The organism is Sphingomonas sandaracina (genome assembly GCF_036663695.1).
GTDB lineage: Bacteria > Pseudomonadota > Alphaproteobacteria > Sphingomonadales > Sphingomonadaceae > Sphingomonas.
In genome coordinates this window covers 510,623-741,308 of record NZ_JAXOJK010000002.1, presented here as the reverse complement: position 1 = coordinate 741,308, position 230,686 = coordinate 510,623, and the positions used below count along the sequence as shown (strand labels likewise).

Sequence of the window (230,686 nt, the reverse complement as noted above, 5' to 3'; positions counted from 1 at the left end):
CTCCGCTGGGGACGCCTTTCGTGGCTCGGTGCCGAGCACGCAGAGCGATCCAAGGCCGTAGCCGTCACTCGTGACCAGCGGCGCTCCGGCATAGAAGCGGGTACCGGCAATACCCAAAGGACTGTCGGCGTAAAAGCTGTCGGTTTGGAAATCCTCGATCACCAGCGGGCTGGTCGATTCGGCAACCTGCGAGCACGGAGCCTTGCTCCGCGAGATCGAATCGTGGGAGATACCGACGCGTGATTTGAACCACTGTCGATCGCGATCGGTCAGCGACACGGCCGCTACCGGCAAGTTGAAGATCTGGCTGGCCATGCGCGTGATGCGATCGAAACTCTCGCTCGACGGCGTATCGAGCAGCTTGAGTTGATGCAGCGCGTCGAGTCGCGCCTTCTCTACATAGTCCCGCACGGTTTTCCCTTTCGGGACAGTCGATAAGCGTCAATCCTTAACGGTTTGATCCATGTCAGCCACGCCGTGACAATTTACAACACCGCGTCCTGCGGGACGTCGGACCAGCCTGACCATCGCTCAGATCCCGGATGGGCCGTCGACTGGATACGCTCCCGAGAAAGAAACGGGAGGGCCGCGGCCCTCCCGTCTCGATTACCCCTCCATATCCTCGAGCTCGCGGCCACGGGTTTCGTTGACCATCGCCTTCACGAAGAAGAACGAAGCCGCCGCGAAGAACGCGTACCCGAAATAGGTAACAGCAAGGCCAGGCGAGACCGCCAGCGCGGGGAAGCTCACCGAAATCGCGGCATTCGCGATCCACTGTGCGAAGCCCGCAACCGCCAGGCCGGAGCCGCGGATCTGCTGCGGGAACATCTCGCCGAGCATCACCCACATCACCGGGCCCCAGCTTGCGTTGAAGAAGATGACGTAGAGGTTGGCGGAGATCAATGCGATCAGGCCGTTATGCCCCGGCAGGCTGACCGCGCCGGCCGCATCGGTGACGGCGGTCGAAAACGCATAGGCGACGATCGCCAGCGTGACCGCCATGCCGGCCGACCCGACGAGCAGCAGCGGCTTGCGACCGATCTTGTCGACGGTGGCGATCGTGAACAGGCACGCCGCGATCGACAGGACGCCCGACAGGATGTTGATCTGGAGCGCGTTGTCCTCGGTAAAGCCGACCGCCTCCCACAGCACCGCGCCGTAATAGAACACGACGTTGATGCCGACGAACTGCTGGAAGATCGCGAGGCCGATGCCCGCCCACAGGATCGGGCGAACCTTGCCGGTGGTCTTGTCGAGCAGGTCGGACAGCTTGGGCTTGTGATGATCCTTGGCGAGCGAATTGCGGATCTCGATCACCTTGCGATCGGCCTCTTCGCGGCCGAACAGGCGGGTCAGGACGGTCCGCGCCTGCTCCTCGCGACCCTTTGCGACCAGGAACCGCGGGCTCTCCGGAATGACCGTCAGCGCGATGAGATAGACCAGCGCCGGGATCGCCTGAAACCAGAACATCCAGCGCCAGGCCGACTGGTGAAGCCAGAACTCGGCGGTCGATCCGCCGGCATAACGCGCGACCGCGAAATTCGCGACGAACGCACCGGTCAGGCCCGAGATGATCATAACCTGCTGGACGCTGGACAACCGCCCGCGGATCGCGGCCGGCGTGACTTCCGAGATGTAGACCGGCGACGTGACGCTAGCCGCGCCGACGCCAAGCCCGCCGATGATACGCGCCAGGATGAAGATCGCCGACGAGCCTGCCGCGCCTGCGACGATTGCGGAGATCAGGAACAGCACTGCCGACAGCATCATGACGCTGCGGCGGCCGATCGCGTCGGACAGACGCCCGGCGCCGAACGCACCGATCGCCGAACCGACCAGAATCGCGCCCACGTTGACGCCGATCCCGAGCCGTCCGAGCGCGAATGCGGCCTCGAGCCCCTTCTGCGTTCCGTTGATCACGCCCGAATCATAGCCGAACATGAACCCGCCGATGGTGGCGACGGCGACGATCGCGGTGATGAAACCGTAGTTCACCGCCGATCCGCCCGCGCCTGTGCCGGCACCTCTGATAGTCTGCGTCATAACCCCTCCTAAACGCCGCTGTTATCGGCTGATTTGTACGTGTTGCTTGGCGATGCGCGGGTCATGGCAGAGCCGGAGACCACGCGCTGGAGCGCATCTTGAACGTCGATCATGCGCGCGATTATCGCTGGCGCAGCGCTGCTGCGGATCGCAGACGGCCGTGCGAGACGACCCTGAACCGGTCGACGCGCGGGACGGATCTAGCGTCAGTCTGATCACACCCAATCCTCAACGATGGCGCTGGTATCGATCGGCCGATCCGCGTCTCTATGGTATCGCTATCAATTCTGGCGACCGCGTCAAGTGCGGCTGGCGCGCGGGCGCAGGCGGGGCGCGGCATCCGACTGTCGCCGGATCAGCGTGAAATCCAGCGTCTGGTGACGCTCGATCCTGGCCCCACTGCCCGACTGCCGGATTGCCGTGACCAGCAGGTCGACCGCAGCGCGTGCCATATCCGCGATCGGCTGATGAATGGTCGTTAGCTCAGGCCAGATCGCCGTCGACAGGGTCGTGTCGTCGAATCCGCACACCGTCAAGTCGCCCGGTACGTCGATGCCCCGGCGATGCGCGATCGCGACCGTTGCCGCCGCCATGTCGTCGTTGGACGCGAAGATCGCGGTCGGCGGATTATCGAGCGCCAGCAGTTGCTCGGCCGCATCGAGCCCTGAGCGATAGGTGAACAGCCCCTCGGCGACGAGCGTCGGATCGAGCGGCAATCCCGCCTGCTCGAGCGCGGCGGTATAGCCCGCGTAACGCTGGCCGCTGGCGGACAGGTTGGGGTCGCCGGTGATGAAGCCGATCCGCCGATGGCCGAGTTCCATGATGTGCTGCGTCATCATCGACGCGGCTTCGCGATCGTCGATCCCGATCGCCAACTGGTCCGCCAGCGGCATCGCGGTCGCAACCGCGATCGCCGGGATCCCGGCCTTGGCGAGCAGGTCGAGCACGCCGGCCGCCTCGCACAGCGGCGGCGGCAGGATGACGCCGTCGATACCGCCGTCGATCAGGTGCCGGGTCACCTCGAGTTCGTGATCGCCGAGTTCGCACTTCTCCACGACGATCTGCACGTCGCGGCGACTCGCCTGTTCCAGGCTGCCGAGCAGGAACTCGCTAAGAAACCCCGCACTGGGGTTGCTGTACAACAGTCCGATGCGAGTCTGCCCTGCCCCGGCCAGGCTGCGCGCCGCCGGATTGGGCGCGTAGTTCAGCGCTGCGATCGCCGCGTTCACGGTTTCGCGCGTCTTGGGCCGCACGTTGGTTTCGCCGTTGATGACACGCGATACGGTCATCGGTGAAACGCCGGCGCGCGCAGCCACGTCGCTGATGGTGGGAGTGGAGCCTCCACGGCGCGAGGAGCGCGTCGGCGCTGGCGAATGATCTGTCATTGCACGGGTGTTAGCGTAACGATCGTAGACCGCAAACCAAGTCGACACGATTCCCACCACGTTGAAGATGTGGGCGAAGACGCGGGTGAGGGCGGGGTCGAAGGCCGGGCCGAAGATCGACTTAATCCCACGCCGTGCATCGTCAGCGCTTGCCCAATCGCGATACCCTGAATATGGTAGCGGTATCGATATTCACCGACAGGCTTCGTAGAGAGCAGGCGGTAAAGAGAGGACCTGTACGCAATGCGCAATAGCTCGTTCCCCAGCGCCGCACTCGCCGCTATCGCGCTCGGCGCGACCGCCCTCACCGCGACGATATCGGGCGCGCAGTCGACGCCGCCCAAGACCGGCTCGATGGTCAGCCCCGACGGCAAGCAATATCGCGCACAGCCGCTGACGCGGGAAATCTACGCCGCCGACCCGTCCGCGCACGTCTTCGGCGGCAAGATCTACGTCTATCCCAGCCACGACGTCGACGCCGGCATTCCCGACGACGATCTTGGCACCCAATATGCGATGCACGACTACCGTGTGCTCAGCATGGACCGGATCGGCGGGCCGGTGACCGTCCACCCCGTCGCGATCGACGTGAAGAATATCCCCTGGGCCTCCAAGCAGAGCTGGGCGCCGGATGCCGCGTACAAGAACGGCACCTATTACCTCTACATCCCCGCGCGTGACGACAAGGGCGTCTTCCGGATCGGCGTCGCGACGTCGAAGTCGCCGGTCGGCCCGTTCAAGGCCGAACCGATGCCGATCAAGGGCAGCTATTCGATCGATCCCGCGGTGTTCACCGATACCGACGGCGCGAGCTACATGTATTTCGGCGGCATCTGGGGTGGCCAGTTGCAGCGCTGGGCGACCGGCAGGTTCGATCCGAGCGCCGGCGACACCGACCTGAAGCAGGACGACAAGCCGGCGCTGATGCCCAAGGTCGCCAAGCTGACGCCCGACATGAAGCAGTTCGCTGCGGCGCCGCGCGACGTCGTGATCCTCGACGAAGCCGGCAAGCCGTTGCTCGGCGGCGATCACGACCGGCGGTTCTTCGAAGCCTCGTGGATGTTCAAGCGCGGCGGCAAATACTATTTCACCTATTCGACCGGCGACACGCACTTCATCGCCTATGCGACCGGCACCAGCCCCGTTGGTCCGTTCCGCTACCAGGGCAAGATCCTGCTACCGGTCCAGGGCTGGACGACGCATCATTCGATCCTGAAGGTCGGCAACACGTGGCAGCTGGTCTACCACGACACGCAATTGTCGAACCGCAACCACCTGCGATCGGCGAAGATGACCGAGCTCACCTTCAGGCCCGACGGTTCGATCGTCACCATCGATCCGTTCAAGAAGTAAGCGCCATGTTTCTCGGAATCGATATTGGCACGTCCGGCGTAAAAGCGGTGGTGCTCGACGAGGCCGGCGCGGTCGTCGGCCAGGGTACCGCCGCGCTCACCGTCCAGCGCCCCCACCCGCTCTGGTCCGAACAGGATCCCGATGCGTGGTGGCGCGCGACCAGTGCGGCGGTCATGGCGATCGAGCCCAGCATCCGGCGGTCCGTGTGCGGCATCGGGCTCGCCGGCCAGATGCACGGTGCGACCGTGCTTGGCGCCGACGATCGGCCGCTGCGCCCCGCGATCCTGTGGAACGACGGTCGCTGCGCCGCAGAGTGTGCCGAGCTGGAAGCCGCGGTTCCACAACTGCGCGCGATCTCCGGCAACATCGCGATGCCGGGCTTCACCGCCCCCAAGCTGCTGTGGCTGCGCAATCACGAGCCGGATGTCTTCGCCAAGATCGCAACGGTGTTGTTGCCCAAGGATTATGTCCGGCTGCAAATGACCGGCGACAAGGCGTCCGACCTGTCGGATAGCGCCGGCACCCTGTGGCTTGACGTCGGCGCACGGCGCTGGAGCGACACGCTGCTGGCGGCATGCGGCCTGTCGACGGCGAACATGCCCGCTTTGTTCGAGGGATCGACCGTAACCGGCCTGCTACGGGCGGACATCGCCGACACCTGGGGAATGGCGCGCGTGCCGGTCGCGGCAGGCGGCGGTGACAACGCCGCCGGCGCGGTCGGTGTCGGCGTCGTCCGCGACGGCGACGCGCTGCTCTCGCTCGGCACGTCGGGCGTGATCTTCGTCGCCACCGACGACTTCAGGCCCAGCCCGGAACGCGCCGCGCACACCTTCTGCCACGCGCTGCCCGGCTTGTGGCATCAGATGTCGGTGCACCTGTCGGCGGCATCGTGCGTCGATTGGGTGGCGCGGATCACCGGAACGCAAAGCGTCGCCGACCTGCTAGCCCGCGCAGAATCGGTCGGCCCGGCCGGCGGCCCCGAGCTGTTCCTCCCCTATCTGTCGGGCGAGCGCACGCCGCATAACGACGCCGACGTCCGCGGTGCATTCCTCGGTCTCGACAACGACACCGACGGCGACCGCCTCGCACAGGCCGTCCTGGAGGGAGTCGCCTTTGCGCTGGCTGACGGGCTCGACGTGTTGCGCGAGACCGGCACCACGGTCGATCGCCTGTCGGTGATCGGCGGCGGCGCGCGCTCGGGCTATTGGGGCCGGATCATCGCTGCGGCGATGGATGTCGAACTCGTCTATCTCGAAGGCGGCGAAGTCGGCCCCGCGCTCGGCGCCGCCCGGCTCGCACAACTCGCGGTCGACGGCGGCGATCCGGCCTCGGTCTGCGTCGCTCCCCCGGTCGCCCGCACCATCGCCCCCGACCCCATGATTGCCGACGCGCTTGCCACCAAGCGAGATGCGTTCCGTGCAGCCTATTCCCGCATCACCCCCAGAAACTCGCCAAGGAATTTTTGATGGCCGACTTCTTCGCCGACATCGCCCCGATCAAATACGAGGGCCCGGACAGCACCAACGAACTCGCCTACCGCTTCTACGACAAGGACCGGGTCGTGCTCGGCAAGACGATGGCAGAGCATCTGCGCTTTGCCGCCTGCTTCTGGCACACCTTCTGCTGGCCCGGCTCCGACGTGTTCGGCGGCGGCACGTTCGATCGCCCGTGGCACCGCGGCGTCAACGACAGCGCAGCCGCGGCGGAAAAGCGCGAGGCGGCGTTCGACTTCTTCACGCGCCTCGACGTGCCCTTCTACTGCTTCCACGACGTCGACGTGATGGCCGACGCGAACTCGGTCGCCGAGCATCGCAAATACTTCGCCGAAGCGGTCGATCATCTCGAAAAGCTTCAGGCGTCGTCGGGTCGCAAGCTCCTGTGGGGCACGGCCAACGCGTTCAGCCATCCGCGCTATGCCGCCGGTGCCTCGACCAATCCCGACCCCGAGGTGTTCGCGTTCGCCGCGATGCAGGTCCGCGACGCGCTCGAGGCGACGCATCGTCTGGGCGGCGAGAACTACGTGTTGTGGGGCGGTCGCGAAGGCTATGAGACGCTGCTCAACACCGACATGAAGCGCGAGCTGGACAATTTCGGCCGCTTCCTGAACCTGGTGGTCGAGCACAAGCACAAGATCGGCTTCAAGGGCACGATCCTGATCGAGCCGAAGCCGCACGAGCCGACCAAGCACCAGTACGACTTCGACACCGCCACCGTGTACGGCTTCCTCAAGCGCTACGGCCTTGAAAACGAAGTGAAGGTCAACATCGAGGCGAACCACGCCACGCTGTCCGGCCACACGTTCGAGCACGAGATCGCCACCGCCGCCGCACTCGACATCTTTGGCTCGATCGATGCCAACCGCGGCGATCCGCAGAATGGCTGGGATACCGATCAGTTTCCGAATTCGGTCGAGGAACTGACGCTCGCGATGGTCGAGATCCTGCGCGCCGGCGGGTTCAAGACCGGCGGTTTCAACTTCGATGCCAAGGTTCGCCGCCAGTCGATGGACCCGATCGATTTGTTCTACGGTCATGTCGGCGGCATCGACGTCGTCGCCAAGGGCCTGCTCAACGCCGCCGCGTTGATCGAGGACGGTCGTCTCGATGCATTCAAGACCGAGCGTTACGCCGGCTGGAACGGTGAACTCGGCCAGATGATCGGCACCAGCGATCTGGCGACGATCGCCGATCTGGCGGGCGACCGGGCGATCGATCCGAAGCCACGCTCGGGCCGGCAGGAGCGGATCGAAAACCTGATGAACCGCTTCATGTGATGCCCGGCCCCGCGGCGCAGCGATCCCTATGGGATCGTATCGCCGCGGGGCCTGCCTTTATGTCGGCGACAGCGACCGCCGCGATCGTCAAACACCTGTTCCGATTGCTCTGAGCAATTGGTAGTGTTGTCCTGCGACGATAAAGGCATAATGCAAGTTATGGACGAACCACTCTCTGCGACACCGGATCCGGCCGCCGCCTCCGATGCGACGTCGCCGCTGCGATCGTCGGGCCGCAGGTTGCGCGGCGCGGTGGCCAACAAGCTCGGCGTGGCGATCCTGTCGGGCGAATTCTCGCCGGGTGAGACGCTGTCGGGCGAGATCGCCTTTGCCGAGGAACTCAACGTGTCACGGGGCGCCTACCGCGAGGCGATCCAGGTCCTGACCGCGAAAGGGCTGGTCGAGAGCAGGCCGAAGGCCGGAACGCGGGTTCTCCCGCGCAACCGCTGGAACCTGCTCGATCCCGACGTGCTGGCCTGGGCGTTTACCGGCGAACCCGATCCGCAACTCGTCCGCAGCCTGTTCGAGATGCGACTGGTCATCGAGCCCGCCGCCGCGGCGATGGCGGCGGTCCGGCGCGACAAGGCCGAACTGAAGATCATGCGCGATGCGCTCGGCGCGATGAAGCGCTTCTCGCTGGCGACCGAGCAAGGCCGCCAGGCCGATCGCACGTTCCACGACACCATATTGCAGGCGACCCAGAACGACGCGATGGTCGTGCTCAGCGCGTCGATCGGCGCAGCGGTCAACTGGACCACGCAGTACAAGCAGCGCCTGCGCGCCCTGCCCCGCGATCCGATCCCCGATCACGTCAAGGTCTTCGACGCGATCGCCGCGGAGGATGCCGAGAGTGCCAGCGCAGCGATGACCGCGCTCGTCACGCTGGCGCTGGAGGACACGCGCAGCGCGATGGAACGCTGAGCAAAAGCGCTAATGCGGATCGACATTCACTTTAAGACCGCCAGATCAGCTTTTTCTTCGTCATGCCGGGCAATCGTCGTGCTGTGGCGACCTCAAAAACGCTGCCGAGACGCTGAATGGCGCGCCTCGACGTCGTCCGTGCCCATCCCCTTCGAACGAGTACCGGTCCGCAGTGGTACGGCACCATGCCCTTCCATGTTCTCCCGCGAAGGCGGGAGCCGAGACTGGATCCCCGCCTTCGCGGGGAAACACGTCTTACTTGCTCGAAAGGGATAGCTGCCGACGTCGTCTGCTGTCGCTTCATCAACGCGTGAGCGCAGCCGATCCCCAATCGACCGAAATCTGTGCGCCACCCGCGCCCGGACTGCGCGCGACCAGTTCGATGATCTTTACACCCGACACGTTCGCCGACAGCTCCTCTGCCGCCTCGCCGCCTCGTGCCGCGCGCGACTGCGCCAACAGTCGCCCGTCGCCATAGATGAAGAAGGTGACGGCGCGCGTACGATCGGTCGTCGAGTCGTCGATCCCGACACGCGTGCGCAGCGTGCGATAGCCGGCATTACGCACCTCGAGTCGTGAATTGGCCAGCACGCCGAGACTGTGTGCGAGCGGTACCCCGGCAACCTGCAGCGGCTGGTCGTACGGCGTCCGATCGACGCGCGCGCCGCCCCAACCGCCATAACGCGGGAAATCGCCCGAGCCTCGCGTGCCTCGCCACGCCAACGGCGCACGGTGCACCAACGGATCGGGTTGCGGCGTCTCCACCCCGTCGACCGCCGGATTGACGCTGCCCGGTTGCTCGGACAGGAAGACGCCGTCGCGCAACTGCCGATCGCCCTTCGCGGTGAAGATCAGCGTTTCGCGCGCGGCCAGCGTCAGGCTGCGTTCCTTGCGAAACCGGCCTTGCGCGCCCGTCCACAGATCGGTCAGTTCGACATCGGCGGTATCGCGATAGGCGAGGTGATCGGCGGTCAGGGCGACGTCCGCCGGGCCGCTGCCACGATTGAACACCGCCACCGCCTTGTCTCCATTGGCGAGCGTCTTGACGAAGATCTGCACGTCGTCGGTATCGAACGCCAGCGTCGCCTGATTGCCCGCACGGTCCTGGTTGACCGCGATGATCCGCGCATTGCCCAGCACGTCGAGCAGCGCGGGCGACGCTTTCCGCAGATCATAGCCGATGAACAGCGGCGAGTTCTCGATCGCCCACAGCGCGAAATGCGATTTGGCTTCGGTCATGTGCCGCTCGTCGAAATCGCCGCTCCCCACGAACAGCATGTCCGCGTCGTTCCACGATCCGGGATGCGCATACAACGCACGCCGCGACACCGTGTCGAGATTGTGCAGCATCCGCCCCCAGTGCGGCGAGATGTCTTCGCTGGTGCGCGACAGGCCGCCGATGTTCTTGCCCCAGGCGCGGACGTTCGCCGACCCCCACAGGCAGAGCGAGAACAGATAGTCGTTCGCGTCGTTATACTTGGCGAGCGCATCGGCGACCTCGGTGTACAGACCGCGTACCGTCGCCACGTCGGTCCGTGCCAACGAGTCCGCATCGATCAGCGGCACGAACGCGCGGTACTTGCCGGCTTTCACCGCAGGATTGCTCGCGGGCAAGCCGCGGATGCCGCACGCATCGACCTTGATGAAGTCGAACCCCCAGTCCTTGAAATACAGGCGGATATCCTGGTCGACATGGCCGTACAGTCCGATCTCGCGCTCCCTCACGCTGCCCTCGGGCTGGTTGGGCATCGTCGAGGTGAAGACCTGACTGCAGGAATTGCGCCCGATGTCGCTGTAGATCCCCGCCTTGAACCCCATCGCGTGGAGCTTGTCCGTGAACGGCCGGAAACTCGGATCCTTGCCCGCGACGACCGAGGACGGGAAATTCGCCGATCGGATCATCATCCGGCTATCCGACAGCCGCCGCTTCAACCACCAGCCATCGTCGATATTGATGTAGCGATAGCCCTTGGCGGCCAGTCCCGTATCCGCGATCACCCGCGCCGATGCCAGGATCTTGTCCTCGGTAATGTCGGTGGCAAAGGCATTCCACGAACTCCAGCCCATCGGCGGCAGCGCCGCGTCGCCGCGCTGGTTCGCGCTCCAGCGACCGGTCGGGGCCAGCGGATCGGCCTGCGCCGCCGCCATGCTTGCCCCGGCGGTCGACAGCGAAACCGTCAAAGCAGCCATTATCCCGTGGCGGCGAGTATTGCGCATTTTGATGATCCTCGTCCGTGCCGATCGTTGCGCATCGCGCTGCGGCATCCCCTCGTTTATCGCTATCTTGTCGGGCTAGAAATGAAGCATGTCAACGCAGCCGAACAGTAGTCGGCATCCGCTGGCTTACGAGCGCGCTGTGAAATCCAAGTCAAACCGGTGGAATGTCGTAGCTATCTCGCAGCGGCTCGGCTTAATATCACTCCTACAATAATACGGGAGGATGCCGAGTGATACAGTCGCGAAACAGGGCGAAGGGGAAGTCTGCGTTCGCCACGATGCGTGCGCTCATGCTGGCCGGTGCCGCACTCGCCGCCGCCCCTCTGCAGGCACAGACATCGACAGCGCCACAAGCCGATGCCGCCCGCACCCGTGCCGACCAGCTCGCCACGGCGATCGTCGCGCGCATGACCGTCGACGAGAAACTGCCGCAACTGCTCAACGTCGCGCCGGCGATCCCGCGGCTCGGCATCCCCGCCTATAACTGGTGGACCGAATCGCTCCACGGCGCGCTAGGCCCGGTACCGACCACCAACTTCCCCGAACCGATCGGTCTCGCGGCCAGCTTCGACGCGCCGCTCGTCCACGATGTCGCTGGCGCGATCAGTACGGAGGTGCGCGCGCTGCATACGCTGGGGCGGCAGACCGGGCGGCTGGGACGGATCGGAACCGGGCTCGATACCTGGTCACCCAACGTCAACATCTTCCGCGATCCGCGCTGGGGCCGTGGTCAGGAGACCTATGGCGAGGACCCGTTCCTGACCGCGCGCACGGGCGTCGCCTTCGTCACCGGGATGCAAGGACCCAACCCGACGCTGCCCGATGTCATCGCGACCCCCAAGCATTTCGCGGTGCACAGCGGCCCCGAATCGACGCGGCACAAGGCCAATGTGTTCGTCTCGCCGCACGATCTGGAGGACACCTACCTCCCTGCCTTCCGCGCGGCAGTCGTCGAGGGCCGCGCCGGCTCGATCATGTGCGCCTATAACCGCATCGACGGTCAGCCGGCGTGCGCGAGCGACCTGCTGCTCCAGGACCATTTGCGCAAGGCATGGGGCTTTACCGGCTTCGTCGTGTCCGACTGCGATGCGGTGAAGGACATCGCCGACAACCACCGCTACGCGCCCGACCAGGCCACCGCTGTCGCCGCCGCATTAAAAACCGGCGTCGACAATGAATGCAACACCGCCACGCTCGGCGATCAGGCGGGGCTCGGCGAACGCTTCCGCGAGGCGCTCGACCGCGATCTGATCTCGGTCGGCGACATCGACCGGTCGCTGGTCCGGCTATTCTCCGCGCGCATCCGCAACGGCGACCTGCCGGGGATACAGACCGGGCGCGATCGTGTCGTGCCGGTCGCGCAGATCGGCACGCCCGCGCACGACGCGCTGGCGTTGAAGGCGTCCGAGGAAAGCCTCGTCCTGCTCAAGAACGCCGGCATCCTGCCGCTCAAGCCCGGCACGAAACTCGCGGTCATAGGCCCGCTCGGCGACGCGACGCGGGTGCTGCGCGGCAATTACTCGTCACCGCTGTCCGCGCCGCCGGTGTCGGTCCTCGACGGGCTGCGGTCGGTGATGCCGGCGGGCGACGTTTCACTGGTGCCGTTTTCCCCCTCGGTCACCGACGGCGACCGCGTGCCGACCTCTGCACTGCGCACGCCCGACGGCAAACCGGGCGTCCTCGTCCGCTACTACAACCCGACCAAGAAGCTGCCCGCGCTGTTCGATCCCGCGACGATGAAGCAGCAGCTCGACGCGATCCGCTACCAGGACACGCCCGTCGCCGAACGGGTCGAACGCGACGTCGGTGACTACAATCTCTCGCTCGCGAAGGTCGACACGCACCACCGCACGGTGTGGGCCGGATCGCTGACACCGCCCGAAAGCGGCACCTACCGGGTCGGCCTCACGGGCAAAGGCGGCGTGCTCGATTTCGCCGGCGCGGTCGCGTCCGATCGCAAAGGGTCGCAGTGGAACGACCTGCCGACCTTCACCACGATCGATCTCGTCAAGGGCCGCCGCTATCCGTTCCGCGTCACCTCGGACGACGGCGCCGACCTGGTCTGGAAACGGATCTCGACGGCACCCGATGCCGACCTGACCCGTGCCGCCGCCGCTGCCGACGTTCTGGTCGCGGTCGTCGGCCTCACCTCCGACCTCGAGGCGGAGGAGACCGGCGTCACGGTGCCGGGCTTCGAAGGCGGCGACAAGACGACGCTCGACCTGCCCGCGGACCAGGTGGCGATGCTCGCCAGGGCGAAGGCGACCGGCAAACCGGTGATCGTCGTCGCGATGAACGGCAGTCCGATCAACCTCGCCTGGGCGAAGGATAACGCCGCCGCGGTCGTCGAGGCCTGGTATCCCGGCCAGTCGGGGGGCCTAGCGATCGCCAACGTCCTGAGCGGCCGGACCAACCCCGCAGGCCGCCTGCCGCTCACCTTCTATCGCAGCGTCGCTGACCTGCCGCCGTTCAGCGATTACGCGATGAAAGGCCGGACCTACCGCTATTTCGAGGGCAAGCCGGTCTACGCCTTCGGCCACGGCCTGAGCTACACCAGCTTCGCCTACACGCCATTGAAGGTGACACCCGCCCCCACCGGCGCGGAGACGGGGCTGCGCGTCACTACCGAAGTCCGCAATACCGGCGCGCGGGCCGGCGACGAGGTCGTCCAGCTGTATCTGAACTTCCCCGACCAGCCCGGCACGCCGCGCGTGGCACTGCGCGGGTATAAGCGCATCGCGCTGAAACCGGGCGAACGCAGCAGCGTCAGCTTCGATCTGTCGCCCCGCGATCTCAGCAGCGTGGCGACCGACGGTACGCGCCGAGTGATCGCCGGCAAATACCGCGTGACGGTCGGCAGCGGCCAGCCCGGCACCGGCGTCCCCGGTCAGTCGGCAGCCTTCACCACGACCCGCATGGTGCCGCTCCCGCTCTAAATGGAAGCCCCCGCCGCTCCCGATCGGGAGCGGCGGAGCGCCGTCTTATTGCAGGTCGAGCACGACCACCGACATCGGCGGCAACGTCGCCGACACGGTACCGCCCGCCGCCTGCGCGCCGTTGAACGCGACCGGACGCACCGTATCGGGCTGTTCGAAGCTGTTGTGCGCGTCCATCGTCGTGCCCGTCACGATCCGCCCGGTCACGCCGCTCGCCTGGACGCCCGCGAGCGTCATCGCCACCGGAATCGCGCGATGCGGATCGAGGTTGACCAGTGCGACATGCACCTTGCCCGCGACATCGCGGACCGCCGAGACGCTGACCGCCGGCACCGCCACTTCGGACTCGTGATACCAGGGCGATTTCAGATCGACCGGCAGCGTCGTCGCATCCTGCCAGGGCTTGTACAGGTCGAACACCCAATAGGTCGGCGTCTTCACCATCTTGGCGCCGTCGGTCAGCAGCATCGCCTGCAACACGTTCACCATCTGCGCGATCGCCGCCATCTTCACCCGATCGGCGTGATGCGCGAAGATGTTGAGGTTGAGCCCGGCGACCACCGCATCGCGGACGCTGTTCTGCTGCACCAGGAAGCCGGGGTTGCTGCCCGGCGTCGGATCGTACCACGTGCCCCATTCGTCGACGACCAGCCACTTCGTCTTGGCCGGATCATATTTGTCCATGATCGCCGAATGCTTCGTGACGAACTCTTCCATCTGCAGCGTGTGCTGCATGGTCAACGCCCATTCATGCTCGGAAAAGCCCAGTGCCGGCCCCTTGTCGGTCCACACCTTGTCGCGCGGCCGCGTATAGTAATGCAGCGACAGGCCATCGATGTTCTTGCCCGCGATCCGCATCATCGTCTCGGTCCAGTTATAGTCCATGTCGCTGGGGCCGCTGGCGATCCTGAGCATCTTGCCGTTCCCCGACTTGGCGAACACGCCGTAGCGGTTGGTCAGGTCGGCCGCATATTCGGCGCGCATGTTGCCGCCACAGCCCCACAGCTCGTTGCCGATGCCGACATACGGTACCTTGTACGGTGCAGGGTGACCGTTCGCCGCGCGCTCCTTGGCGAGCGTCGAACCGTTCGGCGACGTCATGTATTCGAGCCACTGCGCGGTCTCGCTCGGCGGCGCGCTGCCGACGTTCGCAGAGATGTACGCCTCCGCGCCGAGCCGCTCGGCAAACCCCATGAATTCGTTGGTGCCGAACGCGTTGTCTTCGTTCACCCCACCCCAGTTGGTGTTGATCTTGATCGGACGCTTGCCGCGCGCGCCGATGCCGTCGCGCCAGTGATATTCGTCGGCAAAGCATCCGCCGGGCCAACGTACCATCGGAACCTTGACCGCTTTCAGCGCCTCCAGCACGTCGCGACGATAGCCATGATCGTTGGGGATCGACGACTTTTCGCCGACCCAGATACCACCATAGATGCCGTGGCCGAGATGCTCGGCGAACTGCCCGAACACCTGCCGGTTCATTACCGGACCGGGGCGGCTCGCGTCGATGGCTACCGTAGCGGTTGCCGGAGCGGCGGCAGGCACGTCCTGCGCCGATGCCGACATCGCCGTCGTCGTCATCAAGGTCATGGCCAGCGCGGCCTTGCGGTACAGTTGGCGCATTCGATCCCTCCCGTTTTTTTCTATGCGACGACCGATATTAGCCGGTCGATCCGCGGTCAATATGTAAGACTAATCGAGACGCTGGCGCGAGGCGAAGTGGTGCTCGGTCCGCGACGTTCCGTCGACCATGTGGAGGTACGGAGGAGAACAGCGGCCGGAGCACCGGCTCCCTCCAACCTACTCTTGTCCTAGCAGAAATTGACACCCGGACCTCACGACCGATCCAATCGCGATCGAATTCCTGTTGCTCCCACCAGTGTTCCGCGCCAGCTTGATCGCAGCAGGGCCAGAGCCCAAGTTCGTCGCGTTCATCCATCCGCCAGCCGCCCCGAAACCGACCGCCGATTTCGGACGGGAATTTCCGCAGGAGCCTCGATGCCGTTCAAACATATCTCGCGTCTGTCGTTGAGCGTCGCCGTCATGGCATTGTCGACGTCCGCGCTCGCACAGACCGCCCCCGCAACTACCCCCACGGCCGCGCCTGCAACTGCCCCCGCCACAGGCACCCGGTACGGAACCTTCGGCATCGATCTGACCGCCGCCGACAAATCGGTGAAACCCGGCGACGATTTCTGGACCCACGCGAACGGCAGCTGGAACAAACGCACCGAGATCGCCGCCGACCGCACCTCGGCCGGAGGTAGCGTCATCCTCGCGGACCAAGCCGAGCAACAGGTCCGCGCGATCCTGGACGATGCCGCGCGCAACCCTGCGGCGGTCGGCCCCGGTGCGAAACAGTTCGGCGACCTCTACGCCAGCTTCATGGACGAGGCCGCGATCGAGCGCGCCGGTGCGGCTCCGCTGAAGCCGTATTTCGCGAAGATCGACGCCGCGGGCGACAAGCGGAAGCTGCAGGTCCTGTTCTCCACGGTCGGCTACGCCTCGCCGGTCGAGGTCGGCCAGTTGCCCGATCCCGCCGATCCCACCCGCTACGCCGTCGCCGCTGGCCAGGGTTCGCTCGGCATGGGCGGGCGCGATTACTATCTCGAACAGGGCGCCAAATACGACACCTTCCGCACCGCCTACCGCGCCTATGTCGAGAGGATGCTGACGCTGTCGGGCATCGCCGACGCATCGGCGAAGGCGGACCGGATCGTCGCGCTGGAAACCGCGATGGCGAAGGTTCAGTGGTCGCCCGTCCAGTCGCGCGACCTGAAGGCGATGCTCAAGCCGATGGACGCCGCTGGCCGCAAGGCGCTGGCGCCCGATTTCGATTGGCCGCTGCTGATGACGACCGCGGGCTATGGCCAGTTCCCGATCGTCTACATGACGAACTCGACCGCACTGACCGAACTGGGCAAGCTGTTCGCGGCGACGCCTGTCTCGACCTGGCAGGACTGGATGAAATTCCGCCTTGCATCGGCAAGCGCTCCCGTTCTGCCCAAGGCGTTCGATCAGGCGACGTTCGACTTCTACGGCAAGACGCTGGCCGATCAGCCGCAGCAGCGCGCACGCTGGAAACGCGGCATCGCGGTCGTCAACGGCACGATGGGAGAGGCCGTCGGCGAAGTCTACGTCAAGCGCCACTATCCGCCGCAGAGCGAAGCCAAGATGGGCGAACTGATCGCCAATCTGCGCGCCGCCTATCAGGAGCGGATCGGCGCGAACACCTGGATGGACGCACCGACCAAGACCCAGGCGCTCGCCAAGCTCGCGGCGTTCGACCCGCGGATCGGTCACCCGACGAAATATATCGATTATAGCGCGCTCGACATTGTCCGCGGCGATCCGTTGGGCAATTCCATGCGGTCCGGTGTATTCGATCACCAGCTCGATCTGTCGCGCCTCGGCAAGCCGGTCGATCGGAGCCTGTGGGGGATGACGCCGCAGACCGTGAACGCCTATTACGATCCGCTGAACAACCAGATCACCTTCCCCGCGGCGATCCTCCAGCCGCCCTATTTCGATCCCAACGCCGACGCGGCGGTGAATTACGGGGCGATCGGTGCGATCATCGGCCATGAGATGGGTCACGGGTTCGACGATCAGGGCAGCCAGTTCAGCGCATCGGGCAAGTTCGAGAATTGGTGGACGCCGGAGGCCCGCGCCGCGTTCACCCGGCACACCGCCGCGCTGTCCAAGCAGTACGACGCGTATGAGCCGATCCCGGGCGTGCATGTGAAGGGCGCGCTGACGCTCGGCGAGAACATCGGCGATCTCGGCGGCGTGGAAACCGCCTATGCCGCGTATCAGAAATACCAGTCGGTGCACGGCAAGGCACCGGTGATTGGCGGCCTCACCGGCGACCAGCGGTTCTTCCTGGCCTATGCCCAGGCGTGGCAGGCCAAGCTGCGCGAAGGCGCCGCCCGCGCTCGCCTGCTGACCGACCCGCACTCCCCGCCCTTCTACCGCGTCAACGGCATCGTCCGGAATGTCGACGCCTGGTACACCGCGTTCGACGTAAAGCCAGGCGATGCGCTGTACCTGGCACCAGCACAGCGCGTTCATATCTGGTGACACGACCCAGGTGCGCGCCAGCCCGCGCACCCTCGCCTGCCGGTCGGTCAGGCGATTTCGAGGATCGCGGTCTTCACCTGCGCTGAACTCGGTCCGGCCATGATCGTGAACAGTCCGGGCTCGACGACCTCGCGCATGTCGACGTCCCACAGCGCGAACGCATCCGGCCCGAGCGTGAAGCGCAACGTCCGTCGCTCGCCGGGTGCCAGCGTCACGCGTTCGAAGCCCTTCAATTCCATCACCGGCCGCGCCACCGACGACACCTGGTCGCGCACGTACACCTGCACGACCTCGTCGCCGGCGCGCTGGCCGATATTGACCACGTCCACCTCGACCACGACGCTACCGGCGATGCCGATCTTCGCCGCTGACAGCCGCGGTGCGCTGACGTCGAAGCGCGTGTAGCTGAGGCCGTGCCCGAACGGGAACAGCGGCGCCGTCTCCGCGAACAGATAGCCGCGCTGCGTCGATGGCTTGCGGTTGTAATAGAACGGCACCTGGCCGACTTCCCGCACCACCGTCACGGGCAGCTTGGCGCCCGGGTTGATCCGTCCGAACAGCGCCTCGGCCATCGCCGTGCCGCCCTCCTGCCCCGGATACCAGCATTCGAGCACCGCGTTCGCCTTCGCCATCACCGTCGGCCAGCTCGGCGGTCGCCCGTTGATCGCGGCGATGACGATCGGCTTGCCCAGCGCATGCAGCGCCTCGAACAGCGCATTCTGTTCACCGATCAGATCAAGCGTCGTGCGATCGCCGAGGTGGTTCGCCGAGAACCCTTCGCGGCTGGTCTGCTCGGTATCGCCGATCGCCAGGATGATCGTATCGGCCCCGCGCGCGATCTCGACCGCCTCGGCGATCAGCGCGCGGTTCTTGACCGGATCAGCAAGCAGCACCGCGTCCTGAGACCGGTCCTCGCTCTGCGTGATGAACACCCCCTGCGCATGGACGATCGTCGCCGCACTGCCGACCAGCGTCCGCACGCCATCGAGCAGCGACACGCTCTGGCGTGGCGGCGCGGAATAGCCGCCGAGCCGCGCGATCGCCGCATTGGGCCCGATCACCGCAATCTTACCCTTGGGCGCGAGCGGCAACGTGCCGTCATTGGTCAGCAGGCACAGCGCTTTCCGCGCCGCCTCCAGCGCGACGCCCCGCGCCTCGGCGTTACCAGTCAGGCGAGCGGCCGCGCGTGCATCGACCGACGACTCCTCGAACAGGCCGGCGCGGAACTTCAGCGCCAGCATCCGCGCGCACGCCGCGTCCACCGCCGCGATCGGCACCGTCCCCGCCCGCACCTGCGCGGGCAAAGTCCGGAACGCCATCCCGTCCGGCAGCGCGCTGTCGACGCCCGTCGCCAAAGCGAGTTTCGCCGCCCCGTTCAGATCGCGCGCGATGTGATGGATCGTATCCAGCTCCTCGATCGCCCCGTAATCGCTGACGATCGCGCCCGAAAAGCCCCATTCGCCGCGCAGCACGTCGCCGAGCAGCCAGTGGTTCGCATGGCTCGGAACGCCGTCGATCTCGTTATAGGACGGCATTACCGCGCCGATCCCGGTGCGCGTCACGACCGCGCGGAATGGCGGGAAGAAGCTCTCGCGCAGTTCGCGCTCGCCGATCGGTGCGGGGCCGATATTGTTGCCCGCCTGCGGCTGGCCGTGACCAGTCATGTGCTTCAGCGTCGCGAAGACCTTGCCGGGCGCCAACGTATTGCTGTCGCCCTGCAGCCCCTCGACCGCCGCGACGCCCATCTCGCCGCACAGATAGGGATCCTCGCCAAACGTCTCCTCGATCCGGCCCCAGCGTGGATCGCGCGCGATATCGACGACAGGGGACAGCGAGAGGTGGCTGCCATGCGCGCGCACTTCGCGACCGATGATCACCTGCGTGCGGCGCATCAGGTCGCGGTCGAACGCACCGGCCATGCCGATCGCCTGCGGAAACATCGTCGCGTCGGGCGCCATATAGCCGTGCAGCGATTCCTCGTGGAAGATCACCGGGATGCCGAGCCGCGTGCCGCGCGCCCAGCGCTGGACCGCGTTGACGAACGCGATCGTCGAGGCCGAGCCGCGGAACCGTGCACCGGTGCCGCCTGCCACCGCCGCGACCGATGGCCCGCCCCGCTTGTCGGACGGCCGCGTCACCTGGCCGAACCCCGCCGGATACGCCGCGGTCGCGCGCGCCGGATCGAAATCGAGCCCGCCCGAAATCATCACGTCCGCCTTGGTCGCCCACAGCGAAATGGTCTGGCCAACTTTCTCCTCCAGCGTCATCCGCGCCATCAGGTCCCGGACGCGGAGATCGGCCGGCGCGCGTGCGTCACGGTAGATCGGCATCGCCGTCGCGGCCTGCGCGACACCGGGAACCAGCCCTGCGAACGAGACCGAGCCAAGCAGGCCGAGAAGGTCGCGGCGCGTCGGCATGATGGCCTGCGCGATCGTTGCTGTCTGCGTATCGGCCAAGATTGTCTCCCAATGTGAAACGCGGCATTGCTGTCGAAGCCGTCGTCGTGATAGCGATAACATGGCTGATTATCCGCGATCATGTCAACCAATCGCGGGACGGCGGGAGAGGATCATGAGTATATTCGGCCCCTGGATCGGTAAGTCCATGCTGGCGATCGTGGCGATATTTGGTCTGACCAGATCAGCCTATGCCGAGGACGGCTACGATCTCTGGCTACGGTATCACGCCCTGCCCACCGCCAACGCCGCCGCCCTCGTCCGCGATGCCGGCACGGTTGAGATGCGTAGCGACACCCCGACGATGCGGGCCGCCGCCGCCGAATTGCGGCGCGGCATTGCCGGCCTGTCCGGCACACCTCGCAGCGCCGACAGCCGCGCGCCGGCGATCATCCTCGCAACGGCGACGGATCGCGATGTGGTGGCACTTCACCTGCCGCTCGCACCGCTCGGTGAAGAAGGCTACCGCGTCAGCCGTGTCTCCCTCGGCAAGCGGCACGTCACGCTGGTCACCGCCAATACCGATCGCGGCGTGCTCTACGGCAGCTTTGCCCTGCTGCGTCATCTCCAGACCGGCGGCACCCTCGACCGGATCGACCTGACCTCGACACCCCGCGTGAAGCTGCGCGTGCTGAACCACTGGGACAATCTCGATGGCGTGGTCGAGCGCGGCTATGCCGGCGCATCGCTGTGGGACTGGTGGACGCTCCCCGACTTCCGCGACCCCCGCTACACCGACTACGCACGCGCCAACGCGTCGATCGGCATCAACGGCACAGTCCTCAACAACGTGAATGCCAAGGCCGAAAGCCTGACCGCGCCGTATATCGCGAAGGCAGCAGCACTCGCCGACGTGTTCCGCCCATACGGGATCAAGGTGTACCTGTCGGCGCGGTTCTCCGCCCCGATCGAACTCGGCGGCCTGAAGACCGCCGACCCGCTCGACCCGCAGGTCGCCGCATGGTGGAAGGCGAAGAGCGACGAGATCTATCGCAGCATTCCCGACTTCGGCGGTTTTCTCGTGAAGGCGAACAGCGAAGGCCAGCCCGGCCCGCGCGACTATCACCGCAGCCACGCGGACGGTGCCAACATGCTCGCCGCCGCGGTGCGCCCGCATGGCGGGATCGTGATGTGGCGCGCGTTCGTCTACGCCGAGACCGACCCGGAGGACCGTGCGAAACAGGCCTATACCGAGTTCAAGCCGCTCGACGGCAAGTTCGCGTCGAACGTCATCGTCCAGGTCAAGAACGGCGCGATCGACTTCCAGCCGCGCGAGCCGTTCCACCCGCTGTTCGGCGCGATGCCGAAGACGCCGCTGATGATCGAGTTCCAGATCACCAAGGAGTATCTCGGCTTCGCCACCCACCTCGCCTATCTCGGGCCGATGTTCGCCGAGACGCTCGGCAGCGAGACGATGCAAAGGCCCGGCGAGACCGTCGCGAAGGTCGTCGACGGGTCGGTCGAAGGTCACACGCTGACCGGCATGGCGGGGGTCGCCAATATCGGTCGCGACCGCGACTGGGCGGGCTCCACGTTCAACCAGGCGAACTGGTACGCGTTCGGCCGGATGGCATGGGATCCGACGCTCGGCGCCGCACCGATCGCGCGCGAATGGGCGGCGATGACGTTCGCCCCCGCGCCTGAAATCATTGATCCGGTGGTCGCGATGATGATGGGATCGCGCGAGGCGGTGGTCGACTATATGACGCCACTCGGCTTGGCGCACGTCATGGCGACGGGCCATCACTACGGTCCCGGCCCGTGGGTGGCCGATCTCAAGCGGCCCGAATGGAACCCGGTCTATTACCACCGCGCCGACAAGGCCGGCATAGGCTTCGACCGCACGCGCACCGGCAGCAACGGCATCGCGCAATACAGCCCGGCGCTTGCGCGTCGCCTGGCCGATCCCGCGACGACCCCCGAACGCGAGTTGCTGTGGTTCCATCACGTCGCCTGGGATCGCCGCCTCGCATCGGGCCGCACGACCTGGGCGGAGATGGTTCACGATTACGACCGGGGCGTCGCCTATGTCGCGGACATGCGCCGTGCGTGGGACGCGCTGAAACCCGATATCGATTCCGAACGCTGGACCAAGACCGCAACCTATCTCGGGGTGCAGCAGCGCGAGGCGAAATGGTGGCGCGACGCAAGTCTCGCCTATTGGATGTCGGTCAACGGTCTGGCGCTGCCCGCCGGTACCGCGCCGCCCGAGCATGACCTGGCGTGGTACAAGGCGCAGCGCTTCCCCGATGCGCCGGGCAACCCACAATGAGCGCCCAATTCAGGGGCCACGAAACCGCATGTCCGGCCCGAACCACGCGGGCGAAAATATCACTCTAAGGAAAGCGTCGACGCGATGAGCAATAGGCAGGGTTCGGTGGAGATCACGCGGCGCCGGGGGCTGGCGATGCTGGGCGGATTGGCTGTGTCGGCCTGTGCCGATGCCAGCGTACCGTTTCGAGCCCCAGGGTCGGCACTGTCGAACGACACCGGACTACAGGCGGTGGCTGCCGCCAAGGGCATGCGACTGGGGTCGTGTTTCGCCTGGGGGGCACCGGGGGCCGATCGCGGATCGTTCGCCAACCCCGCCTATGCCGCGCTGCTGACCCGCGATTGCGGGCTGCTGGTGCCCGAAAACGAGATGAAGTGGCAGGCGATCCGGCCGGCCGCCACAAGCTTCGATTTCGCCCATCTGGATGCGATGATGGCCTGGGCCAAGGCGAACGCGATGCCGGTGCGCGGCCATAATCTGCTGTGGCATCAGCCGAAATGGATGCCGCGTTGGGAAGAAACGCATGATTTCGGGGCCAATCCGGCTAGCGCTGCGGCGCGCATGCTCGTCGAGCATATCACCACCGTCTGCCGTCGCTACGGGTCGCGGATCGGTAGCTACGACGTCGTCAACGAAGCGGTGACGCCGGCGGACGGCACCTTGTACCAGACCGCGTTGTCGCGCGCGCTGGGCGGCCCGGAGGCGACGCTGGACCTCGCGTTTCATACCGCGCGAGCCGAGGCGCCCCACGCGCAGCTCGTCTATAACGACTATATGAGCTGGGAGCCCGGCAATGCGAACCACCGCGCGGGCGTGCTGAAACTGCTGGAGGGTTTCAAGCGACGCAACGTCCCCGTTGATGCGCTGGGCGTGCAATCGCATATCGTCACGCAAGGCATCGATACGCGTGCGACCATCACCGCGATGGCGGGCGACTGGCGACGGTTTCTCGATAGCGTGACCGCGATGGGCTATGATCTGGTCATCACCGAACTCGACGTCCGCGACAACGCGTTGCCCGCCGATATCCCGGTGCGCGATCAGGCGGTGGCGGACTATACGCGCGGCTATCTCGACCTCATGTTCGCCTATCCGTCGGTACGCGACGTCATGCTGTGGGGCATGACCGATCGCTACAGCTGGATCGAAGGGTTCGAACCGCGCCCCGACAAGGCGCGCCGCCGCCCCTGTCCGTACGACGATGCCTTCGCCGCAAAGCCGATGCGCGCCGCAATCGCGGATGCACTCGCCGCGGCGCCGGCACGGGCACCGACACGATCGAAAACCGCCCCTGATGGAAAGGCCGACCGATGAACCGCTGGGCAACCGCAGTTCTGGCAGGCGTCCTGATGGTCGCGAATGCGGACGCACGCGATACCGCGCCGCGCAACGTCGGCGCACACCGGCCCGGCACGCACGCGACCGGCGCTCGAAGGGCCGGTCACAACTGGATCGCCAGCTGGGGATCGTCGCAGATGATCGCAGAGGGCGACAACGCGCTGCCCGCCGACCGGGCGGCATCCGTCACGCTGCGTCAGATACTCCGGCTGTCGGCCGGCGGCGACCGGGTTCGCATACGTCTGTCCAATGCGTTCGGCACACGGCCGCTCGCCATCGGCTCCGCGCGCATCGCCCAGACGACGGCCCCTGCCACGCCTCAGGTCGTCGGCGGCATGGCGCTAACGTTCGCGGGGCAGACGGCGGCGGTCATTCCCGCTGGCGCGGAACTCTATTCCGATCCCGTCGCGATGCCGGTGGCGCCTGGGGCCGATCTTGCCGTCAGCCTGTATCTTCCCGATGCCGCCGTTCCGCAGACCGGGCATCCCGGTGCACGCGCCTTCAGCTATACGCTCGCCGGCGATCACGTCGCCGATCCGGGTTTTGCCGGCGCGAAACAGACGACGCACTGGTACGCGCTCGCTGATATCGAGGTATCCGGTGCGGCCAACACCGGCACGATCGTCGCGATCGGCGACTCGATCACCGACGGCTACGGCGTCAAACCGAATCACAACACACGGTGGACCGACATTCTCGCCGAACGCCTGCGCGGTGATCCAGCGACGCGGGGCATCGGCGTCGTCAACGCCGGGATCGGCGGCAACCGCATTCTGCTCGACGGGCTCGGTCCCAATCTGATGGCGCGGTTCGACCGCGACGTCGTCGCGCGCAGCGGCGTCCGTTGGGCGATCCTGCTCGAAGGGGTCAACGATCTCGGCGTGCTCACCCGAGAAACGCCCGCGACGCCCGCTCAGCACGCGGCGATCGTCGCGCAGGTCACCGGAGCCTATGCCCAACTCGTGGCCCGCGCGCATGCCCACGGCATCAAGATGATCGGCAGCACGATCACGCCGTTCGGGGGCAACGAATACTACCACCCCGGCCCGGCCACCGAAGCCGACCGCCAGGCGATCAACGCCTTCATCCGGACGTCCGGCCTGTTCGACGCGGTGATCGATTTCGACCGCGTCATGCGCGACCCCGCGCATCCGGACCGACTGGCCCCGGCCTATGATTCGGGCGATCATCTCCACCCGTCGGAAACAGGGTATCGCAAGATGGGCGAAGCCGTCCCGCTGGCGCTCTTCGGCAAGGCGTTCGGCAAGGCGACGCGGCCCATGATTGGCGCCGTCGCGGCGGTGCCTGTCGCTCCATCTGCTGCGCCCGTACCTGAGGCACGCGTCGCGGATACGCGCCCGACGATCGCGCTCACCTTCGACGATATTCCGGCACATGGCCCGCTCGCGCCCGGTCAGACCCGCACGGACGTGATCCGCGGCATCACCAGCGCATTGGCCGCCGCCCATGCCCCTGCCTTCGGGTTCATGAATGCGGGCTTCGGGCTGGACGCACCGGCGGACGCCGCGAACGCCATCGCGGCTTGGCGGGCCGCCGGACTGCCGCTCGGCAACCACAGCTATGCCCATAGCGATCTGGCGAAGGTCGGCGTCCGCGCGTTCGTGGCGGATGTCGTCCGCAACGAACCGCCGCTCGCCCGCGCCGCCAAGGGCACCGACTGGCACTGGTTCCGCTACCCTTTCCTGTCCGAAGGCCGCACGCCAGCCGATCGCGATGCCGTTCGCGCCGCGCTTAAGGCACGTGGCTACCGCATCGCCGCCGTCACGATGAGCTTCGACGACTATAACTGGAACCCGCCTTACGCCGCCTGCGCCGTCAGGCGTGATCCCGCAGCGATCGCCACGCTCGAGGCCAGCTATCTCGCAGCCGCGCGCACCGCCGCGCTCGCATCGCGGGCGCGTGCCAAGTCGCAGCTCGGGCACGACATTCCCTATGTCCTGCTGATGCATGCCGGCGCGTTCGACGCACGCATGCTGCCGCGGTTGCTGGATCTCTACACATCGATGGGATTCCGCTTCGGGACGCTCGCCGAAGCGGAGGCCGACCCGTATTACGCCGCCGCCATCGACCTTGCCCGCGCTGCGCCCTCCCCGTCCCTGCATGGTCCGCCCTCGCTTCCGGCACCCGCAGGTCCGCCACCCGGGCTGTGCGCGTGAACGAGACGGTTGCGTCCCGTCGATGACGGGGGCACGGCGGACGACGCGAAACCAGGAGAGATGTATGACCGTGAAGATCGTCGCGATGGTATCCGTACTGCCGGGCAAGGATGACGCCTTCGTCGCTGCCGCCAAGACCTGCGTCGCTGCCTCGCGCGCCGAGCCCGGCGTTCTCCACTACGAACTCTGGCGCGAAGCCGAGGGCGAACGGCGTTTCGTGTTCAACGAACTCTATGCCGACGATGCCGCCGTTCAGCAGCACATGGCCTCCGACCACTTCAAGGCCTTCGGTCTGGCTGCCCGCGATCTCGCCGCGGGACGGCCGACGATCATCGTCACGAACCCCGTCGACATCGGCTGACGCCATTAATCCGACGGCGCGGGTCCAAGGGGATCGACCCGACGGCGATTGCGCCCTGGGCGTCAGCGACAGTAAGAGATCGGCAGCGTCTCGAGCATGTTGCCCGAGGCCAGCCGGCCGGAAAGACTGTTGATGACCGTGATGGATGTGATCGCCGCCCGCACCGCCAGCGACCCCGCCCCGGCCGATGCCGCCGAGCAGGTGATCCGCCTGGGCCGGAACGCGCGCAGTGCCGCGCGCCGTCTCGCCGTCAGCGACGCCGCCGCGCGCAACCAGGCGTTGCGGGCTGCCGCCGCCGCGCTTCGTGATGCGGTCCCCGCGCTGCTCGACGCCAATGCCGCCGACGTCGCCAGCGTCGCCGACAGCAAGCCCGAGTCGTTTCTCGATCGGCTGCGGCTCGACGAACCGCGGATCGCCGCGATGGCGCAGGCGCTCGACGACATCGCCGCACTGCCCGATCCGGTCGGTCGCGAACTGGCTCGGTTCAGCCGGCCGAACGGGCTGGAGATCACGCGTGTCGCCGTGCCGATCGGGGTGATCGCGATGATCTACGAATCGCGCCCCAATGTCGGTGCCGACGCGAGCGGCCTGTGCATCAAGTCGGGGAACGCGATCATCCTGCGCGGCGGATCCGAAAGCCGTCGTTCCACCGCCGCGATCGTCGCCTGCATGCAGACCGGTCTCAGGGCCGCCGGCCTGCCCGAAACCGCGGTCCAGGCGGTCGACACGCCCGACCGGCTGGTCGTCGGCGAACTGCTGCGCGCGGTCGATTATGTCGATCTCGCGATCCCGCGTGGCGGTCGCGGCCTGGTCGAACTGGTGCAACGCGAAGCGCGCGTCCCGACGCTGCTGCATCTCGACGGCAATTGTCACAGCTACGTCCACGCCGCCGCCGATGTCGCCGAAGCGGTGGCGATCATCCGCAACGCCAAGCTGCGGCGTACCGGCGTGTGCGGCGCAACCGAAAGCATCGTCGTCGATCGTGCCATCGCGCCATTGCTGCTGCCCGCGCTGGTCGATGCGATGCCGGATTGCGAACTGCGCGGCGACGCCGACGCGGTCGCGATCGAACCCCGGCTCGCGACCGCCGGCGATGCCGACTGGGACACCGAATATCTCGACGCGATCGCCTCGATCAGAATCGTCGACGATCTCGATGCGGGGATCGCCTTCGTCGCCGAGCATTCGTCGGGTCATACCGACGCGATCCTCACCCGGGACGATGCCGCCGCGCGCCGGTTCATGCTCGCGATCGACAGCGCGGTGGTGATGCACAACGCGTCGACGCAGTTTTCCGATGGCGGCGAGTTCGGCATGGGCGCCGAAATCGGCATCGCGACCGGCAAGATGCATGCGCGTGGTCCGGTCGGCGTCGAGCAACTGACCAGCTACAAATATCTCGTCCAGGGGACGGGTCAGATCCGCCCGTGATCCGGCCGTTTCAGCCCGTGCGGATTATGACCTAAATGTCATCGTATACAGACGCACCCTTACTATAAATCGTGCGTTGCGACCTCCGAAATGACGTCCCCTTGACCGTCATACTTCACGGAGAACGATACGATGAGCCTGTTCGACGATCAGGTGGTCATTGTGACCGGGGGCGAGTCCGGGATCGGCGCGGCCTGTGCCAAGACCCTCGGCCAATCCGGCGCACGCGTCGTCATCACGTATTTCAAGGACGCGGATGCCGCGCATGCCGTGTGCGCCACGATCGGCGGGGATGATCGTGCGATCGCCGTCCAGACCGATGTCGGCGACGAGGACGCGGTCGAACAGCTGTTCGCACGGGCCGAGTCCGCATTCGGAACGGTCAGTTTGCTGGTCAACTCGGCCGGGCTCAACATGAGCGGCGTAATGCTCGCCGACATGGAACTGGCGCAGTTCGACCGCGTGATCCGCTCCGATCTCTACGGACCGTTCCTGACCTGCCGGCGACTGGTCCGCGGCCTCGAAGCCAAGGGCGCGAAAGGCCGTGTCGTCAACATCTCCTCGATCCATGAGCGCGCCCCCCGCCCCGGCGGCGTCGACTATGATTCCGCGAAGGGCGGCTTGGCACAGCTCACCGCAACGCTGGCGCTCGAACTCGCGCCTAAAGGCATCGCGGTGAACGGCGTCGCACCGGGCATGATTTTGACCCCGATGAACCAGTCCGCCGTCGACAATCCGCAGGAGCTCGCCGCAAAGGAAGCAGCAATCCCGTGGAAGCGTGCCGGCCGTCCCGACGAGGTCGCCGCGCTGGTGGCCTTCCTGCTGTCCTCCACCGCGGACTATATCACCGGCACCACCGTTACGATCGACGGCGCGCTGTCGCTCACCGTCGCCCAGGGCGCCTGACCGATGATCACCTACACGGTCGAACGGCTCGACACGGTCGCGATATCCGCAGGCTCGGTGGTCGACGGCATGGACCTCATGAGCCCCTTCGTATGGAAGGAAGGCAATCTACACCGGATCATGGTTCGCGGCGTTCCCGACCCGCTCGGCCCGCATGATCCGACCGGCGTCATCGCCCGCGGCGAAAGCCGCGACGGCCTGACCTTCACCATGGACCCGGGCCTCGCGATCGTCCCCGGGCCGGGTGCCGAGGATCTTGGCGGATGCGAGGACCCGACCGTCCTGGTGACGCCGGACAACGAATATCTGGTCTATTACACGGGCGTCGATGCAGCCCGCTCGCAGGGCTGCATGATCCTCGCCGCCGGGCGCGACCTCACCGCGCTGACCAAGCAGGATTTGGTCCTGAAAGCCCCGCCCGGCGAGGGCAACATCAAGGAGGCCACGCTCGCCCAGACCGACACGGGCGACTGGCGCCTCTTCTACGAATATGCAGCGGCCGGCGCATCGCGGATCGGCATGGCCTCCGGACCGACCGCGAAAGGTCCGTGGACCGTCCAGCCCGACCCGTTCGGCATCCGCAACGACAGCTGGGACAATTGGCATCTTTCGACCGGTCCGATCTGGCAGGTGCCAGGGGCCGATCCGGTCATGTTCTACAACGGCGCGACGCACGACGCACGCTGGCGGATCGGCTGGATCAGCTTCAGCCCGGATTTCGCCCGTGTGACCGGCCGCGGGATCGAGCCGCTGTTGCTGCCTCCGCCCGCGGTCAGCCGCGACGCGACCGATATCGCCTTCGCCGCCTCCACGGTCGCACACGGCGACCAGATCGCGCTCTATTATTCGCTCGAAGACCGGATGCTGCGCCGCGCCCTGATCGCTCAATACCAGCGCTGAGCCACAGGCCCCGTCAGCGCATCAGCGCCTGAAGCCTTGGGCGGACGCGGAGGAAACCCCGATACGTCCGCTCCAGCACCGCCAGCACAACAGGGTTTCGCGCGGCGAGGCCCAGCGGTCGCAGCACCGGGATCGCGCGCCACATCGCCGCGAATGCGGCCGCGCCCGAAACCATCCGGCCGTCTTCCGATGCGTGAAACCGTGCCAGCAAGGCATCGCGGTCGGCAGGACACGTCGTGCCGGGATCGCTCGCATCGACGAACTCGATCGCCCCGCGACGATCGAGCCGCCGCATCAACGCGATCTCGCGCCGACACAGCGGACAGGACCCATCGTGCCAGACCGTCAACCTAGTCATGACGCCGTCTTCGCCCCCTCGTCGTTGCGCGCCGAAATCCGTGCCGCCAACAGCGTCGCGAACCCGAGCCAGAGGACGAACGGAGCGCCGAGCGCGGCCGCCGGACGATCGACCTTCGCGGCGCTGGCGACATATGCGGCACCGCTCGCGATCATCGCGCCGGACACGATCGCACTGGCCTCGAGCTCGCGCTGGCGAAAGAAGATCTCGGTCCACGCACCGATCATGCCGGTGTTCAGCAGCCAGAGCCCTACCGCTGTATTGCGCGTGCGATCCGCGGGTTGGCGCAGCAGACGATAGCCGCCGACCGCCAACCCTGTTTCCAGCACCGGCCAGACCGCCCCGAACACCGCGTCGGGTGGCGTAAAGCTCGGCTTGTCCAGCCGCTTGTACCACCGACGGATCCGGGGGTGCGAAGGGTCCGGCGCATTGCGTCGACCGACCACCGCGCTCACGCCCAAAACGCCCGCGACGATCGCCACCGACGCCGTCCGCGACAGCCCCTTAGCCGTGGGATTACCTACGCTGTCGGTCATGACGCGAAATACCGCTCGAGATCGTCGCTGCCGCCAATCCGCTCGCCATCGATGAAAGTCTGCGGTGTCGTCGCAACCCCGTGTTCGGCCTTGAACGCATCGACCTCCTCGCGCGAACCCAGTATCCGGTCATCCACGTCGAAACCCTGCTCCTCCAGCATCGCCTTCGCCCGCACGCCGAACGGGCAAATGTGATCGGGCAGGACCATCCGGTAGAGTATCGCGCGTTTCGTATCGGCCATGTCCATCATCCTCTCTACCACTCGATCCCGATCTTGCCGAAATGCCCGCCGCTCTGTTCGAACGCGAACGCCTGGGCGAGATCGTTCAGCGCAAACCGCCGATCGATCACGGGGCGGATCCCTGTCGCCTCCAGCGCACGGACGAATTCCTGTTGCTCGCGCCGGCTGCCGACGATCAGCCCCTGGAGCCGCGCCTGCTTGCCCATCAGCGCAGCAGTCGGCACCTCGCCGCCGATCCCCGTCAGGACGCCGATCAACGAGATATGTCCCCCGACCCTGACCGCGTCGATCGATTGCGCCAGCGTGCCGGGGCCGCCGACCTCGACGACATGGTCGACGCCGATCCCCCCGGTCCACTCCGCGACCTTGCGGCCCCAGCCGGTTTCGGTCCGGTAGTTGATCGTGAAATCTGTGCCCAGTTCGCGCGCGCGCGCCAGCTTGTCGTCGGACGACGATGTGATCGCCACCTTCGCGCCCATCGCCTTGGCGATCTGCAACGCCCAGATCGACACGCCGCCGGTCCCGAGCAGCAGCACGGTATCCCCCGCCTTCAGCTTGCCGTCGACCACCAGCGCGCGCCACGCGGTTAGGCCGGCGGTCGTGATCGAGGCTGCCTCGACGAAATCATAGCCCTTGGGCGCCTTCGTGAACGCGGTGGCCGGCAGGACGACGTGGCTCTGCGCGAACCCGTCGATGCCGTCGCCCGGCGTGCGGCTGAAATCGCCGACGACTGGCGTCCCGTCCTGCCAGTCCGGAAAGAAACACGACACCACGTGGTCGCCAACGGCGAATTCACTGACGCCCGCGCCGATGCTCTCGACGATCCCGGCACCATCGGATAGCGGCACGCGGCCGTCCTCCGTCGGCATGACGCCGAGTGCAACGCCCAGATCGTGGAAGTTGAGCGAACTGCCGTGCAGCGCGACCCGGATCGCGCCTGGCGGCGGCGCACCTGGATCGTCCCGCTCGGTGCTTGCGATAGAGTTGAGACCCGCCGGGGATCGCAGCGTCATGACCTTCATATCGGCTCCTTCGGCGTCCTAACGCGCCGGCCCGCCGAACTGGCCCGAAATTACCGAGCGATCCTCATCTGCGTGCGCCCCACAAAAAAAGGGCCCGCCATCGCTGGCGAGCCCTCAGGTCGGGGAGAGGAAAGATCAGAACTTGATCGTCGTACCGATCGCGATGTTGCGACCGAGCGAGTCGTAGCGCGACGGGATCGTGTTGGTCCGTGCGAGCGCGACGCTGTACGAGTCCACAACGATCGGCGGATTCTTGTCGAACAGGTTGTTCGCGATCAGACGCAGCGAGAACTGCTTGGCGATCGCGAAGTTGAGCGCGAGATCGAAATAGCTCTGCGGCGCGACCCGGTAGTAGCTGGTCCGTGCCCGCGCGTCGGTGCCGCCGATCGCCGGATCACCCGAATTGTCCGCATTGGTCAGCGATCCGACATAGCGCCAGTTGAACGACGCGCTGAAACCGCGGCCGACCGTCGTGTAGGTCGCGCGCAGGCCGTGCGACCATTTCGGGATCAACTGGCCGCAGTTGTTGCCGTAATAGCCCGCGCAGTTGCGCTGCGGCTGGACCGGCGAGTCCTGGCCACCCGCAAACGTCGTCAACGACCCATTGAAGTTCCAGTCGATCTTGCCGACCGTCGCGAGGTCCATCGTATACTGCGCCTGGAAATCATAGCCGCGCGCGATCGACGTGTAGTAGTTGGTCGTGCCCTGCCGGATGAAGCCAGTCGTCGGGTTGGTGCTTGCGTTGGAGAACAACGTGCCCGTGCCCGGGTTACGGACGATGCCCTGACAGAAGAACGCGTCGCCGTTCGAACGCTGACAGCCATCCGTGTAGTAGCTGTAGTCGTTGAAGCCGAGCGAGTCGTTGATCTTGATCCGGTAGCGGTCGACCGAGAAGAACAGCCCACGGACGAACCGCGGCTTCACGATCAGGCCATAGGTCTGCGTGTAGGCGGTCTCCGGCTCGGCGGTGAAGCCACCCGAACGGACGGTGCACGCAGCCGAACCGTTCGGGGCCGTGCCGTTGCTGCAGAGCAAGGTCTGGCTACCATAGAGCGCGTCGGACAGACCGGTTGCCCGGCATACATCACGCGACGCGACCGGCGCGCCGTAGGTCACGCCATTCGGCCCATTGGTGACGGTCGGCGCACAGAAATCGTTGAAGGTGCCCGCACCGCCGGATGCAAAATCGATGTTCGCGGCTTGGCCGATTTCGGTGACCGTTGGCGCGCGCTGCGCCTTGTTGAACGAGGCGCGGAACGTCAGGTCACTGACCGGCGCGTAGATGCCCTCGACCTTCCAGGTGTTGAAGGTATCCGGATTGCTGCTGTACTTGGACAGGCGATAGCCGCCGTTGACCTGAAGCAGGTCGGCAAATCGCATATGCTCGACCAGCGGAACCTGAAGCTCGGCGTTCGCTTCCCAGACATCCTGCTTAAGATAGCTGTCGGTGCCTTGGCGGGCAGCGCGATACACAGCGTCAGCGGTCGATTTCAGCGTATCCTTGCGATATTCGGTCCCGAGCGCGATCGCGATACCCTGCTCGGCGAAAGGCGAAGTCACGCCGTATTTGCCGAGGTCGCCGGTGACGTTGGCCTGCACGTCGTACAGCGTGCCAGTGGTCACTGCCGTACCCTTGTTGAACAGATAGCTGACCAGAGCAGGATTGGTGTTGCCGGCGCTGAACGCGTCGAACGGGACGCAGGCGGCATCGGCGGTCGTGGCGCAGGTCGGCGCCGCCAGCGTACCACCGACGTTGACCGAATTCTGCAGTCGCGTCGAATTGATCAAGGTTGGCGTGTAGTCCTGATGGTTACGGGCATAGACACCGCCGACATCGTAAGTCCACGCGCTGCCGACCTTGCCGCGGATACCGGCCGTAAAGCGGGCACCGGTATTCAGATAACTGTCAGGCTGATCGTTGTTGTCACCGAGACGGTAGGCAAGATTGATCGGCACCATCGTGCCGGTGCCAGCGGCAGCGCCGCAGATCGCGGTGGCCTGCGTGCCGGACAGAAACGGGTTGTTGCAACTGACCTGAACCTTGCCCCCTGCGATCCCGGGATAGTTGGTGTACGATTTATCGCGGAACCAGATACCAGAACCGTACAGCTCGGCGTTGGGCGAGATGTCGAAGCTGACGAAGCCGCCGGCGTTGATCCGCTCCGAGGGACGCTGATAAGAGTAGTTGTTGAAATAGTTCGAGGCGTTGCCGGGGCCCGCGCCGAACGGGACGAAGGTGCGCGAACCATTGGGATTGTTGACATATTGCGCGTTCGCGTTGGCGCCTTCGAGCGGCGTGACGAGGCCACTGGTCGAACTGCTCGGCGTCAGGCCGCACGAGATCGGCGCGTTGAGGCTCGTCTGCGTCAGGTAACAGCCGGTGTTCGACCGATCCGACAGTAAGACCGGGTCGGTATGCTTGTAGTTGACGAACCCCGAAATCTTCAGCTTGTCGTCGAAGAACTTCTTGCCGGCGGTCAGCGTGAGGTCGGCACGACCGCCGTCGTTCGTCAGGCCACGGGCGCTGTTGAAGCCCGCGGCGCGTGCCAACGGCGACACGACCGTGTCCTTGTTGTTGTGGTTGTAGAAGTTATAGTTGCCGTCGAGCTGGATGCCCTCGAAATCCTTCTTGAGGATGAAGTTGACGACACCTGCGACCGCGTCCGAGCCATAGACCGACGACGCGCCACCGGTCAGCACGTCGACGCGCTCCAACAGCGTCGCGGGGATGATCCCGACGTCCTGGCCGTTCTGCGTGCCGATGCGCTTGCCGTCGATCAGGACCAGGGTCCGCTCGAACCCAAGGCTGCGCAGTTTGATCCGCTGGCGGCCGTCCGAATCGGCATAGGTCTGTTGGCTGTCAGGCGCGACCTGCGGCAGCCGGTTCAGCACGTCCTCGACGTTGACCGCCGCCTGCGCGCGAATGTCCTGCGAAGTCACCGAAGTAATAGGCGCGGCGGAGGTCGTGTTGGGACGCTGGATGCGCGATCCGGTGACGACGATCGACTGGTTCGCCTGGCTATCCGTGGCGACGGCTGCGGTTGCGGTGGTCGCGTCGGCCTGGACCTTCGCCTGGGCAGGCGTGTTCGCATCGGCCTGGGCCGGCGTGACGGGGTCGGCCTGCGCCGGAGCGACCGGGGCGGCCTGAGCCGGAGCGACCGGGGCGGCCTGCGCCGGAGCGGCCGGAGTCGCCTGGGCCGGGGCGACCGGAGCGGCCGGGTCGGCCTGCGCTGGGGCGGCCGGATCGGCGGGGGCAACCTGTGCCAGCACCGGCGTGGCCCAGATCATGAGCGACCCCACGAGCGCGACACGCGATACCGAATGACTGAAATTCATATCCTACCCCTTTGACCGACAGCGCCGCAAACGCCCGCGCAGTTCCTCCCGACACGCTTGATCAGATAATTGGTTCCGTCAATACCTATGCAATACCTTTATGGAACATTTACGATGAAATGTTGCAAATACGTGTCACCTCTTGGCGGCCTGCTGCGTCCTGCGTAGCATGCACGACAATTGCCCGATGGAGGATCGACCGTTGACGACAAGGCGCGCATTGCTGGCAGGTCTGGGGACCTGCGGAACTCTAACGCTGGCCGCCTCCTACGCGCAGGGGGCCGGCGCTCACGCAGCTGCGACCACGGGGGCGATGATCGTCTCGACATGGGATTTCGGCGCGGCGGCAAACGCGGCGGCGTTCGCCAGGCTCGGTGCGGGCGGGACGCTGATCGACGCGGTCGAGGCTGGTGCGATGGTTCCGGAGGCGGACCCGTCGAACCACAGCGTCGGCTATTCCGGCTACCCCGACCGAGACGGCCACGTAACGCTGGACGCCGTCATCATGGACGATGCCGGCGGGGTCGGAGCAGTCGCCGCGCTGGAGAATACGATCCACGCGATCTCGGTCGCGCGGCGCGTGATGGAACGGACTCCGCACACGTTCCTGGTCGGCGAAGGTGCGACCCGGTTCGCGCGCGATCAGGGGTTTCCCCAGCAGTCGCTGCTCACCCCTGAGTCCGAAAAGGCCTGGCGGGACTGGCTCAAGACCGCGAAATACCAGCCCGAAGCCAACAGCGAAAACCGCACGCGCACGCCCGGCGGCGCGCTCGACCACGATACGATCGGCTTGCTCGCCCGCAGCGCCGACGGCCGCCTCGCCGGCGCCTGCACGACATCGGGAATGGCATTCAAGATGCGCGGTCGCGTCGGCGATTCGCCGCAGGTGGGCTCGGGGCTCTATGTCGAGGCCGGCGTCGGCGGCGCGACATCGACCGGCCTCGGTGAGGAAGTCACGCGGGTGGCGGGATCGGCCCGCGTCGTGGCATCGATGCGGTCCGGCGCCTCGCCGCAAAAGGCCTGCGAGGAGGTGGTACGCCATATCGCCCGGCTCCGCGGCGATGCCATTCGCGGCGTGCAGGTCGGATTTCTCGCGCTGGACCCGAACGGCAATGTCGGCGCCTTCTGCCTTCTCCCGGGGTTCACCTACGCCGTAACCGACGCGCACGGCGCGACCAAGGTGCTCAAGGCCGCGTCCCTGTTCCAGGCATGACGTCGTGGCGGGCAATACCAATCCCGCCACGACAGCACCTCTTACGCGATGCCTGTCAACCGATCGGCAGGTCGAACAGCAGTTCGCGGACGTAGCGGACTGGCGGCGAACCGTGGTTCAGCAGCGCGTCGTTATACCGCTTCAAATCGAAGGCGGCGCCCTGCCGCTTCATCGCCTCCGCGCGCAGCGCCATATGCTCCGAATAGCCGGTGAAATAGCTGAGCAACTGCGTCGAGCCCAGCGACGCGCGGACCCATTTGCCCGCCGCCTCGCGCTCCTGCTGAAACGCCGTGTGCGTCATAAGCTGCATCGCCTGCTCGCGCGTCATGCCCTCGGTATGGATGCCGATGTCGAGCAGCGAGTTCGAGATCGAACGCAACCGCATCTTGAGCACGGTCAGCTTGAACAGCGGGTCGCCGTTCAGATAGCCCTGGTCCGCCATCATCCCCTCGGCATACACCGCCCACCCCTCGATGAACGGCCCCGAACCGAGCACCGCCCGCAACGTCGATTGCGTCGCATTGGCGTGCGCCAGCTGCAGGAAATGCCCCGGCATCGCCTCGTGCACGGCCAGATCGTGGATCATGTAGTCGTTATATTCGCTGAGGAACGACGTCGCCTGCGCCTCGGTCCAGTCGTCGGGAACCGGCGACACCGCGAAGAACGTGCCGAGGTTCTTCTCCAGCGGGCCCGGTGAATCGCAATACGCCACCGCGACGCCCTGCTGGAACTTCGGCATCGTAATGATCGCCACCGGACCGTCGGGCATGCCGATCAACCCCTTCGCCCGGACGAACGCCGTCGCCTCCGCCAGCGCCTTGGTCGACGCGGCGATCATGCCGTCGCGCGCCGGACGCTTGGCGTAGGTGAGTTCCAGCGCGAGCTGGATCGCGGCCTGTTGCTGCGCTTCGGACGGCGTGTCGGGGAGGAGCAGAGCGCCCTGCTTGGCCCCGAATATCTGCCGCGCGATGGCGTACATCTGGGCGCGCGTGTCGACGATCGCGACCCGCGCGCGCCGCTTGATCTCGCCACGCGTCAGATCGGACTGCAGGGCGAAGCCGAGCTTCCTGTCATACAGCGCCGCGCCAAGCCGGAAGTCGCCTTTCGCGCCGGGCACCAGCGTCTTGTCGAGCCAGACCTGATGCTCGGCCACCGCCGTCTTCAGTGTCGCCAGCGCGGCATCGAACCGCTTGGCATCCGCCGCGGACAACTCTCCGCGGTGCGGCGCGAGCATGCTCTGCGCGATGTCGACGATGCCGCTATTCTGCTTGGCCACCGTCGTCGCGTAGATCGACGGCACGCGGGCAACCACGATGTTCGCGCGAGCCTGCGCCAGCAACGCGGGCAACGCCTCCATTCGCGCGGTCGCCGCTTTCAACCGCTGCGGCCATGGTGCGAAATCGCGCTCGGCCAGCGAATACAGCGAACTGCCGGCGATATCGTTGTAAACCTGCGGATCCCACGCCCAGCCGCCAAGCGCTTGGGCATCCCAGATGTCGTAGCGCAGCGCATTGTCGAGCAACGCCGCATCGACCTGCTGCTCGCGCGACAACGCCTTGCGGTCGATCCGCTGCAAGTCCGCCAGCATCGCCTTCGAAAACGCCTCGCGCTTCGCACGCCCCGCAGCGGACATGTCGGTGACCTGCGTGTCGAACCGGTGATCGCCAAGCCCGGTCGCCGACGACGGGTTGAGCCGCGCAAGGCCATCGACATAGCGCGTCGACAGCGCCGCGAACGACGACGCCTGCGCGACCTCCGCCGCGAACACGGGGGCCGGAATCGACAGGACGGGCAGCACCAAGATTACGGCGTCGAGCAAGAAACGGAAATTACGCATCATGGATTCCTGACGATCAGCGCTGTGGCGCAGTAGCGAGCTGGCCGTTGAGATAGACCGTGACGAGCGCGGCGCGCTTGGCATCCTCGATCCGGTCGGCGCCGGCCGCATGACCGCCTTCGGGGTTCTCGTAATAGAAGAACGGATCGCCATACGCCTCCATCCGCGCCGCGAATTTGCGGGCATGGCCGGGATGGACGCGGTCGTCTTCGGTAGAGGTGTAGATGAACGGCGTCGGATAGGTCACGCCGCGCTTCAGGTTCTGGTACGGCGAATAGCGCGAGATGAACGCCCAGTCCGCCGGCGTGTCGGGATTGCCATATTCGCCCATCCAGGACGCGCCGGCCGACAGGTGCGAATAGCGCTGCATGTCCAGCAACGGCGAACCCATCACGATCGCGCCGTACAGGTCGGGCCGCTGCTCCATCGCCACACCGACCAGCAGGCCGCCGTTCGACCGGCCCGATACCGCGATCTTGCGCTTGGCGCTGACCCCGGTCCGCACCAGGTCGTCGCCGACCGCGTGCAGATCGTCATACGCCTTTTGCCGGTTCTCGCGCAGCGGAGCCTTGTGCCAGCGCGGACCATATTCGCCGCCGCCGCGGATGTTGGCGAGGACGAACGCGTTCCCCTCCTCGACCCAGAACAGACCGGCGGGTCCCGACCGATAGGGCTGACCGACGAGGTAGGTCGGGGTCTGCGCGTTGCGGAACCCCCCATAGGCATGCACGAGCGCGGGAACGGGCCCGCCCCCGGATCCTGGCGTGCCCTTCTTGCGCACCAGGAAATACGGGATTTTGGTGCCGTCCTTCGACGTCGCGAACCGCTGCTCGACCTGCATCGTCGACGCGTCGAACCGTGCGGGCAGCGTATCGACGGCGACCGGCGTCGCGTTCGGGCGGACCGCGTACAGCGCGGGCGGGCTGAGGAATCCCTCGACCATCGCGAAGGCCAGATCGTCCGTGCCCGCGGTCGCATCCAGATGGATCGTCGACGCGGTCGGCAACGCGGCGACCGATTGCGTCCAGACCCCATCCGCGCCGCGCGTCAGCGCCACGAGACGCCCGGATACGTCGTCGAGCATCTTAACCCACAGCACCGACTTGCTCGCATCGACCTGTTCGACCGCCTGTGTCGCGCTCGGCACCAGCACGCGCTCGATCGTCGGATCTTGCCCCGCGAGCACGTCGGCGATCCCATACGCGATCACCGCGCCCGCCGGCACGCCGCGCCAGTCGGAGGCGAGCGTCGCGATCAACCGCCCGTCGAGCACGGTGTTGATCACCGCGTCGTCGGGCAACGGCGACGGCACCAGCCGGCCGTCGTCGGCGACGTGGCTGCGCTTCGCATGGAAGAAATCGACGTTGCGCGATACCAGGGCATAGCGCCGATCGCCTTCGGTGAAGACGGTCGTAGCGATCCCGACATCGCTCTGCGCCGCACTCGCGATTTCGGTCGCAGCGGTCAGCGGCGTGCCGCGTCGCCACAGCTTCGCGGTACGCGGCAGGCCCGACATGGTGAGGCTGTCGGGGCCGAAATCGGTCGCGACGTACAGGGCATCCGGCCCCGCCCAGTTCAAGCCGGTCTTGAACATCGGCACGACGAAGCCGTCGGCGACGAACTTGCCCGACGGAATGTCGAACTCCCGCTCGACCACCGCATCGCCGCCGCCATTCGACAGCGCAACCATGCAGCGATCGTATGAGGGCGATCGACACGTTGCGCCCTTCCATACCCAGCTCTTACCCTCGGCCTTGCCGAGCGCATCCACGTCGATCAGCGTCCGCCACACGGGCTTGCCGCTACCGAACGACGCGAGCGAGGCGACTCGCCACAGCCCGCGCGGGTTGGTCCTGTCCTGCCACAGGTTCAGCACCTGGCCGCCGACGATCTGGTCGGGCGTCGCGATCTGACGGTCGTCCTGCAACAGGTCGAGCGCACGTTGCCGATAGCGCGCATAGCCCGGCTTCGCCTCCAGCGCCGCCAGCGACCGCGTATTCCACCGCTTGACCGTACCCAGCGCGCGTGCGCCGTGAATATCCTCGAGATACGCGTTGGGATCGGCCGCCGTCGCTTTGGCAGAAGTCGGGGCCGAAGCCGGGGCCAATGCGGGGGTCGGAACGGGCGTCTGCGCCAGCGCGGTCGTGGAAAGGGCCAGCAGGGCCAGGAACGGCAGGCGTTGGTGCATCATCACTCTTTCTTCGTTCGATGACGCGACCTTAGGCAGCACGGTCCGCTCTGCTAACCCCTCCCCGCACAAATCGGTGGAATGCCCGCATGCCGCCCCGCTCAGACGGAACCGGCCTCCAGCGCCAGCAACGCGAACGTCGCCAGCCAATGCTCCCCCATATAATCGTCGGCGAGATGCGGCAGCGCGTCGGCCAGATGCGCGTCGGCGATCGCCCGCGCCGCTTCCGGGTCGGGCATCGCGGCCGCCAGCGCTCGCCAGTTCCAGGCGCGCGACAGATTCAGGCCGTCGAGATGCGCGAGCCGACCGTCGCTGCGGTCGCTGACGACGGCGGGGACACGCAGGCACGTCGTCGCCGCCCCGAACGGATCGGGCATGAACGCCGCCAGCCAGCCGCCAAAATCGTCACCGAGCACCGCCTGCATCAGCGCCGCCTCGCACAGCGTCGCCGACAGGAAATCCTCGCCGCTCGGCTCGAACGGCCGGCAGTCGCGATCGTCGCCATACCATTCGCGGGCGCGCGTCTCGATCAGCTCGGCAAGCGCAGCGTCGTGCGTCCTCGCCCAGCGCAGCGCATGGACGAGCGCGAAGGCGGTGCAGTCATGCTTGCCGCTGCGCACCGGATAGAGGAGCTTGGGCAGATACGCGGCGAACCGCGCGGCGAAGGCGCGGGCGAGCGGCTCGACCGCCGTCGCCCACGGCCGATCGGGCCGCAATGCGAGTTCGTCGTGGAGCGCGAGCAGCCAGCCCCAGCCATAGGGCCGTTCGAACCCGCCCGTGCCCGGCCGGTCCAGATACGCGACCTCGCCGGCGATCAGCGTCGGGACGAGCATGCGATCGGCGAGCGTCTCGATCGCAGCGGCCTGCGCGATGTCGGGAAACAGGCGCGCGAGCCGCATGACCTGCCACCAGCCATGGACGCAGCTATGCCAGTCGAAACTGCCATGGAACACCGGGTGCAACGCCTTGGGCACCGCAAGGTCGCCGGGCCCGGACAGCACCTGGTCGAGCTTGTACGGCCATTCGCGCGTCAGATGCCCCAGCGTCAGATCGGCGAACCGCGCCGCCGTCGCGGGATCGAGCGTGTTGGTCATGTCGTCACCCTTTGAGCGGCATGGTGGCGCTGCATGTCGTGCATCAGCTGCTGTGATCCGCGATGATCTGCCACGCCCCGCCATGCCGTTCGAAGACCAACGTCGTCATCCCGCTTTCCGTCGTTGACGCTCCGCTCAGCGTCCACCGCGCGAACAGCATCGCATGGCGCGGGTCGATCCCCCGCATCTCCAGGAACGCGAACGACAGGCTGCCGCGGACATTGCCGACGCCGCTGAAGCTCGGCTGATATTTCGCGGAGATCGCCGCCTTGCCGCGCAACAGCCCCTTGGGCGTGACGAATATCGCATCGTCGGCATACACCGCCATGAACCGCGTCAGATCGCCCGTATTCCACCCCGCCGCGCTCGCCATCATCGCCTCGCGTATCGCGGTCTCGGCTGAAACACGCGAGGGCTTGGCGGCGGGTGCGGCGACTGGGGCAGCAGCAGCGGGAACTGCCACTGCCGCAGTTATCATCACGATCGGCATCATCAGCGCACGCATCATTCTTTCCCCACCAGGTCGAGCAGCGCCGCCTCGCCGACGGGCTCCGAAAACAGATAGCCCTGGTACAGGCCACAACCGCCCGCGGCGAGCAGTTCGAGTTGCGACGGTGTTTCCACCCCTTCGGCGATGACCGCCAGGCCAAGCGACCGCGCCATCGTGATAGCGCCCGCCACCACCACCCGGTCGCGGGCCGACCCGTCGATATCGCGGACCAGCGCCTTGTCGATCTTGACGTAATCGAGCGGCAGCGACTTCAGATAGGCAAGGCTCGAATAGCCCGTGCCGAAGTCGTCGATCGCCACCCGGCACCCTGCCCCGCGCAGTTCCGCCAGCAGCGCCGACGCCGCCGCCAGATCCTCGATCAGGCCGGTTTCGGTAATCTCGACGGTCAACCGGCCGCGTGGAAAGCCGCTGTCGTCGACCCGCGCCAGAAACAGCGCCGCGAACCCCGGCCGCGTGATGTCCGCCGCGGTCAGGTTCATCGACACCCGCAAAATGCTCAGCGCGGTCGGCCAGGCCGTCGCGCGCGCAAGGACCAGCCGCTGGATATGATCGGACAATGCGATCCCCAGGTCGGCGCGATCGGCGGCATCGAACAGCGTATCCGCACCCAGCGGCCCCAGCGTCGGGTGGCTCCAGCGCGCCAGCGCCTCGACACCGGTGATCCGGCCGCTCGCGATCTCGACCTGGGGTTGCCAGCGCAGGTCGATCTCGTCGCGTTCGATCGCGTGATGCAGGTCGATCGCCAGCGCGTCGATCGGCGCGACTCCGTCGGGCAGCGCGACGTGCAGCACCGATCCGTCGCTCGCCTTCGCTTCCGCCAGGGCTTCGCTCGCCCGGCGCAACAGCGCGGCCGCGTCGTCGCCCGGCTGACGCTGCGCCACCCCGAACCGGCAACCGAGCACGGCGCGCGTATCCGCCACCGCGAACGGCCGCGCGAGGGCCGCATCCAGCGCGGTGATCGCGGCCGTCACCGCTGCACCCGACGCCTCGATCACGAACGCGAACTCCGATCCGCCAAGCCGGGCGACCATCGAATCCACGTCGATCGCCGCGTGCGCGATCGTCTCGGTCCGCCGCACCGCCGTCTCGATCAGCGCGTCGACCATCGGCCGACCATGCGCCGCATTGACGATATCCAGCCGCGACAGCGACACCAGCACCACCGCGACCGGGCAGTCGGCGGCGATCCGCCCGATGATCCAGCGGCGTACGTCGCCGGTTTCGCGGTCGTAGAGCGATGCGCCGGGGATCCTGCGTCGGTCGACCACGCTGCCGGACGCGCGGACCGCGTGGCGCCCGGCAAAGCGCAGTGCCTGGATCAGTTCGCTGTCCGTCGCCGGGCTGGTCAGGAATTGTGTCGCACCTGCATCGAAGAATTCGCCGATCGCCTCGACGTCGCCGCGCGACACCAGCACCAGCAGCGCGGCGCCGTTGGTCGCGACCAACCCGCCCAGGGCAAGCGCCGCCGCTACCCCCTCGTCGAGTGCGCCACGCGCGTCGATCAGCGCCACCGCTGCACCACTGGCGAGAAAGCGGCTTTCGATCGCCACGGCATCGCTGACCACCGATGCATGCCAGTCCGAACCCGCGCCGGCGCCGGCCAGTATCCCCGCGATCTCCTCGCGGTGACGGAACGATATCGCGAACAGCGTCGTTGCCGTCTGTATGTCTTGCATAACCGTCGCACCCCACCCCACCGGTGCGAGCCTAGCCGCCGCGTCGCTGCCCGCCAATCCACTACAGTCCGGTTCGGCCTTGTTCGGGGACCCACCCGCACTTAGCTCGGAGACTATGATCCAGACCGCCAATGCCTTGCCGACCCTTCCGGCGCAAAAGCCGTTGCGCGATACGCACGGCCGCACGATCAAGTATCTCCGGATTTCGGTCACCGACCGATGCGATCTGCGGTGTCGCTACTGCATGTCCGAGCAGATGACGTTCCTGCCCCGCGCAAAGTTGCTGAGCCTCGAGGAGATCGCGATCATCGCGGAGCGGTTCATCGCCCGCGGCGTGACCAAGATACGCCTGTCCGGCGGCGAGCCTTTGGTGCGCCGCGACGTCGCCGAACTCGTCCAGCGCCTCGGCCACAACATCGGCAGCGGTTTAGAGGAACTGACCATGACCACCAACGGCACGCGTCTCGCACAGCATGCCGAGGCGATGGTCGATGCCGGTATCCGACGCGTCAACGTCAGCATGGACAGCCGCGATCCGGAGCGCTTCCGCTACATCACGCGTCATGGCGATGTTGGGCAGGTGATCGGCGGAATCATGGCGGCGCGCGATGCGGGTCTGGCGATCAAGATCAACATGGTCGCCTTGAAAGGCTTCAACGAAGACGAGATCGCACCGATGCTGGCATGGTGCCGCAACGAGGGTTTCGACCTGTCGCTGATCGAGACGATGCCGCTCGGCGCCATCGACGAGGATCGCACCGATCGCTTCCTGCCGCTGACGCACGTCTTCGAGGAGCTTTCGGGTGCTTTCACGCTGGCTCGCGATGCGCACAAGACCGGCGGGCCGGCGCGCTACTGGAACGTCGATGGCACGCGTACGCGGCTCGGATTGATATCGCCGCTGACGGCGAACTTCTGCGACGGCTGCAACCGCGTCCGCCTGACGACCGAGGGCAAGCTGTATATGTGCCTCGGCCATGACGATCAGGTCGATCTGAAGGCGGCGCTTCGCGAGGGCGGCACCGCCGGGCTCGACGAGGCGATCGATGCCGGCCTCTTTGCCAAGCCCAAGGCGCACGACTTCCGCATCGGTGTCGGCGAACGCCCGGCGGTATCGCGCCACATGAGCGTTACTGGAGGATGAGCCGGTTCGAGCGGCTGGCCTTGGTCGCGTCCACGACACCCCCTGCCCGCGCCGCCCAGGATCAGCTTGCCGATCTGCGCGACTGGGTCTCGGTCGACGATGCCGACGTGATCATCGCGCTCGGTGGTGACGGCTTCATGCTGCAGACGCTCCACGCCATGCTGGAACGCCGCAAGCCACCCGTACCGGTGTTCGGCATGAACCTCGGGACCGTGGGGTTCCTGATGAACGAGTGGCGGCATCACGGCCTGATCGATCGCCTGGACCGGGCAAAGCCGTTCAAGGTCGTGCCGCTCACCATGACCGCGGTCGGCGTCGATGGCCGGACCCATACCTTGCCGGCGATCAACGAGGTCTCGTTCCTGCGCGAGACCCGCCAGACCGCCAATCTAGAGATAACGGTGAACGAGCGCATCGTCCTGCCCGAACTCGCCTGCGACGGCATCCTCGTCGCCACGCCCGCCGGCTCGACCGCGTACAATCTCTCGGCACACGGCCCGATCCTGCCGCTGGGCTCGGGGATGATCGCCCTCACCCCGATCAGTCCGTTTCGTCCCAGGCGCTGGCGCGGCGCGATCCTGCCCGACAAGGCACGGATCGGCGTACGCGTCCTCGATGCGGGCAAACGCCCCGTCTCCGTGGTCGCCGACCAACGCGAAATCCGCGATATCGCGCGGGTCGACATCTGCATGGACCGCGCGCGCGAACTGACGTTGATGTTCGACCCGGAGCACGCCCTCGACGACCGCATCACGATGGAGCAGTTCATCTCCTGACGGCCGTCACCGGGCCCGAGCCAGCCGCGAAAGTTTACGGATTTGCGACGAAACCTGCTTGCATGATCCGGAGGGCCAGTTATAGAGCCGCCCTCGGCAACGATCCCTGATAGCTCAGCGGTAGAGCTCTCGACTGTTAATCGAGTGGCCGTAGGTTCGAATCCTACTCAGGGAGCCACCGACACCGCATTAAGGTGTTGGTATTGCTAGGAAAAGGCGGATTTAAAAAATCCCGTTCCCTCCATAGATACCACCAACGCTTGCGAACAGTGGCGGAAGTCGAGCGCCCGGCTGGCTTGATCGCGAATCATTAGGCTTGCATCGAGCGCGCGGCGGGTGCCATCGGTTGAGCGAACGATGCGGCGTGTTCGTCGGCATCACCACCGGGGGTTTCGAAAATGCGTTGGCGGGTTTCAATCGGTGCGGCGGCGGCGCCCGCCAATGCCGCCGCACCTACCCCCGCGCTAGACAGCTATGCGAAGACCACCCTTGGGGCGGGCCATTGCGCACGCTGAATATCGCCCCTCCGGCCCGCTCACTGTTGCGCCCCTTGGGTTGGGGCTTGCTGTTGGCTGTTCTGCCCCTGGACTATCTGAGCGGGTGTAGCGCCTTCCTGCGCTGCGACAGTTGCGGGCGAACCCATAAGCATATCGCGAAGCCGCGTCTGGATACCGAGAACATCCTGCGCAATGGCGGGCTCGGACTTGGCAACGCGCGTTAGCCGCTCGACCCAAGCTCGAGACGCCGCCGGGGTTGCAGCACGTGGTGGCCGGGCCAACCAGCGAGCGAACCGCGGCGATGCTAGGACGCGACCCCCACCGTTCTCAGCCGCCAGCGCCGTCCCGAGAGTCGAGAAGTTCCAGATAGCGGAAAGGTTACTTACTGCCCCTGCCGAGTTGGAATGGTTGGCGAACTTCTGCGACTGCTTGGCCTCGCGAGCGTAGATAGCCAAGTCATTGAGCGCCGCACGCCCCTCAGGCCCGAACAACGTATTCTTGGCGCGCTCGCCAATCTCGTTCCAATTCGTCAGAAACGTCGAGAGGGAGAATACCTCGCCCGCTTCGTCTTGGTTGCCCTTGGTCGCCATGCCCATCCGCTGGATAAGCGACGCCCGCACCACACCTTGCTCATGCGGGGGAAGCGCGCCGACGAAACCCGCGAACCGGCGGTTATTGCCAGCCATCGCGGACTTCAGACCTTGCACGACCTGTTCGCCCGACTTCATGCCAGGGCCACTCGCGTCCCCCAAGATGGGCGCAAGATGATCGTCCATGATTTGCAGGCGCTCACGCCATGCGCGGTCCGCTACACGGTACAAGCGTGCCGCCGCGTCCAACCCCTGCGATCGCAGCCCGTTCACCATATCGTCGGTCGCGGCGTCGATCACTCGACCGGCCACACGTTCCAAGTTCGAGCCGCGTAGCCCCGCGTTCTCGAATTGCTCGCGGAGTTGTGATCGCGCCTCACGAAGACCGCGGATCGACTGCGGGTTGTCCAAGGCATCGAGCAAGCCCTGGAGGATCGGGACACCCGGCCCTTGCACTGGCGACTCCAGCAGCGGGGCCAACTCCTGATCTAGGACCCGTCGCGCTGCGGGAGTGTCGACACGAGCCTGTCCGCCGAGGGATGCGGCGCGCTCATAGATGCGGCCGATACGAGCACCCGTGCGAGCAATGAACGTCTGCGCTCCAGCTCGCGCGGTTTCCCCCGCCTCTTCTATGCCCTGCGGCGTACCGATCGCGGAGGCCACACGGTTGCGGACCGCTTCGGCGCTGTTGAGCGTGCGTTGAGCGCCAGCGCGGATAGGACCAACGCCGCCCATCGTCTGCGCTACCGCGCCAGTTACCGAACGAACCCCGGATCCCCCGACGTCGGCGGGGAACGGGACAATATCTTGACGGCCCGCGGCCTCAAGCGCCTCTTGCCCCGGTGAGAGCGCTGGAGCGCCCCCCCTTGCCGCCGCAGCGCGACGGGCCAGCAATGCGCCGCCGCCGAGCGAGAGAGCGCCCGCAGCAACGCCGCCGACCGCAGCGCCGCCTACGCCCGCGGCGACCCGTTGGCCTAACGAGCCGTCAGCGTTGCCCAAGGCATAAACGCCACTGATACCAGCGCCCTCCATTGCCGATCGCATGGCAAACGTCCGGTTGGCCTGCATAACGGCAACTTCACGCCCAAGGCCCTGTCTGATTGCCGCGACACCAGCCGCACGCGATGCTGCTCGAGCGCCTGCAAACTCGACCCCGCCAAGCGGAAGTGAGCCGAGGATAGCGCCTGCCGTATAGGCCACCGGGTTGTTCTGCTCGACGAACGCGCGCTTGCCGTACTCTTCATCGAGGTTGCTGGCGAACGTGCTTTGCGGGTCGGAAAGCGTATCAATACCGGCGGCAATCTCCCGGCTGAACGGGATGTTAGAGACAACGCCGCGCCCCACCGCTCCAACGGTCCCATCGCCTGGATCGATCGGCGCCACCTCGGCCTTGTCGTAGCTGACACCGATCCGCTCCGTGCCGCCCTTCGCGTAATAGTCCGCGATCTGCTGCGCATTGGCATCGGGCAGGACGCCGGCGCCAAGCGTGTCGTAATACTGCTTCAGCTGTGCCGCGTTCGGCTTGGTCAGCGAGAACTGGTAAAGCTTCTCCTGCACCTCGGGCGACAGCTTCGACACACCCGCAGCGAGTTGCGGGCCATCGCCGTTGAACTGCACGTCGCCGCGACTGTCAGGGCCGCTCGGAGGGGTCGGACCAGCCGGGGGCTCGCCTCCAGTAGCAGCCGAGGCGGCGGCGGCACCAGTCGCACCGGCTGGCTTCGCCGCATCGGTCGCGCTTGCCGCATCGGGCGTAGCGATCGCGCCCAATTCAGGAGCGTACTCGCCAGCCAATGCAGAGATCGAATCCCCGTTATAGCCCTGCGCTTGCAGGAACTTGGTCGAGCGCTGCAAAGCCTTCTGGACGAGGCTACGGCGCGTCGTCAGGTTGCGGCGTATTTCCTTCGGATCCATTGAAGGCGAGATGGTTGTCGCTTCGTAAGCGGCCTTCTCCGTATCGGTCAGCGCCGAGCCGAACAGCTTGTTGCGGATTTGGTTATCGTTCGACTTGAACGAGGCCCACCAGTCGCGCTGCCCCTCGCTGCCGAAACCGCTATAGAGCCCTTGGACGGTGTTCTCTAGACCGCCCGTGACGGTGTTGCCGCCGAAGTCGTCCTTAAAGCCGTTGAGGGCGTTCGTGAGGCCCGCATAGGTTTCGACCTGCGGCGAATACTTCTTCTCCGCCCATTGCGGGATGGCCTTTCCGCCGCCCTTCGCGTCGATCCCCAGGGCCGACCGCACGCCCTTCACGCCTAGCGATTTGCGAATGTCCGCGGGTACCGCAGACGGGTCGGTGATGGTTTCCCAACCGTCCTCTTGCTCAGCCATTTAGCGCTTCCTCCGCTGTAACTTGCCGTCCGGACCAATCCGGTATTCATAATTGCCAGAGCCCCCGCCGCCGCCGCCAGCGGCCTTGCGATCGGCGCGGTCGGCCGCGCGCTCAGCGCGAGCGCTTGCCGCCTCGCCGCGTGCTATAGTGGCGTCTGCGCGGCGCTCATTTAGGTTCAAGGCCCGATCCTGGCGCTCATTGTCCGCGCGCTTGTCGTCAGCTTTTCCACCAACGCCCAGCGTTTCCATGATGCCCGCCGCGTGGTCGGTCCCGACGAGCCCCGCCATCGCATAAGACAGATAGGCCGTAGCCTCTTTCGTCTTACCGGCTTTAATCATGTCGACCGCCGCTTGTGTGTGAGACGTGTCAACGCCGCTGTTTTTAAGGCCTGTGATCCGCTTCTCGAGGCCTGATGCCGCCAAGTCGGGATTGCCAGCAGCGAGCGCGCCAATCGCGGAAAATCCGGATCCAACTAGATCCTGTTTCGCTGCCGTCGTATAGCTGTTGCCCGCCCTGTAGATTTGATCGGACAGATCGGGATGGTTCAAGCCAAGGTTGCGCAAGTTGCCGGGCGTTGGGTCAGCCTTGTATGCTTCGACGTCGGCTAGATATGCCGCATGCTCTTGCTGATTGACCGTGAACTGCTCGCGAGCAAGCTGCACCGTCTTGTCTTGCCGTTCGCTATCAGCCTGGATGTTTTGCTTCGCTTGGCGTAGCTGAAGGCCCTGCATGAGCGGGCTAAAGTCCAACTTCGCCTGCAACGAACCGTAGTCAATCGGACCCATAGCCCTATCCTCTCAATGCAATGTTGGTTGAATGGGAGCGCCGGGCACGCCGAGAATTACAGAGGCGCAAGCTATGCCCTTGCCGGTGCGAAGGTCCGGCCCGCCGTCCATACCTATCTCAACGATAAGCAACGCCGCCTCTTCCGGCGAAAGGTCGACGCGCTTGCACACGGCTTCCGCCAGCCAGCAGAGCGTCAGATAGTCGGCAAGGTCGCCGCGCTCCTCTTCCACCCGCTCGGCATCGGCCCAGACTTTCGCGACGTGTTCGAAAACGTCCACTAGGCGTTCAATTCGCGGCGGATCGCAGCGCGCACCAGTTCCGACAGGCTCATGCCCTCGCTCTGAGCCCGAGCCGCAGCGCGCTCCCGTAGAGCGGGGTTCACTCGCACCTTTACCAAATCACTATGGACACCAGCCATCATAACCCTCCGTTACGGGTATCTAGATACCACAACGGGGCCACAAGACGAAGGACAAACGGCGCCCGCGCGCTGGATTAAACACCGGACTCAAGCGCGTTGGATAGGGACCGCGGCGATCGTGCCGGGAGCCGATCGAGAGGGGACTTAGCGGACTAGACGCACGCCAGGACCACCGCGCGATGATGCGCCATCGCTGGCGATAAACTCGACCCCGGCATCTTCTAAAGCGCGCTGGATCGCGTCGAGGTTATTGCGCACGGGAACGCTTAGACCGCCCTCGAAACTTCGGACGGTCGAGGCCCCGACCTTTGCAGCCTTGGCTAATTCGGCCTGAGTAAGACCGACGAGACCGCGACCGGCGCGGCATGTTGCTGGGGTTATCATGGGCTGCTGATACAGCGCTTACGTACAAGGGCAACGATTTTTGTTGACCACCCCCTGTGATGCGTGGATAACGACAATAGTTAACGAGGCAACTCGCTAGCGGCCGAACGGGGAAATTGGACCTTCCCACGCTCGGCCTCACCAGACGATCGGGAAAGGATCGAACATGGCTACACAGCCCCTTAGCATCGGTGCGTCCGTTGCTGCTACCCCACACTTGGCGCTCGTCGCGCTGACCACGCCGTCCCGCTGGACCGCAGACCCCCGCGCCATGAAGCTGCTGGCATCGTGCGCAGCGCTTCCCCCCGTCATGCTCGAGCAGCGCAGCCGCTACGGCAACGCGGTCGACCGCTGGACGGCCTTCGCAGGTTACCGCGTCGAGGCGTTGGAGGCGATCCGCATGGAGATCGGCGAGCGCCTGTTGCAGGCATACCACCAGCAGGGACCGGACGCTTACGAGCCGTTCCGCGACTGGTGCGAGCAGCCGAACGCGAGCGACGCCGTTGCCGCCATCCTGACCTCCAGCACGGAGCATTGAGCGATGGTGACCAAGCCCAACACCCCCGCCGCGGTTTCGCCTGCCACTCCGTTTCAGGTTGCCGAGGCGCATTACCGCCAGATGCAGGTAGCCATCAACAAGCCCGGCAGCACCGACACGGATAGGAAGGCGTTCCTCGAGGCTGTTGATCTTATCGACGCCGCGCCGACTAGCAGCTTGGAAGAGTTTGCCCGCTCCTTCATCATCGCGATGGACGATGGCGAAAGCCTTCCGATCGAGAGCACGCTTGATCGGCTGCTTGCCGACGCCCGCCGCCTCGTAACGTCGCGGTTCGAAACGCTCCGCCTCGAATATGCCGAGCTGAACACGGCCCGCCATCTTAGCGAAGAAGGTTGCGCCCGCTCGAATGCGATCGAAGGCCTAATGGCAAATGAGCCGTGCGAATCGGTTGCCGATGCCCGCGCCAAGCTCCGCTTCATAGCCGACGCCGACAAGTTCGGGGTCAGACTCGACGGCGAGGAAGCCGCGCAAATCGCGACCGATGCAGCCCTTTACCTCGCACCGGAGGCTTGAGCCGTGGCCAACATTATCACCACCACCGTTTCCCCCGTCCTTGCTGCCCTGTTCGTTGCTGAAGACGCGGCGCGCATCGTTGCCGAGACGCACCAGTGCGACGACAACGACAACGCGCGGTGCCTCGTTCAGTACGAGATCGCGCACCACCCCGCAGCAACCGCAGGCGATCTAAGTGCCAAGCTGACTTTCATGCTGGAGCAGCAGCTGGGCGACGGCATGGATTGGTTGCCGACCATTCTTGAAGACGTGCAACGGATCCGGTCAACGACCGTCGCCGGCACCGACAAGGCAATCTTGGACGCATTTGACGCGCGCAGCGCAGACCTCGCGGCCAATTATTTCGTTTACGACATGACGAGCGATCAAGAGGACGCCTATTTCGCGCGGCTCAACGCGCACGAAGCGGTAATCTCCGAGACCCCGGCCAGCACCGTCGCCGGCATCGTCGCCAAGCTGCGCATCGACTTCATGCATCGCGTTGCGACAGCATGGTCCGATCATGCCATTATGGATACATCAGGGCCGGAGTTCACCGAGGGATTGGCTGAAGCAGATACGCTAACCCGGAATGCGTGGGCCATCATCGAAAACCTAGCGCGTTTGGGCGGTGCATCTCTTACCGCCACCCCCAATTGGTCCGAAGCGCTGAAGCTCTACGAGCAGAGGACGGCGGATAACGTCGTGGCGCTGGCGGCGTTCAACGTTGCGGAAGCGGCCCGCGAGGATGACCCCCACGTCGAAGCCACGCAGGCCTATGTCCACGCAGAAGCTCGCCTTGATGAAACCTCCGTTGCTCAGTGCGACGCGATACGCGCTCTGATCATGCCGTCCGCACCGAGCTTGTCGGCGCTTCTCGTCAACATGCAGATCGCGCTCGACACCGGGATGATCGCTTGCATCGATCTGAACAACGCGCTGGCGACCGACCTGCGTCGCTTCAGCAACTACACCAATCAGGAGGCTTGAGCATGACTACGCACACCACCCGCCGCGCCCTGATCGGTGGCGCTGGCCTCTTCGCTGTCGCCGGTGGCCTCGCGATCACGTCGCAGGCCAAGGGAGCATTCCTTCCGGCTGTCGACCGCACAGCTTGGGACCAGGCATTTAAGGCCATGACGGAGGCGAATGCCGCCTATGACACCGCCGAGGCTTGGTATGATCGCGCCGACACCGAAGGCACGGCCACCGATGCGATGTACAAGGAATACGAGCGTTATGGCGAGGCTCAGTATGAGACGACGTGGGCGCTGTTCGCAATACCCGCACCCGACCACGCCGCGCTCTTGTGGAAAACGGAATACCTGTTCGGAGACGATATGGGGGCGAGCGGGTCCAGCCCGTCTTGGGCTGCGCACGTCATGGACTGGTATATGGCCGACCAGCGCCGCCTCCTTGGTCCGGTTGCGCTCTGACATGGCCATCGAAACCAACCGTACCGCTATCGGTACAGCGGCCCGCGCTGTCATCGACGCGCTCGAGCCTTGGTATGACTGGGGCAAGATCGGCGTGGAGCGCATGGAGTCACTACGCCCAGGCAAGACCGCCACCGACGGCGAGGTGCGGTTTTTCGAACTGCAATGGCTCGGCATCCACATCGCCTTCCAGATAGGCCGCACGCCGAAGGAAGCCCGCTAACATGGTAACCCAACTCAACCAGGGGGCGACGCGGTCCGTCCCCACCTTCGCCCCCGCGGCATGGCTCAGCGCCTTTGTGTCGATCGGCGGCGGCTATGCCCTCGCGTCTGATCGCAAGCTAGGGCTGGTCGTCGAGATGTGCGCCTGGCGGAAACACGCAGAGGAAGCGTGCGTCGCCTAAACTGGACTACGGCGCCGACGGATGCTCTGGTCGCCGCTGTCCAACGGAGGCGTTCATGCGATTCTTTGAAGCGGTAGATGGCAACCTGTACCCGATTGCCAAAGTCGTAAAGCTCAGCCCGCCGGCCGGAGCCAGCAAGCAAGACATGATAAAATCTTGGTTCGACGAGGGGCAGGCAACCCTCGAAGACGGCCTGACGGTCGGGGTACATTACGGACAAATCGAGATGATCAGGTCCGAGACCACTCACTTCGCATCCGCCGCCACCGACACCCACATGCTGACGTACCGCGGGAATGACGACACCGTTTTCCGTGATACGGTGGTCGGATGGGCAATCGACGGACGAGGTGAAGTGCAGCCGGTGCTTGCATCCGGGATTGGCTACACAAGTCCAACATCGGCTGTCTTAATGCCCGACGGTTCCGTGTCGAACGATTGTGCAAGCTGGCCGTCCGAGGACTCATGGCGCGCTTATGCAATCGAAGCTGAGATTGAGACCGGTAGCCCCGCCGCCGCCGATGAAAGCAAATGAAAGCAATGTCGGAATTCCAATAACGGGGCGCCCTACCGGAGACGGCGGGCGGCTCATCGCGAGTCCGGACCACTGCACTTGTAAGCTGGCCAGATGGGGCGCGGACTGCCGGCTCTCAGTTCGGAGGGCTTCAGGTGAGTCGCGACTTTCGAGGGAACCACGATGAGTAGTGCCCATCGCATCTTGCAAGCGCGCCCGACCGGAACGGGGTAAGTCAAAAGTGACCGGCGCCCGCCCGATTATGCACGAGGCTCGTCTCGCGATGCTCGCGAGCGGCATGACAGATGGTGCGATTGCGAAAAGCAGCGGAGTGAGCAGGTGCTCGGTGGCCCAGTGGCGCACACGGCATGGTCTCCCGCCCAGCGTTGGCCGGAATAAGCCCCTAGACCCGGGGGAGGATACGAAGCGTCGTGAGCTGTACGAACAGGGCTTAGGCGACCAGTCAATCGCTGCGGCACTCGGAATGACACCACGGGCAGTTTGGAAATGGCGGCGCCGGTCAGGGTTGGCTTCAAACTCGGATCGCGCGGTGCGGATTAAAGATCCGCGGGTTGCCGTCGCCACGCCCGAGACCCGTGCTACGTGCTACCGGCTGCTCCGGCGGAACGTTACTACGAAGGTCGTCTGCGCAATCTTCAAGCTCGCAGCCTCCACAGTACAGCGCTGGCGCAGCGAAGTGCTGCGGGCAGAGCCGGGCCTTAGACGACGAAGTACAGCGCAGAAAATGCGCCCTCGTGCCACGAACGGCCGACTGTATTCGCGGCTGCCGCCGGAACGCCTGAGAGAGGCTTTCGAGCTATACGCTCTGGGGCACAGCGACGTAATGATAGCGGAGACGCTGAATCTTCGTTCGCAACAGGTAGGCGATTGGCGAGCGGCCTATTCGTTAAGGCCCAACGCTCGGAAACGCCGGCTGCCAGGAAGCCTACGTGCCGCGCCTGTTCCATTCCAAGCAATTCGCACCGACCGCGACCTGCTCTATGCCCGAATCCGTCGGTCGCTCCGGGGAGACTGGGCAACGGTCGATGACGCCGCAAGCGACCTCTACATGGCGGTGATCGAAGGACGCCTTGAGATTGAGCAGATCGAGGCAGTAGCCAACCATTACCGCAACCGCGTGATCGCTGACTATGCGTCCGCATTCGGCCCAATATCACTCAACAAGGCGATACCCGGGACCGAGGACCTGATGATGATCGATACGCTTCGGGACGAGCGATCTTCAGACTGGCTGGAGGAGATGGGAGCCACGGTTTGGTGAGACGCTGCAACGAACGGCAGGAAGCGCGCTTCGTCGACCTACAACTAGCGGAGAAAATGCAAAAAATGCATTCCGCGATAGCTGAATTTTGCATTCGCCACGGCGAGGGGCGTCGGCATAACGAACGAGCCTTTCAGGCATCCTCTCCTAAAAACTTTCAGGGTCGCTTTTGCGGCCCTTTCTTTTGCCTGCACGACAAAGCTCGCGTGATTGGGCTCGGTGACAAGCAGCAGTCGTGGTGTCATGCTGCGGCGCGTTAGCGGAGCTGAGGCATGAATGAGTTACTAAAGCTCTCTTGGCAGGTTCAAGTCGCACTGGGCAGCGGTTACGTTGCGTATATGCTGGCGTACGTCGGCATTCGACAGCACCATCAAGCGACGGACATTACCTTCCGAGCCATAGGCTTCGGGCTGTTGGCATCGCTGATCCTTTATCTCGAACCGACAGGCTACATTGTCTGGGACAGTCTCGTAGCGTTCTCAGTAGCAGTAGCTGGTGGTCTGGCATGGAGATACGTCGGGATCAGCTTGCTTCGCCGTGGCCTGCGTCATTTCAACATATCGTGGGCGGACGACACCCCGACTGCATGGGCGACTATTAGCTCGGCTAACAGCCAACATAAGCTGACTCAGCTTTCCGTCCTCCTACAGGACGGGACTTGGCTCATTTGCTCGCCCGTCGGCAAGTTCAACGATGACCCTTTCGGCCCCTGTGTCTTAGGGCAGGGCGGCGACCTAGCTCTTTACGTCACCGAAGAGATCGAACCGTGCGGTAAGTCGCGGCCACAGACGACCGTCAGGGACGATGCCCTAGGCTCCCGTCTCACCTATGTTCCCGCAGCCACCATCAAACGGATCGTCATGCGGCATGTGGACGACTAGTCGCGATGCGGAGGCGGAGGGGGTGGCGCTGAAGGCCTTGGCGGGGGAGCCTTGGGCTGAACCGAATCCGGGATATAAACTCGGCCGGGCCCTGACGGCTTGTCGTTCGGCACCTCAGTCTCTGTTCGCGGGTGGTATGATGGTGTCGGTCTCTGGCGTCACCGTCTTGGGTTGCACGGAAGCCTCGTCGTGTCCGCCGCCTCTTGGGAACATACTCTTTTCAAGGTACTCTTGCCCGCCACCCTTCGGGTTAGCAGAGAATTCACCGTTTTCATCAGGAACTGCCTTGGGCAGAGCGGTATCACTCGCGAGTTTCTTATCTTGATCGTCGGCCATTTTTACGTTCCGATTCGACAGTTAGCGCGACACCATACCTAAGATGGCCTCGCCTAAACGCCTAGCGACAACGTACCGCGTACGTTGGCCAATGAATGGCACTGAGATGGCGCTACGGTTTGGCACAAATAGCTATGGCGCACACTCTGCGTTTAGGCCTGCGCCTCGGCAATCAAGGGGCCCTCCGCCTCGACGGAGTACCCGCAGTATCGGCTCGGAACAGGGTGATGGGCGAGCCACGCCTGTTGCGCAGCTACAATCAATATGTCGCCTTGCTTTCTATGCGCAACCATAACGGTGCCTTTCCAACTAGGCAGCTTGAGCTCGGACGCCAAACGTCGAGCAGCAGTTTTTGCTGGCAATTCCATCATCACACGTTGTGCCCGGTAACCAACTCCACGCCTAGCTTGTCCAGTATCAAAGGTAAGGGAAGGATGAACGACTGGCCCCTGGCTTCGTTGCCGGCGAATACCAGCCCGACTGCATGACGATTGCCCTCGTCGTCGTAGCCTACCACCAAAGAGCCGGAATCTCCAGCTTTCGAAAAGGGCGCGTCGCCGTCGCCGTCGACAACAATCACGTCGTTGAAGAACACGGTTTTGGATACTCCATATTCCTTCACGCTGTATCCGACCCCCATCGGCATAGGCACGATCCCTCGGATTCGGCCTGACGTGAAGCCTGTCGTGCGACCGAACTTCTCGACGCGCCAGCCGCCCGTTGGCTCTACTACACTTGCCGGCGTATCGTAGCGGTCCCCCTGCATAGAAGATACCTGATCGGCGCTCTCAATCTCGAAAATGGCAGCGTCGACGTTGCTCGCTACGTCGATATTTTCCGGAATGCCTTCCGAGATTGGTAGGAGGCGCGAATGGCGGCCGATGGTAAACGGTGAAATACTTTCTTCGGTCGCGTCCAGCGGACCTGGGCAAAGAATAGGAAGCCCTGGCGCTGCAAGGTTACAAGCGCCGGAGACGTGATTATTCGTGAGGCCGAATATCGTCCCGGCGGGGTCGCGGACAAGCGCGCCGATCGTTCCAGCGCCCATGCAGTTTACCGGATGGATCGAAGAACCGCAGCAAATTCGGCCTTCATGTAGCGAGTAGGGAGTGAATGTATCTGGAGTTGGCGGATTGCCACGGACCTGAGCGGTACCACCCACTACGTACTCAACCCGGATGCCCGCAGCGAACTGGAACGGCATCATCTTCCGTTCAGCGTTAGTCAAACGGCTTTGCGTATAGACCGTTATTTTCTTCTCGGGCTCGCTGTAGGAGACGAGGCTGATCGCCCGCTTCTTAAGAACAGACTTAACAGTTTGCGCTTCAAAAAGCTTTTGGGGCTGTAGGTCCAATTCGGTGTCGTCTTCTACCGACTCATCGATCGGACCTTTCGCCAACAGACGGTTCTGCTTTGCCCATACGAGAAAGGCCGTGGCCGCGTCTTGTGCGCTGCTTACAGGGGGCTGGTCCTTGAGCGCCAAATCGAGTGAGGGCTCATCTGTATTGCCTGTCATCTGATAAACCGCCCCTCATCCCGTTACGCCCGTAGCTCAGCGCTGATGCGGCGGTATCCTACGTGATGCCTGGGCTGGCAACGGCTGATCCTCACATCGGCGGGAATAGCAGCTACGGGTGGGCCAGAACGAACGGCTTTGTTCGTTTCACGGGCCTGCGTCACCATCATGACGTGCCTTAGGTTGTGGCTGGTTTCGGCATATACCGACAGGCGCACGATATGGGCCTCGCGATCCTTCATAGAGATGGCGTCTTCTTCGAGCTTGCGGCACACTATTATGTCTGCCGAAACTAGGAACCCCCATGACCGATACCGTTACGATCAAGTTCAACTGCCCAGATTGTGGCGGCGCCATTGTTTGGGACGACGGGGCGGCAGACGATCAGCTATCGCGCTGCTCTGGCTGCGGGCAGGACGGTCCGCCGATTGCTGATCTAAAGGCACGAGGAATGGCAGAGACGAAGAAGCACGCTGACAAAATGCTGAAGGATGCTTTCAAGGGTACCGGCTGGAAGCTCAGCTAGCTCACCACCCTAGGATGGGTAGACGACCTCCCCGACACGAGCGCTGGGGGACCACCCTTTACCTCCGTTTGAGGTAAAGCTCACGATGGCGACTTGATTACTCGCTAGTTATAAGACGGCATGGCGTCCGAACACGAGCTATGGGCTATCGCGCTGAAGGTCGAGCGAGACCATGGCGATAGCGGACCACGGCATATTGCCCAGAAGATTGGCGCTGCGGCGATCGCCGGCGAGTGGGACGCCGTGACCATGTGGAAGGCCATAGCCGCGCGGCTCGACCAACTACGCCAAGAGCCCTATTCTCGCGCATGATCGCTCCCGGCAATGGCATGCAGCATTCACAAGCACACCCGGGTTACTGACCAGGTCAAAAAGACTAGCGTTCCGCTTGGACCGCGCACTGGAAGAGGGAACTACAGTGGGAACCGTCTTCGAGATCAAAAGACTTATCGTTTGAAGTTAGTGCTTTAAGGCATCAGCATGGCTCCTTGATACGGAGCCATATGCTAATTGGAACGACTTCGCAGGCCGATCGCGTTCCGCTGCCTTGCAGTGCTGTTTCCTTGATTGCGGCCATCTCGCCTCCGTTCGCTGCGCAATCTATGAACCTGCCGTGTGAAGCGGAAGCGGATGGCTGTATCGGCAGATTGTTTGCCCGAATCGATCAGCCGCGCATAGGCTGTGGGCATGGCTGACTTTGACGACTCAATAGACCCCGAACTCGGCGAAGCATGCAATCGCCTGGCTGCTTGGGTTGAGCCGTTGCCCGAGGGACAAGTAATTGATCAGGCGTCTGGCCTGACCGAGCGCGACCTAGCGATGATCCTGCGCCGGCTGCACGAGACACGGAAATATTCGCCCATTTCGATCTTCCCCATGGATGAGGCCGGGGAGCGCTCCAGTAGGCCCTCCGTGCCAGTTACCAAGAAAGGGCCGTGGACATGATCAAATGGGACGGCACGTACGATAAGCAGGTGAAGGTGAGGCCCGGCAACGCGAATGCCGATACGCTGCTCACCAAGGCCGAGCGGCGCTACCCTACATATGATGACTGACCGGGAAGTTTGGGTGAGGGCCGTCGCGATCCTTGCCGAGCATGGCACCACGGCGGCGGACTATATCCTCTCGCGGCTGAGCGACGTCCCGGACGACGATGTCGCAGCTCAGGAGTGGCGCCGTATCGCGGCAGCACTCGACGAGATCAACAGAGCGGCGACTTTCGGCTAAGCCTAGCACGGGAACGCATGAAGTTTCCTGTCAGACCAGCCGCCACCAAAGCGCGTGATCAGTGTTTCGGGCCCGCCCAGATTGCGCGCGCAGTTACACATCAGTCGCTCGAGAAAGACGCGGTCACGAAACTAGTTACCACATCGATGTCGTTCGCGGTCAGCCCACTCCCCTCATCGATGACGTCGCCTACATTCCGGGTGGCCCGGAACGCCTTGAGCCGCGCAAGCGCGTCGCTCAGGTCGGGTGTTTGGGTCATGGTTGCTTCGTCGCGGACGTCGACACGGTCGTACTCGCCGGTAGCGACCATGTCTTTTGCGAACGCTTGGGCTGCAGCCAAATTGACGTGGATTATCTCTCGGCCAATCTCGCGCCCGGCCTTCTCGTAGATGATCGTGTAAGCCATAATCCCGCCCCTTGTTACCGGAGCCGGATATGGGATCTCGCAATTCGTCGCCAAGGGCGTCAGCCGTACGGTGTCAAACTGACACCAGATGCCGCCCTGGTAGTACTTGTTCGCGTCGGACTTCAGCTTCAGGCTTCCGAACCGCGTTCTAGAGTATATCATCAATCAAAACGACGCGATCTCACGGGAAAAGACTGCACCTGAACCGATAGCAAAATGCATGCCGTCCCGGCCCGGGATTGACGTGAACTGTTCCCCTTGTCGTCCTCACTGGTATCGGCAACACCGTACGCAAAGCTTTGCCAACTTAAGACGGCAAATGCTCGGTATCATGCCCGCGGAATCCGCGGTGCCACACGGAGCGGGCGGGATACTTCACTATGAATTAACTGCGCCGCGGTACCAGTGGTTTCGAGGCTTTCGCTTCCAGTGTAGAGTACCTCAGCGCCCCGCCTGTTTCAGTCACACGGACATGCGGGGCGCTTGTTACCTCACCGGCTTTACTAGTTGCCGAATCCCGCCCTCTGACCGGACAGAAAATAGGGCATGTCCATGTGCGGCGCTCGTAAGACGAGCCACACGCTAGACAACAGTACCTTAACGATCGTCAGTTACCGAACGGAGATCCACTGAAGGGATCTGCGATGAAGCGCTTCTTGTCTTGCCTCGTACTGTTGGCAATCGCCCAGCCTGCGTGGGCGGGTAGCGACGATGCACCATACTACGGCCCGATGAAGCGCTGGCACGGCATCGGCTTCCAAACCGGCTACAGCGATCGAACCGAGAAAGACGGATCATGGCGCGTCGATGCCGCGGTACACGGTCGGACTGATGCGATCGATATGGCCCTATACCGGGCCGCAGAGCGCGCTCACGAGCTTGGCTATCGCTATCTATTCCTGTTAGGTGGCAACGGATCGAAGACGCCGGGACAGGGTATGGCAACGGTCTACGCCCGCCCGAGCCATGAAGCGGTGCCGCCGATCGGCTGCCGGTCCAAGAAACTGACGACCTGTTACACTGCTGACGTGCTCGAAATTATGCGCATCCTGGGCGGACCCGACGGATCCCAGCCGGGAGTGCCTATTTTGGCGGGTCAAGACGAGTTCGGCCGCGATGTGTTCTCATCCGGTTACGGAACTGGGGGTGTAACATCGTTGGTCCCGGGCGGCATGGTGCAAAGCCAGGTGACGACGATCGTTGACGGCAAGCTACGGATTCGCGGCGGGCGCCCTCCGCAAATTCGGCCTGGGTTCGTTCCGGTCGCTGTTCCGACCGTTCCCGCACAAGTGGTAATTGAGGCGGCGGCTCCTCCGGCGGTGAAGTATGCGCAGCCCGTTATTCAACATTCCCCCTCCCCCGAAGCCCAGATTAAAACGCGGTTCGAGCGGGCGCTAAAAGCGGCCCAGCCGGTGCGTGGCCGCGAGCCCAACCTAGGCTGGACTATAAGCGACTAACGACGCTGGCCGGCAAGCTACCGTTTATTCAGGGTTACCGCGTCGCCAACCCTCAATTTCTGGACAATTAGCGCGAAAGCCTGTTTCCACGCGTCCTGCATCATACGGACAACCAATCGGTCTCGGCATCGTCGATGGCGGCGAACATGTCGCCTTCCGCCTGCATGGGGCGGAGGTGCTTCCGCACAGCTTCCGGATCGCCGTTGCGGGGGAAGCGGCGATCGGCAACCGCTCCGATCGCAAGCTGGCCGACAAGATCGCTATGGTCCTTCTGCGTCACAAGCCACTGGCCGAATGCGGGCTTCGGCACCTGCTGGTCGTCGCCGTGATCAGTCATTCTCGGGCCCTTCGATTCGATGGCCCGCCAATCGCATCAGATTGATGTTCTTGCAATGTTCTTGCGAATCAATCGGGTTCGCGCCTAGCTAGGGGCATGCCGCTCGCGGCGACTCGACATTGATGGAGCAACGAAATGCAGCATGATCTGCAGCTGAAAGCGGCTGCCCGCGTGATATACGACAACGTCTATCCGCCTGCGGATCTCGTCCCGCTCAGCTTCGACGAGGCCGAACGGTTCGGGACCGTCGAGTATCGGCAAGCGGTCGGCGCTGCTCAGGATGCACTGTCCGTGTTGACCGCTCGGCACGAGCAGCTCCTCTTTGCCGCGATCCTCTAGGTCATGCCCTTAACCTACCCAGGCCGCCCGGTCGTCGTCCCGCTGAACCGTCGTGACGATGCGCTACGGCTTCACGACGTCCCGTTCGAACTGGTGCCGTGCGAAGTGCCGTTCTTCCTCGTCCACACTCAGGCCGGGTTTCCGTCGCCTGCGCAGGACGACATGCAGGAACCCATCGACTTGGGCGCGTGGCTCGTTGAGCATCCGGCCGCGAGCTACATCATGCGCGTCGATGGCCGATCCATGTCCGGCGCCGGGATCAATGACGGTGATCTGATCGTCGTGAACCGCGCCAAGGCGCCAAGGACTGGCGCGATAGTCGTGGCGCTCGTGCACGGCGAACGGACGCTGAAGCGGTTGCGCTACGTCGAAGGCCGACACTGGCTCGTCCCGGAGGCCGAAGGGTTCGCGGACATCCTGGTCGACGAGCACGTCGAGATATGGGGCACGGTCGTCGGCGTCGCGCGCAAGATGGCATGAGCACGCCGATCGCCCTGATCGACTGCAACAACTACTACGTTTCATGCGAGCGCGCTTTTGACGCCAGTTTGGCCGGCGTGCCGGTCATTGTCCTATCGAACAACGACGGATGCGCGATCGCCCGATCAGCAGAAGCGAAGGCCCTCGGGATCAAGATGGGCGACCCCATCCACCACCTGCGCGACAAGGTGAAACAGCACGGCATCCAGGTACGGTCGTCAAATTATGCGCTCTATGGCGACATGCAGCGGCGAGTGATTGCAGCCTGCGAGTCCTTCGCCCGTGACTTCGAGATATACTCGATCGACGAGACGTTCCTCGATCTCGCGGGCTTCGAGGGGCGCGATCTTGTGGCGCACGCGAACGCGATGCGTGCCCAGGTCCAGCTATGGACGACGATCCCCACCTGCGTCGGCATCGCGGAGACAAAGACACTGGCGAAGCTAGCGAATGCTGCGGCCAAGAAGAACCCGCAGTTCGGCGGTGTGGCCGATCTTCGTGACGACGACGTGCGGCGCGATGTGATGCATGCCTTTGCGGTTGGTGAAGTGTGGGGCGTCGGAGGTGCGACGGCCCGCAAGCTGACCGATCTGGGGATCCACACAGCGGGGGCGTTGCGCGACATGCCGATGAAGCAGGCGCGTGCCGTCGGGACCGTCGTGCTCGAGCGGCTTGTCGCCGAGCTGCGCGGTGTGCCGTCAAACGCGGTCGAGGCAGTCGAACCACGGCGGAAGGGCATGGCCGTTACCCGTTCGTTCGGGACGCCAATCTCCGACTTCGAGCAGATGATGGGCGCGCTGTCGCAATACGCGCTGCGGGCTGGCGAGAAGCTGCGATCGCACGGGCTTGTCGCCGCGCGACTGACCACGTTCTTCCACACCAACAAGCACAAGCCCGACCGGCCGCAGTACGGCGCGTCGCGGATGGTGACGCTGCATCCGATGACCAACGACAGCCTCGAGTTGATTGCGGCCGCCAGGCGCGGGGCGGAGAAGGCATGGCGGGATGGTTACGCCTACACGAAAGCCGGCATCATGCTCGACGATCTGCTTCCTGAGGACGAGCGGCCGCGCACGCTGTTCGAGGAAAATACAACCAAGCGAGACCTGCTGATGGGCGCGCTCGACTCGATTAACGGCAGGTTCGGCACATGGACGGCGGTGACGGCGTCGCAGGGGTTCAAGCGGGAGTGGAAAATGCGGTCGGAGATGCGGTCGCCGGCGTGGACGACCAACATTTCCGAAGTGCCTACCGTGCGGGCTTAGCCGTAGAACCTCGAAGTGCGTTGCACGCTTCCCGAAACACAAACACGAAGGATCGTTACTCGTCCTGAGACTCAAGTTTTGGCAAAAACGCAATAACCTTACTTTTGGATGCACGAAAACCAAGGTCGCTACGACGTATTAGGCCCATTGACCGAAGGTCGTTTAAGTCACGAACGATTGTCTTTACAGTCTTACCTGCATATAGCTCTGCTAATTGAGGGGTTAGGTGTCTAACGGTATTTGCCTGAACAGGTTTTAACGAGTCAGATATGGCAAGAGCTAAATGCCGTCGCCGATGGTCAGCCGCACCTTTCCGGTCCTTGAATTGCTGATGGACATAGTCTCTCCACGTCATATCCACCTGGTAATCACGAACGATACTGATTTGCTCGCGGAGCTGCTCACAGAAGCCCTGCGTTGCATACTTTATGAACGGCATAACATCGCCGCCGCTTCGGCTGGCCGCGTCGAGTTGCCGATAATACTCGGTTCTCGTCTGATTGTAAAAGTTGCTGAGGAGATGGGCAGCTGCCGACGGAGCTCCCGCTTCTAACAGCAGCCGGACTTCCAAAAGGCGCGCTGTTCGACCGTTTCCATCTCCGAACGGATGAATCCACGCCAGATAAAGATGCGCCATAATGGCTTTTAAGACACCATATACAATACGATGCTGCTTCTCGCCTTTAAATGTTGGCCCATTAAGCCAGTCACACATTTTTTGCAGAAGTGGCTCGCACTCCGCAGCCGGAGCACCCCTATACCTACCTACTTCCACCTTATGCTCACGGACCGCTCCGGGAACTACGTCTGTTGCTACAGAAAGGTCTTTGAGGATGATCTCGTTATATTTCATAATTTCATCGACCGTTAAGGGATGAGCATCTTGCATGTCGACGACGTCTTCTAAAATACGATTGGTGGCCTGAAGAACGTTGTCCACCTCAATCCCTAAATATGCCTTTGAAGCAGGCAGATCTAAAGTTCCCGCAATCTTGCGCTCCACTTCTTCTTCGCTAAGAGTGTTTCCTTCAATTGCCGTTGTCGCCATGATACCTTTAGCGAGAAACAGCGAGTGCATCTTTTCCGCAACCTCGGGTTGCAGGGGCGCGCCAGCAAGGTGCTCACATTTGCTCTGGATCTCGCCCAGCGACAACCAAATATCAGGTCCAGCCCGTGTCATATCGACCCGAAACGAAAGCCACGGATGCGTCGCCAAATATGTCGGCTTCTCCGGAAGAGCTTTTGTCCGTCTTAAGGTGCTGATCTGACTAGATTTTCCGGCCATTTGGAAGTTTTCCTGTCCAAGGTAATGGCACACCATACGGTATAACTCATGGCCGTGCTACTACCCTCTATGGTTAGCAATTTACTCTCTGAAAGAGCGCCAAACCGTGTCTTGGTCAGGTTGGTTTTCGTGTTGGAAACACTGGCCCGCGTACCGTCATTCGGTCGGCCGGATATGGCCTTTGCAGCGACAGGACGTCGTCATAGCTCCCGGTCAGCCAGCGCTCGTGATCAGCGGGACGCAGTATCGTGATCATCGCCTTCGGATGTATCGGCGCCACCAGTTCGTTGGCGTCGCACGTGACCATCGCGAAATATCGCTGATCACCGACCTGCCGCCAGAAGCCGGCGATCGCAAACACGGGCTGGTCGGTCACCCCGAACCACATCTCTCCCTTGATCGGCTTCTTGCCGTCGCCGAGGTCGGTTGGCTCGCGGGCCCATTCGCAGAACTCCGTCAGCGGGATGAGGCAGCGGTTCGCTGGGTCGGTAACGAGCGAGCGCCATTGCGGGAGATGAAGCGTGCGGACGTTGGTCTGTGCTACCTTGCGGCCGGCCTGCTTCGCCTGCCCTGCCAGGACGTCCCATTCCATCACGTCAAGCCCGCGGCGGTCGTTTTCATTCCGCACGACATACGCTCGACCGAACGGGCGCAGTTCCTTCGGATCGAAACGATTATCCATCGGTTTGTCGGCCAGCCATTCAGCACCGAACCGTTCGGTAATGGTCTCCGGCTCACCGTCGAACCGGGCGCGATTACACATCGATCAGATCCCGAGACCGCGACGCTTGATCTCACCGAGCAGCGCTTCGGCTACCGGGTGGCCAACCTCGCCTCCCGACTGCTCGTACGCGCTGGCTAAGTCCGCGTCCGATGCATCGTTCAACAGGCCCCTGACTTCGGCGCTAAACTCGTCGACTTCCCCGGCCGCTGCATCCGCAGCGTCGTCGCTGGTGATGGCGGGCTCGTCGCCGGGTGCCGGCGCGTGGGCCATCACGGCATCCTGCTTAAACATGTCGAAGGCGTCTGCAGCTTCGTTGCGTTCCTCCAGGGCGATCTCGAGGCGGGTGAACAGGTCGAGCGACGGTGCGGTGTTTTCCATCGCGGAAGCCTAAGCCCGGTTCGCTGTTCCGCGCAATATGCCGCCGCCGCACGCCGCTGGTTCAGGTGTTTATCTGCCCGACAACGGCGCCGATTGCAATCACGGAAACGATGATTGCCCATCCCTCCCAGGTTCGCGGTGTCCATCCAATGCCTACGACTTTGGGCTGAAACCATTCTCGCGGGCGGTTCATCACAGCTCCGATACCGGCGGGACCAATCGGCTGCGCCTTTCGCTTCCCGGCGCCGGGCAATACATGTCACGAACGGAGGAAGCCAGCATGCCCGCGGACATCATGAAGGTAGACGATCAGGCCAAGATCGACCTGTTTCAGGAGATCATGCCCATCGTGCTGCAGTATCTGGCGGCGAACTCCCCCGACGAGGAACTGATTGCCGACGACATCATCGACTTCTTTGCACTCTCGATCGCGTCGGTAATCCAGAACGACACAAACCTGACGACTTCGCAGCTACAGCGCAAAGGCGTCGAGGCGGCCGGGAAGCACATCGCTCACTGGGTCCGGCTCTTGAAGTTGGATCATGAACACCGCGGCGCGTCGCTGCTGGCAATGACGATGGGGGCGGTCGCGTCGGACGAGACGCAGCAATAGCCGCACGCTCTACCCGGAATGCAACGTCAATCTCCACGAAAACTGCCCAGGGCTTACCGGTCTTGCGAACGGCCAACCTATCCGGAAAACTGCTGAGAAAAACGGATAGGCTGGCCGCCTCGGTAGCTCGAGCGTCGAGCCTCGCAGCGGATCAGCAAGGGAGTGAACCGCGCTACGGATCATCAGGTACGTAACCCTGACCAAATAGACTCACTGACAGAAGGAATTGTTTAACGACGATTCCAAGGCCGGGCATCACGCCCTGCGAACGGCTCCCCGTGACCCAGATCCCCGTGCAAGCGACCGTTTCCGACCGTTATAAAACGGCGCCGCTAAGCACCGCTAAAAGCGGAGCAGCCAACCGTATCCCATCCGTATTTTAGGGGTCGCATAACAGCGGGGCTCCAGTCGTCTGAGCCTCGCGCGTTTATGGCCTCCGATTATTGCGGGGCCTCCGCTACGCCCGCGCGTATGGGTGAAAATATGGCGGGCGGTCCGCTGTATTGCTCACGCGCGCGCACGCGATGACCCGAGAAAGCTGCGCCGCGTGTCATGCCGCCGCTCTTTAGGGGGTGACACTATAGCGGACTGTCCGCGCCATAGAGATACCGCCCGAGCGCGCGTACTGCTCCCGCTACCGCGCTTGACTGCCTCGCATTATTGCGGAGGCCCCGCCGCATCCGGCCACCGTTCTTCCGCGATCCGCGCCGCCCGCTCCATCAACGCCGGGTCTAGCTCGATCGCCGCCACCAGCACCTTGAACGCCCTGGACGGATTGCCACGAGATTGCTCCTTGTCCTTCACCATGCCGAAAGACAGGCCGAACCGAGCGGCGAACGTCGGTTGATCGACCCGCAGCCGCCGAAACCGCAGCCGGAACAGATCGCGAGCGAAGCCTTGCTTTCCGAAGTCAGGATCGAACCCCATTCCCGTTACTCCTACGTTGCCCGTGCGGGCGGTTGTCAGGTGTTATCGTTCGCCGGATTGCCTGTTATTCGCCTGTTAAAACAGGCAGAGGCAAAACCTATTGGCACTATTGGCGCTATTGGCATGGAGCCTATCTCGCCCCCAAGCCGTCGCCTTCGCTCTATAAATATATAGATAGATAGAACCTTTTTTGGTTACGTAGCGGAGGCTTGCCATTAGTGCCAATAGCTCGCGGATCGACAGAAAGACCCCGTGCCAATAGTGCCAATAGTGCCAATAGCCCCCCGGTTCGGTCGGCGCGGGGTATCGGCTCGACTCTCAGCCGCCGATAGGGGGACCATGCAGATGAACGTACTTGCGAGGATCGTTGCCGCGTCTTGCTTAGCCGCGGTTTCAGCGCCAGCCGCCGCCACGGACTGGACCAAAACGGCAACCCTCCCCGATGGAACGGCCATTTACGTCGATCGTGACTCAATAAGCCGATCGGGTTCGCATGTGCTTGCTTGGGAGAAGTGGGATTATACGGCGGCTCCGCGTAATCCGAACCGAGCGTATGCCGTCGAGAAGGACCGGCGAGAGCACGATTGCGCTGCTGGCGGGACGCGGTTGCGCGAGGCGATCGAATATGATGCGAACGGAGACGTCTTAAAGTCATACAGTTGGGCATCCGGTGAATCACAATACCGCGCGTCACCTCCCGAGAGCGTTGGCGAGGCAACGCAAAAGTTCGTCTGCGGCGGCGCGAGCAACCCCCCGCCCGGTTGATCCGACTACCGGCCAAAATCCCATAGCATCACCGGCTCAATCGTCGGGTGCGTGCCGTGTCGCATACCGCCCCGCTCGAACGACGAGCGCGACCCGCCCGAGGCGTCAGCAGCTATCGCGCGCTTGTCATCGAGCATGACTATTCGCCGCCCGTCGAGCCAGACCGCCAGCCCCTGAAAATCCCAGTCGTCGCGCGGACCGATCCCGAATAGGTCGCCAGCCGTCCACCCGAGCGCCATCGCTTTTGCCGCCCACCGATCGCGAGCGAGTGTCATGGCGTCCGACACCACGCCCCGCCAGTTCCCGGCGCGCTCGAGCTTGCGCGGCGGCTGCAATCGCTCCAGCCGCCGCAGGGCGTTAGCCAGGTCATCGGGAAGCCCGAAGTTCTCGACAGGCGGCGCGGCGGCGGCGGCGGGTTTAGCGCCTTCCGCCATCACCGACGCGGCAACGTCACGCCACCCCATTAGCCACCTCGTGCACCAACGGATTGACGAGGTAGTCTTTGCGCGGCTTGCCCGCCGTGTCGCCAGCACGCTCCCCGACACCGCGAAGCCATCCCGCCTCGACCAGTGCCTCAGTCGCTTCCTGGACGTCGGCCGCAATCTTCAGGGTTGCGATCCCGCTTTCCCGTCGCACGTCACGCAGATTGATGCGTTGCGCTTTCGTCGTCAGTATATGGCGAGCCAGTGCCGCCGCGTTGCGCTCGCTGAGGGGCAAGGCGGCATCACCGAACACACGGACCGCGGACGGCTTCGCATAGTCGTCAATGAAGCTCAGCACCGACGTAAGCGTCTCGGCACGGATGGCGCTAGGCTCGCTCCCATTGCCCGCCGCCCAGCCGATAAGCTCGACTACCAGAGACAGCCGCAGCACCATGCCCCGCAGCTTGCCGAGGAACCCCTTATAGAGCCCCGCCGCCTCGCGGATCACCGTGTCGTTATCCCGTATCCATTCCTCGAAGATCGCGCCCGCCGCATCGTCCAACATGAGAACGATCGCCACCGCTCGTCCTTCATCGTCGCGAGCGGGCTGGAGCCCGAGCAGCCGCCGATAGACCCGCTCAAGCAACGCAACGTCGGCAATGCCGCTTGGGCGTTGGTAGCGGATCGGATCGGGCCACGCCCAAAGGAAGCGCGCCACTAGGCCATCGTCCGCGGACTTCAACAGGCACTGCGATAGCTTCTCGGGCTGAATGCCGCCCAACACCGTCACCCCGTTGAACTCGATAAACAGCGGGGCCTTGAGGCTCTTGCGGTCGACGGTGAAATGCCGCCCGCCGAACGCCTCTAGCCAAAACTCACGGCCCCCAGGCGAATAGCGCTCGAAGCTCATAAGCCAGCCCGCCAGCTCGTCGCGCAAATGAAGGATGCCGTTGGGGTTGCCGGATAGAATCTCCATCACCGCTTCCGGCGTGCCGTCCTGCACCGTGAGACGCGGGCGCTGCGGCTCGTCGGGCTCGACCGCGGCATCGGGCATCGATGGAGTAGCCACACCTTCCTTGGTCGCCGTCTTGACGTCGGCAAGCCAAGCGGCCTTCTCCGCCTTCGATCGTTCGGCGGTTGTTTGCCAGCCGATCAAACCGGCCTTGAACTGCTCCGCTAGTTCCTTCTCCATCCCCTTGAGCGGCCCTGTAGCGGCGTCGATCGCGGGGGACTTGTTAGAGGACGGATCACCGACCGGGGCAATCCACAGGACGCACGGCTCGCGCCACTGGGGAGCGGTCGCGAACGGTTGAACCGAGCGCTTGGCACCGACCAGCGAGGCGGCGACCGCAAGGATGCTGACGGCCACGTAGTCAGCCGGGGCACCGGCGCCCGCCGCCAGATCGCGCACTAGGGGCCAGAGGTCGCCGAACATATCGGTCGGCATATCGGGCGGGGCGGTACGGCCACCGGCCAGCACCGTCATATCGGGCTTTGACCAGACCGGAGCCGACTGCGACCCGCGGCCCATATAGTCCGAGGCATCCTCGAACACTTCCGCGGTATCAACCCGCGCGGCAAACGAACGCGCGTTCATGCTGCTACCCCCATAAGGCTTTCGTTCCAGTCCTTCACGCCGTCGTCGGGATAGATCACCCGGACCACGACACCCCGGCGCGTCATTGCCGCCGCTGCGTTCTCAGCAGCGAACCGGCCCGCCTCGTCATTGTCGCCGCCTATGACGACGCCGCGCACGTCAGAGGGCAGTTGCAGCCCCGCGAGCATCCCAGCGCCAGCCGCCGCCCAGGCAGACGCCGCGCCCATCTGGATTAGTGAAAGTGCATCCTCCGCGCCTTCCGTCAGCGCCAAGCCATCCAACAGGACAGGCCCAAGACGGATCGCGCCGCCGCGAACGAGCCCGAGCGAAAACTTGACCTTGCCGTCAGCCGATGCGGCCTTGCGCCCGTCGTCCGTCAGGAAAGTGCGCTGGATCCCCGCAGGCTCGCCGTCGGGACCCGTCACCAGAGCGACCATTGCGGGTAACAGGCCACGCCCGTTCGCTATCGCCACGCCGCTTTCGGCTGGCGGCTTGAGGCGCGCGAACCGAAGCGACCCGGGAAGGTCGACCGTAATACCGCGGCGGCGCAAATAGGCGGCGGCTGGCGTCCCTTCGATCGGGACCGCCGACCGCCACAGGCTCAGCGAATAGGCGTTGTCCCGTTCCGCTTTAGCCCTGACCTTGGGAGCCTCGACCACCGGCAGATCGCCACCACACAGACGGTCCGCCGCCTCGCGCAGCGTCAACGAGTAGTAGCGCTGCACGAAGTCGAGGACATCGCCAGTCGCGTTGCAGCCGAAGCAATGCCACCGCACGCCGTCCGCGAAGACGTAGAACGACGGCGAGTTGTCGGGATGAAACGGACAGCAGCCGACGAGCTCGCCTTGCTTGGGGCGGAGGTGCATCACCGCCGCCGCGACCGTTCCAACGGGATGATCTAGCCGGATCGCCGGTAGGTCTAGCAGGGCCATTACAGCGCCTCCACGATCGGGAGTGAATGGATGCGGGCGAGGCAACCCGCACGAGCGCGAGCGCTGCTCAGACCGCGCCAGACGCGGCCGACACCGCCGCCGCGCAAGCGGTCCTGCACCCCGACAGCGAAGCCTGGACGATCGCGTAAGCGGATCACGGCGACACACTCGCACACCACAGGCCAACCGCGACCGGAGAGCGATACGGTTTCGACGCGGGCGCTCATGCGTACCGCTCCCGCCGAGGCATCCCGTGCAGCTTCGACAGCCGCACCGCATAGTCGGAAGCCTTGTGCGACTTGCGCCAGAACACGCCGACACCGCCGCCCCCTGCGGGAGCCTTCACGCCGACGACATAGCCGTGCAGCACCGGGAAGACGCAGACGCACCAGTGGTCTAGTTCGTCACCCATGCCCCGGAGGTCAATCAGCCGCGCCGAGGCGGGGAGGCCATACAAGCGCTTATCATCAGCACTCAGGACGAGGCGCGGGCTAACGCGACCGGGCTTGACCGGCTGCGCGCGATACCACGCGTCGAGGCTGACAGGCGTGTCGCGATACTCGACCTCGACCGGGTTGCCCGTTGCCCTGATACTGCGCACATGATCCCGCTCGCGCTCGCGCTGGAGGTTCACCGCGACAACGGCACGCTTCTGGACTTCCAGCGGCTGGCGGTCGGCCATGGAGATAACGAGGCCGCTCATAGGTCCACCACCAGGACGCTAAGCCCCGTGCGCTTGGCGACGCGACGCAGAAACTCGTCGCGTGCTAGACGGTAGCCCGGAAGGTATTTGCGACCCTTCCGACCATATGGGATGCGGGGTTGCCAGTCGGCTTCCAGCTTCCGGTTCTGGAATACGAACGACACCGTGAAGCCATCGCCAAGCGGCATGCGCTCGCTGCGCATCTCGGGGGCGCTCATGCTTGCGCCTCCCTGCGATCGTGGTGGCAAGCGCGCCAGACGATCGCGTTGCGGCCGGACTCGTTCTTGCGGCGGAGGCCAGTGTCACGGATTGCGCCGCGGTCCTTTAGCGCCGTGAAGCGGGGCTGGAGCGAATACCGGCGATAGTCCGCCCGTGCGCACGCCTCGTCCACCGTGAGGCCGTCCGGGTACTGATCTAGCACCTTGAGGACGACGCGCTCTAGGCGGGCCGCTGCGGCCTCTATGGAGGCATAGGCGGCGGCGCTTGTGGATTGGTGGCAACGGCTCATGCTGCTTCCACCTCGGCCAATGGGGGTAGGCCGTGCTTAGCGAGCAGGATCACCAGCCAGTTGCGTTGCTTCTCGCTCAACGGGTTTGCGTCAAAGGCGATGCCGCCGAGGAACTGGCCTTCACGGGGCTTGAGCGGCTTTCCTGCGGTAAGCAGTGCCATTGCGGAGCGCTGATGCTCAACCATGCGACACCTCCCACGCGATCGCGGCGATAAGCTGCGCACGCTGTCCGAGGATCCCGAGCAAGCGGAGGCGTTGCGCCCATAGTGCGTCGATGGTATTGGCTGCGCTGTCGTTGCTGACGAGATTTGTGAGAGGCCGCGCTGCGCGAACAGTGCGGCCTTTTGCGTTACCGGGCTTCGGTGCCCGTGCCGTTGCTGTTGCCATTGCGGGTCACGCGGCCTCCAGCGTTGCGACAAGCTGGCGGATGCTGTCGGTCTTAACCAGCGTGCGGCGACCGAGCTTGACGGTTTGCAACCTGCCCTCGCCTATCAGGCGATAGATCGTGGTGTGGCCGATGCCGAGCGCCGTCTTGGCGTTCTCGATGGTTACGGTAATCGGATCCATTGTGCCGCTCCTACACGCCGGGGAATACCGGCGGACGACAGCGAACTAATGGCACTCAGGCTCGCGATTCCACGGAAGTAATCGGGCTATTTTGTCCGAATGAAACGTCCCGAAAATATACCTTGCACCGTGTTACCGGCCCGCGTTCGCGTTCATCGCCGCTTTGTAATCCCGCCCGGCGTCCTTTAGATGCTCTTGCCAGGGCAATGTCGGCGGCTCGGAGCCATACGGGGTGCGATCGCTCCAGCTAAAGCGCTGCCCGTTTGCGCCTTCGATCGTCGCGACATTCGTGTGATACTTCACAAACTTAACGCCTAGCTTCTGGCGGACCTGCTTTGACCAGCGCTCAACCGTGTCCCACTCCTGCCCATATGAAGATGCGATGGCCCCGTGACGCTCAGGGGGGGCTATACCCATCGCCTTGAGGTACGCATCCCACAACAGCGCGCTTAGCTTCGCACGGGCCAGCCGCAGCGGGTTCTTCCGCAGGTCTGGCAACCGCGCGAATAGCAACGGATCATCGCCCCCGGTTATTGCGAGCGCTTCGGCCGCGATCGCATAGAAGCTAGCCCCGTCCTCCGGCAGTCTGGCGAACAGCGGCGCGACTGCACGAGCCCTCCCCACAATGGCCCTGAGTGTGCTGACCCTATCGCCGGGTTCGATCGCCCCATACGCCGCCGCCAATACCTCAGGCCCCGCCAGCTTCCCGGCCACGGCGAGTAGTATCGACAGAATCTCGCGCGCTTGTTCTTCCCGGTCGCCGGTGTTGTCGGGAGAAACAAAGGCTTCCCGCATACGCACGACTTCAACGAGGTTGTCCCCGATCGTCGGCGTCATCGTGCCGCGCTCGAGAGAGGAACCACGTTGGATCGACCCGCCAGGAACACGCCCCACGCTTCCAGCAGTTGCCGACGTAGCTCGATAAGCTGCGTCCGCTTGTAGGCCCGCACCACCTTGTCAGGGATAGTATGGGCCAGCGCCGCTTCGGCCACCGCCTCAGGGATCGTTGGCATAAGCTCCGCCGCCCAGTCACGGAACGACGAGCGGAACCCGTGCGGTACGTAGGGCAAGCCCGCATCCCGCATGATCTTCGAGAGCGTCATATCGCTAAGCGGCGTGGTTGCAGACCGAGCCGAGAAGATAAACCCGGTAGGCTCTGCGCGGTCACCGCGGGCGCGATGCAACAGGCCGATCGCATATTCGCTAAGCGTGACGCTATGCGCGACCTTGCCCTTCATTATGTCGGCTGGACGGTTCCAGAGGCGTTTGTCAAAGTCGATTTGATCCCACTGCGCCTTCCGGACCTCGCCGCTACGCGCCGCCGTGACGATTGCGAACAACAGGGCTTGCCGACCCGCCGAGGGGGCCAGGGCTTCCAAGCCAGCCATGAAGACGGGAACGTCGGCGTAAGGCATCGAGGCCATAGCACCGCCCGCCTCTTGACGGCTCAGCAGGTGGCCTAGCTCACGCATCGGAGCCTCAGTCGTCCGCCACTTGGAGGCCTTGGAGAACGAAAGGACGGTGCCGATCCGGTGTCGCACCTTGACGGCCATCGCGGACTTATCGGTCCATATCGGCTTGAGCGCGCGGGCAATGTCGCTCGCGTCGATATGCTCCACCAGCAAATCCCCTAGGACCGGATAGGCGTGTTCCTCCATCGACGTCAGGAAAGCGTCAGCGGTCTTTATGGCCCAGCCTTCCGCCTTCGCCGCGTGCGTTGCCAGAGCGGCCTCACGGAAGGTCTTAGCAACGAAGGCGCGGCGGTCGCGCTCTGCGATCGGGTCGCGTCCGTTCAAGGCGTGCTTGAGCAGCTTGGCGGCTTCCTCGCGAGCTTCGGCTAGCGTCAGCTTCGCAACAGAGCCGAGGCCCACGTCGCGGCGGCGGCTATGGTCTCCGACACGGACGCGCACCCGTAAAAGCCACGACCGCGCACCAGTCGGCTTGACCAGCAGGTATAAGCCCCCGCCGTCGCCATGCCGCCCCGGCTTTGCGTTCTTGACCGACAGCACGTTTAGCTTGCCCATGGCGTTCCCTCCATTGTTCCCACCAGATAGGCCGAACAACGGGGAATGTCCACGAACAAGGGCGGAACATATACAAGCTATTCACGGCCCCGCACGAGGGGATAGGGTATGGTCGTGAATAATGGCGAACGTCTAGTTATGCTCCTACTCAGGGAGCCATTTCCCCCGTTCGCGGGGGAGCCGAAAAGACCGCTACAGCGTGCGAGCCCGCGGCAATCTCCACACCGGAAATTCACTCCCGCGCGGTGTAATCCAACTTGCGCAATCGACAGAACCGACTGTCACCCACGCCCGAGCATGTGGTCGACGAACGCGGCGAGCGTCTTGAACCCCGACAGGGTCATGCCGCTCTTCTCGCCGGTCATCGACGCCGGCACCAGCGCGCGTTCGAAACCCAGCTTGCTCGCTTCCTTCAGCCGCAGCGGTCCGTGCGCGACCGGGCGGATCTCGCCCGACAAGGCGACCTCGCCGAACGCCACCGCATCGACCGGCACCGGCCGCTCCGCCATCGCCGAGATCAGCGCCGCCGCCACCGCCAGATCCGCCGCAGGATCCTGCACGCGGTAGCCACCGGCGATGTTGAGATAGACCTCGGCATTCGAAAAACTCAGTCCGCAGCGCGCCTCGAGCACCGCCAGGATCATCGCGAGCCTCCCGGAATCCCAGCCGACCACCGCGCGCCGCGGCGTCGCGCCGGATGCGAGCCGCACGGTCAGCGCCTGGATCTCGACCAGCACCGGCCGCGTGCCCTCCAGCGCCGGAAACACCGTCGCCCCGGTCATCGCGTCGTCACGGTGCGTCAGGAACAGCGACGACGGGTTGCCGACCTCCGTCAGACCCTCGGTCTGCATCGCGAAGACGCCGATCTCGTCGGTCCCGCCAAAGCGGTTCTTGATCGCGCGCAGGATGCGATATTGGTGACTACGCTCCCCCTCGAACGACAGCACCGTGTCGACCATGTGCTCCAGCACGCGGGGGCCGGCGATCGACCCGTCCTTCGTCACATGCCCGACCAGCACCACCGCGGTCCCACGCTCCTTGGCGAAGCGGATCAGTTCCTGCGCCGATGCGCGCACTTGGCTGACGGTGCCCGGCGCGCCCTCGATCAGGTCGGAGTGCATCGTCTGGATCGAATCGATCACCAGCATCGCCGGCGGGCGCGTCTGCAACGTCGTCAGGATGTCGCGCGTCGAGGTCGCCGCCGCCAGCTGCACCGGCGCGTTGCCCAGCCCGAGCCGCCGCGCGCGCAACCGCACCTGATCCGCCGCTTCCTCGCCCGAGACGTAGGCCACCGACTGGCCCGCCAGCGCCATTTTCGCCGCCGCCTGCAACAGCAATGTCGACTTGCCGATCCCCGGATCGCCGCCGATCAGCGTCGCCGATCCCTCGACGAAGCCGCCGCCCAGTGCGCGGTCGAGTTCGGCGATGCCGGTCGCCATCCGATCGGGCAGCTTGATCTCCGCATCCAACCCGACGAGCTGGATCGCGCGACCGCCGGTCTGAAGGTTGTGCTTCGAATGGAACGGGGTGGCGGCGGTATTCGCCTCCTCGACCATCGTGTTCCACTCGTTGCAATCAGCGCATTGCCCCGCCCAGCGGTGCGACACCGATCCGCAGGCCTGACACACGTAACGCTTCTGGGGTTTCGCCATCCTGACGATGTACGAGAACGATACGGGAACATCAATGCCCGGCAACGATGCTATGTTGCGGATTTAGTGGCGCTTGCCGATCCACGGCGTTATCCGCGCGATGATGCATGCCACCGATCTGCGCATCGCCGTGTTCAGCGGCAACTATAATTACGTTCGCGACGGCGCCAACCAGGCGCTGAATCTGCTCGTCGGCTATTTGCTGTCGCAGGGCGCAAAAGTACGCGTCTATTCACCGACCAACGCGAAGCCCGCCTTCCCGCCGACCGGCGATCTGGTCGCGGTCCCATCGCTGCCGCTGCCGGCAGGACGCGGCGAATACAAGATGGCGCGCGGGTTGCCGGCCGCGATCCGGCGCGATCTCGATGCGTTCGCGCCGAACCTGATCCACGTATCGGCGCCCGATTTCCTCGGCCACCGCGCGATCACCTACGGCCGGCGCCACGGCATCGCCACGGTCGCATCGCTGCACACGCGGTTCGAGACGTATTTCCGCTATTACAAGATGGCGTTCTTCGAGCCCGTCATGGTCAAGATCCTGACCCGCTTCTACAACCGCGTCGACGCGGTCCTGGTGCCCGGCCGCGGCATGGCCGAGATCGTCCGAGACTGGGGCGTGACGACGCCGACCGCGATCTGGTCGCGCGGCGTGAACCATGATCGCTTCACGCCGACGCGCCGCGATCTGGCTTGGCGGCGCGCGCACGGGATCGCCGACCGCGACGTCGCGATCGGTTTCCTCGGGCGACTGGTCAAGGAAAAGGGGCTGGACGTCTTTGCCGACGTCATCCGCGCGCTGGAAATGCAGGGCGTACCGCACAAGGTGCTGGTGATCGGCGAAGGTCCAGCCCGCAACTGGTTCGGCGAGCGCGTCCCCGCTGCGGTCTTTGCCGGGTTCCAGTCGGGCGACGATCTCGGACGCGCGGTCGCGTCGATGGACGTCTTCTTCAACCCCAGCGTCACCGAAACGTTCGGCAACGTCACGCTGGAGGCGATGGCCTCGGGCGTGCCGGTCGTCGCGGCGCGCGCATCGGGCGCGGTCGGTCTGGTCGACGACGGCGTCACCGGCTTTCTCGTGCCGCCGACCGACATCGCCGGCTATGCCACGGCGATCGGCCGGATCGTCACCGAACCGGGCCTGCGCGAGACGATGGGCTGGGCCGGCCACGACAAGGCTGCCGGCTATCTGTGGGACACCATCAATCAGGTGGTGCTGGACACCTATCTACAGGTGATGGCCCGCCGGGGGGCCTAGTTCGCCCGCTTGCGGTGTTTGAGGCCAGCAGTCCGCAGAGCGATCGCACTCCGGTCATACGAGCCCTGACCAGTAGGACAAATGGCGCCGACATTTGCATGCTACGACGGCGCGGGTCGCGAGCGTCGACATTTCCAGAATACGTCATCGCTACGTAAACCCCGGCATTAAGCCCGAATACTGTCCTCCTACCGTAGCAAAACTTTGAATTGCATGATGGTAGCGCTCTCTTTAACATGTCGGACAATAACGATAAAACACATGGGAGAGCGATCATGACGCACGTGATGAGCAACAAGGCGCCGCGCGCGGGGCTTCGCCTTGCGGGACTTCGACTGTCGCACCTCGGTCTGGCTGCGGCCATGATCCTCGCGACGCCGGTCCAGGCACAGTCCGACCAGATGACACCGATCGCGATCCCGGCGCAGACCGACGCGATCGTCCTCGGCACCGGCAAGCTGCCCGGCGCCACCGCACCCGAGGCCTGGCACAGCCAATATGGCAGCGTGTTCGCGCGCAACGTCACGATCGCCACGCTGACCCCGTTCCTGCCCGATCCGTCGAAGGCGACCGGCACCGCGGTGATCGTCGCGCCGGGCGGCGGTTTCAGGACGCTCTCGATGGAAAACGAAGGCTATGACGTGGCACGCGCGCTGGCCGCGAAGGGCGTCGCCGCGTTCGTGCTCAAATACCGGCTCAATCCGACGCCGCAGGATATGCCGGCATTCGAGAAATCGATGTCGGCGATGTTCTCCACGGTCGCCCGTGCGCCCCGGCCCAAGCCCGATGCGATGATGGCGGGACTCGCGCCGCAGATCGCCGACGCGCGCGCCGCGTTTGCCCTGGTCCGCAAGCGCGCCGGCGAATGGCACGTCGATCCGACGCACATCGGCATGGTCGGTTTCTCCGCCGGCGCGATGCTGACGATGGCGACGACGGTGGCTGGCGGCGATGCGAAGCCCGCGTTCATCGGCAACATCTACGGCCCGCTGGCGGCGATGACCGTGCCGGCGGACGCCCCGCCGCTGTTCGTCGCGCTCGCGGCGGACGATCCGTTCTTCGCCAATGCCGGGTTCGGACTGATCGAAAACTGGCGCGCGGCCAAGCGCCCGGTCGAATTTCACCTGTTCGAACAGGGCGGCCACGGCTTCGGCATGTACCCGAAACCGACGACCAGCACCGGCTGGTTCGACGAATTCACCCGCTGGATGGCGATGCACGGCCTGCTGAAGGCGGCCAAATAACCGCAATACGACGACCCGGCGGCACCGTCAGCGTTCGATAGAAGCGCGCCGCCGGACAGGACGACTAACGAAATCAGGGAGAGGCTCGTGCCGAAATCGGCTTTCATCGCTTTGCTCGCATCCGTCGGTGCGTGCGTCGTTACCGGGGCCGCCTGCGCCCAGTCGCTCACCGCCACCCCCGCCGGGACGCTGGAGGCGCAGGGGCTCTCGGTGATCATCGACCAGAACCAGTTCAGCCCGATCTTCTTCGACGAGAAGAACGCCGGGATTCAGATCGTCCTGCACGGCAATCGTCTTGCGACCGACGGCGCCGTCCGGCTCGATCCCACCCCCGAACAATGGGCGCGGGTGCCCGCCTTCGTCAGCCGTGCCAAGGGTAGCGAGCCCAACCAGATCGTCGTGCGCTCCACCTACAAGGACGTGAACCTGGCCTATGCGGTAAAGGTCACGCCCGAGGGCGACGGCTTCCGGATCGCGGTCGATCTCGACCAGCCACTGCCGGCAAATCTCGTGGGCAAGGCCGGCTTCAACCTCGATTTCCTGCCGACCGCCTATTTCGGCAAGACCTATCTGATGGATACCGCGCCGGGCCTGTTTCCGCGCCATCCGACCGGACCGATGGCGAAGGACGGCTCGGGCGATCCGCTGCCGATGGCGAGCGGCGGAAAGTCGATAACGCTCTCGCCCGAGGATCCGCTGACGCGCGTGACGATCACCTCGGATCAAGGGCCGCTGTCGCTCTACGACGCGCGTAATCGTGCGCAGAACGGCTGGTTCGTCGTGCGGTCGATGATCGCCGCCGGCGCGAAGGAAAACGCCGTCGTCTGGCATGTCCGGCCCAACGTCGTGAAGAACTGGGTCCGGCCGCCGGTCGTGTCGTTCAATCAGGCGGGCTATACGCCCAACCGGGCCAAGGTCGCGCTGATCGAACTCGATCCGAACTTCAAGGCACCGGCCGACGCCGCACTCGTCAGGCTCACCGCCGATGGCGGCCAGAAGACGGTGCTGCGAGGCCGGACGCAGTCGCGCGGGCGTTGGACCCGCTACGACTATGCGGCGTTCGATTTCTCGACCGTCCGCGAACCGGGCATCTACGCGATTTCCTATGCCGGAAAGACGACCAACCCGTTCCGGATCGCCGCGGACGCGTACGACCGCATCTGGCAGACCTCGCTCGACACCTTCATCGCCGAGCAGATGGATCATGCCGGGATCAAGGAACAGTATCGCGTCTGGTCGGCGCCGTCGCATCTCGACGATGCGCGCCAGGCGCCGCCGAACATTACCCATTTCGACGGCTACAAGATGGGTGCGAACCTCGATTCGCCGTTCAAGGCGGGCGAGCATATCCCGGGCCTCGCGGTCGGCGGTTTCCAGGACGCCGGCGACTACGACATCCAGACCCCCGAGAACGCCTCGGTGGTGCGCGATCTGGTATGGGCGCGCGAGTTGTTCGGGCTCGACTGGGACGAGACCAGCGTCGACGAGCGCGCGCGAGCGGTAGAAATCCGCAAGCCCGACGGCGTCGAGGACGCGGTCCAGCAGATCCGCCACGGCACGCTCCAGCTGCTCGCGCAGTACAAGGTGTTCGGCCACGCAATCGTCGGCATCGTCGACCCCGCGCTGCGCCAATACGCGCATCTCGGCGATGGGGGATCGCAGACCGATGGCCTGCGGTACGATCCCGCGTTGAAGCCGACCGAGCGCAAGGGCGGCACGTCGGGCGCGCAGGACGATCGCTGGGCGTTCACCACCGATCTGCCCGCGAACAACCTGCTGGTCGCCGCCGCCCTCGCCGCGTCGTCCCGCGCGCTGGCGTCGAGCGATCCGGCGATGGCGAAGGAGGCGCTGACCGCGGCAAAGGCGATGTGGTCGAAGCAGCAGGGCGGTATCGCGAAATCGGGCGACGGACGCGACGATTCCTCATCGCCGCGCTCGGCCGAGGCGGCGAACGTCGCGGCCACGATCGAACTGCTGATCACCAGGAAGGGCGACCGCGTCTATGCCGATCGCTTGCGCCAGTTGCTGCCCGTGATCCGCCAGAATTTCGCCTGGGTCGGCGGTGTAGCGGTGCGGGCGATCCCGTTCATGGATGCGGACTATCGCGCGCAACTCGTGCCGCTAGTCCAGCAGTTCAAGGCGAAGGCCGATGGCGACAAGGGGCGCAACCCGTTCGGGGTCCCCATCAGCGACGGTTCCTGGGCCGGATCGAATCAGGTCGTCAGCTTCGGCACCTCGATGTACCTGATGCACAAGGCGTTCCCGGAGCTGATCGGCACCGGCTACACGCTCGATGCGCTCGACTATGTGCTCGGACGACACCCCGCCAACAACCTGTCGCTGGTATCGACCGTCGGCACCGAATCGAAACTGATCGGTTACGGTCACAACCGCGCCGACTACAGCTTCATTCCAGGCGGGATGGTGCCGGGCGTGCTGATCGTCAAACCCGACTTTCCCGAGTTGAAGACCGACTGGCCGTTCCTGTGGTTCGAGAACGAATACACCGTCGGCACCACCTCGGCCTATATCCTCGCCGCCCGCGCGGCGATGGCTGCCGCGGCCGAAGCCAAGTGATACGCTGGGTCTGGGCCGTCTCGGCGCTCGTCATGACGATACCGGCGGCGGCGCAGGACCCTGCGCCGGTGCCGGCCCCGACCTACAAATCTATCCCCCTCTGGCCGGACGGCGCACCCGGATCGGCTGGCAGCCGGAACGAGGCCGAGGTCGGCCGCGACTATTGGGTGCGCAACATCCACGCTCCCTCGCTGATCGCCTTCCCCGCCGCGCCCGCGCACCGCAACGGAACCGCGATCGTCGTCATCCCCGGCGGCGGCCACAAGCTCTTGGTGTGGACCACCGAGGGTACCAAAGTCGCCACCGCCCTGAACCGCATGGGCGTCACCGCGTTCGTCCTGAAATACCGGTTGGCGAACGAACCAGGCTCGCATTATTCGGTCGAGGGTGACGCTGCCGACGATGCGCGGCGCGCCGTGCGCTGGGTCCGTGCCCACGCCGCCGACTACGGGATCGATCCGCACCGCGTCGGCGCGATGGGCTTTTCGGCCGGCGGCGAACTGGTGTCGCTGATCGCCGACAATCCCGAGCCGCCCGCCCGGCCCGTGGTCGACGCGATCGACCGCGAGTCCGCGCGCCCCGATTTCCAGGTCCTGGTTTTCCCCGGACCGCGCGGGATTCCGGCAAAGGCGATCGCGACCGCGCCCCCCGCCTTCCTGATCGCCGGCAGTCGCGACGCCTGTTGTGCCGCACCACCGGTCGCGCTGTACGAACAATTGCGCAAGGCTGGCGTCTCGGCCGAGCTGCACATGTACGCGGACAGCGATCACGCGTTCAATCTCGACGAGTCCGACCGCATCTCGATCCTGCACTGGCCCGACCGGCTGAACGACTGGCTCGCCGATAGCGGCTGGCTGTCCCCTCGCCCCCCCGCCGTCGCATCGCAGAAATAGCGCGATCCATATTTGTTCACGGGAGCGCGGACCAAACGCCGGGCCATGCGTTGGATGCTCTCTGATCGATAGTGGACGAAGGACGCAGGGTGCCGCACTTTCTCGTCGCCGAGAGCGAAACTGCCGACGAGCGTGACGCCCGGCGCAAGTATACCGGCAAGAGTGCGGGGGAAAGCTACGCCGCCACGCTCGAACAGCTCCGTCCCGACGCGAAGATCACGATCGTTGCCCCCGCCGACGACGACGCGCAGATCTACGACAGCGCGGAGATCGCGGCGTTCGACGCGGTATTCGTGACCGGATCGCCGCTCCACGTGTACGACGACACCCCCGAAGTCCGCCGCCAGCTCACCTTCATGCGCAACGTCTTCGCGTCGGGTACGCCGTCATTCGGATCGTGCGCCGGCCTGCAACTCGCGGTCGCTGCGGCAGGCGGAACGGTGCGCAAGATGCCAGGCAAGCTCGAGGCTGGCCTCGCCCGTCGGATCACACCGACCGACGCAGGCCGCGACCACCCGTTGCTCGCCGGCCGAGCCCCCAGTTGGGATGCGCCCGCCATTCACGGTGACGAGGTGGAGACCCTCCCCGACGATGCCATCCTGCTCGCGAGCAACGCCGTCACGACCATCCAGGCCGCTGAGATCCACCACGACGGCGGCATTTTCTGGGGCGTGCAATATCACCCCGAACTGGCGCCCGGCGAGATCGCGATCGCGCTGCGCCGCCAGTCCTCCGACCTGATCGAGGCGGGTCTCGCGGACACCCACGCAGACGTCGAACACCGCGCCGCACAGCTGGACGCGCTGCACAACGATCCCGGTCGCCGATCGGTGTTGTGGGCGCTCGGTGTCGATCGCGAGTTCGCACACGAGGCAAGTCGGCGGATCGAGCTGACGAATTTCCTGGATCATTTCGTCGCGGCGAGCGTCGATCATCCCGCAACACCTGCCGATCACATTCCCGCATAACCCGAGGAGTTACCATGCCCACATCACTCAAAGCCAAGTTCGACACCCGCCGCGAAGCCGAAATGACCGTCGAGCGGCTCGTCCAGGAGCAGCACATCGAGCGCTCCGACATCTTCATCACCACCGACGGCGCCGCCAACAGCGCGGGCAGCGAGACGGCGGGATCCGATACCGAAGGCAAGGACCCATCGCCGGAGTCGCGCAACGACGCGGCGCTTGAAGACAAGATCGTCGTTTCGGTCGACATCGCGGACGATGACAAGGCCGCAAAGGTGAAGGCCGCGTTCGCCGAATTCGACGCGAGCGAAGTCGCCCAGAGCTGAATGCCAGGTCCGACGCGGGTCGATCCCCGAGTCGGACCACCCGATCGACCACGAGCGATCCACCACGCCACCGATCCGTTCATCGTTTCGCGGGCACACCGTCGCAACCCATTTCGCGAACGCGGCGTTATCCCCCCACGCATGATCAAGGTCGCCAGCTACAATATCCACAAGGGCATCGGGCTCGACCGTCGGCGCAATCCCGAACGCGTGGTCGAGGTATTGCGCGAAATCGATGCCGACGTGATCGCGCTGCAGGAGGCGGATCGGCGGTTCGGTGCCAAGGCCTGCGTCCTCCCGCACCATCTTCTCGAAGAACATAGCGACTGGAAGCCGGTCGATTTCGGCCTGCGCGCGCTCAGCATGGGCTGGCACGGCAACGTCATCCTCGTCCGCAAATCGGCGCGGGTCGTGGCGAGCGAACCGTTGCACCTGCCGGCGCTCGAACCGCGCGGCGCGGTGATGGCCGAGGTCGAACTCGCCGGTACGACGATACGCGTGCTTGGCATGCACCTCGATCTGTCGGGACTCTGGCGACGCAAGCAGGCGGCGGCGATCATCAATCACGTCGACGATTGCGCGCACCGCCATCCGACCGTGATGATGGGCGATCTCAACGAATGGAGCGCAGGTGCCGGGTGCCTGCGCGATTTCGGCCGCGACTATGCATTTGCCGAGACGGGTGCGAGCTTTCATTCCCGCCGGGCGGTCGCACGGCTCGACCGCATCATGGTCTCGCGTGACTTGAACGTCGTCGAATGCGGCGTGCATGCGAGCCCGGCGGCGCGGAAGGCATCGGATCATCTGCCGATCTGGGCTATTCTGCAGCCGACATAAGCGCGATGCGGACGATGATGCAGGACGGGATGTAGGATGCGCGAGAAGGAACTGCGACTGGCGCTCGTCTGCTACGGCGGGATCAGCCTGGCGGTCTACATGCACGGCATTACCAAGGAGATCTGGCGGCTGGTCTGCGCGAGCCGCGCCTTCCACGATGGCGAAACGCCGGTCGGCGGTAGCCAGGGCGTCTATCACGCGCTGCTCGAGGAAATCGAGGAGCATGCCTCGATCCGCGTCCGCGTGCTCGCCGACATCATCGCCGGCGCGAGTGCGGGCGGGATCAACGGCATCTTCCTCGCCCAGGCGATCGCCACCGGCCAGAGCCTGGATCCGCTGACCGACCTCTGGATGACCTCCGCCGATGTCGAGGCGCTGATCGACACCGAAGCCGCGCCGAAGTCGCGCCTGTCGAAGGTCTGGGCGATGCCGCTCGCGTGGATGGCGGCGGGCCGCAGCACCGACAAGGTCGAGGAACTCGACGAACCGACGCGTGAGGAGGTGCGGACGAAGCTGTCGCATTTCATCCGCTCGCGCTGGTTCGAGCCGCCGTTCGGGGGGAAGACCTTCACCAACCTGCTGCTCGACGCGTTCGATGCGATGGCGGCAAGCACGCTCGGTCCCCGCCTGTTGCCGCCCGGTCAGCCGCTCGACCTGTTCGTGACGGTGACCGATTTCTCGGGCCATCCCGAACGGTTGCAGCTCAATTCGCCGGCCGAGGTGGTCGAGACCGAGCACCGGCTGGTGGTCGGCTTCACCGACAGCGGCAGCGCGACCGATACGCTCGCCCCGCGCGCGGAACTCGCCTTCGCCGCCCGCGCGACATCGAGCTTTCCCGGTGCGTTTCCGCCGTTCACCGTCGCCGAACTCGACGACGTGCTGAAGACCCGCAAGATCGCATGGCCAGGGCGTGGCGCCTTTCTCGCGCGCGTGCTGCCGCGACACGCCGCTGCGAAAGCTGCGGAGACGGCGGTGTTGATCGACGGGTCGGTACTGGCCAACGCACCGTTCCGTCCGGCGCTGGATGCACTCAAGGAACGGCCGGCGCGGCGCCAGATCGACCGGCGCTTCATCTACATAGACCCGTCGCCCGGTATCAAGCTGCGGCTCAATCGCGGCGAAGGCACGCCCGGCTTCTTCCAGACGATCATCGCCGCGATCAGCGATATCCCACGCCAGCAGCCGATCCGCGACAATTTGGAGGCGATCGCCGAACGCTCCGCACGGATCGACCGGATGCGCGGTATCGTCACGGCGATCCGTCCCGATGTCGAGGCCGATGTCGAATCGCTGTTCGGCCATACGCTGTTCCTCGGCCGGCCGACCGCCCCCCGTCTGGTCGCGTGGCGACGGCGCGCGCAAAAGGCCGCCGCGTCCAAGGCGGGATACGGCTTCGTCGCCTATGGGCACGTCAAACGCAGCGCGGTGATCGAGACGATGGCCAGCCTGCTGTTCCACGCGGGCCGTCATCATCGTCCGCGCCGCCTCGCCCAGATCCGGTCGGCGATCGTCGCCAGCGTCGTGGCGACCGGCGCGGATCAGCTCGGCTCGAACTACCCCGGCGGTGCCAGCGCGGCGTCGATCGCGTTCCTGCGCACGTTCGATATCGGCTTTCGCATCCGTCGGTTGCGGCTGATGGCGCGCCGTTTGTCCGACGTCGAAACGCAGGCCGACGAGCCGGAACTCGCACCGATGCGCGACGCGATCTACGAATCGCTGTCGCCATATCTCGATCGGATGCGCGGCGAGATGCACGCGGGACAGCATGACGCGGTCCGGGCGATGCGCGGCGATGCGACGGATGTGCTGGCGACGCTCGGCCGGACCTTCGACCTCGCACGGCTCGATGCGGAGACCGATCAGCGCCTCGCCGCGGCCTTCTCTCAACTCGCCAAGCCGGCGCGGCGCGCGATGTTGCTCGCCTATCTCGGTTTCCCGTATTTCGACACCGCCACCCTGCCGCTGTTGCAGGGCGAAGGGCTCGACGAGTTCGATCCGATCAAGGTCGACCGCGTCGCCCCGGACGACGCCACCGCGATACGCTCGGGCGGCGCCGACGCGACCTTGAAGGGCATCCAGTTCGGCACGTTCGGCGCGTTCTTCAGCCGTGCGTACCGCGAGAACGATTATCTCTGGGGCCGTCTGCACGGTGCGGAGCGGATGATCGACATCACCGTTTCCACACTGCCGAAGACGGTACGGATGAAGGCGGGACGGGTCGCCGCGATCAAGCGCGCCGCGTTTCTGGCGATCCTCGACGAGGAGGAGCCACGGCTGACCGCGATCCTCCCACTGATCGCGCAGATCCGGACCGAAATCGGTTAGAACTACGCTCGTTCTGTACAAGACTGGCCAAACCGGCAGCTTGGCGGTAGCTCTAGGACACCCATCGCCGCTTCGGCGCCGAGGGACGCGATAGAGGTGGCCGCATGCAGTTCCTGAAAATCCTGTTCTGGTGCCTGTTGGCGTTCATCGCCGCAGTCTTCACGATTTCGAACTGGAATGCCGTGCAGATCCAGCTTTGGGGAGGCCTGATCGCCGACGTGAACCTGCCGCTGCTGCTGTTCGTCACCTTCTTGCTCGGGTTCGTGCCGACGATGCTCTACAACCACGCGATCCGCTGGCGGCTGCGGCAACGCCTTGCGACGTGCGAGCGCGAGTTGTTCGAGTTGCGCACGCCGCGGCCCGATCCCGTCACATCGGTCCCGGTCGCATCGACGATCGATCCGGTCGCCCCCATGGCGGCGCACTCGGCAGCGCCTACCACCGTCCCGCCGGGCGTCGCCTGATGAGCAACCGCATCTACGTCGCGCTCGACACGCCCGATCTCGCCCGCGCCAAGGCGATCGCATCGCGCGTTCGTCATCATGTCGGCGGCATCAAACTGGGGCTCGAATTCTTCTCCGCGCACGGCCAGTCCGGGGTGCATGCGATGGCGGAACTGGGCCTGCCGATCTTCCTCGACCTGAAGCTCCACGACATTCCCAACACCGTCGCCAAGGCGGTGCAGGCGCTTGGCGTGCTGGAACCCGCGATCCTCACCGTGCATGCAAGCGGCGGTCGGGCGATGCTCGAAGACGCCAAGGCAGCCGCCCCGATCGGCACGAAGGTGATCGCGGTGACGATGCTCACCAGCCTCGACGCGTCGGATCTCGCCGCCACCGGCGTTGTCGGCAATGCCCATGACCAGGTTACACGCCTGACCGAACTGGCGCGCGAGGCGGGGGTCGACGGTATCGTCTGCTCAGGTGCCGAGGTCGCAGCGGCGAAGGCGATCTGGCCGAAGGGGTTCTTCGTGGTGCCCGGGGTCCGCTTGCCGGACGGCCAGATCGGCGACCAGAAGCGCGTCGTCACGCCGCGCCAAGCGCTCGACTCGGGCGCCTCGATCCTCGTGATCGGCCGCCCGATCACGCAGGCCGAAGACCCCGACACCGCCGCCCGCGCGATCGGCGCAACCCTGTAAGCTAGCTCCGTCATCCTGACGAAAGTCAGGATCCAGAGCCATGGCAGTAGACGTTCGTTACTCTGGATCCTGACGTTCGTCAGGATGACGGGACGTGTTGCTGCCGAAGGAACCAGCATGACCACCGCCAAGATCTGCGGCCTCTCGACCCCCGCGACGCTCGACGCCGCGATTCGGCACGGCGCGAGCCATGTCGGCTTCGTCTTCTTTCCCGCGTCGCCGCGCCACGTGACGTTTGCGAAGGCCGCCGAACTCGCCGCTCGCGTACCCAGCCATGTCGCGAAAGTTGGCGTGTTCGTCGATCCCGAGGACGACATGCTCGAACAGGCGGTCGGATCGGCGGCGCTCGACGTGCTGCAACTTCACAAGGTCACGCCGGCCCGCGCCGCGGCGATCCGCGCGAAGTTCGGTATCGAGACCTGGGTCGCGGTCGCCGTCCGCACGCGCGGCGATCTGGATGCGTCGCAGGGGTTTGCCGGCGTCGCCGACCGGATCCTGTACGATGCCAAGACCCCCGACTCGGCGGCGCTACCGGGCGGAATGGGCCTGCGGTTCGACTGGGATCTGCTCGACGGGTTCCGGCATCCGCTGCCCTGGGCGCTGTCGGGCGGACTCGATCCGGCCAACGTGGCGGAGGCGGTCCGCCGCACCGGTGCAGAACTGGTCGACGTGTCGTCCGGGGTCGAAAGCGAGCCGGGCAAGAAAGACGAAACGAAGATCGCGGCGTTTCTGAAGGCCGTCGGCACGCGCTAGCACCACCCCGGCGAAGGCCGGGGTCCAAGTGGGAACGGGCAATTGCCAGGCGCCATGCTCGGTTACTGCAACCTTTCCAATTGGGCCCCGGCCTCCGCCGGGGTGGTGCCCGATCAAACGGAAGGGGTGACAGCGATTTACGAAGTGCTAAACGCCCCACTATGAACGCTCCCACCACCCTCGCACCAACGACCCTCGCCCCGAACTCCTACCGCGCCCAGCCGGACGAGCGCGGCCATTTCGGTGCGTTCGGCGGACGCTATGTCGCCGAGACGCTGATGCCGCTCGTGCTCGAACTCGACGACGCCTACCGCGCCGCCAAGGCCGACCCCGCCTTCAAGGCGCAGTTCGACGACCTGCTCGAACATTATGTCGGCCGCCCGAGCCCGCTCTACTACGCCGAACGCCTGACCGAGGCACTCCGCGAGTCCGCGCCCGAGGGCATGGGCGCGCAAATCTGGTTCAAGCGCGACGAGCTGAACCACACCGGCGCGCACAAGATCAACAACTGCATCGGCCAGATCCTGCTCGCGATCCGGATGGGCAAGACGCGGATCATTGCCGAGACCGGCGCGGGCCAGCACGGCGTCGCCACCGCCACGGTCTGCGCGCGCTTCGGGCTGCCCTGCGTGATCTACATGGGCGCGAAGGACGTCGAGCGTCAGGCGCCCAACGTGTTCCGCATGAAGCTGCTCGGCGCCGAAGTCCGCCCGGTCACCAGCGGCGCGCATACGCTGAAGGACGCGATGAACGAGGGCATGCGCGACTGGGTCGCCAACGTCCACGACACGTTCTACATCATCGGCACCGCCGCCGGCCCGCATCCGTATCCCGAGATGGTGCGCGATTTCCAGAGCGTCATCGGCACCGAAGCACGCGCGCAGATGCTGTCGCGCGTCGGCCGCCTGCCCGACATGCTGGTCGCGGCGATCGGTGGCGGCTCGAACGCGATCGGGCTGTTCCACCCGTTCCTCGACGATGCCGACGTGCAGATGCTCGGCGTCGAGGCGGCGGGCCACGGCCTCGACAAACAGCATGCGGCGAGCCTCGCAGGCGGCTTCCCCGGCGTGCTCCACGGCAACAAGACCTACCTGCTGCAGGACGAGGACGGCCAGATCACCGAGGCGCATTCGATCTCGGCCGGGCTCGACTATCCCGGCATCGGCCCCGAGCATGCCTGGCTGCGCGACATCGGCCGCGTGCAATACGACAGCGCGACCGACCAGGAAGCGCTCGATGCGTTCCAGCTGCTGTGCCGGACCGAAGGCATCATTCCCGCGCTCGAACCGAGCCACGCGATCGCGACGGTGACCAAAAAGGCGCGCGAGATGCGGCAGGACCAGATCATCCTCGCCAACCTGTGCGGGCGCGGCGACAAGGACATCTTCACCGTCGCCGAAGCGCTCGGGGTGGCGATTTGAGCCGCATCGCCGCCACCTTCGCGCGCACCGCCGCCGCCGGCCGCGCGGCGCTCGTCGCGTTCGTCACCGCGGGTGATCCGACCACCGAGGCCACCGGCCCGATCCTCGACGCGCTCGTCGCTGGCGGCGCGGATGCGATCGAACTGGGCATGCCGTTCACCGATCCGATGGCGGACGGCCCCGCGATCCAGGCGGCCAACATCCGCAGCCTCGCCCAGGGGACCCGCACCGCGGACATCCTCGCCACCGCCACCGCATTCCGCGCGCGCCACCCGGACGTGCCGCTGGTCCTGATGGGCTACGGCAACCCGATGCTCCGACGCGGCGCGGACTGGTTCGCCGCCGCCGCCGCCGCCGCCGGTGTCGACGGGGTGATCTGCGTCGACGTGCCGCCCGAGGAAGACGACGCGCTCGGGCCCCAGCTACGCGCCGCCGGGATCGACCTGATCCGCCTCGCCACCCCCACCACCGACGCCGCCCGCCTGCCGACGGTCCTCGATGGCGCGAGCGGGTTCCTGTATTACGTGTCGGTCGCCGGCATCACCGGGCTCCAGCAGGCGCAGCAATCCTCGATCGAGGACGCCGTCGCCCGCCTGAAGGCGCAGACCGACATCCCTGTCGCGGTCGGCTTCGGCATCCGCACACCCGAACAGGCGGCCAACGTCGCGCGTGTCGCCGACGGCGTCGTGGTCGGCTCGGCGATCGTCGAACTGGTCGCAGAGCACGGCGTCGCTGCCGCCGAGCCCGTTCGCGCCTATATCAAGTCTCTCGCCGAGGCCGTGGCGAGCGCAAGGAAAGTATCCGCATGAGCTGGCTCAACAGCGTCCGCAACGTCCTGCCCTTCGTCGCGAAGCGCGAGACGCCCGAGAATCTCTGGCACAAGTGCAAGGGCTGCGGGCAGATGATCTTCACCAAGGAGCTGGAGGACAACCTCCATGTCTGCCCGAAATGCGATCATCACGACCGCATCGGGCCGAAGATCCGCTTTGCCCAGTTGTTCGACGAGGGCAGCTGTTCGGAACTCCCCGCCCCGAAGGTGCCCGAGGATCCGCTGAAGTTCCGCGACCAGAAGCGCTATACCGACCGCCTCAAGGCCGCGCGCACCGACAGCAGCGAACAGGACGCACTGGTCAACGCGCGTGGTAGCATCGACGGCCACCGCGTCGTCGTCGGCGTGCAGGATTTCGGCTTCATGGGCGGCTCGATGGGTCTGGCCGTCGGCGAAGCGTTCGTGCGCGGCGTCGAGGCGGCGATCGAGGACCGGGTGCCGTACGTGATCTTCACCGCGTCGGGCGGCGCGCGCATGCAGGAGGGCATCCTCAGCCTGATGCAGATGCCGCGCAGCACGGTCGCGATCCAGATGCTCCACGATGCCGGCCTGCCCTATATCGTCGTCCTGACCGACCCGACCTCGGGCGGCGTGATGGCGGCGTACGCCATGCTCGGCGACGTGCAGATCGCCGAACCGAAGGCGACGCTGGCCTTCACCGGTCGCCGCGTGATCGAAAGCACGATCCGCGAGAAGCTGCCCGAGGACTTCCAGACGTCGGAATATTATCTCGACCACGGGATGATCGACATGGTCGTGCATCGGAAGGACCTGCGCGAACAGCTCGGCACCGTGATCGGGTATCTCAGCGCCCGCGAAGCCGCATAACCTACTCCCTCTCCCCGCCGGGGAGAGGGTCGGGGTGAGGGGCAGCCCAGCAGCGCGACGCCCGGAACTGCCCCTCACCCCAGCCCCCTCCCCGGAGGGGAGAGGGAGCTAGAATGCCCGACCACGCGACGTCCTCCTCGCCCGCCGTCCAAGCCCAGCTCGACCGGCTGACTGCGCTGTCGCCCGGCGCGGACATCCTCGGTCTTGAGTGCATCACCGCCTTGCTGTCGCGGCTAGGCGACCCGCACCTCAGCCTGCCCCCGGTGTTCCACGTCGCCGGCACGAACGGCAAGGGCTCGACCTGCGCGTTCCTGCGTGCCGCGATCGAGGCGGCCGGCCACAGCGTCCACGTCTATTCCAGCCCGCACCTGGTCCGCTTCAACGAACGCATCCGCCTCGCCGGATCGCTGATCGAGGACGATGCGCTCGCTGCGCTGCTGGCGGAGGTGCTCGACCATGCCGGTGACCTTCAGGCCAGCTTCTTCGAAGTCACCACCGCAGCCGCCTTCATCGCCTTCGCACGCACGCCGGCCGCGGCGACGATCGTCGAAGTCGGTCTCGGCGGCCGGCTCGACGCGACCAACGTCATCGCGAACCCGGTCGTCACCGGCATCGCCGCACTCGGTATCGATCACCAGTCGTTCCTCGGCGACACGTTGCTGCAGATCGCCGGCGAAAAGGCGGGCATCGCCAAGCGCGGCATCCCCCTCATCACGATGGACTATCCCAAGGCCGTACGGGCCCGGGTCGCCGCCATCGCCGCAGCGGCCGGCGCCCCCGTCATGGCACGCGGCACCGCGTGGACCAGCGAGACCGCACGCACGACCGTCCGCTACGAGGATACCGGCTTCTCGGTCGTCACCCGCCGCCCCCGCCTCGTCGGCGCGCATCAGTCGCGCAACCTCGCACTCGCGATCGCGATGCTCCGTCACCAGGGCGCATTGCAAATTCCCGAAGCCGCAATGCGCGCCGCCGCCGACTGGGCGCACTGGCCGGCGCGGATGCAGCGGCTGTCGGATGGCCCGCTGCTCGCGAAACTGGCCGACGGCAGCGAACTCTGGCTCGACGGCGCGCACAATCCCAACGCCGCCAAGCCCGTCGAGATGGCGTTGCGCCGCCTCGCAAAAGGACGCCCCGTCACGCTCGTCATGGGCATGCTCGCGAACAAGGATGCCGACGCCGTCCTGCGCATCCTGTCACCGTCGCTGACCCGGATCATCGCCATTCCGGTCGAAGGTCATGCGCATCATGCCCCCGAGGCGCTGGTCGAGATCGCCGCGCGGTACGGCGTCGCCGGCGATGTCGCACCCGGCATCTCCAAAGCGCTCGATCGCCTGTCCGGGCAAGGTCCGGGCGTCGTGCTGATCGCGGGATCGCTGTATATTGCGGGCGAAGCGCTTGTCGGAAACGACCAGCTGCCGGACTGACCGCTTATTGCTATTGACTAGCAATAACGAACGAGCGAGTTTGGCGCGACCACCACGGAGTCGTGTGAATGACCGATGTTCGAACCGCCACCGCCCTGCTCCCGCATGCGCTGCCCGACTGCGAAAATGCGCGGATCGCGTTGTTCGCGATGCGGCGGATGGGTGCCAACGGGCTCGGCGATGCCCGTGCCGCGCACACCATGTTCACCGCGTTCGGCCAGAGTTTCCGGCGGCCACTCGTCCTGCTGCGGGCGTTGATGGCGGATCTCGCCGGTACGTCGTCGGGAACCATCGCGATCGCGCCATGCTGTTGCGCGCGGATGACGCCGGCGGAGGCGGCGATGCTCGCGATCCTCGCGCGCATCGAAACCGCGCCCGAGGCTGCCCGGCTGCTGATGGCCGATCTGCTCGGCGTGCGCCGCGTCGACGGCGTCCTGGCAAGCGCGGCGGCCGTCGCCGCAGCCTTCGCCGACGAGGGACGACCGGTCACATAGCGCCTACCCGGGCACGTCGATGTTGTACCGCGCGTGCGTCGGCGCTAGCGGCACGGGTATCATGTCGACGACCGCGAAACCGCCCTGCAAGTCCTTGAACTGGCTGCAGCCCTTGCCCGGGCTTCGAATCGTCAGACGCGGCGACGTGCCGATCACCCGTATCCAGGTCTATGGTCAGCGGTGCAGCGGCACCAACATCGTCACGCGGACGATCGAGGCGAATGTCCCCGACGTCGAGATCACCGAGGCGTTCGGGTTCAAGCATTGGTTCGTGCCGCCGCAGACGCTGTTCGTCAACGATACGCTGGTCCTCGTCGTCGCGCGTAACGCCTTCGACTGGGCGCGCAGTCTCCATCGTCAGCCCTGGCATGCGCATCCCGACCTGAAGGCGCTGCCGTTCGACCAGTTCATCCGTAGCGAATGGCACAGCTATTGGGACGATCACATGGGATATATCGATCCCGATCATCCGGTCCGCGGCGACGAGATGTTGCACGAGCGTGATCCGGAGACCGGCGACCGCTTCGCTAACTGCATCGCCAAGCGCACCGCCAAGCTCAGGCATTGGGCCGCACTCGCCACACGGGCGCATAACGTCGCCTTGCTGAACTATGACGCCTTCTCCCGCGATCCCGCGGCGTTCGTTGCGGCGATCGCCGCCGCCACTGGCCATGCCGCCGCGCCGCACTTCGTCCCGATCACCAGCTACAAGGGACAGGGGTACGAGCACTATGTCCCCACCGCCTATCCCGATCTCGATCGCAGCGATGTCGACCACATCGCCGCCTGGCTCGATCCCGAGGTCGAGGCTGCCTTCGGTCTGTCCGCCCACCCCGAAAAATCAGACTGATCGACGGCATCGCGCACGCCCGCCGATCGCGCTAGGGTTGGCCATGAGCCAGCCGATCACGTTCTTCATCCATCATCAGGGCCGCGGCCACGCGAACCGCGCCATGGCGATCATCCGGGAGCTGCCGGCGACACGCGCCGTGACGATCCTGACCGCCAAGCCCTCGCTGTTCGACGGCTTTGAGCGGCCGATCACGATCGCCGCGCTGCCCGACATGATCGGCGCGCCGGTGCCCACCCCCGGCCTGTTCGCGCAGGCGACCCCGGACGTCATGCACTGCGTTCCGCTCGGCGTCGCGAAGACGCGGGCGACAATGCGGACGATCGTCGACCATCTCGACGATGTCGATCCCGCGCTGTTCGTCGTCGACGTCTCCGCCGAGATCGCGCTTCTCGCCCGGATCGCCAGCGTCCCCGCGATCAGCATCCGGATGCACGGCGACCGGCTCGATATCGGCCATCTCGGCGCGTATCAGGCTAGCGTCGGACTGCTCGCACCGTTCGGCGAACCGCTAGAACAGGACGATACCCCCGACTGGGTTCGCGCCAAGACATGTTACGCAGGCGGGCTCTGCACCACCGTCGACGCGGTCCCGACCAAGGCTGAGGCGCGCGCCAAACTCGGTCTCGATCCCGATCAGGAGATCATCGTCGTGCTTACCGGCGGCGGTGGTGCGGGCACGCCCTACGCCCCCCTGACGATGGCCGCGCGCGCCGTGCCGGATGCGCTGTGGCTGGTGCTCGGGCCGGTCCACCGCGAAGGCCACGAGACCGATTTCGGCAACCTGGTCGAGCGCGGCTGGGTGCCCGGCGTCACCGACCACATCGCCGCGGCGGACGTCGTCATCGCCTCGGCAGGCGACAACACGGTGCACGAGATCGCCCGCGTCGGTCGGCCGTATGTCTGCGCACCTGAATGGCGCTATTTCGGCGAACAGACGCGCAAGGCGGAGCGGCTGGCCGAACTCGGCGCCGCGGTCGCGCTGCCCGCATGGCCGGGCGCACTCGCCCCGTGGCGCGGGATCCTCGACGCGGCCAAGGCGCTCGACCCTTCTGCGCTGTCGGACCTATACGATGCGGACGCCGCAAAGGTCGCGGCGGACTATCTCGAAGGGCTCGCCACGTCGCTCTGGGCGACCGACCCTAGCTGAACAGCGTGTCGGGCGGCATTCGGGACGCGGCGATCTCGTCGGCGCTCGGCTGCCGCCGGACCGTGATCGTGTCGGCATTCCAGTCGATCAGGCCATGCTCGGCGAAGTGACCCAGCCAATAGTCCATGCACCACCGCCCCCAGGTCGCGCGGAACAGCCGCGCGTTGCGGACGATCGCGTCGAAATGCTGATAGGCCGGCGTATGGACGATATGATGCTGATGGTACGCCCTTGCGCCGCCGACCCAGAACATCGCCACGCCCGCGCGTTCCAGCCGCGCGGCGAAGTCGGTCTCCTCGCCGCCATAGCCGACATAGCGTTCGTCCATGCCGCCTGCCTTCGCCCAGTCCGTCGCCGAGATCGCAAACGACAATCCCCATAGCTCGCCGTGCGATGGCGTCGGCCGCACGTCATTGACGGTGATCCGCGGCTTGGCAGGATGCCGCTGCCCGATCCGGTCAAGCGCTGCCCAGTCGAGCCCGCCGTCCACCGCGCCGGCGGGCAGATACAGCACCTCGCCCAGCCGTATCCCGCCCGGCTCGCTCCCAGTGGCTGCATAACGTTCGACCAGAGTCGGCGCCGGTATGCAGTCGACATCGAGAAAGATCAGCTGCTCGCCGATCGCCGCCCCGGCCGCCCGGTTGCGCGCCGCAGCTAGCGGCATCTCGTCCCCCGCGACGAACACCGCGCGAACCGGAAAGGCGGTCGGCGGCAGATCGCCATGTGCTTCCGGCTGCATATAAGCGACCACGAGTTCGTCGGGCTGGACGGTCGATTCGTTGAGCCCGGCAATCAGGTTGACCAGATGCGTCCGCCGCCCGCGCACGAGTGTCAGAACGCTGACGCCAGCCCGTTCACCGAAACCGTCGCTCAAGACGCCATCCTGATCCCGGCAGTACCGCGGAAATACGCCACGCCTTCGATGACCCCGCGCGCGTGATGATCCACCGCGACATAACCGTGCGCCAGATCACGCCGCGTGCCTAGACCGTCCGAATAATTGGCAACGATGATCGCATGGCACGACGATCGTAGCATTTCGATATCGTTGCCGCTGTCCCCCGCAACGATCACCTGCCGCGGGTCGAGCCCGAGCCTGCGCCGGACATGCTCGACCGCGGTGCCCTTCGACGCGGCATGCGGCAGGATGTCGAGATACCGTCCATGGCTCTGAATGATCGAACAGCTGTGGCCGTGTTCCGCCAACAGCGCACGGACCCGTTCCGCCGCGGCCAGGTCGCCGTCCGCGAAGTAGCTCAGCTTGAAGCGGCGCTGTTCGAGCGGGCTTTGTGGAGTGAGCCCCGCGTGACGTCCGACCAGCTCGACCACCGCCTCGCGGTCCCAGCCCGCGGCGATGATCCCGTCCCATTCGGTGTCGCGGTCGTATTTCGCGCTGCCGATCGTCCGATAATAGATTTCCGAACCGACCGAGGTGATCAGGATTTCAGGCCGCGGCGCGTCGTGCTGGCCGAGCACCGCCATCGCGCTGTGGAAACTGCGCCCGGTCGCGACCGCGAACGCCACGTCGCTCTGGTTTGCATGCCATTTGGCGAAGGCTCCGACCCCGTCCGAACAGCCGATCAGCGTCCCGTCGATATCCGAGACCAGCAACAGCTCGGGCGTGGTCCGGGCCCCCGCCGGCCGCGCCGCGCTGATCACGTCGCCCAACAGCTCGGCATACAGCGCGACATGACGATCCCAGTCATACGCACGGATCGCGACCGACCCCGCCGCCGAATAGCGCGTCCACAGCGCCGGATCGGACAGGATCGTCTGGATCGCGTCGGTAATCGCCGCGGGCGAGCGCGGATCGACGAGAATCCCGTTCCCACAAGTCTCGACGATATCGTTGGGCCCACCGCTGTCGGTGGCAACCACCGGCAACCCACTCGCCGCCGCCTCCAGCAAGGTCAACCCGAACGGCTCGTTCAGCGCGGGATTGACGAACACGCCGCGGCGGGTGCGCGCATAGGCGTATACCGCGGCGACGTCGTCGGGACGATGATGCTTGGGATACGCGACCTTGCCATACAGATCGTAGCGGTCGATCAACTGGAGCAGTTCGGCGAGATTGTCGCGGATCTCGGGCTCCAGCGTCGTGATGTCGTCGCGCGTGCCCGCCAGGATCACGAGGTTCGCCGCCGCCTGCAGCGCGGGCGATCGGCCGTAAGCGTGAACCAGCGCCGCCAGGTTCTTCTTGGTCACCGGCCGTGCGATCGCCAGGATCACCGGCTTGGCAGGATCGCTCAGGAACCGGTCGATCAGCGCGTCGACCCGCGTATCGGTCCGACAATTCGCAAATTGCTTCAGGTCGCTGCCCGGCGCGAACACGCGGATCCGCCCCGGATCATAGGCCGCGTAACCGGCATATTGCACTTCGGCCTCGTCCCGCGACGACGCGATGATCGCGGCGGCGCCGGCGATCGCCTCCTCCTCGATCGCAATCCGACGATCGAGCCCCGCCGTCTCGTCACAGGCGCGATCGAACGCCGCCAGTTTGACGCGGCCGAGCGAATGTGCGGTGAAAACGTACGGAATGCCCGTTCGAAGCGATACCCGCGCCGCGATCAGGCCGGCATCGGCATAATGCGCGTGCATGACGTCGGGCACGCGATCGAGGGTCGCGATATGCGCCACCAGAGCCTCGACCAGGCTGTCATGCTCGGTCCAGAGGTCTTCCTTGACCAGATACGCGGCGGAGGTAGTCGGCAGGCGGACGATCCGCGTCGCTCCGTCGATCGTCTCGATCGGTTGTGCATAGCATTCCGCATAGACCGCATGATGGAAGGCGCGGGTGACGATCTCGATCCGGTCGATCTCGGGATGGCGGCCACTGGCGGCGACGAGATCGAGGAGATACCGGATATGGCCTCCCGTATCGGCGGTAATTCCGTATTCAACGTCGGTTGCGCGCAGACACCCTTGCAACGCAATATGAAGTACGAACACCCGCCCCCCGTTCATTCGAGATTAACTCAAGGACCAAACGGTCGTTCATGGAACCGCTCGACGGGTTGCCGGGTTCCGCGTCGATGAATCGAAAAGTCGTGGTATTAACGCAGGTTGATACGTTCCATCGACCGCGGAGTATCACGTCGTGAGAATTGCCCTGCTGACCTGGGCGTATCCCCCTGAAAACAGTGGACTTACCCGCGCCGCGCGCGAGATCGCGCACGCGTTGGCGGATGCCGGCCATGATACCGTTATTTTTACGATGGACCGCCGTAATCGCGAGAAAGACGGCCGCGTGGACGTCGTTGGCTGCGGCCTGCGCGAGCGATCGTTCGCCGCGTGGCTGCGCAAAATGCCCGGGCTTGGTCATATCGTGGCGCCGCTCGCCTTTCGCGCTGCGCTCGTCCGCGAGCATCGTCGCGATCCGTTCGACGTGGTCGAGGCGACCAACTGGTACGCGCCGGGTCTGGCGATCGCGCTCGCAGGCCCCGTCCCGCTGGTGACGCGCAACTCGACGCCGGCCGCAAGCACGGCTGCAACGGTCACCAGCCTGCGCGATCGGTTCGATCGGTCTGTCGCCATGCTCGCGGAACGGGTCACCGGGCGTCGCAGCAAGGCGTGCATTTCGAACACCGCCGCCCACGGGGACAAGATCGCGGCGCTGTATGGCGTCCCCGCCCCGGATGCGAACGGACGGCACGCGGTGATTGGCCTCAGTTTGCCGCCCGAAATCGTCGCTCGGGGCAAGGCCGCCCGCTATCCGACCGACGAGCCCATCGCGCTGCTGTTCGTCGGCCGCAACGAGCATCGCAAGGGCTTCGACGCGTTGATCATGGCACTGCGTATTCTTTCGCGCCGGGCCGATTCCGGTATGCCGGATTTCCGCCTGACGATCGTCGGTGTTCCGGCAGAGGAGATCGGCGCGCTGCCGGCATCGGCCCGCGCGCGCCTGACCTGTCTTCACCGTGTCGACGAGCCCCTGCTCCACGATCTCATCGAAGCTGCGCACGTCGTCGTCGCGCCGTCACGGTACGAAAGCTTCGGGATCGTCTATCAGGAGGCGATGGCATTCGGCCGACCGGTGGTCGCATGCGCGGAAGACCCAAGCGCACGGTTGTTCATCGGCGACAGCGGCGCAGGGCTCTTAGCACGACACTGCACCGGCGACGATCTCGCAACGCAGATACAGCGGTTGATCGAAGACCCACACCTCCGCGCGCATTATGCCGCGGCAAGCCGCACGGCGGCGGGCATGTTCGCACGCGACACCTTGGCCGCGCAGACCACCGCGCTCTACCGGACCGCGATCGGATCGAACGGCGCGAGCAGCAACGCCTCGTCTTGCGCCCTCCCTGCCCCAGTCGACATCGCCTCGTAGATCCGCGTCCGCTCACGCACCCGCTCCCCGTCGAGCCGGTGTTCGAGCGCGCCGGCCAGCGCCAGCGAACTCTCGACGAACGGGACGACCGGCCGCTCGTGAACGCGCCCGGCGAACCGGATGTCGCTGCGATTGAGGCGGTACTGGATATCGGGATACGACGCCGACTGCACGCCATCGACCAGATTGCGGCGCGGCAGCCCGAGCGAACGCAGTCCGTCACGATCGGCCGCCGCCGCCAGCCAGCCGATCGCCGCGATCAACGCGTCGTCGGGGCGCTCGTCGGTATCGATCTGCAGGACCCACCGGGTCTGCATCATGTCCTGAAGACGGTTGCGTTGCCCGGCAAAATCGCCGTCGAGCGGATGATGCGCGACCTCGACCCAGGGCATTCGCGCGGAGAGTGAGTCCGCCTCGCTAGCATCACCATCGAGCAGCACGACGATCCTCGTGAAGTCGTCACGCAACAGCGTCACCAGCGCGACGATATCATCGGCATCGCGCGCGCGCGCGATCATGCCGAGACCGATTTGGTGAGCGGTCGTGACGGCAGGCGTGGCATGGGCGCTCGCCGGCCGATAATTGTATGGAAACCTGATTTCGCCAGCCCCGACAGCGATCGGTTCGACGTCGTACCCAAACCGCCACGCGGCGTTGCGCAGCCCCGCAGGGTCCAGCATCCACCGCGCCGCCGGCTGATGGTCAAGGTCGACAACGCCGCTTCGAAGCCGAGCCCTGACCTCTCCGGCAGCCGTAGCGACCTCGGCCACGTCGCGGACCATCAAACGGCAATGGCTACACTCGGTCCATTCGCCGCGCGTCAGCCAGTCCCAATTTCCGCAGATCGAGCATCGTAGGTGCATGCTTGGCCAACCTATCGGGTCAACAGCGGTTCCACGCCACAGGCACGCACACAGCCGACCTACCGCAACACCGTCATGCTGACCAACCCGGTCATCCTGACGAACACCGTCATCCTGACGAACACCGTCATCCTGACGAAAGTCAGGATCCAGAGCCACGCAACCGAGCGCGAATTACGCTGGGTAACGACGTTCGTCAGGTATCCCGATCAATACCCCAGCGTGTGCGCCAGCATCAGCAGCAGCCAGTACAGGCCGCCCGACAGCAGCATCGCTACCGGCAAGGTCATCACCCAGGCCAGCGCCATGTTCATCACCGTCCTGCGCTGCAATCCTGCGCCGTTGGCGACACTGGCACCCGCAACGCCGGACGACAGGATGTGCGTCGTCGACACCGGCAACCCGTAACGGACCGCCAGCAGGATCGTCGCCGCCGCCACCAGTTCGGCCGACGCGCCCATGCCGTAGGTCAGATGCGACTTGCCGATCTTCTCGCCGACCGTGACCACGATCCGCTTCCACCCCACCATCGTCCCGAGCCCAAGCGCCAGCGCGACCGAGATCTTGACCCAGGTCGGGATGTAGCGCGTGCCCTGCTCAAGCTGTCCGCTATAGCTTTTAAGCGTGGTGATCTCCCGCGCGGTGAAGCGGCTCTGGGCGGCCGTATCGGCGGTGATCAGCTTGGTCGTATCCAGTAACAGGTACATGTCGTTGCGCAGGTTCGGCGTCGCCGCGGCGGGAACCTTACCGAGCGAACCATAGCCCGCGATCCGTGTCGAGACGTCGTCCGACAGCGTCGACAACGCGCCGTAGACGACCGGATCGGCGACGTGCTTGGTCTTCAGCGCGCGCGTCACTTCGGTACGCGCCGCGACGACGTCTGTCGGGGCGCCGTTCGCATGCGCCACAAACGCCGTCGAAGCATCGCGGGCGGCCTGCACGAAGGCCGGCATGGCGCTCTCCGGCATCGTCCGGTTCAACGCATAGGCGGTCGGCGCGCATCCGATCAGGATGAGCATGATCAGCCCCATCCCCTTTTGCCCGTCGTTGCTGCCATGCGCGAAGCTGACCGCGGTGCATGTCCCGATCAGCAACGCGCGGATGCCGTGCGGCGGCGGCGTGGCCCCCTTCGGCGCCTCGTACAGTTTCGGATCGCGCAGAAACCGCTTCATCACGAGAAGCATCAGCAGCGCGCCCGCGAAACCCACGATCGGGCTGAACGCCAGCGCGGAAAGCACTTTCCACACCTGTGCCATGTCGACGCCCGAGGTGCCGTCCGTGCCGCCGTTGATGATCTGGTTGGCCAGGCCGACACCCAGGATCGACCCGATCAGCGCATGGCTCGACGAATTGGGCAATCCGGCGGCCCAGGTCGCGAGGTTCCACACGATCGCCGCCAGCAGCAGCGCGAAGATCATCGCGAACCCGCCGACGCTGCCGACGTTGAGGATCAGGTCGACCGGCAACAGCGTGATGACCGCATAGGCGACTGCGCCCGACGACAGCATCACGCCGAGGAAATTGAAGAATCCCGACCAGACCACGGCAAGCGGAGCCGGCATCGAATGCGTGTAGATGACGGTCGCGACCGCGTTGGCGGTATCGTGAAACCCGTTCACGAACTCGAACCCGAGCGCGATCAGCAGTGCAAGCGCGAGGAAGGCGAATGCCCCGCCCGCCAGCGTCTCGCCGACCTGCGCGGTATCGGTCGCGATGCTGAACCCGGCATAGGCGAGCCCGCCGATCAGGACCGCGAGAAACAGCCAGCGGCCGGACGGGTGAATCGAATGATCGAGCTTCGGACCCGACGGCGCGGACCGCAGGCTGGCGATCGACTCGCCCGTGTCGGCCGTGATCGCGTCGGGCATCAATGTTGAACTAGCCATAATGGTTTGCATTCGGCCCTTAGCATGACAGTCTTATGACAACGCCGCATCAAGTCTGAGTAATATAGGTCAATGCGGGACGGCAACGTGGCCGCCCCGCCTGCCCCCTGTTCAACGGCCCGCGCGAATGCTCGCCAACTGCGTACCATCGCGCACGAACATCTTGGCGATCTGCGTGCTCGCATCCGCGGTCATCTCCTGACGGCATTGCTGCGAATCGGACAGTCCTTTCAGACCGGCGATACGGGGCGCGCACGCGCTGCTGATCGCCGATGCCATCCGGCGCTGGAACCGCGTCCGTCCGGTTTCGCTGGACATGTCGAGGCCGGCAAACGACACACGTACGGATACGGGCTCGCGCGCCGGACTTGCCGAGACGCCAGTCGAAAACAGGCACGCGGCGGCGATCGCCGCCGAAGCGACGCTGATCGAAATCTTCATGATGATGTCCTCAATGCTCCTGCGGTCCGCATGCGCGATCGCCTGCGGGCGACGGCGCTTGCGCATCGGGAGGCCTTTCTGAATGCGCCTTCTCCGACGACGAACCACGTCGCTGCGCACGCCCTAGACGCTCTCCGTGACGCCCGCGTGTCGCTTTCGCGACGTTTCGGCGGTTGCCCGATCGGCTGCCGTTCCCTACCTGTTCACCGGTGAACCAGATCGCCCAATCGTCCGACGCGCAAAGCCAACCGCCCTATCTCCGCGGCCTCAATCCGCCGCAGCGCGAGGCGGTGCTGACCACCGACGGCCCCGTGCTGATCATCGCCGGCGCCGGCACCGGCAAGACCGCGGCGCTTACCGCGCGGCTCGCACACCTGATTTTCACGAAAAAGGCGTGGCCGTCTGAGATCCTGTCGGTCACCTTCACCAACAAAGCCGCGCGCGAGATGCGCGAGCGCGTCGGGCGCCTGGTCGGCGACGCGGTCGAGGGAATGCCCTGGCTCGGCACCTTCCACGCGATCGCCGCGAAGATGCTGCGCCGTCACGCTGAGCTGGTCGGCCTGCAATCGAACTTCACTATCCTCGATACCGACGACCAGTTGCGGTTACTCAAGCAGTTGATCCTCGCCGCCGACATCGACGAGAAGCGCTTTCCGACCCGCAGCCTCGCCGGGCTGATCGACCAGTGGAAGAACAAGGGTCTCGTCCCCGCCGATATCGATGCGGGCGAGTCCGAACGCTATGCCAACGGCCGCGGCGGCGAACTGTACCAGCAATATCAGGCGCGCCTGATCGCGCTCAACGCGTGCGATTTCGGTGACCTGCTGCTCCACATGCTCGTCATCCTGAAGACGCACCGCGACGTGCTGGCGCAGTATCAGCAGCGCTTCAAATACATCATGGTCGACGAGTATCAGGACACCAACTCGTCGCAATATCTCTGGCTGCGACTGCTCGCGCAGGAGCGCAAGAACATCGCCTGCGTCGGCGACGACGACCAGTCGATTTATTCCTGGCGCGGCGCGCAGGTCGAGAACATCCTGAAGTTCGAACGCGACTTCCCCGGCGCGAAGGTCATTCGCCTCGAGCAGAATTACCGCAGCACGCCGCACATCCTCGGCGCCGCGAGCGGAGTTATCGCCAACAACGGCGGTCGCCTCGGCAAGCAGCTCTGGACCGAGCGCGACGTCGGTGAGAAGGTGAAAGTCATCGGCGTCTGGGACGGCCCCGAGGAAGCGCGCCGCGTCGGCGAGGAGATCGACATCGTCCGCCGCTCGGGCAAGAGCCTGGACGAGGTCGCGATCCTGGTCCGCGCGCAGCACCAGACGCGCGAGTTCGAGGACCGCTTCATCGCGATCGGCATGCCGTACAAGATCGTCGGCGGCTTCCGCTTCTACGAACGCGCCGAGATCCGCGACGCGCTCGCCTATCTCCGCGTCGTCAACCAGCCGGCCGACGACCTCGCCTTCGAACGCATCGTCAACGTTCCCAAGCGCGGCCTCGGCGACAAGGCGGTCGCGCGCATCCACCAGCTGGCGCGCGCCACCGGCACGCCGCTGACTACCGCCGCCGCGCGTATCCTCGACACCGACGAGCTGACCGGCGCCGCCAAGAAGTCGCTCGGCCGGCTGGTCGGCGACATCGCGCGCTGGCGGGAGATGGCGCGCGACCTGCCGCATGCCGAACTCGCCCGCCAGCTGCTCGACGAAAGCGGCTACACCGCGATGTACCAGGCGGAAAAGTCGGTCGAGGCCACCGGCCGGCTGGAGAACCTGAGTGAACTCGTCCGCGCGATGGAGGAATACGACTCGCTCGGTGCGTTCCTCGAACACGTCTCGCTGGTGATGGACAATGAGGGCGGCGCGCAGGACCCACAGGTCACGATCATGACCATCCACGCCGCCAAGGGCCTCGAATACGACACGGTGTTCCTGGTCGGCTGGGAAGAAGGCCTCTTCCCGTCGCAGCGCTCGCTCGACGAGGGCGGCGTGAAGAGCCTTGAGGAGGAACGCCGCCTCGCATACGTCGCGATCACGCGCGCCCGCCGCCTGGCGGTGATCCTCCACGCCGCCAACCGCCGCATCTACGGCCAGTGGAATTCGTCGATCCCCTCGCGGTTCGTCGCCGAACTCCCCGCCGAACATATCGACACCGAAACCACCATGTCCGGCGGCGCGAGCCTGTGGCAAGCCAACTGGTCCGACCGCGCCGACCCCTTCGCCGACGTCGCCCGCGGTACCGGCCGAGGCCCCGGCTGGCAGCGCGCCTCAGGCAGCGCGGCCGGCACCGGCAGCAGTTTCTCCACCAAACCCGCCCGCGTCGTCGAAAGCCGATCCAGCGCCATCAGCCTCGGCAACAAAGGCCGCGACGACCTGTCGCTCGGCATGCGCGTCTTCCACCAGAAGTTCGGCTACGGCACGATCGCAGAGATCGAAGGCAACAAGCTGGAGATAGACTTTGAGCAGTCGGGGCGCAAACGGGTGATGGATAGCTTCGTGACGATAGGATGAAGTAACGCGTCTACATTCGCTCGCTGCTGGACGAGTCATTTTCTCGCGCATTTCCGTAAACTTGCAACTTCCGGTCAATTCTGAGATCATCTCTCAAGACTTCGAGTCGGAGGTGGATACATGTCGGGTAACAAGCGAACGATTCCCGAGATTCGTTCTCGACTTCGTGAGATTGCAGACGAGTACGGCATCGAAGAACTTCACGATCTAGCCGACGAAACGTATCGAAATTCGCCCATCACGCGTGCCTCGGTGCGAAGCGCACATTTTACGCCGGAACTCGCGGAGGATATCAGGGTATTTGCTGCCAGGTATCCAAAGCTACACCAACGTGACGTGGCCCAGAAATTCAACGTAAATCCCGGTCGCGTATCTGAGGCGTTGACCCACCAAATGTAAAACAATCTGAGGTGATGTTGAGGCGCTTAAGCCGCCACGCGTTCCACCTCGATCTCGCCCTCACGCATCCTCGCTTGCGCCAGATCATACGCCGCCTGCATCCGCATCAGCGTTTCAGCCTGTAGACCGAACGCCTTCTCGAACCGGATCGCCATTTCAGCCGACAATCCAGCTCGGCTTCCCAATAGGTTGCTCATCGCCTGTCGCGTCACGCGCAGTCTCGCGGCTGCGTCCGTCACGCTCAATCCATGCGGCGTGACGATTTCAGCGCGTAGCCAAGCACCTGGGTGAACCGCAAAACTCACATGAAGCTTGATCGCCATCAGTGATAATCCTCTAGATCGAGATCCTCGATGCCACCTGCATCGTTGATCCGAAACGTCATCCGCCAGTTCTTCGTCACTGTCAGCGACCATAGGCCTGCTCAGTCACCTGCCAATCGATGCGCGCCGAAATTGGGTGGCACCGTCAGTTCGTCCACCACTTCGACAGCGGCGAGATACGCCAGCATATTTCGCAACCGATCGACCAGATTGCCCGGCAATCCCTTCGACCGGCCGGTTTCGGCGAACGACCGCAACGCTTTATGTCGAACGCTATCGATTACCATAGTGGAACGTGCGCTATTCGGGCCGGCGCGTCAACCGTCGCTTGTCGCTTTACGATTATGGAGTTGGATCTGAGGACTTGAACGATGCCAAACCTGTACCGCAGCCGACAAGTCCGTTCAGGAACGATGTCGCTCGATAGCCGTATCACCGACGCATCCCGATTGTCGGGTTCGAGAGGACATCTCATGAAGTTTACGCATCTCATCGCTGCCGGGTTGGCCTTCGCGACGCTCGGCCTCGGCGCCGCCGCTCCTGCCGAGGCACAGCGCGACCGCGGGCATAGCGAGCAATATCGCGACAATGATCACCGCGGGGATCACCGCGGTGACCACCGTGGCGACCGACGCGATTTCCGCCGCAACGATCACCGTAACGATCGTCACGACGACCGTCGCTACCGTGGCCGCGGCAACGATCGTCGCAACTGGAACAACAATCGCCGCTGCCGCACGGAATGGCGCAATCATCGCCGCGTGCAGATCTGCCGCTGATACCGGCAATCCATCGCGCAAATTAGCGCGTTGATGCCGGGTGGACGGTGGTATCATGCCGCCGTCCATGCCTGCGTGTGACCCTCTGATAAGGATTTGGACCATGAAGCGTTTCTTCGGCACGGTTGCGGTGATTGCGGCGACGTGCCTGTCCGCTGCCACGCCGGCACTTGCCCAATCGCAGGCAGACGATGCGCGATTCGCCGCCGCACAGGCGCGGCTCGACAGCGAACTGCAGATCTTCCGCACGGAATTCGATCGCTACCAGTCGGTAAGCGGCAATCGTGGCGGCTATGCGCCCCAGACCGGCTACCGCACCGCGCCCGATCGCAGCGGCGGCTATCAGGAGGCTTATCCCGACGAGCGCGACGAAGGCAATTACGACCCCTCGCGCTATTACCGCACCGGTCCGAACTATCAGGAGCGCACGCTGTCCACCAACGACCGCGTCTATGCCGGCCAGGACGGGAAATATTATTGCAAGCGTAGCGACGGCACGACCGGGCTGATCATCGGCGCGGCCGGTGGCGGCATCCTCGGCAACGTGATCGATGGCGGCCGTTCGCGGATCGTCGGTTCGCTGCTGGGTGCAGCGGCCGGTGGCCTTGCCGGGCGTGCAGTGGACCAGAACAACAGCCAGGTCCGCTGCCGCTAGGTTCAAGCCGCCAGCTAACTGCTCCCCCGCGAACGCGGGGGCCCAGGATTACAAGCGATAACGTTCGTGACCCTGGGCTCCCGCCTTCGCGGGAGAACGGCAGGGAGTAGCGGGAGACGGCAGGAGCCGCACCCCCTACTCAGCCACCCCGACCAGCTTCTGCGTGAAATACGTCATCTGCAACGCCTGCAACCGAGCACCCTGCTCGATATCCGCATCCCCCGAATGCCCGCCTGCGGTATCCTCGTAGAACAGATACGGCAGGCGATATTCCTTCAAACGCGCCGCGAACTTCCGCGCATGCTGCGGACCCACGCGGTCGTCCTTGGTGGTCGTCCAGATATACGGCTCCGGATACGCGACGCCCTTCTTGATGTTCTGATACGGCGAGATTGTCTCGAGGAACGCCTTCTCCTCCGGCACCGTCACCGATCCATATTCGTCGACCCACGACGCGCCCGCCGCGATCCCCTCGTACCGGATCATGTCGAGCAGCGGCACCTGGATCGTCACCGCCTTCCACAGGTCGGGATGCTGGTTGAACTCGACACCCATCAGCAGCCCGCCGTTCGACCCGCCATAGATGCCGAGCTTGGCCGGGCTCGTCAGCTTCCGCGCAAACAGGTCCTTCGCGACCGCGGCAAAGTCGTCATAGATCACCTGCCGCTTGGTCTTCCGCCCGGCGTCATGCCACTTGGGCCCAAACTCGCCGCCACCGCGGATGTTGGCGAGCACATACGACCCACCGCGCTCCAGCCAAAGCTTGCCGGTGACTCCCGAATAGCTCGGCGTCATCGACACCTGGAAACCACCATACGCGGTCATGATCGTCGGCGTCGTCCCGTCGAGCACGATGCCCTTCTTGTGCACCACGAAATACGGCACCTTCGTCCCGTCGGTCGAGGTCGCCTCGAACTGCTCGACGACGTCGTTCGACGCATCGAACTTCGGCGGCAGCGTCTTGATCGGCTTGGGCGCCGCGGCCGTCGCAGCGTTCAGCGAATAGAGCGAGGTCGGCGTCAGGAACCCGGTCACCGTCAGATACGCATCGTCGCTGCGATCGGTCGTGCTCGCCACGTCGATCGAGGCGTTGTCGGGCAGCACGATCGGCTTGGCGGTCCAGCCCCCTGCCCCGTGCGTATAGACCGACGCGCGGCCACGGACATTGTCCGAGACCACCAGCAACAGCTTCGACTTGGTCAGCGCCATCCCGTCAACCGACTGGCGCGGCCCCGGCGCGAACACGATCGTCGGGTTGATCGTCCCCTTCTCGACCTCCGCGAGCGGCGCGGAGGCAACCGCGCCCTCGGGAATCTTGCCCCACGGGTCGCTGGTCGAGAAGATCACCTGTCCGTCGATCATCCCCGCCGGGAACGTACGATCGGGCAGCGCGAGCGGACGCGTTCCCGCAGGCGTCCAAACCAGCTTGTCCGCACCGAAGAACGTCTTCCGACGCTGGATCACGACCAGTCGGTTGCCCTTCTCGTCGGTCAGCACGTCCGCGCCGGTCGGTCCCTGGTCGGTCGCCGCTCCGCGATACACTTCGGTCGCGGCGGTCAGCGGCTGGCCGCGCTTTACCTGCTTCAAGACGAACGCATAGCCCGACTGCGTCGTCGTCCCCGCGCCCCAGTCGCGCGCGACCAGCAGCGTATCCTTGTCGATCCAGCTCACATCCTGCTTCGACTTCGGCAGCGTGAAGCCGTTCGCCACGAACGCGCCGGTCGACAGGTCGAACTCGCGATACGTCACCGCATCCTCGCCGCCTTCCGACAGCGCGACCAAGCACAGACGCTCCTCCGGCAACAGGCAGGTCGAACCCTTCCAGACCCACTGCTTGCCCTCCGCCTTGCCCAGCGCATCGAGATCGAGCGCGGTCGTCCATTTCGGCGTCGCCGACGCGTAGTCCGCCGCGCTGGTCCAGCGCCACAGGCCATGCGGGTGATCGGCATCGCGCCAGAAATTATAGATCCGCCCGAACATCTGGTTCGGCATCGGGATGCGATCCTTCGCCGACGCGATCGCCAGCGCCTCGGCATAGAAGGTCTTGTAGCGCGGATCGTTCTGCAGCCGCGGCAACGTCTTCGCATTCTCCGCCTCGACCCAGGCGAGCGGCTTCGCGCCGTCCTTGTCCTCGAGCCAGATATACGGGTCGGCCGCGGTCGTATCGGTTTTGGTCATCGGTGCGACTTGGGCAATGCCCGACGTTCCCGCAAGCAGCGTCGCCGCCGTTGCAACCCAGATACGCCGCATACTCAACTCCTTACCGTCACCCCGGACTTGTTCCGGGGTCCACCGTTCCGCATAGGAAACCGCGGCGAGTGTGCGGCAGGGTGGACCCCGGAACAAGTCCGGGGTGACGAAGGAAGTCAAATTATGCAGGACGGCCTGCCCAAACCGCGCCGCTTCATCGCCATCGCGGCGATCTCGGCGGGCACCGCGCTGACGATCATCGACGGCGGCATCGCCACCGTCGCGCTGCCGACGATCGCCCGCGACCTCGACGTCGGCAACAGCACGGTCGTCACCGTCGTCACGGTGTACCAGCTGATCCTGGCGATGGCGCTGCTCCCGTTCTCCGGACTCGGCGACCGGATCGGGCTGAAGCGGATGTACCAATATGGCCAGCTGCTGTTCACGGTTGCGACATTGCTCTGCTTCTTCGCGAAGAGCCTGCCGTTCCTGCTGATCGTCCGCGCCGCGCAAGCCCTGGGTGCCGCAGCAGCGCTCAGCGTCTCGTCGGCACTGATCCGCTCGATCTATCCGGCGAAGCAGCTGGGCCGCGGGCTCGGCATCAACTCGGTCGTCGTTTCGAGTTCGGCGGCACTGGCGCCGACCATCGGCGGCCTCGTGCTCGCGATCGCGCCCTGGCCCTGGGTGTTCGCCAGTGCGGTGCCGTTCGCGATCGCCAGTCTCATGCTCGGCCGCGCGCTGCCCGAACCATGCCGACGTGACGAACCCTTCGACGTCCTCGGCGCCGTGATGTGTACTGCAATGATCGGCCTCGTCATCGGCGGCGCGGAAAGCGCGGTGCATGGCGACAGCCCGATCGTGTCGGCGGCGATCGTGCTGACCGGCGTGGTGATCGGCTGGTTCTTCGTGAAGCGCGAACAGGGCGAGACCAAGCCGATCCTGCCGATCGACCTGCTCGCCCGGCCCGTGCTCGCGCTGTCGGCGATCAGTGCCTACACCGCGTTCATCGCGCAGATGACGCTGCTGCTTTCGACGCCGTTCCGCCTGACGCATGCTTACGGCTTCAGTGCGGCAGAGGTCGGCGCGGCAATCGCACCGTGGCCGCTGGCGAACATGGTCGTCGCGCCGCTGTCGGGATGGCTGTCGGATCGCTATCCGGCTGGGCTGCTCGGCGGGATCGGCATGGGAGTGTCGATCTGCGCGCTGCTGCTGATCGCGTACATGCCGGCGGACCCGGGATATTTCGATATCGCGTGGCGGATGGCGTTGTGCGGATCGGGGTTCGGGATGTTCATGGCACCCAATGCGCGGCTGATCATCGGGTCCGCGCCACGCAAACGCGCCGCTGCAGCTGGCGGCCTCGTTTCCACGGTCCGGCTGGTAGGCCAGACCACCGGCGCCACCCTGGTCGCCACCCTCCTGGCCATGGGTGTAGGCGCCGGCATGACCCCGCCGCTCGTAGCCGCCGGTCTAGCGCTGGTGGCAGGCCTATGCAGCCTAAGCCGCCTCCGCCCCTCGATCCGCAATCCGCCGACCGAGGAAACGCAGGACGTCCAGCCCGCGCCACAGGCGCGGTAACCACTTCTCCCTCTCCCCTGCGGGGAGAGGGTCGGGGTGAGGGGCAGCCCCAAACGCTGCCCTGCTTGGCTACCCCTCACCCCAGCCCTCTCCCCGCAGGGGAGAGGGAGCAGAAGAAGAAGAATGTTCACCCCGAAGGCGGGTGCCCAGTCTGGGTCCCCGCCTTCGCGGGGACACATGCTTTTGGGGACACGCAACCATCTTACCCAAGAGCTACCCCCCCGGCGGAGGCCGGGGCCCAATTGGAAAGGTCGGCGTAACGGAGGACTGCGCTTCGTTAGCGACGCTCCCCAATTGGGCCCCGGCCTTCGCCGGGGTGGATGGGAGAACGATCGCGCTCCTCCCAAATCAAAACGCAGCCGTCGCCTTAGCCTCCCCCATCATCGCAGCCCTCACCAAAGGAATCGGCGGCCCACCATAACTCAAGAACTGGTCATGGAACGCCTTCCAAGCCTTCCGCCCACCCCGCGTCGCAGTCCAATCCGCCCGCAGTTTCCGGATCATCAGCTTGCCCATCGTATAATTCAGATACGCCGGATCATACGTCCCCCGCGCCGCCTGTTGCCGCGCGTTCCCCTCGTCCTGGTAACATTCGTCGACGAACATCCGGAACGACTGCTCCTGCGTCATCCCCTTCGCATGCATGCGGATCGCCGACAGATACCGGCAATCGCGCAGCAGAGCGTTAGAGATCTGCCCGACATGCGTCTCCGGATCGCCGTTGTTGAGCCCGGCCTCCCACATCATCTCCTCGGCATAATGCGCCCACCCCTCGGCAAACGCATACCCCACGAACAGCCGCCCAAAGAGCGATGGCGATCGGTTCGCATGCAGGAACTGGACGAAATGCCCCGGCATCACCTCGTGCACCGAGGTGAACAACAGGTCGTCCTTGCCCGGCACGAACGCGTCCTGCACCGCCTTGCTCCAGCTCGGGTCGGGCGGTGAGATATAGTAGATCGACGGCACGCCCTTATCGAACGGCCCCGGCGGATCGATATACGCCGAGTTCTGCCGGTTATACGGCGGCGATTCCTCGACCAGCGCCTGCTCGGTCCCCGGGATCGTCACGAGGTCGTGATCGATCACGAACTTGCGCAGCGTCGGAATCTGGCGCCGCGCCTCCGCGACCGGGCCGCCGACCGGCTTGTTGGCGTTCATCTTGTCCATGCACGCGGTAATCGACAGCCCCTTGGCGAACACCCCGCACGCCTGCGCCAGCGCCGCCTGGTTGCGCTTCAGGTCGGCGACACCCGCCGCCTCCAACTGGTCGAGCGGCGTATCGACGCCCTCGGTCATCGCCACCATCCGCGAGAACTTGTCCGCCCCCAGCGCGAAATCCTGCGTCGCAGTCGCCCGCTGGCCCTCGGTCCACGTCCCCAGATCGCGCATCGCTGTCGATGCCGCCTGCGCCGCGTCCGCCAACTGCTTTTGCGCCGCCGCGTCCTTCACGCCCGCGAACGCCTTCACCGCGTCACCAGCATAATAGTCGGCAAAGCCGTTGAACGCCGCCGTCCCGTAATTGACGTAGCTCAGCGGCATCGGCGTCTTGAGGTTCGCCTTGATGTTGCCCGTCGCCGCCGGGATCTTCTGCAGGAACGCGGTCAGCGCCTTCATCCGCGTCGGCGCATCGGCATAGTTGCGCGCGATATACGTGTTCGGATCGAGCCCCGCGCTCACATACCAGGCCGGATTGTGATGCGGCTGGTCGGCATCCTCCAGCCAGAACAGCTTCCCCTTGGCGACCTGCACCAGATAGTCGCGCTCGAACGCCTCGGCGGGCTTCAGGTCTTTGAACGCCCCCGCCTTGTCGATCGCGCCATGCAGGAAGTCCGCCTGCCGCTTCAGCCCCGCCGCGCTCCAGTCGCCCAAGCCGCCGTCATATTCATGCTTGCCCTGATAGACCGCGTTCGCCGGATCGATCTTGAACCAGCCGTCGATGAAGCCATCGCGGAACCCGGCCCAGTCGCTCTTCGCCGTTGGCGCAACCGCCACCTGCGCGTTCGCCCCCGCCTGCCCCGAAGTCTGCCCCGAAGTCTGCGCAGGGCCGCATGCGCTCAACGCCAGCACAGCGCCGATCGCCGTCGTCAAAAGTCCGATCCGCATTCCGTCTCCGATTCCGATTCGTGCCGTACCATGCTGCCAGTCGAAGTGGCCTCGCGCCAGTGTGCGGAACGGCGCACGCGGTGGGCCGTTGAACGTCGACTGCCTCGAACGACTGGACAGCTTCATGCCCTATGTAAAAACCCGCGACGGTACAGATATTTACGTCAAGGATTGGGGTACAGGACGCCCGGTCATCCTGACCCATGGCTGGCCACTCAATGCCGACAGCTGGGACGCGCAAGGGATCGCGCTCGCCAATGCCGGCTTCCGCGCGATCGCCTATGACCGCCGCGGGTTCGGCCGGTCGGGACAGCCATGGACCGGCTACAACTACGACACGCTCACCGACGATCTGGCCGACGTGATGGAAGCCACCGGCGCGAACACCGACGCGACGATCGTCGGCTTCTCGATGGGTGGCGGCGAGATCGCGCGCTACATGAGCCGTTACGACGGCAAGGGCGTGGTCGCCGCGGGGCTCATCTCGTCGGTCGTGCCGTACATGCTCAAGACCGACGACAATCCCGATGGCGTCGACGAGGAAACCCTCGCCACCATCGGCGCAGGCATCGAGGACGACCGCCCGGCCTTCTTCAAGACCTTCCTCCAGCAGTTCTTCGGCGTCGGCTTCATCACCTCGCCGGTCAGCGACGAAGTCGTAGATTGGGCTTGGGGCCTCGCGATGCAGGCGGGCCTCCACCCGACGCTGGAATGCGCCAAGGCGTTCGGCCACACCGATTTCCGCGCCGACCTCGCCGCATTCCGGGTGCCGACGCTGATCGTACACGGGACGAGCGACAAGACCGTCCCGATCGACTCCACCGGCCGCGCCGCGGCGAAGGGCATCGCCGGCTCGCAACTGGTCGAATATGACGGCGCCCCACACGGCCTGACCGTGACGGAGAGCGACCGCTTCACGAACGACCTGCTGACGTTCCTGGGTCGGTAACGACCGTCCGTCATCCTGACGAAAGTCAGGATCCAGAGCCACGAGCGGGATCGCGAGTGGCTCTGGATCCTGGATCAAGTCCAGGATGACGAGGTGATCAATTCCCCAGCGGAACGATAACCTCGTCCGGATGGGCGACGTTCAGTTCCTTCCGAACCATCTCGTCGACCATATCCGGGTTCGCATGATCCGGGTTGAGCAACGCCACCCGGTTTTTCAAAACCTCACGCCTGCGATCGAGCGCGGCATAATCCTGTTCACGCTTCGCAAGCTGCCGCTTGTAGTCTCCATACGCGAACATCCCGTTCGGCCCGAGCACGGCATACGCGCCGAAGAACGCCATCAGCGTCAGCCCCATCGCCGGCCACGCGGCTTTGCGCATCGTCTTCCGTAGCTTGGAACTCTTCGTCGTCACGCGTGCCATGTCGTCTCTCCGGTCTTGCCGCTCCCGCCCGTCACCCAATCCGTCACCCCGGACCTGTTCCGGGGTCCGCCGTTCCGCAAACTCGCGACCATCGAGTGTGCAGCACCGTGGATGCCGGAACAAGCCCGGCATGACGGAGGGGTTAGTTCGAGCCTATCAGCCGCCGATCAGGATGTCGCGACCCGCATAGCGCGCCGCATCGCCCAGCTCTTCCTCGATCCGGATCAGCTGGTTGTACTTCGCCAACCGGTCCGACCGCGCCAGGCTGCCCGTCTTGATCTGACCGCAGTTGGTCGCGACCGCCAGATCGGCGATCGTTGCATCCTCGGTCTCGCCCGACCGGTGCGACATCACCGCGGTGTACTTCGCCCGCTGCGCCATCGACACGGCTTCCAAAGTCTCGGTCAAAGTGCCGATCTGGTTCACCTTCACCAGCAGCGAATTCGCGATACCCTGGTCGATGCCGCGTTTCAGGCGCTTCGGGTTCGTCACGAACAGATCGTCACCGACCAACTGGACCTTATCGCCGATCAGGTCGGTGAGCGTCTTCCAGCCCTCCCAATCGTCCTCGCCCATGCCGTCCTCGATCGAGAAGATCGGATAGCGGCGCGTCAGATCCGCGAGATATTCCGCCATCTCGGCGCTCTCGAGGATCCGGCCCTCGCCCGAGATGTCGTACTTGCCGTTCTTGTAGAACTCGGTCGCCGCGCAATCGAGCGCGAGCATCACGTCCTCGCCGGGTTTGTACCCGGCCTTCTCGATGCTCGACATGATGAAGTCGAGCGCCTCGGTGGTGCTACCGATGTTCGGCGCGAAGCCACCCTCGTCGCCGACGCTGGTCGACAGGCCCTTCTCGCTCAGGCCCTTCTTCAAAGTGTGGAAGATCTCCGAGCCGCAGCGGACCGCCTCGAGGATGTTGGACGCGCCGACCGGGACGACCATGAATTCCTGGAAGTCGATCGGGTTGTCGGCATGCTCGCCGCCGTTGATGATGTTCATCATCGGCACCGGCAGCAGATGCGCCTGCACGCCGCCGACATAGCGGTAGAGCGGCAGGCCGCGTGCTTCGGCTGCAGCCTTGGCGACGGCGAGGCTGACGCCGAGGATCGCGTTCGCGCCCAGCCGGCCCTTGTTCTCGGTGCCGTCGAGTTCGATCATCGCGCGGTCGAGGTCCGACTGGTCTTCCGCGTCCATGCCCAGCACGGTGTCGGTGATTTCGTCGTTGACCGCATCGACCGCGCCGTCGACGCCCTTGCCGCCCCAACGGCTCTTGTCGCCGTCGCGCCGCTCGACTGCTTCGTGCGCGCCGGTCGATGCGCCCGACGGCACCGCGGCGCGGCCGAAACTGCCGTCTTCGAGCAACACGTCGACCTCGACGGTCGGGTTGCCGCGGCTGTCGAGGATTTGGCGTGCATGAAGGTCGATGATTGCGGTCACGTAACGATGCTCCTACAAATCCCGGGCTAGTCTGATCCCCGGGCCGTTCGCGATGCCTCTACCGCCTCGGGCCATAACGGGCAATCGCACCAGCTATCGGGAACCGCGCTTCGGCGACGGTGTTGAGAGCGTAACAATTTCGAAAGGGATGGCCATGGCCGACACCAGCGTAACCAACACCCCAGCTTCGACCGCATCTTCGAACGCCGCGGGCATGAAATCCGATCTGCAATCCACCACGACCAAGATCGCGGACACGAGCGACAACGCTGATGGCACGGCCAACGCCGGCGATGCCAAGCAGGCGATCAAGGACGGTGCCAGCAAGTACACCGCACAGGCGACCGACAAGGTCCGCACCTTTGCCGAGGACGGCAAGGCACGCGCCAGCGGTGCCCTGGAGCAGGTCGCGCAGTTGCTGAACGACGCAGCCGGTCAGGTCGACGAGAAGCTCGGCGCGCAATACGGCAGCTATGCCCGCAGCGCCGCCGACAGCGTCTCCGGTTTCGCCGATCAGGTGAACGCGAAGGATGTCGACGAGCTGTTCGACGACGCCCGCGAGCTCGTCCGCAAGTCGCCGGCGATCGCGGTCGGTGCAGCCGCCGCCGTCGGCTTTGTCATCGCGCGACTGGTCCAGTCGGGCGTCGACGCAAATTCGAAGGTCTGACGCTTTGTCGGAGCCCCTGACGTTCGCGGCTAGCGAAGACGAGAGCATCGCGGCGATCGTCAGTCGTTTGGCCAGCGAAACGCGTAGCCTCGCGACCGCCGAGGTCGCCGTTTACAAGGCGAAGTTCGGCGACACGGCCAGTGCGTACAAGTCGGCCGCGATGTTCTTCGCGGTCGCCGGTATACTGGCTTTGGCCGCGCTGATCGCACTGCTGGTCGGTGCGATCTTGACGGTCGCGACGCTCGTGGGGCCTGGGTGGGCGACCGCCATCGTCGTGGTGGTCGTCCTCGCAGTGGCGGCGATCCTGGCGATGATCGGCAAGTCGAAGCTTCAGACGAAGAGCGAGCCCGTATCATGACATCCGCCAAAGTCGCCGCCGCCGAGATCGAATCGGCCCTCGCCCGCCAGCGCGTCATGATGACGATCGGGCAGTTGCAGGACCGACTCAATCCGCGGAAACTCGCGCTGAACGCCAGTCGCGACGTCGCCGATGCCGGCACCGCGGCGCTCGCCGTGAGCGTGAAAACGGTGAAGCGCAATCCGGGGCCCACTGCGGGGTTCGCGGCAGTCGCCGGGCTGTTCCTTGCCCGGCACCGGATCGTCGGACTGTTCCGGCGCGGACGCTAATCCTTGAAACCTTGAAGTCCCGGCTCGCGTTGAACGACGAGCAGCTTGCCATCAGAAGGACCGTTCCATGACCGACGCAAAGACCACCGCCCACAACACCACCCACGATACTGAAGGCCGCCTGCGCGAAGGCCTCGACACCGTCCGCGAGACCGCGTCGAAGGTCTATCACGACGCTGGCGACAAGGCCTCAGAGGTTCTCGAAGTCTCGCGCGAGAAGACCAAGCGCGTCGTGAACAACCTCGAGTCCAACCCGCTCGGCATCCTCGTCGGCGGCCTCGCAGTCGGCGCGCTTGCCGGCGCGCTGTTGCCCCGTTCCGCGCGCGAGAAGGAACTGCTCGCACCCGTCGGCAAGCGTCTCAGCGAGACCCTCGTGGCCGCAACGGCGGCGGCAAAGGATGCCGGTCGTTCGGAACTCGGCGAACTCGGCCTGACCAAGGACAATGCACGCGACCAAGCCAAGGGCTTGCTTGAGGGTATCGTCAAGGCCGTGACGACCGCTGGTACCGCAGGTGCGAAGGCGGTTTCGCAAAAGCCTGCCGCCTAAGGGTTCAAACCGTAGGGGGAACACGCTAGGGAGGAGGCAACCTCCTCCCTAGGAAAGTACGCGCATGAGCAAGCTCCACCTCGTATTCGGCGGCCGCGTCAGCGACCCGCGCACCCTGGATTTCAACGATCTGAGCAAGATCGAGTTCGTCGGCGTGTTTGCCGACTATGCCAGCGCCGAGAAGGCCTGGCGTGCTGCAGCGCAGCGTACGGTCGACGATGCCGAAATGAAGTTCGTCGTTGTGCACCTCCACCGCATGCTCGAGCCAAACCTGGGCGCGACTGTAGCCTAACGGCTTCCCCTTGGTCATTCCCGCGAAGGCGGGAACCCATATTGGCTAACGTAGCGATCCGATCGCAACGACATAGGCTAGGGATTCCCGCCTTGGCGGGGATGACGATTGGGATAGATGGCGCGTCCGACCCTGACCGATACTGGATCGGCAGTCGGCATTCCACGATTTGGAAGCGTAACCGGTCAAAAGTTGCTCCGTCACCCCGGGCTCGTTCCGGGGTCTACCGCTCCGCAGACCAAATTCTTTCGATTTTGCAGCACCGTGGATGCCGGAACGAGTCCGGCATGACGAAGAAAAGAGCAGATTTGGCGCGCTCAACTGGAAAGTCGATCGGCCCTTAGCGAGCGCGCACTAGATGCGACGATCCACTCCTGCCATTCGATATCGTGTTCGCACCCCGCCCCCCTCTTACCGTTCGTGCTGAGTAGAGACCGAGTAGCTCCACAAGGAGCGTATGGAGGGCTCGTATCGAAGCACAGGTCCCGCGCACCAACCCATCCTTCGATACGCCACTTCGACAAGCTCAGCAGCTACTCAGGTCGAACGATATGGGTGTGGGTTAGCGTGGGGCGGAGCGAACGCCAGTGAGGGACAGGCCGCTCAAGCCGCGCGGTAATGCCAGAGCAACAACGGCCGAGCCAGCACCAGCCCCGCCAAGAACCCACCGATATGCGCGCCGATCGCAATAGGCCCACTTGCCCCGACCGAAGCCCCAAACCCGGCCAGCCCCATCAGCAACTGGATCCCGATCCACGCCGCGGCCAGCCAGACCACATGCACGACCCCAGCCGGCACCGGTCCGATCGCCTGCGCCCGCCGCTCGCCATACAACAGCGCATAAGCCCCAACGACCGCCGAGATCGCACCCGAAGCGCCAATCATAGGCGCGGTAGACTCAGGCCCGAAAGCCCAATGCCCCGCCGCCGCCGCATACGCACCCAGCACGTACAGCACGACCAACCCGACCGTCCCCAGCGCCTTCTCGACGAACTGCCCGCAATACACGAGCATCACGAGGTTCAGCGCGATGTGCGCCCACCCCCCATGGATCAACGTCGCGGTCAGCGGCGTCGCCCAGGACGGCACGACGAACATATGGTCGCTCGGAATACCGAGATCGGTCATTCGCAACGGAATGAATCCGGCGTTCACCGCCCAGTACCCAAGCGATCCGCTCAGCACCAGGAAACCCGAGACGATGACCGTCACGATCGTGATGATCGCCGTCGCCCGCGTCTCGAAGAACGCCATACGGCTCAGATGAACTCGATCTTGGAGACGACGTAATAGCGCTCGCCAGCCGGCACCGTGACCTCGACCTCTTCGTCGAGCTTACGCCCGATCAGCCCACGCCCCAGCGGCGAGTTGTACGAGATCCGCCCGGTCTTGGCATTCGCTTCGGTCTGGCCGACGATCTGATACTTCACCGGCTTGTCGTTCTCGTCGAGCAACGTCACCGTCGCGCCGAACACGACCTTGTCGCCCGACAGCTCCTTCGGGTCGATGATCTGCGCACGGCTCAGCTTGTCCTCGATGTCGGAGATCGACGCCTCGACCTGACCCTGGCGTTCCTTCGCGGCATGATATTCCGCGTTCTCGCTCAGGTCGCCGTGCGCACGCGCCTCTTCGATCGCGTCAACGATCGTCGGACGTTCGGCTTTCAGGCGCTTCAGATCCGCACTCAGCGTCTCATAGCCTTCCTGTAGCATCGGCATCTTTTCGACGGTCGCCATCATCTCGTCCCCAAATTCATTTCCCCGTGCGGCGCCATGTACCAGCACCGCCCACACATCACGCTTATGTCGGGATCAGTTGTGCGACTGCGAATAATAGGATTGCAGGGGCCGTACTTCAAGGCTGTGCGTCGAAAGCTTGGCGATCGCCTTCGCCGCCTCCAGCGAAGCGGGCGCGGTCGTGAAGTACGGAATGCGTTGCCCCAGCGCCGAAGCCCGGATCGGCTGCGAGTCCTTCAGGCTCTGCCACCCCTCGGTGGTGTTGAAGATCAGCGCGATGTCGCCGTCCTTGATCCGGTCGACGATATGCGGCCGTCCTTGCGCGACCTTGTTGACCTTCTCGACCGCCAGACCGGCCAGCGCGAGATGATCCGCAGTCCCGCCGGTAGCGACGATCGAGAAGCCGGTGTCGATCAACGCCTTCACGGCCTCGACGATCATCGCCTTGTCGCCGTCCTTCACGCTGACGAAGACGCTGCCCTTGGTCGGCAGAATCGTCCCCGCACCAAGCTGCGCCTTGGCGAATGCGATCGTGAAATCGGGATCGATTCCCATGACTTCGCCGGTCGACTTCATTTCCGGTGACAGCACCGGATCGACGCCGGGGAACTTGTTGAAGGGGAACACCGCCTCCTTCACCGCATAATATTCGATATGCCGGTCGATCCTCGGCAAATTGACCAGCTTCTCGCCCGCCATCACCCGCGCGGCGATCTTCGCGATGGGCGCGCCGATCGCCTTGGCGACGAACGGCACGGTGCGCGACGCGCGCGGGTTGACCTCGATGAGGTAGACCAGGCCATCCTTCACCGCGAACTGGATGTTCATCAGGCCCACGACCGACAGCGCATGCGCAAGCGCCACCGTCTGCCGCTCGATCTCGGCGATGATCTCCGCCGACAGCGAATATGGCGGGATGGAGCACGCAGAGTCGCCCGAATGGACGCCCGCCTCCTCGATATGCTGCAAGACGCCCGCGACCACCACGTCGGTGCCGTCGCAGATCGCGTCGACATCGACCTCGATCGCATCGCGCAGATACTGGTCGATCAGCACTGGCGAGTCGCCCGACACCTGCACCGCAGTCGCGATATAATGCTCGAGCTGCCCCAGCGTATCGACGATCTCCATCGCCCGGCCGCCGAGCACGTAAGACGGCCGCATCAGCACCGGATACCCGATCCGCTCCGCCGCCGCGACCGCCTCGTCCCGGCTCCGCGCCAGGCCATTGGCCGGCTGCAACAGCCCGAGCTTGGTGATCAGCGCCGCGAACCGCTCACGGTCCTCCGCCAGATCGATCGCGTCCGGGGTCGTCCCCAGGATCGGGATGCCCGCGGCCTCAAGCGCCCGCGCGAGGTTCAGCGGAGTCTGCCCGCCGAACTGCACGATCACGCCCACCAGCGTCCCGTTCTGCTGCTCGACATGCAGGATCTCCAGCACGTCCTCGGCGGTCAGCGGCTCGAAATACAGGCGGTCCGACGTGTCGTAGTCGGTCGACACGGTCTCCGGGTTGCAGTTGACCATGATAGTCTCATAGCCCGCATCCGCCAGCGCGAAGCACGCATGGCAGCAGCAATAATCGAACTCGATCCCCTGCCCGATCCGGTTCGGCCCACCGCCCAAGATGACGATCTTCTTCCGGTCCGTCGGCTCGGACTCGTTCTCCGGCTCGCCGAAGCTCGGCGCCTCGTAGGTCGAATACATATACGGCGTCTTCGCATCGAATTCGGCCGCGCACGTATCGATCCGCTTGAACACCGGCCGCACGCCGAGCTTCAGGCGATGCTGGCGCACCTCCTCCTCGGTCACGCCGCCGGTCATCGCCTTGACGACCTCGTGGATCAGACCCGAGCTGCGTGCGATCCCGCGGTTCATCCCGCGCAGATTGGCCGACTGCAGCGCCAGCCAGGCGAGCCGCTTGTCGCTGAACCCCATGCTCTTCAGGCGGCGCATGCCGGGCGCGTCGATCGGCAGGCCGTCCTTCATCACCTCGGCCTCGGCCGCGATGATCTCGGCGATCCGCTCCAGGAACCACGGATCATACTTCGCGATCGCATGCACCTCGGCAACCGTGAAGCCTTCCCGAAGGGCTTGGGCCGCGACCAGCAGCCGGTCCGGCGTCGCGACGGCCAGCGCCGCCTCGATTTCCGCGCGCGGCGCGCCGACCAGATGATCGACCTGGTTGAAGCCCGACAGACCCGTCTCGAGCCCGCGCAACGCCTTCTGCATCGACTCGTGGATGTTGCGACCGATCGCCATCACCTCGCCGACCGACTTCATCGCGGTGCCGAGCGTGTTCGACGCGCCTTTGAACTTCTCGAACGCGAACCGCGGGATCTTGGTCACGACGTAATCGATCGTCGGCTCGAACGCGGCAGGCGTAGCACCGGTAATGTCGTTCTCGATCTCGTCGAGCGTGTAGCCGACCGCCAGCTTCGCCGCGACCTTCGCGATCGGGAAGCCGGTCGCCTTCGACGCCAGCGCGGACGAGCGCGAAACACGCGGGTTCATCTCGATGACGACCAGCCGGCCGTCCTTCGGATTGACTGCGAACTGGACGTTCGAACCGCCTGTTTCGACACCGATTTCGCGCAACACCGCGATCGATGCGTTGCGCATGATCTGGTATTCCTTGTCGGTCAGCGTCAGCGCCGGCGCGACCGTGATTGAGTCGCCGGTGTGGACGCCCATCGGATCGACATTCTCGATCGAGCAGATGATGATCGCGTTGTCGTTGCGATCGCGCACCACCTCCATCTCGTATTCTTTCCAGCCGAGCAGCGATTCCTCGATCAGCACCTCGGTGGTCGGCGACAGATCGAGCCCGTTGCGGACGATCGCGATGAACTCCTCGCGGTTATACGCGATGCCGCCGCCCGATCCGCCCATCGTGAAGCTTGGCCGAATGATCGACGGAAGCCCCGTCTTCTCAAGGCCTTCGAGCGCTTCCTCGACCGTATGTGCGATCGCCGAGCGCGCGCTTTCCAGCCCGATCCGGTCCATCGCGTCGCGAAACTTCAGACGGTCCTCCGCCATGTCGATCGCATCGGCATCCGCCCCGATCATCGTCACGCCGAACTTCTCCAGCGTCCCGTCATGGAACAGCGCGAGCGCCGTATTCAGCGCGGTCTGCCCGCCCATCGTCGGCAGGATCGCGTCCGGGCGCTCCTTCTCGATGATCTTGGCGACGATCGCGGGCGTGATCGGCTCGACATAGGTGGCGTCGGCCAGTTCCGGATCGGTCATGATCGTGGCGGGGTTCGAATTGACGAGGACGATACGATAGCCCTCCTCCTTCAACGCCTTGATCGCCTGCGTGCCCGAATAATCGAACTCGCACGCCTGGCCGATGACGATGGGTCCTGCGCCGATGACGAGGATCGAGGAGATGTCGGTGCGTTTTGGCATTAGTGAGCCGCCGTAAACAGAGCAATGATTGAGACCAACAAAGAAGCTACTCCAGCTAAATTATTGGCTCGATTTATAATTTCCCATATGAGATCGACTGGTGGCTCAGGAGCATCCGCCAAACACCTTGCTGCAACGATGTATGCTCTGGCCATCGCCTTCTCCTGATTACCAGCGCCTACACTATCCAACTCGCGTTCCGCGTTCTCAAGTAACGCTACTAATTTCGCATTTTTTTGTTCGGTTAGAACAAATTGAGAAGGAAGCCCGGTCCAATCGGAACTGTCGTAGGTTTTAGGGGGCATAGTCTCGGGTGGCGGAGCTGTTACTGTCAGATACTCCCCATTCTCAAATTGAAGAGGCTCCCCGCTCCCAAAAGTAAGAATTTCCTCGCCTTCTGGCAAAGCTGGCAGTGGGGCAAGCAGTTCACCCACCCCGTCCTTGGAACGAAATTTTGACTCAATGTATCGCATGCCGGCACCAGCGATTTCGGCATACCAAAGCAAAGGACTTCCAATAAATGCGTCAACGTTGACGAAGCCGTTTGCCTTCCATTCTTCGGTAAGGCGTTCCAGCCATTTGGCATTTTTCGGCAAACCGTATTTCGCTAACATATCTTCGAACCGTTGGTCTGAACGCCCCGCCTCGCTCTCCTGATATAGAGCAATCAGTAGTTTCTCCGCGAAATCCGTATAGGTCACGTCAGCGAACCAACGAACTTCTCAAACAGATACAGACTATCCTGCGGCCCAGGGCTCGCTTCCGGATGATACTGCACGGAGAACGCCGGCTTGTCGGTCAGTTCCAGCCCCGCGTTTGACCCGTCGAACAGCGACACGTGCGTCTCGCGGACGTTCGCCGGCAGACTCTCGCGCTCGACCGCGAAGCCGTGGTTCATGCTGGTGATCTCGACCGCGCCGTCGGACAGGCGCTTGACCGGATGGTTGGCGCCGCGGTGGCCCTGGAACATCTTGGTCGTGGTCGCGCCGACCGCGAGGCCGAGCAACTGGTGGCCCAGACAGATGCCGAACAACGGCTTGCCCGTCTCCAGCAACTCGCGGATCACCGGCACGGCATATTCGGCGGTCGCGGCGGGATCGCCGGGGCCGTTCGACAGGAAGATACCGTCGGGCTCGAGCGCCATCACGTCGTCGAAACTGGCGGTCGCACTTACGACCGATACTTGAGCCCCCGCCTCAACAAGGTTGCGGAAGATGTTGCGTTTGCTGCCATAATCGATCGCGACGACATGCGGGCGCGAACGCTCGTTGGTGACACCTTCGTAACCTTTGGTCCCACCTTCGGTCGGTGCATCATAGCCGAAGCCCAGCCGCCACGTGCCGCCCGGAGCCTTCTCACCCCAGCCATAATGCATCTCGGTCGACACGTCCTTGGCGAGGTCCATGCCCTCCAGCCCCGGCCACGCCCGCGCCATCGCCAGCAACGCCGCCACATCGAACTCGCCACTCGCCGAATGCGCGATCACCCCATTAGGCGCCCCCGCCACCCGAATCCGCCGCGTCAGCGCACGCGTGTCGACGCCCGAAAGCCCGATCCGCGCATGCCGCTTCATCCAGCCATCCAGCCCCTCGACCGCGCGAAAACTCGACGGCTGCGTCACGTCCTCGCGGACGATGATGCCGAGCGCGTGCGGGTCGTCCGCCTCGACGTCGTCGGGGTTCGCGCCGACGTTGCCGATGTGCGGAAACGTGAAGCAGATCATCTGCCCGGCGAACGACGGGTCGGTCAGCACCTCCTGATAGCCGGTCATCGCGGTGTGGAAGCACACTTCGCCGACCGCACTGCCCTCTGCGCCGAACCCGCGACCCCAGATCACGTCGCCATTGGCGAGGACGAGGACGCCAGTGGCTCCAGCAGGCATGGCTATAGGGTTGGTGTCGGCCATCAGGCTGGGCACTCTCTCTTACGTTGACGATGTCGCTAAGTGGTGTCCGCTAAAGCCGGGGCGCCGCAGCGTCAATCTGTTAAACGGACGCCGGACGCGCTATCCCACCTGGCTACGCACGAACCGCTTGAAAGACCAGTACATGATTCGCGACGACATCAAGGCCGCGCAGCTGAGCGCCATGAAGGCCGGCGACAAGACGAGCCGCAACGCCATCTCGTTGATCCAGGCCGCAATCAAGAACCGCGACATCGAGGCCCGTACCGGCAAGGCGCCCGAGAGCGACGACGCGCTGGTGGTCGAGGTTTTGCAGAAGATGGTGAAACAGCGTCGCGAGTCGATCGAGATGTTCTCGAAGGGCGGCCGCCAGGAACTCGCCGACGCGGAGACCGCCGAGGTGGCAGTGATCGAACGCTTCCTCCCCCAGCAGATGAGCGAAGCGGAAACGACCGCCGCGATCCTGGCGATCAAGGACGAACTCGGCGCGACCGGCATGAAGGACATGGGCCGCGTGATGGCCGAACTAAAGGCACGCCACGCCAGCGAACTGGACATGAGCAAGGCGAGCGGTTTGGTGAAGGCGGCGCTGTCGTAAGGGTCGGGTCGTAAGAAGGATTTGTTCGCGCGGAGGCGCGGAGGCGCGGAGATGGTGCGCTTGCTGTGCGGGGGTGCGCATCACTACCGCCGCACAGCGGCCCTGATCGATCGACGATAGCGCTGACGCGCAGCAGAAGCCCCGAACGAAACACCTCCGCGCCTCCGCGCGAACAAAACCGTCCTTCTCCTCCTCTTCGGATTGCGGATGTCACTATCGTAGTGATATCTAGCTATACTCGCGCGCATGGCCCTCACCCCCGCCTTCCTCGACGAGTTGCGCGCCCGCACGTCGCTGTCGGCGCTGATCGGCAAGACCACCAAGCTCACCAAGGCGGGGCGCGAGCACAAGGGCTGCTGCCCATTCCACAACGAGAAGACCCCCTCGTTCTACGTCAACGACGACAAGGGCTTCTACCACTGCTTCGGGTGCTCTGCGCACGGCGACGCGATCAAGTGGATGACCGACCAGCGCGGCCTGCCCTTCATGGACGCGGTGAAGGAGCTCGCGCAGGCCGCCGGGATGGACATGCCGGCGATGGACCGCCAGTCCGCCGCCAAGGCCGAGCGCGCCAAGGGACTGCACGAGGTCATGTCGGATGCGGCCGACTGGTTCACCGAGCAACTGAACGGCCTCCCCGGCACCGACGCGCGCGCGCTCCTCGACCGCCGCGGGATCAGGCCCGAGACGGCGCGCGCGTTCGGGATGGGGTTCGCCCCCGACAGCCGCGGCAAGCTGAAGACCGCGCTGAAGGACTATGGCGACCCGATGCTGATCGAGTCCGGCATGCTCATCTCGGTCGAGGGCAAGGACCCATACGACCGGTTCCGCGGCCGCCTGATGATCCCGATCCGCGACCCGCGCGGCCGGACGATCGCGTTCGGCGGGCGCGTGCTCGACGGCGGCGAGCCGAAATACCTCAACTCCCCCGACACGCCGCTCTTCGACAAGGGCCGCACGCTCTACAATCTCGACAAGGCCGCCCCCGCCTCGCGCAAGTCCGGCCGCGTACTGGTGGTCGAAGGCTATATGGACGTCATCGCGCTCGCACAGGCGGGCTTTAGCGAAGCGGTCGCCCCGCTCGGCACCGCATTGACCGAAGCGCAGCTCGAACGCCTGTGGCGGATGGTCGACGTCCCCCTGCTCTGCTTCGACGGCGACGGTGCTGGCCAGAAGGCCTCACTCCGCGCTGCCCACCGCGCGCTCCCGCTACTGGCGCCCGGCCGCAGCCTCGCCTTCGTCACGCTCCCACAAGGTCAGGACCCCGACGACCTCGTCCGCGCCGGCGGCCCCGGTGCGTTCGAGGCGCTGCTCAAGACCCCCGAACAGCTCGTCGATCGGCTCTGGGCGTCCGAAGTCGCAGCCGAGGCGCTCGATACCCCCGAACAGCGCGCCGGCCTCAAGCGCCGCCTCCACGAACTCGCCGAACGCATCGCCGACCCGTCGGTGAAGCAGCAATATCACGCCGAGTTCAAGAACCGTTTCTACGAGCATTTCAAACCCGTCCGCGCCCCCTTCGTGCCCAGAGGCGAGCGCCCCAAGGGCGGCTGGAAGCCCCCCGCCGCGCCCGTCACCGAAGATGCGAAGGCCTTCCTCGCGACCGGTATCGACCGCGTCTTGGCGAAGGCCGTCCTCGCCGGCCTGATCCGCCACCCGGTCGAGATCGCGCGTCACATGGAGGTGCTCGGCTCGCTGCAAATGATCGACGGCGCGCTCGGGCGATTGTTCGAAGCGGTCGTAGATGTTGCACTTGAGGACCAGAAGCTTGATAGCGGGCGCTTGCTCACCATATTGGCGAGGTCCGGTTTCAATTCAGTCGCGAGTGACCTGTTGAGAGCCGATACGATGCCCTATTCGTTCACGCAGACCACGGCCGATCCAGCCCGCGTCCGTGCCGACCTCGACGAGGCGATCGCGATCATGGTCGCCCGCCCTGAGGTAGACGCGGCACTCAAGCAGGCGACCGCGGCGATGCAGACGCACTTCACCGAAGATGCGTTCGAACGACAAGTGGCTATGGTAAGAGAGAAACAGGCGTTGGAAGTCCGACTTGCAAATCTTGTACAGTCGAACGAAGACGCCCGAGCGTTGGGTACCGAGGGCGATTGATGGCTAAGGCGAACATGGCGGAACCCGCCGAGACGAACGAAACCGGCGATGCGCCGCTGATCGACATGAACGATGCGTCGATCAAGAAGGTCATCGCGCGCGCCAAGAAGCGCGGCTACATCACCTATGAGCAGCTCAACGAAGCGCTGCCGCAGGGCGAGATGTCGTCCGACCAGATCGAGGACATCAGCGCCGCGCTGAGCGAGATGGGCATCAACATCGTCGAGAACGACGAAGCCGGCGAGGACGGCGAGACCGAGCCCGCCAAGGACGACGAGGACGAGCCGGAGGCCGCCGACGCGGATGCCGACACAGGCCCCGCGATCGAGAAGAAGAAAGAGACGATCGATCGCACCGACGATCCGGTCCGCATGTACCTGCGCGAGATGGGCGCGGTCGAGCTGCTCAGCCGCGAGGGCGAGATCGCGATCGCCAAGCGCATCGAGGCGGGTCGCGACACGATGATCCTCGGCCTGTGCGAATCGCCGATCACCTTCAACGCGATCATCGACTGGTCGACCGCATTGAACGAGGGCACGATGCAGCTGCGCGAGATCATGGATCTCGACGCGATGCTGTCGAAGGACCCCGCCCCCGAAGCGATGGCCGAGGACGGCGAAGCCGACGACGGCGAGATCAGCGAGAAGAACGCCGGCCCCTCGTTCAAGGAAGAGGCCGAGCCCGAAGAGCCGTCCGCCGACGAAGACGAGGACGGCGAGCGCCGCACTCCGCGCGCATCGGACGACGAGGAGGAGGACAACACCCTCAGCCTCGCGCAGATGGAAGAGCAGCTCAAGCCGATCGCGCTCGAGCGGTTCGCCAGCATCACCGCGCTCTACAAGAAGTTCAGCAAGATCCAGCAGTCGCGCGTCGACGCGATGGGCATCGGCGGCGATTTCTCCGCGGCCGACGAGCGCAAATACCAGAAGCTGCGCGAGGAACTCACGGCCGAGGTCGAGAGCGTCCAGTTCCACAACGCCAAGATCGAATATCTGGTCGATCAGCTCTATGCCTATAACCGTCGCCTGACCGCGCTGGGCGGCCAGATGCTGCGCCTCGCCGAGCGCCACAAGGTGCCGCGCAAGGACTTCCTCGATCGCTATATCGGTCACGAGATCGACGAGAACTGGCTGACGACGGTCAACAAGGTCGACAAGAAGTGGACCGCGTTCGTCGCCAACGAGGGCGAGGCGGTCGAGCGCATCCGCGCCGAGATCGCCGACATCACGCAGCAGACCGGCATGGCGCTCACCGAGTTCCGCCGGATCGTCAACATGGTCCAGAAAGGCGAGCGCGAGGCGCGCATCGCCAAGAAGGAGATGGTCGAGGCGAACCTGCGGCTGGTGATCTCGATCGCCAAGAAATACACGAACCGCGGCCTGCAGTTCCTGGATCTCATCCAGGAGGGCAATATCGGCCTGATGAAGGCGGTCGACAAGTTCGAGTATCGCCGCGGTTACAAGTTCAGCACCTACGCGACCTGGTGGATCCGCCAGGCGATCACGCGCTCGATCGCGGACCAGGCGCGCACGATCCGTATCCCGGTCCACATGATCGAGACGATCAACAAGCTGGTCCGCACCAGCCGCCAGTTCCTCCACGAGCAGGGCCGCGAGCCGACCCCGGAGGAGATGGCCGAGCGCCTCTCCATGCCGCTGGAGAAGGTGCGCAAGGTGATGAAGATCGCCAAGGAGCCGATCAGCCTCGAAACGCCGATCGGCGACGAGGAGGATTCGCATCTCGGCGACTTCATCGAGGACAAGAACGCGATCATCCCGGTGGACGCCGCGATCCAGGCGAACCTCAAGGAGACGGTCACGCGGGTGCTGGCGTCGCTGACGCCGCGCGAAGAGCGCGTGCTGCGCATGCGCTTCGGCATCGGCATGAACACCGATCACACGCTCGAGGAAGTCGGCCAGCAGTTCTCGGTGACCCGCGAGCGCATCCGCCAGATCGAGGCTAAGGCGTTGCGGAAGCTGAAGCATCCGAGCCGGTCACGGAAGATGCGGAGTTTTCTCGACCAGTAAGGTGGGGGAAATTAGCTATCAAAAGGCCACCGTAGAAATACTGTGGCCTTTTTTTATGAGTCCTGCTGTCAAATCAATAGCTGATAGAATCGATTACGACATAAGAATATGCCGGTTTAGTTGCCGGTCAGGATATGACAATCAGAATATTTCTCGTTTCAGTAAAAGATAGCGAGCGCCTTCATTAATGGCGACCCCGTTAGCTCACCTTTTAGCAGCCCGTAAACAATCGCGCCAACAACAGCGCCAGATATGGTAATTATCCAAGATAATAAACCAGGGCCAATACTCCCAAATAATGTTGGTCGCTTATTTGCTGAAAATAGCACGAAGTTTGGTATGTAGCGCTGATGCATTACCGTTATTGTGGCCTGAACTGCAATCATAGCTGATGCGAATGCCAAACGCCGCCCAAACCCGGTCAATCCTGGCAAGGCGGCTAACGTAAATAGATTAAGGACGATATTAGCTGTTAAACCAAACTTTCGGAACTGTGTTGCAAGCCTTCTCTGATATCCCTGGGCAAATCTCGCGACAGCCTCGGCTTTTCCAATCGACCATGATTCCTGCACACTTTGAACCCGAATAATATTCTCGCCTTTTGCGTCGAGTTCAATCATCGCTAGCCGATTGATCCCATACATTTCGGGCTCTTGAACGGATATTTTCAGGTATCGCAGTTCCGAAATGCTATCCAAGATTTTTGTGAAATCATCGGAATACACGTTCTTCTCATTTCCACCTTCGCTATAAGTCACGATCAAACGCTTGTTGGAAAAATCCTTACAGAGTTGGGCCATCAAATTTCGCACATCGTCCGGGTACAGCCTGATTGCGCCCAACGATCGCGTAGCGCTATTTAACTGCTCGGGTATTTCAACTCCGCTGGTTTTTTCCTGGTAATTGTGCGGCCAAAGCTGAAAAGTACCACCAGTGCCAATTGTAGTTTCCCAACTCCCGTCCAGGCGCCCTTCGGTTGTTAAGCCGCCCGCGATTTTCACCTCGCCGACCTGCATTCCTTCCGCGACGTCTCCCTCGGGTTCGCCGGCGAGCTCGATCTTTCCAGCTTCAAATTTTCCAGAGACGCGGTAAACTACCACTCCGAATTTATCATCGCTCAGTCGAATAATTCCGGTAAGAGCGTTATCTTCTCCCTCAAGTGCAAGCGATACGTTTCCAGTATTAGTTCCGTAGACCTTGCCGTTCCAATTTTGCCCTATTCCAACCATTGCCATCTCCCTTTGTCCAAAGACTTAGGCCGTGAACGGACTTCGATCAACTTGCGGATCTCTATTTGTCTCAGCAACTGACTGAGCGACTTTCTTTTCATTGATCGTAGAAGCGATTGGTTTAATCGCTCCGCCCCCTAATCCTCCCCTGTAAGGGGAGGTGGAGCGAAGCGACGGAGGGGTGATGCCCTATCGGGAGCGGGTCACCCCTCCGTCAGCGCTCTGCGCTGCCACCTCCCCTTGCAGGGGAGGAATTACGGTCGAACCCGATCGACAATCCTTCTAAAGCCCCGGCATGCCCCGCGTAATCCTGTTCAACAAACCGTACGACGTGCTCAGCCAGTTCACCGACGTGAACAGTCCGACACCGCGCGCGACGCTGTCGCAGTTCGTCGATGTGCCGGGCGTCTATCCGGCGGGACGGCTCGACCGCGATAGCGAAGGGCTTTTGCTGCTGACCGACGACGGCCGCCTCCAGGCGCGGATCGCGGACCCGAAGTTCAAGCTGGCCAAGACCTATCTCGTGCAGGTCGAGGGCGATGCCGGCGAGGACGCGCTCGATCGGTTGCGGAGCGGCGTCGTGCTGAAGGACGGCCCTGCCCGCGCCGACGTCGAGCGGATCACCGCGCCCGACCTCTGGCCGCGCGTGCCGCCGATCCGGGTCCGCGCGAGCATCCCCGATTGCTGGCTGAAGATAACGATCCGCGAAGGCCGCAACCGGCAAGTCCGCCGCATGACCGCCGCGATCGACCACCCCACGCTGCGGCTGGTCCGGTGGAGCATCGGCGACTGGACCGTGGCGGGTCTGGAGCCCGGCACGTGGCGCGACGCCTGACGGGCGCTTGAGGCGGGCTCACGGCCGCCTGCGGGCCACCGGAGGCACGGGCGCCCATGGGCACCCTTCAGACGACAGCGTTCGCGACTGCGAGCGGAACGCCTCCCCACCCACGCCGTCATCCTGACGAAAGTCAGGACCCAGAGCCAAGCAGCGCGGCGTTCGTGATCCTGGGTCCTGACTTTCGTCAGGATGACGGAGAAGGGCATGTTCACGCGAAGGCGCTAAGGCGCGAAGAGAAGACCGGGCAAGTGCGCTAAATAAGCCGCTTCTCTTCGCGCCTTAGCGCCTTCGCGTGAATCTAGTCCTTGAGCTGCGCTGCGTTGCGCGATGTGATCATAAGTCCCGAGGACAGGGCTCCCCGCCTGCGCGGGGATGTCGATGCGTTGCGTGACGCGCCGAAATTGCATGGTGGCCCGACGAAAACTCCCTCCCCTTCAGGGGAGGGTCGGGGTGGGGCATGTCCACGCGAGCGTGCTCAGCGTGGCAAAGCCCCTCACGCCTCAAACGAGCAGCCATCCCAATCCGCCAGCAAGACGTGTTTCCCCGCGAAGGCGGGGATCCAGACTGGGCTCCCGCCTTCGCGGGAGAACAAGGAAGCGGCAGTCGGCCTGCGCAGGAACGCGCGCGCCTGTCCGATCGGACAACCACCTCCGACGCCCCGAAGGACGGAAGGGTCGCGCAACCACGACGACCGCCGCTGGCCGACGTGCTAATCCGCTGTCCTACACGCGCCTCGGAGCGCACCCTCAGCGGATGCCCAACCCCGCCCCTATCCCGCATGCATCACCTCGGCCCAAAACGCCCCTATCGAACCCCATGTCGGGCGACATGCGGAAAGCGTGTGAGACTGTGAACTTCGTGCACTTCCGCACTGCAGCATCGGCGCAAGACACTGATTTCAAGCGCACAACGAAAAAGGGCGCGGGGACCATCGCCCCCGCGCCCTTCTCCAACTCCGGCAGTCTGCGATTACTCGGCGGCTGCAGTACCCTTGGCAGGGCGCATGTCGCGGCGCTCGGCGATACGCGCTGCCTTGCCGGTGCGGCCACGCAGGTAATACAGCTTGGCGCGACGCACGGCGCCCTTGCGGACGACTTCGATCGAATCGACGTTCGGCGAGTAGAGCGGGAAGACGCGCTCGACGCCCTCGCCGAAGCTCATCTTACGCACGGTGAAGTTCGAGCCCATGCCCTTGTTCGAGCGCGCGATGCACACGCCCTCGTAGTTCTGAATACGCGTGCGCTCGCCTTCGACGACCTTCACGCCGACCTTCAGCGTATCGCCAGGGCGGAAATCGGGGATCGTCTTGTTGGCCAGGAACTTCGCGATGTTCTCGGCTTCGATCGTCTGCAACAGGTTCATGTCTCGTCCTCGTGTCGCTGCGCGCCAGAGGGCGACTGGACCCGAACGCCCTCATGGCGCTCCCAAAGGTCCGGTCGCCGTGACCGTGTATCGATCTCCGCGCGGCGTTTGCGCCATGCAGCGATCTTCGCATGATCCCCCGATCGCAGCACCTGCGGGATCGTGCGCCCTTCCCATATCTGAGGTCGGGTATAATGCGGATATTCGAGCAGCCCCGTTTCGAAGCTCTCGTCATCCCCACTAGAAGCCGCGCCCATTACGCCGGGCAGCAGCCGAATGCAAGCATCGAGCAGCACCAGCGCGCCCATCTCGCCCCCCGACAGGATGTAGTCGCCGATCGAGACCTCCTCGATATCCCGCGCCTCGAACAGGCGTTCGTCGAACCCCTCGAACCGGCCACACAGAATAGTGACGCCGGGGCCCTGCGCGAGTTCGCGAACCCGCTCCTGGGTCAGCGGCTTCCCCCGAGGAGTCATCGCCAGCACCGGCCGCCCATCCGCAACGCTGTCGATCGCGGAAGCCACGACATCGGCGCGCAGCACCATCCCGGCCCCGCCCCCCGCCGGCGTATCGTCCACCGACTTGTGCTTGTCCGTTGCAAAGTCCCGGATCTGCACCGACGAGCAGGACCACCGCCCCTCCCCCAGCGCGCGCCCCGCCAGCGACGTCCCCAGCGGCCCCGGAAACATCTCCGGATACAGCGTCAATATCGTGGCAGCGAAAGTCACAGCGTCTATATCCGAAGGCAGGGTCTGCGCCCGCACCTATACGGATCGGCGTGGCGGAACAATTGCGGCTGCGAAGCGCTCGCGGCCAATGGACGATTGCATCATCATCGGCGCCGGACCGGCAGGGCTCACCGCGGCGATCTATCTCGCGCGGTTCCATCTATCGATCCGGCTGTTCGATTGCGGCAGCAGCCGCGCCGCGCTGATCCCGTGCACGCACAACCATGCTGGCTATCCCGAGGGTATCCGCGGCACGGACCTCCTGGGTCGCATGCTAGCGCAGGCAGAGACCTATGGCGCAGTCCGCGAGGGCGCGCGCGTCGACGCGATCGAGGTGGACGACGATGGCTTCACCGTGCGGATCGGCAATCGCCGTGCCCGAGCGCGCAGCGTCCTGCTCGCGACCGGGGTCGTGAACAACCGCCCCGACATGCCGGATGCGATCCACGACGAGGCGCTCGAGGCCGGACTCTTCCGCTATTGCCCGATCTGCGACGGTTACGAGGTCACCGATAAACGCGTCGGCATCATCGGCACCGGCGACCACGGCATGCGCGAGGCGCTGTTCCTGCGCGGCTACACGAAGGACGTGACGCTGATTGCGCCTGAGGGTGGCCACGATCTCGATCCGGCGTGCGAGGCAGCGCTCGACGATGCTGGCATCGTCCGGGTCGGCGGTCCGTGCGGCAACTACGCGATCGAAGGGGGCCGGCTCGCGCTCGACACGGTCAAGGGGCGACTGGCGTTCGACAGCATTTACCCCGCGCTCGGATCGGTCATCCGTTCCGAACTGGCGGTGGCGGCGGGCGCAAGCGCGTCGGAGGACGGCTGTCTGGAGGTCGACTCGCACCAGCGCACGTCCATCCCCGGGCTCTTCGCAGCCGGCGACGTCGTGAAAGGCCTCGACCAGATCAGCCACGCTATGGGCGAAGCTGGTGTTGCCGCCACCACGATCCGCAACATGCTCGCCGAACAACGGCCTCTGCGGCGCTGATCACTCGGCCGCGAAAGACGCCTCAACCACTAGCCGCTCGGAATCCCATTCCGGCACCGCCTCGACACGCATCGGCACCATGAAGCGCTTGCCGGGCTTATCATCAACGGGAGTGCGCTCGATCTCGATAACGTCGCCCGCCCCGAAATTGTCGATCGCCACCACACGCCCAATGGCTTCGCCGTCGGTCGAGACGACACCGAGTCCGATCAGATCGGTGTGATAATATTCGTCGTCCTCGAGTTGAGGAAGCGACGACCGCGGCACGGTCAATTCCGTCCCGCGCATCGCCTCGGCCGCGTTGCGATCGGCAACTTCGGCAAAGCGCGCAATCATGCCGTTGTTACCGCTGCGGGCGGACTTCAGCGACAGCGCGCCATTGTTGAAACTCTTATAGCTCCCGAAATTCTCGGCAAAGACCTTCAGCCGCACTTCGCCACCGATGCCGTGCGCACCGATGACGACGGCAAGCGTCACGTCAGCCTTGCGAGGAGCCTTCATCGCGACCGGGAGTGTCATCGGAGCCTTCGGCGGGGTCGTCGGCGGAGACGCCTTGGTTGGTGGCATCTTCGATATCCTCGGGTGCGGGGGCTGTGCGGGGGTCGGTTTCGGGGGCCATCATGCGCTCCTGTTCGGGGTTACCGATTCAGAGAACGCATGAAGTCCGGTTCGGGTGCGGTTGGCGACCCGTAGTCGGAGCGGGGGTTGCCTCCCGCCCGTCGTCACCCCGGACTTGTTCCGGGGTCCACCGTTCCGCGCACCCAATTCTCTCGGTTCCGCGGACGGGTGGATGCCGGAACAAGCCCGGCATGACGGACAAGGGTGGGGCGATCACGCCCCACCCTTGTCCTCATAAGCGCTATCTTACGAAGCGGCTTCTTCAGTCTCGGCAGGAGCAGCCTCTGCTTCGGCAGCGGGAGCAGCCTTCGCAGCAGCTTCGGCTTCGGCAGCTTCAGCCGCCTTGGTCGCACGCTCTTCGGCGCGCTCGGTGGCCTTCTCGCCAGGCTTGCCCTTGTTTGGGTTGTTGCGGGCCGAACGCTCGAGCACGCCAGCCTGGTCGAGGAAGCGCGCGACGCGGTCGGTCGGCTGCGCGCCGACGCTCAGCCAATGCTTCGCGCGGTCGGCGTCGAGCTGCACGCGCTGCTCGTTGTCCTTGGCGAGGAGCGGGTTGTAGTTGCCGATCTTCTCGATGAAGCGGCCGTCACGCGGCGAACGCGCATCGGCAACGACGATCTTGTAGTAAGGACGCTTCTTGGAGCCACCGCGCGCGAGGCGAATGTTGATTGCCATGATATTTTCCTTCGTCTTCTAGATAGAGTCCCCGGCGCGAGCCGAGGTGTCGTGGTTGGATAAGGAGGTTATTTCTTCTTCAGAAAATCGTCGAAACCGGCCGGCATCTGCGGCATCTTGGGGCCACCAAGCCCCGGCAGACCACCGCCCGATGAACCGCCCGGCAGGCCACCGGCGCCAGCCTTGTTGAGCATATCGCCCATCTGCGGCCCGCCGATCGCGTTGCCGATGCCGCCAAGACCGCCCCCAAGACCACCTTTTCCGAGCATCGCCATCATGCCTTTCATGCCGCCCATCTTCTTGATCTTCTTCATGGCGGTCGACATTTCGAGGTGCATCTTGAGCAGCTTGTTGACCTCCTGGACGGTCGTCCCGGAGCCCTTGGCGATACGGATCTTGCGCTTGGCGTTGATCAGCTCGGGCTTGTTGCGCTCCTTGATCGTCATCGATCCGATCATCGCGTCCATGTGCACCAGCACCTTTTCGCCACCGACCGACGCGACCGCGCCCTGCGCCTTCTTCATGCCGGGGATCATCCCCGCCAGCGCGCCGAGCCCGCCCATCCGCTGCATCTGCGCCAGTTGGGCACGCAGGTCGTTCATGTCGAACTGACCCTTGGCCATCTTGGCGGCCATACGCTCGGCGTCTTCGGCCTGGATCGACTCCGCGGCCCGCTCGACCAGGCTGACGACGTCGCCCATGCCGAGGATGCGCCCAGCGACACGCTCCGGATGGAACGCCTCGAGCGCATCGAGCTTCTCGCCGGTGCCAGCGAACTTGATCGGCTTGCCGGTGACCGCACGCATCGAAAGCGCCGCACCGCCCCGGGCATCGCCGTCCATGCGGGTCAGCACGATACCCGTCAGCGGCACTTGGTCGCTGAAGTTCTGCGCGACGTTGACCGCGTCCTGGCCGGTCAGCGAATCGACGACGAGCAGGATCTCGGCCGGGTTCGCGACGTCGGCGACCGCCTTCATCTCGTCCATCAACGCCTGATCGACATGGAGGCGACCCGCGGTGTCGAGCATCAGGACGTCATAGCCCTGAAGCTTGGCCGCCTGCATCGCGCGGCGGGCGATATCGACCGGCTGCTGGCCCTGCACGATCGGCAGCGTCGCGACGTCGATCTGCGTGCCGAGCGTCGCCAGCTGTTCCTGCGCGTTCGGGCGATTGACGTCGAGTGACGCCATCAGCACCTTCTTGCGCTCGCGACCGGCCTGGCCGAAATTGGCCTGCCCCGCCGCCAGCCGCTTGGCGATCTTGGCGGTGGTGGTCGTCTTGCCCGAGCCCTGGAGGCCGACCATCATGATGACGGCCGGCGGCGTGACGCCCAGCTCGAGCTCTACGGCGTCCGAGCCGAGCATCTCGACCAGCGCATCGCTGACGATCTTGACGACCTGCTGCCCCGGCGTGACCGAGCGCAACACGTTCTGGCCGATAGCCTTCTCGGTCGCCTTCTCGACGAACTCGCGCGCCACCGGCAGCGCAACGTCGGCCTCGAGCAGCGCGACACGCACCTCGCGCATCGCCGCACGCACGTCCGCTTCGGTCAGCGCACCCCGGCCGCGAAGGCGGTCGAAGACGCCGCCAAGTCGATCGCTCAGGCTTTCGAACATCGAAATACTCCAAAATACCGCAACACAACGCAAAAGCGCCGGCGGGCGAAACCTCGCCGGCCAGCGTGCATCCTTGGATGCTCGTCTTATGCGCTCCGATACGGAACGTGGGTGGTCACCTACTGGAAACGCGTGTCGAGCGCAAGACAGACGCAATCCGTACGAGCAGCGGACGGCAGCAGCCCCTGCCGTCATCCCTTTACCGCAGTACATCAACGCTCCGGCGCAACGCCGTCGACCTTAACCCGTCCTACACATCTTGCGGAGCACATCGGTTGGATCAGGGACCGTACAGGCCGTATTATCGATGAATTTACCGCCGGCGACCACCCGTTCGCTTCGCCTCATCAGCCGGGAATTCATGACCGGCGCGCTAACCGGTGCCGCGCTGCTGATGTTCGTCGGCACGGGCGGCAGCGTGCTGGTCAAAACGATCGAGTATTGGAAGGGCGGCACGACGGTTGTCGATCGGACGCTGATCGCCGCGATGGTGTTGAACGTCGCGCTGATCCTGTTCGGCTGGTTCCGGTATCGCGGTCTCGCCAAGGAACTCTCGCTACTGACGGACGCGGACCAGCGCGCAAAGCTTCCCTGGCAATCGGATCCGCTGACAGGCTTCCTGAATCGCCGCAGCCTGATCGAGGAAGGCGCGGCGCTGTTCACCGGCTCGCTCCGCCGGGGCAAGGCATTAGCCCTGCTGACCATCGATCTCGACCATTTCAAGATCGTCAACGACGTGCATGGCTATGCGATCGGCGATGCGTTGCTCGCGCAGGTTGCCGAGAAGATCAGCGCTTTCGTACCCGGTTCGAGTCTGCTCGCACGCCTCAATGCCGATGAGTTCGCGTGCACGGTAGTATTCGACACTGCCTATCCGGGCGTCGTGGACAGGATTGCCGAACGGTTGATCGCGGACTTCTCGAAACCGTTCGTCGTCGGCGGCACTGAAATCCACGTCAGTACCTCGATTGGTATCGCGCGCTCGGACATCGATTGCACGTCGATGGACGCGCTTTTGAGAACGTCGGCCATGGCGCTGCACGCCGCCAAGGTCGCCGGGCGCAATCGTTACACATGGTTCGACGGTGCGATGGAGCGATCCGTCCAGTTGCGCGGCGATATCGAGGCCGGGTTGCGTGCCGCCGTCCCCAACGACACCATCGTGCCGTTTTTCGAACAGCAGGTCGACCTGACGACAGGCCGCATTACCGGGTTCGAGGTGCTCGCGCGGTGGGAGCATCCGACGCGCGGCACGATCGGGCCAGACGTCTTCATTCCGATCGCCGAGGAGATCGGCCTGATCGGCGAGCTCTCACTGTCGATCATGCGACAGGCGTTTACCGCCGCGCGCGACTGGGATGCCAGCCTTTCACTGTCGATCAACATCTCGCCCATGCAGTTGCGCGATGCATGGCTGGCGCAGAAGGTCATCAAGACGCTCGTCGAAACCGGTTTCCCCGCGAGTCGGCTCGAGATCGAGATCACCGAAAGCGCATTGTTCGACAATCTGCCGCTCGCCCAGTCGATCGTCGGCAGCCTCAAGAACCAAGGCATCCGCATCGCCCTGGACGACTTCGGTACCGGCTATTCGAGCCTTGCACATCTACGGGCGTTGCCTTTCGACCGGATCAAGGTCGACAGGAGCTTCGTCGCGTCGATGCTAGACAATCCCGACAGCATGGCGATCGTCAACACGATCGTCCGCCTGGGCGATAGCCTCAACCTCCCGACCACGGCCGAGGGAATAGAGAACGCCGCGGTCGAAGAGCGGCTGCGCGGCATGGGATGCGCAAAGGGTCAGGGATATCTGTACGGTCGGCCACTTTGCGCCGCTCAGGTCCGCCGCCTGCTCGCGGAAAAGCGTTTGCTGGCACAGCGGCCGGACCGCGACGCGCCGCCACCGCGCGGCATCGCGCCCCGGTTGGCGAGCTAACCGGGAACGTTCGGACATAACCGCGAACCGCAAAGCGTGGACTTCGCCCCCGCCCCCTCCTAAATCGCCCGCATGTCACCCGCTCCCGCGCCAGAGGTCATCTCCCTCGGCTGCCGCCTCAACATCGCGGAAAGCGAAACCATCCGCGCGCTCGTCGCCGGGCGAGACATGGTCGTGGTCAACAGTTGCGCGGTCACCAACGCTGCAGTGAAGGCGACCCGGGTCGCGATCCGCCGCGCGAAACGCGACCGCCCCGAAGCCCAGATCGTCGTCACCGGATGCGCCGCACAGATCGACCCGGCTAGCTTCGCCGCGATGCCCGAAGTCGATCGCGTCATCGGCAATGCGGACAAGCTCACGTATTCAGCTTGGAAGGCTGATGTAAAAGTCGTCGTATCCGACATCATGCAGGTCCGCGAGACCGCACCCCACCTCGCGGCCAGCTTCTCTGCCCACGCCCGTGCGTTCGTCGAGGTGCAGAACGGCTGCGACCACCGCTGCACCTTCTGCGCGATCCCGTTCGGCCGTGGCCCGAGCCGCTCGGTCCCGGCGGGCGCGGTCGTCGACCGGATCGCCGGCCTCGTCGATGCCGGCCACCGCGAGATCGTCCTGACCGGCGTCGACCTCACCAGCTACGGCCCCGACCTGCCCGGCGCACCGACGCTCGGCCACCTCGTCGAACGCATCCTGCATAACGTCCCGAAGCTAGAACGCCTCCGTCTCTCCTCGCTAGACGGCATCGAGATCGACGACCGCCTCTTCGCGCTGCTGACCACCGAACGCCGGATCATGCCGCACATCCACCTGTCATTGCAGGCCGGCGACGACATGATCCTCAAGCGCATGAAGCGCCGTCATTCCCGCGCGGAAAGCGTTGCACTAGTCGAGCGCCTCAAGACAGCCCGCCCCGACATCGCGATCGGCGCGGACCTGATCGCCGGCTTCCCGACCGAGGATGCGGCGATGTTCGCCAACACGCGCGCGCTGATCGACGACTGCCACATCGTCCACCCGCACATCTTCCCCTATTCGCCCCGCGCCGGCACCCCCGCCGCGCGGATGCCGCAGGTCGAACTCGAACTTCGCCGCCAGCGCGCCGCCCTTCTTCGCCAAGCCGGCGAAACCGCGCGAGCGAACTGGCTCCGAACGCTGGTAGGGACATCGCAGGATCTACTCGTCGAACGCCCCGGCGACCGCGGCCATATCGGTAATTTCGCCGAAGTCCTGCTGGACGAACCCGCCATACCCGGCGACATCGTCCGCATCACGATCACCGGCGCCACGTCCGACCGCCTCGACGCAACACGAGAACCATCATGAGCACCACCCCCACCTGGCACGACAAGCTGATCGGCGGCTTCAAGCGCACCTCCGACCGGCTCGTCGGCAACCTCGCCGGCCTCGGCGGCGCACGGCTCGACGATTCGACGCTCGACGACATCGAGGAAGCACTGATCGCCTCCGATCTCGGCCCCGAAACCGCCGGCCGCATCCGCCGCCGCCTGTCCGAAGGCAGCTTCGAACGCAACATGGAGGAGCTCGGCATCCGCGTGATCGTCGCGGAAGAGGTCGAGAAGGTCCTCGCCACGGTCGCAAAACCAATCGAGATCGACGCCTTCCCACGGCCTCAAGTGATCCTCGTCATCGGCGTCAACGGCTCGGGTAAAACGACGACCATCGCCAAGCTCGCCCATCTGCTTATGGAGCAGGATTACGGGGTGATGCTAGCCGCGGGCGACACGTTCCGCGCCGCCGCGATCGGCCAGCTGCGCACCTGGGCCGAGCGCGTCGGCGTTCCGATCGTGACCGGCCCCGAAGGCGGCGATGCAGCCGGCGTGGTGTGGGACGCGGTCAAGAAGGCGACGGAGACCGGTATCGACGTGCTGATCGTCGACACCGCCGGCCGCCTCCAGAACAAGCGCGAACTGATGGACGAACTGGCGAAAATTCGCCGCGTCCTCGGTCGCATCAACCCGGAGAGCCCGCACGACATCGTTCTGGTGCTCGACGCCACCACCGGCCAGAATGCGCTACAGCAGATCGAGGTCTTCAAGGAGGTCGCGGGCGTCACCGGTCTCGTGATGACCAAGCTCGACGGCACCGCGCGCGGCGGCGTGCTGGTCGCCGCGGCGGAGAAATACGGCCTCCCCATCCATGCGATCGGCATCGGCGAGGGCATGACCGACCTGCGACCGTTCGACGCGAACGAGGTGAGCCGGATCATCGCGGGCGTGGAGAGCGTTCGGAAGTAACGCCACTCCATTTGCCGTGCCCCTCTTTTTCCGTTCGTCCTGAGCGTAGTCGAAGGACCGGCCCGTTTGTGGCATGTCCTTCGACTACGCTCAGGACGAACGGTATTTCTGGATTGATCTCGTGACCCCCACAAAGCCCCCCCTGTCCCCCGGCCTCCGCATGGCGGTCGACTACGGCCCGCTCGCGGTCTTCTTCGCGGTGAACTTCCTCACCCCCGGCTTACCAATCGTCCGCGTCGTCGCCGCGACCACCGCGTTCATCATCGCCACGATCGCCGCGATGATCGTGTCGAAGGTGAAAACCGGCCATATCTCGCCGATGCTGTGGCTGTCGGGCGCGCTGATCGTCGTGTTCGGCGGGCTGACGATCTATTTCCATGACCAGCGCTTCATCCAGATGAAGCCGACGATCATCTACGCGATGTTCGCGGCGATCCTGACGTTCGGTCTCGTCACCAAGCGCCCGCTGCTCCAGTCGCTGCTCGCAACCGCTTACCCCGGCCTGTCCGCCGATGGCTGGCGCAAGCTTACGCGCAACTGGGCTGTGTTCTTCGTGTTCATGGCAGTGCTGAACGAGGCGGTCTGGCGCAACACGACCTGGGATTTCTGGGTCGGCTTCAAGCTGTGGGGTGCGATCCCGCTGACGCTGATCTTCGCGTTTGCCAACATCCCGATGCTGTTGAAGCACGGATTGCAAACGGGCGACAACGCCGTGACCGACCTGCCGCCCGAGGGGTAATCTACTGCTCCCCTCCCGTTTACGGGAGGGGTTGGGGGAGGGGCGTGCCTCACTGACCTAACGCCAGTACGTACGTCGCGCCCTCCCCTAGCCCCTCCCGCAAGCGGGAGGGGAATCCAGAACCTCAGCCAGCAACCTTCGCGTAGCGCTCGCCGACGACGTCCCAGTTCACGATGTCCCACCAAGCCTTCAGATAGCCCGGACGATCGTTCTTGTACGTCAGGTAATAGGCGTGCTCCCAGACGTCGTTACCGAGCAGCGGCGTACCCGGCTCCTTGGCATCGTCCATCAGCGGATTGTCCTGGTTCGGCGTGCTCGTAACCTTCAGCTTGCCGCTCGCATCCGCGATCAGCCACGCCCAACCAGAGCCGAACTGCCCGGCACCCTTGGTGTTGAACTCTTCCTTCAGCTTGTCGAGGCTGCCGAAGTCGCGATCGATCGCCTCGGCCAGCTTGCCCGACGGTGCCTGGCCGGTCTTGGCCGCCATGGTCTTCCAGAAGAAGTCGTGGTTCCAGAAGCCCCCGCCATTGTTGCGCACCAGCGGCGGTTGCGACGAGATCATGCCGAGGATGTCCTCGATCGACTTGCCCTGCAGCGCGGAGTCCTTCTCGACGCCTTCGTTCAGCTTTGCCGTGTACGCCGCGTGATGCTTGTCGTGGTGAAACTTCATCGTCTCCTGGTCGATCACCGGCTCGAGCGCATCATAGGCGTAAGGCAGCGGTGGGAGTTCGAAAGCCATGGGGTTTCTCCTTTATGGGGTCGGACGCTCAACGCCCGCGCTGCTCAAATGGTCCCGTAAAAGTCGTTGCGCAAGCGTACCGGCACGCTAGTTCCTGTGGCTTAATACGAGGGTTGCGGTGGATCGAAGACGACAGGCGGCGAGCCGGGTTGGCGGGCGATCGGTCCCATTCGAAACTTCACCCGGTCGACGCAGCCCGTATAGCCGGTCGCGGACGGCACGCGCTTGGCCATCGCCAACAGCTGCACGGCCTGCGCGCCAAACTCCTCGGCGGGTTGCGCTGCGAGAACGCGGACATTGCCCGTCTGGCCCCATGGTGCCACGTCGTAGCCGATCACCGCCCATCCCTCGATCGCACGACGTCGGAACTGCTCGGGATAGGTAAGCCTCGGTTCGACCGCCCACTCGGCCTTTGTCGGACAGGTCGCCCCGGCCACACGAAAGCTCGCCTCTTCGGGCATGGGCGGCGCCGGCATTGTCGCGGAACCGATCCTATACGGATACTGGCATCCTACCCGAGCGCCCGGCGCGAACCGTGAATCCCCGATAGCAGTCATCGACGCCGCTGCCAGCGCCGCGTTGCCGTTGCCCGCCACCGGCTTGAGGTGAATCGGCTTGCCGGCATCGTCGATATCGAAGCCGATCATGCTCCAGCTCGGCCGACCAGGCTGCTTCGGTATCGCGTCGAAGTCCGGAAACGCACGGTTGCGAACCTGTGGCGCTGGATCGTAGCAGGTCGAACCAGCCGGCTTCACGCGCGCCCACATCTCCGCGGTCGGCCGCTGACCGGGGAACATCGTATAAGCCATGACCGAGGTGACCGGCGCAGCGGCGACCCGTTGCGGCGCGGGGACGAAGGTCAGGCTGCACTCGGCGTGTGCGGCACCGGGTGCGAACTGACCGACTGCCAGCGCCGGGGTCAGGTCCTCGCCCGCGACGACATACCCCTTCGCGATACGCCGGATGTCGAGCGGCCGGCCGGTCTGGTCGATCGTGAAGCCGTACGAGACCGGCTTCATGCCGTTACCCGGCGACGACCATCCCAGCGCCGGCATCACGGCTGGCGGTCGGGTGAAGACCACCGGAATCCCGGCACAGCGGACGTCCTGCGCCGTCCACGAGATGAACACCTGTCCCGCGCCGGTCCAGCTGCTGGGCGCGGCATGGGGAAACTGGAATTCGATGATGGGCGGCGGAACTTGCGCGGCCGCGGTCAGCGTGACGGCCGGTAGGATCGACAGGACGGATCGTAACAGCCTCATAACATGCGCTCCCCAGTATCCAGCCGCATGGTGACGCTTGCGCGTTACGATCGCAAGTCAGGCAGCGGTCTTGCCGTATTCCTGGCGCGTGACTGGGTGGCTGGAGGAGAGGCCGCCGTCGACAGCGATGGCCTGGCCGTTGACGTAGCTGGCGTCATCCGATGCCAGGAACAGCGCGACCTTGGCGAGTTCCTCGGGCTGCGCGCCGCGGTGGAGGGGGTTGAGGCGGCCGACGCGATCCATCTTGTTCGCCTCGCGCGCGTAATCGAAAACAGGTTTGGTCATGCCGGTTTCGGTGAGGCCGGGGCAGATCGCGTTGACGCGGACGTTGGAACCGGTGAGCTGTTGCGCGGAGACGGCGGCAAGGTTGATGACGCCGGCCTTCGACGCGGAATAGGCAGGCGAGCCGGCGCCGGAGCGTATGCCGGCGACGCTGGCGGTGAGGACGATCGCCCCCTTTCCCCGCTCCGCGATGCGGGGAGCGGCATGCTTGATCGCGAGGAACGGACCGATCAGGTTGACGCGCAACACTTCGGTGATGAGCGCAACGTCGGTGTCGAACAGGTTCGCCATGCCGCCGGAGATACCCGCATTGGCGAACATCACGTCGAGTCCGCCGAAGCTGTCGCACGCGAGCGCGATCGTGCGGATCACGTCCTCTTCGAGCCCGGCGTCGATGCGGATCGCCTTAGCCGTGCCGCCAGCCTGCGCGATGAGGTGCGCGGTTTCGTCCGCGCCCTCGGTCTTGTCGGCGACGACGACCCTGCCCCCTTCGCTCGCGAACAGGAGCGCGGCGGCACGGCCTATGCCGGAGCCTGCGCCGGTGACGATGATCGACTTGTTCTCGAAACGCATGAAGGTTCCTCCCGATTAGATCGTGACGCCGCCGTCGATGACCATCGTCTGGCCGGTCATGAACGCGCTGGCCTGCGACGCGAGGAAGACGACCGCGCCCGCGATCTCTTCCGGCTCGCCAATTCGGCGTAGCGGCACGCTGGTGTTCGCTGCCTCGATCCGTTGCGGGTCCTCCCACAGAGCGCGCGCGAAGTCGGTCTTGATCAGGCCCGGCGCGATGCAGTTCACGCGGACGTTGGATGGGCCGAACTCGACGGCGAGGTTGCGCGCGAGCTGCATGTCGGCGGCCTTGCTGATGCAATAGGCGCCGATCACCGGCGAGCCGCGCAGGCCGCCGATCGAGGAGATGATGATTATGCTGCCGCTGCGGCGCTCCAGCATCTCGGGCGCGACCATCTGGATCAGCCAGTGGTTGGAGACGATGTTGTTGTCGAGGATCTTCCGGAACTGGTCGTCGGCGATGCCGGCTTGAGGCCCGTAATAAGGGTTCGAGGCGGCGTTGCAGACGAGGATGTCGATGCGGCCGAACTTGGCTCGGGTCTCGTCTACCAGATGCTGGAGGCCGGCCTTGTCGGAGATGTTGGCGGCGACGGCTATCGCCGTGCCTTCGCCATGCTTGGCGTTGAGTTCCGCCGCGACGGTGTCACACGCGTCCGGCTTGCGGCTGGATATCACGATCTTCGCGCCGTGTTCCGCCAGTTCGCGCGCGGAGGCGAGGCCGATGCCGCGCGATGATCCCGTGACGATGGCAACCATACCGGTCAGGTCGTATTGCGACATCTTCTACTGCTCCCCTCCCGCATGCGGGAGGGGTCGGGGGTGGGCGCCCGGCCATCCACAAACGGCATCGTTTACGGCGAGCGCGAGCCCACCCCTAGCCCCTCCCGCATGCGGGAGGGGGATGAATTACGCCCCAGCCTTCACCGCGAACCCCCACGCCGCATCCGCCAGCCCGTGGATCTTCGCGACCGTCTTCTCCGCCTGCGCGCTCGACGCGGTGCCGTCGATGATGCGCTTCTTGATGCCCTGGACGATGCCGGTCAGGCGGAAGAGGTTGTAGGCGAAATACCAGTTCAGATCAGGCACGCCGTCGCGACCGGTGGCGGCGCAATAGCGTTCGACGACCTGCTCGATCGTCGGAATGCCCGTCTCCGGCCCGGTCATGCCAAGCACGCCCGAGCGCCCTTCGGGTTCGGTCACCCAGCTCATCAGCAGATACGAGAAGTCCGCCAGCGGATCGCCCAGCGTCGACAATTCCCAGTCGAGCACCGCGATGACCTTCGGCTCAGATGGCGCGAAGATCATGTTGTCGATGCGGTAGTCGCCGTGGACGATCGACGTCCGCGTCTGCTCGGGGAGCGTTCTCGGCAACCATTCGATCAGGCGTTCAACCGAGTCCATGTGCTCGGTCTCGGCAGCGCGATATTGCTTGGTCCAGCGGCCGACCTGGCGCTCGAAATAATTGCCGGGCTTGCCGTAGTCGCCGAGCCCTGCCGCCGCATAATCGGTGTTGTGGAGCGCGGCGAGCGTGTCGACCATCGCTTCGTAATGCGCGGTGCGCTCGGGCGGAGTCGCGCCGGGCATGGCGCCGTCCCAGATCGTCCGGCCCTCGACCATTTCCATGACGTAGAAGGCCGAGCCGATCACGGCTCCGTCTTCGCAGAGACCGTAGGGTCGCGGGACGGGAAAGCCGGTCGGGTGGAGCCCGGCGATCACGCGGTACTCGCGATCAACGGCGTGCGCGCTCGGCAGGATCGGGCCGAACGGTTTGCGGCGCAGCACGTACGCGCGCGCCGGCGTGTCGAGGCGGTAGGTCGGGTTCGACTGCCCGCCTGCGAACTTCGCGTAGGTGAGCGGCCCGGCATAGCCCGGCACGTTGGCCGTCATCCACGCGCCGAGTGTGTCGAGGTCGAGGCGGTCCTTGTCGCCGACTTCGATCGTGCCGACCATGCTTGTCGAGGCGTCGCTCACGAGAAGGTGATCACGCTGCGGGTCGTGTCGCCGCGCCGTAGCTCGTCGAACGCGTCGTTGATCCGTTCCAGCGGCATCCGGTCGGCGATGATCGTGTCGAGATCGAGCAGCCCGCGCATGTAGAAATCGACCAGTCGTGGGATGTCGACCGGGAAGCGGTTCGAGCCCATGAAACCGCCCTGCAACCGCTTGCCCGACAGCAGATCGAGCGCGGACAGCCCAACCTTCTCGCCGAGCGGCATCATCCCGAGGATCGTCGCGGTGCCGCCGCGACGCAGCACCTTCACCGCGGTTGCGGCGGATTGCGCGCGACCAACGGCCTCGATCGCGTGATGCACGCCACCCTTGGTGATCGCGACGACCTCGTCCGCAGCGGTGTCGGACAGCGCATCGATGCTGTGGGTGGCGCCGAGCTTCTCCGCCATCGCGCGCTTCTCGGGGACAGGATCGAGCGCGATGATCTTGCCCGCGCCGGCGATCTTGGCCGCGTTGACCGCCGCGAGCCCGATGCCGCCGCAGCCGACCACGCACACCGTCTCGCCCGGCGTCACGTCGGTTGTGTTGAACACGGCACCAGCCCCGGTGGTGATCGCGCAGCCGAGTAGCGCCGCGCGGTCCATCGGCATGTCGCGGTCGATCGCGACGCACGCGTGTTCGTGGACCAGCATCATCTCGGCATAGGCGGATAAATTCAGCATCTGCGCGATCGGCCGGTCGCCGAGCATCAGGCGCGGCGCTGCCCCTTTCGGACGGCGTACGCTGGCATCGATGCAGAGCGACATCCGGCCAGTGACGCAGAACTCGCATTGGCCGCAGAATGCCGAAAGGCAGGTCACGACATGGTCACCGACCTTCACGCCGCGCACTTCATCGCCGATCGCCTCGACCACGCCGCAAGCCTCGTGCCCCGGGATCGTCGGCATCGCGTGTGGATAGGCGCCGTCGACGAAATGAAGGTCTGACCGGCACACGCCGACCGCGACCGTGCGGATCAGCACTTCGTGTGCCATCGGCTTCGAGACGGTGACGTCCTCGATGCTGAGCGGGGTGTTGGCGTCGAAAAGGACTGCGGCTTTCATAGGTGGGTCTGGCTCCGGAATTAGGTGGCGGAGGATCGATAATTCCGTTCGTCCTGAGCGTAGTCGAAGGACATTGCCCCAAGCAGGCCGGTCCTTCGACTTCGCTCAGGACGAACGGAAGGGGGGCGGTATGGGTCTAGCGGCTAACTCCGACGTCCCCGCTGGACACGCCACCCTTGCGGAAGTCGCCGTATTTCCCGAACTCGTTGCGCGCGATCGAGCGGTTGTGGACTTCGTCCGGACCATCCGCGAACCGCAGGGTGCGCATCGCCGCCCAGTCATGCGCCAACCGGAAATCGCCCGAGACACCGCCGCCGCCATGCGCCTGGATCGCGTCGTCGAGGATGCGCAACGCCATGTTAGGCGCGGCCACCTTGATCATCGAAATCTCGATCTGCGCGGACTTGTTGCCCGCATTGTCCATCATGTCCGCCGCCTTGAGGCACAGCAGGCGCGTCATCTCGATGTCGATCCGCGCAGTCGCGATCCGCTCCTCCCACACCGAGAAGTCGGCGATCCGCTTGCCGAACGCGACCCGGTCGAGCAGCCGCCGGGCCATCGCCTCGATCGCGGTCTCCGCCACGCCGATGGTACGCATGCAGTGATGAATACGACCCGGCCCGAGCCGCCCCTGCGCGATCTCGAACCCGCGCCCCTCGCCGAGCAGCACGTTCTCGACCGGCACGCGGACATTCTCCAGCACCACTTCGCCATGCCCGTGCGGTGCGTGGTCATAGCCATACACGGACAGCATCCGCTTGATCGTCACGCCGGGCGTGTCCATTGGCACGAGGATCTGGCTCTGCTGCTGGTGCCGCGATCCCTCGAAGCTCGTCTTGCCCATGACGATTGCGATCTTGCAGCGCGGATCGCCCACGCCGCTCGACCACCACTTCGTGCCGTTGATGACGTAATGATCGCCGTCGCGCACCATCGACGTCTCGATGTTGGTCGCATCCGACGACGCCACCGCAGGCTCGGTCATCAGGAACGCCGAGCGGATCTCGCCACGCATCAGCGGCCCGAGATACGCCTCCTTCTGTTCGCGCGTGCCATAGCGGTGAAACACCTCCATGTTGCCGGTATCGGGCGCCGAACAGTTGAAGCATTCGCTCGCCCACGCGACCTTGCCCATCTCCTCCGCGCATAACGCATATTCGAGATTGGTGAGCTGCGTGCCTTCGAATTCGAACGAATCGTCGACGTGCGTCTGCCCGGAATGCGGCGGCATGAAGAAATTCCAGAGACCCGCCGCCTTGGCCTTCTCCTTCATCTCCTCGATCACCGGAATCACCTTCCAGCGTTCGCCTTCATGCGCTTGCTGGTCGTAATCGGCCTGTCGTGGGCGGATGTTCTGGTCGATGAAATCCCGGACCCGATCCCGGAAATACGTCTCTCGTTCGCTGAAGCTGAAATCCATGCGGGCTCTCCATTCGTCATCGCTTTGGAGGCGGGGTAGACCATACCGCGTATTCGGTAAAGCGTGTGGAGGGCGCCGGAAAGCATGTTTTCAAGTCCGCCCCGAAAACGCCTAAAAAGCACTGTATCTTCAAATCGAAGCTGATAGGGTGTTTCGATGAAGGTTCCGGCAGAGGCCAGCGACGAGAGCGAACAGGGCACCAAGCGCTTCCGTGCGAAGCGTGACGCGATCCTCGCCGCGGCGGCAGAAGCGATCAACGAACAGAGTGCTAAGGGCATGACGTTCGCGGACGTGGCGCGGCGCGTCGGGCTCAACACGACCAGCGTTACCTATTATTTCAAGCGCAAGGAAGACCTCGCGGCAGCGGCGTTCGAGAACACGCTCGATTCACTCGTGGCGATGCTCGATGCCGCGATGGAAGAGGCGACGCCCGAGGAGCGCGTGCGGCGCTATCTCGCGCTCAACATGGCCCGTCTTGGGCGTATCCAGCGCGGCGAGGAGAAGGCGTTCGCGGTCCTTTCCGATCTTCGCGCCACCGAGGAGCCGATGCGCGGCCGGCTGATGGCCGGCTGGCGCGAGGTGTTCCGCCGCACGCGGCTGTTGTGGGGCCCGACATCGTCGCGTGCGCAGACCGATCTCAACGGCGCCCGCGCACATGTGCTGCTGGAAAACACGTTCTGGCTGCCGATCTGGCTGACCCGGTACGAGCCCGATCAGTACGGCCGCGTCGAGGAGCGCTTGATGGACGTGTTCGCGCACGGCATCGCAGGCAAGGACGCCACATGGTCGCCTACCCTGCTCGACCTCAGCCATGACGAGGCGGAGCCGGGGCGCGAAGCGTTCCTGCTCGCCGCGACGCGCCTGATCAACGAACTCGGCTATCGCGGCGCCTCGGTGCAGAAGATCGCGTCCGAGCTGAACGTGACCAAAGGCAGTTTCTACCACCATCTCGACGCGAAGGACGATCTCGTCATCGCGTGTTACCGCCGCAGCTTCGACACGATCGCCGATGCGCAGAGCCGTGGCGAGACCGAGGGCGGCAGTTACTGGCACAAGCTATCGAGCACCGTTGCGACGTTGCTCGACGTCCAGTTCGCCGAGCGTGGGCCGTTGTTGCGTACCACGGCGCTGAGCGGCCTGCCGGTCGGCGTGCGCAACGCGATGGTCGACCGCTCGAACGGGATCGCGCGGCGTTATGCGGGGATGATGATGGACGGGATCGGCGAAGGATCGATCCGCGCGGTCGATGCGCTGATCGCGGCGCAGGCGTTGATGGCGCTGCAGAATGCCGCGTTCGACATGCGCAAATGGGCGTCGACGATGCCGCGCGAGCGCGCGATCGCGATGTATGCCTCGACGCTGATGTTCGGCCTGTTCGACGACCGGATGGCGAAGCCCTGACCATTCCCCCAGACTGGCAAGCGTTCGAGGTCGTAACGGTTTGGTTACGCCGCGTTAACGGCTGAGGGTCGATCGCTGCGCCTCCAAGGAGGTTGCATGCATACGATCAGAACCGATCTCAAGACCGGCATTGTCGAAGTCGACGCGTCCGGATTCTGGACGATCGAGCATGTCGGAGCGTTCCTTCGCGATCTGGAGTGCGAGGGACGTCGGGTGCTGGCGACCGGTAAGCGCCACATGCTGCTGTGCAATTTTTCGAAGTCCGCGATCCAGCCGCAGGAGGTGATCGCGATGCTACAGCGCGTGGCGGTGTCGATGCCGCTGAAATCGCGCAAGGTGGCACTGTATACCGAAGGTAAGCTCGCGCGGTTGCAGATGAAGCGGATCGCATCGGTGCGTGACGACATGGCGGTGTTCGACGACCGGGCATCGGCGTTGGCGTGGATGCTGGCGGATGCGCCGGAAATCTCCGTGCGCATGCCTGCGGCGAGATCACGATAGCTCTATCACGTTACCGCCCTACGCTCCCCTCTCCCATTCAAGACAGGGAGAGGCGCGCAGAACCGCGACGGACGAGAATGGGAGTCACGCGCCAGCTTTGAAGCTGGCGTCCTCAGCGCGCTTCAGAAGAACCCCCGCGCGCCAATAATGGAACAGTGCCCAAGGGGTCATCAGGACGATGATCACCAATGCATACCGCAGCGAATCCTCGCCGAATGCCGGCTTCAACAGGTCGCTCAGCCAGCCGACCATCGTGGGCCCTAGACCCAGACCGACAAGGTTGATGACCAGCAACGTGATCGCCGCCCACATCGCCCGGATCTGCAACGGGGCGAGATGCTGAATGAGGGCGAAGCTCGGCCCGAGATAGGAATTGGCGAACAGCAGATAGACGAAATACCCGCCGATCGCGACGAAGGGCACGTCGATCAGGTAGAAGGCGAGCGCGAATGGCAGCGACAGCCCCTTCATCACCAACACCACCCAGCTCTGCACATGCAGCCCGTGCCGCTTGGCCATGACGTCGGCGATCTTGCCGCCCGCAAGCGCCGAGATCGCCCCGAAGAACGCACCCGGCAGTGCGATGTAGCGCGAGACGTCGAGCATCGACACGCCGAGCGAGCGCTGCATATAGCTCGGCCCCCAGCCGGTGAGCGCATAGCCGATCATCGACATCAGCGTGACGCCGACCACCAGATGGCGCGCCGGCGCGCTCGCCCACATCGACGCGAAACCTTGCGCGACGCTCGGCATCGGCGTTACGGACGTCACGCGTACCGCATCGGAAAGCCCGCGGCGGGGCTCGACCATGAACAGGCGGACGAGCACGGCAAGCGCGATCCCCGGCAGGCCGACGGTCATCATCGCGATTCGCCAGCCGTAGGAATGCGCAACGACGCCGCCGATCAGCGTACCGAACCCCGATCCAAGCACCACGCCGAGCGAATATACCGCCATCGCACTCGCGCGTTTCTCGGGCGGATACAGATCGGCGATGATCGAATGGCTCGGCGGGCTCGACCCCGCTTCGCCGATGCCGACGCCGATCCGGAACAGCATCAATTGCGTGAAGTTCTGGGCAAGTCCGCATAGCGCGGTCATCGCGCTCCAGATCGTCAGGCTCGCCGCGATGATGTTGCGCCGACTCGTTCGATCCGCCAGCCGCGCGACCGGGATGCCGAGCGTCGCATAGAATATCGCGAACACCAGTCCCGACAGCAATCCGAGCTGCGTGTCGGTCAGCACCAGGTCCGCCTTGATCCGCTCGAGCAGGATCGCCAGGATCTGGCGGTCCATATAGCTGAAGAAGTACGTGAAGGTGAGCAGCGCCAGCGTCAGGCCCCGTCGCTTCATTGCCAGCGCGTCGGCGATCTCGGGATGGGACTGATACGCTGTGGCCATCGACAATACCTCGAAATCGAAACTTGCCCTAAGCTAAGACATGAAAGGCGTACCAGACAAGCCAAAGCTGTAATCCCGGGCGAGTTGAGACGAGCCGACGCGATGGCGTTGCCGAGCGATATCGGCAAGACGAAGCGATCTTCTGCGATTTTGGATGAGGATGAAGTCTGGCGAGAAGGACGGCGGAAGATGCTTCCTTGTTCGGGTCGCTCTTCCGCCTTATCCCCTCTCCAACGTCTTGGCCGGGCTCACCTCCGCATCATCGATGGAGCGGAGCGTCCGGGCAATCTGAATACCGGGTATGCGGCCTCCTCGCATAGAAAACCGATCTTGCAAAGGATATTTTCGTACATCGACCGTCGTTCGCACGACAGTGCCTTGTGTGAGCGGTGGCCCGCCCAGCCGCGCCCCGGTTGCAGCGCACCGGCATCGCCGACGCTTCAGTCGCTGATCGTCCACCCCAGGCGCGGATCGCCGCCATGGACCGGTTGTGCGGCAGCGAGTCGCTGCGCGAAACTTCCCTCGGTGTAGACCGGCGTGACGTCGGCGCCCGTGAAGGCCGCGGCGTTTACGAAGCCGGGTGCGTTCGACCTGACGCGCACGAACGGGGCATTGCGCATGGTCGGTGCCGCAGGGGGTGGAACAAACCGCGCCATCCGTACGGTCGGGCGCACGATCGACGTTGCGGTGCCGGTGAAGGCGGTAAACTCCCTGCCCTCCTCGAAAATCGCGTGGCGACCGGTGATGAAGGCACCAGCGACGACCCCGCCGACCAGGATCGTGCCGAGCGTTTCGCCGGTACGCCCGTCCCCGGCCGCATGATAGCGACCGACGACCGGCACCGTGCGCCCGGCGACGTCGATCGACCGGAGTTCGATGTCGATCTTGCCCGACTTGCCAAACGCGCCCTTGCCGGTGCGATAGGTCACCGCTCCGGTGCCCGCCGCCCCGCGAGGAATTGCCACGACGCCGTCGACGATGACGTCGCGCGCCACGGAAACGGCAACCGGCTGCCCGACGCGCGCGCGGTCGGATCCGACCTGCTCGTCCAGCCTCAACAGCATTTCGGTATGCGCAGGGATGACGATCTGCGAAACCGGACCGTCCGACACCGCTACGATACCGGGCCGCACGTCTTCGGCGAGAGCGGCCGCCGGCAATGCACAAAGGGCCCCTATCAGTAACGCTGCTTTCATCGACACTTCCCCGACAGGTGCCATCACCCTGTCGACGAACTACGATGGCGATGACTGCAATCTCGTCAAACGAGTTGGTTAACCCCGTCCGTTCGCCTGCAAAAATCCTGAACCTACGCGTGCGCACTTGGCCGAGCGGACGCGCGGGCGTGCCATGCCCTGAGGTGCGCCGACGCGTCCGGCATCGCCACGCCGACGAACGCCGCGAAGTCGATCGTCGTGAGCAGGACGATGTCCGCGATCGTGTAACGCTCGCCATCAAGCCACTCGCGACCGTCCAGCGCATGATCGAACTCCGCCATGGCCGCGAGTACGCGTGGCCGCTGGCTTTCGCCGAAGTCGGTATATTGCGGCTTCACGATCCGCGCGGTCCAGGGGTGGGTATGTTGCCAGACCATCGACAGCGGCGTCATCAACCGCAGTTCGATCCGCCGCGTCCACATGTCGATCTCGGCGATGTTGTGCGCGCCGTGCCCGAACATCGGCGGTTCCGGGTGGAGCACTTCGAAATAGCGGCAGATCGCGACGCTCTCGGTCAGCACGCGGCCATCGTCGAACGCGAGTGCGGGCGTCTGGCCCAGCGCATTAACCGATAGAAAGGCTTCGGCCTTGTGTTCCGCCTTCGGGATCGAGACCTGCGCCATCGGCACGCGAATATGCTTTTCGGCGAGGAAGATGCGGACGCGGCGGGGGTTGGGCGCTGGCAACGCGCTATCGTAGAACAGCAACGGCGTCTCCTCGGCTTTGTTTTTCGAATATACCGTATGGCATTGCCGGACGCGTTCGCCTAGCGGTGCGCGGATGACGACTGCCGCAGACATGCTCGCCTCGGGCTTCGCCACCCTGCCCGATCTGATCCGCGCGCACGCGCTTGAACGGGGGGATCGCACCGCGGTAGCCGACGCGCAGGGCAGTATCGACTATCGGACGCTCGACGCGATGATGGACCGGGTCGCGACAGCGTTGCAACGCGACGGAGTGGCGCCGGGAACCGCGGTGGCAATCGTCGCGGCGCCGACGGCGGACTACACCGCCGCTTTCCTTGGTGCGGTACGCGCGGGGTGCGTCGCAACGCCGATCGCGCCGTCCGCTACGCCGGCGGCGATCGCGGCGATGATTGCCGATAGTGGCGCTCCGTTGGTGTTCCTCGACGGGGAGAATGCGCGGGCGCTGGCGGGACAAACGCTTTCAGCCCGCCCCATCATGTTCTCCCGCGAAGGCAGGAGCCCAGCCTGGACTCCCGCCTTCGCGGGAGAACAATCTTTTGGTTCATGGCTTGCACCCGATGGCGCCAAGCCAACCCCCATCGCAATCACCCCCGAAGACCCGTTCAACATCATCTATTCCTCCGGCACCACCGGCACGCCGAAGGGCATCGTCCAGAGCCAAGCGATGCGCTGGGCGCATATCTCGCGCAACACCGCCGCCGGGTTCGACACCGCGGTGACCATGATCGCCACCCCGCTCTACTCGAACACCACCCTTGTAAGCTTCCTGCCGACGCTCGGCTGGGGCGGGTCGGTGGTACTGATGAAGAAGTTCGAGGCGCGTGCCTATCTCGCACTCGCCGAGCGGTACCGCGCGACGCACACGATGCTGGTGCCGGTCCAGTACCAGCGGATCATGGCGTTGCCCGATTTCGGCGACTTCGACCTATCGGCGTTCCGCTTCAAGACCAGCACCAGCGCGCCCTTCTCCGCCGCGCTGAAGGCCGACGTGGTCTCGCGCTGGCCGGGCGTGCTCGTCGAATTCTATGGCATGACCGAGGGCGGCGCGAGTTGCGCACTGAACGCCACTGCCAATCCGACCAAGCTCCACACCGTCGGCCAGCCGATGCCGGGCCACGAGATCCGCCTGATCGACGACGACGGTACCGAAGTCGCGCCAGGCGATATGGGCGAAGTCGTCGGCCGCAGCCCGGCGATGATGAACGGCTATCACGGCCGATCGGAAGCAACGCGCGAGGCCGAATGGTATGACGCGGACGGCAACCGCTATATCCGCCACGGCGACGTCGGACGGTTCGACGAGGACGGTTTCCTGACGCTGATGGACCGGAAGAAGGACCTGATCATCTCGGGCGGGTTCAACATCTATCCGTCGGACCTGGAGGCGGTATTGGCGAAGCATCCGGCCGTCGCGGACTGTGCGGTGATCGGCGTGCCCTCCGAGGCGTGGGGCGAAACGCCGGTCGGCTTCTACGTCGCGCGAGACGGACGGACGGAGGACGCGCCCGCAATCCTTTCCTGGGCCAATGCGCAACTCGGCAAGACCCAGCGGCTGTCGGCACTCCACGTCGCCGACGAGCTCCCGCGCAGCGCGATCGGCAAGGTACTGAAGCGCGAACTCCGCGACCGGCTCAGCACGCCCCCGCCGTCCCAACTCACGCCGTCATCCTGACGAAAGTCAGGATCCAGAGTCACGAATGCTCCGATGCTTGACTCTGGATCCTGGGTCGAGCCCAGGATGACGGGGATGAAAGGTACGAGAACAATGACCAGTCTCAAACAGGCGATCGACGCGCTTGAGCCGACCGAAGGCGGCTGGCGTGGCACCGTGCCGGAGAGTTGGCTGCAGGGCCGCACGGCGTATGGCGGCTTCTCCGCCGCGCTCGCGCTCCATGCGGCGCAGAAGTCCGATGTCGACCTGCCCCCGCTGCGGTCCGCGCAGGTATCGTTCATCGGGCCGCTGTCGGGCGAGATCGTGATCCGCGCGAGCCGGTTGCGGCGCGGTCGCAACGCCGCGTTCGTCCAGGCGGATGTCGAGAGCGCGGCGGGGCTGGGCTTGCGCGCGACGTTCGTGTTCATGGGCGCGGTGGAGTCCCGCGTCGATCACCAGACCGGTCGCGCGCCCGACTTTCCGATGCCAGGGTCGGACACGCAGACCTTCCGCGGTAACAGCGCGGTGGTGTTCTCGCGCAATTTCGACATGCTCGACCGCCGCGACGACGGCGTCGGGCCCACCGAGTGGCTGCGCTGGGCGCGGCTGGTCGAGCGTGAAGGGCTCGATCCGATGGTCGAGCTGATCGCGCTCGCCGATTGCCTGCCGCCCGCCGCGTTGAAGCTGCTCGGCGGCCCCGCCCCGCTCAGTTCGATGACGTGGCTGCTCAACATCCTCGGGCCGCGGCCGGTGACGCGCGACGGCTGGTGGCTGCTGCGCGCGACCACCGATTACACGCGCGAGGGCAGCTCCAGCCAGCAGATGGCGATCTGGAACGCCGACGGCACGCCGATCGCCGAACAGATGCAGAGCGTCGCGATCTTCGCCTGACGCCAGCGGAGGGGGCGTGCGCGCCCGACATATCTTGCGACACATTGGCGGCAGGCCGGCAGACGCTTGCGACAACCGGGGTTTAGACCGGCGTCATTCAGTGGGAATTCGTCCCACACAGCCGGAGTCCGACATGCGCAAGACCGTCCTCACCCTGATGCTCGCCGCCAGCGCGATCACGTACGCTGCCAGCGCGCAGACCGCCCCTGCCCCCGCTACTCCCCGTCCGCCGATGCGGCAGGACGCCAACCGCGACGGCGTCACGACGCGCGCGGAGGCGATCGCGCAGGCCGACGCCCGGTTCGCGCAGATGGATACCGACCGCGACGGCCGCGTCAGCGCCGGCGAGATGCGCGCCTATCGGACCGCGATGCACGACCGGATGGTGGCGAGCGGTCGCGACGTCCCCGTGCCACCGCCCGGTGGTCGCAAGCATGACGGCATGGGCCGCCGGATGGATCCGAACCGCGACGGCACCGTGACGCGCGAGGAGTTCGAGGCGCGCGCGCTCAAGCGGTTCGACCGGATGGACGCCAATCACGACGGCACGATCGACGCGACCGAGCGCGCCAACGCCGCCGAGATGCGCCACGTCGACCGGCGCGAACGTCGTGAGGGCGTCACTCCGCCAGCACCGGTCCCTGCACCTGCTCGATAACCGGGAAAGGGGGGAGGCACCGTGTCCCGGTGCTTCCCCTGGACAGCCGCCATGCTAGACACTGCCCCGATGGGAGATATGCCGCACCTGCTGCTCGTCGACGACGAGCGCTCGATCCGCGAGCCGTTGGCCGCGTACCTCACCAAACAGGGGTTTCGCGTCACGCAGGCGGGCGATGCGGAGAGCGCGCGGACGCGGCTGACGGCGTATGCGATCGATCTCGTCATCCTCGACATCATGATGCCGGGCGAGGACGGGCTGTCGCTGTGCCGTCACATCGCCGCAACCAGCGACGTACCGGTGATCCTGCTGACCGCGCGCACCGAGGAGACCGACCGGATCATCGGGCTCGAAATGGGCGCGGACGATTATGTCGTGAAGCCGTTCTCGCCGCGCGAACTGGCGACGCGCGTGAAGGTCATCCTGCGGCGTGCGACCGCGGGCGGTGCGCGCCAGCATGCGCCCGAGGCGAACGCCTATGCCTTTGCCGGCTGGGTGCTGAAATCGGGCGAGCGCGCGCTTGTCGACCGCGAGGGCGTGTCGGTGCCGCTGTCGACCGGCGAATACAACCTCCTGCTGGCGCTCGTCACCCGGCCGCGCCAGGTGCTGACGCGCGACCAGCTGCTCGACCTGACGCAGGGGCGCGAGGCGGCCGCGTTCGATCGCGCGATCGACAACCAGGTCAGCCGGTTGCGCCGCAAGATCGAAGCCGATGCGAAATCTCCGGAGTTGATCAAGACGGTGTGGGGCGGCGGCTATACGCTTGCCGCCGAAGTAACCCGTTTGTGATGTGCCACCCGTGATCCGGCAACCATGATCCGGCCATGGCCGCGCAGCCTCGCGGGCCAGATGGCGTTGCTGATCGCGCTGGCGCTGTTCGTCGCGCAGGCGATCAACTTCGGGCTGGTTCTGCGCGATCGGATCGAATTTCGTCTCTCTCAGGCTACCCGGCCGGTCGCGACGCGGATCGCCGATGCACTCGACCGGGAGGCGCATGGCGGCCGTCCCCTCGTTGCAGACCGCGGGCGCGTCCGCCGGCTTGCCGCCGATCCGATCCCGCGGGTCGGGTATGAGGGGCATCCCGAGGTGGCCGCGGAACTCCGCCGCCAACTCGCGGATCAGGGCGTGACGGTGGGGCGGATCGACACGGCGCTCCAGCCCCCGACGCTCGGCGTCGACCAGGATCGCGACGACCGTCGCCGTGCCGGCATCCGCCGCGGCGACCGTGATGGCGCCACGTTGTTGATTGCCGTCGAAGAGCCTGGCCGCGGCTGGCTCACGATCACCGCACCCTGGCCACAACCGGGCGCGCGTTTGTTGATCGCGTTGCTCAGTCAGACCGCGATCCTTTATAGCATCGTGCTGTTGCCGGTATTGTGGATCGTTCGCCGACTCTCGCGACCGTTGCGCGATCTGCGTGTAGCGGCGGAGCGGTTCCGGCCGGGCGAACCCGGCGTGCCGATGCCTGCGGAAGGCCCCGACGACGTCGCCGCGCTGATCACTGCGTTCAACGCGCTCAGGTTGCGCGTGACGGGGATGCTCGACGAGAAGGACCGCATGCTCGGCGCGATCGGCCATGACCTGCGCACGCCTTTGGCTGCTCTGCGGGTGAGGATCGAATCGGTCGAGGACGACACCGATCGCGCCAAGATGATCGACACGGTGGCGGAGATGAACCGCACGCTCGACGACATCTTGTCGCTCGCACGGCTGGGACGGCCAAGCGAGCCCCCGACCGACGTTGATCTCGCAGCACTGGTCGATGCGGTGGTCGAGGACTTCCGCGACATTGGCAGCGACGTGAGTTTCATCGAAGCGGACCGGTTGCGGATGCGCCTGCGACCGTCGCTGATGCGCCGCGCGGTACGCAATCTGATCGAGAATGCGGTGAAATACGGCGTGTCGGCGGAGGTGCGCGTCGAGGCAGGCGCGCAGTCGGTCGCGATCGTCGTGGCGGATCAGGGACCGGGCATCCCGGAGGACCGGATGGGCGACGTGTTCGACGCCTTCACGCGGCTGGAGAGTTCGCGCAACCGCGAGACGGGGGGGATCGGCCTGGGGCTGGCCCTGGCACGCGCGATCGTGCGCGAGGCCGGCGGCGAGATTCGCCTGGTCAACCGGGTGGGCGGCGGTCTCGACGCGATCATCGAACTCCCGCGCTAGCCCCTTCTGCTCCCTCTCCCCTTCGGGGAGAGGGAGCCAAGTATCAGTCCTCGAGGATCTGGCTATGCGTCCGCGTGTCCTTCATGCGGAGGTACACGATCAGCGACACGCCGATCATCGCCGTCACATACCAGTAGAAGCCGCGCTCCATGCCTTCGTTCTTGAGCCACAGCGCGACATATTCCGCGGTGCCGCCGAACATCGTGTTCGCCAGCGCATACGGCAACGCCACGCCCAGCGCGCGGACGTGTGCGGGGAACAGCTCCGCCTTCACCACCGCGTTGATCGCGGTGTAGCCGGTGACGATGAACAGCGAGGCCACGACCAGGCCGAACGCCAGATACGGATCGGTCGCCGTCTCCAATACGGTGAAGATCGGCACCGTGAACAGCACGCCGGCGATGCCGAACCCGACCATCAGCGGCTTGCGCCCGATGCGGTCCGACAGTGCGCCCGCCGCCGGCTGGAACGCCGCATACAGGGCAAGCGCTGCAGTCATGATCAGCGTTGCGGACTCGCGACTGAACCCGCTCGTGTTGACCAGGAACTTCTGCATGTACGTGGTGTACGCGTAGAAGGCGAGCGTACCGCCGGCGGTGAGCAGGAGCACGGTAAACGCCTCGCGCGGATATTTGCTGAACAGCAGCCAGCCGCTCGATTTCGGCGCGCCGTCCGACTTGGCGTTCTGATAGCTCTCGGTCTCGAGCAGCCCGCGACGGATGCGGAACACGACCAGCGCGAGCACGCCGCCGATCGCGAACGGGATGCGCCAGCCCCACGCATCGAGCTGTGCCGTGTCCAGCGTCGACTGGAGCAGCAACAGCACGCCGAGCGCGAGCAGCTGCCCGGCGATCAGCGTCACGTACTGGAAGCTAGAGAAGAAGGCGCGCCGTGACTTGCCCGCCATTTCCGACAGATACACGGCACTCGCGCCATATTCGCCACCCACGCTGAGCCCCTGCATCAGGCGTGCGAGGATCAGCAACGCGGGTGCGAGCCAGCCGATCGTCGCGAACCCCGGCGTGATCGCGATCAGGAACGAGCCCGCGCACATCAGCGTCACCGACAGCGTCAGCCCCGATTTACGCCCATGGCGATCGGCATAGATGCCCATCACCCACGCACCGATCGGGCGCATCAGGAAACCGACCGCGAATACCGCGGCGACGCTCATCAACTGTGCGGTCGAATTGCCCTTGGGGAAGAACACCGGCGCGAAATACAGGCCGAACGCCGAATAGACGTACCAGTCGAACCACTCGACGAGGTTGCCCGCCGATCCGCCAAGGATCGATTTCAGCCGGTGGTTCTTTTCGGGTGGAATTGTGCTGCTCGCCATCACTTAGCTCCCTGTACCGCTTGTGTTGGTGCAAAACCGCGCTTCTTGAGCAGCGCGTTCACATCGGGATCGCGACCCCGGAACGCGCGATAGGCCTCGGCACGATCGGTTTCGTTACCCGTCGACAGTAGGACCTTGGCGAACTTGTCCGCGGTCGGTTTGTCCCATGGGCTGCCCGCCTCCTCGAACGCAGCGAACGTGTCCGCGTCCATCGTCTCGGACCACAGATAGCTGTAATAGCCGGCGGAATAGCTGTCCGACGAGAACAGATGCTGGAATTGCGGCACGCGGTGACGCATCACAAGCTGCTTCGGCATGCCGATCTCGGCGAGCGTCGCGGCTTCGAACTTGTCGGGGTCGATCACGCCGTCGGGCACGGTATGGATCTTCATGTCGACGATCGCAGACGACAGATATTCGGTGGTCGCGAAGCCCTGGTTGAAGGTGCGCGACTTCTCGATCTTGTCGAGCAACGCCTGCGGCATCGCCGCCTTGGTCTGGTAATGCCGCGCATATTTGTCGAGCACGTCGCGGGTCAGCAGCCAATGCTCGTTCACCTGGCTCGGATATTCCACGAAGTCGCGCGGCGTGCCGGCAAGCCCCGGATAATAGACGGTCTGGAGCATCGCGTGGATCGCGTGGCCGAACTCGTGGAACAGCGTCTGCGCATCGTCGAGGCTGATCAGGATCGGCTCGCCGGGCGCCCCCTTCGCGAAATTGTTGTTGTTCGACGACAGCACGAGCTGCGCCGGTGCAAGACCCCGCTGGCCGCGATACGTGTTCGCCCACGCGCCCGATCGCTTGCCCGTCCGCGCGAAATCGTCGCGGTAGAACAGCCCGACATCCTTGCCGGTCTTGTCGGTCACGCTCCACACCCGCATGTTCGGCTCGAACACCGGCACCGTCCCGGTGATCTCCTTGAAGTTCAGCCCGTACAGCCGGTTGGCGGCATAGAGCGAACCCTGGATGATGTTGCCGAGCTCGAAATACGGCTTCAGCTGCGCCTGATCCAGGTCGTACCGCGCCTTGCGTACCTTCTCCTGGTAAAAGCGATAATCCCACGGCTCGATCGTCAGCGAGGTGCCGGCGACCTTCTGCATGTCCGCGACTTCCTCGGCGACGCGCCCCTTCGCGGCGGGCCAGACGCGCATCATCAGGTCCATCGCCGCGGCGGGCGTCTTGGCCATCGTGTCCTGCATCCGCCAGTCGGCATGCGTCTTGAACCCGAGCAGATGCGCGCGGTCGGCGCGGAGCTTCACGATCTGCGCGATCGTCGCGTTCGTGTCGTTCGCGTCGCCGTTATCGCCCCGATTGACGAACGCGCGCCAGACCTTCTCGCGCAGCGCACGATCGGTGGCATAGGTCAGTACAGGATCGACCGCCGAGCGCGTGTTGACGATCGCAAAGCCCGGCAGTTTCCGCTCGGCCGCAGCGGCCTTGGCCACCGCCTTCACGCTGTCCGGCAGCCCCGCGAGTTGCGCCTCGTCGGTGACCGAGATCGCCTTGCTCTCATCCGCGAGCAGCTTCTCGCCAAACGTCGAGAACGCGGTCGCGAGCTGCTGGTTATACTGCGACAGCTGCGTCTTCTGCGCGTCGGTGAGCTTGGCGCCCTGGCGGACATAGCTGTCGTAGATCCGCGTCACGAGCCGGATCTGCTGCGCATTCAACCCGCTCGAATTGCGCGCCGCGTAGATCGCCTCGATGCGTGCGAACAGCCGCTTATCGAACGTGATCGCATCGGACGCGGCCGAGAATTTCGGCGACCATTCGCGGTCGAGCTTCTGATACGCTGGCGTGTTCATGTTGCCGGTCATTACGCCGAACAGCGTCATCACCTGCCCGTAGCGCTTGCCGGCAAGCTGCATCGGCTCAATTGTGTTAGCGAAGGTCGGCTTGGCGGGATTGTCCGCGATCTTGCGGTATTCCGCGGCGCGTTCGGCAAGCGTTATCTCGAACGCCTGCGGGAACAGCTCGGGGCGAACCTTGTCCCAGGGCGGCACGCCGCCCAACGGACCGGTCCAGTCGGCGAGCAACGGGTTCTCCGCTGGCGTCGTGGTGGTTGCGCCGGTCTGCGCGACGACGGACGTAGACGCCATCAGCGCAACGGCGCTGGCGGCGAGGTATAGAAACTGCACATGGATCTCCCGGTCGATGTACCGGGTAGCATAGAGATAAAGTCACGATGCGGAAGGCGTAGCCGCCGGTCCGTCCGCCGAGCGGTCCTTCGGCAGGCCTCTTTCAGTCGCTCGATCCGTCTTCGCGGGACTGGGTCGCGGCGCGCTCGGCGGCTGCAATAAGCCGTCGCCCCGTCTCTGCCGCCGCCTCGACCGTGAACGTGATCGCCAAACCATCGGGACCGTCCAGCGTCACCAGCCCGTGCTCGGCGTCGGCGATACCAGGGGTGGATTCCGGCTTCATCATGACTTCGCCCTCCCGACCGTCGGTCCCATCGGGAGTCATGCGGCCGGTATCCGTCAATCGCCCCTGGAACCGTACAGATATTGTGGTTCGAACTCGGCAACGGCCGCCAGCGCTTTCCGATCCAGGATCGTCACCTCATTTGCCTTGAACGTCAGCAAATTCTTTTCGCGCAGCGCGCGGAGTACGCGATTGACGTGCACACCCGTCAGACCCGTAGCTTCCGCCAGATCGGGTTGCGTCATCGGCAGCGTGAAGCGCCCGTCGGCGGCCATCCCGACCATCTCCAGCTTCACGTTCAGTTCGCAGAACAGGTGCGCGATGCGCCCTTCCGCACCTAGCCGCCCGAGACGGAAAATCCACTCGCGGTGCATCGCGGCATCGAGCAGCGTGCTGAACCACAGCTTCTTCGTCAGATGCGGATAGCGCTCGGTGATCGTCTGGAGCGTGCGATGTTCGAAGCACGCGATCTTCACCGGTCCGAGCGTCGCGATGTCATGGTCGAGCCGTTTCATCGGAAAGGCATGAAGATCGACGAAATCGCCCGGCACGTGCACGGCAACCAGCTGGCGATGGCCCTCGCGGTCGTCCATGTAGCGGCATACGAACCCTTCGATCAGGAGGGTGCTCGTGTCGATCAGGTCGCCCGCCCGCACGATCTGCTTGCGCGCCGCCACCTGCCGCACCGAACCGATGCTGTCCTCCAGCACCTGCTTTTCTTCGTCGCTCAACTCATGGCGACCACGTCCCATGAGAAACTTTTCCGAGATCATCCAAGCCCCTTTTCCGGCGCCTCCCGTACCGCCCTGCGCGGTAAAAGAACAGATCGGGATTCATACTGATACATATCAAAGCTCGTGCCGGGGGCGAAACATTGCTTCCGTTCGTGTGTTCCACACCGACCATGTATCAGCCAATCTTCCAAAACGACCATCCGCTCGCGCTTAGCTTCATCGAAACGGTGAAGGCACCGCAGTTTCCGTGCGTCGGGGCGAAGTCCGCGCTCGCCAAGGGACAGATGGATATTCTTGTCGCCCGCGACGTGCGATCTGCTTGGGATGACATGAGAATTTCCCCGGCATTGGGCGAGACGGTGCGAAAGTATCGCGAAGACCGCGCGATATTTCGGACGCTGATCATCCTGTTCGAGGCGCCTGCCTTATTGTCCGAGGAGGAATTCGAAGCGCATCTGTGGGCGCGCGCGCAGTCGCTGAGCGACAAGGACTCATGGCTTGGATACCAGCCCGATCCCTCGGTCAGCAGCGATCCGGACGACCCGCATTTCTCGCTGAGCTTTGCTGGCGAAGCGTTCTTCGTCGTCGGCCTTCACCCAAATGCAAGCCGCCCGGCGCGCAAATTCGAATCGCCGGCGATGGTTTTCAACCTGCACGACCAGTTCGAGGTGCTGCGCGACCAGCAGCGCTATGACAAGTTGCGCTCGTCGATCCTGGCGCGCGATCTGGAATATGCCGGTTCGATGAATCCGATGCTGGCGCGTCACGGCGAAAGCAGCGAGGCGCGGCAATATAGCGGGCGCGTCGTCGACGAATCCTGGAAATGTCCTTTCAAGCGAGGCGAAGCCCGTGGGTGATATCAAGACGATCCCACCGCGTTCGGGTGCGGGGTTCACGCTCGACAAAGGCCAGACCCTGACCGTGATCGATCCCGAGGGTCGCCAGGTGTCAGATTTGCTAGCCTACAATCGTTCGGATGTGCGGGAGGCGATCTCGTCGGGGCGGACGCTCGATTATGTGAGCCGATTATACCTGACGACCGGCGACCTGCTGTATTCGAACCGTAGCAACGTGATGCTGGAAATCGTCGCGGATGACGTCGGCCGGCACGACTTTCTCCTGACGCCGTGTTCGAAGGAGACGTTCGCGATTATCTATGGGGATACCGATCCGCACCGCGGTTGTTTCGGCAACCTCGCCGAAGCGCTCGCGCCTTGGGATATCGAGCCGGATCAGATCCCGGTCGCCTTCAACTGCTTCATGAACGTGCCGATCAACGGCGAGACCGGCACCTTCACCGTCGAGCCGCCGCTGAGCAAGGCTGGCGACACGATCGTGTTCCGAGCAGTGATGGACCTGGTGATCGGCATGACTGCATGCTCGGCGCTGCAGTCGAACGGCGGCAGCTTCAAGCCGATCCAGTACCGGATCGACTGAGCGTCTCAGCGCGGCTGGCGGATAGCCCCAGCCGCGCGAACTGCGGCAACACTCGGATAGCCGTTGACCGCCATCAGCAGGTCCGCTTCTGCCAGCAGGCATTTGAGGACGTGTGCCGCCCCCGCCGCGCCATCGAGCGCAAGCCCATAGGTGTAGGGTCGGCCGACGCCTACCGCGGTCGCACCCAGCGCAAGCGCCTTTATGACATCGGTGCCCGACCGGATGCCTGAATCGAACAGCACCGGTGTCGATCCCGATGCGGCGACGACGCCTGGCAGCATGTCAATCGTGGCGATCCCGCCGTTTGCCTGCCGCCCGCCATGGTTCGAGCAATAGATGCCGGCCGCGCCCTCATCGATCCCGCGCCGCGCATCGTCGGGGTGGCAGATGCCTTTCAGCACGATCGGCAACTTCGTGAGCGAGCGCAGCCACGGCATGTCCGCCCAGGTCAGGACGCGTCCGAACGTGGCGGCCCAAGCGCCGATCGCCGCCGCCGGATCGTCCTCGGGCGGCTTGGCGAGCAGCTTTCGGAACGCCGGATCGGAGAAATAATTCATCAGCACGTGGCCGCGAAGCTGCGGGAAGTTCGCCGCGTTCAGGTCGCGTGGCCGCCAGCCGGTCACCCAGGTGTCGAGCGTCACGACGATCGCCTTGTATCCCGCCGCCTCCGCGCGGTGAACGAGGCTTTCCGCGACCCCGACGTCCTTGGGCGTGTAGAGCTGGAAGAAGCCGGGGGTATCGCCGAGCTCGCCCGCAACCGCTTCGAGCGGGTCGTTGGACAGCGTCGACGCCATCAACGGTACGCCGGTCATGGCCGACGCCCGCGCGGCGGCGAGATCGCCGTGCTGATCCTGCGTACAGATGCCGTTGATCCCGACCGGGGCCATGAACAGCGGCGTCGGCAGGGTCATGCCGAACAGCTCGACCGACAGATCGCGCTTCCGGCAATCCACCATCATCCGCGGCACCAGCCCCCAATGGCGGAAGGCGCGCGCATTCTCGTCCTGCGTGAACTCGTCCCCGCACCCGCCCTGGAGATACGACAGCACCGCAGGCGGCAATGCTGCGCTCGCGCGCTGTTCGAGCGTCGCGAAATCGACCGGCAGCTTCGGCACGATGCCGCTCAACCCGGCGCCGTAGATCGCGTTCTGAAAATCGCCGTAGTGCGCCATCGGACCCTCTCCGCTTTCTTATTTGCGACGATGGTGCCGGAGTAGAGCGGCGCGGGCAAGCGGCAGGAAAACCGTATGAAAGACCGCGACGGTAACATCGGTGAACACTATCCTGTGACATCCGTGGAATCGGACTTGCCCGACCCGCCCTCCTCCTGCACGACTTTGGTCATGAGCGAACCCGCGTCTCTGCTTTCGGTCCAGGCGCTCGGCAAATCGGTGCCGGGGCCGCGGCGCCTGTTCCAGCATCTCGACCTTGAGGTCGCAGCCGGCGAACTGGTCGCGATCATCGGCGAATCCGGCGTCGGCAAATCGACCTTGCTCAATATCCTGGCCGGTCTCGACGACGCCGATGAAGGCAGCGTGGCGATCGACGGCGTGATACTCGGCCCGCTCGACGAGACGGCGCGGACGCGGTTGCGGCGCGAACGCATCGGCTTCGTGTTCCAGGCCTTCCACATCCTGCCCTATCTGACCTTGCAGCAGAACGTCGCGCTGCCGCTCGCACTGATATCGCCGGATGCGGCAGCCGCGAAGGCGCGCGCCGAGGCGATGCTGGACGCGGTCGGTCTGGACGGCCGCGGCGACGGCTATGCGCGCGATCTGTCGGGTGGCGAATTGCAGCGCGTCGCGATCGCGCGTGCACTGGTCCATCGCCCCGCACTGATCCTCGCCGACGAGCCGACCGGCAATCTCGACCCCGAGACGGCGGCGCGCGTGCTGGCGCTGTTCGCCGACGCGGTGCGCGGCAACGGCGCGGCGGGGATCATGGTGACGCATTCGGAGGCGACCGCGGCGATCGCCGACCGCGTACTGACGCTCGGACGCGACGGGCTGGTGGAGCATCGTGGCGTTTAGAGTGGGTGAAAGGGGTAGACCGGGTGAACCGGGCCTGCGCTCGAGCCGCCTGGCGCTCGGCTGGCTGATCGGCGGCGAGTGGCGGTTCCACCCCGCCCGCTTCCTGTTGACCGCGGTGGCGATCCTGGTCGGCGTCGCGCTCGGCTTTGCGGTTCATCTCGTCAACGGGTCCGCGCTGGCGGCGTTCGACGGCGCGATGCGCGGCGTCAACGGCGCCGCCGAACTGTCGGTCCGCGCGACCACGCCGCTGGGCGTCGACGAACGCCTGTATCCCCGGGTGGCACGCGCCGACGGCGTCGCCGATGCCAGCCCGGTCGTGAAGCTCGATGCGCGGATCGGCACCACCCGGCTGACGCTGCTTGGGGTCGACGCGATCCGCGCGGCCATGGTGACGCCGTCGCTGATCGGTGTGCGTCCGCCCGGTTTGGGACAGGACACCGGGTCGCCGTTCGACGAAGACGCGGTTTTTCTGTCCCGCGCCGCGCTGACGCAGGCACGGACCGCAGTGGGCCGGCGCATCGTCGTGACCGCCAACGGCCGATCGGTGCCACTGCGCATCGCTGGCACGTTGCCGGCGTCCGACGCCGCAACCGCGGTCGCGGTGATCGACATCGCCGCCGCGCAGTGGCGGTTCGGGCGGCTGGGCCGGATCGACCGGATCGACCTGGCGCTTTCGGATCGTGACACAGCCGATACCGCATTGCGGGCGATGCTGCCCGCCGATGCGATCCTCTCCACAGCACAGACGCAGAACGCGCAGGGTGACGCGTTGTCGCGGGCATACCGCGTCAACCTCGACATGCTGGCGCTGGTGGCGCTGCTGACCGGCGGCTTCCTCGTCTATTCGGCGCAGTCGCTGTCGGTGGTCCGTCGCCAGCGCGCGTTTGCGTTGCTGCGGACGCTGGGCATGCCACGCGGCGGGATCGTTGCGGCGGTGGTCGTCGAGGGGTTGGTGATCGGCCTGGTCGGCGCCTCGGCAGGGCTCGTCGCGGGGTACGGCCTCGCCTGGGCAGCGCTCCACTGGTTCGGCGGCGACCTCGGTGCTGGCTATTTCGGCGGTGGCGCCGCGCACGTCGTCTTCCAACCGGGCGCGGCGCTCGGCTTCTTCGCGCTCGGACTGCTCGCGGCATTCCTTGGTAGCGCGCTTCCCGCACGGGCCGCCGCCCGCGCCGCGCCCGCCGCAGCCTTGAAGAACTCAGGCGACGTGCTCGACCCGCGACAATCCGTGCCGTGGTGGCCCGCCGCCGCGCTGTTGGTGATCGGCGGCGGCGTGTCGATGCTGCCGTCGATCGGCGGTTTGCCGCTGTTCGGCTTTGCGGGGATGGCCGCGATGCTCGCGGGCGGCGTTACCGGCGTGCCCTGGTTCGCCCGGACGTTGCTCGCGCCATTGGCGAAGCGGACGCACGGCAGCGTGCCGGGGCTGCTGGCGGTGCGCCATCTTCACGGCGCCCCCGGCGAGGCCGCGACCGCCTTGTGCGGGATCGTCGCGTCGACGGCGCTGATGATCGCGATGGCGACGATGGTGACGAGCTTTCGCGGCGCGGTCGACGAATGGCTCGGGCAGGTGCTCGGTGCCGATCTCTATCTGCGCACGACCGCGGGGGCGAGCTTCGATCCCGCGACCCGGACGCGTCTTGCCGGCACGCCGGGCGTCGCGCGGCTTGCCTTCAGCCGCCAGATCCCGCTGACCATCACGCCCGATCGTCCGCCGGTCAGCCTGATCGCCCGGCCGGAACGCGACGGTCGCGATCCGCTGCTGGTCCTGATCGCGAAGGGATCGGCGTTGCCCGCCAACGCGCTGCCGGTCTGGGTCTCCGAACCCGCGCAACGGCTGTACGGCTGGGATCCGGACGAGACCATCACGCTGCCGATCGCGGGACGGACGCGGTTCGTGGTGGCAGGGGTCTGGCGGGATTATGGACGGCAGGCGGGCGCGGTCCTGATCGACGAAGGCGATTACCAGCGGCTCACCGGCGACGAGGGCCGCGACGAGATCTCGGTGATGGTCGCCCCCGGCCAGGACATTGCGAAAGTGTCCGACGCGCTGACCGCGCGATTGCCGGCGAACCTGCGCGATCAAGTCGAGGTCGGTCGCCCGGCAACTCTGCGACAACTCGCGCTAACGCTGTTCGATCGCAGTTTCGCGGTGACGTACCTGCTCGAGGCGGTCGCGATCCTGGTCGGGCTCGCCGGCGTCGCGGCCACCATGTCGGCGCAGACCATCGCGCGCGAACGCGAATTCGGCATGCTGCGGCATCTCGGGCTGACGCGGGGCCAATTGACGGCCATGCTGGGAATCGAAGGCGCGATCGTCGGGCTGACCGGCGCACTGGCGGGTATCGGACTGGGGCTGGTCCTGTCGCAGGTGCTGATCCACGTCATCAATCCCCAGTCGTTCAACTGGACGATGACGACGCGGATTCCCTACGCGACGTTGCTCGGGGTCGCCGCTGCGCTGACCGGTGCGGCCGCGGTTACCGCCGTGCTGGCGGGGCGGCGTGCGACCGCGAACAGCGCGGTGCAATCGGTACGGGAGGATTGGTGATGCGCCGCACAGGCCTGATGCTCGGCTTGGTCGCGACGGTCGGCATCGCAGCGCCGCCGGCAACGCCCTACCCCGTCGTCCGACCCGGTATCGTCCTGCGCTTCCCCGTCGATCACGGCGCGCATCCGCGGTTCCGTACAGAATGGTGGTACGTCACCGGGTGGTTGCGGACCGACGCGGGCGAGGATCTCGGTTTTCAGGTCACCTTCTTCCGCACGCGGCCGCCGGGCGACGCGCGCAACCCGAGCCGGTTCGCGCCGCACCAGGTGGTGTTCGCCCACGCCGCGCTGTCCGATCCCAAGACCGGCCGACTGCTGCACGGCGAGCGCGCCGCGCGGGCCGGCTTCGGCCTGGCGCAGGCCCGCACCGGGGATGCCGACGTGGCGATCCGCGACTGGCGGATGGTGCGCGCTAAGGACGGACACTGGGCGACGCGGGTGACCGCCGACGGCTTCGGACTGGCGCTCGATCTGCAGCCCACGCAGCCGCCGCTGCCGCAAGGTCTCGGCGGCTATAGTCGCAAGGGGCCGCGGCCCGAGGAAGCGAGCTATTATTACTCGATCCCGCACCTGCGCGTGACCGGGCGGGTGACACGAGGCGGGCGCGCCGTGGCGGTGCGCGGCGAGGCATGGCTGGATCGCGAATGGTCGTCGAACTACCTCGCGCCGACCGCGCAAGGGTGGGACTGGACCGGGCTCAACTTCGACGACGGCTCGGCGCTGATGGCGTTCCGCATTCGCCGCAAGGGAGGCGGAGTCCTTTGGTCGGGTGGATCGCTCCGCCGCGCTGACGGTACGACGTCGGTGTTCGGGCCGAACGACGTCGGTTTCCGCTCGATTGCAACTTGGCGAAGCAAGGCGACCGGCGCGACCTACCCCGTGGCGCAGGAACTCAGCGTGCGGATCGCCGGCCGGATTCAGCGCTGGCGTCTGACGCCGATGTTCGCCGCGCAGGAACTCGACGCGCGGCGCAGCGGTCTTCCGGTCTATTGGGAGGGTGCGGTGCGTACGCGCGGCGGCAGGGGCTATCTGGAACTCACCGGATACGATCGCGCGCTTGAAATGTAGGCTTCAGAAGCCGGCCGCCGATAGCTGCGACCGGAAGCTCAGCCGGTCATGCTCCGAGATCGGCGGCAACGACCGCGCGGGCTTTCCCTTACGTAACCGGGCGCGATCCTCGGCGGAGGGTTCAACGCGGCGCACCCGTACCGCCGCCAGGCCGCCGGCGCGCACGCCGAGCAGTTCGGCCGCACCGCGCGACAGATCGAGGATCCGCGCATGCCCGGCAAACGGGCCGCGATCGTTGATCCGGACGATGATCCGCCGTCCGGTGTCGAGCGCGGTGACCTCGACATAGGTCGGCAACGGCAGAGTGGTGTGCGCCGCCGTCGGCCATTCGGCACGGAAGCGCTCGCCATTGGCGGTCCGGTTGCCTGATTCGCTGCCGTACCAACTGGCATAGCCCAGCACGTCGTAGGCGGGGTCCGCCGCCGGGACATAGGTCGTGCCGCGTACCCGGTACGGTCCGCCGAGCTTGACCTGCGCGTCGCTGACCGGGCGGTACGATCCGCCGGCACACCCCGCCACGGCGAACACGGCGAGGCATGCGATCCGGGCCAGCGCTGTCGAAAGTCTCTGCATGGACGTCATCGCCGTTGATAGAAGATATGGGACTCGACGGTCGCCACCTTGACGAGCGAGCTCCGCCAATAGGGCACCATCCAGTCGGTATGATAGTGCGTCGCGCGGCCGACCGGCGCGTAGACATAGCCACCCATCGCACGCCGGGCGGCGCGGCGCGCCTGCTCCCAGCCGTCATGTTCGGGCCTGCGCGTACGCGACCCGTCGCATGTGAACGAGAACTGGCAGCCGGTCGTCCGGTTCGCGCCCTGATAGACGACGCCGCACACCGTCTTGGGAAAGCCCGCCGCGCCGACCCGGTTGAGCACGACCTGGATGACCGCCCGCTGCCCGTCGCGGTCGTTCCCCGCCTCGTACAGCGCGACGGTCGCGAGGCATTCGGTCGCCTGCAGCCGCGCGGCCCGACCACCGCGAAAACGGAACGGCGGCGCTGCACGGCGCTTGGCAGTTGCGATCGGCACCAGCGCATTCGACGCACGCGCCTGCGCCATGGTCAGCCGCGGCTTGCGATGACGCGTGGTGGTTTCGGTCGGCCAGGGCACATCGGTCACCCAGCCGACGATCACCGCGAACGCGACCACCGCCCCGAGCAGGAGAAGCCAATGCTCGGACGACGGCCTCAGCCCCGACCGATTGCGCCGCCGCGATGAGACATATCGAGCCGGACGCTTCGCCATCCCACGCTCTTACCGACGAAATTTTCGCAAGGAAACGATCCGCGTCTTCGCGCCCTCGCCAAGAGGTCGAAGCCTGATCGTATGGAAGGAAGATGGTGCCCCTGGCCTCTGCCGGTTTTCGCCGATCATGATATTGTTTTTCCTGCGTTTTCATAGTTGGTTGATTTGCTAAGTGCCCCCTTAAGTGCCCCCATCCTTAGGGGCGTAGGGGGCACGCTGCTAGCCGTTCGCGCATCCAATCATCGATGTCGGCCTGCCACCAGCCGCTGGCTTGCACGGTCAGCTTCACTTGCTGAGGGAACGTACCGGCCGCGACCATGCGGTAGATCGTCGATCGACCAAGGCCTGTGGTCTTCATCACGTCAGGTACGCGCAGGAAGCGACCGCCGGAGCTGGCCGCGCCGCGTTGTCTGGCGGTAGCGAGGGTCATAGCGGTCATGCGGCTTCCTTGAGGCAATCGTGTTCAAATAGGCGGGCGAGTACGGCGCGAAGCCTGCGTGCATGGGCGAGGAGCCGTTCGCCCCTTCCCTCGCGGGCGGCCGCTGCGGACCTGATGTCGGCATCGGACGCGCCACGCTCGCCGCTCATTTTGTAATTGAGTGCGCGAACGGTGATGCAGAGTTCGTCTGCACGGCGGCCCTTGCCCATCAACCCAACTGCGGTATCCAGGCCCATCATCCGCACGACCTCGATAGGGAATGCTACCTGTTCCCGCTTAAAGGCACACCCAGCTGGAGTGCGGCCCTGTTCCCGAATTGGGGAACAGGCGGCTAGCTGCTTCGATGGTTCATTCACGTGGGTCTCAACGGTCGCTGCAATGCTCATCATGAATTTCCCACTGGTGGAGATTCGGCTGCCATTGCGGAGCGATCGTCGCGGCGATCACGCCGATCGACACGCCGCCCCCCCCTCATGAACAGAGCGATCCCGACGTCGTGAGGGATTGGCTGCGCAATCATGCGCGGCGGTCCGATACGCGGAGCCTGCCGGCTGTCATTGGCTGCAATGGAAGCCGCTGCGGGAGCGGCTACAGGCTTGGCGTTTATCATCAGATGCGTTCCGGCAAGGCGGTGGCGTTCTCGGAAGCGCGTTCCGAGCGATGGCGTAGGGCGGACGTGTCGAAATTAGCGGGAGCGCTTGGCCTTGGGCGGTCGCAGGCGCGGCTTACTGGTCACGCGGTACGCGTCGACCAGTGGCGACAGCCACCAGCGGACCAATAAGACCTGGAAAACCTCGCCGATCGGACGGGGCCTCGGCACCGTCTCCAACGGAGCGTAGAGGTCGGCCGGTTCGCGAGCCTCCACGATCATGCGGAAGCTCCGCCTTCTGGTGTGTGCCAGACCGATCGCAGGACCGCGGAGACGTCGATCGCGATCATGGACTTTGCGCCATCCGCGCGCGCCAGTTTGCCTGCGTCGGGACCCCATCTGAAGCGGTAGTCGTCAGTCTCTCCAACCCGCCAGAAAAAGGTCAATTCCTCCGGGGATGCAACGCCGTCGGGCGCATAGCTCACCTCGGCCTGCTCGGTGATGTTCACATAGGGATCGAGGTGGCGGCGAAATTCCTCGCGCGGCATCCCTTCCCACAACTCCATGACGCGCACCGTTACCTTCTGCGCGCCGTGAATTTCAGCGGTCCACGGCACGATCTCGGCCCAAAGCTCGTCTTCCATCGAGATATTATCGGCCGCTTCTGCGGCAATCCGTGGGTTCGTCTCTGGGTCGAAGCCGGGGGCTTCAACTATGTCGCGATACCCCCAGCGCTTCACCCTGCGGGCGATCACGTTGCGCTCGATCATGTCGAGCGTCCACATGGCGTGAACTTCATCGCGAGTCGCGCCGCGACCATCGAAGAACGCAATAGCGTCGCGATAGACCTTGCAGACTGACAGCATCCCTTTGATGCTGACGCCAAGGATGCGGAGCTGGTTCATGATCGCGGCGATGTTCGCCTCGTACCATTCGAACCGCAACTTGAAGCCGGTGCCCGTTTTCGGAGCCTCGATCGGGCGCAGCACGCCGCCCCTAACCCAGAACGTCATGACGTCCCGAGGGATTTCAGCCTTGGCCATGATATCGCCGCGTAGAATCGGCTCTTTGGTTGGCATCGGCCATCCTTGTTTTCGACTGGCTCTCATTCCTAAGTGACTAAAGATCACTCCGCAAGCGACGATTTGGAAAGCCGGTGCCTGTCACGCTGCGTTCTGCCAAGGGGATCGAGCCGCGCTTCTGCTATTGGGCCGTCTTCGCCCGCCGTGCCGCGGTCTAGGTCCCCGTCTTCCAAGTCCGGATCGCCTGCGGCTTGGTTCAGCAATCCAAACAACGCCTCGATCAGATTGCCAATCCGGATGCCGTCGACGCGATCGAGCGCAGCCGGCGCAACCGACTTAGCGAGGGCGAACACTTCGCCCTCCCTCACCAAGCTATCTGCGGCCTTCCGTTGCGACGCGGCCCTCACGCTGCCGTGACCTTTGGCAAGCGCTGGCCGGCCTTCTCCATTGCCCCGCCGACGTCGACGATCTCGGTTGCCTTGGTCCGGACCATCGTAAGCAACGACGCAATCGCACCCCAAAGCTCGTTATCGATCAGGAAGGCGTCGGCGTGCTGATGACGCATCATTCCACGCTGCCGCTCGATCAAAACCTCGACGCCAAGTATCAGCGCGTCGATCGAGTCGCCGCCCTCTTGGACATCGCTGGAACCGCTCATGACTATGTCGCGGTCGGCCATGTCGATCAAAGGGACGTCCGCAGCATCAATTTCGGGTGCACGAATCCGCACACCCCTATAAGGGGCTTCAACAGCCATATTCGATCTCCACTCGATCGGTTGTGGTCAGAGCTGGCGCGAGGGTCCTAAGCCTTGCGTCAGCTCGTCATATCTGGCACCAACTATTAACCATGTCAATTGTTGGTGCCAACAAAAGAGGTCGCGGAAGGCCGCCAGTGGGTTCGACACCCATCAACTTGCGCTTGGCTCCTGATCAACTCGCCGCGCTGGATGCATGGATCGACCGCCAGACGCGCCCACTGTCTCGTCCCGAGGCAGTGCGCCAACTCATGATGGCACAACTCGCCACAGCCGACTGATCCAGTTTTGAATTTTGAATGATCCGCGCCGACTGGGCCGCCTTCCTGGCTGTTGTTCCTGCACGGGGTCGTCCAAATCGGCTATGCCGATCCGCCCAGAACATCGCTGGTCCCACCCGATTGGTGTGAATTGTCGGCTGCTATACGGTTCCGGCGCGGGAAAAGCCGGTGCGAACGCTGCGTTCGGCTGCACGGCTGCAAGGTTAAGGTTCGGCGCAGGCAACTGCGCCAACGGAGTTGGAAAGGGCGAACAGACGCTAATGCAACAAGCCGGTTGAACCGCCGAATCGCGAAACCCAAAACGCCCGAGCGTCCGGACTCGGGCGTTTTCTGTAGCTCCTTAGCTTGCCCGACAGGATGGACCAGGCCTCGACAGCCGGCTTAGGTTTCGTCGGAACCCGCTCGAGCCTATAGTCGCCGCATGACAAAATCACCTCCCGAAGCCAGCACCTCAAAAAAGCCACCTCTCAATGGTTGGCTCGGGATAGGCATCGTGCTTGTCACTATGACTATCTCCTTCTTCGTGGCTTACGCCTGCCTGCTACCGTAAATTCCTCTAGATCAGCCAGCCGCGAACGTCGGCAATTGGTCCTTGATGGCCCGGCCGATTGGGGCCGGCGAGACCTAGAAGCGGTCGTTTGAAGTGATGTAAGTGTCTCCTGAAACCGGTCATCCGTTCATCCGGCAAATACAGGCGCCCAAGCACGCGGCATCGCGGGGACGACCGCGCTTCCGCTACTCGGTTTCCGTCAGTCGAGCTCCAAACCCGGCCGATCGAAATGGTCTCTGATTACGTCATTCATAGCATCTAAGGCTAAGTCCTGGTTCGCGATCAGGTGAAAGGCACGCTTCGCCGCGTCGAGTTGGCCGACGCCGGCGAGCAGGGCGGCCGACCGCGCCAGGATCTTTGCCTCCTCTAAGGTCGCGATCGGACCTTTGCATTGGCTGAACCGAAGGCTGAACCAGAGATCTGAATAGCCTGAGTTGAGGCCGCCGATAGGCTTGTCGCCGGACACCAGCGCGTGGTCGGCGCCGTGGAGCCCCGCCCCGATGATGTATCCCAAGGTCTGAGACTTCGCTCGTGAAGTGGCGCCGGCTTCGGCGCAGTTGCTCAACCCGAGGCTGCAATACCTCGGATGATGGTTCACGAAGCCGAGCTCCAGACATTGGGCCAGAGAAATATCGCCGTCGATCATCACCTCAACGACGATGTCGTGACGCTTATACCAGCTTCCGGCAAGCAACTGGATCGGGCCGTCGTCAGTGGTCGGGTCATAGGCAAGCACGCCGAACGGCAGCCAGTGAGCTGGCCTGTCAGTTAGGAGCAGCCGGACGGTCTGCAAGCCATACTTGATCGGTTCGACCCACATCAATCGCCGCGCACCCAAGAGCGGCAGCCATTCGAACGCGAACTCGACACTGCCGTAGCGAGGCCCCGGATCCCAAGTGTTCGGCGACACCCAGGTCACGCGCTCTCGCGTCGCGGCGAGTATGCCCTCGCCAACGAGTCCCGGAGAGATCCTGCCTTCCTCAACAATCCTGCGCGCCAGCGCCACATGAGTGACGTGCTGGACGCGGGCGAGCTGCGACCATCGCGGATCAAACGGTGCGGGTGCGACGGAGAGTTTACCGCCGAAAGGTGACCAAGTAGGCATTGGGCCGTTAGGCCCGCACCTCGCCGCTCGTCAATCAAGCCGCGGCAAGCGGCGCACAACGCCGATCCTTGAACTAGGTCGTCTAGATCGAGCCAGTAGCTCCAGCCAACGACGACCCAGTTATGGACGCCCTTTCTGCGCTTCCCAACTCGGGCCACTCATTCATCGGTTCGCGATTACCTGCAGCACCGCCGGAATGACGAAACTTGGGATTTTGCAGCCGTTCCACCGTGATGAGTTGAAAGGCCGCTCGTGTCAGGATCTGCATCCAGAGGTTGCCCTTGCGCGACTACCAATGGCAAGCCCGCGAAACAGGAGGGTGTTCGGCACATGATCTTTCGGACCGATAACGCGGGAGCGACGCGCTTGCAGTCCGCGCAGAACACTGCCAGGGCCGCAGGCAAATGATCCGGATCGACCGGCGTCGCGTCCCATCGCCCCTCAACCCCGGGCTGGTCGAGCGAGCAAAGGTACGGCTGCGCGAATTCTACTCCCAGCCCGAAGGTGTCCGGCAGAAGCAGAAGCTCCACGCTGGCGAGCGTATAAGTATCAGCCGCGAGGCGCGGGACAGCCTGCTCGAATTGTTTTACAACAAGTGCGCCTACTGCGAGAGCGAACTCGGTGGGGTGGCCTCGGGCGAGGTGGACCGGTTCAGACCGTTCACGGACGCCTCCGACCTATCCGGCAAGGGGAGCCCCGACCATTATGGCTGGCTCTCTGCCGACTGGGAAAACCTCTACATCGCCTGCCCTGCGTGCGCGCGGGCGAAGCGCAGCCTGTTCCCAGTGGAGGGTGGCCGCGCCGAGGTACTGTCGACACTTGAGGTGGTGAGGCAGACCGAGACGCCGCTGCTGCTCGATCCATGCTTCGATGATGCGGAACTGCACCTGAAGTTCGAGGAGACCGGGACCGTAGAGGCCCTTTCGCCCGCGGGCGAGACGACGATCAAGGTGCTCAACCTCAACCGCGTCGGGCTAGTCAAGGCTCGGGAGTCGGTGTGGCGCCTGACTACGATGTCGCTCGAGGCTGGGCTCAGCCGCGTCGAAGCCGAGGCAACGTTCAGGGACCAGCGCCCTCACGCGGCGGTCGTGAGAGCGGCCGCCGCAGCAACGAGGCGCAGGGCGCGCGCAGATGAGCCACATCCCCTTCGAGAAGCGGTAGCGCGCGTCGTGCCGAGGGAGACCCGCAGCGCGGACCGGATCCTAGCCGACGACGCAGAGGCCTTCCGGCTCACGGCGCGGCCGCTGAAGCGCGTCGTCGTCAGAAACTTCCGGGCCCTCCGCAACGTCAGCCTCGACTTCGGCGAACCGGGATCGGAGCGGGCGCCGTGGCTGATGCTGCTCGGTGAGAACGCCACCGGCAAGAGCACGGTCCTGCAGGCGATCGCGCTGGCGCTCGCCGGGACGGAGGAGGCCAGCCGACACGCCCGGCCGGCCGGCATGCTGTCGGTCGGGACGTTCGAGGGTTGCGTGATGGTCTGGTTCTGGGACCAGGAAGCGCCGGTCGAGCTACACTTCCGACGGGGCGAACAGGGCTTGCGCGGAACGCCTGGCGCCTCTGCGATCGTCCTCGCCTACGGGGCGCTTCGATATGCGGAACGGCGGACCCGAGCCTTTGACCCGGGTCCGCGCTTCTCGAGGATTGCACCGATCATGGAGCCGATCGCGCGCGTCCCCTATCCTGGGCGGTGGCTTCTCGGGCTGGACCCGACCCGATTTGACACCGCCGCTCGCGCGATGCGCTCGATCCTGCCGGTCGGACCGGACTCAGTGATGCTTCGGTCCGGCAACTCCGTCTTCTTCGACGTCGGTGGCCATCGCGCCACGCTGGCTCAGCTCTCGGCCGGCTACCAGACGATCGTGGGGATGTGCGCCGACATCATGCGGCAACTGTTCGAGCGCTGGGATACGCTCGCCAGCGCGCAGGGCATCGTGCTGATCGACGAAATTGACGCGCACCTCCACCCGCGATGGACGATGCGAATCGTCGGGGCGCTGCGCGAGGCGTTCCCGCAGGTCCAGTTCGTCGCCAGCACGCACGACCCGCTAGCGCTGCGCGGACTGCGCAACGGCGAGGTGGCGCTGCTGCGCAGGGACGCGGATGGCGCAGTCGTCGCCGACCAGGACCTCCCGCCGCTCGAGGGGATGCCGGTCGAGCAGTTGCTCACGTCGCGGGTCTTCGGCCTAGCGAGCACGATCGACCCCATGACAGAATCGTTGTTGGACGAATATTACCACCTGCGTTCACTGCCGCCCGACCCGACCAGAGACGACCGCATGGAGCGGATCCGTGGCCGGGTCGCCGACCTCGAGGCCCTGGGCCGTAGCGAGAGCGAGCAGTTGATGCTGCAGGCGACGACCGAGTTCGTGCAGGCGGCTACCGCCGAAGCGGCGGCAGCGCCCCCGCTCCGCGAAGAGACGCTGAAGGCGCTTCGCGAGATCGCCGATCGCGGCGCCACCAGGCGGCGGCGTTCGTGAGGGGGCTGACTCGCGGAGCGACGCCCGCCTCGCTCACGACTGCCGGTGTGGCAGAGTTCGATGCTGCGCGCCTCCACTTCGAAGGGACCGGCCGGACTACTGGCTTCTCCTACAAGGCCTATTCCGCGAAGGATGTGAAAACAACGCTGACCGCGATGACGGGCGGAAAGTGCGCGTATTGCGAGGCTGACTACGATGCGACACAGCCGAGCGACGTCGAGCACTACAGGCCGAAGGGCGCCGTAGACACGGACGCGGGGCGTCTCAAGCCGGGTTACTGGTGGCTCGCGGCGAGCTGGGACAACCTTCTGCCTTCCTGCATTCGATGCAATCGGGCGGAGGGGCAGCTGCTATACGACGGCACTGAGCTGAAGTCGGGCAAAGCGAACCTATTTCCCCTGCTGGACGACGCGCATCGCGCCTCGGGCATCGGCCAGGAGGCGCACGAGGTGCCGTTGCTGATCGATCCTTGCCGTGTCCTGCCTCGGGCGCACATTCGGTTCGTTGACGACGGCGGACGATCAATCGCTGAGGAGGTCGATCAGGACTCGGCCTCCTTGAGCGCCCGCATGGCCCGGGCGTCCATCGACGTATACGGCCTGAATCGATCGGGCCTCGTAAAAGACCGCTCTCGCTACCTCGCTTGGGCAAAGCTCTCACTAGCGCGGCTGGTCAAGCTCGCGGGACGCCTCAACGCAATGCCTGGGCCGACGGCGGCAGACCGCGCCGAGATCGGGGAGGACATCGAGAAGGAGCTGGAATTCCTCGACGGTCTGACCTGCGGCGAGGATCGCTACACAGGGATGCTCCGCGGTCTCATTGACCCGAAGCTGGCGGAACTCGGTCTATCATTCTGAATAGAGAATCACTGCGCACCGGGCGTGGTCGCGGTCGCTAATTGGACAAATCGAAACACCGATGATGGACGGCTTTACTGACGGCGATATCCAGAAAGTCATTGGCCTCAAATTGATCAGCCGTTTGGGCAAGCCGGACGAGATTTCGGAAGCCGTAGCATGGATGTGTTTCGATCTTGGCGGTGTCGTCACCGGTACCGCGACCATTATGGCAGATGGCTGCTCTCACCGGCTTATCAATCAAGGAATGACCGGTTGCATCGTAAGCTGCAATTCCGGCGACTGCATCGGGACGGCTTGAGTTGGTAGAGAGCTGCCCCCGCCCATTCGCGTGCTCCCAGACCCAAAAACGGTCATTCGCGCAGCAATATTCGCACCCCGATATCCGCCATTCGTTCATGAGCAAATATCGTGGCCGCAGCCCCATCTCCGCTGGCCGGAGGTGAGCGAGACATTCGAACGTAGCTAGGCAGCGTGGTCAAATTTGAGTGAGTATCTGGCGGTGGCGAGATGGACCATGCCGAGGAAGCTGTTGGCCAGTTGGTCGTAGCGGGTGGCGATGGCACGGTTAATCTTTAGGTGGGCGGCACGTCGCGCCACGGGGCACCACATCGCAGCCGCCAGAGTATGCCGTTGATGATCGAACGGTTCTGCTCGGGGGGCCTGCCGAGACCCCGGTTCTTGCGTTCGATCGGCAGCAGATCCTTCAGGATGCGCCATTCCGCCTCGGTTAGATCGCCCCGGCCCACGCCTGCCTCCAAAAGACAGCTTTGAATTAGCCAGTCGGCACGACGTCAATGATCTTCGAGACGGCTGATTGTGGTGTGCCTGGCGCGATTTCGCAGTAGGCTATGCTGTATGAGGAAGCTGAACCGACGAGATTGGCTCGCGCTATCTGTCCCGCAGGGGCGAGCATCCTCGTGCCATATATTCGCGGTAAATATGCGGATTGGCTCAACGGCCTGATTGCTGGCGGGCTGATGCTCGCCTTCTCCGTGTGGATATGACGGCGACAGATCATCGAGCATCCGAATAACACATGGAAAGCGCGGCTCTGGTCGCCAATTTGTCGACGCTGCCGAAATTTTGCGAAATATCGCTTTTGTTGGTCTAGAGCGAACAAATAGGACGATCCGCAAACTAATACGTCCTATGAATCAAAAGCAGCGGCCTCCGTGGCCTGATAAGACATCTTATGTTGAATCGTTAGTTAGAGCCACTGATGGTCACTGTGCACCAAATCTTACGATCCTTTACGCCTGTGTTAAGACACAGCAGCTGAACCACGGGCGAGCGATAACGAGATTTCGGCACCGTCGAACTCTACATAATCGCACGTCTCGAGTGCGATGTGGCCATCGCGAAATATCGGCCACAAGGTCCAATCGTGCTCGTCGAGGACATCAACATAAAGGATATCGTAGGGCCGGTCGGGGCCAACATCGAGCAATTGATCGAGGCTTTGCGCTACCAGGATATGGTTCGACAGCGCGACGTCACGGTTCTCTAACAGCAGGATGGTCTGATCACCGTTGGCTTTACGCTCGGCCAGCTTCTCCAATTTTTTCTCAAGGGTGATCGACAGGCGGGACGCCCGCAGATCCTCGACGTCTGGTCCTGCATCGCGCTGGACGAAGAAGCGGCCAACATGCCGCGCGCTGTCGGAGAACCAAGCTCTCCGCGACATGGTCAACGGTATCCCGGCGATTATCGTTGAGCGTACACCTTCATGGTACGGCACGCCGCGACGCTCGACCGCCTCCGGGCCTTCCGCGTGAATTTCCTCGGCAGCCGCAAGGCACCAAGCCGCTATGTCTGCCTGGACGGCCGCGTGTCGGCGACGGTGCAGTCCGACACACGGTTCGATCGGGAACGTCAGATAATAGATGCCCAGATGCGGAAGCCGGCCTTCGACTGCCTCCACGATCGGAGCCGCAAAATCGGAAAAGTCCTTCCCGCTGTTGATCTGCCGCTCGAACGCTTCGACGATGGTGTGCTCGATCGCAAAATGCCGCTCGCCGATTGAAAACAGGCAGTCCACCTGGCGGTCGACGCCATCCTCTTCGGGGAACCGAACGTTCTCGCGCAGAGCACCGCATTCCGCTTCGTAGAAGCGGATGGTGGCCTCGCAGAGCTGCCGCTCATATTTGATTAGAGGCGGCATATCAGTGGAAGCCGAGCTTGGATCGGAAAGCATGGACCGCAGCGATATTCGCCTCGATGGTCTCGCCGTTCTGGGTCAGCACCGGGCACGCGGCCGCGAACGCCTTGCCAGCGAAGCGCACCTCGCTGCCCTTTAACCCGGCGATGATTGTCGAGAGATTGTCATGCCGGTAAGCGGCCCAAGCACCGACGGGCACCCAACCGCTGTTGCTGACGCCGGCAGCAAGATATGCCAACGCGAAATAATACTCGAACGTGTCAAAGAGGAGCGAATAGTCCTCGTCATCGGCAACGAGCGGGTGGAACGTCGACCGCAACGTGTCGTGCAACCAATCGCTCATCGGCACGTGCCGCGGCTGACCGTTGAAGAGGCCGAAGAGCATCGCGCGATCAATGAGATGTGGCGGCGCGAGATGTCCGACTGCCAGCGCTTTCTTGTTGTTGATGGTCGGCGTTCGCGCGGTAAGTAGTCGTGAAAGCAATGGTGGGCGATCTGCCAGCAAACTTGCCATGCCAGCGGCGTAAAGCATGAGCGTCGCCGGGTAACCGCGAAGGCTTGCCCAGGCGGTATATTGCGACCCGTCGTGGATATTTTCTTTGCCTACTTCCCCGATCGCAGAGACGAGCAGATCATCCTGCTCGCCGCGCGACCAGCGAGCGATCGTGGCATTCAGGCCGATGATCGTCGTGGCGGCAGCGTCATACGCCTTCACGCGCTCAGCTGTCGTGTCGACACTCGGCACGACAGCGCCGTGCGCGGGAAATTTCGGTCCCCGCCAAGCTGCGACCGCATCCTTCAGCACGTCCCGATAGAGGTCGTGCAGGCGGATACGCTGGCTGTCGTCGGCAAGATACCGCTTGGCCGCACCGATCGCCGCCTGGACGCTCAACGGATGCGGCCGATCAAACTCTTCGAGGCCGTGAACACGAGCGAGAAGGCCTGCGAAGAAGCCGTCGGCAGATGTAATCGCGACGGTCTCCGCCCGTCGACTTGAGATGACGGCTTTCGCTTCCTGAGACGGCTCGCCAACAGAGGTCCAGAAGCAGGCATAGCGCCGGTTGGTCGCCCGCTCGATGACCGCTCGCATTGCGGTATCCCAGGTTGCCGACCAGCCGCAAACGATCAGACCGAACTCGTCGACTACGCGTTCGACGAGCGATTCCATGGCGGGATCGTACGCGGAAAGTTCCTGGTCAGTGTTGAGGATCCGCGTGTCGAGATAGTCGCCGTGGATCTTGATGATGCAGTGCTTCTGATGTGTGAGCGGGATCATCCCGGCCGCCTGGTCTGCGCTCCCGATGACGACCGGCACGATCCCCCGCTGCTCAAGCGCCTGCTCGAGCAACCGGTCGAAGTTTGTCGTCACGACGACCCGCACCAAACCGGCTGCCATTAATTCCGCGATCGCGTGATGCGCATCCGTGGGGAGTTTGAGACCCTGCTCGCGCTCCTCCTCAGTCGGTTCGAAATAGCCTTTGAGAAGCTGCTGGCGGTCGGTTTGGCTGCGACACAGGGAGTCCAGGAGTTCGGAATAGTTGGCCTCCTTCCCAAAAGTCTCTGCGTACCAGCGATCGGGCGCGTCGCTTGGCGAAACATCCTGGGCAGCGGCGAGGCGCCGAATTAAATCGAGGACAACTTCCCAGCCGGTTGGAATTCCTGCCGCTCGAGAGATGCCGGAACCCAGCATGAGGCCGTACACGCCCGGACTGGCGCGTAGGGAGAAAGCCAGAGAGACCAAAGGATCGAGAGTTTGAACCACGCTGCTTGAATCCCGTTTTGTTCTGATTGACCGTAGCTTTCTCGGCTATGATAGGTTTGTCGCGTTTGGGGACAAGCAGTCTTGCGTGCTTTCGGAAGGCAAGGGTATCCGGTCCGAAAAACCCGGTTCGATGAGATTTCTCATGTTCAGACGGGTAATTCTCGGACATGGCTCCGCCACGGGGCGTGAGTGGCCTTAAGAATATCAGTAAGGTAAAGTCGCTTGTCGCGATTTTTCGCGGACTCTTTTGCCGTCCGCTCCAATTCGTGGCGAGCAGCGTGCCAGATCGCCTTCTCTTCGCTCGGTAATCCGTCGCGCCCTCGAGCTTCAACCGCACGCTCCAGCAATTCAACAGCGCGATCGTCCGCACATGCCACAAATAGGACCAGCGCGGAGAAAGCTAAATCAGGGTCATTCCCAGACAGGAACTTCGTCCGCCAGTGTTCGGCCGAACGACTACGCTGATAAGCCTCTGACGAGATCCTGCGAACGTCGGCCAGCCAACCCTCAAGCGGAAGTTCGTTGGCTGCCGCCCAAAATTCGTCGCCCGCTGGGTTGGGATCGAGAAACCGGCCGAGAGTAAGAGATCGACCGACCTCGCCAGCCGTCTTCGCGAAAAGTCCGCTATGCATGTGCCCTAAGAGCCAATCGGTCCGCCCGCCGTCAGCTGCCCAGCCCGCCATCGACGCCAGCGCCGCGTCTGTCACCGCATCGGCGAGAATACGGTCACAGTGGGGCGTCATCTCCGCGGCGGCGCTGTAGAAAGGAAGGCGCTCGAACTTCTCGAGACTACTCCAATTGCTGTCACGGTAGGCGGGATAAAGCACGTTCCAGATTCGCACGCCGTCTGCCGGACGAGTCTCCATCACCGCGCGAAGCGCACTCAACACCGGAAAGCTACCAAAACCGAACGCATGCTCGGGACCTCTCGCCAACAGAGCATCGAGCGCCGCGACGAGATTATCCCCCCGTTGTTCGGCTAGCACGCGCATCGCCACCTTGGAGTCGAACCACGACGGGACGGCGGCTACCGTCTCGGGGAAGCTTTGGGTCGCTATGCCTTCCAGAACGACCGCCTCGAAATGGTCCAAGGCGTCGCCGTCGTCCGGTGCGTCCTGCACGCGGGCGCCCCACGCCAGCGGATCGATCCGCTGCTCGAGATCTTGAACCGCGAAGTGCCTGGCCGCGACAATCATCGCCAGTGAGCCATTAGCCCCTTCGCTACGCTCCATGTCGGGAGACCATGACCAACCGCTGTCGACGATAGCTCGAAGCATCACGGGATTTTGATCGTATCGTGCGAGCGCCAGAAGCCGCAGCCGCGTCGTCGGCGTGTCGGTGGTGATCGCTGCCATGAGCGCCTCAGTGAATGCAGGCGGCATGGCGCTACGGTTAACCGACAGCACATAACCGACCCAATGCTCGCGATGGTCCCCCGTGATTTCGCTTACGAGATCGCCGAAGTCGGTCGCTGTCGGAACTGCAAAGACGGCAACCTCGTCGGTGTAGAAATTCGGGCCATGGGGATCGCTCTTAAAGATCGCGATCTGCTCGGCAGCGGTCTTGCCCGCCAATCGCGAGATCTGCGCATGCAACCACCCGTCGCTTTTTCCGGCGCCGAGCTCGCGGCGAATGAATGGCGTCGCGACGCTGGCGAAAATCGCGTGAGTCTCGGGGTCAAGCAGCGGCCAGAATCGCTCAACTTCGCGCGCCAGACGAAGCAACTTCCCTTCGTCCACGTTTCCGTTTTCATCCAGCCGCTGCGGCGCTGTCTCGAAGATGCGTCGGATCAACCGCGTCAAAGCGTCGGGCGCCCAACGGGCTAGCGCAGGCATGCTCTGTTCAAGGGCGAAGTCGCCAGATCCTTGGGACAATCCGGCCGAAAATACGTCGAGCGCGTCGGTGGAATCGGCAGCTTCGGCGAGCTGATCCTGCTCGTCGGGACCCAACATCACATCTGGACGATAGGCCAGATCCTTCAGAGCCGAATAGCGATAGAGCGGCTCATCGTCGGTTCGAGCGGCGCCATCTTCCGGCAGTTGCACCAGCCCATCCTCGCCGACAGTGGCAACGCGGCCAAAGATGCGCCGCCGTGGCGTGGCGTCTAGGCCCGCGACGAGAGCAGCCGCCGTGGGTGTCGCGAGCGCCTCCAAGAGCAGACGCGCGGCCTCGACAGCGACCTCGGCGCCCGTGCTTAAAAGCGTATCAGCTACCTGCAATATTTCTGATGCAGTTGCTTCTCCGTCGATCGGATTGATCCGCAGAACCCAACCCATCCCGTCATGCGGTCCGAAAGATTGGCTGATCGCTCGGGACACCGCCCAGCTCACGATGGCATTCAGAAATGGAAGTCGCGGAAGCATCGAGAGGATGCCCATCGCGCGGCCAGCCAGAAATCCATATTCGCGTTCGATCCCCTCGAGCATCTCTACCCGCGCAAGCGTGGCCGTAAGCGCGCCAGCGAGCCCGGGCTCGACCTGCTCCCAGCCTCTTCGCCGGCCCTCGATCGCCGCGTCGACGCTCTCGCGCGCTGCTTCCGGTGAAGCCTTGCGCTCCGCCATCATGACGCGCTGGTGATCGGGCCAGTAATAGCCAAGCCAGCGGCAGAGCCGTGCCTCTAACGCTCGCCGAAAAGGAACAAATCGTGCGGCATCGGCGAATGCCGTGATGAACAGGTTCTCGTCCCGCGCCGAGCGATTATGAACCAGCCAGATCCGCTCCGCCAGGTCGAGGAACAAGTCGGGCTTCGCCGGGATCAGCCGCTCCAAGGCCTCATAGTCCGGTCGCCCAAAATTCTGCTGGAAGAACCAGTCCTGTGCGAGCACCGCGAAGGTCTCGGAAGGGCCATGGTCGCGCAACATCGCCGCTGTGACCGCCCAACGTAGGATCGCGACACCGCGATCGGTCCCGCGCAATGGCTCCATGAATTCGGCAAGCCGCTCGGCACGCCCGGCACCTGCGGCGTCAAGTTGGCTGTTGAGTGCCAGCGCCAGCGCAAAGGGCATTCGATCTTTCTTGAGTCGGAACCTCGAAGTTGAACCTTCGACATCGTCGACCCAATGCCCGGAGATGATCTCGTCCAGTGCCGTTCTAAGTTCCGCTCCTTGTGCCCCACTCTCACGTCCAAGCGCCTCGACGATTTGAGCCTTCGTCACAAACGCGGTGGCATCGCTATCATCGTCGATCGCTGCGCGAAGGCGCTCACCCTCGCCGATCAGAAACTGCTGGAAATCGGCCTCTGTCGGGCTGAGGCTCGATCCGTGCAACCTCAGCCGGTGGCGCCAGTCCTCGTAGATGAGGCGCTCTATGGTGATGTCGCCGCTTTCCTCCAGCTCGCGCCTACGCTGGATCGCCAGCTGACAATAACGGGGCACGCGCATCAACTCGATGAGTGCGGTCGATAGTTGAGCCCGAGGCACGTGATGACGCGCGAGCATCTCGTCGAGCTCGGCATCGCTGAAGTCGGGGACCAGGATCTCCGAGGCCTGCGGACTTAGGTTTGCTAACCCCTTAAGATCGACGTTCCAGTAATGGGTTCGACAAGTGACCACCACCGCAACGTGCCCGTTCATCTCGGTGAATAGGGGCTGCAGCAGGCGATGCCATTCGAGAAAGTTCACGTTCTGGTTGAGTCCGTCGATCACCAGCAGGATCGATGGCTTTGCCGCTTTATGACTTGTCCAAAGGCCGACACGGCGCGTCCAGAAATCGACGTCCCGAAGGCCGATCCGGTCAGCGAGCAAGCGCCCAAGGAGCCGGGCGGGCGGCTCGGAGGGCGAGGGCGCCAAGTCTCGAGCCGGCACGACGATCGTTAGCGGCAACGCATCTGGCTGATCGAAGATTTCCTGCCACCACGCGAGCAGGCCCCAAGTCTTGCCCACACCTTCTTCACCCAAGAGAGCCAGCGGCGAAATGGAACCAGCTGTCCACCATGCCGACACCGCGTCGAAGACCGCCTGCCGGCGCACCCGCACATTTCCCGGCGCATCGAGGCCGCTATAACAGTGCAGACGTGAAACGGCCGTCTGATCGTCTTGGAAGGAGCGCAAGAGCCAGCCAGCGGCCTGTTCCTTCGCCGCGAAATATCCGACATCCGGTCGGCGGAAGGGCTCCAGCACCATCCCGCAACGGTCCTCAAAGTCGGCTTCGGCCGCGAGCGCAGTCAAATAATCCACGACCGGTGCTACACTGCCCAAGTGCTTTGCAACTGCTGCCGGCGCGGCAGCTGCGAGAAGCGCGAGCGAACTCGGTCTATCCTCTCCCTCAATGGCATCGAGGAGGCCAATCGCGATCCCGAGTTCCTGACCGGTCTTCTGCAGTTCGGCGAGGTTGGTTTTGCTGAACTTGCCCGTGGTGGCGAGCACCCATAGATCGAGCGTAGGGTAATGCTGGACCGCATCGTAGATCTTACGACGAAGCTCGGCCAGCGACACCGTGGTCGAGCCGTATTTCTTTCCTTCGAAGCCGATCGACAACCGGTTTCCCGCAGGGTCGTTCATCCCATCAGAGCCGCCTTGATGCCCGGATTTCTGCAGCAGGAATCGCTGTTTGAGAACCTCCTGGAGGCAATCTGACACAAAGCCCTCGAATCCATTTTCACCGGTATTTGGCAACGCTTTCATTGCGGCGACGAAGGGTTCGGCCGCAGGCCGCGCGGGATTGGAATGCGTAGCCATCGGATTCCTAGTTTCGGTTCAGACCCATCTCGCGGCTCTGGAGCTTCCGCTTCCAAAGCTGCTCGATGGCGATGATGTCGTCGGAAGCCGCTGCACTTCCGCTAACCTCGAGTATGCTCACTCGATAATCAGTGGGCTCGCTGCTTTTCAGTCCGAGATTTCCGCCATGGCCGTCCTGCGCATAATTCAGCCAGCGCCCCAAGAAGCCAGCCTCGCCCGTTGCCGAGCCAACATATTGCTCCTTGGTTCGGGCGGACGTCAGCAGATAGACACCTCTCGCCGCCCGAAGAGCTGATCGCCAACCAGCCGGCAGGACAGGGACTTCCGACACGTTCGCCACAAATTGCGTGAAGCCGGGGAACTCCTCCTCTTGGAAAGCGCGCGTCAGTTGGACGATCTGCTTATTCTGGCGATCGGCCCTCTGGACCCAACTGCGCGCGCCCGGCCCCCAGTCGATCCACAGCCGACCGCTATAGTCATTCAGGTAACTCGTGAGCTCGGTCTGGTACTGATCCAGCTGAGACGTGGTGAGAACGATGCCGGGGACGCCGTGAAGTGGATCGATCCAGGCATCGTCGGCAGCACCGACAATCTGGGTCGAATAGATACCGGCAAACAATGTCCCGCCGGTCGGCGGCGCGACGAAGCTCGCCCACAACGGCGATGCGAGTACCGCGCGGTTACCGACGGTCTGGACACTCTGATAATCCTCGAAGCAGGACCGTTGATCGCGCCACAGAACGTAGGGTGTCCTGCCGTTTAGCGCTTTCGTCTGGTGTCGCAGAAGGCGGACGCTAGTTGGGTCCAGCCCGGCTTTGACGACGAGATCGGTGAACAGAAGCATCAGCTCTCCTCGCCAACCGGATTGTTTAGCCTGCGCAGAAAGGTTCGGGCCGTCACCAGCACGATGTGCAGGCGGAACGTCGAGTGATCCTCGTCCGACAGCCCGGGATGCGAACCATCCGTGTGGAGCATTTTGAAGAGGCCGTTGATGTACCCCTTAGCATCGGGCGTCCATTCGTTGCGATCGACCGCGAGAAACTCGGTCTTAGCAAGGAGTTGGCGGCGATTTTCCGACGTCGCAAGTTGAGATGCCCGGCCTGGCTCTCGCTGCCGCGCGATCGCGTCGAACAAGCTTTCGAGAAACGTGCGCAGCTGTGCGTTGCAGGCCGCCCAGTCTCCACGCGTGTGGGCCTCGATCGCCTGGTCGAGGTGTCCGGCCGGCAAATGGAATTGAAACGCGCGTAGCAGCTCGTGTACCTCACTATCGGTCCTAGGCAGGTCGACCTCTTCCGGCAATGCTGCACGAAGGCGGGGGTGCTGGCCGCGCTCATCCTGTTCGATCACGAAGCCGTCACGCGCGAGTCCGCGTAGCAATGCCGTTTGCGCGGGTGTCTTGAGACGCGGGTTGATGTGGTGCAGCGCTTCGCGGACGACAGCTTCTCCCAAAGTCACGCGGCCATCGACGGTGTCCACCACATCCGAGGCATGCTGAATGACGATCCGCCCGAGCATGCCCACCTTCTTAGGCACGCTGAGTTCCGTTCCTTCCGGGATCGCGTCTTCGAGCCCCAGGCGAAAAGTCATCAGATCGAAGCTCGCTTGGGTGTGACGCTCCTGCATCTCGGTGGCCGCGATAAGCGTGGGACGGGTAAAGGGGGTCAGGCGCATCGGACGTCTTTCAGGGGAGAGTGGCAGCAAGATTCTCGAAGGTCATGAAGCGGACGCCGTAGCTATTCGAGAGCCAAGCGCGATTGGCGGGATCGAGCACCGAGTTGGTGACATTGCTCTTGCCCACGTCGGCCGAACAGAAAACGTCGATTCCATAAGCGATATGCGCAGCGAGGCTGTCGCCGTCCGCCCATTCGGCGAAGGCTCGCTCGACCTGCCGCCGCTGATGCACGTCCGCCGCCTTGTCCAAAGCCGCAAACCACGTCGCATCGGGTCCCGAGGCAAGGCTCACGCCCAGCGTGCTCAGCTGGCTGAACCCGAGCCCCCGCGCCTCGATCTCGCGCGAAACGGCAAAGGCCTTGTCAATCCAGGCCGACAACGCCGCCCTTTCGCCCCGATCGAGATAATACTCCCCCGTTGGATCGGTCAGCGCAAACGCGCCGATACGCGGAACGTCATGCAGGACTCTCACGCCGAGCGCCTTGGCCGCCTGGATCCGGGCGACCACCTCAGGGTGCAAGGGCGGACGCTGCGGCTGGCTGGCCTTCAACGTGACCCCCGTCGCGATCACATCGCAGTCGCCGTCACCCAACATTCCCGCGAGCTCCTTGGGAAGGTCGGACCGTTTCATCATCTCCGTCGAATGGGCGGTGCTCGTCACCGTCGTTCCCGCAAACACGGCCGCGCGGTCCTTCTTCATGATCCCTTCGACCGTCAGCATCGTGACCGAGTAAAAACCCTCGATCACCCCGCTCCTGAGAGCCGAATGAACCTTGGCCAATTCCGCTTGCCGCGGGTCCTTCGGGAACCTCTCCGGGCGGCACGCCAGATCAAGGACATTGGTATCGAATGTGACGCGCAAGCCGCTTTCGTCCTTCTGTTAGAGTCGTTGCTACAAGAACTGTGCGCCCGCATGATCCTCGAACAATTCGGCGTTTCGCACATATTCGGAGAGAACCTGAACCGACGTAAGTCTGCTGACATCCTGCATCTTGAAGATGCTTGCGCGATTGGCGGAAGCCTCGGTCAAAACCCGGCCCGCAGCGAGTGGGAAGCATAATGCGCTGGATCATAACAAAACAAAAGGGCGTCGTTACCATTGCCGTCTCGCCAGACCGGGATCGGGAAACGGCCAGCGGCCGGGGTCGGGAGCGTAGAATGAAAACCTCCGCAGTCGGGATCATCTACTTGCAGGGACAAAGGCGGAGTTATGTGAACGATTTCTATGAGTTGCTTAGCGTCGCCTTTTGCACCGCCGGCACGACCCCGCAGAGGTGGGCTAGATCGCACCGCCAGGCTGACGAATGATCAACACTACGGCACGATTGAACCGTCAGTCACGCCAGACCACGCCCTGCTCACCGATCTGGCCGATGCTCCACTGGCGCGCGCGCATCAGGCCAAGCTCCTCTTCGGTGAAGGCATCGCTACGGACGGCGAGGCACAGTAGGTGTGAAGGTCGCGTCACGGCAACATAATGCTGCTTGAGGCTTCGTCGCAGCTCTGCCTTCTTGACGTTGGTCGCGACACCGGCCTGGGCACCTATCAGCCATTGCTTAATCCGGGCCAGATGCGACCCTTTGTACCAGGTGTCCAATACGAGGGTTGCAAGATGCGTTTCGCCCTTGACCGAATGAATCGACCCGACCTTGATCCGCACGGTGGGCGCGGCGATCGGGTGGGCGAAGACATTGCCGAGCGGTGCTGCCACGCCGTCCAATTGCCGCTCATCCTCCCAATCGAGAAACGCGCCAGCCTCACCCGCATCGGCACCACCGAGCATGGCCGTCGCAATGTCGAGCACCGGCCGCTTCCAGGCCTGCCAAGCCGCTGCGCTGGCTGCCAAGTCTCCGGTCGCAAGCTTCCAGCACAGGGCTTCATAGCGTTTCGCGGTCGCCGGATCATGGTCGAGCAGGCGAAGGCACTGCCGATGGCGATTGGCGAAGCTCGGGTGCCGAACGGCAGGGTTGAGCAGGCTCGACAATCGCAGCAGCCCGTCGGCCACCTTCTCGATGATCGGGCGCAGGTCGCCGGTCGCACCCGCCTCGGCGATGCCGCGCCGTAGATAGCCTATCAGCGTCGCCGGCCGCCCTTCAACGCGCGCGAGTTGATGATCGTAGCCTGACCAGTAATGCGCAACGCAATTGGGGACATTCTCGCGACCAGTGTCGCGGTGAATCGCGCCTACCGCGGCAAAGGCCCCATGGGTGCGCTCAGCCGGGCTGAAGCGCGCGATGAGCATGTCTGCAAAGGCCGGTAGCACCGAATGTGGCCGATCTGCGTCGAACAATAGGATGGCCGCCCGCCTGCCATGTTCCTCGGGGGGATGTTCGCGCAGGCCGATCAGGCCCGGCGGCTCCAACGCGAGTGGATCGGCGAGAGTGGCAATCTGAGCCCCAAAGCGGTGGCTGTTAGCGACCGGGATGGCGACCACTGCATCCGGGAACGGATCGCTGCGCGCGTCTTTGGTCTCACTGGCGCGCCCGTAAATTGCTTGGTTCATATCTCCGAAGCGCTGGCGGATCACCGGCCTTTCGCCGTCAATAAAGAGACGGCGCAGAATCAATGCCTGCTCCTCGCTATTGTCTTGAACCTCGTCGAGGAACAGCATCGGGAACCGACTGCGCACCGCGTCCCTGAGCGCAGGATGCTGATCGAGCGCTTGCCCCGCCCAGATCATCATGTCCTCGTGGCAGAAATAGCCTTCCCGGGTCGTCGCGCTGCAGGCCGCGATGAAAGCACGATACAATGGCGTCTGCCGGTCGAGCATACCTTTTGCCCAGCGAATGGCCCCCAGATCATGATCGGCATCAATGATCCGCAGCAACTCCTCATCCCGATTGCTTTGCTCGACAGCGGTGCGCTGGGCACGGCTGAGCTTGTGCCACCTTCTCCGCAGGCAGATCTCATTATCGATGGCGACGGCCTCGATCCCCTGCGACCGCAACCAAGGTAATGCGACGAACTGGTTCACGAAGCCGTGGATCGTCCCCACGAAATGCGGATACGACAGGACTGCCCGGCCGGCGGAATCAGCGCCGAGGCGTTTCTCGATCTCAAGCCGCGCGACATTGGTATGAGACAGGACGCAGACGCCGGCACCCGGAGCGCTCCAACGTTTGGAGAGGATAGCGAGTTTGGCTACCAGCAAAGTCGTCTTGCCGCTACCCGGGCAGGCGGCGACATCGATCGTCGTATTGGAGCGAAGGACATCGAGGCGCGGGTCGTTACCGGCGCGTCCGTGAAACGCCCGCGCGGACAGGCCGAGACTCGTTGCGGCCGCTTCGATCTCCGCATCGGTGACCGGCAACGCAAGCAGCGGCGCGATGGCCGTCACGGGGCAGCGTCCCTTCCCTGGCCCGTGACATAGTCGATTGCCGCTACGACATAGGCTGGCATTGCGGCGCGTAGCGTCTCACTTGTGAAGCGGCGCCTAGCGACCGATCTTTCCAGCAGCGCCGCCAGATATTGAGCCGCGATCGCCTTGGACGCGCCGCTGCGGAACTTCGCATAGACCGAGGTGCTGCGCGCCTCCGGATCAAGAGCGGCAATGGCGGTGTAAGATCGCATCGCCTGACAACAGATTTTCACGACGCTGGTGGTTCCGGCATGAATACGGTCGTCGGCCGCCGCCAAGCTTGCCGCAATCCAGACTTCCCGCCCCAAGCCGAAATAGGCGAGGTCATATTCCAGCGTCCATGCGTCGGCGATGAAGGTCCTGACCGACTGGCCGGTCGCGCGGGCATCGATTCTGGCCCGCAAGTCGGCAAGCCCGGCCACGTCGAAATCGCCCGCATAGCGCCATTTCCGGTCCTTCATCGCCGGCACCGTGCCATCGGGCTTGAGCAATTTCAGGATCGCCGGCGCGCAATCCGGCATGACGTCCATATCGGTAATACAAGCGACGGGCACATCAAGCGCGCCCTGCTCCTCAGCAGCACGACGCTGGAAGATGCGGCCATAGCGCCCCAGCCCGATTCCCCCGACATTAACGACCGATACGCCGTGCCGTGCCAGATCTCGGCCGATTAGGCGCGCGAGTGTCGGCAGCAGGATGTTTTCAGCGTCGCCCTCTACAATGATCACACCGCGCGCGAAGAACAGGTTGGCTTTAGTGGCGTCGAGAAAACGCTCGAGAAAAGCATAATCCGCCGGCTGCAACAGCGTGTGCTCGGGTCCCATCGGGAATGCCCGGCCACCGTGCACTAATACGAGATTTTCCAGCTTGAGCGAAGAGGCGAGTGACGGGCTGTGGGTCGTCATGAGGACCTGAAGCCCATGTTCGGCGCTCTGATCGACGACCGCCTTCTGCTTGAGGAAATCTATGAGCAGATGCTGGCGCTGCGGATGGAGGTGCGCCTCCGGTTCCTCGATCAGCAATGCCGGAAACCCGTCGCTTTCTTGACTGAGCAAAAGTAGTTCGGCTGCCATGAACAGCAAGTTGTTCGACCCGAGCCCACGCCCTGGCGCCGGATCGACGACGCCGTCGTCGCGCAGGTCGAGCTCAAGTTTTTCTAGCAGCTGGCGCAACCGGGCTGCCTTGTCGCCGCGCGCGCCGCTGACCGAGATCGCACCCTTGAGCGCGTCGCCCTCGAACGAAAGTTTGGCGAGATAGTCGTCATTTAGCCTGATCCGCGCGCCACCGATACCGGGTTGGCGTTCGAGCAATTCGTTGGCGAAGTCTCCGATGCCGAGCACGCTGAGTGTCGTGGGATCGTCCGGAAAGGCGGCCGGGACGAAATCGTCGCCCGCTGTCGCCACCTCCTCGGTCTGCTGCAAGATCTGGGCGAGGCGCGAGCCCCGCCCGGCGGACAGTGCCTGATCGGCATCGCGCAACGGCCGGAGATAGGTCGCGCATAATAGCGCACGGGCTGCGGCCTCGAGCGCGGGACCGTTGCCTGTGGCACCTGACCGGTATTCGACATTGGTGAAACGGCGCGATGGCCCGCGCGACGCTGAAGTCGCCTGCCAGTGCAGGAACAGGCAGGCCTTGCCGTCGAGATAGGTCAAATATTCGAGAAACGCGCCGCGGTCGGCCGCGCTGAGTGCATCGAACCGCAACACGATCCGGATTTCAGTTCTGGTCGGGCTGCCATCGGCGGGCTGATGGAAATCGGCTTCACCGACCCGGAAATAGTCCTGTCCCCGCGTTCCGAGTACAAGCCGGACCGCGTCGATGATCGCCGTCTTCCCGGAGTCATTTTCGCCCACTAACGCTGTGATACCGGCTGGGAAACCCAGGTGAAACCCGGATGCGCCCTCGCCGAAGATGCGAAAATTCTCGATGCTGATTCTGGCCAGTCGCACGCATCGCCCCCCAAGGCACTTCACAGGTAAAATCGCCTTGCCCTGCCCTAGCGCGAATGCGCTCCCGGCGCACCGCCGACTTCGCCCGCGACATTGGAGAGGTCGAGGTGCTGCCGCCTACATCCGAGCAGAGGCTCGAGCTCAGTCCGGTCCCGGGAGCCACACCCGATGCGCTTCGCGCAGTTCGGTCTCGATCCGCACGAGTTCGTCACCATAGAGGCGGACCCCCGTCGGCTGCTGGGCTACCTCCTGGGCGAGCACCACGAACTGCCAAGCTCCATAGTCGTGGAAGGGATTGAGGCCGATGACATTGCCGAGCAACGGGTCCGTCGGTTCTGGAGCCGCCAGGATCCGCGCGAACTTGTCGATCGCGGCGTTGAGCTCCCAGTCCGACACCGACAAGAGGAGAGCGCACAGCGCGAGTAGCGCCGGGGGAGCACCCTTCCAACGATACTCATCCGGCTTCAACCGGCCGAACTCGAGTCCAGAATTCCGCGCAACGAATGCGGCGAGCTGCAACGTCAATTCATAGCTCGCCTTGAGTGCGACAGGGTCGAAAACCTCCTGTCCAGCGAAGCGCTCGACCAAATCCTTGGCGCGCGCCTTCGCCCCGGGGACATATCGGAACCTCAGTCGCTCGAAGAGGCCCCAGAATTGCTCAGTGAACTCGTGTTGCACTGCCTGTTTCCAGTCAAAGCTTGGAAGCTGCGCCTGCACGGGGTGGAATACCCAGCGCTGATATGAGGGATGGCGATGGAGTTTATCCAACCAATCGATCGCTGCAGGTCCGATCGAAACGACCAAGCGGTGATCGGCCTTCAGATCGAAGAAATGTTGGCGCATCGCGCGGATCGCCGGCTGGTCGAACATGCCTTGCTCGATGCCTTTGCACACGAGATCCCGGATAAGGCGGGTCTCGTGCGTTTTGGCGTTGCCGAAATTGACAAGATTCTCTGACTGGCGATGCTCATCGTCAATGCCATAAAACTCGCAGAAACGATGATGGGCATCCATCGCGTCGTCACCGACGAACCGGAAATGCGCCTGTCGAAGCATGCCACGCGCACCGGCGGGCCGCGACGCCCGCACTATCTGCGCACCGCCGACACCGCAGGACGAGCAACGTACGTCGGCGCGGACCCAAGCGCGCTGCGCGTCCGACAATTGCTCTTCGGTGGCGCCCGGAGCGTCCGCCAACATCAGGCGGGCGAGCTGGCCGACATCGAGTTCGCGTTTGAAGTAAGTTGAGAAGGCTGTCGTTGGCATTGCGCGAGAGGTATCGACTTTCGAACGCTTTTCAAACGCGAGACGAGCCGCTGCGCCATTTTCTCACGGAAACCGAAGTAATCCGGAATATGCGTCGATCGCGCGGCCGCCGATAAGGCGGAAGCGCCGAACCTCCTCAGCCGTTGCTGTGTCGGGAGAGCGCCCGAGGAACGTCGCGAACCGCCCGACGTCGCGAATGTAGTTCCGATGCGTCTCAGGACCGAAGCGGCGTATGTCCATCTCGTTGATGAGACGCTGGCGTAACGGGATGACGGCAACAACGGGTATGAGAATAGTCATGGCAGGGTTCCTTTCGTGGAACCCCGATGCTCTGCCTGCTTCCCGTCGCGCTCAACCGATGCGCTACACCCGCGATGTCAATTCAGCCGCGCCCCGCGCGACCCTCCCGCGCAGCGGGTTCGTGCTTCCACCAATTTCGTCGGTTCCAAGTTGCAAACCCTAACACGGCGCAAGAACCCCCGCCTCGCCCGTTAGCTTCCCATGTGCCTTTTGATGCAGTCGGGGAATCTGATGCGCCGCGGCATAAACACTTGGCCCTCACGCCGCCATGATTCATCCTGCGGTGATGCGAACCGATGCACCCGCAACCCCATTTAACACGCTTATCCCCCCGCCTCGCCCGCGCACTTTCTACGTTGCAAAAGGTGCAATCCCAGACCGGTCGGAAGCCGGCCCAGGTCCTAGGCCGCGCAGCGTTTAGAACCGGCGCGGCGTGGGTGCAGTTTGGTGCACTTCCGGCGGTGCCGGGTTCAGCCTGTGGCGAGTGGCAGGCTAGGGGCGTTTGGGCAAGGCCCCGGCACCCCAGCCGCACTGGCACCCCGGCCCCGCGTGTCGGATCGATCCCGTCACCCCGGCCGACCCGTCGTAGCCCGCCTCGTGGCTCCTTCGTCTCGCTACCCCAAATACCGCGCAAGAACCCCCGCCTCGCCCGCGAGCTTTTTAGCTGGCTTTGGATGCAGAGGGCTGAATTGATGCAGACCTGCGGAAAACATAGCATTCAGGGGCGGTTTTGATCACGCCGGACAGATGCAGATTGCTGCACCCGGATGCAGATGTTTCGTGCGGCGCGTGCGTGCCGCCGCTCAAGACCGTTATATTCTAGGCTGTGAAAGTCATCGATAATCCCTGCATGAGGTTAGCACAGTGGGTGGGTGTCCCGGCGAGCCCAGAAGCGCCGCGAGATTTCATCCAACGGCACGACATTCATGCCAGCAATATCGAGATTGGCTTCGATAAAGGCGCGTCCCGCCGCGGCGTCGGCCCCCCAAATCCGGCCACGCGACGCGGCGAGCGAGGCTCGGTTAATGCGACGGATCAGTTCGGCGGCCGGCAGCGAATCGAGAAAGTTCTCTGTCGCTTCGCTGGCCGCCCCCAAGAAAAGGCGGTCAGGCGCCAGCGGTAGTGCAATGAAGAAGTCTTCGGTCATTAGATCGCCCTCCCAATGGAGTGGCATATCGCTGAGAAGCAGCTTCGGCGCTTCGGTTTTATATTCGATCGCCCACCAACGGAGGTCCGAGAAGCGCCGGGTCATCTCATTATGGAGCACTATCTGGGGAACCCAGGAGGTAAGCGCGCGAGCCTCCATCATCCCGGGATAGTTCACTTCAAGCCATTCCTCGCTCGACGGCCAGCCTTCAGGGAGTGCGGCATCGCCTTCCGCCAAGAACCGCTTGAGCATCGCCATACCCTCTTTACGCATATGGTCGAGAACGTCAGGCTGACGCAGCCGCAACGAGTTGAGGAAGAACGCCCAGGCTATCTTGCTGTCCTGGTCGAGCGGTTCACGTCGCTCGATTTTTGCGAGCGCGTCGGCCGCCTTGCTGTCGATCGGGCTGAAGAACCTGCGCTCAATATGATCCCTACCAATGCCGAGCGTATTGGCCGCGACGGCATAGAGGGCATTCTCATAGCCCGTATATTCCGGCGCTTGCGAGGTGCAGAGTACGCGTCCGGCTCGGATCTTAAAGCTCTGCAGCTTGCCGCGGTCGTTGCACCAGCGGCGGAGCAGGAACTGGGGGACATAATGATGTTTCAAAAGCCCGAGAACGCCATCGCGCGTGCCCTCTGCAAGCGAAAGGCCCTTCGATGCGTGACGCTCGGTGCGGAATTGATCAGGCCGGTCATTTCGCCGTTGCTGCAGCCTTTGTCTTCCACCTTGCTTCCCATTTTTCGTGCATTTCGGTGTGGTAGGATTTCAGGCCCAGATGAATGGACTGGGTGGCCTCGGCAAAAGCTCTGAGGCTTTCGCGATGCTGATGGCCCTCGAACTTTGCGTGCTCTCCGCCCAGTTCCTTCCACGTCATCCCGATATCGAACTGGCAAAAGGCTTCGTGACCGGTGAGCAGGATGACAGGGTTACGCATCTCGCCGTTCCGGTCGGGCTGCCGGCACCATCTCACAAAAGGTTCCAGTGCCTTCTGCTCTTCCTTAATAAAGTGATTGCGAAGCACCGAAATCACGATGACTGCGCCCTCTATCTTCCTCGCGATCGCGCGCAGCTTCGACAGGTCCTTCGCGGTGATGAGCGGACCCGTGCCAAAGGATTTTGCCTCACAGATGATGAGTTCCGGATCGCTCTGCGATCCGATACGATCGGGCGATCTCAATGCCACGAAGTCCGCCTCGGCCTCGATTCCGTCGAAGCTCAGCGAGAGAGCAGTCGCATAGGACATGGGATCGTGCCCCATATTCATATTGCCGACCGCCTTGAGCGCGAGGAGCGCGCCGTAGGAGCCGCGGGCGTAGTCCGGCACCGCGAAGGGGCCGATCACACGGAATGAGAAGTTCCGGTTGTTCTTCTGGAGTCCGGCTTGTGGAAACGGATACGAGCGTTGGCAGCGCTCGCAGGTGACGTCGTAGTCCACGGCGCTGAGCGAATGCCAGTTCAGGTACGCACAGTTAGGACATTTTGACTGGAGGCCTAGACGGATGACGCCGGCCGTCGTGAAGTTATCAAGGCCGGATACGCCATAGCCCCGCTTCTTTCGGCGTTCGACCAGCGCATGCCAATCCGCGACTGATTTCGAACGCCTGTCGAACAGCTCCTCGGTTTCGGCAAGGCCAGTGCCTTTGCGTCGGATGCCGCCCGCCATCGTGTTGAGCATGTCGAGCGTTTGGGGATCGGCCAGCAGGCGAACACCGAGCAGACCATCGAGATGGCCGAGTATCTGCTTCGCGATATGACCTGGCTCGGACAGGCGTGCATCGATCCCGTAGCGCTTAAGCGCTGAAATGACTGCCCCCTCAGGGGTCGGAATTTTAAGGTGGGCGGGCACGTCCTTATATCGATGCCCTACAGACCAGCCTTCCCGACCGATCAACACTGGTTCTCCGTAACCCTGGATCATCGTGAAATAGGGGTCGAACGTATTGAATGGTAGGGTCGTGCCAACATGGTCGGTGTAAAGTTGAGAAGGTTGGAGGGTATTTACCCAACGGATATTGTTCGCCCCATATTGCTGTGCGAACTCGGGCGACAACGTGTCGAAGGACGCGGCGAGGGTTGATTTATCGAGCGACAGGGTAATGCGCTTTTCTGCCGACTTAATGACTAGCGGGCCGTGACCGCGGAACGTATGGCCATGCTTGGGCTCTCGCCAGATCGGGGCCGGCCAGTCACTTATATTGACTGATCGCTGAGGGAGATCGCTCGCGATCTCCTTCGCCATCTCGGTTGCGCGCTCCGGGCTGATTGACCGCGCGAACTCTATCGTGCCTCGGTGCATTGATCCAAAAGGATTGCTCTCGATAGGACGGTGCTCGAGCCGGAGGATTTCGCGTAGTTCAGGCAGAAGCTGCGACCACCATTCAATCGGGACCGGCAGCGCGGAACGTGGCTGCGAGCGCATGTTCCAAAGATCGATAGCATCAAGGGGACTGGTCGGGTCGAAGACGAACACCGTAAGGTCGTCTCGCGATCCTGGCTCAGCTTCGAGCTTGTATCGGGTGAACCGGAGAGGCGTTAGATCGCCGTTTCTGAAAGCTTTTATCCAGGCTTCGGGCGTAGGTTCTAGCTCAGCGGGCGAAAAAACCGTGCGGTAGTTCGTACGGAAATAGTCGACTAGCTTACCACCGGGATAACAACCGAAAACGGTTTCGGTCAGCAGCGACCGGCTTTGCGGCTTAATGAGTAGCGCGGTGCGCGACTGCTTCATCTCGAAGCGGAGCTCCCGCTCGTAGATGTCGCGCATGGCATCGAGAATACTGAGACCAAACGAAGGTTCGGACCAATCTCGGTTGTCCCGCTTGGCCATGAGGCTGCTCAAGGGAAGAACGCGAGTTCCTATCACGTGCTTCCGGCGGAATGCGCACAACCCAGCGGCTTCCAGTAGCCCCGATTCTGCTTCGATATAGGCGTCTGGCTCAAAATAGCGGACGTAACCGCGGGTAACCTCGCGAGCGATCGCTTTCAGACCATTTCGGTTCTGCCACGCGGCGGGCAGGCTGGTCATGACCGGGATAATTGGATTGTAGGCCCCGCCCCAAAGACAGGCGGAGGCCTGCATAAACTTGCGGATGGAGCGGGTATCGTTGGGCCTTGTAAGAAGCGCGATGCGCGCGGGGCGTAGCTTCAAAGTCGCTGGTAGCTCGTACATCAACGATGAGTGCCGCCAAAGGCGGTTATTCTCGAGTCGCACGGCATGATGGTGGGATTATTGGTGATCATTTGGCCATAGTCTTGCTCGAAGAAAAGTAGCTTCACGCCTATTCTCACCCAAAACCACCTGCCTACAACCGGCCGCGCGCCGGCCTAAAACTCAAACTGGACGAGCGGCAGGTTTCGGGACGTGAGCACGGGGCGCCGAATGACAGCTTCTCTACGAGGGCGGACGTTTAACCTTGACCGCCAGGGCCTGTCGCATCGCTCGCAGCCAAGGTTGCGCCCCCAATTCACAAGCTTTGCGCCTCGCCTCGCCCGCGCGCTTTCCGTGGCGCAAAAGGTGCAATTACGGAACCGCCGGAACACGGCCCAGGTCCTAGGCCGAATTCCGGATTGACGCGGCTTTGCCTGGGTGCGGTTCGGTGCACTTAAAGCCTTCAATTTAGGTGGCGGTGTTGAAGCATGCCGATGCCCAAGCTACGTCTTGTCGAACGCTTCCTGGGGATCAACGACCTCGCCTATTAAAACGTACCTATACACTTCACGAAGTGCGCGATGAAGCGCGTAAAAGTCGCTGTGCATAATCGGAGCGAAGGCAAACGTACCGAAACGGTTCTCAGGATGCATCGTCATTATGCGATCCTCGTAGAACTCTTCGAAGTACTTTAACCCGCTATCTTCTTCGCCAAAGGCTTCGTGGACGAACCTCTGGCAATCTGCCGCCGATGGGTTTGCGATACCTGTAGCGCGAATAATTCCCTGAACAATAGCAAACGAGGCGTCAAGCGAGATCCAGAGCGGGTAATGGGCCTCTTCACCAAAGGTCCTGTGCATGTTAATCATCGACCCCTTCATCCAAGTAGAGAGTCCTCTAGTCATCAGATGATCGGTACTGTCGATATTACGGAGTATATCTTCGTGCATCGAGACTGGAAGGGGCCAGTGAAAATGGCGGTACTCGGCTGGCGGCATGGGGATGGGCGCTTCACCTGTTGCCCGTTCTACGTCCAATGCGATTGCACAGCGCAGTAATTTCTCAACTTGTGCGATGACCTCCGGATCGTCCAGCCGTCGACGTTCGTCGAGGCGTATCCGAGTAGCGGACGGGTATAGAACCAGCGATCCGCGACCTATTCCTATCGGAAGCGCGAGAGAAGCGAGTAGACGAATTTCTTCAGGCGTCGGCTCATCATATTCCGAATAGTAATCGCCCTCGTGTGAATCTTGGTCAAAGTGGCAAGCAATAAATATGAGGTCATTGCGGACCACATAGGAGGCGTCTTCGTGAAGTGCCGATTGTGACCAGTAAACTCCCACGGGAGACATCGCGCGGACGATCGTACCGCGACGAACTTGAGCGTTAATCCGAGGTAAGACCTCAGCCATGGGCGAAAAATCGGACCGTTGCTCCGGCGTTCTCACAGATCACTTGCAGGCCCGCGCAATGATTTCCCCCTTAATAGTCCATGTTGACGTGGAGCTCCCAGCTGTTGGACCACGCGTCTACGAACGCTTCAACATGATCAGTATCTCCTGCGATCGCGTCGGCATAGCCCTCGAGGCTACTTGCATCGAATGCGGGGTCGACTCCCCCCTGAAGAATCTGATTGGGGGCGCTTAGCTCGCCAGTCGACAACAGCTGATCGACCGCATCGAACAGCTCGCAGATCTCGTCATGGTCTCGCGGACCAACCGGCAATATTGAGAAGCGTGCGCTCTTTCCGTGGCCGCTAAAATTAGCAGGTACCGACCCGATATTTGGCAAATAGAAGAATAGCGATCCGAGGTCATTCTCGACGCCACCATGTGCGAGCGGGTTGCGGATCCGTTCCTTGACGACACGTAGCCGCCCAAGCAGGAGTCCAGCCTCTCGCGGCAAGGGCTTCGAAAGTACGGCCTTCAACTTTTCGTCCCATTTGGCGGTGAGAAAGGCCAGTAGCTCCCCCTCGGCAATAGGCCGCCCGGTGAAGGCGCGGAGCAAAGCCAGGCGATGTTCGAGGCAGCTGAACCAAGCGTCAATCATAGCGCTCGATAGGAAGAACCCGTGCCGCCGCGAGGTAGTGCGGGAGTTCCAGCCCGAGGTTATCCGGTTAAGCTGGTCTTGGACGGGCTCGTTCGAAGTCTCATCAACCGACGTCTGTGGTGGGTCAGAGCCGGCAAGGTAGGCGCGATCTGCGAGATCACGTAGAAAACGGTAGCGTTCGTCGAACTCATAGAAGCGGTTGATGACGAGGACCTCCCCGTTGGCCACTTGCGCTCGCGCGACCGGCGCAAGATGGCGTTCAACACGCTTGAGAGCATCTATCAGTTGGCCCTCGATCCGCTGATCGAGATCTGGACGGTCAGGCGGACGCGAGATAGTGAAACCGAACTTCCGCAGCTCGAACGCAATCGGCTGCCCATCGACTGCGCCGATCACAGTCCACCGCACCTTTTCCCACGGACCGAAATAGGTCCAGCCCATGATGTCGCGGAACAGGTAAAGGACAAGCTCCGGTACCGGGAAGCGCGCCGTCTCGGGTCGATACGAGAAGGTCAAAGCACCCGGAAGGCTTGGCGGTCGTTCGGCGGTGAAGCCCTTCAACGAAGCTGAAACCTGCGCGCGAAGGCCGGCAAGAAGATCTGTGTCACCCTCCGGCATCTTATCGCCCATCATCGTCCCCTCGTACTGGTCCGGACCTGAGGACGGCCTTGATCCGATGCCGCGCAGCCATCTGAGGCGGTTTGCGCGCGTGCCAATTAGTGCGCTTCGGCGGGAATGTTAAGCAACGCTCGCCTCAGCACCGATGTGGCGTTTGGGTCGGTGATTTGGGTGCGGTGACAACGCCTTCTTTCGGTGCGCGTCTCGAGCTGCGCGGAGATCAAGCCGATCAAGTAGCTGGTCGACAGCAGCCACTGCGATATCAGTCAGGCCCTCGAATGCTTCAGACGAGTAAGCATTCACCGTCGTGAAAAATCTGTTTTCCTCGTGGCCGGTCGTTTGTTGCATCTCAAAGGCTATCGAGCCGTCGTCGGTTTTGCCGAGTAGATTTCCGTGGGCAACCGTATTTCGAATTTTAATAATGTTTTCGTATTCGTCATTCGCGAAGCATTCCTTATGAAGCTTCAGTGCCGATTCGCCTTTTAACTTTGCAAAGCGTTCGGCAATTTGCAATCTAGTCGACGTAGCCATTCTTCCATAAATTAAGAGAGACTGAAATTCTTCCACACCCGTCAATTGGGTAACATAGAGATTTGCAATCTCGTCGATCTCTGCACAGGCACGAATTAGTCGACCTATTAATAGCAGTTCGCCGTCAGTTAAATTATGAGGATGGAGCGCGCTCGAGCGGTCGCTTAGCGTATTTAACATACTATCTGAACCGATCGCTTTTGCTAGGCCGTAGGAAACGTGACCATGATTAAGTCATATAATCTATGACCATGATCGCTTGAGAAGTTATCCTTAAAGATCTCGTATCCCCGTCCGTCGTTTCCGACGAGTTCATCAGCTATTCTTTGAAAGGCGTCTAACTCAGCCGGTGAACTGCCGGAGGGCCGAAAGCTTGCGCCTCCACCGGAACGCGAAACCTCATACCCTTCACCGCCGGCAAGCAGCGTCTCGAGTTGTGTCGTCATTGCGTCCATCCTCGTGGTCAAGATGCGTCATCATGCGTCCGCCTTCCCGATCAGGCTACCCCCACCCCCTGGGAAAACTATAATATTGCTAATCTCTTCCAGTTCGGCGGGCTAACCGTCTGATAATCCACGTCTAAATTATTAGGGCGGAACCCTAATCTCACCATAACCTCTACCGCTCAAAACCCTAATGTCTTTGATATTCCACGGTTTTTTATGTGTCTTTGGTTACATAGAAAAACTATAATCTGGTTATAACGATATTAGGTCTGAGATTACCCTGAAACCCGCAGAAAACTGCGGATGTTATGGATATTATGTTTCTCCCGCGTGCTATTTTATATTCTGCGAGCCGCTTCCCGTTTTACCGTCTCAGGTTCTGAATGCCGCTCGATCGCCGCGAAAGAATGCTCGTTAAGCTCGCTGTCGACGTCGTTCGTTAAGCTATGTAAGCGTCCAGCGCCGTGCGAGGGGATACCTCGGCCGTCCGGTTCGCCCTGCGGATCCTGCTGCCGCACTGGCTCGAGTGTTGGCCTCTAACAATGTTCTGGGGGTCGGCGGGGCAGGATCATGTCATCGGCCGGGAGCAGGGCATGAGCGCCGCGTACACCGGCATCCTCGTACAGCTCGGTCAACCTGGGGCGCTGCCAGGAGTGACATCAAATTAAGTTCAGACGTGTGTCGCGCATTGTGCCACTTTTTGTGCCCCCGGCTGTGCCCCAAGGCGATGGCTGTCGGCATCGTGCCTAACTGTACAAATCTAGCTGGGGCAGGGACCTGTCGCCTTAAAAGCGGATCGTAGCGGGAACAGACTGTGCCCCCTATTGTGCCCACGCGAACCGTAGCTATCCGCGCGTTTCGCGTGTTTGAATGAGGTCGAAAACCTCAGGAAATGGCGGAAAAACTGGTGCCCCCGGCGAGATTTGAACACGCGGCCTACGGTTTAGGAAACCGTCAGTTGCTTGCGTTCCGACATTCCGCACACGTCCAGACGAGCATCGGTTGCGCAACGGAATTCACTCATCCTCCCCAGGATGCACGGGACGGCGCAAGCCGGCACGCTCACCCGCGGTCGCTGGATGTTGAACCCGTTGGGTTCTAGGCCTCGGGGGCTTGGTGGAGCTTCAAACTGCGCACGCCAAAGGCGTTCCTCCTATAATTAGATCTTACAGGGCCTCTGTGTGACCGCTCGGCGGATTTGCACTATCAACAAAAGCGCGCACACGGGCGAGGATGGCGCGCAGCTCGGGGCTCTGGACCTCGGCGATCACGTCGTCGACCGGCGCGGTGTCCAACTTCTTCTGCCGTGCCAGCTTCTCGGCAACAGCGCGGACGAACTCGCTCGGCTTACGGAGCATCCGGCGGACGCACTCGCGCACCGTTGGCGGCTGCAGCAGGATGAAGGCGTTCGAGATCTGCTCGCTCTGCTGCTCGTCAGGTTCGGCGTTTTCAATCGGTACGCAACGCCGAATCCAATCGAGGAAGCCGCACGCCTTCAGGCGATCGAGCGCCTCGCCTACGGCGCTGCGCGACCGATGTATCTTGTCAGCTATCCACTGGTAGGTCGGATCGAGCCGGCCGTCCGTACGGCCGCGCAGGCGCAACAGGCAGCGCAGCACTTCGAGCCCGATCGCGCCAAGCGCGCCGTTGCGCTTCCCCGGTAGCTTCGTCTCGTGATCGAACGCCTCCGCCGCGCGCATCCGCGCGTTGTGCTCGGTCTTCGGGAACATGTTGTGTGTCCGCCACAGGGACACTTCCGAGCCACCGGCATTATGACTGTTGCGCCGAACGTGCGAGTTCGACCGTGCGCGGTCGCGGACGCCGGTAGTGACCTCGTTGAAAGAGCGCGCGGTCATGCCGCAGCTCCCACGCGCGTCAGGCGTGTTGCCGCAGCCCCGTCAGCAACGATTCCAGCGGCGCGAGATCCTGGACCAGCATATCCGCCCATTCCTGCGCCAGCTCGCGCCTGCGCGGCATATAGGCGGCGCGGTTGTACGCGGCCTCGACGCTGTTGCTCGGCACGTGCGCCAGCATCAGGTCGATGATCGCGCGATCCCCTACCCTGCTCTCCACGCCCGCCAGCTCGTTCATGACGGTCGAGAACGTCGATCGCCAACCGTGCGGGACGTGAAGCCCCGTGAACCCGGCTTCCCGATAGGCCTTGCTCAGCGTGCTGTCGCTCAGAGGCCGGCGCGGATGGCGCACGCTGCGGAAGATCAGCGGCCCCTTCCCGACGAATTCCATCGCGACGGTGATCGTCTCGACCGCCTGCCTGGATAACGGCACGATGAATTCGAAGGCCGCATCCTCTTTCTGGTCGACGACTAGTTTCATCTTTGCGGCCGGGATACGCCAGATCGGCTCCGGTCCTCCCAGCCCCTCGAATTCCTTCGGCTCGGCCATGCGCAGCACGCCCGAGCGCACCGCCGTCAGCGACAGGAAGCGCGACGCCAGCTTCGTCAGCGGATGCGCCGGCTGTTCCTCGACCTTGCGCAAAACGATTCGCGCGGCTTCCACTGTCCGCACCGCGGGTTGCTTGCCGCGCTTGATCGGTGACAGCGCACGCTGCGCGACCGCTGCTGGATCCGTCGCCACGATGCCGCTGCCGATCGCGCGCGCGAAGACCTCCGAGATTCGTTGCCGGATACGATGCGCCGTTTCGATCGCGCCGCGTTCCTCGACCGGTCGCAACACCTTCAGCACCAGCGGTGTCGTGATCGCATCGATCGGCAGGTGACCGAGCTTCGGATAGACATCCTGCACGAAGCTGTTCCTCACGTTCTGCGCATACCGCTTCGACCAGGTTGCATCCTGGCTGACCAGCCAATCCTCCGCGATCGTCTTGAAAGTCGCCCCCACGCGAGCGACCTGCGCCGCTGCCTGCTGAACCTTGTGCACCGATGGATCGACGCCGTCCCGCAACAGCTTGGCCGCGTTTTCCCGCATCGCGCGCGCCTGGAGCAGCGTCGTGTCGGGATACGATCCGAACACCAGACGCTTCTCCTTGCCCGCAAATCGAAACTTCATGCGCCAGCTGCGGTAGCCGCTCGGCATGACAAATAAATATAGCCCGCCGGAGTCGCCGAGCTTGTAAGCCTTTTCCTTCGGCTTCGCCTTTTTGATGGCCGTATCGGTCAGCATTCGGTGCCCCCACCCACTGAACTCGGTGCCCCCGAAGTGCCCCCAAATGATCGTCGCTGCATGGGGTAACAATGGGATGCGGTGGGACGCCACACAACCCTGTAACAACACCAAAAACCGCCCCTTGCGGGACGGTTTGGGATGCGTTGGAATTCGTGGTTGGTGCCCCTGGCCGGAATCGAACCAGCATGCCTTGCGGCAACCGATTTTGAGTCGGTCGCGTCTACCAATTTCGCCACAGGGGCAGCGGCGGGTTGGCTAGACGATGCTTTCGTCCGCCGCAAGCCACTTGGTGACGCAAACCGCGCGCGTTCAGTTTCTTGGCGGTTGACGGCGGTAGCTGAGTGCTTCGGCGATGTGGATGCGGCCGACGGTTTCGCTGCCGGCCAGATCGGCGATGGTGCGGGCGACGCGGAGGATGCGGGTATAGCCCCGGGCGGTCAGGCGCATCGCTTCGGCGGCCTGGGCGAGCAGCTTGCGCCCGGCCTCGTCGGGGGTGGCGACGGTATCGAGCAATGCACCATCCGCCTCCGCGTTCGTGCGAACCGGGTGATCGCGGTAGCGGTCGGACTGGATCGCCCGGGCGGCGGCTACGCGTGCGGACACCTCGGCCGAGCCTTCGGTTGGTGGCGGCAGGATGAGGTCGGCGGCGCTGACCGCCTGGACGTCGATGTGCAGATCGATCCGGTCGAGCAAAGGGCCCGACACCTTGGCCTGATAGTCCGCCGCGCACTTCGGCGCGCGCGCGCAGGCCAGGCTCGCATCGCCCAGATGCCCGCAGCGACACGGGTTCATCGCCGCGATCAGCTGGACGCGCGCGGGGAAGGTGACGTGGGCATTGGCGCGGGCGACGCTGACCGTTCCCGTCTCCAGCGGCTGGCGGAGCGAATCGAGCACGGCGCGCTGGAACTCGGGAAGCTCGTCGAGGAACAACACGCCGAGATGGGCGAGGCTGACTTCGCCCGGCTTCACCTTGAGGCCGCCCCCGGTGAGCGCCGCCATCGATGCGGAGTGATGGGGGGCGCGAAACGGCCGCGTGCGGGTCAGTCGGCCGCCGGACAGCGTGCCGGCCACCGACTGGACCATCGATACTTCGAGCGCCTCGGCAGGATCCAGCGGTGGCAGGATGCCGGGCAGGCAGGACGCCATCAGCGATTTGCCCGATCCGGGCGGACCGACCATCAGCAGGTTGTGCGACCCGGCGGCGGCGATCTCGAGCGCGCGCTTGGCGGTTTCCTGGCCCTTTACCTGGCGCAGGTCGGGGCCGTGATCGGCCTGTTCGGCGATACCCGGCTTGGGCGGGCTGAGTAGGCCATGGCCCTTGAAGTGGTTGAGCAGCGACAGGAGGTCCGGTGCGGCGATGACCTCGATCTCCCCGGCCCAGGCAGCCTCCGAACCTTGCGCTGCAGGACATACGAGCCCTTTCCCCACCTCCGAGGCATGCAACGCTGCCAGCAGCACACCCGGCGACGCCGTGATTCGCGCGTCGAGCCCGAGTTCGCCCACGATCACGTAATCCGCCAGCGCCTCGGCATCGACGACCCCCATCGCGGCGAGCAACGCCAGCGCGATAGGTAGATCGAAATGCGATCCTTCTTTCGGCAGATCGGCCGGCGACAGGTTCACCGCGATCCGTTTCGGAGGCAGCGACAGGCCCATCCCGGCGATGGCGCCGCGCACGCGTTCGCGGCTTTCGCCGACTGCCTTGTCGGCCAGTCCGACCACGTTGAACGCGGGAAGTCCTGGAATCAGTTGGACTTGCACCTCGACCGCGCGTGCCTCGAGTCCTAGATACGCCACCGTCGCTACGATCGCCGCCATGCCCGCTCCCCTGCGACTATGACGTCACGCTGTATTCATACCGGATCCGGTATATCCGCAAGCCTGTGTGGTACGCGAATGCCGAGCCGCACCGTCTTGCGAACCTAATACACCGGACCCACATGCCTTCCGTGAAAGCAGTCCGCTCGCCCCTCCTCCGCATCAGCCAACTGATTCTCGGCGGGTTGCTGATCGTGAGCGCACCGATCCTCGCGCCCTTGCCGGGACCTGCCGGGATCTTCGTGTTCGCGGGCGGGATGGTTCTGGTCCTGCGCAATTCGCCGCGGGCCCGGCTGCGATGGGCGCGGCTGAAGCGACGGTGGCCGAAGGCGGGGCACTTCGTCGATCGGATGATGCGGCGGCAGAGCGCGATGCGACGGCACGAGCGGGCGAAGGCATCGAAAAGCGCCTCGGTCGCCACGGGTGCGAATTGACTTACGCCGCCCGTTTCCGTAAGCGCCCAGCCATCAAGGCCGTCCCCGTGGCGGCCGTTTTCTATTTGATGACCTAGGGAATGACCAATGAAGCGGACCTTTCAGCCGAGCAACCTGGTACGCGCACGCCGTCACGGCTTCCGCGCACGGATGGCGACGGTCGGCGGCCGGGCAGTGATCCACGCACGCCGCGCCCGCGGTCGCAAGAAGCTGTCGGCCTAACCATTCTAGACAAGCGCCGCGATTTTCTCGCGGCGAATGCGGGGAAGCGCGCACCGATGCCGGGATTCGTCCTGCTCATGCGCCCCCGCGATGACGGTGACGCGACGATGCGAATCGGATTCACCGTTACCAAAAAGATCGGCAACGCTGTCGTCCGGAACCGCATGAAACGGCGGTTGCGGGCGTTGGCGCGTGAGGTGTTGCCGGAGCGTGGCGTTGCGGGGGCCGATCACGTGTTGATCGGGCGTAATGGCGGGATCGAGCGGGATTACGCGCTGTTGCGGACCGAGCTTGGCAAGGCGTTCCGCAAGGTCACGCCGCAAGCTGCTGCTAACACCTCAGCGCATACCACCACCCCGGCGGAGGCCGGGGACCAGGTGGGAAAGCAGCCATGATACAGCACCGCCAATCGTTAGTTATGTCCCCCAACTGGACCCCGGCCTTCGCCGGGGTGGTACTTAGGTTTGGGTGGCGCGGTGCAGAATCCGCGCCTGACCGCCGCTCCTTGTTCTCCCGCGAAGGCGGGAGCCCAGTCTGGGTCCCCGCTTTCACGGGGATACAATCTGAGGTCGGGCGAACGGCAGCCACACCATGCTAGCCCGCCTCCTCATCCTCATCGCGCGGGGCTGGCAACTGGGCCCCTCACTCGTCCTGCCGTCGAGCTGCCGCTACGATCCTTCGTGTTCCGCCTATGCAATAGAGGCCGTTGGGCGCTATGGCGCGCTCAAGGGAGGCTGGTTGGCGGCGAAGCGTATCGCACGTTGCCATCCGTGGGGCGGGTACGGACCCGACCCGGTTCCTGGGCCAGTCCCTGACATCGACAAGAAACTGAAAGACGCCGCCCTGTGAAAGACGACAAGCAGAATTTCGTGCTGTTCGCGGTGATCGCGGCGCTGATCCTGTTCGGATGGCCGCTGATCCAGGGCAAGTTCTTCCCGACCGCGAATCCGCCGGTCACCAGGATCGAGAGCGGCAAGACCAAGGCCGTCGCCAACCCCGCCGCCGATCCGGCCGCGGACGGCGCCGCCGCGATCGGCGATCGCAACGCGGTCATCGCCAGCACCCCGCGCATCCGCATCGAGACGCCCCGTGTGTCCGGTTCGATCAACCTGAAGGGCGCGCGGATCGATGATCTCGTGCTCAAGGGCTATGACGAGACCGTCGCGAAGAACTCGCCGCCGATCCGCCTGTTGTCGCCCGCCGGCGCGCCCGATGCCTATTTCGCGAGCTTCGGCTGGCGTGCACAGGGCCTAGCCCCGCCAGCGGCCGACGCCGTCTGGACGCCCTCGGGCGCGACCACGCTGACGCCGACCACGCCGGTCACACTCGACGCGACCAACGCCACCGGCCAGCGCTTCCGCATCCAGATCGCGGTCGACCAGGATTACATGTTCACGGTCCGCCAGACCGTCCTCAACGCCGGCACCGCGCCCGTCCCCGTCGCCACCTACGGCCTCGTCAACCGCGTCGGCGTCTCGAAGGATCCGTCGTCGATGACGATCCATGTCGGCCCGATGTCGGTCGACAATAGCGGCGCGCATTACCGTCCGAACTACAAGGACATCGACGAGGCCGCACAGAAGTTTACGACCACCGGCGGCTGGCTCGGCTTCACCGACAAATACTGGCTGACAGCACTCGTCCCCGACCAGGGCCAGGCATTCGACGGCCAGTTCCGCGCCGGCGCCAACAAGGCGTACCAGGCAGACTACGCGCTCCAGCCCAAGCAGGTCGCACCCGGCCAGTCGATCACGCAGGTCTCGCGCTTCTTCGCAGGCGCCAAGGAAGTCCGCCTGCTCGATCGCTACACCGATCAGGCCGGCGGCGTCGCCAAGCTCGATTACGCGATCGACTGGGGCTGGTTCCGCATCGTCGAAAAGCCGATCTTCTACTATCTCGACTGGTTGTTCCGCATGGTCGGCAACTTCGGCGTCGCGATCATCCTGCTGACCGTGACGATCCGCGGCCTGCTGTTCCCGATCGCGCAGCGCCAGTTCAAGTCGATGGCCGCGATGCGCGCCGTCCAGCCGAAGATGAAGCTGCTGCAAGAGAAGTATAAGGACGACAAGGTCCGCATGCAGCAGGAAGTGATGGCGCTGTACAAGGCGGAGAAGGTCAATCCGCTCGCGGGTTGCGCGCCGACGCTGCTACAGATCCCGATCATGTACGCGCTGTACAAGGTGCTGATGCTGACGATCGAAATGCGTCACCAGCCGTTCGTCGCGTGGATCAAGGATCTGTCCGCGCCGGATCCGCTGACGCCGCTCAACCTGTTCGGCCTGCTCGCCTTCACGCCGCCGCACATGATCGCGATCGGCGTCGTGCCGATCATCCTCGGCATCAGCATGTACTTCCAGTTCAAGCTGAACCCGACGCCGATGGACGATACGCAGAAGCAGGTCTTTGCGCTGTTGCCATGGGTTCTGATGTTCGTGATGGCGCCGTTCGCGGTCGGTCTCCAGGTGTACTGGATCACGTCGAACTGCCTGACCATCCTGCAGCAGAAGCTGTTGTACGCCCGCCATCCGGGCCTGAAAGTGCCGGTGACCAAGTGAACGACGTTCCTACCCCCGGCTCGGATCTAGGCCCCGACCTGGAGCAGACGGATGCGCCGTTCACGCCCGAGATGCTGGAGCATGCGCGCAAGCTGTTCGCAGGCCATGTCGGCTTCCTGAAGTCGGCGCCGACGCTCGAATTCCTGCCCGACGCATCGGTGCCGGAGGTGGCGTTCGCCGGTCGCTCGAACGTCGGCAAGTCGTCGCTGTTGAACGCGCTCACCGGGCGCAATTCGATGGCGCGTACGTCGAACACGCCGGGTCGCACGCAGGAACTGAACTTCTTCGACGTCGGCGCACCGCTCGCGTTCCGCCTCGTCGACATGCCCGGTTACGGCTTTGCCAAGGCGCCCAAGGACGTCGTCAAGAAGTGGCGCTTCCTCATCAACGACTTCCTGCGCGGACGTGACGTGCTCAAGCGCGCGCTCGTGCTGATCGACTCGCGCCACGGCATCAAGGACGTCGATCGCGAGATTCTCGAGATGCTCGACAAGGCCGCGGTCAGTTACCGCATGGTCCTGACCAAGGCGGACAAGATCAAGGCGTCGGAACTGATCGAAGTGACCGAGCGCACGGCTGCCGAGGCCCGCAAGCGTCCGGCCGCGCATCCCGACATTCTCGTCACGTCGAGCGAATACGGCATGGGCATACCCGAGCTGCGCGCCGCCGTGGTGGAGGCGGTCAGCTAAGGCGACGCGAGCGTACCATGCCATGACCTTCGTCAGGATGACGGAGTTATGCACAAACGTACCGGCATCGGATCATTCTGCCGTTTCCGCCTGACACGGTACGTCAAACTTCGTACGCCCCGTCCAAGGGGAGAATGTAACATGCGTGTGCGTGCAGGGGCGATGCTGGCGATGGCTGCAATGCTGTCGGGTTGCGGCGGTAGTGACGACAATAATATATCGACGGGCGGCAGTACGCCCTCACCGACGCCGACGGCATCGGCCGGATGTTCGTTGCGCGAGCGCCAGGACTGGGCCGCCGCGCAGCTTCGCGAATGGTATCTGTTTCCCGATACGCTACCAGCGAGCCTCAGCCCCACCGCCTACACGACGGTCGACGGGTACATCGATGCGCTGACCGCGACGGCGCGGGGGCAACGCAAGGATCGGTATTTCACCTATCTGACGTCGATCAAGGAAGAGACCGCCTATTATACATCGGGATCGAGTGCCGGCTTCGGCATCCGGTTCGCGCTCGACCAGAGCGGCCAGCGGCTGTTCGCGACGGAATCGTTTGAAGGCGCACCCGCGCTGGCCGCGGGTATCGATCGCGGCACGGAGATCCTGGCGATCGGCACCACGTCGAGCAACCTTCGCACCGTCAGTGCGATCGTTAGCGCCGAGGGAACCGCCGGGCTGACGACGGCGCTCGGCCCCGACACCACCGGCACGGCGCGGGTCTTCCGCGTCTCGGACGCAGCCGGTACGCGCACGGTGACCATCGCCAAGGCCGACTTCAACCTCCTGCCGGTATCGACCCGGTACGGTGCGAAAATCATCGACGATAGCGGTCAGCGCGTCGGCTACATCAACCTGCGTACGTTCATCTTTACGGCCGAGCCCGCGCTCAAGACAGCATTTGCCGATTTCCGCGCCAAGGGCGTGACAAAGGTCATCATCGACGTCCGCTACAATGGCGGCGGGCTGGTCGGGACCGCCGAATATCTCGGCGACCTGCTCGGCGGAGGGCGGTCGACGTCGGAAGTGTTCGACTACACGACGTTCCGCACGGAGAAGGCGTCGAACAACACGACGCGCTTCTTCGCACCACAGCCCGAATCGATCGCGCCGACACGGATCGCGTTCATCGGCAGCGGCGGCACGGCGTCGGCAAGCGAACTCGTGATCAACGCCTTTACGCCCTACCTCCACAGCAATTCCGCACTGATCGGGACGAACACGTACGGCAAGCCCGTCGGCCAGATCGCACTCGACAAGGCCGCCTGCGACGATCGCCTCCGCGTGGTGGCGTTCGCGACGCAGAACGCGGCGCGCAACGGCAATTACTTCGACGGATTGGCGTCGACCGTGGAAGCGACTTGCCGGGCGGACGACGATATCAGCTATCCGATGGGCGATTCGCGTGAAGCGTCTACGCGTCGTGCGCTAGATTTCCTCGCGGGTCGCAGTTGCTCGGCGATCACGGGCGATGTCGGCGCGCAATCGGCTCGGACCGCCGCCAGCCAGCGTCAGGACCTGCTGATTCCCGCAGCACCCACCACCGCGCAACGGATGGTCCCAGGCTCGTTCTAGAACGGTCCGGCGGAATGGTGCCGTCGCTTGCTTCGGAGCAGGCGATGGCACCATCTTCATGACGTCGTCGCTTCGGCGTAGTTCGATCCTGTTCAGCCAAGCGAAAGCTCGCGTAGCCGAACGTTGTCGTTTTCCCCGACTGTGATCCGCGTTCGCGACCATGAATGACGTTTCGATTCCACGCACCCGGCCGCGTTCCGACGTTCGTCGCGCGATGTCGCAGGCAAACGCCAGCGTGCCCGATTACGGTTGGTGGATCGGCGGCGGGATGATCCTCAGTATCGCGCTGTTGACGGCGATGATGCATCTCGCCGGCCTCTCTATCGATCCGTACGACGCGGACAACGTGCCGTTCTACGTCAGTGCCGTCGTGCTGCTTGCGTTACGCTTCGGTGTTCGCGATCGGCCCTGGCGTTACGCACGCACGATCGCCGACTGCGCCGAATATTTCGGCGTATTTACCCTGTTGGCGCTGATGGGCGCGGTCGCGAGCTATCCGGTCGCGACTATGACGCACGGGTTCCACGATGCCGCGCTTCAACGGATCGATACGTTACTGCGATTCGACTGGCTTGCGTGGTACGAGTTCGTTGCGGCGAGGCCTATCCTTCAAACGCTCGGCCTTGCGGCGTATCGCAGCATCTATCTGACGCCCGCGATCGTGTTCGCGGCCTTTGCCATAGCTGGCGACCGGATCGCCGCGCATCGCTTTCTCGCAACATTCTGGCTGACCGCGATCGGCACGCTGATCCTCTACACGTTCATGCCGGCGATCGGGCCGTTCTCGTATCTGTGGCACGGCCCGATCGCGTACATGCCCGAGAGCGAGCAGTGGCAGCAGGGGCTGATCCCGGCGCTGCGCGATCACAGTGTGCGGATCGTCGACCTGGGCCACCTGCGCGGCATCGTCTCGGCGCCGAGCTTCCATGCCGCCGCGGCGACGCTTTACATCAACGCCGCGTGGCGGTTGCCGCGGCTGCGCTGGCCGGTCGTCGCGATCAATACCGCGATGCTGCTGTCGACGCCGGTCGAGGGCACGCATTACCTGGCGGACATCCTGCTCGGCGCTATCGTCGCACTGGCGGCGATCGTCGTGCTTGATCGGATCATGCCGCGCAAGTTTGCCCTACGCGCCTCCACACCGAACGTTGCTCCCGTTCCTCGACGCGGCTAGCACCCTGAGCATGAAACTGATCATCGGCAACAAGGCCTATTCCTCCTGGTCGCTTCGCGGCTGGCTCGCGTGCAAGCATTCCGGCCTGCCCTTCGAGGAGGTCGTCGTACCGATGTACGACGCCGACTGGGAAAAGCGCCGGTCGGGTGACGAGTTCGCACCATCGTCGGGCAAGGTCCCGATTCTGTGGGACGGCGAGGCGGTGGTGTGGGACAGCCTGGCGATCGTCGATTACCTTGCCGACAAGGTCGGTCGAGAGCGCTTCTGGCCGGAGGACAACGCCGCGCGCGCGATGGCACGATCGATGGCCGCCGAGATGCATTCGAGCTTCCAGGCATTACGCCGCAAGCACAGCATGAACGTCCGCCAGGTGTTCCCGGCCCGCACGCCCGACGACGACGTGCTCGTGGAATTGCAGCGGATCATGGAGATCTGGGCCCAGGCGCGCGCGCGTTTCGGCGGCGGTGGCGATTTCCTGTTCGGCCAATTCGGTGCGGCGGATATCATGTTCGCGCCGGTCGTCACCCGCATCGTCACGTACCAGCTGCCGATCGCGCGCTTCGCGGGCGGCTATATGCAGGCGATGTTCGAACATCCCTTCATGCAGGACTGGATCGCCGCTGCGCAGGAGGAGGAATGGGTCCTCGAACAGTTCGAGCAACCGGTGCCGACGCCTGCATGACCGCGCCGATCGACCCGGTCGCGCTGGCGCAGGCGCTGATCGCCGCGGACAGCGTCACGCCCGCGCGGGGCACAGTTTTCGACGTGCTGGAAGCCGCACTCGTCCCCATCGGTTTCGCGGTCGACCGGTTCATCGTCGGCGAAGCGCCCGACGGCCCCGTCGAGAACCTGCTCGCCACGCGCGGCGACGGCCCCCGCCACCTCGCCTTTGCCGGGCATGTCGATGTCGTGCCGCCGGGCGAAGGCTGGACGGGCTCGCCCTGGTCCGCCGACATCCGTGGCGGACTGCTATACGGCCGTGGCGCCGTCGATATGAAAGGCGCTGTCGCCGCCTTCGTCGCAGCCGCAAGCCGGAGCGATGCCGGCACGCTGTCGCTGATCATCACCGGCGACGAGGAGGGCCCGGCGACCTACGGCACCGTCGCGCTGATGGAGCGGATGGCCGCGCGCGGAATCGTACCCGACCTTTGCCTGGTCGGCGAACCTACCTCGACCGCCCGCTTGGGCGACATGGTCAAGATCGGCCGGCGCGGCTCGGTCAATATCTGGATCGACGTGCCGGGACGACAAGGCCATGTCGCCTACCCGCATCTCGCCGACAATCCGATCCCGCGCCTGATCGCGATCCTGGCTGAGATCGAAGGCGTCGTGCTCGACGAAGGCACCGACTGGTTCCAGCCATCGAATATCGAGATCACCGACATCGCCGTCGGCAATCCTGCACACAACGTGATTCCCGCCAAGGCGGCGGCACGGCTCAGCATCCGCTTCAACGATCGGCATCGGGGGAGCGACCTGATCGAACGGATCCGCACGATCGCCGGACGGCATGATGCCGGGGCGATCGTCACGGGCAAGATTTCGGGCGAGGCGTTCCTGACCAAGCCCGGCGCCTTCTCGTCGCTGCTATCGGACGCGATCCATACCGCGACCGGAATCGTCCCCGAACTGTCGACCACCGGTGGTACATCGGACGCGCGCTTCCTGTCGAAGCTATGCCCGGTGGTCGAGTTCGGTCTGATCAACGCCACAATGCACCAGGTCGACGAGGCGGTCGCGGTTGAAGATCTGCTGACGCTCACGGATATCTACGCAGACGTGATCGGACGTGCGCTTAGCTAATGCTCCTGTGATAGACCGGCGTCCGCGCTTGTGGTTCGAGAGGCGTGCGTCGCGATCGGTTCACACTCCACCCAGTGTGCCGTAAGCGGCACGAACGGTCAGAGGGACCAGGCGTCACGCCCACGGCGCAGGACGATATACAGGGCGCCCTGCCCGCCATGCCTCGGATGAGCCCCGCGAACGGCCGCAATCGAATCCGCGTGCCGTGATCCTGCCAGCCAGTCCGTCACAGCCGATCGGATCGCACCGCGCGCATGTGGACGCTCGCTCTCGGGTCGTGGCGGCTTGCCCGTTACCAGCAACAGCACGCGGTCACCGCGGGCGATCGCGCGCCCGAGCCCGACATCGAGCAGCGCATGCGCGGATGCCAATGTATGCCCGTGCAGGTCGATCGAACTGTCGGGGATGACCACGCCGCGCACCAGTTTCTTGTCCCAGCCGCCGTCGAGCGTGTTCGCGGTGATCGGCTTGGCGACCGGCCGCGGTGCCGCCACCGGCTTTGCCCCCGGTCGGCTCGCGAACGGCGTGACGACGGTGCGAACGAGAGGCTTGACCCGGCCCATCGGCGCGGGCGGTGCCGGCACGATCCTGCCGTTGGGACCGATCATCGGCTGGGCTGGCGGGAGCGGCACCGGCGCACGCTCCGGGATTCGGACGGCAACCGCACGCATCGGCCGCACCGTCTCCATCACCCTCGCCCAGAGCTGGGCCTCGTCAGGGTTGAGCGGTCGGCCCGCCATATCGCGCCCCATTGCCTTGAGCGTTCAGCCGCGCAACGGTGCCGATCGGCAGCAACAGGTACGCGGTGCCGCGCCCTGCCATGCCGCCAGCGGTCGCTTCCGCGGCCGCGCCCGCGCCCCAGAAGGTATCGAACCGATTGCTGCCCTTGATCGCGCCGCCGGTATCCTGCGCGACCCACAGCCCGCTCGCATCCTGACGGTCCAGCGACAGGAAAACCGGCGCGCCGAGCGGCACGAATTTCACGTCCGCCGCCGCGCTCACCTGTCCAGTGACCGGCAGGCCGAGTGCGCCCAAGGGGGCCCCTTCCAATTCGCGGAAGAACACGAAGCTCCTGTTCTCGCGCATGATCGCCTGCCCCTCGGTCGGATGCGCGTGCAGCCAGGCGACGATGCCCTGCATCGAGGTCTGGCCGGGTTGCAACAGCCCACGCGACTTCATCAATGCACCGATGCCGGTATAATCGCGGCCGTTCTGCGTGGCATAGCCGATCCGCAGAATCTCCCCGTCGGGCAACCGCAACCGCCCGGACCCCTGGATCTGGAGAAAGAACAGTTCGACCGGGTCCCGCGCCCAGGCGAGGATCGGCGCCCTGCCCGCCAAGGCGCCCTGCTCGATCGCAGTACGGTCGTAATAGGGCACGAGTTTGCTGCCATCGACGCGACCGCGAACCTTCTTGCCCTTCAGCGACGTCGAGAACGCGCCGAGATCGACGTCGATCAGATCGGTTGGCCGGCCATAGATCGGCGCATAGCCATCGCGCCGCTCCAGCGACCCTGCGATCTCCGGCTCGTAATAGCCGGTGGCGAACGCCTTGCCGTCGCCGATCTGCGCCGTCTCGAACCATTGCGCAAAGAACGTACGGGCACTGCGTCGATCGGTGGACGCCGCCGCCGTGCAGGCCGGTTGCCAGTCCGCGCCCCGCGTCAGGCCGGACGCGTCGTTCCGGCGCATCAGCGACGGGCAACTCGTCACGAACGCCGCCAATGCAGCCTGGGCCTGGGCATCATCGATAGGCAAGCTCGCGACCAGTGGTCCCGGCACGACGCCTGCCGCAGCGGCGTTCGATGGTTCGATAGCAGGTGCGACAGGGGCTGCCAGCAGTGGCACGGAACCGACGATCCGGGCGGGCATCTGAATCCCGCGGATGTTGGGCGATGCGCCGGTATCGCGCGAGGGATGAACACGCACCGGTTCGGCGGGTCGGGTCGTCGGGCGCTCGACCGGCATCTGACCAGGTGTCGGTGGCTCTACACCCCCGACACATGCGCTAAGCAACAGTGCGAGCCCTATGCCGGCAAGTCCGCCCCCCCCCATATCGCGCATCAGACTTCGTCGGTATCGGCAAGCTTCCAGTTCGGATCGCTGCTTTTCAGCGTCCGGGCGAACGTCCATACGTCATGCGTCTCGACCGCATCGGTCAGCGACCCTGCAAGGACGGTACCGTCCGCATCCCGAGTAACTGCTGCGATGTCCGCATCGAACCGAACGGTGATCTGCGCATCTCGGCCCGAGACGCTCGCATCCGCGATCACCGCGCGTTCGATGGAGACCAGACGGTTGTCGAGCACTTCGCCCGCCTCACGACGTGCGACAATGGCTTCGATGAACGCCGCGCGGACATCGTCGACGGCGAGATCGGCCAACGCATCCTCGTCGCCCTTCCAGAACGCCTCGAGGATCATGCGATATGCAGCCTGCGAACCTTCGAGAAAGCGGCCGACGTCGAAACCCGGTTCGCCGGCGATGATGGCGCGGAGACCTGCTTCGGCCTGCGGTTCGATATTCCGGTTGGCGACTTCGCGCGGCTCGGCGACGGCATCGATCGTCCGCGGCACCGAAACCGGGACGGACCGTTCCTCGGCCGCGCGCGGCAAGGGCTGTTCATGACCGGTTCGCTTACCGAGCACGCTGTATAGACGCATGGCGAGAAACCCGGCCACCATCGCGAGAAGAACTACGTAAAACAACCGTGCCTCCGATCTTCGAACCAACATAGGCGAAAGCTGCGGTTATTCAAACCCGCGCCCGTTGAAACACCCCCCCGGCACTGCTAATCGCACCGGCTCGACCGAAGGAAACGCGCCAGCGTTCCGGTTCGGTCCCATCTTTACGGCTTAGCCCATAGCTTCAAGGACATGACGAATGGATGACCAGGATAATGGCGTGACCACGCCCGACCAGACTCTGGTGAACGGCGAAGACAGCGTGCCGGCGGCCGGTCTGATCTCGCAATACGTCAAGGACCTGTCGTTCGAGAACCCGAACGCGCCTGCGGTCTACCAGAACCAGACCCCGCCGGCGATCGACGTGCAGTTCAACATCGGCGCGGCGCAGGTCGGCGACGAGGTTCACGAGGTCGTGCTGAAGATCGACGTCCGCGCGGAAACCGACGGGCAGGTCGCATTCATCGTCGACCTTTCCTATGCCGGCCTGTTCGGGTTGCGCAACATTCCGGCCGAGCATGTCCAGCCGTTCCTGCTGGGCGAGGCGCCTCGCCTGCTGTTCCCCTTCGCACGCCGCGTGCTGTCGGATGCGGTGCGTGACGGCGGCTTCCCGCCGCTGCTGCTCGAGCCGATCGACTTCGGCCAGCTGTACCTGACCCAGTCGGAGCAGGCCGGCATCCAGCCGAACGTCGGCGATTTCGGCCAGGCCTGATCGCCGGACCGGAGCGCGGTTCGATGAACCTCACCAAGGCACTGGGATCGGTTGGCGGGCTCACGCTCGTCAGCCGCATCCTCGGACTGGTCCGCGACGCGCTGTTCGCGCGGTTCGTCGGCGCGGGTTTCGCATCGGATGCGTTTCTGATCGCGTTCCGCCTGCCCAACATGTTCCGCGCGCTGTTTGCGGAAGGCGCGTTCAGCGCCGCCTTCATCCCGATGTTCAATCGCAAGGTCGGCGACAAGACGGGCCGCGGCCTGCCTGACGGCATCGCCTTTGCCGAAGACGCGCTGTCGGTGCTGCTGCCGACGTTGCTGATCATGACCGTCCTGCTCGAAGCGCTTGCCTGGCCGCTGACATGGCTGCTGACCTTCGGGTTCAACGGCGTCAGCGCCGACAAGTTCGACTATGTCGTGCATCTGTCGCGGATCACCCTGCCCTACCTGCCGTTGATCAGCTTGGTGTCGCTGCTCGGTGGCATCCTGAATTCGCTGCACAAGTTCTGGATCAACGCCGCCGCACCGATCCTGCTGAACGCGACCCTGATTGCGGCGCTCCTGCTGTTCCACGCCCACGAACCGCTGCTGACGTCGCGCAACCAGGCGATCGCGGTCACCGTCTCGGGCGCGCTTCAGTTGCTATGGTTGATCTACGCCTGCCGTTCGTCGGGCGTCCGGCTGCGTCTCAAGCGTCCGCAGATGAACCCCGACGTGAAGAAGCTCATGACGTTGATCTGGCCCGCTGCGGCGGGTGCGGGTGCGGTGCAGATCAACCTCGTCGTCTCGACCGCGCTCGCTGCAGCGCTGCTGCCTGCCGGGTCGGTTTCGTACATATATTTCGCCGACCGCCTGAACCAGTTGCCGCTCGGGCTGATCGGGATCGGGCTCGGCACCGTCCTGCTGCCGACCATCTCGCGACAGCTCGGACGCGGCGAAGAGGCCGAGGCCATGACCACGCAGAACCGCGGCATGGAGTTGGCGCTGTTTCTCACGCTGCCGGCGACGGTCGCGTTGATCGTCTGCGGCGGCCCGATCATCGCCGCGCTGTTCCAACACGGCAAGTTCACGGCCGCACAAACGCTGCCGACCGCACAGGCGCTCGCCGCCTTCTCGATTGGACTGCCGTCGTACATCCTGGTGAAGGTCCTGACGCCCGGCTATTATGCGCGATCGGATACCAAGACGCCGGTTCGCTATGCGACGATGTCGATGCTGGTGAACCTTGTCCTCAATCTCGCCTTCATCAAGCCGTTGGGCCACATGGGCCCGCCACTCGCCACCGCGATCGCGAGCACGGCGAACGTGGTCCTGCTGTACCGGACGCTCGTCGTGCGCGGACACTTTACGCCCGACGCGCGACTGATCCGGCGGACTTGGCGACTGGTGGTCGCCGCGCTGATCATGGGCGGCGTGATGTTCTTCCTGAACGACCTGTTCCAGCCGTTCGTGACCGGCACCAGCGTCCAGCGCTGGGGGGCGATGCTGGTGCTGGTGACAACCGGCGGCGTCGTCTATGCGATCGCGACATTGTTCACCGGCGCGTTCCGGCTGGGCGATATCTCCACGCTTTTGCGTCGTTCCAAATAAGGTAGTTCCTGTGCGCGTTGTCTCCGGCATCAAGCCAACCGGTAATCTCCACCTCGGCAATTACCTGGGGGCGGTGAAGCAGTGGGTGGCGCTGCAGCACGACGTCACGGCGCAGGGTGGCGAGTCGATGTTCTTCATCGCCGATCTGCACGCGCCGACCGAATGGATCGCGCCCGCCGAACTGTCGTCGCACACGATCGAGGTCGCCGCGACGATGATTGCCGCCGGCATCGATCCGGCGAAATCGATCCTGTTCAATCAGGCGCGCGTGCCGGCGCATAGCGAGATGGCGTGGCTGCTCAACACGGTCGCGCGTGTCGGTTGGCTGAACCGCATGACGCAGTTCAAGGACAAGGCGGGCAAGAACCGCGAGGGTGCCAGCGTCGGGCTGTACGACTACCCGGTGCTGATGGCCGCCGACGTGCTGCTCTACAACGCGACGCACGTGCCGGTCGGCGAGGACCAGAAGCAGCATCTCGAACTCGCGCGCGACATCGCGACCAAGTTCAACGGCGACTACGGCGTCGAGCTGTTCACGCTGCCCGCGCCGCTGATCAGCAAGGCCGCGCCGCGTATCATGAGCCTGCGCGACGCGTCGGCGAAGATGTCGAAATCGAACCCGTCGGAGCAGTCGGTGGTCAAGCTGATCGACAGCGACGATACGATCGCGGACAAGTTCCGCAAGGCGAAGACGGACCCGGACGTACTGCCCGCAACCGTCGAGGAGCTGGGCGATCGGGCCGAGGCGCGCAACCTGCTGACGATCTACGCGGCGCTGGCGGATAGCGACGTGGCGACAGTGCTCGGCGAATTCGGCGGCAAGGGCTTCGGCGCGTTCAAGCCGGCGCTGGCGGATCTGGCCGTGGCGAAGCTGGGGCCGATCCGTGACGAGATGGTGCGGTTGCTGGATGACCGCAGCGCGGTGACCGCGGTTTTGCAGGCGGGGGCGGAGAAGGCGCGTGCGCTGGCCGCTCCGGTGTTGAAGGCGACGCAGGACGCGATGGGGCTGCAGGTCTAACCCCTATTCCGTCATCCTGACGAAAGTCAGGATCCAGAGCCGGAGAACGCAGCGTCCGTAACCCTGGATCCTGACTTTCGTCAGGATGACGGGGTGAAATTTCGGATGTGTCGATAATCCGGTTACATCTCGGGATACCATCCGCCCAAGTATGTTCCTCCGCGAAGGCGGGGGGCCAGTCTGGGCGCCCGCCTTCGCGGGAGAACACGGAGGGAAGGGCTAGCCTTCCAACTCGCGCATCAAGACGCGAACCGCAGCGTCGATATCCCGATCCGAGTCGCGCAGTTCCTCGATCTTCCTAACCGCATGGATGACCGTCGAGTGATCGCGCCCGCCGAACTTGCGCCCGATCTCCGGCAGCGACCGCGTCGTCAGCCGCTTCGCCAGGTACATCGCGATCTGCCGAGGCCGCGCCACCGCGCGCGCGCGCCGCGCCGAAATCAGGTCGAGCGGCTTCAATTCGAAATGTGCCGACACGAGCTTCTGGATCTCGTCGATCGTAACCCGCTTCTGCGCACCGCGGAGAACCTCGCCCAGCGTCGCGACCGCGAAGTCGAGGTCGATCGTGTCGCCCGTCAGCTGCGCATAGGCAACAACCCGGTTGAGCGCGCCCTCGAGTTCGCGAATGTTCGCATGGATGCGGCTGGCGAGCAGATCGAGCACGTCGGTCGGCACGCGCATGTCGGGCAGGTCGACAAGTTTCCGGTCGAGGATTGTCCGGCGCAGCGTCAGGTCGGGCGCCTTGATGTCCGCAACGAGGCCGACCGACATACGGCTGACGATCCGCGCCTCGACGCCTTCCAGCGCCTGCGGGCAGCGATCGGCCGAGATTACCAGCCGCTTGCCCGCCGCCATAATCTCGTTGACCGTGTGGAAAAATTCTTCCTGCGTCGCGTCCTTGCCGGCAATGAACTGGAGATCGTCAATCAGCAGCAGGTCAGCACCGCGCAACCGCTGCTTGAAGGCGTGCGTATCGCGGGCGCGCATCGACGCGACGAAATCGTACATGAAGCGCTCGGCCGACATGCACAGCACGACTGCGTTGGGATTATGCTCGAGGAACGCATGGCCGATTGCGTGCATCAGGTGGGTCTTGCCCTGCCCCGTGCCGCTGTGGAGGAATAATGGGCTGAACCGGACGGGGCCGGGTTCGGCGAGCACCTTGGCGGCGTTGAACGCGACTTTGTTCGACGGATCGACGACGAAACGCGCAAACGTATAGCGCGGGTCGAGCGGCGGCCGCTCTGCTGGCGCGCCGATCGGAGCCGATACCGTCGGCGCCGTCGGTGCTGGCTTCAACGACGGATCGACACCGAACTTCATTGCAGTCTGCGCGGGCGCTGCCACCGGCCTGGTGTCGACGGGCAGTGCATCGGGGAGCGGCTTGGGCGCAACGGCCCCATTTACCGGCACGGCAGCAGGCTCGATCGACGGCAAGGTCGCCGGCTCGATCGACAGAACCACAGGCGCGCGAACCGCCGCCCGAGTCTCGATCTGGACGGTGCGGACGTTCGGCAGGATCTGTTTGAATTCGAGCACCAGCCGGTCCGCATAATGATTGCGGACCCAGTTGGTCATGAACGCCGATGGCAGCGCCAACCGGATCGTATCGCGATCTTCGCCGGGAATCAGTTCGATCGGCTTCAGCCACTGTTCGAACAGCCGCGCGCCCGCCGACTCGCGCAAGGATGCACGAACGCGTGCCCAGGCCTTTTCAGCCTCGCTCGCGTGCGTCATCGATCCTTGCCACTTCGTCACGCGCACACTTCTCCGAACCCGCGCGACACGCGCGCAGGTGATATCGTTCCGACAGAAAATGATCCCCGCGACGCCGTAAAACGGTCGTCCGGCACCCTTACTCTATTGCCCCGGCCCCGGTGGTCCCATCGGTGATTCACGTCCGTGATCTACCAGCGCCTGAAGGTCAGTTATGAAGCGATCGGCGAGTCTAGCAAGGCCTCGACACGTCACATTTTCGAAATAAAGCGGCTTGACTTGATCAAGCCCCGGAAATGCGTCGGAATTTTTATAAGTTGCTGTGTTAAGGCATTTTTTGTCAGTTTCGCGATTTCGGGGCTTGACCGTGCGATACTCGAATCGCGGGGAATCCTCGGGTTCCGCAACCTCGCATTCGGTTCCGCTCGCAAACGCAAAAAACCCGCCGGGAAGGTCCCGGCGGGTGATCCGCTCTGACGATGGTCAAGCCGTGGTCGGTCGCTCAGGCGAGCCCGGTCACGGCCTTGGTCAGACGCGCGAACTTGCGGCTCGCGGTGTTCTTGTGCAGCACGCCCTTGGCGACGCCACGCTGCAGCTCAGGCTGTGCCGCGGCCAGTGCGGTGGTCGCTGCGCCCTTGTCGCCCGAGGCCAGTGCAGCCTCGACCTTCTTGATAAAGGTACGGATACGGCCGACACGGTTGCCGTTCACTTCCGCGCGACGGTCGTTGCGACGGATACGCTTTTTCGCCTGCGGCGTGTTCGCCATGAAGCCCTCTGGATGTTCGAATGAATAAAAAGGGGCGCCGGATTGCTCCTACGCCCTCTCGAAGCCGGGGCCCTACTCACTTCCGGCTGGATCGTCAACCGCGTTGGCACTTCGGACACCAGAACGTCGATCGCCCGCCCTCCGTCCGCCGCTTCACGGTAGCACCACATTCGCACGGCTCACCCTCGCGCCCATAGACGCGCCATTGCTTGGAGAAATATCCGAGTTCGCCGTCTGGCCGCACGTAATCGCGCAGCGACGAACCGCCAGCCAGGATCGCCGCGGTCAGCACCGTCCGGATCGCCTCGACGAGTCGCTCGAGTCGAAACGGCGAGATCCGGCCAGCCGCACGCGAAGGTGCGATCTTCGCCATGTGCAGCGCCTCACACACATAGATATTGCCGAGCCCCGCGACGGTCCGCTGGTCGAGCAGCATCGCCTTGATCGACGCCCCCCGCCCTTCGAGCGCCTCCAGCAGATACGCGGCCGTCAGGTCCGGTCCAAGCGGCTCCGGCCCCATGCTGAGGAACGGCGGGTAATTGGCAATATCGTCGGTGGCCCACAGGTCGAGGAAGCCGAATCGCCGGGGATCGTTTAGCGCCACCACGCGGCCTGCCTCGGTCTCAATCAGCAGGTGATCGTGCACGAGCAGTTCGCTGGGGTCGACTCGCCAGCGCCCCGACATGCCAAGATGGAAGACGAGCGTATCGCCGCGATCGGTGTCGATCAGGCCATATTTCGCGCGTCGTCCGAGCGTCGTGACGGTCGCCCCGGTCAT

At 64.4% G+C, this 230,686-nt stretch carries 212 protein-coding genes, 2 tRNA genes and 1 pseudogene (2 of these 215 cut by a window edge); 104 read left to right on the top strand and 111 right to left on the bottom strand.

The window, feature by feature from the left end:
- The 3 genes from U1707_RS08765 to U1707_RS08755 form a co-directional block, all read right to left on the bottom strand.
- Window positions 1-411, bottom strand: the 5' end (the start) of a protein-coding gene (locus U1707_RS08765) for a sensor domain-containing phosphodiesterase (RefSeq protein WP_332799681.1). It extends 1,371 nt beyond the left edge of the window; 411 of the gene's 1,782 nt are visible here — the first part of the coding sequence; its start codon is at window positions 409-411; the stop codon falls past the left edge of the window.
- Between the two features lie 195 nt (window positions 412-606).
- Window positions 607-2,043: a sugar porter family MFS transporter gene (locus U1707_RS08760; RefSeq protein WP_332799680.1), complete on the bottom strand. Its 1,437-nt coding sequence runs from the start codon at window positions 2,041-2,043 to the stop codon at window positions 607-609.
- 299 nt (window positions 2,044-2,342) lie between these two features.
- A complete protein-coding gene (locus U1707_RS08755) occupies window positions 2,343-3,428 on the bottom strand; it encodes a LacI family DNA-binding transcriptional regulator (protein ID WP_332799679.1) in 1,086 nt (361 codons plus the stop codon).
- 243 nt (window positions 3,429-3,671) lie between these two features.
- On the opposite strand from U1707_RS08755, the gene U1707_RS08750 reads away from it, so the two are divergent.
- From U1707_RS08750 to U1707_RS08735, 4 genes are all read left to right on the top strand, one after another.
- Entirely contained in the window at window positions 3,672-4,781 is a 1,110-nt protein-coding gene (locus U1707_RS08750) for a glycoside hydrolase family 43 protein (protein ID WP_332799678.1), read from the top strand.
- 5 nt (window positions 4,782-4,786) lie between these two features.
- Window positions 4,787-6,247, top strand: coding sequence for a xylulokinase (gene xylB / locus U1707_RS08745; protein WP_332799677.1), 1,461 nt, complete (start codon window positions 4,787-4,789; stop codon window positions 6,245-6,247).
- Window positions 6,244-7,554, top strand: a complete 1,311-nt coding sequence (gene xylA, locus U1707_RS08740) for a xylose isomerase (protein ID WP_443025674.1) — start codon at window positions 6,244-6,246, stop codon at window positions 7,552-7,554. The genes xylB and xylA overlap by 4 nt, the downstream gene beginning before the upstream one ends.
- A gap of 159 nt (window positions 7,555-7,713) precedes the next feature.
- The gene (locus U1707_RS08735; protein WP_332799675.1) at window positions 7,714-8,475 is read left to right on the top strand and encodes a FadR/GntR family transcriptional regulator; all 762 of its coding nucleotides are present in this window, start codon (window positions 7,714-7,716) and stop codon (window positions 8,473-8,475) included.
- Between the two features lie 303 nt (window positions 8,476-8,778).
- Here U1707_RS08735 and U1707_RS08730 read toward each other — a convergent pair whose 3' ends face one another.
- On the bottom strand, window positions 8,779-10,692 hold the full coding sequence (locus tag U1707_RS08730) for an NPCBM/NEW2 domain-containing protein (protein WP_332799674.1): 1,914 nt from the start codon (window positions 10,690-10,692) through the stop codon (window positions 8,779-8,781).
- Between the two features lie 278 nt (window positions 10,693-10,970).
- Between U1707_RS08730 and U1707_RS08725 the strand changes: the two genes are divergently transcribed.
- Entirely contained in the window at window positions 10,971-13,628 is a 2,658-nt protein-coding gene (locus U1707_RS08725; protein ID WP_332799673.1) for a glycoside hydrolase family 3 C-terminal domain-containing protein, read from the top strand.
- 45 nt (window positions 13,629-13,673) lie between these two features.
- Here U1707_RS08725 and U1707_RS08720 read toward each other — a convergent pair whose 3' ends face one another.
- Window positions 13,674-15,251 carry an alpha-N-arabinofuranosidase gene (locus U1707_RS08720; RefSeq protein WP_443025673.1) on the bottom strand — a complete coding sequence of 526 codons (1,578 nt, stop codon included), beginning with the start codon at window positions 15,249-15,251 and terminating at the stop codon, window positions 13,674-13,676.
- Between the two features lie 375 nt (window positions 15,252-15,626).
- Between U1707_RS08720 and U1707_RS08715 the strand changes: the two genes are divergently transcribed.
- On the top strand, window positions 15,627-17,708 hold the full coding sequence (locus U1707_RS08715; RefSeq protein ID WP_332799672.1) for a M13 family metallopeptidase: 2,082 nt from the start codon (window positions 15,627-15,629) through the stop codon (window positions 17,706-17,708).
- A gap of 47 nt (window positions 17,709-17,755) precedes the next feature.
- Here U1707_RS08715 and U1707_RS08710 read toward each other — a convergent pair whose 3' ends face one another.
- The gene (locus tag U1707_RS08710; protein WP_332799804.1) at window positions 17,756-20,125 is read right to left on the bottom strand and encodes a glycoside hydrolase family 3 N-terminal domain-containing protein; all 2,370 of its coding nucleotides are present in this window, start codon (window positions 20,123-20,125) and stop codon (window positions 17,756-17,758) included.
- 187 nt (window positions 20,126-20,312) lie between these two features.
- On the opposite strand from U1707_RS08710, the gene U1707_RS08705 reads away from it, so the two are divergent.
- From U1707_RS08705 to U1707_RS08675, 7 genes are all read left to right on the top strand, one after another.
- Complete coding sequence (locus U1707_RS08705; RefSeq protein WP_332799803.1) at window positions 20,313-22,436, top strand: alpha-glucuronidase family glycosyl hydrolase; 2,124 nt, start codon at window positions 20,313-20,315, stop codon at window positions 22,434-22,436.
- A gap of 84 nt (window positions 22,437-22,520) precedes the next feature.
- Complete coding sequence (locus U1707_RS08700) at window positions 22,521-23,750, top strand: endo-1,4-beta-xylanase (RefSeq protein WP_332799671.1); 1,230 nt, start codon at window positions 22,521-22,523, stop codon at window positions 23,748-23,750.
- Window positions 23,747-25,951, top strand: a complete 2,205-nt coding sequence (locus tag U1707_RS08695; RefSeq protein ID WP_332799670.1) for a GDSL-type esterase/lipase family protein — start codon at window positions 23,747-23,749, stop codon at window positions 25,949-25,951. The genes U1707_RS08700 and U1707_RS08695 overlap by 4 nt, the downstream gene beginning before the upstream one ends.
- A 64-nt stretch (window positions 25,952-26,015) precedes the next feature.
- Window positions 26,016-26,312, top strand: a complete 297-nt coding sequence (locus tag U1707_RS08690) for a putative quinol monooxygenase (protein ID WP_332799669.1) — start codon at window positions 26,016-26,018, stop codon at window positions 26,310-26,312.
- A gap of 141 nt (window positions 26,313-26,453) precedes the next feature.
- Window positions 26,454-27,743, top strand: coding sequence for a glutamate-5-semialdehyde dehydrogenase (locus U1707_RS08685; RefSeq protein WP_332799802.1), 1,290 nt, complete (start codon window positions 26,454-26,456; stop codon window positions 27,741-27,743).
- Window positions 27,744-27,875: 132 nt separating this feature from the next.
- On the top strand, window positions 27,876-28,649 hold the full coding sequence (locus tag U1707_RS08680) for an SDR family NAD(P)-dependent oxidoreductase (protein ID WP_332799668.1): 774 nt from the start codon (window positions 27,876-27,878) through the stop codon (window positions 28,647-28,649).
- A gap of 3 nt (window positions 28,650-28,652) precedes the next feature.
- Window positions 28,653-29,549, top strand: a complete 897-nt coding sequence (locus U1707_RS08675) for a glycoside hydrolase family protein (protein WP_332799667.1) — start codon at window positions 28,653-28,655, stop codon at window positions 29,547-29,549.
- Window positions 29,550-29,562: 13 nt separating this feature from the next.
- Here the strand turns inward: U1707_RS08675 and U1707_RS08670 are convergent, their stop codons facing one another.
- The 5 genes from U1707_RS08670 to U1707_RS08650 all read right to left on the bottom strand — a co-directional run bounded on the left by U1707_RS08670 (window position 29,563) and on the right by U1707_RS08650 (window position 35,043).
- Window positions 29,563-29,907, bottom strand: coding sequence for a thiol-disulfide oxidoreductase DCC family protein (locus U1707_RS08670; RefSeq protein WP_332799666.1), 345 nt, complete (start codon window positions 29,905-29,907; stop codon window positions 29,563-29,565).
- Entirely contained in the window at window positions 29,904-30,443 is a 540-nt protein-coding gene (locus tag U1707_RS08665; RefSeq protein ID WP_332799665.1) for a TspO/MBR family protein, read from the bottom strand. The genes U1707_RS08670 and U1707_RS08665 overlap by 4 nt, the downstream gene beginning before the upstream one ends.
- On the bottom strand, window positions 30,440-30,685 hold the full coding sequence (locus tag U1707_RS08660; protein WP_332799664.1) for a glutaredoxin domain-containing protein: 246 nt from the start codon (window positions 30,683-30,685) through the stop codon (window positions 30,440-30,442). Before U1707_RS08660 ends, U1707_RS08665 begins: the two co-directional genes overlap by 4 nt.
- Window positions 30,686-30,699: 14 nt before the next feature.
- A complete protein-coding gene (locus U1707_RS08655) occupies window positions 30,700-31,707 on the bottom strand; it encodes a zinc-dependent alcohol dehydrogenase family protein (RefSeq protein ID WP_332799663.1) in 1,008 nt (335 codons plus the stop codon).
- A 135-nt stretch (window positions 31,708-31,842) separates the two neighbouring features.
- Window positions 31,843-35,043 carry a TonB-dependent receptor domain-containing protein gene (locus tag U1707_RS08650; protein WP_332799662.1) on the bottom strand — a complete coding sequence of 1,067 codons (3,201 nt, stop codon included), beginning with the start codon at window positions 35,041-35,043 and terminating at the stop codon, window positions 31,843-31,845.
- A gap of 202 nt (window positions 35,044-35,245) precedes the next feature.
- Here U1707_RS08650 and U1707_RS08645 point away from each other — a divergent pair, with 202 nt between their 5' ends.
- Window positions 35,246-36,256 (top strand): glycosylasparaginase, encoded by a 1,011-nt coding sequence (locus U1707_RS08645; protein ID WP_443025672.1) that lies wholly within the window; start codon window positions 35,246-35,248, stop codon window positions 36,254-36,256.
- 55 nt (window positions 36,257-36,311) lie between these two features.
- Here U1707_RS08645 and U1707_RS08640 read toward each other — a convergent pair whose 3' ends face one another.
- The 5 genes from U1707_RS08640 to U1707_RS08620 all read right to left on the bottom strand — a co-directional run bounded on the left by U1707_RS08640 (window position 36,312) and on the right by U1707_RS08620 (window position 43,562).
- Window positions 36,312-38,093, bottom strand: coding sequence for a DUF885 domain-containing protein (locus U1707_RS08640; RefSeq protein ID WP_332799661.1), 1,782 nt, complete (start codon window positions 38,091-38,093; stop codon window positions 36,312-36,314).
- Window positions 38,094-38,109: 16 nt separating this feature from the next.
- On the bottom strand, window positions 38,110-40,284 hold the full coding sequence (locus U1707_RS08635) for a prolyl oligopeptidase family serine peptidase (protein ID WP_332799660.1): 2,175 nt from the start codon (window positions 40,282-40,284) through the stop codon (window positions 38,110-38,112).
- Between the two features lie 98 nt (window positions 40,285-40,382).
- Window positions 40,383-41,375: a DUF2891 domain-containing protein gene (locus U1707_RS08630; RefSeq protein ID WP_332799659.1), complete on the bottom strand. Its 993-nt coding sequence runs from the start codon at window positions 41,373-41,375 to the stop codon at window positions 40,383-40,385.
- A 43-nt stretch (window positions 41,376-41,418) separates the two neighbouring features.
- Window positions 41,419-41,880 carry a YybH family protein gene (locus U1707_RS08625; RefSeq protein ID WP_332799658.1) on the bottom strand — a complete coding sequence of 154 codons (462 nt, stop codon included), beginning with the start codon at window positions 41,878-41,880 and terminating at the stop codon, window positions 41,419-41,421.
- Window positions 41,880-43,562, bottom strand: coding sequence for an EAL domain-containing protein (locus U1707_RS08620; protein ID WP_332799657.1), 1,683 nt, complete (start codon window positions 43,560-43,562; stop codon window positions 41,880-41,882). Before U1707_RS08620 ends, U1707_RS08625 begins: the two co-directional genes overlap by 1 nt.
- Before the next feature lie 115 nt (window positions 43,563-43,677).
- Between U1707_RS08620 and moaA the strand changes: the two genes are divergently transcribed.
- From moaA to U1707_RS08605, 3 genes are all read left to right on the top strand, one after another.
- Entirely contained in the window at window positions 43,678-44,706 is a 1,029-nt protein-coding gene (gene moaA, locus U1707_RS08615) for a GTP 3',8-cyclase MoaA (protein ID WP_332799656.1), read from the top strand.
- The gene (locus U1707_RS08610) at window positions 44,703-45,482 is read left to right on the top strand and encodes an NAD kinase (RefSeq protein ID WP_332799655.1); all 780 of its coding nucleotides are present in this window, start codon (window positions 44,703-44,705) and stop codon (window positions 45,480-45,482) included. The genes moaA and U1707_RS08610 overlap by 4 nt, the downstream gene beginning before the upstream one ends.
- Window positions 45,483-45,585: 103 nt before the next feature.
- Window positions 45,586-45,660 (top strand) — tRNA-Asn (locus U1707_RS08605).
- Between the two features lie 357 nt (window positions 45,661-46,017).
- On the opposite strand, the gene U1707_RS08600 is transcribed toward U1707_RS08605, so the two are convergent.
- Genes U1707_RS08600 through U1707_RS19030 form a run of 4 tightly spaced genes read right to left on the bottom strand, consistent with a single transcriptional unit; the run spans window position 46,018 to window position 50,099 of the window.
- A complete protein-coding gene (locus U1707_RS08600; RefSeq protein WP_332799654.1) occupies window positions 46,018-48,894 on the bottom strand; it encodes a hypothetical protein in 2,877 nt (958 codons plus the stop codon).
- Entirely contained in the window at window positions 48,895-49,680 is a 786-nt protein-coding gene (locus tag U1707_RS08595) for a hypothetical protein (RefSeq protein WP_332799653.1), read from the bottom strand.
- A gap of 12 nt (window positions 49,681-49,692) precedes the next feature.
- Window positions 49,693-49,959 carry a hypothetical protein gene (locus tag U1707_RS08590; RefSeq protein WP_332799652.1) on the bottom strand — a complete coding sequence of 89 codons (267 nt, stop codon included), beginning with the start codon at window positions 49,957-49,959 and terminating at the stop codon, window positions 49,693-49,695.
- Window positions 49,959-50,099 (bottom strand): YlcI/YnfO family protein, encoded by a 141-nt coding sequence (locus tag U1707_RS19030; RefSeq protein ID WP_443025679.1) that lies wholly within the window; start codon window positions 50,097-50,099, stop codon window positions 49,959-49,961. Before U1707_RS19030 ends, U1707_RS08590 begins: the two co-directional genes overlap by 1 nt.
- A gap of 553 nt (window positions 50,100-50,652) precedes the next feature.
- On the opposite strand from U1707_RS19030, the gene U1707_RS08585 reads away from it, so the two are divergent.
- The 10 genes and pseudogenes from U1707_RS08585 to U1707_RS08545 all read left to right on the top strand — a co-directional run bounded on the left by U1707_RS08585 (window position 50,653) and on the right by U1707_RS08545 (window position 56,054).
- A complete protein-coding gene (locus tag U1707_RS08585; protein WP_332799651.1) occupies window positions 50,653-51,024 on the top strand; it encodes a hypothetical protein in 372 nt (123 codons plus the stop codon).
- A 3-nt stretch (window positions 51,025-51,027) separates the two neighbouring features.
- A complete protein-coding gene (locus tag U1707_RS08580) occupies window positions 51,028-51,558 on the top strand; it encodes a hypothetical protein (protein WP_332799650.1) in 531 nt (176 codons plus the stop codon).
- A gap of 3 nt (window positions 51,559-51,561) precedes the next feature.
- A complete protein-coding gene (locus U1707_RS08575; RefSeq protein ID WP_332799649.1) occupies window positions 51,562-52,527 on the top strand; it encodes a hypothetical protein in 966 nt (321 codons plus the stop codon).
- 2 nt (window positions 52,528-52,529) lie between these two features.
- A complete protein-coding gene (locus U1707_RS08570) occupies window positions 52,530-52,973 on the top strand; it encodes a hypothetical protein (RefSeq protein WP_332799648.1) in 444 nt (147 codons plus the stop codon).
- A gap of 1 nt (window position 52,974) precedes the next feature.
- Window positions 52,975-53,196, top strand: coding sequence for a hypothetical protein (locus tag U1707_RS08565; RefSeq protein WP_332799647.1), 222 nt, complete (start codon window positions 52,975-52,977; stop codon window positions 53,194-53,196).
- Window position 53,197: 1 nt separating this feature from the next.
- Entirely contained in the window at window positions 53,198-53,377 is a 180-nt protein-coding gene (locus U1707_RS08560; RefSeq protein ID WP_332799646.1) for a hypothetical protein, read from the top strand.
- Window positions 53,378-53,432: 55 nt separating this feature from the next.
- A complete protein-coding gene (locus U1707_RS08555; RefSeq protein WP_332799645.1) occupies window positions 53,433-53,912 on the top strand; it encodes a hypothetical protein in 480 nt (159 codons plus the stop codon).
- Between the two features lie 241 nt (window positions 53,913-54,153).
- Window positions 54,154-54,405, top strand: a pseudogene (locus U1707_RS19025) (hypothetical protein); the annotation flags it as partial.
- A 555-nt stretch (window positions 54,406-54,960) separates the two neighbouring features.
- A complete protein-coding gene (locus U1707_RS08550; protein WP_332799644.1) occupies window positions 54,961-55,173 on the top strand; it encodes a hypothetical protein in 213 nt (70 codons plus the stop codon).
- Between the two features lie 272 nt (window positions 55,174-55,445).
- The gene (locus U1707_RS08545) at window positions 55,446-56,054 is read left to right on the top strand and encodes a hypothetical protein (protein WP_332799643.1); all 609 of its coding nucleotides are present in this window, start codon (window positions 55,446-55,448) and stop codon (window positions 56,052-56,054) included.
- A 114-nt stretch (window positions 56,055-56,168) separates the two neighbouring features.
- Here the strand turns inward: U1707_RS08545 and U1707_RS08540 are convergent, their stop codons facing one another.
- Window positions 56,169-56,390 (bottom strand): hypothetical protein, encoded by a 222-nt coding sequence (locus U1707_RS08540; RefSeq protein ID WP_332799642.1) that lies wholly within the window; start codon window positions 56,388-56,390, stop codon window positions 56,169-56,171.
- Window positions 56,391-56,760: 370 nt separating this feature from the next.
- Complete coding sequence (locus tag U1707_RS08535; protein ID WP_332799641.1) at window positions 56,761-57,906, bottom strand: Nal1-like putative serine protease; 1,146 nt, start codon at window positions 57,904-57,906, stop codon at window positions 56,761-56,763.
- 304 nt (window positions 57,907-58,210) lie between these two features.
- On the opposite strand from U1707_RS08535, the gene U1707_RS08530 reads away from it, so the two are divergent.
- The 4 genes from U1707_RS08530 to U1707_RS08520 all read left to right on the top strand — a co-directional run bounded on the left by U1707_RS08530 (window position 58,211) and on the right by U1707_RS08520 (window position 59,659).
- Complete coding sequence (locus U1707_RS08530) at window positions 58,211-58,432, top strand: hypothetical protein (protein WP_332799640.1); 222 nt, start codon at window positions 58,211-58,213, stop codon at window positions 58,430-58,432.
- Window positions 58,433-58,552: 120 nt separating this feature from the next.
- The gene (locus U1707_RS19020) at window positions 58,553-58,744 is read left to right on the top strand and encodes a DUF6961 family protein (RefSeq protein ID WP_443025671.1); all 192 of its coding nucleotides are present in this window, start codon (window positions 58,553-58,555) and stop codon (window positions 58,742-58,744) included.
- A gap of 375 nt (window positions 58,745-59,119) precedes the next feature.
- Window positions 59,120-59,377 carry a hypothetical protein gene (locus tag U1707_RS08525; RefSeq protein ID WP_332799639.1) on the top strand — a complete coding sequence of 86 codons (258 nt, stop codon included), beginning with the start codon at window positions 59,120-59,122 and terminating at the stop codon, window positions 59,375-59,377.
- 123 nt (window positions 59,378-59,500) lie between these two features.
- Complete coding sequence (locus U1707_RS08520; RefSeq protein WP_332799638.1) at window positions 59,501-59,659, top strand: hypothetical protein; 159 nt, start codon at window positions 59,501-59,503, stop codon at window positions 59,657-59,659.
- 100 nt (window positions 59,660-59,759) lie between these two features.
- Here U1707_RS08520 and U1707_RS08515 read toward each other — a convergent pair whose 3' ends face one another.
- On the bottom strand, window positions 59,760-60,065 hold the full coding sequence (locus U1707_RS08515) for a hypothetical protein (RefSeq protein ID WP_332799637.1): 306 nt from the start codon (window positions 60,063-60,065) through the stop codon (window positions 59,760-59,762).
- 644 nt (window positions 60,066-60,709) lie between these two features.
- Here U1707_RS08515 and U1707_RS08510 point away from each other — a divergent pair.
- Window positions 60,710-61,522: a hypothetical protein gene (locus U1707_RS08510; protein ID WP_332799636.1), complete on the top strand. Its 813-nt coding sequence runs from the start codon at window positions 60,710-60,712 to the stop codon at window positions 61,520-61,522.
- A gap of 100 nt (window positions 61,523-61,622) precedes the next feature.
- Here the strand turns inward: U1707_RS08510 and U1707_RS08505 are convergent, their stop codons facing one another.
- On the bottom strand, window positions 61,623-61,859 hold the full coding sequence (locus tag U1707_RS08505) for a hypothetical protein (protein ID WP_332799635.1): 237 nt from the start codon (window positions 61,857-61,859) through the stop codon (window positions 61,623-61,625).
- Window positions 61,860-61,994: 135 nt separating this feature from the next.
- On the opposite strand from U1707_RS08505, the gene U1707_RS08500 reads away from it, so the two are divergent.
- Genes U1707_RS08500 through U1707_RS08490 form a run of 3 tightly spaced genes read left to right on the top strand, consistent with a single transcriptional unit; the run spans window position 61,995 to window position 63,943 of the window.
- The gene (locus U1707_RS08500) at window positions 61,995-62,198 is read left to right on the top strand and encodes a hypothetical protein (protein ID WP_332799634.1); all 204 of its coding nucleotides are present in this window, start codon (window positions 61,995-61,997) and stop codon (window positions 62,196-62,198) included.
- Between the two features lie 3 nt (window positions 62,199-62,201).
- Window positions 62,202-62,678 (top strand): LexA family protein, encoded by a 477-nt coding sequence (locus U1707_RS08495; RefSeq protein WP_332799633.1) that lies wholly within the window; start codon window positions 62,202-62,204, stop codon window positions 62,676-62,678.
- Window positions 62,675-63,943, top strand: coding sequence for a Y-family DNA polymerase (locus U1707_RS08490; protein WP_332799632.1), 1,269 nt, complete (start codon window positions 62,675-62,677; stop codon window positions 63,941-63,943). Before U1707_RS08495 ends, U1707_RS08490 begins: the two co-directional genes overlap by 4 nt.
- A gap of 55 nt (window positions 63,944-63,998) precedes the next feature.
- Here U1707_RS08490 and U1707_RS08485 read toward each other — a convergent pair whose 3' ends face one another.
- From U1707_RS08485 to U1707_RS08475, 3 genes are all read right to left on the bottom strand, one after another.
- Entirely contained in the window at window positions 63,999-65,228 is a 1,230-nt protein-coding gene (locus tag U1707_RS08485; protein ID WP_332799631.1) for a Fic family protein, read from the bottom strand.
- Between the two features lie 115 nt (window positions 65,229-65,343).
- Window positions 65,344-65,991 carry an SOS response-associated peptidase family protein gene (locus tag U1707_RS08480; RefSeq protein ID WP_332799630.1) on the bottom strand — a complete coding sequence of 216 codons (648 nt, stop codon included), beginning with the start codon at window positions 65,989-65,991 and terminating at the stop codon, window positions 65,344-65,346.
- Between the two features lie 3 nt (window positions 65,992-65,994).
- Entirely contained in the window at window positions 65,995-66,330 is a 336-nt protein-coding gene (locus U1707_RS08475; RefSeq protein ID WP_332799629.1) for a hypothetical protein, read from the bottom strand.
- Window positions 66,331-66,367: 37 nt separating this feature from the next.
- On the opposite strand from U1707_RS08475, the gene U1707_RS08470 reads away from it, so the two are divergent.
- Window positions 66,368-66,943 carry a hypothetical protein gene (locus U1707_RS08470; protein WP_332799628.1) on the top strand — a complete coding sequence of 192 codons (576 nt, stop codon included), beginning with the start codon at window positions 66,368-66,370 and terminating at the stop codon, window positions 66,941-66,943.
- Between the two features lie 657 nt (window positions 66,944-67,600).
- On the opposite strand, the gene U1707_RS08465 is transcribed toward U1707_RS08470, so the two are convergent.
- The gene (locus tag U1707_RS08465; RefSeq protein WP_332799627.1) at window positions 67,601-67,870 is read right to left on the bottom strand and encodes a hypothetical protein; all 270 of its coding nucleotides are present in this window, start codon (window positions 67,868-67,870) and stop codon (window positions 67,601-67,603) included.
- Window positions 67,871-68,209: 339 nt separating this feature from the next.
- Between U1707_RS08465 and U1707_RS19015 the strand changes: the two genes are divergently transcribed.
- Window positions 68,210-68,635: a surface-adhesin E family protein gene (locus tag U1707_RS19015; protein ID WP_443025670.1), complete on the top strand. Its 426-nt coding sequence runs from the start codon at window positions 68,210-68,212 to the stop codon at window positions 68,633-68,635.
- Between the two features lie 5 nt (window positions 68,636-68,640).
- On the opposite strand, the gene U1707_RS08460 is transcribed toward U1707_RS19015, so the two are convergent.
- The 11 genes from U1707_RS08460 to radA all read right to left on the bottom strand — a co-directional run bounded on the left by U1707_RS08460 (window position 68,641) and on the right by radA (window position 77,040).
- Entirely contained in the window at window positions 68,641-69,099 is a 459-nt protein-coding gene (locus U1707_RS08460; protein ID WP_332799626.1) for a hypothetical protein, read from the bottom strand.
- Window positions 69,086-70,654 carry a DUF3987 domain-containing protein gene (locus U1707_RS08455; RefSeq protein ID WP_332799625.1) on the bottom strand — a complete coding sequence of 523 codons (1,569 nt, stop codon included), beginning with the start codon at window positions 70,652-70,654 and terminating at the stop codon, window positions 69,086-69,088. Before U1707_RS08455 ends, U1707_RS08460 begins: the two co-directional genes overlap by 14 nt.
- Window positions 70,651-71,586 (bottom strand): DUF7146 domain-containing protein, encoded by a 936-nt coding sequence (locus tag U1707_RS08450; protein ID WP_332799624.1) that lies wholly within the window; start codon window positions 71,584-71,586, stop codon window positions 70,651-70,653. Before U1707_RS08450 ends, U1707_RS08455 begins: the two co-directional genes overlap by 4 nt.
- Window positions 71,587-71,809: 223 nt before the next feature.
- The gene (locus tag U1707_RS08445; protein ID WP_332799623.1) at window positions 71,810-72,289 is read right to left on the bottom strand and encodes a hypothetical protein; all 480 of its coding nucleotides are present in this window, start codon (window positions 72,287-72,289) and stop codon (window positions 71,810-71,812) included.
- Window positions 72,286-72,507, bottom strand: a complete 222-nt coding sequence (locus U1707_RS08440; RefSeq protein ID WP_332799622.1) for a hypothetical protein — start codon at window positions 72,505-72,507, stop codon at window positions 72,286-72,288. Before U1707_RS08440 ends, U1707_RS08445 begins: the two co-directional genes overlap by 4 nt.
- Window positions 72,504-72,797 carry a hypothetical protein gene (locus U1707_RS08435; RefSeq protein WP_332799621.1) on the bottom strand — a complete coding sequence of 98 codons (294 nt, stop codon included), beginning with the start codon at window positions 72,795-72,797 and terminating at the stop codon, window positions 72,504-72,506. Before U1707_RS08435 ends, U1707_RS08440 begins: the two co-directional genes overlap by 4 nt.
- Complete coding sequence (locus U1707_RS08430) at window positions 72,794-72,982, bottom strand: hypothetical protein (protein ID WP_332799620.1); 189 nt, start codon at window positions 72,980-72,982, stop codon at window positions 72,794-72,796. The genes U1707_RS08435 and U1707_RS08430 overlap by 4 nt, the downstream gene beginning before the upstream one ends.
- A 208-nt stretch (window positions 72,983-73,190) precedes the next feature.
- A complete protein-coding gene (locus U1707_RS08425) occupies window positions 73,191-73,364 on the bottom strand; it encodes a helix-turn-helix domain-containing protein (protein ID WP_332799619.1) in 174 nt (57 codons plus the stop codon).
- A gap of 132 nt (window positions 73,365-73,496) precedes the next feature.
- Entirely contained in the window at window positions 73,497-74,201 is a 705-nt protein-coding gene (locus U1707_RS08420; protein ID WP_332799618.1) for a hypothetical protein, read from the bottom strand.
- Window positions 74,198-75,388, bottom strand: a complete 1,191-nt coding sequence (locus U1707_RS08415; protein ID WP_332799617.1) for a tyrosine-type recombinase/integrase — start codon at window positions 75,386-75,388, stop codon at window positions 74,198-74,200. Before U1707_RS08415 ends, U1707_RS08420 begins: the two co-directional genes overlap by 4 nt.
- Before the next feature lie 281 nt (window positions 75,389-75,669).
- Entirely contained in the window at window positions 75,670-77,040 is a 1,371-nt protein-coding gene (gene radA / locus U1707_RS08410; protein ID WP_332799616.1) for a DNA repair protein RadA, read from the bottom strand.
- 103 nt (window positions 77,041-77,143) lie between these two features.
- Between radA and U1707_RS08405 the strand changes: the two genes are divergently transcribed.
- The 18 genes from U1707_RS08405 to U1707_RS08320 all read left to right on the top strand — a co-directional run bounded on the left by U1707_RS08405 (window position 77,144) and on the right by U1707_RS08320 (window position 96,352).
- Window positions 77,144-78,295, top strand: coding sequence for a glycosyltransferase family 4 protein (locus tag U1707_RS08405; protein WP_332799800.1), 1,152 nt, complete (start codon window positions 77,144-77,146; stop codon window positions 78,293-78,295).
- Window positions 78,296-78,570: 275 nt separating this feature from the next.
- Window positions 78,571-79,539 carry an alpha/beta hydrolase gene (locus tag U1707_RS08400; protein ID WP_443025668.1) on the top strand — a complete coding sequence of 323 codons (969 nt, stop codon included), beginning with the start codon at window positions 78,571-78,573 and terminating at the stop codon, window positions 79,537-79,539.
- A gap of 87 nt (window positions 79,540-79,626) precedes the next feature.
- On the top strand, window positions 79,627-82,116 hold the full coding sequence (locus U1707_RS08395) for a glycoside hydrolase family 9 protein (protein WP_332799615.1): 2,490 nt from the start codon (window positions 79,627-79,629) through the stop codon (window positions 82,114-82,116).
- Window positions 82,113-83,009: an alpha/beta hydrolase gene (locus U1707_RS08390; protein ID WP_332799614.1), complete on the top strand. Its 897-nt coding sequence runs from the start codon at window positions 82,113-82,115 to the stop codon at window positions 83,007-83,009. Before U1707_RS08395 ends, U1707_RS08390 begins: the two co-directional genes overlap by 4 nt.
- An 89-nt stretch (window positions 83,010-83,098) precedes the next feature.
- The gene (locus U1707_RS08385; RefSeq protein WP_332799613.1) at window positions 83,099-83,977 is read left to right on the top strand and encodes a type 1 glutamine amidotransferase; all 879 of its coding nucleotides are present in this window, start codon (window positions 83,099-83,101) and stop codon (window positions 83,975-83,977) included.
- Between the two features lie 14 nt (window positions 83,978-83,991).
- Window positions 83,992-84,300 (top strand): hypothetical protein, encoded by a 309-nt coding sequence (locus U1707_RS08380; protein WP_332799612.1) that lies wholly within the window; start codon window positions 83,992-83,994, stop codon window positions 84,298-84,300.
- 141 nt (window positions 84,301-84,441) lie between these two features.
- Window positions 84,442-85,137: an endonuclease/exonuclease/phosphatase family protein gene (locus tag U1707_RS08375; protein WP_332799611.1), complete on the top strand. Its 696-nt coding sequence runs from the start codon at window positions 84,442-84,444 to the stop codon at window positions 85,135-85,137.
- Window positions 85,138-85,173: 36 nt separating this feature from the next.
- A complete protein-coding gene (locus U1707_RS08370) occupies window positions 85,174-87,462 on the top strand; it encodes a patatin-like protein (RefSeq protein ID WP_332799610.1) in 2,289 nt (762 codons plus the stop codon).
- Between the two features lie 104 nt (window positions 87,463-87,566).
- Window positions 87,567-87,926 carry a hypothetical protein gene (locus U1707_RS08365; protein ID WP_332799609.1) on the top strand — a complete coding sequence of 120 codons (360 nt, stop codon included), beginning with the start codon at window positions 87,567-87,569 and terminating at the stop codon, window positions 87,924-87,926.
- The gene (gene pyrF, locus U1707_RS08360) at window positions 87,926-88,600 is read left to right on the top strand and encodes an orotidine-5'-phosphate decarboxylase (protein ID WP_332799608.1); all 675 of its coding nucleotides are present in this window, start codon (window positions 87,926-87,928) and stop codon (window positions 88,598-88,600) included. The genes U1707_RS08365 and pyrF overlap by 1 nt, the downstream gene beginning before the upstream one ends.
- A 117-nt stretch (window positions 88,601-88,717) precedes the next feature.
- Entirely contained in the window at window positions 88,718-89,353 is a 636-nt protein-coding gene (locus U1707_RS08355) for a phosphoribosylanthranilate isomerase (protein WP_332799607.1), read from the top strand.
- 161 nt (window positions 89,354-89,514) lie between these two features.
- Window positions 89,515-90,774, top strand: a complete 1,260-nt coding sequence (gene trpB / locus U1707_RS08350) for a tryptophan synthase subunit beta (protein WP_332799606.1) — start codon at window positions 89,515-89,517, stop codon at window positions 90,772-90,774.
- Window positions 90,771-91,583, top strand: a complete 813-nt coding sequence (gene trpA, locus U1707_RS08345; protein ID WP_332799605.1) for a tryptophan synthase subunit alpha — start codon at window positions 90,771-90,773, stop codon at window positions 91,581-91,583. Before trpB ends, trpA begins: the two co-directional genes overlap by 4 nt.
- The gene (gene accD / locus U1707_RS08340; protein ID WP_131582933.1) at window positions 91,580-92,431 is read left to right on the top strand and encodes an acetyl-CoA carboxylase, carboxyltransferase subunit beta; all 852 of its coding nucleotides are present in this window, start codon (window positions 91,580-91,582) and stop codon (window positions 92,429-92,431) included. The genes trpA and accD overlap by 4 nt, the downstream gene beginning before the upstream one ends.
- 113 nt (window positions 92,432-92,544) lie before the next feature.
- Window positions 92,545-93,858 carry a bifunctional folylpolyglutamate synthase/dihydrofolate synthase gene (locus U1707_RS08335; protein WP_332799604.1) on the top strand — a complete coding sequence of 438 codons (1,314 nt, stop codon included), beginning with the start codon at window positions 92,545-92,547 and terminating at the stop codon, window positions 93,856-93,858.
- A gap of 68 nt (window positions 93,859-93,926) precedes the next feature.
- Window positions 93,927-94,352 (top strand): DUF6628 family protein, encoded by a 426-nt coding sequence (locus U1707_RS08330; protein WP_332799603.1) that lies wholly within the window; start codon window positions 93,927-93,929, stop codon window positions 94,350-94,352.
- Window positions 94,353-94,497: 145 nt separating this feature from the next.
- Window positions 94,498-95,202: a hypothetical protein gene (locus U1707_RS08325; RefSeq protein WP_332799602.1), complete on the top strand. Its 705-nt coding sequence runs from the start codon at window positions 94,498-94,500 to the stop codon at window positions 95,200-95,202.
- A gap of 43 nt (window positions 95,203-95,245) precedes the next feature.
- A complete protein-coding gene (locus tag U1707_RS08320) occupies window positions 95,246-96,352 on the top strand; it encodes a glycosyltransferase (protein ID WP_332799601.1) in 1,107 nt (368 codons plus the stop codon).
- On the opposite strand, the gene U1707_RS08315 is transcribed toward U1707_RS08320, so the two are convergent.
- Both U1707_RS08315 and U1707_RS08310 read right to left on the bottom strand, forming a co-directional pair.
- Window positions 96,345-97,226 (bottom strand): glycosyltransferase family 2 protein, encoded by an 882-nt coding sequence (locus U1707_RS08315; protein WP_332799600.1) that lies wholly within the window; start codon window positions 97,224-97,226, stop codon window positions 96,345-96,347. The genes U1707_RS08320 and U1707_RS08315 overlap by 8 nt on opposite strands.
- A complete protein-coding gene (locus U1707_RS08310) occupies window positions 97,223-99,301 on the bottom strand; it encodes an HAD-IIB family hydrolase (protein ID WP_332799599.1) in 2,079 nt (692 codons plus the stop codon). Before U1707_RS08310 ends, U1707_RS08315 begins: the two co-directional genes overlap by 4 nt.
- Window positions 99,302-99,449: 148 nt before the next feature.
- Between U1707_RS08310 and U1707_RS08305 the strand changes: the two genes are divergently transcribed.
- On the top strand, window positions 99,450-100,682 hold the full coding sequence (locus U1707_RS08305) for a glycosyltransferase family 4 protein (protein WP_332799598.1): 1,233 nt from the start codon (window positions 99,450-99,452) through the stop codon (window positions 100,680-100,682).
- Here the strand turns inward: U1707_RS08305 and U1707_RS08300 are convergent.
- The 3 genes from U1707_RS08300 to U1707_RS08290 all read right to left on the bottom strand — a co-directional run bounded on the left by U1707_RS08300 (window position 100,598) and on the right by U1707_RS08290 (window position 103,938).
- Window positions 100,598-101,362 carry a glycosyltransferase family protein gene (locus tag U1707_RS08300; protein WP_332799597.1) on the bottom strand — a complete coding sequence of 255 codons (765 nt, stop codon included), beginning with the start codon at window positions 101,360-101,362 and terminating at the stop codon, window positions 100,598-100,600. The two genes, U1707_RS08305 and U1707_RS08300, sit on opposite strands and share 85 nt — an antisense overlap.
- Before the next feature lie 392 nt (window positions 101,363-101,754).
- Window positions 101,755-103,431, bottom strand: coding sequence for an inorganic phosphate transporter (locus U1707_RS08295; protein ID WP_332799596.1), 1,677 nt, complete (start codon window positions 103,429-103,431; stop codon window positions 101,755-101,757).
- A 111-nt stretch (window positions 103,432-103,542) separates the two neighbouring features.
- Complete coding sequence (locus U1707_RS08290; RefSeq protein ID WP_332799595.1) at window positions 103,543-103,938, bottom strand: UrcA family protein; 396 nt, start codon at window positions 103,936-103,938, stop codon at window positions 103,543-103,545.
- A 152-nt stretch (window positions 103,939-104,090) separates the two neighbouring features.
- Here U1707_RS08290 and U1707_RS08285 point away from each other — a divergent pair, with 152 nt between their 5' ends.
- A complete protein-coding gene (locus tag U1707_RS08285; protein ID WP_503676857.1) occupies window positions 104,091-106,382 on the top strand; it encodes an ATP-dependent helicase in 2,292 nt (763 codons plus the stop codon).
- A 425-nt stretch (window positions 106,383-106,807) separates the two neighbouring features.
- On the opposite strand, the gene U1707_RS08280 is transcribed toward U1707_RS08285, so the two are convergent.
- Together U1707_RS08280 and U1707_RS08275 are read right to left on the bottom strand one after the other, a co-directional pair.
- Window positions 106,808-107,104: a HigA family addiction module antitoxin gene (locus U1707_RS08280; RefSeq protein ID WP_332799593.1), complete on the bottom strand. Its 297-nt coding sequence runs from the start codon at window positions 107,102-107,104 to the stop codon at window positions 106,808-106,810.
- Between the two features lie 101 nt (window positions 107,105-107,205).
- Window positions 107,206-107,361 (bottom strand): hypothetical protein, encoded by a 156-nt coding sequence (locus U1707_RS08275; RefSeq protein WP_332799592.1) that lies wholly within the window; start codon window positions 107,359-107,361, stop codon window positions 107,206-107,208.
- Window positions 107,362-107,577: 216 nt separating this feature from the next.
- Here U1707_RS08275 and U1707_RS08270 point away from each other — a divergent pair, with 216 nt between their 5' ends.
- Window positions 107,578-107,883, top strand: coding sequence for a hypothetical protein (locus U1707_RS08270; RefSeq protein ID WP_332799591.1), 306 nt, complete (start codon window positions 107,578-107,580; stop codon window positions 107,881-107,883).
- Window positions 107,884-107,986: 103 nt separating this feature from the next.
- Window positions 107,987-108,538: a glycine zipper 2TM domain-containing protein gene (locus tag U1707_RS08265; RefSeq protein ID WP_332799590.1), complete on the top strand. Its 552-nt coding sequence runs from the start codon at window positions 107,987-107,989 to the stop codon at window positions 108,536-108,538.
- Window positions 108,539-108,673: 135 nt separating this feature from the next.
- Here U1707_RS08265 and U1707_RS08260 read toward each other — a convergent pair whose 3' ends face one another.
- Window positions 108,674-110,788 (bottom strand): prolyl oligopeptidase family serine peptidase, encoded by a 2,115-nt coding sequence (locus U1707_RS08260; RefSeq protein ID WP_332799589.1) that lies wholly within the window; start codon window positions 110,786-110,788, stop codon window positions 108,674-108,676.
- 123 nt (window positions 110,789-110,911) lie between these two features.
- On the opposite strand from U1707_RS08260, the gene U1707_RS08255 reads away from it, so the two are divergent.
- The gene (locus U1707_RS08255; RefSeq protein WP_332799588.1) at window positions 110,912-112,306 is read left to right on the top strand and encodes an MFS transporter; all 1,395 of its coding nucleotides are present in this window, start codon (window positions 110,912-110,914) and stop codon (window positions 112,304-112,306) included.
- A gap of 348 nt (window positions 112,307-112,654) precedes the next feature.
- Here U1707_RS08255 and U1707_RS08250 read toward each other — a convergent pair whose 3' ends face one another.
- Window positions 112,655-114,412: a DUF885 domain-containing protein gene (locus tag U1707_RS08250; protein ID WP_332799587.1), complete on the bottom strand. Its 1,758-nt coding sequence runs from the start codon at window positions 114,410-114,412 to the stop codon at window positions 112,655-112,657.
- A gap of 124 nt (window positions 114,413-114,536) precedes the next feature.
- Here U1707_RS08250 and U1707_RS08245 point away from each other — a divergent pair, with 124 nt between their 5' ends.
- Window positions 114,537-115,361: an alpha/beta fold hydrolase gene (locus U1707_RS08245; RefSeq protein ID WP_332799586.1), complete on the top strand. Its 825-nt coding sequence runs from the start codon at window positions 114,537-114,539 to the stop codon at window positions 115,359-115,361.
- A 97-nt stretch (window positions 115,362-115,458) separates the two neighbouring features.
- On the opposite strand, the gene U1707_RS08240 is transcribed toward U1707_RS08245, so the two are convergent.
- Window positions 115,459-115,785 carry an FtsB family cell division protein gene (locus U1707_RS08240; protein WP_332799585.1) on the bottom strand — a complete coding sequence of 109 codons (327 nt, stop codon included), beginning with the start codon at window positions 115,783-115,785 and terminating at the stop codon, window positions 115,459-115,461.
- Between the two features lie 156 nt (window positions 115,786-115,941).
- The gene (gene eno / locus U1707_RS08235) at window positions 115,942-117,222 is read right to left on the bottom strand and encodes a phosphopyruvate hydratase (protein WP_332799584.1); all 1,281 of its coding nucleotides are present in this window, start codon (window positions 117,220-117,222) and stop codon (window positions 115,942-115,944) included.
- A gap of 154 nt (window positions 117,223-117,376) precedes the next feature.
- Here eno and U1707_RS08230 point away from each other — a divergent pair, with 154 nt between their 5' ends.
- The 5 genes from U1707_RS08230 (at window position 117,377) to U1707_RS08210 (ending at window position 119,355) form a co-directional block, all read left to right on the top strand.
- Entirely contained in the window at window positions 117,377-117,889 is a 513-nt protein-coding gene (locus tag U1707_RS08230; protein WP_332799583.1) for a hypothetical protein, read from the top strand.
- 4 nt (window positions 117,890-117,893) lie between these two features.
- Complete coding sequence (locus tag U1707_RS08225) at window positions 117,894-118,247, top strand: phage holin family protein (protein ID WP_332799582.1); 354 nt, start codon at window positions 117,894-117,896, stop codon at window positions 118,245-118,247.
- Window positions 118,244-118,516 carry a phosphatase gene (locus U1707_RS08220; RefSeq protein ID WP_332799581.1) on the top strand — a complete coding sequence of 91 codons (273 nt, stop codon included), beginning with the start codon at window positions 118,244-118,246 and terminating at the stop codon, window positions 118,514-118,516. Before U1707_RS08225 ends, U1707_RS08220 begins: the two co-directional genes overlap by 4 nt.
- A gap of 67 nt (window positions 118,517-118,583) precedes the next feature.
- Window positions 118,584-119,063 (top strand): hypothetical protein, encoded by a 480-nt coding sequence (locus U1707_RS08215; protein WP_332799580.1) that lies wholly within the window; start codon window positions 118,584-118,586, stop codon window positions 119,061-119,063.
- A 64-nt stretch (window positions 119,064-119,127) separates the two neighbouring features.
- Complete coding sequence (locus U1707_RS08210) at window positions 119,128-119,355, top strand: DUF4170 domain-containing protein (RefSeq protein ID WP_332799579.1); 228 nt, start codon at window positions 119,128-119,130, stop codon at window positions 119,353-119,355.
- 603 nt (window positions 119,356-119,958) lie between these two features.
- On the opposite strand, the gene U1707_RS08205 is transcribed toward U1707_RS08210, so the two are convergent.
- The 5 genes from U1707_RS08205 to carA all read right to left on the bottom strand — a co-directional run bounded on the left by U1707_RS08205 (window position 119,959) and on the right by carA (window position 126,405).
- The gene (locus tag U1707_RS08205) at window positions 119,959-120,609 is read right to left on the bottom strand and encodes a rhomboid family intramembrane serine protease (protein ID WP_332799578.1); all 651 of its coding nucleotides are present in this window, start codon (window positions 120,607-120,609) and stop codon (window positions 119,959-119,961) included.
- Window positions 120,610-120,614: 5 nt separating this feature from the next.
- Window positions 120,615-121,091, bottom strand: coding sequence for a transcription elongation factor GreA (greA, locus tag U1707_RS08200; protein ID WP_031394601.1), 477 nt, complete (start codon window positions 121,089-121,091; stop codon window positions 120,615-120,617).
- A 75-nt stretch (window positions 121,092-121,166) separates the two neighbouring features.
- A complete protein-coding gene (gene carB / locus U1707_RS08195) occupies window positions 121,167-124,499 on the bottom strand; it encodes a carbamoyl-phosphate synthase large subunit (protein ID WP_332799577.1) in 3,333 nt (1,110 codons plus the stop codon).
- Window positions 124,499-125,200, bottom strand: coding sequence for a hypothetical protein (locus U1707_RS08190; protein ID WP_332799576.1), 702 nt, complete (start codon window positions 125,198-125,200; stop codon window positions 124,499-124,501). The genes carB and U1707_RS08190 overlap by 1 nt, the downstream gene beginning before the upstream one ends.
- Window positions 125,197-126,405, bottom strand: coding sequence for a glutamine-hydrolyzing carbamoyl-phosphate synthase small subunit (gene carA / locus U1707_RS08185; protein ID WP_332799575.1), 1,209 nt, complete (start codon window positions 126,403-126,405; stop codon window positions 125,197-125,199). The genes U1707_RS08190 and carA overlap by 4 nt, the downstream gene beginning before the upstream one ends.
- Before the next feature lie 142 nt (window positions 126,406-126,547).
- Between carA and U1707_RS08180 the strand changes: the two genes are divergently transcribed.
- The 3 genes from U1707_RS08180 to rpoD all read left to right on the top strand — a co-directional run bounded on the left by U1707_RS08180 (window position 126,548) and on the right by rpoD (window position 131,136).
- Complete coding sequence (locus U1707_RS08180) at window positions 126,548-127,000, top strand: GatB/YqeY domain-containing protein (protein ID WP_332799574.1); 453 nt, start codon at window positions 126,548-126,550, stop codon at window positions 126,998-127,000.
- A gap of 246 nt (window positions 127,001-127,246) precedes the next feature.
- Window positions 127,247-129,109, top strand: coding sequence for a DNA primase (gene dnaG, locus U1707_RS08175; protein WP_332799573.1), 1,863 nt, complete (start codon window positions 127,247-127,249; stop codon window positions 129,107-129,109).
- Window positions 129,109-131,136 (top strand): RNA polymerase sigma factor RpoD, encoded by a 2,028-nt coding sequence (gene rpoD, locus U1707_RS08170; RefSeq protein WP_332799572.1) that lies wholly within the window; start codon window positions 129,109-129,111, stop codon window positions 131,134-131,136. Before dnaG ends, rpoD begins: the two co-directional genes overlap by 1 nt.
- A gap of 158 nt (window positions 131,137-131,294) precedes the next feature.
- Here the strand turns inward: rpoD and U1707_RS08165 are convergent, their stop codons facing one another.
- The gene (locus U1707_RS08165; RefSeq protein ID WP_332799571.1) at window positions 131,295-132,365 is read right to left on the bottom strand and encodes a hypothetical protein; all 1,071 of its coding nucleotides are present in this window, start codon (window positions 132,363-132,365) and stop codon (window positions 131,295-131,297) included.
- A 295-nt stretch (window positions 132,366-132,660) separates the two neighbouring features.
- On the opposite strand from U1707_RS08165, the gene U1707_RS08160 reads away from it, so the two are divergent.
- Window positions 132,661-133,200, top strand: coding sequence for a pseudouridine synthase (locus U1707_RS08160; RefSeq protein WP_332799570.1), 540 nt, complete (start codon window positions 132,661-132,663; stop codon window positions 133,198-133,200).
- 972 nt (window positions 133,201-134,172) lie between these two features.
- On the opposite strand, the gene rplS is transcribed toward U1707_RS08160, so the two are convergent.
- Window positions 134,173-134,565, bottom strand: a complete 393-nt coding sequence (rplS, locus tag U1707_RS08155) for a 50S ribosomal protein L19 (protein WP_031395442.1) — start codon at window positions 134,563-134,565, stop codon at window positions 134,173-134,175.
- Window positions 134,562-135,293, bottom strand: coding sequence for a tRNA (guanosine(37)-N1)-methyltransferase TrmD (trmD, locus tag U1707_RS08150; RefSeq protein WP_332799569.1), 732 nt, complete (start codon window positions 135,291-135,293; stop codon window positions 134,562-134,564). Before trmD ends, rplS begins: the two co-directional genes overlap by 4 nt.
- Before the next feature lie 88 nt (window positions 135,294-135,381).
- On the opposite strand from trmD, the gene U1707_RS08145 reads away from it, so the two are divergent.
- Complete coding sequence (locus tag U1707_RS08145) at window positions 135,382-136,287, top strand: NAD(P)/FAD-dependent oxidoreductase (RefSeq protein ID WP_332799568.1); 906 nt, start codon at window positions 135,382-135,384, stop codon at window positions 136,285-136,287.
- Here the strand turns inward: U1707_RS08145 and rimM are convergent, their stop codons facing one another.
- From rimM to ffh, 3 genes are all read right to left on the bottom strand, one after another.
- Entirely contained in the window at window positions 136,288-136,806 is a 519-nt protein-coding gene (gene rimM, locus U1707_RS08140) for a ribosome maturation factor RimM (protein ID WP_332799567.1), read from the bottom strand.
- 345 nt (window positions 136,807-137,151) lie between these two features.
- Window positions 137,152-137,577 (bottom strand): 30S ribosomal protein S16, encoded by a 426-nt coding sequence (rpsP, locus tag U1707_RS08135; protein WP_056051069.1) that lies wholly within the window; start codon window positions 137,575-137,577, stop codon window positions 137,152-137,154.
- Window positions 137,578-137,645: 68 nt separating this feature from the next.
- Window positions 137,646-139,193, bottom strand: a complete 1,548-nt coding sequence (gene ffh, locus U1707_RS08130; protein WP_332799566.1) for a signal recognition particle protein — start codon at window positions 139,191-139,193, stop codon at window positions 137,646-137,648.
- A 361-nt stretch (window positions 139,194-139,554) separates the two neighbouring features.
- Here ffh and U1707_RS08125 point away from each other — a divergent pair, with 361 nt between their 5' ends.
- From U1707_RS08125 to U1707_RS08110, 4 genes are all read left to right on the top strand, one after another.
- Window positions 139,555-141,126: a putative bifunctional diguanylate cyclase/phosphodiesterase gene (locus U1707_RS08125; RefSeq protein ID WP_332799565.1), complete on the top strand. Its 1,572-nt coding sequence runs from the start codon at window positions 139,555-139,557 to the stop codon at window positions 141,124-141,126.
- 72 nt (window positions 141,127-141,198) lie between these two features.
- Window positions 141,199-142,446 (top strand): tRNA (N(6)-L-threonylcarbamoyladenosine(37)-C(2))-methylthiotransferase MtaB, encoded by a 1,248-nt coding sequence (mtaB, locus tag U1707_RS08120; RefSeq protein WP_332799564.1) that lies wholly within the window; start codon window positions 141,199-141,201, stop codon window positions 142,444-142,446.
- Window positions 142,443-143,378: a signal recognition particle-docking protein FtsY gene (gene ftsY, locus U1707_RS08115; protein WP_056051078.1), complete on the top strand. Its 936-nt coding sequence runs from the start codon at window positions 142,443-142,445 to the stop codon at window positions 143,376-143,378. Before mtaB ends, ftsY begins: the two co-directional genes overlap by 4 nt.
- A 73-nt stretch (window positions 143,379-143,451) precedes the next feature.
- On the top strand, window positions 143,452-144,117 hold the full coding sequence (locus U1707_RS08110; RefSeq protein ID WP_332799563.1) for a septation protein A: 666 nt from the start codon (window positions 143,452-143,454) through the stop codon (window positions 144,115-144,117).
- 124 nt (window positions 144,118-144,241) lie between these two features.
- On the opposite strand, the gene U1707_RS08105 is transcribed toward U1707_RS08110, so the two are convergent.
- The 7 genes from U1707_RS08105 to U1707_RS08075 all read right to left on the bottom strand — a co-directional run bounded on the left by U1707_RS08105 (window position 144,242) and on the right by U1707_RS08075 (window position 151,443).
- A complete protein-coding gene (locus U1707_RS08105) occupies window positions 144,242-144,856 on the bottom strand; it encodes a superoxide dismutase (protein ID WP_332799562.1) in 615 nt (204 codons plus the stop codon).
- Window positions 144,857-144,957: 101 nt separating this feature from the next.
- Entirely contained in the window at window positions 144,958-146,118 is a 1,161-nt protein-coding gene (locus U1707_RS08100) for a TonB family protein (protein WP_332799561.1), read from the bottom strand.
- A 57-nt stretch (window positions 146,119-146,175) separates the two neighbouring features.
- The gene (locus U1707_RS08095) at window positions 146,176-146,973 is read right to left on the bottom strand and encodes an SDR family NAD(P)-dependent oxidoreductase (protein WP_332799560.1); all 798 of its coding nucleotides are present in this window, start codon (window positions 146,971-146,973) and stop codon (window positions 146,176-146,178) included.
- Between the two features lie 15 nt (window positions 146,974-146,988).
- Window positions 146,989-147,753 (bottom strand): SDR family oxidoreductase, encoded by a 765-nt coding sequence (locus U1707_RS08090; RefSeq protein ID WP_332799559.1) that lies wholly within the window; start codon window positions 147,751-147,753, stop codon window positions 146,989-146,991.
- A gap of 126 nt (window positions 147,754-147,879) precedes the next feature.
- Complete coding sequence (locus tag U1707_RS08085) at window positions 147,880-148,923, bottom strand: phosphotransferase family protein (RefSeq protein ID WP_332799798.1); 1,044 nt, start codon at window positions 148,921-148,923, stop codon at window positions 147,880-147,882.
- 17 nt (window positions 148,924-148,940) lie between these two features.
- The gene (locus U1707_RS08080; protein ID WP_332799558.1) at window positions 148,941-150,023 is read right to left on the bottom strand and encodes a Zn-dependent alcohol dehydrogenase; all 1,083 of its coding nucleotides are present in this window, start codon (window positions 150,021-150,023) and stop codon (window positions 148,941-148,943) included.
- A gap of 136 nt (window positions 150,024-150,159) precedes the next feature.
- Complete coding sequence (locus tag U1707_RS08075; RefSeq protein ID WP_332799557.1) at window positions 150,160-151,443, bottom strand: acyl-CoA dehydrogenase family protein; 1,284 nt, start codon at window positions 151,441-151,443, stop codon at window positions 150,160-150,162.
- A gap of 156 nt (window positions 151,444-151,599) precedes the next feature.
- Here U1707_RS08075 and U1707_RS08070 point away from each other — a divergent pair, with 156 nt between their 5' ends.
- Window positions 151,600-152,844: a TetR/AcrR family transcriptional regulator gene (locus U1707_RS08070; protein ID WP_332799556.1), complete on the top strand. Its 1,245-nt coding sequence runs from the start codon at window positions 151,600-151,602 to the stop codon at window positions 152,842-152,844.
- A gap of 96 nt (window positions 152,845-152,940) precedes the next feature.
- Window positions 152,941-153,345: a hypothetical protein gene (locus U1707_RS08065; RefSeq protein ID WP_332799555.1), complete on the top strand. Its 405-nt coding sequence runs from the start codon at window positions 152,941-152,943 to the stop codon at window positions 153,343-153,345.
- An 84-nt stretch (window positions 153,346-153,429) separates the two neighbouring features.
- On the opposite strand, the gene U1707_RS08060 is transcribed toward U1707_RS08065, so the two are convergent.
- From U1707_RS08060 to U1707_RS08050, 3 genes are all read right to left on the bottom strand, one after another.
- The gene (locus U1707_RS08060; RefSeq protein ID WP_332799554.1) at window positions 153,430-154,746 is read right to left on the bottom strand and encodes a spinster family MFS transporter; all 1,317 of its coding nucleotides are present in this window, start codon (window positions 154,744-154,746) and stop codon (window positions 153,430-153,432) included.
- Window positions 154,747-155,186: 440 nt separating this feature from the next.
- Window positions 155,187-155,942, bottom strand: coding sequence for a hypothetical protein (locus U1707_RS08055; RefSeq protein WP_332799553.1), 756 nt, complete (start codon window positions 155,940-155,942; stop codon window positions 155,187-155,189).
- 113 nt (window positions 155,943-156,055) lie between these two features.
- A complete protein-coding gene (locus tag U1707_RS08050; RefSeq protein WP_332799552.1) occupies window positions 156,056-156,763 on the bottom strand; it encodes a glutathione S-transferase family protein in 708 nt (235 codons plus the stop codon).
- Here U1707_RS08050 and U1707_RS08045 point away from each other — a divergent pair.
- The 5 genes from U1707_RS08045 to U1707_RS08025 all read left to right on the top strand — a co-directional run bounded on the left by U1707_RS08045 (window position 156,744) and on the right by U1707_RS08025 (window position 162,033).
- Window positions 156,744-158,342: a class I adenylate-forming enzyme family protein gene (locus U1707_RS08045; protein WP_332799551.1), complete on the top strand. Its 1,599-nt coding sequence runs from the start codon at window positions 156,744-156,746 to the stop codon at window positions 158,340-158,342. The two genes, U1707_RS08050 and U1707_RS08045, sit on opposite strands and share 20 nt — an antisense overlap.
- 93 nt (window positions 158,343-158,435) lie before the next feature.
- On the top strand, window positions 158,436-159,212 hold the full coding sequence (locus U1707_RS08040; RefSeq protein ID WP_332799550.1) for a thioesterase family protein: 777 nt from the start codon (window positions 158,436-158,438) through the stop codon (window positions 159,210-159,212).
- A 133-nt stretch (window positions 159,213-159,345) separates the two neighbouring features.
- Entirely contained in the window at window positions 159,346-159,870 is a 525-nt protein-coding gene (locus tag U1707_RS08035) for an EF-hand domain-containing protein (RefSeq protein ID WP_332799549.1), read from the top strand.
- A gap of 69 nt (window positions 159,871-159,939) precedes the next feature.
- Window positions 159,940-160,659 (top strand): response regulator, encoded by a 720-nt coding sequence (locus U1707_RS08030; protein ID WP_151992536.1) that lies wholly within the window; start codon window positions 159,940-159,942, stop codon window positions 160,657-160,659.
- A 24-nt stretch (window positions 160,660-160,683) separates the two neighbouring features.
- Window positions 160,684-162,033: a sensor histidine kinase gene (locus tag U1707_RS08025; protein ID WP_332799548.1), complete on the top strand. Its 1,350-nt coding sequence runs from the start codon at window positions 160,684-160,686 to the stop codon at window positions 162,031-162,033.
- Between the two features lie 43 nt (window positions 162,034-162,076).
- On the opposite strand, the gene U1707_RS08020 is transcribed toward U1707_RS08025, so the two are convergent.
- From U1707_RS08020 to U1707_RS08005, 4 genes are all read right to left on the bottom strand, one after another.
- Entirely contained in the window at window positions 162,077-163,372 is a 1,296-nt protein-coding gene (locus U1707_RS08020) for an MFS transporter (RefSeq protein WP_332799547.1), read from the bottom strand.
- A complete protein-coding gene (locus U1707_RS08015) occupies window positions 163,372-165,507 on the bottom strand; it encodes a M3 family metallopeptidase (protein ID WP_332799546.1) in 2,136 nt (711 codons plus the stop codon). The genes U1707_RS08020 and U1707_RS08015 overlap by 1 nt, the downstream gene beginning before the upstream one ends.
- A gap of 103 nt (window positions 165,508-165,610) precedes the next feature.
- Window positions 165,611-165,832, bottom strand: coding sequence for a hypothetical protein (locus tag U1707_RS08010; protein ID WP_332799545.1), 222 nt, complete (start codon window positions 165,830-165,832; stop codon window positions 165,611-165,613).
- A gap of 14 nt (window positions 165,833-165,846) precedes the next feature.
- The gene (locus U1707_RS08005; RefSeq protein ID WP_332799544.1) at window positions 165,847-166,563 is read right to left on the bottom strand and encodes a Crp/Fnr family transcriptional regulator; all 717 of its coding nucleotides are present in this window, start codon (window positions 166,561-166,563) and stop codon (window positions 165,847-165,849) included.
- Between the two features lie 131 nt (window positions 166,564-166,694).
- Here U1707_RS08005 and gntA point away from each other — a divergent pair, with 131 nt between their 5' ends.
- Window positions 166,695-167,381 (top strand): guanitoxin biosynthesis heme-dependent pre-guanitoxin N-hydroxylase GntA, encoded by a 687-nt coding sequence (gntA, locus tag U1707_RS08000; protein ID WP_332799543.1) that lies wholly within the window; start codon window positions 166,695-166,697, stop codon window positions 167,379-167,381.
- The gene (locus U1707_RS07995; protein ID WP_332799542.1) at window positions 167,374-167,961 is read left to right on the top strand and encodes a DUF1989 domain-containing protein; all 588 of its coding nucleotides are present in this window, start codon (window positions 167,374-167,376) and stop codon (window positions 167,959-167,961) included. The genes gntA and U1707_RS07995 overlap by 8 nt, the downstream gene beginning before the upstream one ends.
- Window positions 167,962-167,966: 5 nt before the next feature.
- Here the strand turns inward: U1707_RS07995 and U1707_RS07990 are convergent, their stop codons facing one another.
- Window positions 167,967-169,133, bottom strand: a complete 1,167-nt coding sequence (locus U1707_RS07990) for an alpha-hydroxy-acid oxidizing protein (protein WP_332799541.1) — start codon at window positions 169,131-169,133, stop codon at window positions 167,967-167,969.
- Between the two features lie 171 nt (window positions 169,134-169,304).
- Here U1707_RS07990 and U1707_RS07985 point away from each other — a divergent pair, with 171 nt between their 5' ends.
- From U1707_RS07985 to U1707_RS07975, 3 genes are read left to right on the top strand one after another with little or no spacing between them, the layout of a single operon-like run.
- Window positions 169,305-169,991 carry an ABC transporter ATP-binding protein gene (locus tag U1707_RS07985; RefSeq protein ID WP_332799540.1) on the top strand — a complete coding sequence of 229 codons (687 nt, stop codon included), beginning with the start codon at window positions 169,305-169,307 and terminating at the stop codon, window positions 169,989-169,991.
- A gap of 1 nt (window position 169,992) precedes the next feature.
- Window positions 169,993-172,536, top strand: a complete 2,544-nt coding sequence (locus tag U1707_RS07980; RefSeq protein ID WP_332799539.1) for an FtsX-like permease family protein — start codon at window positions 169,993-169,995, stop codon at window positions 172,534-172,536.
- Complete coding sequence (locus tag U1707_RS07975; RefSeq protein WP_332799538.1) at window positions 172,536-173,603, top strand: lipocalin-like domain-containing protein; 1,068 nt, start codon at window positions 172,536-172,538, stop codon at window positions 173,601-173,603. The genes U1707_RS07980 and U1707_RS07975 overlap by 1 nt, the downstream gene beginning before the upstream one ends.
- Window positions 173,604-173,606: 3 nt before the next feature.
- On the opposite strand, the gene U1707_RS07970 is transcribed toward U1707_RS07975, so the two are convergent.
- The 8 genes from U1707_RS07970 to U1707_RS07935 form a co-directional block, all read right to left on the bottom strand.
- Entirely contained in the window at window positions 173,607-174,176 is a 570-nt protein-coding gene (locus tag U1707_RS07970; protein ID WP_332799537.1) for a septal ring lytic transglycosylase RlpA family protein, read from the bottom strand.
- 5 nt (window positions 174,177-174,181) lie between these two features.
- Window positions 174,182-174,853, bottom strand: a complete 672-nt coding sequence (locus tag U1707_RS07965) for a cell wall hydrolase (protein ID WP_332799536.1) — start codon at window positions 174,851-174,853, stop codon at window positions 174,182-174,184.
- A 196-nt stretch (window positions 174,854-175,049) separates the two neighbouring features.
- Window positions 175,050-175,292: a helix-turn-helix transcriptional regulator gene (locus U1707_RS07960; RefSeq protein WP_107952245.1), complete on the bottom strand. Its 243-nt coding sequence runs from the start codon at window positions 175,290-175,292 to the stop codon at window positions 175,050-175,052.
- Window positions 175,289-175,678 carry a hypothetical protein gene (locus U1707_RS07955; RefSeq protein WP_332799535.1) on the bottom strand — a complete coding sequence of 130 codons (390 nt, stop codon included), beginning with the start codon at window positions 175,676-175,678 and terminating at the stop codon, window positions 175,289-175,291. Before U1707_RS07955 ends, U1707_RS07960 begins: the two co-directional genes overlap by 4 nt.
- Window positions 175,679-176,159: 481 nt before the next feature.
- Complete coding sequence (locus tag U1707_RS07950; RefSeq protein ID WP_332799534.1) at window positions 176,160-176,960, bottom strand: hypothetical protein; 801 nt, start codon at window positions 176,958-176,960, stop codon at window positions 176,160-176,162.
- Between the two features lie 47 nt (window positions 176,961-177,007).
- The gene (locus tag U1707_RS07945) at window positions 177,008-177,256 is read right to left on the bottom strand and encodes a hypothetical protein (RefSeq protein WP_332799533.1); all 249 of its coding nucleotides are present in this window, start codon (window positions 177,254-177,256) and stop codon (window positions 177,008-177,010) included.
- A gap of 50 nt (window positions 177,257-177,306) precedes the next feature.
- A complete protein-coding gene (locus U1707_RS07940) occupies window positions 177,307-177,660 on the bottom strand; it encodes a hypothetical protein (RefSeq protein WP_332799532.1) in 354 nt (117 codons plus the stop codon).
- Between the two features lie 1,030 nt (window positions 177,661-178,690).
- On the bottom strand, window positions 178,691-179,497 hold the full coding sequence (locus tag U1707_RS07935; RefSeq protein WP_332799531.1) for a hypothetical protein: 807 nt from the start codon (window positions 179,495-179,497) through the stop codon (window positions 178,691-178,693).
- Window positions 179,498-180,000: 503 nt separating this feature from the next.
- On the opposite strand from U1707_RS07935, the gene U1707_RS07930 reads away from it, so the two are divergent.
- The 3 genes from U1707_RS07930 (at window position 180,001) to U1707_RS07920 (ending at window position 183,231) form a co-directional block, all read left to right on the top strand.
- Entirely contained in the window at window positions 180,001-182,073 is a 2,073-nt protein-coding gene (locus U1707_RS07930; protein WP_332799530.1) for an AAA family ATPase, read from the top strand.
- A 47-nt stretch (window positions 182,074-182,120) separates the two neighbouring features.
- Window positions 182,121-182,930 carry an HNH endonuclease family protein gene (locus tag U1707_RS07925; RefSeq protein WP_332799529.1) on the top strand — a complete coding sequence of 270 codons (810 nt, stop codon included), beginning with the start codon at window positions 182,121-182,123 and terminating at the stop codon, window positions 182,928-182,930.
- Window positions 182,931-182,991: 61 nt separating this feature from the next.
- Window positions 182,992-183,231, top strand: coding sequence for a hypothetical protein (locus U1707_RS07920; RefSeq protein ID WP_332799528.1), 240 nt, complete (start codon window positions 182,992-182,994; stop codon window positions 183,229-183,231).
- A 274-nt stretch (window positions 183,232-183,505) separates the two neighbouring features.
- On the opposite strand, the gene U1707_RS07915 is transcribed toward U1707_RS07920, so the two are convergent.
- From U1707_RS07915 to U1707_RS07885, 7 genes are all read right to left on the bottom strand, one after another.
- Complete coding sequence (locus U1707_RS07915; protein ID WP_332799527.1) at window positions 183,506-183,679, bottom strand: transposase; 174 nt, start codon at window positions 183,677-183,679, stop codon at window positions 183,506-183,508.
- A gap of 515 nt (window positions 183,680-184,194) precedes the next feature.
- Window positions 184,195-185,127: a hypothetical protein gene (locus tag U1707_RS07910; protein ID WP_332799526.1), complete on the bottom strand. Its 933-nt coding sequence runs from the start codon at window positions 185,125-185,127 to the stop codon at window positions 184,195-184,197.
- Window positions 185,096-186,853 (bottom strand): SIR2 family protein, encoded by a 1,758-nt coding sequence (locus tag U1707_RS07905; protein WP_332799525.1) that lies wholly within the window; start codon window positions 186,851-186,853, stop codon window positions 185,096-185,098. Before U1707_RS07905 ends, U1707_RS07910 begins: the two co-directional genes overlap by 32 nt.
- Before the next feature lie 146 nt (window positions 186,854-186,999).
- Window positions 187,000-191,529: a hypothetical protein gene (locus U1707_RS07900; protein WP_332799524.1), complete on the bottom strand. Its 4,530-nt coding sequence runs from the start codon at window positions 191,527-191,529 to the stop codon at window positions 187,000-187,002.
- Between the two features lie 7 nt (window positions 191,530-191,536).
- A complete protein-coding gene (locus U1707_RS07895) occupies window positions 191,537-192,373 on the bottom strand; it encodes a GIY-YIG nuclease family protein (RefSeq protein WP_332799523.1) in 837 nt (278 codons plus the stop codon).
- Complete coding sequence (locus tag U1707_RS07890) at window positions 192,373-193,200, bottom strand: hypothetical protein (RefSeq protein ID WP_332799522.1); 828 nt, start codon at window positions 193,198-193,200, stop codon at window positions 192,373-192,375. The genes U1707_RS07895 and U1707_RS07890 overlap by 1 nt, the downstream gene beginning before the upstream one ends.
- 10 nt (window positions 193,201-193,210) lie before the next feature.
- Window positions 193,211-193,948, bottom strand: coding sequence for a hypothetical protein (locus tag U1707_RS07885; RefSeq protein ID WP_332799521.1), 738 nt, complete (start codon window positions 193,946-193,948; stop codon window positions 193,211-193,213).
- A gap of 18 nt (window positions 193,949-193,966) precedes the next feature.
- Here U1707_RS07885 and U1707_RS07880 point away from each other — a divergent pair, with 18 nt between their 5' ends.
- On the top strand, window positions 193,967-194,260 hold the full coding sequence (locus U1707_RS07880; RefSeq protein ID WP_332799520.1) for a hypothetical protein: 294 nt from the start codon (window positions 193,967-193,969) through the stop codon (window positions 194,258-194,260).
- 273 nt (window positions 194,261-194,533) lie between these two features.
- Here the strand turns inward: U1707_RS07880 and U1707_RS07875 are convergent, their stop codons facing one another.
- The 14 genes from U1707_RS07875 to U1707_RS07810 all read right to left on the bottom strand — a co-directional run bounded on the left by U1707_RS07875 (window position 194,534) and on the right by U1707_RS07810 (window position 212,974).
- Window positions 194,534-196,537, bottom strand: coding sequence for a UvrD-helicase domain-containing protein (locus U1707_RS07875; RefSeq protein WP_332799519.1), 2,004 nt, complete (start codon window positions 196,535-196,537; stop codon window positions 194,534-194,536).
- Window positions 196,534-198,507: an ATP-dependent nuclease gene (locus U1707_RS07870; protein ID WP_332799518.1), complete on the bottom strand. Its 1,974-nt coding sequence runs from the start codon at window positions 198,505-198,507 to the stop codon at window positions 196,534-196,536. Before U1707_RS07870 ends, U1707_RS07875 begins: the two co-directional genes overlap by 4 nt.
- A gap of 141 nt (window positions 198,508-198,648) precedes the next feature.
- On the bottom strand, window positions 198,649-199,773 hold the full coding sequence (locus U1707_RS07865) for a hypothetical protein (protein WP_332799517.1): 1,125 nt from the start codon (window positions 199,771-199,773) through the stop codon (window positions 198,649-198,651).
- A 63-nt stretch (window positions 199,774-199,836) separates the two neighbouring features.
- Complete coding sequence (locus tag U1707_RS07860) at window positions 199,837-200,073, bottom strand: phage integrase N-terminal SAM-like domain-containing protein (protein WP_332799516.1); 237 nt, start codon at window positions 200,071-200,073, stop codon at window positions 199,837-199,839.
- An 856-nt stretch (window positions 200,074-200,929) separates the two neighbouring features.
- Window positions 200,930-201,829 (bottom strand): DUF4238 domain-containing protein, encoded by a 900-nt coding sequence (locus U1707_RS07855; RefSeq protein ID WP_332799515.1) that lies wholly within the window; start codon window positions 201,827-201,829, stop codon window positions 200,930-200,932.
- An 85-nt stretch (window positions 201,830-201,914) separates the two neighbouring features.
- Entirely contained in the window at window positions 201,915-204,368 is a 2,454-nt protein-coding gene (locus tag U1707_RS07850) for a hypothetical protein (RefSeq protein ID WP_332799514.1), read from the bottom strand.
- A 503-nt stretch (window positions 204,369-204,871) separates the two neighbouring features.
- Window positions 204,872-205,780 carry a hypothetical protein gene (locus tag U1707_RS07845; RefSeq protein ID WP_332799513.1) on the bottom strand — a complete coding sequence of 303 codons (909 nt, stop codon included), beginning with the start codon at window positions 205,778-205,780 and terminating at the stop codon, window positions 204,872-204,874.
- A gap of 70 nt (window positions 205,781-205,850) precedes the next feature.
- The gene (locus U1707_RS07840; protein WP_332799512.1) at window positions 205,851-207,050 is read right to left on the bottom strand and encodes a hypothetical protein; all 1,200 of its coding nucleotides are present in this window, start codon (window positions 207,048-207,050) and stop codon (window positions 205,851-205,853) included.
- A gap of 105 nt (window positions 207,051-207,155) precedes the next feature.
- Complete coding sequence (locus U1707_RS07835; protein WP_332799511.1) at window positions 207,156-207,746, bottom strand: hypothetical protein; 591 nt, start codon at window positions 207,744-207,746, stop codon at window positions 207,156-207,158.
- Window positions 207,747-207,769: 23 nt separating this feature from the next.
- Window positions 207,770-208,012, bottom strand: a complete 243-nt coding sequence (locus U1707_RS07830; protein WP_332799510.1) for a hypothetical protein — start codon at window positions 208,010-208,012, stop codon at window positions 207,770-207,772.
- Window positions 208,013-209,178: 1,166 nt separating this feature from the next.
- Complete coding sequence (locus U1707_RS07825) at window positions 209,179-209,868, bottom strand: replication protein A (RefSeq protein ID WP_332799509.1); 690 nt, start codon at window positions 209,866-209,868, stop codon at window positions 209,179-209,181.
- Window positions 209,869-209,887: 19 nt separating this feature from the next.
- Window positions 209,888-211,153 (bottom strand): tyrosine-type recombinase/integrase, encoded by a 1,266-nt coding sequence (locus U1707_RS07820; RefSeq protein ID WP_332799508.1) that lies wholly within the window; start codon window positions 211,151-211,153, stop codon window positions 209,888-209,890.
- 160 nt (window positions 211,154-211,313) lie between these two features.
- Window positions 211,314-211,398, bottom strand: a tRNA-Leu gene (locus tag U1707_RS07815).
- 67 nt (window positions 211,399-211,465) lie between these two features.
- A complete protein-coding gene (locus U1707_RS07810; RefSeq protein WP_332799507.1) occupies window positions 211,466-212,974 on the bottom strand; it encodes a YifB family Mg chelatase-like AAA ATPase in 1,509 nt (502 codons plus the stop codon).
- 122 nt (window positions 212,975-213,096) lie between these two features.
- On the opposite strand from U1707_RS07810, the gene U1707_RS07805 reads away from it, so the two are divergent.
- From U1707_RS07805 to dapE, 10 genes are all read left to right on the top strand, one after another.
- Window positions 213,097-213,408 (top strand): hypothetical protein, encoded by a 312-nt coding sequence (locus U1707_RS07805; protein ID WP_332799506.1) that lies wholly within the window; start codon window positions 213,097-213,099, stop codon window positions 213,406-213,408.
- An 87-nt stretch (window positions 213,409-213,495) separates the two neighbouring features.
- On the top strand, window positions 213,496-213,630 hold the full coding sequence (gene rpmH, locus U1707_RS07800) for a 50S ribosomal protein L34 (protein ID WP_031393806.1): 135 nt from the start codon (window positions 213,496-213,498) through the stop codon (window positions 213,628-213,630).
- Window positions 213,631-213,686: 56 nt separating this feature from the next.
- Window positions 213,687-214,025 carry a ribonuclease P protein component gene (gene rnpA / locus U1707_RS07795; RefSeq protein WP_443025667.1) on the top strand — a complete coding sequence of 113 codons (339 nt, stop codon included), beginning with the start codon at window positions 213,687-213,689 and terminating at the stop codon, window positions 214,023-214,025.
- 196 nt (window positions 214,026-214,221) lie between these two features.
- On the top strand, window positions 214,222-214,479 hold the full coding sequence (yidD, locus tag U1707_RS07790; RefSeq protein WP_332799505.1) for a membrane protein insertion efficiency factor YidD: 258 nt from the start codon (window positions 214,222-214,224) through the stop codon (window positions 214,477-214,479).
- Window positions 214,476-216,185, top strand: coding sequence for a membrane protein insertase YidC (gene yidC, locus U1707_RS07785; RefSeq protein WP_332799504.1), 1,710 nt, complete (start codon window positions 214,476-214,478; stop codon window positions 216,183-216,185). The genes yidD and yidC overlap by 4 nt, the downstream gene beginning before the upstream one ends.
- 71 nt (window positions 216,186-216,256) lie before the next feature.
- On the top strand, window positions 216,257-216,874 hold the full coding sequence (yihA, locus tag U1707_RS07780) for a ribosome biogenesis GTP-binding protein YihA/YsxC (protein WP_332799796.1): 618 nt from the start codon (window positions 216,257-216,259) through the stop codon (window positions 216,872-216,874).
- Window positions 216,875-217,015: 141 nt separating this feature from the next.
- The gene (locus U1707_RS07775) at window positions 217,016-218,446 is read left to right on the top strand and encodes a S41 family peptidase (RefSeq protein WP_332799503.1); all 1,431 of its coding nucleotides are present in this window, start codon (window positions 217,016-217,018) and stop codon (window positions 218,444-218,446) included.
- Between the two features lie 160 nt (window positions 218,447-218,606).
- Window positions 218,607-219,620, top strand: a complete 1,014-nt coding sequence (locus U1707_RS07770) for a phosphatase PAP2 family protein (RefSeq protein ID WP_332799502.1) — start codon at window positions 218,607-218,609, stop codon at window positions 219,618-219,620.
- 10 nt (window positions 219,621-219,630) lie between these two features.
- The gene (locus U1707_RS07765) at window positions 219,631-220,302 is read left to right on the top strand and encodes a glutathione S-transferase (protein WP_332799501.1); all 672 of its coding nucleotides are present in this window, start codon (window positions 219,631-219,633) and stop codon (window positions 220,300-220,302) included.
- The gene (gene dapE / locus U1707_RS07760) at window positions 220,299-221,423 is read left to right on the top strand and encodes a succinyl-diaminopimelate desuccinylase (RefSeq protein ID WP_332799500.1); all 1,125 of its coding nucleotides are present in this window, start codon (window positions 220,299-220,301) and stop codon (window positions 221,421-221,423) included. The genes U1707_RS07765 and dapE overlap by 4 nt, the downstream gene beginning before the upstream one ends.
- Window positions 221,424-221,521: 98 nt before the next feature.
- On the opposite strand, the gene U1707_RS07755 is transcribed toward dapE, so the two are convergent.
- From U1707_RS07755 to U1707_RS07745, 3 genes are read right to left on the bottom strand one after another with little or no spacing between them, the layout of a single operon-like run.
- The gene (locus U1707_RS07755; RefSeq protein WP_332799499.1) at window positions 221,522-222,163 is read right to left on the bottom strand and encodes a Smr/MutS family protein; all 642 of its coding nucleotides are present in this window, start codon (window positions 222,161-222,163) and stop codon (window positions 221,522-221,524) included.
- Window positions 222,138-223,487 (bottom strand): murein transglycosylase A, encoded by a 1,350-nt coding sequence (gene mltA / locus U1707_RS07750; protein ID WP_443025666.1) that lies wholly within the window; start codon window positions 223,485-223,487, stop codon window positions 222,138-222,140. Before mltA ends, U1707_RS07755 begins: the two co-directional genes overlap by 26 nt.
- Window positions 223,487-224,131, bottom strand: coding sequence for a Tim44/TimA family putative adaptor protein (locus U1707_RS07745; RefSeq protein WP_332799498.1), 645 nt, complete (start codon window positions 224,129-224,131; stop codon window positions 223,487-223,489). The genes mltA and U1707_RS07745 overlap by 1 nt, the downstream gene beginning before the upstream one ends.
- Before the next feature lie 175 nt (window positions 224,132-224,306).
- Between U1707_RS07745 and secB the strand changes: the two genes are divergently transcribed.
- From secB to trpS, 3 genes are read left to right on the top strand one after another with little or no spacing between them, the layout of a single operon-like run.
- Window positions 224,307-224,819, top strand: coding sequence for a protein-export chaperone SecB (gene secB / locus U1707_RS07740; RefSeq protein WP_332799497.1), 513 nt, complete (start codon window positions 224,307-224,309; stop codon window positions 224,817-224,819).
- 23 nt (window positions 224,820-224,842) lie between these two features.
- Window positions 224,843-226,408 carry a murein biosynthesis integral membrane protein MurJ gene (gene murJ / locus U1707_RS07735; protein WP_332799496.1) on the top strand — a complete coding sequence of 522 codons (1,566 nt, stop codon included), beginning with the start codon at window positions 224,843-224,845 and terminating at the stop codon, window positions 226,406-226,408.
- A 10-nt stretch (window positions 226,409-226,418) separates the two neighbouring features.
- Window positions 226,419-227,426, top strand: a complete 1,008-nt coding sequence (gene trpS / locus U1707_RS07730; RefSeq protein WP_332799495.1) for a tryptophan--tRNA ligase — start codon at window positions 226,419-226,421, stop codon at window positions 227,424-227,426.
- 219 nt (window positions 227,427-227,645) lie between these two features.
- Here the strand turns inward: trpS and dnaA are convergent, their stop codons facing one another.
- The 3 genes from dnaA to mutM form a co-directional block, all read right to left on the bottom strand.
- Entirely contained in the window at window positions 227,646-229,163 is a 1,518-nt protein-coding gene (gene dnaA, locus U1707_RS07725; RefSeq protein ID WP_332799794.1) for a chromosomal replication initiator protein DnaA, read from the bottom strand.
- Between the two features lie 481 nt (window positions 229,164-229,644).
- Complete coding sequence (gene rpsT / locus U1707_RS07720) at window positions 229,645-229,908, bottom strand: 30S ribosomal protein S20 (protein ID WP_031394736.1); 264 nt, start codon at window positions 229,906-229,908, stop codon at window positions 229,645-229,647.
- Window positions 229,909-230,002: 94 nt separating this feature from the next.
- Window positions 230,003-230,686, bottom strand: partial view of a bifunctional DNA-formamidopyrimidine glycosylase/DNA-(apurinic or apyrimidinic site) lyase gene (gene mutM / locus U1707_RS07715; RefSeq protein ID WP_332799494.1) — the 3' portion only. 132 nt of this gene lie beyond the right edge of the window; 684 of the gene's 816 nt are visible here — the last part of the coding sequence; the start codon falls outside the window, past its right edge; it ends in the stop codon at window positions 230,003-230,005.

Coding starts and splice junctions, on each gene's coding strand:
- U1707_RS07865 (WP_332799517.1), bottom strand. CDS start 199,773: ATGCCAACGACAGCCTTCTCAACTTACTTCAAACGCGAACTCGATGTC.
- U1707_RS19020 (WP_443025671.1), top strand. CDS start 58,553: ATGGCGTCCGAACACGAGCTATGGGCTATCGCGCTGAAGGTCGAGCGA.
- U1707_RS08280 (WP_332799593.1), bottom strand. CDS start 107,104: ATGGCGATCAAGCTTCATGTGAGTTTTGCGGTTCACCCAGGTGCTTGG.
- U1707_RS07975 (WP_332799538.1), top strand. CDS start 172,536: ATGCGCCGCACAGGCCTGATGCTCGGCTTGGTCGCGACGGTCGGCATC.
- U1707_RS08470 (WP_332799628.1), top strand. CDS start 66,368: ATGCCGCCGCCGCACGCCGCTGGTTCAGGTGTTTATCTGCCCGACAAC.
- U1707_RS08530 (WP_332799640.1), top strand. CDS start 58,211: ATGACCGATACCGTTACGATCAAGTTCAACTGCCCAGATTGTGGCGGC.
- U1707_RS08715 (WP_332799672.1), top strand. CDS start 15,627: ATGCCGTTCAAACATATCTCGCGTCTGTCGTTGAGCGTCGCCGTCATG.
- U1707_RS07965 (WP_332799536.1), bottom strand. CDS start 174,853: ATGGCGAAGCGTCCGGCTCGATATGTCTCATCGCGGCGGCGCAATCGG.
- yidD (WP_332799505.1), top strand. CDS start 214,222: ATGCTAGCCCGCCTCCTCATCCTCATCGCGCGGGGCTGGCAACTGGGC.
- U1707_RS07930 (WP_332799530.1), top strand. CDS start 180,001: ATGATCCGGATCGACCGGCGTCGCGTCCCATCGCCCCTCAACCCCGGG.
- U1707_RS07825 (WP_332799509.1), bottom strand. CDS start 209,868: ATGACCGCGCGCTCTTTCAACGAGGTCACTACCGGCGTCCGCGACCGC.
- U1707_RS08675 (WP_332799667.1), top strand. CDS start 28,653: ATGATCACCTACACGGTCGAACGGCTCGACACGGTCGCGATATCCGCA.
- U1707_RS08485 (WP_332799631.1), bottom strand. CDS start 65,228: ATGGCCGGAAAATCTAGTCAGATCAGCACCTTAAGACGGACAAAAGCT.
- U1707_RS08540 (WP_332799642.1), bottom strand. CDS start 56,390: ATGGCCGACGATCAAGATAAGAAACTCGCGAGTGATACCGCTCTGCCC.
- U1707_RS08075 (WP_332799557.1), bottom strand. CDS start 151,443: ATGGATTTCAGCTTCAGCGAACGAGAGACGTATTTCCGGGATCGGGTC.
- U1707_RS08160 (WP_332799570.1), top strand. CDS start 132,661: ATGCCCCGCGTAATCCTGTTCAACAAACCGTACGACGTGCTCAGCCAG.
- U1707_RS08300 (WP_332799597.1), bottom strand. CDS start 101,362: ATGCTGGACCCTGCGGGGCTGCGCAACGCCGCGTGGCGGTTTGGGTAC.
- trpB (WP_332799606.1), top strand. CDS start 89,515: ATGAACGCTCCCACCACCCTCGCACCAACGACCCTCGCCCCGAACTCC.
- U1707_RS08665 (WP_332799665.1), bottom strand. CDS start 30,443: ATGACCGACAGCGTAGGTAATCCCACGGCTAAGGGGCTGTCGCGGACG.
- U1707_RS07985 (WP_332799540.1), top strand. CDS start 169,305: ATGAGCGAACCCGCGTCTCTGCTTTCGGTCCAGGCGCTCGGCAAATCG.
- U1707_RS08355 (WP_332799607.1), top strand. CDS start 88,718: ATGACCACCGCCAAGATCTGCGGCCTCTCGACCCCCGCGACGCTCGAC.
- U1707_RS08455 (WP_332799625.1), bottom strand. CDS start 70,654: ATGAACGCGCGTTCGTTTGCCGCGCGGGTTGATACCGCGGAAGTGTTC.
- U1707_RS08035 (WP_332799549.1), top strand. CDS start 159,346: ATGCGCAAGACCGTCCTCACCCTGATGCTCGCCGCCAGCGCGATCACG.
- U1707_RS08430 (WP_332799620.1), bottom strand. CDS start 72,982: ATGGTTGAGCATCAGCGCTCCGCAATGGCACTGCTTACCGCAGGAAAG.
- U1707_RS08525 (WP_332799639.1), top strand. CDS start 59,120: ATGGCTGACTTTGACGACTCAATAGACCCCGAACTCGGCGAAGCATGC.
- U1707_RS07880 (WP_332799520.1), top strand. CDS start 193,967: ATGAACCTTGGCCAATTCCGCTTGCCGCGGGTCCTTCGGGAACCTCTC.
- U1707_RS08030 (WP_151992536.1), top strand. CDS start 159,940: ATGGGAGATATGCCGCACCTGCTGCTCGTCGACGACGAGCGCTCGATC.
- pyrF (WP_332799608.1), top strand. CDS start 87,926: ATGAGCAACCGCATCTACGTCGCGCTCGACACGCCCGATCTCGCCCGC.
- U1707_RS07840 (WP_332799512.1), bottom strand. CDS start 207,050: ATGATGGGCGATAAGATGCCGGAGGGTGACACAGATCTTCTTGCCGGC.
- U1707_RS08205 (WP_332799578.1), bottom strand. CDS start 120,609: ATGGCGTTCTTCGAGACGCGGGCGACGGCGATCATCACGATCGTGACG.
- U1707_RS08510 (WP_332799636.1), top strand. CDS start 60,710: ATGAAGCGCTTCTTGTCTTGCCTCGTACTGTTGGCAATCGCCCAGCCT.
- U1707_RS08415 (WP_332799617.1), bottom strand. CDS start 75,388: ATGGGCAAGCTAAACGTGCTGTCGGTCAAGAACGCAAAGCCGGGGCGG.
- U1707_RS07835 (WP_332799511.1), bottom strand. CDS start 207,746: ATGTTAAATACGCTAAGCGACCGCTCGAGCGCGCTCCATCCTCATAAT.
- U1707_RS08365 (WP_332799609.1), top strand. CDS start 87,567: ATGCAGTTCCTGAAAATCCTGTTCTGGTGCCTGTTGGCGTTCATCGCC.
- U1707_RS08335 (WP_332799604.1), top strand. CDS start 92,545: ATGCCCGACCACGCGACGTCCTCCTCGCCCGCCGTCCAAGCCCAGCTC.
- rpsT (WP_031394736.1), bottom strand. CDS start 229,908: ATGGCGAACACGCCGCAGGCGAAAAAGCGTATCCGTCGCAACGACCGT.
- U1707_RS07940 (WP_332799532.1), bottom strand. CDS start 177,660: ATGGCTGTTGAAGCCCCTTATAGGGGTGTGCGGATTCGTGCACCCGAA.
- U1707_RS08255 (WP_332799588.1), top strand. CDS start 110,912: ATGCAGGACGGCCTGCCCAAACCGCGCCGCTTCATCGCCATCGCGGCG.
- U1707_RS08465 (WP_332799627.1), bottom strand. CDS start 67,870: ATGGGGTTCGATCCTGACTTCGGAAAGCAAGGCTTCGCTCGCGATCTG.
- U1707_RS08650 (WP_332799662.1), bottom strand. CDS start 35,043: ATGAATTTCAGTCATTCGGTATCGCGTGTCGCGCTCGTGGGGTCGCTC.
- U1707_RS19030 (WP_443025679.1), bottom strand. CDS start 50,099: ATGGCTGGTGTCCATAGTGATTTGGTAAAGGTGCGAGTGAACCCCGCT.
- U1707_RS08610 (WP_332799655.1), top strand. CDS start 44,703: ATGAGCCGGTTCGAGCGGCTGGCCTTGGTCGCGTCCACGACACCCCCT.
- U1707_RS07770 (WP_332799502.1), top strand. CDS start 218,607: ATGAATGACGTTTCGATTCCACGCACCCGGCCGCGTTCCGACGTTCGT.
- U1707_RS08250 (WP_332799587.1), bottom strand. CDS start 114,412: ATGCGGATCGGACTTTTGACGACGGCGATCGGCGCTGTGCTGGCGTTG.
- U1707_RS07910 (WP_332799526.1), bottom strand. CDS start 185,127: ATGCTTTCCGATCCAAGCTCGGCTTCCACTGATATGCCGCCTCTAATC.
- yihA (WP_332799796.1), top strand. CDS start 216,257: ATGCTGGAGCATGCGCGCAAGCTGTTCGCAGGCCATGTCGGCTTCCTG.
- U1707_RS08695 (WP_332799670.1), top strand. CDS start 23,747: ATGAACCGCTGGGCAACCGCAGTTCTGGCAGGCGTCCTGATGGTCGCG.
- U1707_RS08060 (WP_332799554.1), bottom strand. CDS start 154,746: ATGGCCACAGCGTATCAGTCCCATCCCGAGATCGCCGACGCGCTGGCA.
- carB (WP_332799577.1), bottom strand. CDS start 124,499: ATGCCAAAACGCACCGACATCTCCTCGATCCTCGTCATCGGCGCAGGA.
- U1707_RS08010 (WP_332799545.1), bottom strand. CDS start 165,832: ATGACTCCCGATGGGACCGACGGTCGGGAGGGCGAAGTCATGATGAAG.
- U1707_RS08025 (WP_332799548.1), top strand. CDS start 160,684: ATGATCCGGCCATGGCCGCGCAGCCTCGCGGGCCAGATGGCGTTGCTG.
- U1707_RS08090 (WP_332799559.1), bottom strand. CDS start 147,753: ATGTCGCAATACGACCTGACCGGTATGGTTGCCATCGTCACGGGATCA.
- U1707_RS08095 (WP_332799560.1), bottom strand. CDS start 146,973: ATGCGTTTCGAGAACAAGTCGATCATCGTCACCGGCGCAGGCTCCGGC.
- U1707_RS07920 (WP_332799528.1), top strand. CDS start 182,992: ATGATGGACGGCTTTACTGACGGCGATATCCAGAAAGTCATTGGCCTC.
- U1707_RS08720 (WP_443025673.1), bottom strand. CDS start 15,251: ATGCGCCAACTGTACCGCAAGGCCGCGCTGGCCATGACCTTGATGACG.
- U1707_RS08375 (WP_332799611.1), top strand. CDS start 84,442: ATGATCAAGGTCGCCAGCTACAATATCCACAAGGGCATCGGGCTCGAC.
- U1707_RS07890 (WP_332799522.1), bottom strand. CDS start 193,200: ATGCGCCTGACCCCCTTTACCCGTCCCACGCTTATCGCGGCCACCGAG.
- U1707_RS07950 (WP_332799534.1), bottom strand. CDS start 176,960: ATGCCAACCAAAGAGCCGATTCTACGCGGCGATATCATGGCCAAGGCT.
- U1707_RS08065 (WP_332799555.1), top strand. CDS start 152,941: ATGCATACGATCAGAACCGATCTCAAGACCGGCATTGTCGAAGTCGAC.
- U1707_RS08570 (WP_332799648.1), top strand. CDS start 52,530: ATGACTACGCACACCACCCGCCGCGCCCTGATCGGTGGCGCTGGCCTC.
- U1707_RS08500 (WP_332799634.1), top strand. CDS start 61,995: ATGCAGCATGATCTGCAGCTGAAAGCGGCTGCCCGCGTGATATACGAC.
- U1707_RS08055 (WP_332799553.1), bottom strand. CDS start 155,942: ATGAAAGCAGCGTTACTGATAGGGGCCCTTTGTGCATTGCCGGCGGCC.
- U1707_RS19015 (WP_443025670.1), top strand. CDS start 68,210: ATGCAGATGAACGTACTTGCGAGGATCGTTGCCGCGTCTTGCTTAGCC.
- U1707_RS08700 (WP_332799671.1), top strand. CDS start 22,521: ATGAGCAATAGGCAGGGTTCGGTGGAGATCACGCGGCGCCGGGGGCTG.
- U1707_RS08670 (WP_332799666.1), bottom strand. CDS start 29,907: ATGACTAGGTTGACGGTCTGGCACGATGGGTCCTGTCCGCTGTGTCGG.
- U1707_RS08110 (WP_332799563.1), top strand. CDS start 143,452: ATGTCCTTCGACTACGCTCAGGACGAACGGTATTTCTGGATTGATCTC.
- U1707_RS08215 (WP_332799580.1), top strand. CDS start 118,584: ATGACCGACGCAAAGACCACCGCCCACAACACCACCCACGATACTGAA.
- U1707_RS08330 (WP_332799603.1), top strand. CDS start 93,927: ATGACCGATGTTCGAACCGCCACCGCCCTGCTCCCGCATGCGCTGCCC.
- U1707_RS08595 (WP_332799653.1), bottom strand. CDS start 49,680: ATGGGTCCGATTGACTACGGTTCGTTGCAGGCGAAGTTGGACTTTAGC.
- U1707_RS08755 (WP_332799679.1), bottom strand. CDS start 3,428: ATGACAGATCATTCGCCAGCGCCGACGCGCTCCTCGCGCCGTGGAGGC.
- U1707_RS08690 (WP_332799669.1), top strand. CDS start 26,016: ATGACCGTGAAGATCGTCGCGATGGTATCCGTACTGCCGGGCAAGGAT.
- U1707_RS08425 (WP_332799619.1), bottom strand. CDS start 73,364: ATGGATCCGATTACCGTAACCATCGAGAACGCCAAGACGGCGCTCGGC.
- U1707_RS07765 (WP_332799501.1), top strand. CDS start 219,631: ATGAAACTGATCATCGGCAACAAGGCCTATTCCTCCTGGTCGCTTCGC.
- U1707_RS08450 (WP_332799624.1), bottom strand. CDS start 71,586: ATGGCCCTGCTAGACCTACCGGCGATCCGGCTAGATCATCCCGTTGGA.
- U1707_RS08420 (WP_332799618.1), bottom strand. CDS start 74,201: ATGACGCCGACGATCGGGGACAACCTCGTTGAAGTCGTGCGTATGCGG.
- U1707_RS08620 (WP_332799657.1), bottom strand. CDS start 43,562: ATGCAAGACATACAGACGGCAACGACGCTGTTCGCGATATCGTTCCGT.
- U1707_RS08680 (WP_332799668.1), top strand. CDS start 27,876: ATGAGCCTGTTCGACGATCAGGTGGTCATTGTGACCGGGGGCGAGTCC.
- U1707_RS07955 (WP_332799535.1), bottom strand. CDS start 175,678: ATGAGCATTGCAGCGACCGTTGAGACCCACGTGAATGAACCATCGAAG.
- U1707_RS08380 (WP_332799612.1), top strand. CDS start 83,992: ATGCCCACATCACTCAAAGCCAAGTTCGACACCCGCCGCGAAGCCGAA.
- U1707_RS07830 (WP_332799510.1), bottom strand. CDS start 208,012: ATGACGACACAACTCGAGACGCTGCTTGCCGGCGGTGAAGGGTATGAG.
- U1707_RS08005 (WP_332799544.1), bottom strand. CDS start 166,563: ATGATCTCGGAAAAGTTTCTCATGGGACGTGGTCGCCATGAGTTGAGC.
- radA (WP_332799616.1), bottom strand. CDS start 77,040: ATGGCGAAACCCCAGAAGCGTTACGTGTGTCAGGCCTGCGGATCGGTG.
- U1707_RS08630 (WP_332799659.1), bottom strand. CDS start 41,375: ATGACCAACACGCTCGATCCCGCGACGGCGGCGCGGTTCGCCGATCTG.
- U1707_RS08045 (WP_332799551.1), top strand. CDS start 156,744: ATGACGACTGCCGCAGACATGCTCGCCTCGGGCTTCGCCACCCTGCCC.
- U1707_RS07960 (WP_107952245.1), bottom strand. CDS start 175,292: ATGACCGCTATGACCCTCGCTACCGCCAGACAACGCGGCGCGGCCAGC.
- ffh (WP_332799566.1), bottom strand. CDS start 139,193: ATGTTCGAAAGCCTGAGCGATCGACTTGGCGGCGTCTTCGACCGCCTT.
- U1707_RS08495 (WP_332799633.1), top strand. CDS start 62,202: ATGCCCTTAACCTACCCAGGCCGCCCGGTCGTCGTCCCGCTGAACCGT.
- U1707_RS07860 (WP_332799516.1), bottom strand. CDS start 200,073: ATGACTATTCTCATACCCGTTGTTGCCGTCATCCCGTTACGCCAGCGT.
- rimM (WP_332799567.1), bottom strand. CDS start 136,806: ATGACACTCCCGGTCGCGATGAAGGCTCCTCGCAAGGCTGACGTGACG.
- carA (WP_332799575.1), bottom strand. CDS start 126,405: ATGGCCGACACCAACCCTATAGCCATGCCTGCTGGAGCCACTGGCGTC.
- U1707_RS08585 (WP_332799651.1), top strand. CDS start 50,653: ATGGCTACACAGCCCCTTAGCATCGGTGCGTCCGTTGCTGCTACCCCA.
- U1707_RS08580 (WP_332799650.1), top strand. CDS start 51,028: ATGGTGACCAAGCCCAACACCCCCGCCGCGGTTTCGCCTGCCACTCCG.
- U1707_RS07970 (WP_332799537.1), bottom strand. CDS start 174,176: ATGCAGAGACTTTCGACAGCGCTGGCCCGGATCGCATGCCTCGCCGTG.
- U1707_RS08660 (WP_332799664.1), bottom strand. CDS start 30,685: ATGGCCGATACGAAACGCGCGATACTCTACCGGATGGTCCTGCCCGAT.
- U1707_RS08245 (WP_332799586.1), top strand. CDS start 114,537: ATGCCCTATGTAAAAACCCGCGACGGTACAGATATTTACGTCAAGGAT.
- U1707_RS08020 (WP_332799547.1), bottom strand. CDS start 163,372: ATGGCGAGCAGCACAATTCCACCCGAAAAGAACCACCGGCTGAAATCG.
- dnaG (WP_332799573.1), top strand. CDS start 127,247: ATGGCCCTCACCCCCGCCTTCCTCGACGAGTTGCGCGCCCGCACGTCG.
- secB (WP_332799497.1), top strand. CDS start 224,307: ATGGATGACCAGGATAATGGCGTGACCACGCCCGACCAGACTCTGGTG.
- U1707_RS08370 (WP_332799610.1), top strand. CDS start 85,174: ATGCGCGAGAAGGAACTGCGACTGGCGCTCGTCTGCTACGGCGGGATC.
- U1707_RS08400 (WP_443025668.1), top strand. CDS start 78,571: ATGACGCACGTGATGAGCAACAAGGCGCCGCGCGCGGGGCTTCGCCTT.
- U1707_RS08545 (WP_332799643.1), top strand. CDS start 55,446: ATGAATGAGTTACTAAAGCTCTCTTGGCAGGTTCAAGTCGCACTGGGC.
- U1707_RS08625 (WP_332799658.1), bottom strand. CDS start 41,880: ATGCGTGCGCTGATGATGCCGATCGTGATGATAACTGCGGCAGTGGCA.
- U1707_RS08145 (WP_332799568.1), top strand. CDS start 135,382: ATGGACGATTGCATCATCATCGGCGCCGGACCGGCAGGGCTCACCGCG.
- U1707_RS08705 (WP_332799803.1), top strand. CDS start 20,313: ATGCTGGCGATCGTGGCGATATTTGGTCTGACCAGATCAGCCTATGCC.
- moaA (WP_332799656.1), top strand. CDS start 43,678: ATGATCCAGACCGCCAATGCCTTGCCGACCCTTCCGGCGCAAAAGCCG.
- U1707_RS08655 (WP_332799663.1), bottom strand. CDS start 31,707: ATGAAGGTCATGACGCTGCGATCCCCGGCGGGTCTCAACTCTATCGCA.
- U1707_RS08125 (WP_332799565.1), top strand. CDS start 139,555: ATGACCGGCGCGCTAACCGGTGCCGCGCTGCTGATGTTCGTCGGCACG.
- U1707_RS07845 (WP_332799513.1), bottom strand. CDS start 205,780: ATGGCTGAGGTCTTACCTCGGATTAACGCTCAAGTTCGTCGCGGTACG.
- U1707_RS08760 (WP_332799680.1), bottom strand. CDS start 2,043: ATGACGCAGACTATCAGAGGTGCCGGCACAGGCGCGGGCGGATCGGCG.
- U1707_RS08435 (WP_332799621.1), bottom strand. CDS start 72,797: ATGAGCCGTTGCCACCAATCCACAAGCGCCGCCGCCTATGCCTCCATA.
- U1707_RS08560 (WP_332799646.1), top strand. CDS start 53,198: ATGGTAACCCAACTCAACCAGGGGGCGACGCGGTCCGTCCCCACCTTC.
- U1707_RS08475 (WP_332799629.1), bottom strand. CDS start 66,330: ATGGAAAACACCGCACCGTCGCTCGACCTGTTCACCCGCCTCGAGATC.
- U1707_RS08735 (WP_332799675.1), top strand. CDS start 7,714: ATGGACGAACCACTCTCTGCGACACCGGATCCGGCCGCCGCCTCCGAT.
- U1707_RS08240 (WP_332799585.1), bottom strand. CDS start 115,785: ATGGCACGCGTGACGACGAAGAGTTCCAAGCTACGGAAGACGATGCGC.
- dnaA (WP_332799794.1), bottom strand. CDS start 229,163: ATGACGCACGCGAGCGAGGCTGAAAAGGCCTGGGCACGCGTTCGTGCA.
- U1707_RS08490 (WP_332799632.1), top strand. CDS start 62,675: ATGAGCACGCCGATCGCCCTGATCGACTGCAACAACTACTACGTTTCA.
- rplS (WP_031395442.1), bottom strand. CDS start 134,565: ATGAACCTGTTGCAGACGATCGAAGCCGAGAACATCGCGAAGTTCCTG.
- U1707_RS08640 (WP_332799661.1), bottom strand. CDS start 38,093: ATGCGTAATTTCCGTTTCTTGCTCGACGCCGTAATCTTGGTGCTGCCC.
- U1707_RS08440 (WP_332799622.1), bottom strand. CDS start 72,507: ATGAGCGCCCCCGAGATGCGCAGCGAGCGCATGCCGCTTGGCGATGGC.
- U1707_RS08180 (WP_332799574.1), top strand. CDS start 126,548: ATGATTCGCGACGACATCAAGGCCGCGCAGCTGAGCGCCATGAAGGCC.
- U1707_RS08080 (WP_332799558.1), bottom strand. CDS start 150,023: ATGAAAGCCGCAGTCCTTTTCGACGCCAACACCCCGCTCAGCATCGAG.
- U1707_RS08725 (WP_332799673.1), top strand. CDS start 10,971: ATGCGTGCGCTCATGCTGGCCGGTGCCGCACTCGCCGCCGCCCCTCTG.
- U1707_RS08295 (WP_332799596.1), bottom strand. CDS start 103,431: ATGGCTAGTTCAACATTGATGCCCGACGCGATCACGGCCGACACGGGC.
- U1707_RS07900 (WP_332799524.1), bottom strand. CDS start 191,529: ATGGCTACGCATTCCAATCCCGCGCGGCCTGCGGCCGAACCCTTCGTC.
- dapE (WP_332799500.1), top strand. CDS start 220,299: ATGACCGCGCCGATCGACCCGGTCGCGCTGGCGCAGGCGCTGATCGCC.
- U1707_RS07990 (WP_332799541.1), bottom strand. CDS start 169,133: ATGGCGCACTACGGCGATTTTCAGAACGCGATCTACGGCGCCGGGTTG.
- mltA (WP_443025666.1), bottom strand. CDS start 223,487: ATGCGCGATATGGGGGGGGGCGGACTTGCCGGCATAGGGCTCGCACTG.
- U1707_RS07775 (WP_332799503.1), top strand. CDS start 217,016: ATGCGTGTGCGTGCAGGGGCGATGCTGGCGATGGCTGCAATGCTGTCG.
- U1707_RS08505 (WP_332799635.1), bottom strand. CDS start 61,859: ATGACTGATCACGGCGACGACCAGCAGGTGCCGAAGCCCGCATTCGGC.
- U1707_RS08635 (WP_332799660.1), bottom strand. CDS start 40,284: ATGATGCACCAACGCCTGCCGTTCCTGGCCCTGCTGGCCCTTTCCACG.
- U1707_RS08460 (WP_332799626.1), bottom strand. CDS start 69,099: ATGGGGTGGCGTGACGTTGCCGCGTCGGTGATGGCGGAAGGCGCTAAA.
- U1707_RS08290 (WP_332799595.1), bottom strand. CDS start 103,938: ATGCGCAAGCGCCGTCGCCCGCAGGCGATCGCGCATGCGGACCGCAGG.
- mtaB (WP_332799564.1), top strand. CDS start 141,199: ATGTCACCCGCTCCCGCGCCAGAGGTCATCTCCCTCGGCTGCCGCCTC.
- rpoD (WP_332799572.1), top strand. CDS start 129,109: ATGGCTAAGGCGAACATGGCGGAACCCGCCGAGACGAACGAAACCGGC.
- U1707_RS07895 (WP_332799523.1), bottom strand. CDS start 192,373: ATGCTTCTGTTCACCGATCTCGTCGTCAAAGCCGGGCTGGACCCAACT.
- rpsP (WP_056051069.1), bottom strand. CDS start 137,577: ATGGCAATCAACATTCGCCTCGCGCGCGGTGGCTCCAAGAAGCGTCCT.
- U1707_RS08550 (WP_332799644.1), top strand. CDS start 54,961: ATGGCGGTGATCGAAGGACGCCTTGAGATTGAGCAGATCGAGGCAGTA.
- U1707_RS07805 (WP_332799506.1), top strand. CDS start 213,097: ATGCCTTCCGTGAAAGCAGTCCGCTCGCCCCTCCTCCGCATCAGCCAA.
- accD (WP_131582933.1), top strand. CDS start 91,580: ATGAGCTGGCTCAACAGCGTCCGCAACGTCCTGCCCTTCGTCGCGAAG.
- xylB (WP_332799677.1), top strand. CDS start 4,787: ATGTTTCTCGGAATCGATATTGGCACGTCCGGCGTAAAAGCGGTGGTG.
- rpmH (WP_031393806.1), top strand. CDS start 213,496: ATGAAGCGGACCTTTCAGCCGAGCAACCTGGTACGCGCACGCCGTCAC.
- U1707_RS08565 (WP_332799647.1), top strand. CDS start 52,975: ATGGCCATCGAAACCAACCGTACCGCTATCGGTACAGCGGCCCGCGCT.
- U1707_RS08265 (WP_332799590.1), top strand. CDS start 107,987: ATGAAGCGTTTCTTCGGCACGGTTGCGGTGATTGCGGCGACGTGCCTG.
- U1707_RS08230 (WP_332799583.1), top strand. CDS start 117,377: ATGGCCGACACCAGCGTAACCAACACCCCAGCTTCGACCGCATCTTCG.
- greA (WP_031394601.1), bottom strand. CDS start 121,091: ATGGCGACCGTCGAAAAGATGCCGATGCTACAGGAAGGCTATGAGACG.
- U1707_RS07810 (WP_332799507.1), bottom strand. CDS start 212,974: ATGGCGGCGATCGTAGCGACGGTGGCGTATCTAGGACTCGAGGCACGC.
- U1707_RS07755 (WP_332799499.1), bottom strand. CDS start 222,163: ATGGCGGGCCGACCGCTCAACCCTGACGAGGCCCAGCTCTGGGCGAGG.
- U1707_RS08685 (WP_332799802.1), top strand. CDS start 26,454: ATGGATGTGATCGCCGCCCGCACCGCCAGCGACCCCGCCCCGGCCGAT.
- U1707_RS08600 (WP_332799654.1), bottom strand. CDS start 48,894: ATGGCTGAGCAAGAGGACGGTTGGGAAACCATCACCGACCCGTCTGCG.
- U1707_RS08555 (WP_332799645.1), top strand. CDS start 53,433: ATGCGATTCTTTGAAGCGGTAGATGGCAACCTGTACCCGATTGCCAAA.
- gntA (WP_332799543.1), top strand. CDS start 166,695: ATGTATCAGCCAATCTTCCAAAACGACCATCCGCTCGCGCTTAGCTTC.
- murJ (WP_332799496.1), top strand. CDS start 224,843: ATGAACCTCACCAAGGCACTGGGATCGGTTGGCGGGCTCACGCTCGTC.
- U1707_RS08750 (WP_332799678.1), top strand. CDS start 3,672: ATGCGCAATAGCTCGTTCCCCAGCGCCGCACTCGCCGCTATCGCGCTC.
- U1707_RS08445 (WP_332799623.1), bottom strand. CDS start 72,289: ATGAGCGGCCTCGTTATCTCCATGGCCGACCGCCAGCCGCTGGAAGTC.
- U1707_RS08070 (WP_332799556.1), top strand. CDS start 151,600: ATGAAGGTTCCGGCAGAGGCCAGCGACGAGAGCGAACAGGGCACCAAG.
- U1707_RS08535 (WP_332799641.1), bottom strand. CDS start 57,906: ATGACAGGCAATACAGATGAGCCCTCACTCGATTTGGCGCTCAAGGAC.
- U1707_RS08480 (WP_332799630.1), bottom strand. CDS start 65,991: ATGTGTAATCGCGCCCGGTTCGACGGTGAGCCGGAGACCATTACCGAA.
- U1707_RS08100 (WP_332799561.1), bottom strand. CDS start 146,118: ATGAGGCTGTTACGATCCGTCCTGTCGATCCTACCGGCCGTCACGCTG.
- U1707_RS08040 (WP_332799550.1), top strand. CDS start 158,436: ATGACCAGTCTCAAACAGGCGATCGACGCGCTTGAGCCGACCGAAGGC.
- U1707_RS08050 (WP_332799552.1), bottom strand. CDS start 156,763: ATGTCTGCGGCAGTCGTCATCCGCGCACCGCTAGGCGAACGCGTCCGG.
- U1707_RS08515 (WP_332799637.1), bottom strand. CDS start 60,065: ATGGCTTACACGATCATCTACGAGAAGGCCGGGCGCGAGATTGGCCGA.
- U1707_RS08210 (WP_332799579.1), top strand. CDS start 119,128: ATGAGCAAGCTCCACCTCGTATTCGGCGGCCGCGTCAGCGACCCGCGC.
- U1707_RS08165 (WP_332799571.1), bottom strand. CDS start 132,365: ATGGTTGGAATAGGGCAAAATTGGAACGGCAAGGTCTACGGAACTAAT.
- U1707_RS08085 (WP_332799798.1), bottom strand. CDS start 148,923: ATGGTCGGCACGATCGAAGTCGGCGACAAGGACCGCCTCGACCTCGAC.
- rnpA (WP_443025667.1), top strand. CDS start 213,687: ATGCCGGGATTCGTCCTGCTCATGCGCCCCCGCGATGACGGTGACGCG.
- U1707_RS08220 (WP_332799581.1), top strand. CDS start 118,244: ATGACATCCGCCAAAGTCGCCGCCGCCGAGATCGAATCGGCCCTCGCC.
- U1707_RS08405 (WP_332799800.1), top strand. CDS start 77,144: ATGCATGCCACCGATCTGCGCATCGCCGTGTTCAGCGGCAACTATAAT.
- U1707_RS07820 (WP_332799508.1), bottom strand. CDS start 211,153: ATGCTGACCGATACGGCCATCAAAAAGGCGAAGCCGAAGGAAAAGGCT.
- U1707_RS08710 (WP_332799804.1), bottom strand. CDS start 20,125: ATGCCGACGCGCCGCGACCTTCTCGGCCTGCTTGGCTCGGTCTCGTTC.
- ftsY (WP_056051078.1), top strand. CDS start 142,443: ATGAGCACCACCCCCACCTGGCACGACAAGCTGATCGGCGGCTTCAAG.
- U1707_RS08320 (WP_332799601.1), top strand. CDS start 95,246: ATGAGCCAGCCGATCACGTTCTTCATCCATCATCAGGGCCGCGGCCAC.
- U1707_RS08105 (WP_332799562.1), bottom strand. CDS start 144,856: ATGGCTTTCGAACTCCCACCGCTGCCTTACGCCTATGATGCGCTCGAG.
- U1707_RS08260 (WP_332799589.1), bottom strand. CDS start 110,788: ATGCGGCGTATCTGGGTTGCAACGGCGGCGACGCTGCTTGCGGGAACG.
- U1707_RS08270 (WP_332799591.1), top strand. CDS start 107,578: ATGAAGTTTACGCATCTCATCGCTGCCGGGTTGGCCTTCGCGACGCTC.
- U1707_RS08730 (WP_332799674.1), bottom strand. CDS start 10,692: ATGCGCAATACTCGCCGCCACGGGATAATGGCTGCTTTGACGGTTTCG.